Below are 230,686 nucleotides of genomic sequence, written 5' to 3'. Positions count from 1 at the left end.
TCCAAAGGACGGCGCCAAGGTTTACGTACCGCTGGAAGCCGATGGCAAGCGCGGCAGGCTGATCTGTAATGCCGCGCACAGGCAAAGTGGTACGAAGATCTACTGGCACCTGGATGATAAATACATTGGCGAAAGCGGCACCTATCACCAAATGGCCCTAAACCCGTCGCCCGGGAAACATAAGCTGACGCTGGTTGATGCCGGCGGCAATACTCTGCAAATAAATTTTGAGGTGCTGGATAAGAATAAATAACTTAGTACCATGCTTGAACAATACGACCTGAGCAACCTGATGGTACTGGATATTGAGACCGTACCCCAATACAGTAATTACGACGATATGCCTGATGCGTTGCAGGAGCATTGGGCGCATAAAACACAATACCAGCGCAAAGACGACACACCTAAAGAATTTTACGACCGCGCGGGTATCTGGGCCGAGTTTGGCAAGATCGTTTGTATATCAGTGGGGATATTTACCAACAGCGGCGGCAACCGGCCGGGCCTCCGGGTAAAATCATTTGCCGGGCACGATGAAAGGGAACTGCTGGCAGATTTTAGCAAGATGCTGTGCAGCCAGCCGCTAAGTCTCATTCTTTGCGCGCATAACGGCAAGGAGTTCGACCTCCCTTACATTTGCCGCCGCATGCTGATCAATGGTGTAACTTTTCCGCCTCATTTACAAATACAGGGCAGAAAGCCATGGGAAATACCCCACCTGGACACTATGGAGCTATGGAAGTTCGGCGATTATAAGAACTATACCTCGTTAAGCCTGCTTACCGCTATATTTAACATCCCTACCCCAAAAGATGATATTGATGGCAGCCAGGTTGGCTATGTTTACTGGGTTGAAAATGCTTTAGAGCGCATTTGCACCTATTGCCAAAAAGATGTGGTAGCAACCGCGCAGCTCATCAGGCGTTACCGCGGCGAGGCTTTGATAGAGGATGAAAGCATAAGGATAGTGTAGGATGCAAAAAAGCAGATTAATGCACCAAACCGCTACCCGCCTTTATGGTGTTATTGCATTATGGCACTTTATAATTTGTATATTAGTATTCATGAAAAACGAAAAAAAAGGCTTACAGGAACCTGGTGATCTGATATATGTTAATGAAACTGAAAGGTTAAGGAGAGATATGAACAGACCCGATATGGAAAAATTACAGCTTTTCACTAAAATGCTACGTACAAATTTGATATTAAAAAAAGCTGTTATCCGTCATAAGTAATTTATGGATATTTTAGATGATGAGTTGCTGAATTTTTGGCGCACTCTTAACTATAACGATGTAAGATATATAATGGTAGGTGGCTTTGCAACCCGTTTTCATGGCTTTAACCGTAATACTGATGATATAGATATGTGGCTTGAGGATACAGACACCAACCGGAAAAATTTGCGCAAAAGTTTTATTGAATTGGGTTACGGTGATTTTCCTTCAGTTGAAACAATGCAATTTGTAGCCGGATGGACAAGCTTTTATGTAGGGCAAATGATAGAATTGGATATCATGACTGATATGAAGGGACTGGAAAACCTTAGCTTTAATGAGTGCCTCAATTTAGCATCCGTTGCCGACCTGGATGGCATAATTGTCCCTTTCCTGCATATAAATCAATTAATAATTAATAAAAAAGCCGTGAATCGGCCTAAAGACCAGGTTGATGTTTTAGAACTTGAAAAGATTAAAAGGCTGCGACAAGGTGAATAACAAATGATGGAACATAAAGGCATATCCCTGCGTCCGTTTATAGGCGCTAAAGACTACGAAGTATCGCGCGGCTTTTACCGCGACCTGGGCTTTGAAGAAACCGTATTATCGCCCGATATGTGCGTATTTAAAAGCGGCGCGTTAAGTTTTTACCTGCAGAATGCATACGTTAAAGACTGGATAGATAACACTATGCTTTTTATGGAGGTGGATGATGTGAACCGGTTTTGGCAGGAATTGGTAGCGCTTGATCTTACACAGAAATACAACGTGCGCCTTACCCCCGTAAGAACCGAGCCCTGGGGTAAAGAATGCTTTGTGCACGACCCCTCAGGCATCCTTTGGCATTTTGGGGAGTTTAAAAAATAATCAGCTCCATGGTAACAAAAGAAGATCTGCAAGACCGGCATCTTGCCGCCGTAATTATAACCATGCGGCCGGAGGCCTTATAATAATGGTCACTCGGCTGGAGCCGAGCGACTGTATGAGATGATCGTTTAAAAAATACACCTACTCACCTATCAAATGGCGAAGGTATGATGCCGGGCTGTCTAAAAATGATTTGGTAAGATAAAAATGTTCGGTGTCCTGGTAAGTAGTCTCGCGCACGCCGCTTTCGTCGAACTGATAAATGGTGGCACCGGGATAGCAAATAAGCATCGGCGAATGGGTTGCTATCAGAAATTGGGCCCTGCCGCTTTTATCAAGCTGGTTTATAACAGATATAAAGGCGAGTATCCTGGCGGGTGAAAGTGCCGCTTCCGGCTCATCAAGGATATAGATTCCTGATTCGAACTGGTTATTAAATAAGGCTAAAAATGATTCGCCGTGCGACTGTTCGTGCAACGACCGGCCGCCGTAAGCATTCAATATCCTGCGGTCGCTGCGGGCCAACTCATCGATGTATGAAGCAAAATTAAAAAAGCTTTCGGCCCTCATAAAAAAGCCCTCTGTTATCCGGCGTGGTGTCCATGACAATTGCAGACTGGAAGCTAATGCCGATTCATAACCTTCAAACCGGTGCCCGGCGTTCAAGTTATGGTTGCGGTTACCCCCTCTAAGGCTAAATCCGCATTGCTCTGCTATCCCTTCAAGTAATGTAGACTTGCCCGAACCGTTCTCGCCTACAAAAAATGTTACGTTGTTTTTTAGTTCAAGTTGTAAACCATTATTAAGGCTCGAAATATGCTGCAAAAAACCCTCATTAAGCGGGGGAAGTGATATGCGTGATAAAAAAGGCATTACTGTATTATTTAACCATAACAAACTTACTACTCTTATCTGTTTTGCATACGGGAGTGTATATAATTATGTTGCTTTGCTTACACAGGTCGGCCCCATTCGGTTAACCCGATAAGGCATTTACATTTATTTTTCCCCACAAAGTCTATCTTTTTACTATAAAGTAACAAAGTAAATACAATTAATTTAAAGGGAGGCTTAATCTCACATGGTTAAATATAATCGCCCAATATTTATTTGATAATTAATAAATATTTCCTGACATTCATTTTTTTATCTACTTACTTTTTAAAAACTCCTTTATGAAGAAACATCTACTCCTCTTTCTTCTGTTGGTTAATTGTTGTGCTTTGCAGGTAATGGCACAAAGCAAAACAATAACCGGAACAGTCACCTCAAGCGCAGACAACCTCTCAATGCCGGGTGTAACAGTAAAGATCAAAGGCACCACCACAGCGGTAAGCACCGATGTTAATGGCCGTTATTCTATTAACGCTGCACCCGGTCAGGTACTGGTTTATTCTTTTATAGGCAACAGTCCGGCCGAACGTACCGTGGGTTCCGAAAGTGTTATTAACGTAGTATTACAGCCCGATTTAAAAAGTCTGCAGGAAGTTACCATAACCACCGGCTTTGGTGTAAGGCAGGAAAAGCGTGACCTTACATCCTCTGTACAGGTAATAAAAGGCTCGGCAGTGCAGGCCACCCAGCGCGAAAACTTTGTAACGGCCTTACAGGGGCGTGTGGCGGGGGCTAATATCACCAGTACCAGCGGGCAACCGGGCGCTTCGGCTTCGATTGTGCTGCGCGGGATAACTTCTATAGGCGCCAGCAACCAGCCTTTGTTTGTGGTTGATGGTATCCGTGTTAATAACGACGCCCTGAGCCAAAGCTCGCTGGCATCAAACGGCGACAACCGCCGGCAGGATTTTACCAACCGCATAGCTGATATCAACTCGGACGATATTGAGAACATCACCGTACTTAAAGGTGCCGATGCGGCCGCCGTTTATGGCTCTGACGCGGCTGGCGGCGCCATCATCATCACCACTAAAAAAGGCCGGAGCGGCAATGGCGCGCTTACTTACGATAACAATTTTAGCTTTGCTAAGGCTTACCGTTTCCCCGAGGTGCAAAATACCTTTGGCCCGGGTTCATCAGGTAACCTTGACCCGTTGGTAAGGACAGCCTTTGGCCCTGCCTACGCGCCGGGCACACAAACTTATGATAACGTCAGGAATATCTTCCAAACGGGTTTTACCCAACAGCACGACCTGGCGCTTGAGGGTGGCAACGAAACAGCCACCTACCGCATATCTACCGAATACAGGCATACCGGCGGTGTGCTGCCGGTAGCTTATAATGATAAGATATCGCTGCGCCTTGCAGGTTCGGCTAAATTAAGCTCAAAGTTATCCAGTAGTGCAAGCTTCAACTATTTCAATATAGATAACCGCAAGTTAAATAAGGGTAACTCCGGTACATACATTAATGCGCTGGCGTGGCCTACAAACGATGATGTGCGCAACTATCTAAACCCTGATGGCAGCAGGCGTACCTTATTGCCGCCCAGTATAAAAAATGTAACAACCGATGCTTCGGTCGATTTTGATAACCCTTTGTGGGATGCTCATAAAAACATCAGCCGCGACAAAACAAACCGTATGCTTGGCAATGTCGACCTATCGTTCGATGCGGCAAGCTGGCTAAACTTACGCGCCCTTGTAGGTATCGATTTTTATACTACAAACGGCAATAACCTGTTAAGCCAGTACAGTTCCTCGTATCAAAATTCGCCCTTAAACAGCTTTGCAGCAACTAACGGGATATCCACGGGCGGTATTATCGATAATTATAACGACAACAACCTGCTCACCAATGGGTCGTTATTTGCCACGTTTAAAAAGACCTTTGGCGATTTCAGAACAACGCTTGCCGTAGGTGCCGAGGTATACGATAACCGCGACCAGATCAATGGTTTTTATGGCGAGAAATTTTTGCAGCCTGATTTTAATACGATCAATAACACCACCCCTACTACACAGCGCAACTCGAGCAACTTTTTTGAGACGCGCCGCATAGGAGAGATCGCCCGGTTAGGTATTGTGTATAAGGAGATGTTGACCATTAATGCAACAGGCCGGCAAGATTACTCGTCGCGTTTAGCAGGTACACAAAAATCCAGCTATTTTTACCCGTCGTTTGGTGCAGGTTTTATCTTTACCGAGCTCCCTGCCTTAAAGGATAACAAAGTGCTATCCTATGGTAAATTGAGGTTTTCGTATGCCGGTGTGGGTAAAGATCCATTTGCGCCTTACAAAATCAAATCAAGTGTTATACAGCAGGCTACCACCGGTGGTGGTTTCGCTTACGACGTTACAGGTAACAACCCAAACCTGCGGCCCGAAAAGGATTACCAACTTGACTTTGGCGCAGAACTGCAGTTTTTTGAAGGCCGTTTAGGCGCAGATATCAGCTTTTACCAATATCGGGCGACTGACCAGATATTTGACCCGCGCATAAGCTACGGATCGGGCTATATCCTTGAATTTGTGAACGGCGGCGAAATAAAGAATCGTGGTATAGAGGCCCAGCTTACAGGCATCCCGGTTAAAACTCCAAACTTTACCTGGAACACCTTTGTAAACTTTACCCTTAACCGGGGCAAGGTGATAAACCTTGGCGATTTGCCCGAGTACTATAACTCTGATACCTGGGTGTATGCCAACGCCCGCGCCAGCATATTCCCCGGCAGCAGCTTAACCAATATCGCGGCCTATACTTATGCCCGTAATGATAAAGGCCAGATATTGGTCGATCCATCGAGCGGGTTGCCCATATCAAACAATACCTTTGTAACCGTAGGCGACAGGCAGCCTGATTTTACTGTTGGGTTTGGTAACTCGTTTACCTACAAATCGTTGAATCTTTCTTTCTTGTTTGATATACGCAAGGGCGGCGATGTATTTAATGCTAACGAACTGTTCCTTACCCGTTATGGTTTGAGCGCCCGTACGCTCGACAGGATGCAGCCGCGCATTATTCCCGGTGTATTAAAGGATGGCAACGAAAATTCGGCCAACCCAACGGTTAATACCATACAGGTTACACCATATTACCAAAACACCTATTACTCGGCCGCCATGGAATCGGATTTTGTGGAACACGATATCAACTGGCTGCGTTTGAGAGACATAACGCTGAATTACGCCATACCGCAAAGCGTGCTTGCACCATCAAAAGTGTTTAAAAGCGCGAGCATATTTGTTACGGCTACAGATGTGTTCATGCTCACCAATTACTCGGGGGCAGACCCGGATGTTAATGGTAACAATTCGTCCACAAGGGGTTCGGGTTCGGCCGGTTTTGATTACGGAACAGTGGCAACCCCGCGCACTATTTCGTTAGGTTTAAGAGTAAAATTATAAGCAGATAACCATGAAAAAAATTATATACACGTTTACTGCTTTACTTGCGATAAGCATTGCAAGCAGTTGTAAAAAATTCACCGATATTAATAATAACCCCAATGCACCAACCAATGTTGACGCAAGTACATTATTACCACCAATGCTGGCAGGTATGGCCCGGGGTAACTGGTACGACAGCCGATATATAGGCCAGTATGCGCAAATATGGGGCTCGCCAAGCGCTAATAACGTTTGGGACCAGGAAGGCTACGTGCCCGGCAGCGATTCGGGCGGTGAGATGTGGCGTACGGTTTATTTTAGCCTTGGGCAAAATGTAAACCTGATGTGGGAAGATGCCATGGCCAAAAAGAAATACGATTACATTGGCGTTGGTTGGGCGTTGCGCGCGTGGGGATGGCAAAATGGCGGCGATGAATATAATAACATGATCGTAAAAGAAGCGTTTGACCCTACAAAGCTTACCTTTAATTATGATAGCCCCGATTATGTGTATGCTGAGGTTGTTAAAGATTGCCAAAAAGCCCTTGATTACTTAAATCTGGCTATAAAAACCGATGGCAACACTTCTGCCGACCTGGCAAAAGGAGATTATATGTATTATGGCGACAGGACCAAATGGGTAAAGTTTGTATATGCGATACTCGCCCAGAATATGCTTCACCAAAGCAATAAGGCCACCTTTAATGCCGATCTTGTAAAGAAATATGCTGACAGCTCATTTGTAAGCAACGCCGATAATGCAAGCGTACAATGCACCGGTTCGCAATCGGGCGATGCAAATTTCTGGGGGCCCACCCGCGGAAACATTCCGAGCTTTCGCCAGTCGGATTATATGGTGAGGCTGCTTGACGGCCGCATATTGGCGGGATTGCCAACACAGGACAAAACCATGGACCCGCGTTTGCCCCTATTGCTTGCGGCAAGTAAGGATGGTGTTTATCGTGGTGTTGTAGCCCCCCTTGGCGACCCTAATACCGCTGATGCAAATACTGCCATACCGGCAATGGCCGGGGCTACTACAGCCAACTCGGGTACAGCGTCAGCAAAGTATATATTTAATGATAATTCCCGGGGTGTTTTGATGACTTACGCCGAGGTGCAGTTTTTCGCGGCCGAGGCGTTGTTTAAAAAGGGTGATAAGCCCGGTGCTTATGCGGCCTACATAAATGGTATTAAGGGCGCACTTGACTTTGTAAGCAACCCTCCTATCGGCAGTTCTTTAACAGGTACTCAAAACTATATTTCTGAATCTGCCAAAACCGCCTATTTAACCAGCGCGAGCGTACGCCAGGACCCTGCCTCGTTACAATTGAGCGATATATTACAACAAAAATATATTTCGCTGTTTGTGTGGGGCGCCCCAGAAGCATGGGCTGATATGCGCAGGTACGAATATGATCAGAACATTTTCCAGGGGTATGTAAAACCTACTACCATTTACCCCGCTAACGCAGGTAAACAGGTGTACCTTTTAAGGCCACGGTACAATTCTGAGTACATATGGAATATCCCTGCGCTTAAGCTCATAGGTGCCCTCGATCCTGATTACCACACTAAAAAACCGTGGTTTGTATTACCATAAACAATAACAGACATGAACAAAACGATATACATGGCGTGCAGCCTGCTTTTAGTTATGGCAGGTTGTACCAAAACAAAAATAACCCAACAGGGCGAAATGGCTACCGGCGCGCAAATAAAATTGATACACGCGGCGCCGGGTGTACCTGCTGTAGACGGGTTCGTTAATGATAAAAAGGTATCGGCGACAACCATTTATCCCGTAACCGATCAGGAAATAGTGACATCGATAACCACAGGCTTTAGTTATTTATCTGTTTTCCCCGGTTTAAATTACCTATCCGTGTCACCCGGCAGTACTGTTATTAAATTCACAGCCGCAACTTCAGATCCGGTATTAAAGAGCCCGCAAACTGTTGCACCCCAAACAGTTATTGGAGAGGTTACCCAGGCCACTAAAGATGGCTCTGCCTACTCGGCATTCTTAATGGGCTTGCCGGGTGGATCGGCCAATGGTTTAAAGGTTAAGGTGGTTGAGGATAAATTCCCGGCCCCGATAGCTAATAAAGCGTTTGTGCGCTTTGCTCATATGGTACCCAACGGCGAGGTTTTAGACCTGAACGCCACCTATACCCTGGCCGGAGGCACTGCAACTACGCAAACCGTAATACCCAATACAAGCTATGGCACGGTAACCGATTTTGTACCGGTAGATGTTAATCCTACAAGTACAACAAACTATAAATTCCAGATGGCTTTGAGCGGCACTGCCACCACCTTTGGTACTATAACCGCCGATATACCGCTGGCACCGGGCAGGTACTATACCATAATAGGCAGAGGGCTTGCTGCTGATTATGCAGTTCCGGGCACTTCTATTCTTTTAAGGGCATCTGCCAGGCCAAAATTGCCAACCACCGATCCTGTAACCCGTGCGCCTGAGATATATTTTAACGCCCCGGGCATTACTTATTACACCAATAAATAAAATTGCGCTAAATAAAAAAAGCCACCTTTTTGGGGTGGCTTTTTTTATTTACAAATTGGTGTAAACGTTACTGCCTGTTTAAATCAAACCTGTCGAGGTTCATCACTTTGTTCCAGGCGGCTACAAACTCTCTTACAAATTTATCGTGCGCATCTGCGCTTGCATAAACCTCGGCAACAGCTCTCAACTCGGAATTAGAGCCAAATACCAGATCCGCACGTGTCGCCGTCCATTTAACAGTCCCGGTAGCACGGTCGCGTCCTTCATAAACTTCTTTGCTTTCTGATATCGCTTTCCACGCAGTGCTCATATCAAGCAGGTTTACAAAAAAGTCGTTGGTTAACCGGCCAGGAGTTGAAGTGAATACGCCATGTTTTGATCCGTCAAAGTTTGTTTCTAATACCCGCATACCGCCTATCAGCACTGTAAGTTCCGGTATAGTAAGTGTAAGTAGTTGTGCTTTATCAATCAGTAATTCCTCGGTAGATACCGGCATTTTTGATTTGCGATAATTGCGGAAACCATCCGCGGCGGGTTCAAGGTAACCAAACGATTCAACATCAGTTTGTTCCTGAGATGCATCCATACGGCCCGGTATAAACGGAACGCTGATGTTCTTTCCTGCATCCCGTGCAGCTTTTTCAACACCCGCGCAGCCAGCCAGTACGATCAGGTCGGCAATAGAAACCTTTTTGCCACCTTGCTGCGCACTGTTATATTCATTTTGAATGTTTTCTAATACCGTCAACACTTTTTGCAGCTGTGGCAGGTTATTTACCTGCCAGTATTTTTGCGGCGCTAAACGGATACGCGCACCGTTGGCACCCCCGCGTTTGTCAGACCCGCGAAAGGTAGAGGCCGATGCCCAGGCTACTGTAACCAGCTCTGAAACCGACACACCTGACGCCAATATCTTTACCTTTAACACGGCAATATCAGTTTCATCAATTAATTGGTGATCAACCGCTGGTATGGGGTCTTGCCAGAGTAATACCTCCTGGGGCACGTCCGGGCCCAGGTATCTGTCGCGGGGGCCCATATCACGGTGTGTTAATTTGAACCATGCGCGCGCAAATGCATCTGCAAATGCGTCAGGGTTTTCCAGGAAACGCCTCGATATTTTTTCGTACACCGGGTCGAACCGTAAGGACAGATCGGTGGTAAGCATGGTAGGCTTATGTTTCCTGGTGGCATCGTAAGCATCGGGTATAATGTCGTCTGCATTTTTAGCCACCCATTGATGCGCGCCACCCGGGCTTTTGGTAAGTTCCCATTCAAAACCGAACAGGTTCTCGAAAAAGCTGTTGCTCCATTGAGTAGGCGTTTTAGACCAGGTCACTTCAAGCCCGCTGGTTATAGTGTCAGGGCCTTTGCCCGAGCCGTATTGGTTAGCCCAGCCGAAGCCTTGCAATTCCAGATCGACAGCTTCAGGCTCTTTGCCCACATGGTCTGACGAGGCGGCGCCGTGGGTTTTTCCAAAGCTATGACCGCCTGCAATGAGCGCAACGGTTTCCTCGTCATTCATGGCCATACGACCGAACGTTTCGCGTATATCCTTCGCAGCCGCAATGGGATCAGGGTTGCCATCCGGACCTTCGGGGTTAACGTAAATTAAGCCCATGTGGGCGGCCGCAAGCGGTTTTTCAAGGTTGCGCGAGTGTGTATCTCCATCCGCATCTTCATCAGATACTAAAACACCATGCCCCTCTACACCCGGCGAACCGTCAGGATAACGCTTGTCGTTACCCAGCCACGTGGTTTCAGAACCCCAGTATACCGATTCGTCAGCTTCCCACACATCCTGCCTGCCACCTGCAAATCCAAACGTTTTAAAGCCCATCGATTCCAGCGCAACATTACCGGCAAGTATCATCAGGTCGGCCCAGGAAAGCTTGCGGCCGTATTTTTGTTTTATGGGCCATAGTAATCTGCGTGCCTTATCCAAGCTAACATTGTCGGGCCAGCTGTTAAGCGGCGCAAACCGCTGTAAGCCTGCACCACCACCACCCCGGCCATCCGTTACCCGGTACGTACCCGCGCTATGCCATGCCATGCGTATAAATAACCCGCCGTAGTGTCCAAAATCTGCCGGCCACCAATCCTGCGAGTCTGTCATGAGTGCATACAGATCGGTTTTAACAGCTTGCAGATCGAGGCTTTTAAATTCTTCCGCATAATTGAAGCCCTCACCCATCGGATTCGATAAGGATGAATTTTGGCGGAGGATATTCAGTTTTAACTGGTTGGGCCACCAGTCGCGGTTGCGGGTACCGCCGCCGCCAACATTATGTTTCATACTGCCATTGTGAAAAGGGCATTTACTGATGTCGTTTGAATCGTTTTCCATTTCTTAGAGTTTGGTATTGGTATCTTGTTTATAATCGTTGTATCGGGACACTATATAAAAATAGGGGATTGATATTTATAATCATAATCAATAATCTCTATGAAGGGATAGTTAAAACTTATATAAGCTCGCTAAGCGCCTGAAAGTGTATAAGGCATAAAAAAAGCCGCTAACTTGCTCAGTTAACGGCTTCAAAAAATGTGCGGAAGAAGGGACTCGAACCCCCACGCCTCGCGGCGCCAGATCCTAAGTCTGGTGCGGCTACCAATTACGCCACTTCCGCGTTTGGTTTTTTAGAGTTGGCAAAGATAGCTTAAAAAGCTATACTTTAAAACGGAATTTTACTTTTTTCGTTATCTGCCTCATTACATTGGTGTTAATTTATCAATAAGGCCTTTAAAGTATGCTGGCGCATGTAACAAACGGCTACCATACCATGAAAACATTTCGCCATCAACCAGCACCACCTTTGCATCGGGCAGCAGCTTTTTAAACTCATCAATATGTTTTTTAGCGAATGGATAAGGCTCTGATGACAACAGTATAACCTGTGGGTTCACCTCTTTTATAGCCTCAATGGTAAGTTCGGGATACCTTGTTGCGTTAATCGCGTTTTCAAATCCGCATAATTGCAGCATTCTGTTTATAAATGTCCCGCTGCCCGCAACCATATAAGGTTTGCGCCAAATAAAGTATGTAACCCGCGTTTTTGCACCACCGGACTTTAAGGTTTGAAATTGGAGCGAAATTTTATTGGATATGCTTAACGCTTCAGTTAGCTTGCCGGTCACCTCTCCTACCTTGGTTATCATGTCAAGCGCGCCGTCCAGGTCGGTTATATCACTTACCCAAACCGGGTAATGCTTCATCAGTTCTTCTACCTGGCTTTGCTCATTTTCCTCTTTATTAGCAACGATCAGGTCGGGTTGCAGTTGATGTATCGCCCCGATGTTTAATTGCTTGGTGCCCCCAATTTTAGCCACCTGTTTAACTTTTTCTATCGGATGGATGCAGAATTTGGTTACGCCAACAATCCGTTCGCCTAAACCCAGATAGAACAGCAGTTCCGTTTGCGATGGCACGATAGAAATGATTCGCCGCGGCGCTGCCGGTAAATTAACGGCGTTGTTCATCTGGTCGTAAAAAACGGGCATAATAGATTAGCTATGTTATATACGCTAAGGTAATTTAAATTTCAGCCACCAAAAATTTGTAGTTTTGCATTAATGAATTACTTCGAATTTTACGGCCTGCCCGAAACATTTAAGCCCGATGCAGCACAGCTTAAAAAGCAGTTTTATGCTTTGAGCAAGCAGTATCACCCCGACTTTTTTGCGAACGAGGACGATAACAAACAGCAGGAAATACTGGAGCTATCAACCCTGAATAATAAGGCCTACCAAACACTTAGCGACCCTAACAAGCTGTTAGAATATATACTGAAGCTGCACGACCTGGTGAACGAGGGCGCTAAACCGCAGCTACCGGCAGATTTTTTAATGGAGATGATGGACATTAACGAGCGGCTGATGGAGATTGAGAACGCACAGCAATTTGGCGACATCAGCGCGGAAGTTGCTGCCATTGAGGGCGATATAACCGAGGAACTCAGCGCACTTACAAACGACTATGAAAACTTGAACGATACCGCCAGGGAAGACAGGCTAAATGATATTGCAAATATTTACTACAGGCAAAAATATCTGTTGCGAATTAAAGAGAGTTTAGATACATTTGCAGCCCGCTTCTAAGCAAATGACTTGCTTGATAAGTATGCCCAGCTGGCGGAATTGGTAGACGCGCTGGTCTCAAACACCTGTGGGAAACCGTGCCGGTTCGACTCCGGCGCTGGGTACAAAGCCTTGATATTTATATCAAGGCTTTGTTGTTTTAAAGAAGTGCGTTTTTCTTTCCGCCTTAAACCGGAACTTCATCTTTTAATTACATCTACAACACGCTCATAAGTTTTATTGTACACTTTTACATAGATTTGAGTTAGATGTAAGCATGTACTGAACCATAGTTAAATATAAGCCTATACCGATATGAAGTTACCTACGAAATTACTTATCCTTATAATACTTGATTTTCTCCTTAGTTGGTTTTGGATCAAACAAATGGATCCCGACCCAAGTATTTCGATTGGTATCTTAATAATAGTTCCATTAGTAATCGGTATAAATTTACTTCTCGCGTTATTGTTATACTTCACTAAAAAGGAACTTTCGAAACTTTTCTTGGTTAACGCGCTCATTTCAGCAATCATAGTCTACTTCGTCTTTGATTCAGGAATAAAGAGACATCAGCAAATAAGATATGAAAGTTGGGATTTCACAATCGGAGACACAGTATTTAAAATAACTCATATGAAATTGGACAGTACTTTTAGTATGAGTGAAAGCACTATGCCGGGATCTTCGACAAGTTTTTTGGATGGGGATTTCAGAAAAAAAGGGAATGAATATCATTTAATAACTGATTCAACAAACTATGTAATAAAAAATGGCTTATTATCCGGCTTTAAAAAAGATTCGACTTTTAAATTGACAAAGTTGGATGATTAACCTTGCTGTCGTTTTTTGGCGTTGTCGCGTAACAGCATGAAAGACAAATAATTCCATCCTATCCCAACTTCTTCCTCAACCACCTCCTAACCGGCTCGTCATACCATTTTAAGGCGGCATAGGCCAATGCGATGGCGGTTATTAAAATGAGTAACGCGTAAGGCCATACCTGCGCAATGGTTATGCCTTTGTGGTTGCTTATCCAGGCTACGTAAAAATATACCAGCGGGTAATGTACCATGTAAAGCGGATAGGATATATCACCTAAGAATTTGCAAACTTTACTTTCTGTTTGTGACTTTATAACCCCGCTCGCGCCAATGTACACGATAAGCGGGAAAACGATAATGATACAAACAGATTCGTAGAGCCCGTTCATCCACAGGTATTCGGCACCGCCAATGCGCGGCATATAAAGTACGATTGCTACTAACAAACTGCACCATAAAAAGGCATTTTTAATCCGGGTGGGCTTTGCTAAACGCGAAAGCAACAGCCCGGCAAAAAAAGGAAATATTGTACGGGTTAGCCCGATGCGTACCTGGGGTATATTCAGCGTCCAGCCACCGCTAACGTCGCCGTTGGTTATGGCCATCTGCGCGAGCGCTATCGCAGCAATAACTACGAAAACACTTAATGCCGTTTTTGAGAATTTCCTGATCCAGACTGCATAAAGTATGTTGGCAATATATTCAAAGAACAACGACCACCCTACACTGTTCAGCGGGTGCATTTCTTCCCAGCCGCGTATATCGAGTGATAAAGGCACAGGCAGGATGGTATACCCTACCAGCATAACCAGCAACATCTTCCATACCGGGATAGTGTGAATAAGCGGCCATAGTGTTGAATCGGTAAAATAGAACCCGACAGCGCCCAGGGTCATCCCCAAAACCACCATGGGCTGCAAGCGTTCGATACGGCGTTTAAAGAAAGTACCAACAGTCATTTTAGGCCAGCGGTCATCGTAAGCGTAACCGATCACAAAACCTGATAACAAAAAGAAAAAGTCAACGGCCAGGTATCCGTGATTGACCAGCTTATCCAGGTTGCTGGTTGATAATGGCTCGCCCAGGTGAAAGGTTACAACGATAATGGCCGCCACACCGCGAAGGCCATCTAATATAGGGTAGTGCGGCTTGGTAGCTAAGTCGTTTTTATTCATTAAAAATCTATATATAGAGCATGCATTTAAGCCGCAAATGTATTATTTGCCCTTACAGCTGCTTTACAAAAGCAAACCCAGCAACACCGTTTGTGTACGTTGGCATGATAAGGCTATTTTTATTGGAATTTTTATCGTGGAATAATTTATTTCTGAATAAAGGATAGATCAAATAAGCAGCCTTTGTAGAGAGTATACCCACTCCCGCCCCTGCAACAATATCGCTGAACCAATGGTCGCGGTTGTAAACACGCAATATGGCCGTTGCGGTAGCAAATGAATAACCCGCTATGCCATACCATGGCGACTTTTCGGAATATTCCTGCGCCATAAACTCGGCTGCCGCAAACGCGTTAGCGGTATGGCCGGATGGGAACGAATAACTATTAGACCCATCAGGACGAAGCCGGTGAGTCACCTTCTTCAAAGTAAAAGTAGTAAATGACATTATACCTACCGACATGCCGTACAATATCGTTCTGTCTACGAAAGTGTTTTTACCTTGTACACCCGCCAGGTTTAAACCATAAACCATTGCTGCGGGTGCATATTGGAGATAATTCTCGATATGGTTATGAAAGTTCGGGTGATCTTCCTGCATATCGTTATAAACATGTATATCCACATCTCTTATCGGCTTTACAAATAACGATAGCGCACCGTAGGTGACAAACACAGCAGGCGCGATATATGAAGCCGCCTTGCTCTCCAGGTGTCTTACAGTGTCGGGTAAAGCTAATAATTTGGCTGAGTCTATCCTTGTGCTATCGGATGTTTGGGCGTTAACATTAAACCAGGTAATGCTTAACAACAGGACGATTATTTTTTTCAATGAGTGTTTGATATAATATCTGTTATAAATTTAAAACCATTTTTCGGCGGTAACGCCATACGTGAACAGCAGGTTTTCGCTGTTTGTACGATTTACGCGATTATAGTTAAGTGATGTGGTAAGGCTGAGCCATTTTTGCAATTTAAACGAAAGACTTGTAGTAGATCGTATAATATAATCGCTTTGCTGCTGCATTGAGTTTTGCAGAAAGTTAGAGCCGTCGATCACCACCCTGTCTTTAATATTAAACCTGAACTGCAAACGCAACGAATTACGGTAGGTTTGATACACGTCGCGTTTATTATTTGCCAGCATCAGGTCGCTGGAATCAAATAATACACCATCGCTTATATTGAGATAAGTATTGGCGCTATCGAACAAGCTATAGGCTATACCGGCCCCTGCAAGTAACTGATTATTTATTTTTAAAGAATAGCTGGTGTTGTAATTAACCAGGCCCCAGTAAAAAAAATGAGGGATGCCTTTATAAAGATTGAAATCCAACGCGGTAGAAAAATCATTGTTGCTAAGGTTGCCGTTTTGCTTGCCATATATCCAGTTGTTGCTAAAATTTAATGATATATCCTTCTTTTTAATGTTAAATCTAAACGCGTTGTTAAGCAGATATGCCGCACCATCGTTAGTTTTATTGATAGAGCCGGACGACTGGAAAGCAGTATGATAATGCGTGCTGTCGTTAAATTGCGCGTAGGTACTTTCAAAAAAACAGGTTATTGCGGCCGTTAATATTAAAAGTTTAATGCAGGTTGCAATTTTGGTCATATGAAGCGGAAAGTCATTGCTTACGTATTTTATCCCTGATGTTTTCTTATTTTGATAAACACAAGCTTACTGGTTGGGCAGTTGCTTTTATCGTCTACGCTGTTTATAGGTACTAAAACATTACCTTCGGGATAATAGGTAGCGGTGTTACGTTTCGGAATATCGTACGGCACGATGATAAACAGGCGGGCAACACGTTCGATACCATCATAGTGGTTAAACAGGTCAACTTGATCTCCTGCAGAAAAACCCGCTTCTGTTATATCTTGAGGATTCATAAAAATAACCCTTCGCTCGTTATGGATGCCGCGGTAACGGTCGTGCAGCCCATAGATAGTAGTGTTAAACTGGTCATGGCTTCGTATCGTGGTCATCATATATTCATTATCGGCCATTTGCTTAACCGTTAGTTGCGTAATGCTGAAAGGCGCTTTGTCCTTGAACTTCGCGGATTCATATTTTCCCTCGCGTGGCCCGTTCGGCAGATAAAACCCACCGGGAAGGCGTATACGCTGGTTGTAATTCTCAAAGCCGGGTATCACTTGTGCTATTGCATCGCGTACAGCATCATAACTATTGGCATATTTGTCCCAGTCAATAACGGTGCGGTTACTTAAAGTGGCTTTTGCCAACTCACAGATAATTTGTGTTTCGTTTAGCAGTTCTTTTGATATAGGCTCCAATATCCCTTTTGACGACTGCACCACCCCCATCGAGTTTTCGCAGCTGATAAATTGATCTTCGCCATTAACGATATCTTTGTCGCTGCGCGAGAGTGTTGGCAAAATGAGCGCTTCAAGGCCGTGAACTAAATGGCTGCGGTTAAGCTTGGTAGAAACCTGCACGTTCATTTCCAGTTTGCGCATAGCCCGGGCAGTAAATGCAGTATCGGGTGTAGCCGAAAGAAAATTGCCCCCCATAGCAAAAAATACCTTCAGTTTGCCCTCGTGCATGGCCTTTATAGCCTCCACTACATCATAACCAGGTTCGTACGGGGGAGTGAAGCCAAATACTTCTTTCAACCTGTCCAACTGTTTCTTTTTGGGCTTATCCCATATTAACATGGTGCGGTTACCCTGTACATTACTATGCCCGCGAACGGGGCATAAACCCGCCCCGGCTTTGCCAATGCTGCCTTTAAGCAGCACCAGGTTTAGTATTTCCTTAATAGTTTCTACGCCGTTTTTATGCTGGGTAATGCCCATAGCCCAACAAATGATGATCTTGCTTTTATGCTTTATCATTTCGGCAGCCTGCCTAACCTGTTCAACCGGTACGCCGGCCGCGGCACATAAAGCGTCCACGTTAAAGTTTTTTACGCGGTCAATAAACTCGTCATAGCCAACTGTGGTGTTAGCTATAAACTCCCGGTCGAAAACCTTGCCCGGTTCCTGTTGCTCGGCATCATACAAAAGCTTTTCTAAGGCTTTAAGCAGCGCCATGTCGCCGTTGATCTGCACCTGTAAGTATAAATCGGCCAGTTGGGTACTAAATCCCATAACGCCTTTAACCGTTTGCGGATTTTTAAATGCCATTAGCCCGGCCTCGTGCAGCGGGTTAATGGCTATTATTTTTGACCCTTTCTTTTTGGCTTTCTCCAAAGCGGTTAGCATCCGTGGGTGATTGGTGCCGGGATTTTGCCCCATAATGATGATCACATCTGCAGAGTAAAAGTCATTGAGGGTTACTGTACCCTTGCCAATGCCAATGGTTTCGCCTAAAGCTACGCCGCTCGATTCGTGGCACATATTTGAGCAATCGGGCAAGTTATTGGTGCCGTATTCGCGCACAAACAACTGGTAAATAAACGATGCCTCGTTGCTGGTACGACCCGAAGTGTAAAACGCCGCTTCGTTTGGCGACGCGAGTGCATTCAGCTTATCTCCAATTTTACGGAAAGCATCGTGCCAGGTAATTGGCAGATAGTGTGTACCACCTTTTGGCAGGTACATAGGCTGTGCTATACGGCCTTTTTTGCCTATCTCCATATCATCCAGCCTGGCCAGGTCAGTTATAGAGTTCTGCGCAAAAAATTCGGGCGTCAGCTTTTTTGTAGTGGCCTCTTCGGCCAGGGCTTTTGCACCATTCTCGCAATACTCGGCCAGGGGCGAGCGGTCGTCATCAGGATCCGGCCATGCGCAGCTGGGGCAATCAAATCCGCCTTTTTGGTTCATGGTAAACAATGCCCCGGCCCCGCGCGTAGCACCTGTTTCTTCAAAAATATCTTTTAACGCCGCAGCTACAGCCGGCATTCCTGCCGCCCACTTTTTGGGTTCGGTTACCTTCAAATGGCGCAGTTCTTCGGGATTCAATGCCGCTGGTTGTTCGTTTTCATCATTCATGACCTTGAAGCAGCTAAAGGGTTAGGATAATTATCACTTTGGTCTTCGTCAACATTATCAAGGCAGGTAAAATCTTTTTCAACCAATAAATGCAAGGCGTCTGTTTTGTGTTCGAAACCCACCTGGTCGGTGCCTGTCCACTCGTTGGCTACCGTTTCAGGAACCAGCACGGTAATAATATTATTTTTGAAGGATGCCGATAGCAGGCTTCCGGGGGTACGTTGCAGAACATAAGTGAGCGCATCATCACCTATGTGTACTTTCTCTTGAAAAATACCCTCGCGCGCAAATGCTGCTACCTCACTGCGCGTAAGCCTGTATCGTAGTCCGTTATTTTTTATACGTATCTTCATAAGTAGGTTTTAAAATGCGCTGCGGCGCTGTATAAACGTTAAATCGTTGCCCGCGTAAAAAGCCGGCCAGGGTAATATTAAACTCCTGCGCCAGTTGTACAGCCAAACTTGATGGTGCGCCAACCGCTGCAATAATATTGATGCCGGCCATTGCAGCTTTTTGCACCAATTCGAAACTGGCACGCCCGCTCAACAGCAAAACCGAGTTGTTTAACGGCAAAGTATTTTGATCGAGCGCTGCGCCGATAAGCTTATCAAGCGCGTTGTGCCTGCCTACGTCCTCCCGAACGATTAGCAGTTCGCCGGCGGTACTAAACAGCGCCGAGGCATGTAAACCGCCCGTATCGGCAAATACCTTTTGATGTTCGCGGAGCGTATCAGGTAGCATTGTCAACAAGGCTGCATCAATTGCGTTGGCATCTGTTCTATCGTTATTATAGCTGCTCACGGTGCGGATAGCGTTTATAGATCCTTTACCGCAAACACCACAGCTTGATGTAGTGTAAAAGTTGCGTTCGGTATTTTGCAGGTGCGGAACAATGTTTTCGGCAAGGCTAACTTGTATCACATTTTCGCGATTTTCAGCGCAAGCTATAAAGCAATGCGCCACCTCCTTTATATCCGAAGCGTTTTTGATGATGCCTTCGGTAAATAAAAAACCCGTGGCCAGTTCGGCATCGTTGCCGGGCGTGCGCATGGTAACCGAAATGTTCTGCACTTTACGGTCGGTGACAGGGCCGTATTCCAGGCGGATCTCTAAAGGCTCTTCAATAGCAACAGCGTCGTTAAGGGCTTCGCTTTCGCCATAGGTAAACCTGGTGACCGGTATTTGTAAAACAGCATTGGCAGCCATATCCAAATATACAATTTAGCATAAAGCATTGTTCTTTATTTTGATACAACTAGATGGGTTATTGATGATATGAACAAGATTGTTGCATATTTGCGTTATGGAGATAACTGTGCTTGCATTCGGCATTGCCAAAGATATATTCGGGGCTTCAACGGTGAGGGTTAAATCAGAGGACGCTACAACTACCGGCCTCAAAGCCTCCCTGGAACAGGAATACCCGAAGTTAAAACAGCTTGCCAGTTATATGGTCGCAGTCAACAATGAGTATGCACAGGACGGGTTAATCATCACTGAACGTGACGAAGTAGCGATAATACCGCCGGTGAGCGGCGGATAATACTTCTAGTAATACTCTTTGAAAAGAGAACTTAAACCCTCTTTTCGAACGGTCGCGGTTCACTCAAATTCAAGAAAACTAAATGCAAACCGATATACAAATACTTTCTACGCCCTTACATATCCAATCATGCATTGACTGGGTGATGTCTCCCGATACTGGCGGGATAGATGTTTTTATTGGAACAGTAAGGAATGCCACAAAAGGAAACAGAGTATTAAAACTTGAATTTGAAGCATATGACAATATGGCTATCAATGAAATAAAGAAGATAATTAAACAGGTATCTGAAAAATGGCCGGTACAAAAAGTACTTGTACATCACCGTACCGGCACTTTACAGGTTGGGGAGGTGCCGGTAGTTATAGCCGTATCTGCCGCGCACCGCGATGCGGCATTTCAAGCCTGTCGCTATATCATCGATACCCTTAAACAAACCGTACCTATTTGGAAAAAAGAGTTTTTTGAGGATGGTGAAGTTTGGGTAGCAGCGCATCCGTGACCGGGATTTTTACATCACGCGTCATTGCGAGGAGAGTAGAGACGTGGCAATCTTCGACAGAAAAGTCGGCAACAAACATGTAGAAGATTGCCACGCTATCGCTCGCAATGACACTCTTTTTACCAACCGCCCAAACCACCCTCCAGCGAATAAGCCTTAATACCCGGCAATTGTTGTTGAAGCAATTTTACAGCTTCTCCGCTCCTTTTGCCTGAGGAACAATAAAAAACGTAGGTCTTTCCCGGCTTAAATTTATCCAGGTTATCTTCTAATTCATCCAGTTCAAAATGCAGGCCACCGATGTTGTATTCATCCCGCTCCTGGTCGGTGCGAATATCAACTAATTCAAGTGTGTTATTCTCCAACCCAGCCTTGGTTCCTTCAGCAGTTATGGTTAGAATATTGGCGGTTTGTTGTAAAGCGGTAATATTGGTTTTGGTCGATGTACCTATTTTGATGATACGGCTTTGCATGGTTTGCGCATCGAAAATCAATATTTTGCCTGCAAGCAGTTCGCCAGTGTTGGTTAGGAACTTTATCACCTCGTTAGCCTGCATACAGCCAATTATCCCTGCGAGCGTAGGGATAACCCCGCCGACGGCACAATTAGGCACCTGTGTGGCATCTACCTGCGGAAACAGGTCGCGATAATTGGGTGAGCGGGTGCCGTCAGGATTAGACATATTCCACACGGCAACCTGCCCTTCATATTGATATATCGCACCATAAACTACCGGCTTCCCCGATAGCACCGCAGCGTCGTTCAGTAAATACCGCGTCTCAAAGTTATCTGTGCCATCAAGGATAACATCATAATCTTCAATAACTTCCATTACGTTTGCAGAAGTTATTTTTTCTGTATGTGGCAACAGCCTGATACCCGGGTTTTGCTTTTGTAAACGCTTGCAGGTTATTTCCGCCTTTAACATTCCTACGTCCGGTGGGGTATATAGCACCTGCCTGTGCAGGTTACTGATGGATACTGTATCAAAATCAGCGATCCCTATTGTACCTATACCACTTGAAGCAAGGTACTGGGCTGCGGGGCAGCCTAAACCCCCAGCGCCTACCACAAGTACTTTTGCCTGCTTCAATAACTGCTGGGCGGCCTCGCCAAAACCCGGCAATGCCACCTGGCAACTATATCGCGAGAGGTCAGGATGCATTAGTGGTGGTTATTTTTTGGTCAATGATCCGTTTTATTCTATCCAGTTCTTCAGGTGTATTCACATTGGCCAGGGCATCAGGCGGGGCTGGTTGCAGCAGCGTAATATCACTATTGATAAGTACTTTACGCGGGCAGGAATATCCCTGTGCCAAAAATTGAAGTAAAGTTGGATAACTCTTTGGCTCATAAATAGTTATCAACGGTTCCGGGAAGGCGTTTTGGTCGCTTTTATAAGCGGTAGCTATGGTAGCTGTATTGCGGTTAGCGATCAGATGCTGCAATACATCCTCGTTTATCAAAGGCAGGTCGCAGGCTACAACTAACCATGCCCTATCGGGATGCTCCCGAAAGGCCGACAGGATGCCGCCTAACGGACCGAGATTAGTAAACGTATCCGGCAGACTTAAATAACCTTTATCAATTTGCTGTTGCTGATCAATATCCCGGCAGGAAATAAAAACCTCATCACAATATCTTTTCAACAGATCGGCCATGTGGTAACGCTGCTCTTTACCATACCAGTTAACCGCGCCTTTATCGTAACCCATGCGGGCGCTTTTGCCGCCGGCTAGAACCAAGCCGTTTAACACTGGCCTGGCTTGTTGCAATTTATTTTTGAAGAAATTGATGATCTGCAGGGTATCATCATTTAATTTTAGTGTCTGTATCTTCTGCCAGTTAGGTAAGGCTTCCTGTATAAAGTCGGGTACCTCGCTTGCGTTATCGGCAAATAAGAACAGTTCTACATTGCTTAATTGATCTAAACGCCTTTGCAGTGACGCCCTTTTGTTGATATCAATTATTACGATTTGTGCCTTTGCCTGCTGATGGTTGCCGTTTACCAGCACCATATCCATACCCGAAAACAACTCGCGCTGTGTAAATGGCGTTAAGGCAGCCTTATAATTCAACTGACTATGGTTAAGCTGATCGATATATTCAAGCGCCGCGCCGCTTGCCAGTTTGCCGGGCATACCTATCATATCATCTTTATGTGAGGTATCGGCGTAAGCACATTGGTATTGAGGTGATAATGCCGTAATGATCTGGTCGGCAAGGAATTTAATAACGGTGCAGGGCCCGCCCAGTATTGCCCATTCATTACGGCCAAAATTGCCCATAGCAGGCCGGGCAATAGCGCTGTGCTTTTTATGATCGTTTAAAGTCACGTTTCCCTCCCGTTTTTGCTATCAGTTTGGTTTCTTTAATGACGATATCGTGGCTCATGGCTTTGCACATATCATATACCGTGAGCGCCGCTATTGAGGCACCAACCAGCGCTTCCATCTCAATACCGGTTTTAGCGGTAATAGTTGCTGTGCACTCAATTACCACTTCGTTGTTTTCAGATAACTCAATAGTTATCTTGCAATTATCCATACCCAACGGATGACAAAGCGGTATCAGTTCGCCGGTTTTTTTGGCGGCCATGATACCAGCTACGATAGCCGTTTGAAATACCGAACCTTTTTTGCTCTGCAGTTCGCCATCTGCCAGGTGCTGTAAAACTTCGGCAGGTAGCACCATAACACTTTGCGCCGTGGCCGTACGGTATGTAACTTGCTTTTCGGATACATCCACCATGGCGGGGTTATTTTGGCTATCTAAATGACTGAGCATATCTTAAAAATTTATTACCGGGAAAGCCTCTCCTGCCTTAAACACACTGCGTTCCATGGGCAGTTCCATAAAAGCGTCGGTATCAGCTAAGTTAGCAAAATCACCCGAGCCGTTGCCTTCTACAGGTTCAGCAGTTATTATCCCTTGTTTTGTAAAGTTAAGTTTTACCTGCAAAAAGTATTTTAGCGGCGGCGTAAAAGTTACGTCTTTAGTTAGCTGCGCATACACAGGAGGTTTTCCTGATATACCAAGACAAGCGTTCAGCCACAGCAAAAAATAACGGTGCAGGCACATAAACGTTGCCACCGGATTGCCGGGGAATGCGAACACCAACACGCCATTGCTATGCCTGCCAAACCAAAACGGTTTGCCGGGGCGCTGCGATACTTTATGAAACAGTTTTTTTACCTGCAGATCTTCTAATGCCTGCGGTATGTAGTCGAACTTACCCATGCTTATGCCACCACTTAGCAGTATTACATCGTAATTTTGCAGGCAGTTTTGTATCTGTTGTTTGGTGATATCAGCGTCCTCTGCAATATGCTCCATATCTGCATTTATGCCATATCGCTTTAAAACAGCTTTAATAGTATAGTTATTTGATCGTCTGATCTGAAAATCAGACGGCGTATCGGCAACATCTACAAGCTCATCCCCCGATGATATGATCACCACCCTCGGCATAGTTTTAACGCGTAACATGGGCTTGCCTGCTGATGCAGCCAAACTTATAATAGCGGGCGTTATTACCTGGTTTGCGGCAGCAACCACTTCATCCTGCTTCTTATCTTTTCCTTTTTGATGGATGTTTTGCCCCGGTTTTATATCGATGGTTAAAACCTTTGCCATACCATCTGATATAACAACATCCTCGTATCGAATGACAGTATCAGTGGTTGATGATAATGCCGCTCCGGTCATGATCTCAATACACTCGTATACGGTATCAATATTAACAGGTTCATCGCCCGCCGCCTGGGTAGCTTTTATGGCAAATGTGGTGATACCCTTTTCAATTGCCTCATATGCTATCGCGATGCCATCCATAGTAACCCGGTTAAATGGCGGCAGATCACGGTCGGTTTTTATATCTTCAGCCAGTACACGGCCTAAAGCCAATTCAAAAGGAACGGTTTCGTTACCATAATCATTTAATTGGTCGAGTATAAGTTGCTCGGCTTCTTCTACCGTTATCATATAATACCTTGTTAACCGCCAATGGTGGCCATAGATTCGTGAAAGTTAGGGTTTTCTAACCGCTTTTGCTCGGCTTGCCAGCCGTCCTTTTCGCGGGTATTAAATGTGCGGCGTAAGGTTTCTTCCAGTTCTGCGTCCTTTACACCCAGGCGCATCAAATCTTTAATATTTAATACGCCATCATCATAAAGGCAATTTTTTAAAATACCCTGCGGCGTTATCCGTATGCGGTTACAGGTGCCGCAAAAGGTACGTGAATATGCGGCGATGACACCTACGCTACCCTTATGCCCGGGTATTTGATAATTATAGGAAGTTGAGTATTGTGGGTCAGGCGTTTTTTGGATGTCAGGAAAAGCCTGGCGAATCTCCTCGAAGATGCTTACATAATCCCACACAATGCCGCTATAGCTATGTCCCTCGCCGTTAAATGGCATTTCTTCAATAAAGCGCGCACTCACCGGCAATTGTCTGGTTAACTCCACCAATGGAATGATATCCTGCGTGTTTTTACCGGCCATTACCACGGTGTTTATCTTTACATCTATATCGTGCTTTAACAGTTGCTCCATGGTTTCCATTACCGCGGCAAACTCATCACGGCGGGTAATGGCAAAAAAGCGGTTAGCATCCAATGTATCCAGACTCAGGTTTACGGAGCGCACGCCTATCTGTTTTAATTCTTCTACGTAGGGCGCGGTTAAAACGCCGTTGGTGGTAAGGGTGAGTTCTTTTAAACCATCCAGTTTTGATAGGGCTTTAAGCAGCTGCATAATATCCTTGCGCACAAATGGCTCGCCACCAGTTATACGTACCTTTTCGATGCCCATTTTAACCATCAAAGTACATATGTGCAGCATTTCTTCGTAGCTCATCAACTCTGTTCGCGACAGCCAGTCTAAGCCTTCTGCAGGCATGCAATAGAAGCAACGCAGGTTACAGCGGTCGGTAACAGCCAGCCGCAGGTAGTTTATTTTTCGTCCGTGGTTATCTAAAAGCAAATGATGTTTATTTTGTTAACCCCGGCAATGAGCTGGAGTTTGGTAAAGGTAAGGATTACAAAGCTTTTTAATTGTTGTTAATGTGGCTAATAAATGGCTTCAGAAACTTATTTTTGAAGAAAGATACTTAGTGAAGGAATTAGAGGACATAGTACAGGCATTTGATGCCGCGCAAAACGCAGGCAGACAGAGCGCGTTGGCAACGGTAGTGCATGTAGAGGGTTCATCGTACAGGCGTGCCGGTGCGCGTATGCTTATCACCGATGATGGACAGCTTACCGGTGCTATAAGCGGTGGCTGCCTGGAAGGCGATGCGCTACGCAAAGCCCGGCTGGCCATGGCCCGCCAAACACCCATGTTGGTTACGTACGATACTACCGACGATGATGACGCAAAATTTGGTGTCGGGTTAGGCTGTAATGGCATTATTCACATATTGATTGAGCCGGTAAATGTTGTTTCGCCTAATAACCCTATAACCTATTTCAGACAGTTTTTGAGTGAACGAAAACCGGTTGTACTTATCACTGTTTTTGCCCTGAACGATAAACAAGCGGCGCAACCCGGTACCTGCGCCTTAATGACCGAAGATGGAAAAGTAACTGGCGCCTTTCCGGATGGTATAATTGAAGATGTTATTTTAACGGATGCTGCCGATGTGCTAAAAAAGGGCAATTCGGTTACCAAAACTTACATTTACGCAAGCAGGTTCACTTGTTTTATCGAGTTGCTTCAACCGGCTGTATCGCTGGTTATAGTTGGGGCCGGTAACGATGCCATACCACTTACCCAACTGGCCGGCGTTTTAGGCTGGCAAATTACAGTTATAGATGGCCGGGCAAATTATGTTGTGGTAGATCGTTTCCCCAGGGCGCATACCTTAATAGTAAGCAGGCCTGACCAGGCTTTGGCTAAACTTCATTTAGATAATCGCACCGTTTTTGTGCTGATGACCCATAACTACAATTATGATAGGGAGATGCTGAAACAGTTACTGCCACTGCAATTGTCATACATCGGCACGTTAGGCCCCAAAAAGCGCCTTATTCGTATGATAGAAGAACTTCAGCAAGATGGCCTTGATATAACACCTCATCAATTAAATAGCGTTTATGGCCCCGCCGGCTTAGACATAGGGTCGGAAAATGCCGAGGAGATCGCTTTATCTATCATTGCCGAGATTCAAGCAGTTTTAATGAGACGGAACGGGTTGTCATTGCGATACAAAACATCTGCCCGCAGTACTCAAAACCTGCAAATGGTACAGAGCCCGTTACCCACAGATGCTTAAAGACCATGATAGCCATTGTTATCCTAGCAGCAGGTGCATCTACACGGATGGGTTCACCAAAACAAAATTTGGTGTATAAAGGTCAAACACTTTTACAACACGCTATAGCTAACGCTTTATCTGTTACCAAAACGGTGATGGTTGTTTTAGGCGCTAATCGCGGGGATATCGAATATTCCATCAAAGATCAGCCGGTTAATATCCTGTATAGCTCCAACTGGCCCGCGGGGATGGCTACATCCATCAGCCTTGCGGTTGAAACATTGCTTCGCGACTACCAGACTGTAAAATCCATAATTTTCATGCTTTGCGATCAGCCGTTTGCTGATAAAATGCTATTAAAACGATTAATCACGGTCGCCCGGGATGATACTAAAGGCATTGTTGCATCAGCATACAACGGTACGGTTGGTGTGCCGGCTTTATTCAAACAAAAGTATTTTCCTTATCTGCTGGCTTTAAAGGGTAAGGAAGGCGCCAAAAAACTTTTGCTGCAACATGCAGATGATGTATTAGGCGTGCCATTCCCGCTGGGGAGTGTTGATATTGATACGGTGAAAGATTGGGAGAAGTTAACCAATACAAACCTGTCTTAAACAAAAAGAGACGCTTAAATATCGCGTCTCTTTTTTTAAATTGTCGGGTTTCTTTATTTGACTACCGAAAACTTATAGATAGATTGTGTTTTATACGTTTGTCCCGGTTTTAATTCGGTCGAAGGGAATGTAGGCTGGTTAGGCGAATCAGGATAGTGCTGGGTTTCCATAGCGAACGAGGTACGAAACTCGTCCTTTTTACCACCCTTCATCACGTTTTGTGCCTGCATAAAGTTACCGCTGTAAAACTGTAAAGCAGGTTCTTCGGTAAAAATTTCCATTTTGATACCGCTTTTGTCGCCAATAACGGTGGCAACCGGCGTGGTGATATCATGCTGACTTAATACAAAATTATGATCGTAGCCTTTGCCGTCTTTTAACTGCACGTTATCGGTATTGATTCTGGCCCCAATGGTAGCAGGCTTTGTAAAATCGAAAGGAGTACCGGCAACGGCCTCTATTTTACCTGTTGGAATAAGCGTGCTGTCTACCGGGGTATAATTATCTGCATTGATCTGTACCACATGATCAAGTATGGTGCCGCTGCCTTCGCCATTCAGGTTAAAAAAAGCGTGGTTGGTTAGGTTAACAACGGTGTTCTTATCGGTAGTCGCCGAGTAACTTACCTTCATGGCGTTATCATCGGTAATCTGGTAAGTGACTTTCACATTAAGGTTGCCCGGGAAACCGCCCTCCATATCTTTGGCCAGGTAACTTAGCTCTAAGGTAGCGCTGTCTGTCTGTTTGGCATCCCAAACCACCTCCTGAAAACCTGGATGGCCGCCGTGGAGCGTGTTAGGGCCATTATTGGTGGCTAAAGTATATTCTATGCCGTTCAATTTAAACTTGCCTTTCGCTATACGGTTACCGTAACGGCCTATGGTAGCGCCATAATAAGGTTCTTTTGAGTTGATAAAGCCATCCACATTCTCGAATCCTAAAACCACGTCTGTCAGCTTGCCATTCTTATCGGGCACTAAAAGGCTTACTATGCGTCCACCATAATTGGTAACAGCAGCCTCTACCCCATTTTTATTTTTTAGGATGTATAAATGAGTCTGTTTGCCATTAATGGTTTTTTCGAACGCTGATGCCTGTGGTAAATGTGGTGTAGTAGCGGTACTGTCTGTCATGATAGGTGTATTTTTTTTAGCAGATTGGTTGCAGGCGATAATAAGTAAACTGCCTGCTACCACGAGTGCCAAATTTGGTTTATTAAGTGTATTTCGCATAATATTTTGTAATTATTGGTTTACTTTCTTTGTGATGGTATAGGTAAAGCAACGCCTTCTTTAACCGGTTCGCCAAAATTTGGCGAGCCGTCTTTGTTCCAGGTAAACTTTTGCATTCGCGGCGAACGGTAGCCACCGCAACCTTGCCCTGGTTTTGAATTGGCGTGATACAATATCCAGTCTTCCTGCCCATCAGGAGATTTGAAGAACGAGTTGTGCCCGGGCGCATATACGCTATTCTTAGCAGACATTCTAAAAACCGGCTTCGCAGATTTCTTCCAGGAACGTGCATCAAGCAAATTGCTGTTTGCCGACGCAGTAAGCATACCCAGTGCATAAAAGTCTGTCCAACAGCCGCTGGCTGAGTAAATCAGGAAAATTTTATTATTGTGCTTTAATATCTCGGGGCCCTCGTTAACATTAACATGCGGTGGGTTGTTGGCGTCGTGCAGGTCTCCGTATTTTTCCCACTCATATAATGGGCTGGATATTTTCACTCTGTTACCATCAACCGTCCATGGGTTTTTCATTTTGGCAATATAAATATCCTGTTGCCCGTTCTCGTCACCTTCCCATCCGGCCCATATCAAATAAAGCTGACCTTTGTGACTAAATACCGAACCATCTATAGCCCATTTATCTGATGCGTCGCTTAGTTTGCCCTTTAATGTCCACTCACCTTCCATAGGGTCGGCCGAAGCATTTTCCAATACATATAACCGGTGATGGTTGTTGTTGCCGTCGTCTGCAGCAAAATACATATACCACTTATGGTTTATGTAGTGCAATTCGGGCGCCCAAATTTCTTTAGAGTATAAGGTATTTGCAGGCGGTGTCCAAATTGTTTTTTGCCTGGCGGTTTTCAAATCCGCCAAGTTTTTGGTCTTCCATATTACCAGCTTATTTTGCAGCGAATTGGTGTAATAGTAATACCCTCCCTGATATATAACCCATGGGTCTGCGCCGGACGGAAGCAATGGATTGGTAAATGTTTTTTTGTACTGGCTAAATGCGGGTATAGCAAGCAACATGAGGATAAATAGCAAAAAGTTTGAGGTTTGTCTCTTCATATCATCATCTTAAAACGCCAAAACATCCGGCCCTAATACCGCGCTGTTACAAATGTAGGTGGGCACTATGCCGGTGGCCGCTATGCGGTTGTCCGCATCGGCGGGTTGTGTATTCCCAGTTAAAACCAATACCGTGTCAAGCCCAAACTTGTTACCTCCGATGATGTCGGTTTGAAGCGTATCGCCGACCATTACTATCTGTTTTTTGCTTATCTGGCGGTAATCGCGTATCAGGTCGTAAGCAAACATAAACATCTGCGAATCGGGCTTGCCAAAACGAATAAACTGTTTGCCTACTATAGCTTCTATCATGCCGGCAAGGCCCCCGATGGCGATGCCTACATCATTTTTTGATACCGGATAGGCGTAATCAGTGTTGGCCACGATAGCCGGTATAGTGCGTTTACGCAGCAGGTTAACCGTTTTATTCAGGTCGTCGCACCAGTCGAAGCCTTCATCGTCCATAAAAACCAGCACATTAACTTTATCAATATTGGTGCTGTTGATATCGCGTACCGGCAAGGTAGCCAATCCGGCGCTTTCCAGGTAATGTGCAGAATCGTCGGTACCCAGATATGCTACTATGCCATCGTTTACTTTTAGATCAAGATATTCCTTGGTTAGCATGCCCGAGGATATGATCCTGTCGGCAGTCACTGTATACAAGCCCTTGTCATGATATGATTGTGCTAACTGGCCGGGGCTTCGCGATGCATCGTTGGTTACTATGTAGTATTCTTTTTTTTGTGATAGCAGGTAATCAAATGTCCGCTCTATGCCCGGGACCAGGCCGCTATGGGTTTTTAAAACACCAAACGCATCAAAAAAAATAATTTCGTAACGGTCAATTATCGATTTAAAATCTTCAATGCGCTTCATTTACTCTTTTGTGTTAACGGGCAGCAATATTGGTATGCAAACGTTTAGTACTATAGGAAAATGCTAAAATATAAATGTTTGATAAACATTTATAACGTTAATCTACTTTTAATTCAACCCCAGTGCTTTAATTATTTTTTCGCCATCAAATTCCCGGTCAACCGATGGTAAATATATTTCCAGCGCTTCGGCCTGCAGTTTTTTAGCGTATTGTTCATTAAAAAAGTATTTGCCGTCTTTAATCACGTAATTAAGGATAAAAAAACGATAAGCTTCTTTTAAAAACCGTATTTCGTCGGCAGTTACAGGGTTAACCCGATGATATTCTTTCAGAAAGGTGATAAACCTGTCCTCCATCATTGGCCCTATCACATAACTGAATACCGTGCGATCGCCGGCATCAGATACTACACGGCTAAAAAAGTAAAAATCGAGCAGGCGATAACTCATCCTGAACCAATCATAATCCCAGCGCGAGTAGAGCTCAAGATCGGGCGTCACCGAAAAGTTCCCGATATTCCAATCGATAAAAACCGGTATGATCTCGAAAGATTTCATATCGTACCGTGATCTGTTCTTTAAGAACTCTTCACAATGGTGTTTTAATAGTTCAACCTGGGCGGGTGTGCCAAATTTGCTTCCGTTTTTATCCAACTGCCGCTGCAGATCATAAATATCTGTACGCAATGTTTTTGATGATTTAGGTAAAACGTTTTTTACCCGCGAACAAGCTTTATGAAATTTACCTAATTGTATACCCAGCTTTTTTATCTGTTCATCGTTAAGGCGGCGCGGAAGCCTGTTTAAAATGCGGGTTGGATTGTAAAAAACGACCCACGCGTCATCTTTACCGTGTTTATAACGGTACACATATACCCGGTTGTTCTTCAAGAGTGACTTTGATAACAGGTTCTCGAACGGGTAAAGTAAATTGTTTGATAAGGATTGAATGATACGATGATCCTCTTTGAAATGTTCAAACTTCCCAAAAAACGAAAGTTTGGCAATAATAATATCTTCGTCATCAAACGTTATGCGGTATACATGGTTTGTAGACACCATAGCGCTGATATCCTCGATATCCCTTATGGTTTTTGATTTATCGTAGCCTTCCCAGGCCGATTTTATAATTAGATGAAAGTCCATTACCGGGATTAAGCTGATTTTAGCTATTTGCAGGATTTACGGTCCTGTTCTGTTTTTTTCGATTACGATGTTTAATTTACGGGGCTAATATAGTTTATATACTTTCAAAATACCTCTTCAACTCCCAATCGCTAACGCTTTTGGCATATTGGCGATGCTCCCATATGCGGGTGTTGGTAAAGTGCTGTACAAAACCCTCTCCAAAAAGTTCGTTGGCAATATTAGAATTTTGCATGGCAACAGCTGCATCGTACAAACCGGTGTGCAGAACGCCATTGCTTTTATCCTGATAGCCGTTACCTGTAGTTGCAGTTATATGCAGCTTTAATTTGTTTTTAATACCGTATAAGCCTGACGCCAACGCAGCGGCTATAGCCAGATAGGCATTCGTATCGGAACCGGGGATGCGGGTTTCTAAACGGGTGGACGATTTTGACGAGTTGATAACACGCATGGCTGTTGTGCGGTTATCTATACCCCAGGTTATAGTGGTTGGAGCCCATGCACCTTCTACCAGGCGTTTATAACTATTAACTGTTGGCGCATACATAGGTAGCAAATGCGGCAAACAATATAACTGGCCTGCAAGGTATTGTTTAAAGGTTTCGCTCATTTTGCCGACATCACCATTGTCATAGAATAAATTATCGGACTGGTCACTACTCCATAAGCTTTGGTGGATGTGACCTCCGCAGCCAGGCAGGTTCTGGTTCCATTTGGCCATGAACGACGCGGTTATGCCATGCCTGGCAGCTATATCTTTAACTGCCGCCTTAAATAAAACAGCTTTATCAGCTGCATCTAAAACGCCGGAGTGGGTTATAGCGGCTTCGTAAACCCCGGGTCCGGTTTCGGTATGCAGGCCTTCTATCGGTATATTAAATTGAGTCAATAAATTAAAAAGATCGTAATAAAACGCATTGTTTTGCGAAGTGCGCAATATGGAATAACCAAACATACCCGGCGATAAAGGCTCAAGATTGGTAAAGCTTTTTTGCTGTAACGTTTGCGGCGTTTCTTTAAAATTGAACCATTCAAACTCCTGCGTAAAAGCGGCATGGTAACCCATATCTGTGCATTCACCTGCAATTTGTTTCAGCAAGCTACGCGGACAAGCTGCGACAGTATCGCCTTTAGGACCGGTGAAATCAGCCAGAAAAAAAGGGATATCCGCTTCCCACGGAACTGTACGGAAAGTACTAAGATCTACATAACACTGCCTATCCGGATAACCGCTATGCCAGCCGGTAAGGTTAACATTGTCATAAGTTGCATCGCCGCTGTCCCATCCAAAAACAACATCACAAAAACCGTAGCCATGCTGTAAGCCATCTATAAACTTTTGGGTGCTGATAACTTTACCCCGCAGTATACCATCGATATCAGCAAATGCGAACTTTACTTTGTTGACATTATTTTCTCTTAAATAAGTTATAGCCTGTTCGGGATTCATGGGTGATGATATAAAAATGCCAATTTAAGCAAGATAACTAATAAGTAGCATAAATTACCGCCGTATAGTTTGCGTTGATCATTCTTTAAAGGAATTATCAATGCAAAAAAAAATCCCCCGGTGTTAACACCGGGGGATTTTAGGGGTATAACGAGATTATATTTTAGCAGACTTCACAGTCTTTATAATAACAGCCGCTACTTTATAAGGATCGGCAGCCGAGTTAGGGCGGCGATCTTCAAGATAACCGCTCCAGTCATGATCAACAGTATATAACGGGATACGGATAGAAGCTCCGCGGTCAGATACACCATAGCTGAAATCGGTTATCGAAGCGGTTTCGTGTTTACCTGTTAAGCGCAACTCGTTATGGGCACCGTAAACTGCAACACACTCATCAACCGCCGGGCGGAATGCTTCGCAAATTGCGGTAAATGTTTCTTTGCTGTTTGCTGTACGTAAAGTGCTATTTGAAAAGTTAGCATGCATACCAGACCCATTCCAATCTAAGGTACCTAACGGTTTGCAATGCCAGTTTATAGCTACACCGTAGCTTTCGCCTATTCTTTCTAAAAGGTAACGAGCAACCCAAATTTGGTCACCTGCTTCTTTAGCGCCTTTGGCAAATATCTGAAACTCCCACTGACCGGCAGCCACCTCAGCATTAATACCTTCAACGTTTAAGCCTGCTTCTAAACAAGCGTCTAAGTGCTCCTCTACAATGTCACGACCAAATGCATTGTTAGCACCTACCGAGCAGTAGTATGGGCCTTGCGGTCCTGGGTAACCACCTTTAGGAAAACCAAGCGGTTTATTTGTTTCAGGATCCCATAAAAAGTACTCCTGCTCAAATCCAAACCAAAAATCATTGTCATCATCTTCGATCAAAGCGCGTCCGTTCGACTCATGTGGCTGCCCTTTTGAATCTAAAACCTCGCACATAACCAGGTATGCATCTTTACGTTGCGGATCCGGGCAAACGTAAACCGGTTTTAAAACGCAATCTGAAGAACCGCCCGGTGCCTGCTCTGTTGACGAACCATCAAAGCTCCAGTTATCCAAATCTTCTACTTTACCGCTAAAAGATTTAACAATTTTTGTTTTACTGCGCAGGCTTTGTGTAGGTTTATAGCCGTCAAGCCAGATGTACTCAAGTTTAGTTGCCATTTTTAATGATTAGTTTGAATTTTTAAGTTTTTTATTATCGTTAATTGCAATATCATTTACATTTCCAGTGCGAATTTAAATTATTTTTATAAAATTCATATAATTGTTGATAAATTTTATAAAAATTAACAACTAAATCAAATTTTAAGAGTCAAAATGCGCAATTGAGAGGATTTTATGTTCGCATTATAACCTTTTCAACCGAAAATTATGAAATAAAAAAGCGGGGGAACTATTTGCTGCTCCCCCGGTTATCTTGTGGCGATAAGTTACATCAATTACTCGAAGCAACATTCCAAAAGCACTTTTGCCTAATCATCTTTAAGCCCGGGTTATCAACTTTTACTTCAGTTTTTCCTTTATTTACCTCAAAAAAAAGTTTAGACGAGCTATTGTCGTAAATAAATGAAGCGATTTTGGGATCCCGCGCACTTTTTTCCATAATATCCACCTTTAAGCCATTGGTGGCCGGGCGCTTATTGGTAGTATCCTGCGGCTGCGAGCTTTCAACCCAGTTTACCTTGTAGGTAATGTCTTTCGCCTGTCGTGATGCGACAAGGCTTTTGTAATCTGTTGTTTTTTGAATGATATCTAACAGGCATTTAACACAAGGCTCCGCCACAGTAGCATTGCCATAGTTTTTTTGTGGATTGTTTATTACACTGTCCTTTTTGCCATTTACGGTAACGGCGGTTTTAGCGATATCGTTAGAAACCGGTTTGGCTTTATGGTTATTGCACGATATACTTGCTATACATAGTGATAAACCTATTATCAGTATTGGCTTTTTCATGATGGTGGCTGTTTAACGTTAAACACCGTTAGCGGTATTTTGTGTTTACATGCTTAAGGTTGTGTGGTAAGTGGTTCTATATAAAATTTGTACCGTTATTGTATTTAGCAGGGGTTTAATGGGTGATTTTGCAATATTTTTTACTAAAATTGCGTCTGCATATAAAAGGGGGTATAACACAACATTACAGAGTGGGCATATTGCGCATTAGTGTAACCTCTATATCATTTATTAGTTTACAACAGGGTATTAATCTATCTAATAATTTATTTGAATGTATCTTTACATTCAATAATATCATGAATAAAGGCAGTAATATTTCAAATACAACGGTTGATGTAGTTTTAGTTGGCGCGGGCATTATGAGCGCAACACTTGGGGTAATGCTTAAACAGCTGCAGCCCGATCTTACCATCGAGATTTTTGAACGTTTGGATACCGTTGCTGCCGAAAGCTCTGATGCCATGAATAATGCCGGTACAGGCCACTCCGCATTTTGTGAACTTAACTACACCCCACAACGCAAGGATGGCAGTATTGAAATTACAAAGGCTATAAAAATTGCCGAACAATTTGAAATAACCAAGCAGTTTTGGGCCTTTTTAGTAGAGAATGGCTATGTTGGCGAACCGCAAACCTTTATCAGCAAAGTACCTCACATAAGTTTTGTTTGGGGTAATGACAATGTAGATTACCTTGAAAAACGCTGTGACGCATTGGTTAAGCATCACTTTTTTAAGGGGATGCAATATGCTGAAGATAAGGAGCAGCTTAATAAATGGATGCCGCTGGTTATGGAGAATCGCGATCCCGAGCAAAAAGTATCGGCTACATATATGGATATTGGTACCGATGTAAACTTTGGCACCCTTACCCGTAGCCTGGTTGACAAGCTAAAACAAAAGCCCGGTGTCACCTTAAGCCTTAATCATGAAGTAGATGATATAAAGCGTAATAAAGATAACACCTGGCAGATAAAAGTTAACGATGCTAAAAGCGGGAGCAGCCGAAAGCTTGACGCTAAATTTGTTTTTGTGGGCGCCGGTGGCGGTGCCCTGCCCCTGCTACAAAAATCAGGCATACCAGAGAGTAAAGGCTTTGGCGGTTTCCCGGTGAGCGGGCAATGGCTGGTTTGTACAAATCAGGACGTTATCAATAAACATTCTGCGAAGGTTTACGGTAAGGCTTCGGTCGGTTCGCCGCCAATGTCGGTTCCGCACCTGGATACGAGAATTATCGACGGGAAAAAGGCGCTGCTTTTTGGTCCTTACGCAGGGTTTTCAACCCGGTTCTTAAAAAAGGGGTCGTTGCTTGATCTGTTTACCTCCATAAAGTTTAATAATATATTACCACTGCTTGCTGTTGGGCGCGATAATTGGCCGCTTACCAAATATCTTATAAGCCAGGTGCTGCAATCGCCTGCCGACAGGTTGAAAGCCTTGCAGGAATACTTTCCCGCAGCAAAGGGCGATGAATGGGTATTGGATGTTGCCGGCCAACGCGTACAGATCATAAAAAAAGATGCGAGGCGTACAGGTGTGCTTGAATTTGGTACCGAAGTAGTTACCAGTGCTGATGGCAGCATCTCGGCTCTGTTAGGGGCATCCCCCGGCGCTTCAACATCGGTGCCTATTATGGTTGACCTGATATGCCGATGCTTTAAGAATAAAGCTAACACAGCTGAATGGCAGGAAAAATTCAAACAGATGATACCCTCGTACGGGCAGTCGCTTATTAATGACGAAGCCCTGGCTGATGCCACAAGGGAGCGTACCAGTAAAGTGTTAGGGTTGATTTAATAAAAATATTTGTTAAACCGATCTTTAACCTATCTTATCAGCGTTACGTAACCCGACTGCCTGTTGGTTTCATCTATCTCCAATACATAATAATATACTCCGGAGGGTAACGGCTCCCCTTTACTGCTGGTACCGTCCCAACTGTTGTAATACCCTTTAAACTGGCGAACCAACCGGCCTGACCGGGTATAGATAAACATATGGTTCCCTGGCAAACGGTCAAGGTACTTAATAGCCCAGGTATCGTTAACACCATCTCCGTTTGGGGTAAACGTATTAGGTATCAGCACCTTCTTTTTTACACGTATGGTTACGGTGGCGGTATCACTACAGCCGTTATCATTTAATACTATAAGTTGGTAGGTGACGTCGTCTCCGGGGGATGATACCGGGTTTGCGATGTTTGCGTTATCCAGGTAGGTATCCGGAAGCCAACGATAATACTTAGCCCCTGAGCCCTGTAAATTAACATTCGCACCAAGGGTAATAACGGTATCTTTATTAAATATTGTTGCGATAGGTTTATCAAATATCAAATGAACGGGCTGAAGATCGCTCAAACACTTGCCATTGGTAAGTTGCACAAATAGCATAGTGTCCCTTTTTATGATGCCGGTATACAATGTGCCCGAGTTTTCTTCAATGAAATTTTGTTGGGCATCAAACCAATGATATTTTTCACCGCTTTTGCCGCCGGCAACGCTTATGCTTGTGCTTCCTGCCTCACAAAGTATCGTATCACTGGTTACCATTATAGGATTGAACCTGAAAAAATGAACATTGATATTGAGTGTTTTCTCACGGCTATGATACGCGTTGGTTATTTTCACCGAGTATTGTCCCTCCTGGCTTACCATTATTGATGACGACGTACTTCCGTTTGACCATAAGTAACTTCCTCCTGAAAGTGTAGCATCCAGCTTAATTGTTTCAAAAGCACATATTGTAGTATCGGCAGGCAGGGTTACGTCAATTACCTGATCGTAACTAACCTTTATACTTCCGCTACCGCTGCACCCCGCGCTGCTGGTAACATCTACACTGTAAGTGCCCGGAGAAGTAACCAGCAGGGTTTGACCTGTGGTGCCGGTGTTCCATTTATAAGTACTGCCGGGCCATTTGGCATCAAGTAAAAGTGTTTGGCCGTAAAGCAATGTGGTGTCTTTGCCAAGTTTCGCCACCGGCAATTCCGATATAGAAACATTGCTGCTATAAGTTGCAGATGTCCCCTCATAATAAACAATTAAAGTAACATTGTATGTACCCGCTTTTTTATATAAATGTTTAGGGTTATATTCTTTAGATGTGTTATTAACACCAGACAACTCATCGGCAAAATCCCACTTTAAGCTATCAATATTATCAATTGATGATTTTAATTTGAATTGAGTAATATCTCCTAAACAATTGCCTGCATTGGAAAAGCCTATTTCGGCGAAAAAACTTTGATTAAACGTTGGTAAACCATAGGTGGCTGTTCTTCCCTTAAGAGATATTGCATTTTTTTGAAATTTACTATTTGCTCCTTCCTCATTAGGTTCTTCTATTGCATGTAAATAACTACTTCCATACTGGTCTACATATATTTTACCATCCGAAGCTAACTGTAAGGCCCCTAAACCACTAAGTTTTGCAATAGATACGCTCCTGTCTTTAATATCGCCACTGATTACAGGCAACTTAACCTGATATAGATTCAGAGGGGAATACTCATGCTCGGTGATATACAAATACTTCTCATTAGGCGAAAATTCTACACCATATGCACCAAACCCATTAAAGTTTGTAAGGGTTACCGGATTGGATACAACTCCTGTTTCTTTATTAAAATCGTAAATTTCAGTTAGCTTATCAGGAAAATAAATTGCGGCCGCAAGTTTGTTACCCTTGGGTGAGGCTTTCAAATAGCCAATTGTACTGCTATAACTCATACCCATTACCGTACCTACGGAAGTGATAACAGGTTTGGGCTGAAATCCATCTTTTGTTATTAAGTAGGTATAAAAATCATTTGATAAATATTCGTGTGTAACAACCCATATATCTGAACCATTCTTATGTTTAACAGCAGTAATTTTCTCAGTAGATTTTTCCAGAATTAAAATATTTTTTTCTATTACCTCGCCCACACCCGCCTGTTTGGAAATATCTACAATAGAATAATACAGCGAACCGCCCTGAAGCGCAATGCTAAATACGAAAAACAAATTTTTGTTAGTAGGGTGCTGAATAATAACGCCTGATTGTGTAGATGATGGATCGCCTAGTAAGCCCTCGCCATTTACCATCTTACCGTGATTTTTAGTAAAAACGGTAATACCATCAGTATAAAACAATAATTTACCGTCATCATCGGCAATTGTTGCGCAACCCTCCCAAGTAGAAAGTTGTCCATCCGTTAAAGCAGTTGGTGGAGAAGTATTGAAATCTACTCCGGCATAATTTCCAAAATACCAAATATTTCCCTGCTTTTGAGCGATGGCAGGAATAGTAATACATAAAAACACCAGTAAAATGAGCTTTTTCAACAGCGTATAGAAAAGAAGTTTATATAATTTAGAGACTGCCGGAATAACTGAATGTTAGCGAATGGACGGTATGGGGGAATAGGATAAGGTTCATTTTAGAATAAGGTTTCATCTGCGTATAAAGTTATAAAAATTACCGAACCTTATCGGCTAATATTTCTACTTAAATCTTATTGTAATAACCATCGCTCAAATTTTATATTTTTGCAGCAAACCTAACAGGTTCCTTAATAAATGGATATATCAGTAGTAGTACCACTTTACGATGAAGTAGAATCATTACCAGAGCTTACCTCGTGGATAAGCCGCGTAATGGACGAGAACCGCTATAGTTACGAGATCATCCTTATAGACGATGGCAGCCGTGATGGCTCCTGGGATATGATCCTGAAATTAAAGCAGGCCAACCCTTTTATTAAAGCGTTCAAATTCAGGCGTAATTATGGTAAATCTGCTGCGTTAAACATTGGTTTCGAGGCGGCGCAGGGCAATGTGGTTATTACCATGGATGCCGATTTGCAGGATAGCCCCGACGAGATACCCGTGCTGTACCGCCGCATTACTGAAGACAATTACGACCTTGTATCGGGATGGAAGGCAAAACGCTACGACCCAATAACCAAAACGGTACCCACCAAACTTTTTAACGCGGCTACACGCAAAATGAGCGGTATACATAACCTGCACGATTTTAATTGCGGACTGAAAGCTTATCGTAAAGCGGTTGTTAAAAATATCGAGGTGTATGGCGAAATGCACCGTTACATACCCGTTATTGCCAAATGGGCAGGCTTTACCAAAATTGGCGAACAGGTGGTTGAACACCGCGCCCGTAAATATGGCAAAACCAAATTTGGATGGACACGCTTTATCAATGGCTTTTTAGATCTGCTGTCTATATTTTTTGTGGGCAAATTTGGTAAACGCCCTATGCATTTTTTTGGCGCAATGGGCACGCTGAGTTTCTTTGCGGGAATAGTTATAACCATTTGGATGCTGAGCGAAAAACTATATCTGATAGCTCATAAATTACCCTATCGGGATGTAACGGATAATCCGCTGTTTTATATCGCCCTGGTGGCAATGATATTAGGTTCGCAGCTGTTTTTGACCGGCTTTGTTGCCGAACTTGTTGCCCGCAGCGCTCCAGACCGTAACAGATATCAAATAGAGGAAACGGTTTAGATATGAGATTTGAGATATTGGATTTGAGACACATTCTTTATTGTGCCCATTTTAATAGCTCCGCGTCTTCTCATATTTCAAGTCTCATATCTCACATCTAAAAAATATGTTTTTCTCCATCATCATACCTTTATATAACCGTCCGCAGGAAATTGCAGAACTACTGGATACATTAACTAAGCAAACTTATACCCTGTTCGAAGTTCTGGTTATAGAAGATGGTTCTGTTGACCGGGCCGAAGATATTGTAAGGGGATATGAAGGCGAGCTTGATGTACACTATTACGAAAAGCCGAACGAAGGCCAGGGATTTGCCCGCAATTTTGGTTTTGAGCGCGCCAAGGGCGATTATTTCATAATTTTTGATTCGGATTGCCTGATACCTGACGACTACCTGGAAATAGTTAACAATGCGCTTGCCAACAATTGGCTGGATGCATATGGCGGGCCCGACGGCGCGCACAAATCCTTTACAGCAATACAAAAAGCAATTAGTTATTCTATGACATCGCCATTCACTACAGGCGGTATCCGGGGCAATAAAAAAGGCATAGGGCAATTTCATCCGCGTAGCTTTAATATGGGTATTTCGCGCCAGGCGTGGCAAAAGGCTGGTGGCTTTATTATTACCCGGCTAGGCGAAGACATAGAGTACAGCATCCGCATACATTCATTAGGCTTTAAAATTGGACTTATACCCGATGCCATTGTATATCACAAGCGCCGCACCGACTTTGTGAAGTTTTATAAACAATTGCATTTTTTTGGCCGCGCCCGTATCAACATTTATAAATTCTTCCCTTCGCAGCTTAAGCTGGTGCATTTTTTTCCGGCGTTTGCCACGCTTGGCATGGCGTTTACAATAATTGCCAACATAGCACATTGGCCTATTGCACAACTGTGCAATATTTTGCTATTGGTTTACATTTTGTTGATATTTTTTCACTCCCTGATTAAAAACAAATCAGCAAAAATCGCATTTTTGAGCATTATAGCTGCTTTTACACAATTGATAGCCTATGGGTTAGGCTTTATGCAGGATTTTTGGAAACGCGTAATATTAAAAAGGCCCTTAAAAACGTAGTATGTACCATCCTTTTTCTGTTGCAGAAACTATTAAATCTGCATGGATAATTTTCAGAAAAAACTTTGTAACCATAATAGTTTATTCTGTTGTTTCTTTTCTTTTGCTGGGGATACTTGGCGTTGTTATTGGTGTCTTTTACTCGCCCGAAGATTATTGGATATCGATGATCGTAACCTTTATTATGGTTTGGTTGCAGGCGTATACAACTTTAGGGCTTTATAAGTTGATTTTTACTGTTATCGACAGTGAATATTACGACTTTGAATTTATACAGGTAATACCAAAAGCTAAAATGGTTTGGAGTTACCTCGCGGTGGTGTTCATTTTCGCTTTTGTAATAACCAATCTGGGTATTTTGGTTGATTATTTTGACGATAGCCCTGACATCCAGTTTGCCATAGAAGTTGTTGCCGGTATTATTGGGCTTTTTGTTGCGCTCCGTGTTATGTTTTTTAACACATTTATCGTTGACGATGCCTCGGGGCCTATTGAATCTATCAAGCAAAGTTTTGAACTTACACGCGGGAATTTGCTTAAAGTTGTAGTAATACTGGGTATTATAATTTTGTTGATTGCTGTGCCTGCAAAACTAGCACAGTCATACGGGGTGGTAATTTTATCTATCTTGTTCACCTACCCTTTTGTGAATATTGTTTTGGCGGTCACCTACCGCAAATTGGTTTACAGCCATCAGGATGTGGATGATGATATTGCCGAAACCACGTAATTATGGGTTTTAAAGCAGCATTAAGCAAGGTATTTGCATGGTATGTAAACAGGCGGTTAAATAACATTCGCCGCAACGGTGTTGCGTTGCAGCAAAAAACGTTTAGTAACCTTGTACATGAAGCTAAAAATACCATCTTTGGTACCGATCATCATTTTGACTCAATTAGAAATTACGAAGATTTTAAAAAGCACGTACCTGTACGAGATTATGAAGAATTACGATCGTACATAGATCGTGTGGTAAGCGGAGTGGCTAACGTAATGTGGCCCGGCAAACCTGCATATTTGGCAAAAACATCTGGTACCACATCGGGCGTAAAATATATCCCCATTTCTAAGCAAAGCATGCCCGAGCATATTAAAGCAGCCAGGAATGCTCTTTTAAGTTATATCCACGAAACAGGCAAGGCAGACTTCGTAGATGGAAAAATGATATTTTTGCAAGGTAGCCCGGTACTGGCCGAAAAGCATGGCATACAAACGGGCAGACTATCGGGCATAGTAGCACACCATGTACCGGGATATTTGCAAAAAAACCGCCTGCCCTCCTATCAAACAAATTGTATTGATGACTGGGAGGAGAAAGTGGATGCTATTGTTACAGAAACTGCTAACGAGGATATGCGCCTCATATCGGGCATACCGCCCTGGTGCCAAATGTATTTCGACAGGCTATCGGCAGTATCAGGTGGTAAAAAGATCAGGGATATCTTTCCAAATTTTAAGCTGTACGTACATGGTGGCGTTAATTACGAGCCCTATCGGGCCCGCATGGAGGAAAGCATCGGTTTCAAGATAGATTCAATAGAAACCTATCCCGCATCAGAAGGTTTTATCGCTTTCCAGGATTCGCAACAGGAAAAAGGCTTATTGCTAATGGTTGACGCGGGAATATTTTATGAATTTATCCCCGCCGACGAGTATTTTAACGACAAACCTACACGCATTAACCTTAAGGATGTAGAGCTTGAGAAAAACTATGCCCTTATCCTGAACACCAGTGCGGGTTTGTGGGGATACAGCCTGGGTGACACGGTTAAATTCGTATCGAAAAACCCTTACAAAATTGTAGTGACCGGCCGCATTAAACATTATATCTCTGCCTTTGGCGAACATGTAATAGGTGAAGAGGTTGAACAAGCCCTGATGAGTGTGGCTGCCGAAGAAGGTATTGATATAATCGAGTTTACGGTTGCCCCACAGGTGGCACCCACTGACGGCGCATTACCTTACCACGAGTGGTTCATAGAGTTTGGCACCCAACCCCGGGACCTTGCAGCGTTTGCCCTTAAGGTGGATAAAGCTTTACAGAAAAAAAATATTTACTACTTTGACCTTATTGAGGGTAACATATTACAACCTCTAATAGTCAGAAACTTAAAAAAAGATACCTTTATAAACTATATGCGCAGCCAGGGAAAACTTGGCGGGCAAAATAAAGTACCGCGATTATCTAACGACAGAAAGATAGCGGATGAGTTAAAAGATTATATTGTTTAATTGTTGTATTGCTTTATTGTTGATTTTTATGGTATTAAATGGAAAAGAACTATCTACAATTAAACGATTTGACATGTTATAAAACTTCATTTGCTTTTACAAATGAAGTTTGGAGTATAGTTTTAAAATGGGATTACTTTGCAAAGGATACGATCGGGAAACAGTTTGTCAATGCCGCTGATTCGATATCAGCAAATATCGCGGAAGGGTTTGGCAGATATCATAAAAAGGATAAAATAAAGTTTTACTATTATAGTTTTGGTTCGGTTAAAGAATGTGTAGACTGGTGTAATAAAGCTTTAGCAAGAAATTTAATGTCCCCGGATACGCATGCAAGATTATTGTTTACTTTAGAAGCCTTACCCAGGGAAATCCATCAATTAATAAAGTTCACAGACGAAAAGCTTAAGGTTTAACAAAGCAATTAATACTCAAACCGTTTGATCAGCAATAAAACAATAACACAATCCAACAATATCAAGAGTATAGCCATTCTTGGTTCTACAGGTAGCATTGGCACACAAACACTTGAAGTTATCAGGGATAACAACCAGATGTTCAGCGCGTTTATGCTTACGGCGCATTCTAATGCGTACCTGCTTATACAGCAGGCCATTGAGTTTGTGCCCCGCTACGCTATTATTTGTGATGATACCCGATATCAGGAAGTAAAGGAAGCCCTCGCCCACTTACCCATTACTGTTATGAGCGGGCACCAGGCCATCAAAGAAACGGTTACGCACCCCGAAATTGATATTGTGTTAACTGCTATGGTTGGTTTTGCCGGGTTAGAGCCTACGATAAACGCCATAAAAGCAGGTAAGGATATCGCATTGGCAAACAAAGAAACTTTGGTGGTTGCCGGTGAAATAATAACAGGCCTTGCCAAACAGCACAACGTAAAGATATTACCGGTAGATAGCGAACATTCGGCTATTTTTCAGTGCCTTGCCGGTGAGGATTATAGTAAAATTGAAAAAATAATTATTACCGCGTCGGGCGGGCCATTTAGGGGGAAGACAACCCAATATTTAGCCAATGTTACCCGCGAACAGGCCCTTAAACACCCAAACTGGGTGATGGGTGCTAAGATTACCATAGACTCGGCATCGCTGATGAATAAGGGCCTGGAAGTTATCGAGGCCAAATGGTTGTTTGACCTTCGGGCCGACCAGATAGATGTAATTGTACATCCGCAGTCGATAGTTCATTCACTGGTACAGTTTCAGGATGGTTCTATAAAGGCACAAATGGGTTTGCCTGACATGAAACTGCCTATATTATATGCCCTCGCCTATCCAAACCGGGTAACAACAAACTTTATACGGTTTGATTTTATCAACCACCCTCACCTTTCGTTCGAAAAACCGGATATAGATACCTTCCGCAATTTAAGGCTCGCCTATGAAGCATTGAATCAGGGTGGAAATATGCCATGTATTATCAACGCCGCAAACGAGGTTGCGGTGGCCGCGTTTTTGAAGAACGAAATAGGATTTTTAGCAATGAGCGATATTATCGAAACCTGTATGCAAAAGATCCGTCTCATTAAAGAGCCATCTTTACACGACTATTTGAATACTGATAAAGAAACACGCATATTTGCGCAAAATTTAATACAACAAATGCCGTTAAAGGCTATACAATCTTAATATATAATATAACGGATGAGCGTTTTGATAATGGCCGGCCAACTAATACTTGGTCTTTCAATTTTAGTGATACTGCACGAGTTCGGGCATTTTTTAGCCGCCCGCGCTTTCGGGATAAAGGTGGAAAAATTTTATCTTTTTTTTGATGCCTGGGGTGTAAGCCTGTTCAAATTTAACTATAAGGGTGTTGAGTACGGCATTGGGTGGTTGCCACTAGGCGGCTACGTTAAAATTGCCGGAATGATAGATGAATCGATGGATACCGACCAGCTGGCCGGCCCGCCGCAGCCATGGGAGTTCCGTTCAAAACCGGCCTGGCAACGCTTAATTGTAATGCTTGGCGGTATTATTGTAAATATTATAGTAGGTATTTTCATATTTTGGGTATTAACCATGCGCTATGGCGAAACCTACACGCCAAACGCCGAAATAAAAAATGGTATAGTGCCGGGTGTTATAGGTCAAAAGATGGGGCTTAAGGCCGGCGATAAGATATATGCCGTAAACGGCAAACCAGTTGAGCGCTTTGAGGATCTGATAAGCTCTAAGGTCTTGCTTGATAAAACTATACTGAATGTACGACGCGGTGCCCAAACATTAGATATAAAAGTGCCTCCAACCATACTAAACGATTTATCGGACTATGGGATCGAGGAGTTTATAAGCCGCTTGCCCCGTGTGAAATTTGCTATTGATACGGTTGCTGCAAACAGCGGTGCCCAAAGCGCCGGGTTAAAAAAGGGCGATAGCATAATAGCAGTGAACGGTAAAGCGATTACCTATTTTGACCAGATGCAGGCGCAACTGCGTCAAAACAAGAATAAAGAAGTGGAACTAACCATTAAGCGCGACACGGCGGTGAAAGAGGTTAAGGCCAGAATTGATAAAGATGGCGTGTTAGGCTTCAAACCAAAGGCTTTATTGCCAAAAGATACGACCATCAGATACGGTTTTTTTGCGTCGCTCCCTGTTGGGGCTGCCAAAGCCTGGGGTATGTTCACCGACAATGCGAAAGGCATTAAAAAGATATTTACCGGGCAGGTCAAGGCGCGTAAGGCCATATCAAGCCCTATAGGCATTGCTGTAATGTTTGGCAGCCATGTAGACTGGATCCGTTTTTGGAGCCTTGTGGGCTTTCTTTCGATGGTATTAGCGTTAACAAACCTACTGCCTATCCCCGGCCTTGATGGCGGACATACCGTATTCCTGATTATAGAGATGATAAAAGGCAAGCCGCTAAGCGATAAGTTCCTGGAACGCGCCCAGATAGTTGGTTTTGTCCTGCTGATATCGCTAATGGTATTTGCCTTCGGCAACGATATCGTGAAGCAGGTAATGAAGAAATAGTTTAATCTCCAGCCTTCGTTAGCTAATGGCGCTTTGCATCGTATAAAGCCTATCTATTAATTTAGATAGGCTTTGTTTATTATACTATTAATGTCTTGCAGGCGCGTAACAAAACCCTGCCTGCCATCACTTGTTCAACCGCATCCTCAAGAGCAAGGTATTAGATTTTCTAAACTATTATCATATAAGAATTACTTACAAGGTTGTGGTAACCACGTAACATACGCCCGTTAACAAGAAAGCCGCTTCATAATTTGAAGCGGCTTTCTTGTTATAGACAATATTATTTAAACGGATGGATCTGTCGGAGTTTCGTCAATTACATCGTAAGCAGTACGCTCCTTTTTTAAGATGGCTGCGCTTATTAATGCGACAATGCAACCAAATATAAGCGTACTAATGGCGGTAGCAATAGCGCCAAATATTGCGCCGTATTTTGTACCCATTTCTAAGGCTTTATCTATTTGGTCTTGCGACATCCCTCTATCAGCCATCGCTGATTGTTGTTGCTCCATCGCTTTGGTCAGCATTTCAGGGCTTAAAATTGCAAGGTAGATATAAATGAATATGGCCAGCAATAATCCACTAAAAAGAGAATACCTGAAGCCCGGATTGAACGCCTGCCCAAATGTAATAAACCCACCTAACTGATCTTTATATTCTTTTTGTGCTAAAAAACAAAAGGCTATAAAAGGCAGATAACCTATATATTTTAAGCCGGAATTTTGATCGATATTAAGCAACTGAAAGGCATAAGTAATTACAATTGATACTGCTACATAAATTAATGCCCATTTGGTAGCAATTGCGGTGGGGTTAGGTGCTTTGGTTTCCATAATCAATTTGATAGGGTTTAAAATTTAATTTATTTAAAGCTAAACAATATTTCTAAAACAGCCATATCAAATGGTTTATTTATGGCATTATTTGCAACGGCGCCTTTATCATTGTCAGAAGCTTCCGGGTTTTGGAAAAAGCACATCATCGGGTAAAATAATTCTTTCACTTCCGAATCTTCGGCGAGCGTTTGTGCTACCTTTTTAATCTCGCTTACAGGGCTTTCAATAAGTACCTGGTGTGCTATAACCGGTTCGTAAATACGGTATTCGTCCTGAAACTCGTCTTCATCAACCAGTAAAAATTCCTTCAGATAATCTTCCAGTTCGGGTTCAATATTTTCATCCTCGCACTCATTTAAGTATAACAACAAGTTCAGCAGTTCGGTGCCTCTGTCAAGCGTCCGTTCTTCAATATCTTCCCATTCAGGAGTTTCCAGATAGTCATCTTCCAGCTTTTTAACATCCTCGCTAAAAAAGTTGATCATCAGCAGATCAAAAAATACCTCACGAAGCTCTTCCAGTTGAGGAGCATCATCAAAAACGGCATCCAAAGCATCTACTTTGCTCATAAAGTCATCATCGGATGAAAATACGGTCTCGAATTTGGTTTCAAGAGCGGCAGCGTCAAAGCCGCCATATTGTGTAAACGCCTGTAAAGCACCTATAACGGCTGATCTTACTTTTGGGTCGGTCATGTGGTTATGTTTAATTTTTAAAGATTTGATTGTTATTACAGGTTAACAATACTTTCCCCTTTAAGTTCTGCCCTAAAAAAGGCGAATTATAACTTTTCGATCTGTTATTGTCCCTTGTGTATTCCCACCCTGCGTCTGCACTAAACAACACCAGATTGGCATTGGCGCCTTCGGTAATTTGCGGTACATCAATATTCAATATCGTTCGTGGGTTTATAGCCATTTTTTCAACAATCAGTCGCGGGGACAGGCCGGCCTTTAAGGCCAGCGAAAACGCTGTCTGTAATCCGATAATACCGTATTCGGCCACCTCAAACTCTACGTCCTTAAACTCAATTTCGTGGGGTGTGTGCTGGCTTACAATAGCATCAATAGTACCATCTTCTAAACCAGCTATCAGGGCATCTACGTCCCTTTTTGTTCGCAGTGGTGGTTTCACCTTATACAGGCTATCGAAACCCATTAAGGCTTCATCGGTAAGTACCAGGTTATGTGCCGCAACATCGCAGGTAACTTTCAAACCCTTGCGCTTCCCCTCGCGTATCAGGTCTACGGCATGATGAGTAGATATGGTTGTGAAGTGTATCGCGGAGTTCGTGTCCTCGGCAAGATAAAGGTCCCGGGCTATCATCAATTCTTCGGCGAGTGCCGGGATGCCCTTCATGCCCAGCATGGTACTTACTACGCCTTCGTTTACTTTTGCCTTTCCGGCGATTGAAGTGTCCTCGGGATACGAGATAACCTTTGCGCCAAAGTTTTGTACGTAAAGAAGGGCACGCTCCATCAGTCCGGCATCCTGTACAGGTCGGTTACCATCTGTGAAAGCCCTGGCGCCGCTTTTAAACATATCAAACATTTCCGCCATATCCCTGCCCTCTCGCTTGACAGATATAGCCCCAAGCGGATAAATATCAACCAAGTTGTTCTTGGCTCGGTTAAACAGGTATTCCACTTCGGCTTTTGAATGTACGGGAGGGTGAGTATTTGGCATTAAAGCTATCCCGGTAAATCCACCCGCTGCTGCTGCCGCCGTACCGGTTTGCAGATCTTCCTTGGTTTCAACACCCAACTCTCCAATATTACAGTTAAGGTCAAAAAAACCGGGGGAAACATACTGACCTTTAGCATCAATGATTTTAACATCGGCACCAATTGATTTGTCTATTTTTGTGATAATGCCTTTTTCAATTAAAATATCAGCAACCTTATTATTAAAGGGCGAGGCTGGATCTACAACAGTGGCGGATTTGATAAGCAAATTCATTAGCGCTGTTTTATGGTGGGTTTAGTTGGTATCCCGTGTTTGCCAAATGTTTGTTTTGTTGGTTTTATAATACCTTATAAGTAAAGTTTCGGCGGCCAGAAATACCAGGGCCAAAATTATACAAAGTTTCCATAATTGAAGCCCTGAATTTGCAACGCCGGCAATACTCTCCGCATTTAATTTATTGCCGCTTAAAAGAACTGCATTTTTAGGGAGTAAATTTTCCAAACCGGCTTTGGTTAGGTACGATAGATCAGATTCTGTACGGTTATCATTAAATGCCAAAACTGCTGCGGTGCTATCCTGCTTTCTCAGCTCATAAGTTCCGGTCTCTGCAAGTTGTTCGGGAAAGTAAAGCATTGTGCTTCCCTCCTGCTGCCTAACATCGGGAATGATGGTTTCATTGCCTTTGACCAGCTTTACCATCTGTTTTTCTGTTGATTGTAACGGAACTGTTTCTATCGGGTCGATACTTCCTAAAGTATAAAACAATGGCTGATCGTGTCCGCTTAGCAGGGCTATTCTGAACATTACAGGCACAAACAATGCATGAACAGGCAGGTTGCTAAAATCTTCGTTTAACGCCACGGCAGCAACATACACCCTGCCTTTAGCAAAGGCTGAACCCTGCCAAAATGTTTGGCCCGCCTGCATCCTCATCAGGTATTCGCCGGGAGCACGGCCTGCATTCAAATTATAATACTTTTTTACTACAGGCAGATCGGGGTTGTTGGGTATGGATTCAAATATGCTTTTAAAAACCACATTGTGCAGGTTAAGGGCCGATACTTTTGCAGCCTCTGTTTTTAACACTTCAGGATATGCCGCATGCATTGGTTGTAAAAAAGCTTTGTAACTGCTGATATCCGCATCAGCAGACGGAAATACAAGTAGCGTACCACCCTTACTCACATAAGTTTTTAGTTGTTGTGCCAAACCGGCGGATACGATTTTTATGTCGCTTACAACAATAAGCGGCCAGGCGTTTAAACCGGCATAATCTACATTCCCGTCAATAAACTCTTTTGGCTCAAAAAAAGCGTCCGCAGCAAATAATGCTCTTAAATATTTATTAGGTGTACCGCCATTGATAAGCAGTACGGGCAGTTTGTAGTTAATCTTAAAGGTAAAATAGAACTTATTATCAAAAGTAACAGGGTTGTCCTGTAATTGTATCTCTCCACGCTGCCATCCGCCCTGCAGGCCTGAAAATGACAGTGTATCGTTTTGTGATGAACGCGCGCCAATAGTAAAACTGCCGATAGCTTTTTGCACACCATTGATCAATAGCCTAAGCGGTATTTTTTCGGCGGATTTATCGGCGTAGTTTTTTAATCTTACCACTATTTTTTCGCTTTCGTTCGGACGATGTGTAGCACTCAACATCCATACAGAATCAACGGCCACATTTGGCAATGCATTCGCCTTAAGTTGCACAAGGCTTACCGGGTACCCGGGATTTACACCACCTGATGAGCCCTTGATATTCTTTTGAAAATCGGAGATGATATAACTATGTTTTGGCGCGCTTGCCTGCATATTCAGCAAACTTTGCTGTCTTGCTACTATTTGGTTCATATCCCTGCTTCGCGGACTTATTTTTACAGCATCCACAGCATCATTAAACTCCGTGCGGTTAAGCATGCGCTGGTGCTTGCCTTCAAAATCCTGGGTGAGCAGCTGAAACCGGTCATTGATGGAATAGGCCGCGGCAATTTGTTTAGCTTTTTGCTTAGCCTCGTCAAGTAATGTACCCTCGCGGTTTAGGGTTTGCATAGAGCTCGAATTATCCACAAATACACTTACTGCCTGCTGTTTGCCCGGGTTGCCCTGGCTTTTACCGGCCATATAAGGTCTTGCAAAAGCAAGTACTAAAAATAATAACGCCAGTAATCGCGAAGCTAAGATCAAACGCTCTTTTAAATTACGCCGGCTTGCCTGCTGTTCCTGCACCTCTTTTAAGAACTGTACATTGCTAAACAGTACCTTTTTGTAGCGCCTGAAATTAAACAGGTGAACAATAATTGGAATAGCCAGTGTTAACAGTGCAAATAAAAAAGCGGGATATAAAAAATGCATTAATGCTATGCCTATTGGGTATATTACAAATTTGCAAATTTATGAGCAGATTTTAAGCTGCGACGCAAAATCAAATTGCCTTGCAAACAAAAGCGCTTGCCCGACTTTTATATTATCATGGATTGGCATATCGGTTGTTCGGGCTTTCATTACAAGCATTGGCGTGGTACCTTTTACCCTCAAAAACTGGCCATGACCAAGTGGTTTGATTTTTACTGCCAGCATTTTAGCACCCTGGAACTAAATGTTACTTTTTACCGTTTTCCTCAGCTATCATTTCTGCAGAATTGGTATCATAAAAGCCCGGCGGATTTTCGATTCGCGGTGAAGGCGCCACGGGCTATTACACATTATAAAAAGTTTAATGACACGGTTGATCTGCTTTCCAGCTTTTATAACACGATAAGTGATGGGCTGCAGGATAAACTTGGGCCGGTACTTTTTCAAATACCGCCAAATTATAACTACACTGATGAGAAGCTTGAGAAGATATTGAATGCGCTTAACCCGGCCTTTAACAACGTTTTAGAGCCGAGACATATAAGCTGGTGGCGCGATGATATCTACAAAAAACTGGCCGACCACAATATTACTTTTTGTGGCATGAGCCACCCGTTATTGCCGGATGATGTGGTACAGAATACACCGGTTATCTATCACCGGTTTCATGGTGTACCCGATCTGTACCGGTCGCGTTACTCCAAAGCTTATTTGCAAAAAGTTGTAGATAAAATTAAGCCGAATAATAGCGTAAAAGAGGCCTGGTTTTATTTTAACAACGATGTTGAAACACACGCCATTTATAACGCTAAAGAAATGATGGAAATAGTTGGCTTACCTACTCCTCCAACCGGTTTATCAGAAGCGCCAGGCCTGTTTTCACCGTCTTGACTAGGACGGCAAGATCTTCTGGTGAAAGACCTTTTTCCAGGTCTTCTTCGTTGATATCGTTCAATTTATCAAGAACGGTGTCTAATCCCAGGTCATGTTCTTTATTAAGGTTATCGCCATCCAGTTCCAATACAACAAATAAATTTGAAAGACGCTGATAATACGTATCGGCAGTAAGCATTCCCAGGTTGTAATATTCAAACTTAAGCCTGTATAAAAATTCCTCTAATATCATCAGTCGTAAATAAAACAGGTGGCTTAGTAATTACAGCTAAAACCACCTGTTGTACCATATTTGCCTATCCTCTGTGTCTGCGGCGTTTCTTTTTAGGTTCGGTGTGCTTACGTTTTTTTGATTTGCTAACCGATTGCTTCTTCTCGGGTTCGGGTTGTTTTACAACAACCTGTTTATCATTATCTGCCGTAGCGGAATCCGTACTAAGCTGTTTTACCGTAAAATTGTTGCTTCGCAAACTATACTCCAACTGCCGTTTTGCGCCGGTTGGTTTTGCTGATGCACTATTGCCATCATGTACCGGGAACTCGCGGATCAGTTTGCCTTCCCGTATATAAAAGTTGTCGTTACCCCGGTACCCCTTACGCTGCGTGTTGGTCAGCTTCGGAAAATCGAGTTTGTGAGCATCATTATTATTAAACTCAAAAGCATAGATCTTAGCGTAATTCACCGTATCCTTCCCTTTAGCCTGTATAAGTATCTCGGGGTTGCCGTCAACATCCATATCAGCATTATATACGTCAGTAATTTCGCCGTCAAGGTCGCCCGTGGTAGTGGTGTACTTCATACCTGATGAATCGGAATGCAAAATAGCAAACGCCCCGATTTGCGATGACCCTCTGCCCCAGCTCAATACATCGTATGTTTGCCCGGGCGACACTTCAATTGCCTTATGGAAACGAAACGGTGCCATAACAGCAGGCTTTGCCGCCACAGGCGCACTTTTAACAGGCGTTTTATCGTCGCCTCCGCAGGCCGCAATTACGCAAACTGCTGATATGAATAAATAGTTCCTAAAATTCATACAGTGAATATAGCTATTAATTATACATCATATCCGGTGATATCTCACCTTTTGGCTTACCCGGGATGGTCATGTAAACGCGCAATCCGCTACCCGATGAATTGGCATCTACATATTTGATAGTGATCTTGTGATAGCCTTTTAACAATGGTATAGCGCCCTGTTGCTCAACCGTACCAGTACGGCCGTCATTATCAACAATAGGCACGTCATCGATCAGTAAAACGGAACCATTTGATGACTGGGTTGAAAAATTGTAGGTACCATCTACGTCGGCCTTAATATACCCGTAAAATACTACGCCATATTTATTGAACGCCTTTTTGAAGGCGCTTAGCGCTGTGCTGAAGCTTTTGGCTATACCTGTGTCAATTACGGCAGCGGGATTGATTTGAGTAGTATTTACATAGGTGCCCGCCGATGCCTGGTACTTTAAGCCAGGCGTATTACCTGTGTATTGTACAGGTGCCAACGGTGCCTTGTTAAACATCTTGGCCGCGGTAACTACGCTGCGCTTACCGGACGGCGTTATTACAATGGTTTTCAGGTCGCGGTATTCATCAGGCGGTATCGGGTACGTCATTGGCCTGGTATATAACAATTCGGTTTCCCTTGGGGTGTAGCCATCAATAGTATAATATACTTTGGCACCCGTTACCGGCGATTTAAGGTTAACCGTCATGGAAGAACCTATCATTACAGTATCAACAGCGCCAATGGCAGCAGGTACCCGGTAATTATACCCTTCTTTATCAAAACGTGCTAAATGGTCAGGCAAGCGCGTTTCCGAAAAATCCTTAAAGTTTTTGTTCGCTACAGGTGTCCATGCCACTTCAGATAAGGCCAGCATGCGCGGCAACAGCATATATTCTACTTTCGAGTCGGTGGTTATATACTCTGTCCAGAGGTTGGCTTGTACACCTTTTATGTACTTTTGCTGGTCAGGGGTTAGTGCTGCAGGTGTGGGGTTATACGCGTAAGTTTTACTTATGGGTGCATTGCCGCCTATACCTACAGGTTCCTGGTTTAATTTGCCTTGTGCATGATCCAGGTAAAGGCCCTGACTGCTCGGCGTCATGATCACATCATGATGTTGTTTGGCAGCCTCTATACCACCCTCTTCGCCACGCCAGCTCATTACAGTAGCATTTGGTGCAAGGCCGCCTTCCAATATTTCGTCCCATCCTATAATGCTGCGGCCTTTACTGTTCACAAACTTTTCCATCCGTTGGATGAAGTAGCTTTGCAAACCATGTTCATCTTTTAATTTAAGGCGTTTTATCAGATCCTGGCAAAATTTCGACTGTTTCCAAACATCTTTGGGCGCTTCGTCGCCGCCAATGTGGATGTATTTGCTTGGAAACAGATCTATTACCTCGGTCAATACATCCTGCAAGAAGCTAAAGGTTTTTTCGGAAGGGCAATAGATGTTGTTAAATACTCCCCATTTACCTGTAACCTCATACTTGATGCGGGGATCGCAGCTTAACTCGGGGTAAGCCGACAATGCCGCCAGGGCATGGCCGGGCATTTCAATTTCGGGCACAATGGTAATATAGCGATCGGCAGCATATTTTATTACATCGCGTATCTGATCTTGTGTGTAGAAACCCGATACCGGTACTCCATCATACTGCAGCGGTGTGCGGTCGCGGTAGTTACCTATGACGCTTTCCTCGCGGGTGCTGCCAACAGTAGTTAGCTTCGGATATTTTTTGATCTCGATGCGCCATCCCTGGTCGTCCGTTAAATGCCAGTGAAAAGTGTTTAGTTTATAAGCGGCCATCAGGTCGATATATTTCTTGACAAACTCTACTGAGAAAAAATGGCGGCATACATCAAGCATCATGCCCCTGTAGCCAAAGCGGGGGTAATCTTCGATGGTTACGGCGGGCAATTTTGCCGTAGCGCCCCGCTCAAGCGGTATTAATTGTATTAATGTTTGTATACCGTAAAATAGTCCGGCGCCTTTGCCCGCAACTGTTATTTGCTGCGGGGTAATTGTTAAGCGGTAGCCTTCGGCGGGCAGGTTTTCTGTACCTGTTGATGTTAAATATATGCTGGTTGTGCTAACCCGTGCGTTTCGTAAAGCTACCTGCTTGTTATAAGCCATATGATCGGCTAAATAGGCCGAGAAGAACTGCACAGCTTTATTGTTTGGCGTATCGGCTTGTATAATGGTCTCCTGGCTCAAAATAAATTCGCCGGAGGCTTTTTTCACCGATACCGGTGCAGGGATAATTCCTGCGTATGGGTCATTGTCCTGGGCGTTAACAATAACTGTTGAGGACATCAAAAATGCAAGCAGTAATGCAGATATCTTTTTATTCATAAGAAAAACGGAAACAGGTGTATAAATGAGGTCGTAATTTAACATTATTTAAAAATAATGCACCATAATAACCTAAAAATTACACAAACAGAAACAAAAAAGCCGCATCCTTATCAGGAACGCGGCTTTTTAAATTTTTTTATGAAGAGATCAGAGGCTGGAGATCAGAGATTAGTTAATATGAGGCAACCACTCAGTCTAATCTCTAATTAACTACCCTCTAATTACTAATTATGCCGTCACAACATGCTCTTTAGCAGCCAGATAACGCTCGGCATCTATAGCTGCCATGCAACCGGTGCCGGCGGCAGTAACTGCCTGGCGGTAGATATGATCTTGCGCGTCGCCGCAGCAAAACACACCCTCAACGTTTGTTTCGGTTGATCCGGGGCGGGTGATAATGTAACCCGTTTCATCCATATTTATAACCCCGCGAAAGATATCGGTATTTGGTTTGTGGCCTATGGCAACAAAAAAACCGGTAACATCCAGTGTCCTGTCTTCATTTGTTTGATTATTGCAAACCTTAACCGCGTTAACGCTTTGGCCGTCGCCCAATATCTCAATAGTTTCGGTGTTGTATAATACTTCAATATTTGGCGTATTCAAAACGCGGTGCACCATCGCTTTTGAAGCACGGAACTCGTCGCGGCGAACGATCATGTATACCTTGCGGCAAAGTTTAGCCAGATAAGTTGCTTCTTCTGCAGCGGTATCCCCCGCACCTACAATAGCTACGTCCTGTCCTTTAAAGAAAAAACCGTCGCAAACGGCGCAGGCCGATACCCCAAAACCGCTGTACTTTTGTTCAGACTCTAAACCCAGCCACTTTGCCGATGCACCGGTAGATATAATAACGGTATCGGCCAGGATGGTTTTACTTTCGTCCACCGTCACTTTATGCGGCAATGACGAAAAATCAACTGAACTTACATATCCAAAACGGATGTCAGTACCCAGGCGTTCGGCCTGTTTACGAAAATCTTCCATCATTTCGGGGCCCATTATGCCGTCAGGATATCCCGGAAAGTTCTCTACCTCGGTGGTTTGGGTAAGCTGCCCGCCGGCAAGCATACCGGTGTACATAACAGGGCGAAGGTCGGCACGCGAAGCATAAATAGCTGCGGTATAACCCGCCGGGCCCGACCCTATAATAAGGCATTTTACGTGTTCAATATCTTGTGACATTTGTATCTTTAAGTGAAGTGCGAATTTAAGATTTATACATGAGTGTGCCAATAGGTAATAGTCAACATACTGCCATACCTTGATGACTATTTACCAACATATCTGGTGATGGTTTGTCGCTTTTTGTTGAGCTACCTTACAGTGTCAATGCCCAACATTGGCCTTTAATACCCTGATGAAATTACCGCCTAATATTTTGTAAATGTCTTTTTTACTGTAGTTCAATTTAAGCAACTCCGCGGTTATCTTAGGGTAATCGGTAACGCTGTCTAACCCAAGCGGGTATGATTCTGCGCCGTCAAAATCCGAGCCGATACCCACGTGATCGGCCCCAATAAGCTTCACCATATAGTCGAGGTGCTTAACAAGCATGCTCAGCGGTGGCCTGAACTGGTCAGATTCTGCTTTGTTGATCACATTCAGGCGGATGCTGGCCAGGTCGTAATCGTTATAAACCTTCCGCAACGAATCAAACTCGGTTTTATGCCTGGTAAGGTAAGCTTCGTGCTTAGCATCGTAAGTACTGTCTATAAAGCCGCTGTAAAAGTTAAGGAATACAACTCCGCCGTTTTTGGCTATAGCCTTTAGCTGGTAATCTTTTAAGTTGCGGCGATGCGGATTTAATGCGTAAACGCAGCTATGCGATGCGATAACTGGTTTAGTGGTGATAGCCATTACATCGTTAAACGTTTGCTCGCCGGGGTGCGACAGGTCTATCATCACGCCCAAATCATTCAGTTTTTTAACCACCTGTTTGCCAAAATCTGTAAGGCCTTTATGTTTTAAGGTATCACTATGTAACACCTCGTCTCGAGCGGATGATGCCCAACTGGTGCTGTTGTTCCAGGTAAGGGTTAAGTAAGCCATGCCGCGTTTGTGCAGGCTGTCAATATAATCCAGCCGGTCTTCTATCATGTGGCCGCCCTCTACGCCTATCATGGCGGCCAGCTTTTTTTGTTTCACCGCTTTTTTCAAATCGGCGGCATTGCGCACCAACTGTATTTTATTTGGGTAGCGTTTAATAAGTGCATCTAACGAATCAATTTCGCGGTTGGCGTAAGCATATGCTGTGCCATTGCCATATTGGTCGCCGCACCAAATGGAGAATACCTGCGCATCCAGCCCGCCGGTTTTAGCGCGCGGCAGATCAAAATTTCCTGTGGTTTGCAGTTTACCCAGGTCGGCCCCGGTGATAAGCTGATTTGAGATAGCATCGTTATGGGTATCTATCAGGATAGCCTTTTGATGGATTTTATTAACATCCTGAGCAAATGCGGTTAGTGCTGATAGCAGGAATAGCGGTAATAGCAGCTTTTTCATTTTTTGAAGGTATGAAAAAAACCTGTCATTGCGAGCGATAGCGCGGCAATCTCTTTAGGACTGCCCGGCGGCCTCGCATGAACGAATTCCTTAAAAAGATTGCCAAATCGCTTCGCCTCGCAATGAACATGTAGGGATACTACGTTTGTATTATCCCCACATTAAATTGCTTCTCTATCGGCGCGTGGTTAGCGGCTTCTATACCCATTGATATTACTTTTCGGGTCTCCAACGGGTCGATAATGCCATCTACCCAAAGCCTTGCCGCTGCGTAATATGGTGTGGTTTGCGCATTATAGCGGTTGGTTGTTTGCTTTAGCAGCTCGGCTTCCTTTACCTCGTCAACCACTTCGCCCTTTGCCTTTAAACCGGCCGATTGCATTTGCACCAGCACCTTAGCCGCCTGCGCGCCGCCCATTACAGCTATTTTTGCCGATGGCCAGGCGTAGATCAGCCGCGGATCGTAAGCCTTACCACACATGGCATAGTTGCCTGCACCGTACGAATTACCTATAACAATAGTGAATTTAGGGACTACAGAGTTTGATACCGCGTTCACCATTTTAGCGCCGTCTTTGATGATGCCGCCATGTTCGCTGCGGCTGCCTACCATAAAGCCGGTAACATCCTGCAAAAATACCAATGGTATCTTCTTTTGGTTACAATTCATGATAAAGCGGGTGGCCTTATCAGCCGAATCGGAATAAATAACCCCGCCAAACTGCATTTCGCCTTTTTTTGATTTGATAACCTTACGCTGGTTCGCCACAATGCCCACCGCCCAGCCATCCACACGGGCCAGCCCGCAAATGATAGATTGACCATAACCAGCTTTATATTCTTCAAATTCCGAATCATCTATCAGGCGCTTGATGATCTCGTACATATCATATGCCTTCTCGCGGTTATCCGGCAATATTCCATATATATCCTTCTCGTTTAGCTTGGGTGCAGCGGGTTTTATTCGGTCAAAGCCGGCCTTGGTATAATCGCCCACTTTGTTCATGATATTGCGGATAGAATCCAGGCAGGCCTTATCGTTGGGCTGTTTGTAGTCGGTTACCCCCGATATCTCGCACTGCGTAGTTGCGCCACCAAGTGTTTCATTGTCAACCTCTTCGCCTATAGCCGATTTAACCAGGTATGATCCCGCCAGGAAAACGGAACCTGTGCCTTCAACAATCATCGCCTCATCGCTCATGATGGGCAGGTAAGCCCCGCCGGCCACACACGAGCCCATAATGGCGGCTATCTGGATGATACCCATACTGCTCATGACGGCATTATTACGGAATATGCGGCCAAAGTGCTCTTTATCGGGGAATATCTCATCCTGCAAGGGTAGGTACACCCCTGCCGAATCAACCAGATAGATGATTGGCAGGCGGTTTTCCATGGCGATTTCCTGGGCGCGCAGGTTCTTTTTGGCGGTTATTGGGAACCATGCCCCGGCCTTTACGGTGGCATCATTAGCTACTATAACACACTGACGTCCAGCGATATAACCGATACCACACACTACACCGCCGCTGGGGCAACCGCCATGATCAGCGTACATGCCATCGGCTGTGAAGGCACCAACCTCAAGCCAGGGTTTGTCATCGTCTATCAAATAGGCAATGCGCTCGCGGGCAAGTAGTTTACCCTTCTCTTTTTGTTTAGCAGCTGCCTTTTCGCCGCCGCCGAGGTATATTTTTTTGAGCCTTGTGTTAAATTCGTAAACGAGCTGTTTGTTAACATCCTCATTTTTATTGAATTCCAGATCCATACATGTTTTATAATAGGTTATGTAATTTTAAGAAAATTAATCAGAAGATAACCTATCCATGATGAAATTTATTATGCATGCATAATAAATAAATTAGAAAATTCTTGAGAAAATTGAAGAAAATTACGTCAAATTCCGGTCTTTAAACCAAACTTCCTCAGGTTTTATGATGATGTTATCCATCAGGTTGACCAGTTCGATCGGATCGGCAGAAGTGAGTATTAGTTTGCGGTTGGCGGGCTTAAGATAGCGCTGCTCAACCATAGCATCCATCTGCTGTAAAAGCAGGTCGTAAAAACCGTTAACGTTCAGGATGCCAACCGGATTGTTGTGCAAGCCGAGCTGCAGCCAGGTAAGCACCTCAAAAAATTCTTCGAGCGTACCAATGCCGCCAGGAAGCATCATGATACCATCGCACAGGTCGTTCATCATTTGCTTGCGCTGGTGCATGTTGTCCACAATATGCAGTTTGGTGATACCGGTGTGGCCGACTTCCTTATCTATCAAAAACTTAGGCATAACGCCTATCACTTCTCCGCCCCTGCCCATGACTGCATCGGCCAGCAGGCCCATGATGCCAACATTACCGCCACCGTAAATAAGGGTGATTTTTTTACTCACCATTACGTCAGCCAATATTTCAATGGCTTGTTTCAGTACAGGGTCGCCGTTGAAGTTGGCACCGCAGAAGATGCAAAGGCTGCGCATTGGAGATTGGGGTTTAGTTAATTAGAGATGAGTCATGTATCTTTTTTAGAATTTAGAGATTAGAGTTTAGAATTTTATCCTAATCTCTAATCACTATTCACTACCTGGTGTAATTCGGAGCTTCCTTAGTTATGGTAATATCGTGCGGGTGGCTTTCGCGCATACCGGCTGCAGTGATACGCACAAATTTTGCTTTCTGCAGATCTTCGATATTAGCCGCACCGCAATAATGCATGCCGGCACGTAAGCCGCCTATATATTGGTAAACTACCTCGGCCATGTTGCCTTTGAACGGCACGCGACCAACGATGCCTTCGGGAACCAGTTTGGTTACCACATCGGTCTCATCCTGAAAGTAGCGGTCTTTTGAGCCCTTGGCCATGGCTTCGATAGAACCCATGCCGCGGTACGATTTAAACTTACGGCCTTCGTATATAATGGTTTCGCCTGGCGATTCTTCCACCCCTGCAAAAAGCGAACCAGCCATGATAGAGCTGGCCCCTGCCGCTATGGCTTTTACGATATCTCCCGTTTGTTTGATACCGCCATCGGCAATAACCGGGATGCCGGTACCTTCAAGGGCTTTAGCGCATTCATAAATGGCGTAAAGCTGCGGCACACCCACGCCGGCTATAATACGGGTTGTACAGATAGAGCCCGGGCCAATACCTACCTTCACAGCATCGGCACCGGCATCGGCAAGTGCCCTGGCAGCATCAGCAGTGGCAATATTACCGGCAATTACCTGCAAGTCGGGATGTAGTTGTTTAACGGCCTTTACCATATCTATAACCCCTTTTGAGTGGCCATGGGCAGTATCAACCGTAATAACGTCAACACCAGCCTTTACCAGGGCCGTAACGCGATCAATATTATCCGCAGCAACGCCAACCGCGGCGCCAACGCGCAGGCGGCCAAACTCATCCTTACAGGCATTAGGGAAGTTTTTAACTTTCTGAATATCTTTATAGGTAATTAAACCTACCAGTTTACCATCCTTATCAACAACCGGTAGTTTTTCTATTTTGTTATCCTGCAATATAGCAGCAGCATCCTGCAAGGTTGTGCCCTGTGGCGCAACTATCAGGTTTGTTTTGGTCATTACATCTTTAACCGCAACGGTAAGGTCCTTTTGAAAGCGAAGGTCGCGGTTGGTAATGATGCCTTTTAATTGGCGCCCGGATGATATAACCGGGATACCGCCTATACTATTTTCGCGCATAATATTAACCGCGTCAGAAAGTAAGGCATCTTCCGACAACGTAACCGGTTCCATGATCATGCCGCTTTCAGACCGTTTAACCTTGCGCACTTCGTCCGCCTGGGCTTGTATCGTCATGTTTTTATGCAGCATGCCGATGCCGCCCGCCTGGGCAATAGCAATAGCCAGGCCTGCTTCGGTTACGGTATCCATCGCCGCCGAAATGATGGGGATATTTAAACGGATCTTTTTTGTTAAAAAAGTACTGGTATTTACCTCTCGAGGCAGTACTTCTGAATATGCGGGGAGTAACAGTACGTCGTCATAAGTTAATCCTTCGGCGACAAATTTGGATGGGTCTAACTGCATAGCAAATAATTATTTGGAGTTATTATTTGCCGGGCAAAGGTACACTTAGATGTGCAGATATGCAAATGTGCTGATGTGCAAATGATGTTTTAATTATACAATTGCATTTTGATGACCAATTACAAATGTGCAAACACTTTTCATCTGCACATTTGCATATCCGCATATCTGCACATTTATTAATATTTCCCTACTATCACCTTATAAAAGTTATCAAAATCAAAGTATTTATCGGCCAGTGTTTTTAATTCTCCGGCAGTGATATGTTTTACGGTTTGGGTGTAGCGTTCGTAGTAATCGTAATCTAAACCGGCAAAGTACAGGTTCTTGAATTTATCAGCATGCGACAGTACATTCTCCAGGCTGCCTAAAAGCGAACCCAGCATAAAGTTGCGTACCAACGATAGTTCTTCGTCGGGGATGAGGTCGGTTTTTAACCGGTTTACTTCTTTTTCGACCTCCATAACGGCCGCCTTACATACGTCGGCCCCTACTTCGGATGCGATAAAGAACGAGCCCGTTTGCCTGAACGACGACATACCCGAACCAATGCCATACGTATATCCCTTATCCTCGCGGATGTTCGCCATTAACCGCGAACCAAAATAACCACCCAACACGGTATTTAACACCTGCAACGCCGGAAAATCCGGGTGCGTGCGGTTTACAAAAGGCGTACCTATACGTATGGCCGATTGCAGCGCCTCGGTTTTATCAATATAAAAAAATCGTTCGGCGGCGTGCTGCAACGGTGGCTGCGTGGTATCGGCAGCTGTAGCAGCACCTGCCCATTGTCCTTCAAAAGTGGCTGTCACCGTTTTTAAAATTTCAGGGTTGGCCTTGCCTGCAATAATAATACTACAATTATGTGGCTGGTACATTTGTTTAAAATGCGCAAGCAGGTCTTCCCTTTTAAGCGATCTGAAGTCATCCGGTTCGGCAGCCAGGCCATAAATAGTTTCGCCGTAAAGTGCCTTATTAAATACCCGCCGGGCCACGAAGTCGTTCTTTTGCAGGCTAACCTGCAGTTTTTGCTGCTGGTTACGCGCAAAGGTTTCCAGCTCCTTTTCAGGAAAAATGGAATCGGCAAGGATATCTTTTACGACAGGCAGGGTAGCCCCCAGGTGCTTTGTAAGCGTAAACAGCGTTACCTGCGATTGATCGTAGCTATAGTCGACCTGAAGGAACGCGCCGTAAAAGTCTATTTTTTCGGCAATTTGCGCGGCGGTCAGTTTGGTTGTTCCCTCGGTAAGCATGGTATTCGCCGCAACGTTAAGCAGGGGTTTGGCCGGGTCAAACCGCAGGTTAGTAAATATCCACTCAATCCGTACCAGGTCAAGCGTACCTGAGTTGAAAGTAAATATGTTGCAGCCGTTGGCAAGCTTGGTGCTTTCAGGGTGTATCAGGTTTATATTTTCTACCCCGTTAAATTGAGGGGCCAGGGTTCTGTCGAGTTGAGTCATGGGGTCATTGGATCTTTGTGTCATCCCGGGTGATGTGTATAAGAGCCGGGGGCTGACAATCGTGTAAGTTCTATAGTTCCGAAAATTCAGGTTCAGACGATTCAACCTTTTCTGCCAGGTATATCAGGGTTGATGAGTTGTCTTTCCTGAAGATAAGATTGGCATATTCCTTTATCTGTTCTGCCGTTACGCTTAAAAACTTTTCCGATTCGTGATTAAAGTTTTCTGCGTCGCCCATCAGCTCATAAAATGCCAGGTTCATGGCTTTGTCTAAAAGCGACATTTCAGAAAACACCATGGTCGATTCAGTTTTGTTCTTCACCTTGGTCAACTCATCCGCGGGCACTTCTTCCTTCTTCAGTTTCTCCAGTTCGTCCCAAAGCGCCTCCTCGGCCTGCTCAATACTGATGTTTTCGAGCGGCTTCCCTTCCAGCACAAACATCCCTTTATCCAGGCTGCCGGTTATATATGCGTGCACTTCGCTAAAAATTGGCTTTTCCTTCACCAAACCGCGGTGCAGGCGCGATGAGTTGCCCCTTGAAAGAATATCAGACATTAGCTCTACAGCGTAGTAACTCTCGTCTACCCGCCCCTCCATCTGGAAGGCGATGTATACATCATTAAGTGGCACCTTGCCAGTAACCGTTTCGCGGCGTTCCTCGTGCTGCGGCTGTTCCTGCGGCAGGTTGCGCACATATTTTTCGCCCGCCTGGATAGGGCCGAACCATTTTTCGGCCAGCAGCTTTATATCTTCGGTCTTAACATCGCCGCCCACCACCAAAATGGCATTTTGAGGATTATAATGCTTTTTAAAAAATGCCTTTACATCCTCAATCCTGGCATCCTCAATGTGTTTTATGGTTTTACCTATAGTTGCCCAGCGGTACGGGTGCTGCTTGTAAACCAACGGCCTAAGCTTTAACCAAACATCGCCATAAGGCTGGTTCAAGTAACGCTGTTTAAACTCCTCTATCACCACGTTGCGCTGTACCTCCAGGCTTTTTTCGCTAAAGGCAAGGTTTAACATTCGGTCGCTCTCCAGCCAAAAGCCGGTCTCGATGTTAGCCGATGGCAGGGTGATGTAATAGTTGGTGATATCGTTGCTGGTAAAGGCGTTGTTTTCGCCCCCTACTCGTTGCAGCGGGCCGTCGTAATTTGGAATATTTATTGAGCCGCCAAACATCAGGTGCTCAAATAAATGCGCAAAACCGGTTTGTTCCGGGTCTTCGTCGCGCGCGCCAACATCATATAAAATGTTAAGCACGGCCATTGGGGTTGTATTATCTTCGTGAACAAGCACCTTAAGGCCATTGTCCAGTGTAAATCGATTGAATTTAACCATGTAATAACGATTATTTAACGGTAGCAAATGTATAATTTTTGTTATGCCGTGGTGTAGAATAGCGTAACTTTTTACGCCGTTATACATTATGACGGTTAAACACCGTCTATGTTACGCTAAATATATTTTGGCCGCAGTTACTTTTCATCGCGACCATATAACTTGCGCAGCTTATTTTTAGCCCGCTCCAATGGTTTCTTTTGAGTTTTAGTAAGATTTTTACCTGCACGATTGATATAAAAATTAAGCATCGACATGGCGCTTTGAAAAGGTGAGCCTTTTCGCCTATGGCTTTTATCAGCCGAATGTTTTAACGATTCCGCGATCTCTTCCGGGTCTTTCGATTTAAAAACTTCACGATCAAGGTCGAGCGCGTCGCTGGTTTCTGTGACCTTACCCGACCATTTTTTGGCGCCCTTTTTTGTTGTATGTTTCGCTGCCATCACCCTTAATTTTTTATAATAAAGCGATATCACCAGCTAAAGTTTTATAATTTTATATTTTCTGATGGACGCCCCGCTCACCACCGACAAGCTTGCACACCTACTAATGGCAGACGCTGCCAAAGGGTTTATTGAACGATTATCAGCCAGATTGATAGCGGAGAAATTTGAGTTTGATAAGTTGATAGACCTTACCTTTCACCTCAACGCCCGGGTGGCTTTTCGAGCCGCGTGGCTGCTGGACACCACCATGCTGGCCTCGCCCGAGCTATATGTAAACAGCGTGGAATATTTTGTAAAACGCATGAGCGAGGTAACCAATGCCAGTTGCAAAAGGCATTATACCCGTATTATGATGCACCTTACCGCACCCGGCGCGCCCCAAGCTATCCGGTTAAAACTGGCAGCCATTGATATGGAAAGTGTAGTAGAACAATGTTTTGACTGGCTAATAGACCCGAAAGTGAAGATAGCCGTAAAAGTATTTGCGGCGGATACGCTGTTTAATTTATGCCATCGGTACGATTGGATAAAGGAAGAACTGGCTAACCAGGTGCAATTTATGCTGCGCGATGGCGGCCCGGCCATACAATCGAGAGGAAAGAAACTTTTAGCCAGTTTGCAGTGATAAGTTGGCGGTTTGCAGTTAAAACTCGCTAACTGCAAACCGCCAACTGCAAACTTACTGTGTTGGCCTATCTGTGCCGTGCAGGTTATTGCTAACCTGGTGGTGATGGAGCTTGGCTGCTATGGCCGATGAACTGTCGTCGGCGTAAGTGCCATACGCGTTTATCAGTATGCCTTTAAGGTTGTACTTTGCCGAACTGATGGCATATACAATAGACATATCCGAAGGATTACTTTGTCCTTCAAAACGGTAAAATTCGTCTATTTCAAAGTCTTCAGAGCCCATATGTACGTTTTGCGATTTATCGTCTATGGTATCGCCTTCAAGGCTCAAATTTGCGGTATATCCCCTTTTTGTAAGGTCGTTAGTGGCATCCACTAAGGTTTCAAAATTTTTCATGGTAGTTGTGTTATGTTATTTGTGATAACGATTATACCACAATAACCATAAAGGTGAATTGTTGTTTTATAATATAGCGGTTGAATTTTATTGGATTGATTTTCAATCTATAAGCAAAAAAATATCCTGTTGGTTTGGCTGGTCAATATTTGCGGGTTACTTTTATAACCTTGATCTTATCACATACATGAAGAAATTTTTAGTTATCGCCCTTGTAGCGTTGTTATTTAGCGCTTGTAAAAAAGACAGCCAACCTGTTACCTCTGATCCGGATCCGGGTACCAACACCGACCCTTCAGCCGCTAAACATAAACTAGTATCCAAAGTTGTAACAACACAATCTAATGGTGATATTGTAGAGGAATATGTTTACAATGACCAAAACCAACTTGTCGAGATGCATTGGGGTGGCAACAGCCCCACTTTTATACACAGCGACTTTGTTTTGACATATAATACCGATGGTACATTAAAACGACAAGTGCGCACTTCTGGTGCAGTAACGGAATATCGCGATATTGAATATGAAAATGGAATGCCGACTTTAATTACCAATACCCGGCCTTCAGACTCTTCGTATGATTATAAGATAAAGCTTAATACGGGCGACTCGAAAGTTTTGGGCGGTACATGGTTATATACTGTCAATGGTGTCGATAAGGTTAACAGCATTGTAACATTTGAATATTCGAACGAGAACCTGATAAAACAAACTAATGATTTCGGTACATATAAACAGGAATCCATCAGTGACTTTGGAATTAAAAATAACGCTTTCCGGTATACGGGAAACAAGTTGCTTTTGTCATCCGCCCCCGTTTCACATACAAATGACCTGCTAAAAATGGTTACCACCACAGGCGATAAAACACAGACAAAGGTTTTTACAAACACATACGACGAGCAGGGATATCCTAAAACAATAAAAACTAATAGTACTACGACAGAACCAGGGGAGGCCACGTACAGTTATGAAACAACCGCTGTTTATACTTACATCGACGCTAAATAGAAAATCTGAAAATATCGTTATAAATAAAAAGAGCAGCCCTAAAGCTGCTCTTTTGCATAAATGCCATCTTACTCATCAAAACTTACTCACCGGCATTCATGAACACAAAGTTGTTATCAAACATATCCAGCTTTATCTTACTGTCTCTATCCACCTTCCCGGCCAGTATTTGTTTGGATAACTCGTTCAGTATTTTCTTTTGTATCACCCGTTTCAACGGCCTTGCACCAAATTGCGGGTCGTAACCCAACTGTGCCAGCCAGTCAAGCGCTTCATCAGATGCCTCGATAGTTACGCCCATTTCGGCCAAAGTTTTTTGTACCTGCCTGAACTGCAGTTTCACGATATCGGTTATCTCGTCCCTGCTCAGCGGCGTAAACATGATGATCTCATCTATACGGTTCAAAAACTCGGGGCGGATGGTTTGCCGTAACAGGGTAAACAGTTCGTTCTTTGTTTTAGCGATAATTTCCTCGCGGTTGTTATCTTCCAGTGTGGCAAAGTTTTCCTGTATAATGTTTGAGCCGATGTTCGAGGTCATGATGATAATGGTGTTCTTAAAGTTCACCACACGACCTTTATTATCGGTAAGGTGGCCATCATCAAGCACCTGCAACAATATGTTAAATACATCCGGGTGCGCTTTTTCAATCTCATCAAGCAACACTACGCTGTAAGGTTTGCGGCGTACGGCTTCGGTTAACTGACCGCCTTCATCGTAACCCACATATCCCGGAGGCGCACCTATCAGCCTTGACACCGAGTGGCGTTCCTGGTATTCACTCATATCGATACGCACCAGCGAGTTTTCATCGTTGAACAGGTACTCGGCAAGGGCTTTGGCCAACTCCGTTTTACCCACCCCTGTAGTGCCAAGGAATATGAATGAGCCAATAGGCTTGCGTTTATCCTGTAAACCGGCACGGCTGCGGCGTATGGCATCGCTGATGGCTTCAATAGCCTCCTCCTGCCCTGCTACGCGTTTGTGCAGCTCTTCTTCCAGGTTCAGCAGCTTTTCGCGCTCGCTCTGTATCATTTTGCTAACAGGGATGCCTGTCCAGCGGCTTACCACGCCTGCAATATCATCGGCGGTAACCTCTTCTTTCAGCATGCGGCTGTCGTCCTGGTTTTCGGCTAAGGCTGCTTTCAGCTTATCAACTTCCTGCTGGGCTTGTACAATTGTGCCGTAACGTAATTCGGCTACTTTGCCATAATCACCGGCCCGCTCGGCCTGCTCGGCTTCCAGCTTATAATTTTCTATCTGTTCAACCTTTAGGTTAATACCGTCAACAATATCTTTTTCGCCCTGCCATTTTGCACGCAACGAATCGCGGTCGGCGGAAAGGTTAGCAATTTCTTCGCTTAGTTCTTTTACCTTATGGTCATCTTTTTCGCGTTTGATGGCTTCGCGCTCAATCTCCAGCTGCATAATGCGGCGCTCGAGTTCGTCAACCGCTTCAGGCACCGAGTCCATTTCAAGGCGTAGCTTTGAAGCAGCCTCGTCCATCAGATCGATGGCCTTATCGGGCAAAAACCTGTCAGATATATAGCGCTGCGACATTTCTACCGCGGCAATTATCGCTTCGTCTTTTATCCGCACCTTGTGGTGGGCTTCGTAACGCTCTTTTAATCCACGCAGGATAGAAATAGCATCGGCAGTATCAGGTTCATCAACCATCACCTTTTGGAAACGGCGTTCAAGCGCCTTATCCTTCTCCACGTATTTTTGATACTCATTCAGGGTAGTTGCGCCTATGGCCCTCAACTCACCCCGGGCAAGCGCCGGTTTCAGGATGTTCGCAGCATCCATTGCGCCTTCGCCGCCGCCTGCACCAACCAGGGTGTGTATCTCGTCGATAAACAACACGATCTCGCCATCGCTTTGGATAACTTCTTTTATAACGGCTTTCAGGCGTTCTTCAAACTCGCCCTTATATTTGGCGCCTGCTATCAGCGCGCCCATATCAAGCGAGTAAACGGTTTTAGTTTTCAGGCTCTCGGGCACATCCCCTTTAATGATGCGGAAGGCGATGCCTTCGGCAATAGCGGTTTTACCTACACCCGGCTCGCCAACCAGTATAGGGTTGTTTTTGGTACGGCGGCTGAGGATCTGTATTACCCGCCTTATCTCTTCATCACGGCCAATAACCGGGTCAAGCTTGCCGCTTTCGGCATACTCGTTAAGGTTACGCGCATATTTGTTAAGCGCGTTATAGGTAGCTTCGGCGTTCTGATCGGTCACCTTGCTATCTCCTCGGAGGCTGATAATGGCTTTCTTCAAGTCCTTTTCGGTAACGCCGGCGTCTTTTAAAACGCCCGCGGTGGCATCACTGCCGGCAAGTATGCCAAGCAATATATGCTCAACCGATACAAATTCATCCTTAAACTCTTTTAAGTAAGCGGTAGCCTTTTGTAAGGCGCTGTTGGTGGCTGATGACAGGTAAATATCGCTCCCGCTAACTTTCGGAAAAGATTTTATCTGCGCATCCAGCGTATCGTTGAGCCTGTTAAGGTTAACGTTTAATTTTTTTAATAAATAGGTTATAACGTTTTCGTCAACCAGTAACAAACCTTTCAGCAAATGCGCCGTCTCGATAGCCTGCTGTTGGTTGCCGGTTGCAATTTCGGAAGCCTTTTGAACGGCCTCCTGGGCTTTTATGGTAAAGTTGTTAAAATTCATAGTACTTTATCAGCCTCAAAATAATTGCCATAACTTGTTTAATGAACAAATGGCATTAAAATAATTTTAACACCGCCATTTTGTCAATATACCCTGCCGCAACTAACAGTATTTCAGATTTTTAATAAAAAATAAACAATTTGATATATTTTTGGAGGACCCTTACGCAATAACGACCTTGGAAACGCACTTTTTTACAAAATTATCCCCCAAGTATAGTGTGGCCTATCGCAATTACTATACTTATCAAAACCTGCAGAGCGTTCGTACAGCAAGTTTTATATTTCTTACGTTAAGTATAGTTATCAGGATACTTTACCACGTTTTTCCGGAGAGCTTAACAAAAGCACAGAATTTCCCCGAGTTCAACTTTGTCAACTGGATATTCATTATTGTCACCCCATTTTTCTATTTAATAAGCCACATGCTGGTACAGCAAATGCGCAAAACCAAGTACGCCACAGCGGGCATGGCCTTATTTGTTTTTGTATTTGCGTTGTATATTATATGCTGCGGCATGTATTCCAGCTTTATTTCTACATCCGACCCGAGCAACGCCCTTACCCTTTACCTGATAGCCCTGAGTATTGTAAGCGTGCTGTTTGTTTTTGAATATTACGAGACCATAGTGCTGCTGCTGGGCATCGAAATGCTGTTTACCATGATGCTTTTCCACGCGCAGGTTGGACCTACAGAAATGACGCATAACCAAATGATATCAGCCATTTTACTTGCGGGTTTCTATTTAACTTCGAGGTATTTTTTCTCATACAAGGCCAGCTATTACGGGCAGATAGTGGAGATACGCCATAAAAACCAGGAAATTGAAAAGGCTAACGTATTTAAAAACCAGGTACTGGGCACGGTAGCCCACGACCTGCGCAACCCTATTGCCGCCGTAGAGTCGTTAGCGATGATGATGGAACTGGAAGATATTGACGAGGATACACAGGATAACCTGAAAATGATGCGCGAATCGTGTGTGAAGGCCCGTACTATTATTGACGACCTGCTTGCGGCCGCCCGCAGCGAACATACCACCAGTTTTGACACCCGTAAAACCGAACTTAACGAGATGCTGCACGGTATAGTTAACACCTGGAAGATACAGCAGGGCGGCCATACAAATGTGGTGCTGATAAGCGACGTAAAAACGGTTTATGCCCAGATAAATCACGAAAAATTCCCGAGAGTTATTGATAACCTGATCAGCAATGCGTTAAAGTTTTCGAAAGAAACGGATAATGTTGAGGTGCATTTAAACAGTGATAAAAATAATATCATAATAAGGGTGACAGACCATGGACTGGGCATACCCAAAGAGATGATTCCCAAATTGTTCGAACGCTTTTCGGGCGCGGGACGCACGGGGCTCAGAGGCGAGCAATCCACCGGGATAGGATTAAGTATTGTTAAAGACATTGTAGAAGGCCACGGCGGTAAAATAACCGTTAGCAGCGTTGAAGGCAAGGGCAGCACCTTTACTATTGTATTACCGCAGGCAGGGTGATCAGTTTGCAGTAATTAGTTGGCAGTTGGTTTTTAAAAAGCCTCGGGTGGCGGCTCGGCGAAAAACTTACGGTTAAAGTTCACCAGATATAACTCGTTGGTGGCGCGGGTGCAGGCAGTATAAAACCAGCGTAAAAAGTCGGTGTTTACCATTTCCTCGGTAAGGTACCCCTGATCAACAAATACGGCTTCCCACTGGCCGCCCTGCGCTTTATGGCAGGTAATTGCGTAGGCAAATTTTACCTGTAAAGCATTGTAATAGGGATTTAATTTTAATTCGTTATGCTTTGCGCGCCTGTTAGGTATGTGTTCGTAATCCTTCATAGCCTCCAGGTAAAAGCGCTTCTGATCGTCGGTCAGCAACGCTGGCGCTTCTGAATATAGCGTATCCAGCAATATCTTACAATCAAGCACAGGGTCTTCGGCGTAATCAATAAATTCCAACTGCACATCGGCAAACCTGAAGCCGTACATATCCTCTATCCGGCGCACCTTTTTAACACGGGCAATATCGCCATTAGCAATAAAGCCGGTGCTGCCCTCTTCCTGGTCCTGCAGCCAAAAATAGTTGTTCTTTACTACCATCAATTGGTCACCGCCGGTAAGCTCTTCCTCGCGCATCAGTATGCGCCCGCGTATTTGCCGGTTATACAGGTTAGCATTTTTATTACTGCGGCAGATGATCAGTGTATTATCATGCCCGTATTTGCTGTACGCGTAATTCAGGCCCTCTTCCAGCATATCCCCGCCCATGCGGTAAACATCTTTGTATCCTTTGGTAACAATTTGCGGCATTACCTCTTTGCCTTGCCGTATAATGTCGCGCACTTTGGTAACATTGTACAATATCCCCGAATCCTTTTGCTGCCGCAGCACATCGGTTAGTTCATAGCCGTACATGGTTAGGCCAAAGCGGTCTTTCATGAGTTTGGCATCCAGCGCGGGGCTGTCATCAGCGCCCACGGGGGGCAGCTGGGCGGTATCGCCCACCAGCATTAACTTACAATTTTTTGTGTTGTAAACGTAGTTTACCAGGTCGGTAAGCAAGCTACCCTGAAAGCGGCCGGGCTCGTCAGATATCATAGAAGCCTCATCGATAATAAAGAGGGTGTTGGCGCTTAAGTTTTCGGCTATGGCAAAAGATTCGTCAACGTTTAACGCCGACTTTTTACGGTAGATGCGCTTATGAATGGTAAAAGCTTTACGGCCGCTGTAATTGGTTATAACCTTTGCAGCGCGCCCTGTGGGGGCCAGCAGTACCGATTTAAAATTATACTTAGGCAATGCTTTTACCAGCGCGCCAAGCACAGTTGTTTTGCCCGTGCCTGCATAGCCCTTCAGGATAAAGCAATCGTCCTCTTCGCCGCTTGTTAAAAAAGTATGCAGTTTACCAAACAACTCGTGCTGCTGTAGCGTAGGCTCGTGCGGGAAACTTTTGCTGATATCATTTATTATCGACACAGCACAAAAATGGGGATAAGTATGGGAAATAGGTAATTCAAAATTTATTACTTGTATAACTGTTGACTCACCCGGCCATCGCGGCGCCCTACCACCCTCTCTCCGCTTTGCGCAAAAAGGGTCTTTGTTTTTTCTTTTTATTTTTCGTTTCATTTCTTTTCACCCGCTTTGCGCAGCAGAGAGGGTCGACCAGCGATAGCGCAGTCGGGGTGAGTACCACCAGGCCATTTGTAGCAAGGATGATAATTTGCTAATCAGGAAAAAATATTACTTTTGTTTACCTGCATGAGCGAACACATACACCACTATACCAGCGATGATTTAAGCCTTACACAGGCCCATAGCTACACCCTGTTGTTACAGGTTGATGAAAACTGCTTTAGTTATGCTGTAATTAACGGCAAACAGCTCTTGGGCTGGGCCGAGAACCATCCGGTTGACGAGCTGCGCGACCCGCAGCAACTGCGCGAAATTTTAACCGCCAACTACAAACAAGTTGTAACCGGGGTGCACGGCACGGGGTTTACCCTGCTTCCGAGCAGCCTGTTTGATACGGAACGTGTTGCTGATGCTGCCCGCCTGCTTGACGTAAGCGATGATGAGGAAGTAAGCGCCGAGATGCTGGATAACCAAAACATTATTGTATACAAGATTAGCGAAACTTTAACCCGCGCTATTAAGGACCTGGACAACCAAAAAACAGTTTATACCAACGCAGGCTGGATAAAGGCCATAGCAGATGCCCGGCCCGCCGATGCTGATATTTACCTGGATATGGGTAACGGCATAGTATCGATATTAAATTTTAAAGATACCAGGCTGCGCTTTTACAATACCTTTAAATTTAATAACCACGAAGAGCTTGCGTATTTCTGCGCCCTGGTATACGGCGAATTAGCCATAAAGCCCGAAGATGCCAGGCTGATAATAAGCGGCGACATCAATGATACCGATGGCTATTTTACATACCTGCAAGGTTTTTTCGGCGAGGTAACATTAAACACCTTGCAGGTGCTTAACCTGCCACAAACTACCCCATCTCATAAAATACTGGCCCTTGCTGCCTTATCGCTATGCGCATTATCGGAGGAAAATTAAAAGGCTTAAGGCTTAACCCGCCAAAAAATTTACCCGTACGCCCTACTACCGACCTTGCAAAAGAGGCGCTGTTCAACATCCTGCAAAACCAAATTGAGTTTGAAGGCATTAAAGTGCTTGACCTTTTTAGCGGCACCGGCAACATAGCCATGGAGTTTGCATCGCGCGGCGCCGAAAAGGTTACCGGGGTTGACCGCGCCATACAATGCGTACATTATCTTAAAGATGCGTCGCGACAGCATGGATTAAGCGCGATAGAGGTTTTTAAGGCCGATGTTTTTAAATACCTGGCCATGGAAACCGAACAGTACGACCTGATATTTGCCGATCCGCCCTATGACCTGAACAAAATACCCGAGATACCTAAAATTGTATTTGAAAAGAACCTGCTTGCCGAAGGCGGCATGCTGATAGTAGAGCATGAAAGCATGCAAAACCTAAGCAATCACCTCGCATTTACCGAGCAGCGCAAATACGGGCACTCGTCGTTCTCGTTCTTTAAAAAATAACCATCTGCCCCAATGAATGATAAATTAAGAAACCTGCAAACGACGGTGCTGTCAGATAACTGGTACACCTTAAAAAAAGCGAACTACGAATGGTTAGGTCACGACGGTAAGTGGCAGCCACAATCGCGCGAGGTTTACGACCGTGGCAACGGGGCTACCATACTGCTTTATAATAAAGACGCCCAAACGGTGATACTTACCCGCCAGTTTAGGATGCCTACTTATTTAAACGGAAATGAAGACGGGTATCTTATAGAAACCTGCGCGGGTTTACTGGACAAGGATAACCCGGAGGATTGCATCCGTAAGGAAACTGAAGAAGAGACGGGCTACAAAATAACTTCGGTACAAAAAGCATTTGAGGCATATATGTCGCCGGGATCGGTTACCGAGATCTTGTACTTTTTTACCGCAGAATATACCAAAGACATGAAAGTAAGCGATGGTGGCGGCCTGGCAGAAGAAACCGAAAATATAGAAGTGATGGAAATGCCCTTTACCACAGCCCTTGACATGGTTAAAACGGGCAGGATAAAAGATGCCAAAACCATGATGCTGCTGCAATACGCGCAGATAAATGGATTGCTTAATTAATGACGAGTGCGGTTAATTATCATAAATTATTAACTACTTTTACCCAAGCAATAACATCATCACTTGTATGAAAATAGCCCTTTTTCCCGGCTCGTTCGATCCTGTTACCAAAGCCCACGTTGATATTGTAAAACGGTCGGTAAGCTTATTTGATAAGGTTTATATAGGCATTGGGGTAAACAGTACCAAGCAGGGGTTGCTGAGTGTGGCTAAACGCGAGGATATGCTACGCGCCGTTTTTGCTAACGACGATAAGATACATATTGTGGCCTACGAAGGTTTAACAGTTGAGTTTTGTAAAAGCATAGGCGCCGATTACATGATCCGCGGGATACGTACCGTATCAGATTTTGAATATGAAAAGGCCATCGCCCAGATGAACCACGCCCTTGAGCCCGAAATTGAAAGCATTTTTATAGTAAGCAAACCGGGCTACTCGTCTATCAGCTCAAGCATTGTACGCGAAATTATCCGTTACAACGGCAATGTGGCACAGTTTATCCCTAAAGAAGCACTTCCCTACTTGTAATCAATTCCTCTTTTTCCAATACGTCAATAATAGAAGGGAAAGTGTTTTTTACAATGGTTGACACCTGGTCCGCTTTAAACCAGCGTACATCAGTAATGCCTTCTTCCAGTTGCGGTGTTAGTTTAGCATTGCCGTTATAGCTCATTTTAAACCAATGTGTTTTTTTGAGTACTACCTCGCCTTTGTAAATATAGGTATGGTAAGTTTTGCAGATCTTTTGCTCCAGTTTATTTACCTTAATGCCGCACTCCTCTTCCACTTCGCGCACGGCGGCAATTTTAGTTTTTTCTTTTTTCTCTATCTTACCTTTTGGCAGGTCCCACTTATCATTACGATAAATAAACAGGTGTTCGCCGTGCTGGTTGGTTACCAGCCCGCCGGCAGCCTCTATTAGTGTATTGCTTTTGATGATCTTTTTCAGAAAGGCTTTGGCGTTGTCGCAAAGCACGTAAAACAAATTGCCGGGTTGCTTATCAACCCAGTGATAAACTGTTTTCAGATCAAAGTGCTCTGCATCAATCTTTTGATAGTGTTTTGCAATTTTTGGTGTTTTCACTGTTAGCAAAATCACTTTTTCGTTAATATAAATTCTGTATTTTTGAGCCATGTTTACCAATAGTGAGACCGAACAGCAGGTAGCGGAATTTCTGCTGCAAATTAAAGCAATAAAACTACAACCTAATAATCCTTTTACATGGGCGTCAGGCTGGAAGTCGCCGATATATTGCGATAACCGGATCACGCTTTCACATCCTACCATCCGTACTTATATACGACAGCAACTAACGTCGGCCATACAGGAAGCTTTTGGCTCGGTTGGCTGTATCGCAGGGGTGGCTACAGCGGGCATTCCGCAGGGAGTATTGGTAGCGCAGGAAATGGGGCTTCCGTTCATATACGTTCGTGCTAAAGCAAAAGAGCATGGTACCGGCAGTTTAATTGAAGGTGAGATCTCTCCGGGCCAGCGTGTGGTGGTAATAGAAGACCTGATATCTACCGGTAAAAGCAGCTTACAGGCCGTAAACGCACTGCGCGATGCGGGTTATAATGTGGCTGGCCTTGCCGCGATATTCAGCTATGGTTTTGATGTAGCTACCGAGAACTTTAAAGAGGCTAAATGCCCGTTTATTACACTGTCTAACTACAATGCCTTGCTAAAATATGCCGAAGAGCACAACTACATTTCGGCGGCAGATACCGAAGTATTGAAACAATGGCGTACACAACCCTCAACCTGGGGACAATAACATCAATATGAGCGTTTTTGAAAGTGCCGTTACCGTAAATAAACCGGCAGCGCAGGTATATGCCTTTTTGGCTGATATGAACAATCACCACCGGCTGATGCCCGATAATATTGCCGATTGGGTATCAACAACGGATGAGGCCAGCTTTACCATACCCAATATCACCAGCCTTTCGTTAACCATTGCCGAACGTGTAACCGATAGCCTGATCAGGATAATCCCCACCGGCAAACCCCCGTTTGAAATGGAATTGAAATGGGCGTTAACTGAGGCCGACAATACAACCAAAGCTGTTTTTACCATTACTGCCGGCTTAAATATGATGATGAAAATGCTTGCTTCGGGGCCGCTGCAAAAGCTGGCTGATGAAGAAACAACTAACTTAGCAAAGCTGCTAAGTTAGTTGTAAGGGGTTTAAGGCCTTTTTACTTTAATGTGTTGCACTACCACAAGTGCATTCACAATAAACAGGCTTGTAACTACAATAGCCATAATTAAGCAGGGGGTTTAATAAATCAGGTTTAATTTAATTCAATAGTTATTCCAGAACGTAAGTTATGCATCTTTAGTGCATAAACAATATCCGCGTTAAAATAATTTGTTTACAGCGGGAAAAGGTGTGGAACCGGGACCCCGATATCATCCCGGAATAGATGAATAAATGCCCGGCTTGGTTGCATTTATCTATCTAAATGCTGCCCGGGTTCAAATAAATTAACTATTTACCGTATTTTTGCGCCAAATATAAGTGCAGCATGATTACGGTATCTAATTTATCTTTACGTTACGGAAAACGCACCCTCTTTGAAGATGTTAACCTTAAATTCAGCCAGGGCAACTGCTATGGCATTATTGGGGCTAACGGCGCGGGTAAATCTACTTTTTTAAAAATACTATCAGGCGAGATCGACCCTACAAGCGGCTCGGTGAGCTTTACGCCCGGCGAACGCATGGCCGTATTAAGTCAAAACCATTACGCTTTTGACGAATATACCGTTCTGGAAGCGGTGATGATGGGCCATAAGGAAATGTATGCCGTGATGAAGGAAAAGGATGCCATTTACCTTAAAGAAGATTTTACCGATGCCGATGGCGAACGTGCCGGCGAATTGGAAAACCTTTTTGCCGAAATGGATGGGTGGAATGCCGAAAGCAACGCCGCTACCCTGCTAAGCAATTTGGGCATTAAAGAAGAATTTCATTATAAGCTGGTTAAAGACCTTGATAATACCCAAAAGGTACGGGTGTTGTTAGCCCAGGCGCTTTTTGGCAAGCCGGATATTCTATTGCTGGATGAGCCAACCAACGACCTTGACATACACACCATTAGCTGGCTGGAAGATTTCCTGGCATCGTACGAGGCTATTGTGCTGGTAGTATCGCACGACAGGCACTTCTTGGATACCGTGTGTACGCACGTGGTGGACATTGATTTTGCCAAGATGACCATTTACACAGGTAACTACACCTTCTGGTACGAATCGAGCCAGTTGGCCCTTAAACAACGCAGCGATCAGAACAAGAAAATGGAAGACCGCGTGAAGGAACTGCAGGAGTTTATCCGCAGGTTTAGCGCCAATGCCTCTAAATCAAAGCAGGCCACCAGCCGTAAGAAAGCCCTGGATAAGATCAACCTTGACGAGATACAGCCATCAAACCGTAAATACCCGGGCATTATATTCAATAACCAGGGCCGCGAAATTGGCGACCAGGTATTGCAAACCGAAAAACTTGGCAAAACGCTTGGAGGCGAAGTGCTGTTTGCCAACATTGATTTTATGGCCAATAAAGGCGATAAAATTGCGGTACTATCTCAAAACAGCTTGGCTACATCCGCCTTTTACGATATTTTAACGGGCAGGGATAAAGATTATACAGGCAGTTTTAAGTGGGGTGTTACAGTTAACCTGGCGGATATCCCTATTGATAACGCCGAATATTTTAAAGGCAAAGACGAAAACCTGATCGACTGGTTGCGCGAGTACTCGACCGGCGAAAAGGACGACCAGTTTATCCGTGGTTTTTTAGGCCGTATGCTGTTTAGCGGTGAGGAAGTGCTAAAAAAGAGCAGCGTACTCTCGGGTGGCGAAAAAATGCGTTGTATGTTCAGCCGCATGATGCTGCAATCGGCCAATATGCTGCTGCTTGACGAGCCAACCAACCACCTCGACCTTGAGTCGATAACCGCGTTAAACAACGGTATGAAAGACTTTAGGGGCAATATCATCTTCACCTCACGAGATCATGAGCTGGTACAAACCGTTGCCAACCGTATCATCGAATTAACCCCGGGCGGTGTTATTGATAAGCTGATGACCTACGATGAATATATCAATAGCGACGTGGTGCAAAAACAACGCGAAGAAATGTATGCGATGGCGTAACCATTCGCTTCTCTTTATCGTCTTGCCGTTATGAAACGTTTATTACTTGTCGCTTTTCTGATTTTTTCCGGGTTGTTTGCAAACGCCCAGGTGTTTGATGGTGTGGTTAAAGATGCCAAAACCAATTTGCCCCTGCCCTATGTCAACGTGGGTATAATTGGCAAAGCGGTAGGTACCGTTACCGATAGCCTCGGCCGTTATAAAATAAACCTGGCGGGCCACGATGCTGACACGTTAAAGCTATCCATGATAGGTTATATTGCACAAACCTATAAAGTTGCGGGATTTATAAACGGTAACAAACAAATCATTGCGCTGCAACCTTCTGTTACCGAGCTTAAAGAAGTTAAAGTATCCAATAAAAAGTGGAAGGAGGTGGTTTTGGGCAACACCTCACAATCAGAGAATACCAACGCCGGCTTTGATGCAAACAGGCTTGGGCACGAAATAGGCACCATCATCAAAATAAAAAAATCGCCCACCTATCTTAAAAGGTTTAATGCGCATATCACTGACGCGCCGCTATATCCGGTGAAGCTTCGCCTAAATTTTTATACGCTGAAAAAAGGTATGCCCGACCAGCTAATGCAAAACCAGAATATCTTTGTAGATGTGCCTGCAGGGCAAAAAGATATACATGTTAACCTGGAGCCTTATAATATTTTTGCCGAAAACAACTTTTTTGTAAGCCTTGAATGGATCGAAAACAGCAAAGGCCATGGGCTGATGTTCTCGGCTTACCTGAGCCTGTTTGGCAGCGGTGCCATCATCTCGCGCGAAACCAGCCAGGCTGATTGGGAAAAAGAAGGCATTGCGGGTGTGGCGTTTAATATACTGGCAGAATATTAAAAGATAGATTACCTGCAATTGCCAATAGATTGTATATTTGCAGCCCAACAGCATACAAACACCCTGACTCCGTAGCTCAGTTGGTAGAGCAACAGACTCTTAATCTGTGGGTCCTGAGTTCGAGCCTCAGCGGGGTCACAAAAAAGCAAAAAGCCTCAGGCCGAAAGTCCTGAGGCTTTTTTACTTGGAGGGTTTCCGGGGTTATCAAGTTTATTTAACAATCCCCTGCCATTTAATATTTTCCTGATCTTTCTTTTCAACCTGTTGGTAAAAGTATGCTGGCTTAACCGCCCGTCATAGTATATCAGGGGCTCATCAATATAGATACAATTGGTATATTTTAATATCCTGAGCCACATATCGGCATCTTCCGCGCCCAACGGCAACTGGTTATAATACCCCGACCGGCTTAACACCGCTCGTTCTATCATCACCGAAGAATGTATGATAAAATTATGTTTACTGATAAGAGCGGACGTAAATATCCGCGGCAAACTACCCGACCAGCTGCCATAGTTTTTCAAAAAAAAGTCGCGGCAAAATTTTTCGTAATAGGTTTTATGATATAAGGGGTACGCCCTTTGAGGCTTAAAGTACGAATCGCCCATAAAACCTTCAGTGCATGACATTTGGACCCCATGCTTCATCATTTCATTTAGCTGAACCGATATTTTTTGGGGCATCCAAATATCGTCGTCATCCAAAAAGGCTATGTAATCGCCGGTGGCATGCGATATTCCTGCATTACGCGTATAACCCAGGCACGGGAAACCGCAAACTTCCCTGCTGCTTCTGTCTAAAACTATCCACTTTATATTGGCAGTATGCTTGTGTTTGAGGTACTTTCTGTCGGTCGATCCGTCGTCTACTACTATTATTTCGATATTTTTATGGGTTTGGCCCACTACACTTTCGATAGATCGTAGCAGCGATTTATACCTGTTATAAGTATTTATTATAACCGATACCTTTATTTCGCTAATCTGGTGCACGTTGCCTTTACGATCTTCTACAGCGATATCCGCAGCTAACATATTTTATGATAAGCGACCCTTTTTAGCCATCATTAAAGGGTGTTAAACGAGGGCCGGAATCATTATCAATATCATCACAGCTCCATTTACCCCCAGTCCCCAGTAATGAACCTTAAGCGATTTATGTCTTATAATATCATACAAAAAACCTACAAGGCCAATGGCCAATGCAATTAATTCTACACCAAATGGCATGGGTGGTGTGTGAGAATTACCCTTAAATCCAAATATCACGCCCGTAACAATAGCCATAGCTAATGCCGCCACATATAGAGCACGGTAAAGGTTTGCTGAAGTTGACATAACTATGCTTACAGTAACAACCCCTTAAGGTCTGCCGGCGAGTAATTGATAGATTTTAACGTTTTGTTATCTGCCGTACGAAAAACCAGGAACTTTGATTCTTCCTCTTTGTAATGCGCTTCGCTGCCGTCTTTTTGCAGGTAATGCGCTATGGTTTCATTAGCCTCTTGTATGCTGTTGCAGGCTTTGCTCATGTTAGAGCGGTGCACCTCGTCAAACAAGGCTTTAAACTTATCGCCCAGGCCAAATTCAAGGATAGCGCCGGCCAGTACGTATTGTATATCGCAAAGGGCGTCGGCAATTTCAACCAGGTTATTATCGGCAATAGCCTCCTGAAGTTCTTTCACCTCTTCGGCCAATAGAGCAACCCGCAGGTCGCAGCGTGCAGGCGAGGGTATAGTGGGGGTATCCAAAACGGGGTGTTTAAACGTTTTATGAAATTCGGCAACCTGGTTAAGTGGAGATGCTTCCTGCATAGTATTATAGGTAATAAGTGATAATGATACGCCCAAAGCTAATCATTTTTGAAAATTTCCTGGCTTATTTCGCTTCGGCAAACACATTTTCCCTGATCATAAAAAATGGCAACGACCCGTGCGACAGCACCCGGTCATGAAAATCCCTGATATCAAACCGGGCACCTTGCTCCTTCATTAACTCGGTTTTCCACTCCATTAATTTGGCTGCGCCGTGTTTGTAAGTTATTACCTGTGCAGGCCATCGTCGCACGCGCTGTATCTCGCGCAGGGCAATATCGTCCTGCCCCTTAATGTATTTTTTCCAGAAGCTTAGCGCTTGTTCATCAGTCCAGCCGTAATAATTAATACCTACGTCAAGCGGCAACCTAATAGATCGTACTATCCCCCACTCCAACTTGCCAAGCCTGTCGTAGGGTGTCTGGTAAAGGCCAAGCTCGGCACCGTATTCTTCGGCATAGGCGCCCCATCCCTCGGCAAAGCCCATATAATAAAATAAGTTTTGCACAGCAGATACCTTTGCCTGCGCCAAAACACACGATTGGTAATGATGGCCCGGCACCGCCTCGTGCAGAAAAAGCCAGTCTATCTGCCGTTTGTTTATATGATTATTTAACGCGTTATAGTAAAAAACATTATTATCATAGTAACCGGGCGTTTGTGCCAGTGCTTTACTATCTCCGGCCTTAATATCAACTTGCGGTATACCGGTATTATTGAAAAGCCTGGGCAGGTTTTTTGTTACCATTGCCCTAACCCGTTCAAACACATCCTGAATTTTCGCCCTGCCGGTAACATAAAAGGATGTATCGTTAAGGTGCTTGTAAAACGCGGCCTCGTCCAGTCCCGTTTCGCGGCGGATGGCATCTATCTGCCGGTTTTGTCGTTCAACCTCAGCGAGTCCGTATTTATAAACGTATTCAGGGGTTATATCGTCGTTTACCCATCTTTTAATAAGGTATTTGTACCATTCCTTTCCGTTAGGGATGTTATAGATACCCGTGGTCGCTACTATAGCGGGGCGCGCGTGTATATACCCCAACTCCAGGTTAACGCGTGTAAGGTTCAGGTCGGTTTCGTATTTTATCAACCGGTAATCCAGCTTTTGGGCGGCGGTTAGTTTTTGCGGGTCAAATTTTTTAAGGCCTTGTCTTACCCCGCTGAAAAACCCGAGCTGCTTTTTCTCAGCAGTAAGCGAGGGGATCTGCTTCAACTGCCCTACATAACTTAATTCAAGCTGCGGTATTTGCAGGGCGTTATAACCGCTGACAAAGCCGTCGGCAAATGTTTTAAAATCGCCCTGGGCCGCAGCCGCTGTGAAAGCGAGCAGCATACCGGCAAAAGCACTGTAAAATTTCATTATACGGGTTTATATTACAGACTCGGCGTTACCGCAATTGTTACCGCGCGGCAAATAAAAACCCGGCAGATTGCTAAAAACCGGCACACTATATAAGCCCGTTATTTATTGATGATAAAGGGATATCGTCATATTTAAAATATCCGGCCGCTTCTTTTATAAAAACAGATATTAAATTATCTTTATCAAATAAAGATTTTTATAACCACTCCTTTTGAAAACAATTAGCCGACGCGATTTTTTAGGCAAGGGCGCCATGCTAGCGGGCGGCACCTACCCTGCCATGATGGCTTTAGGCTTATTACGGGCCGCTCCCGCGCACGCATTTAACTTACACGGAAACGGCAACGGCAAACACATTATAATATTAGGCGCCGGCCTGGCTGGTATGACATGTGCTTACGAGCTGAATAAATTGGGTTATAGGTGCACCATCCTTGAAGCGAGGCACAGGACCGGCGGCCGCTGCTGGAGCGTACGTAACGGCAGCGCCCATGCCGAAGTTGATAAACCAACTGTTACCGCCCGGTTTGATGAAGGCCAGTACTTTAATGCCGGGCCATCGCGCATACCACATAACCACGAGCTTACCCTGCACTACTGCAAAGAGCTGGGCGTACCCATACAGGTATACAATAATGTAAACGAAGGCGCTTATTACTTTGCCGAGGGAACAGGCCCGTTATCAAACAAAAAGATAAAGGTACGCGAGGTGCACAACGATATACGCGGCTATATGAGCGAAATGCTGGCCAAAAGCATTGACCACGGCGGCCTGGATAGCGCCTTAACGAAAGAAGATGCCGAAAAAGTTATTGAATATTTAAAGGCCGAAGGGGGGTTGGATATAGACAAGCTATATAAAGCATCAGCAAGGCGGGGCTATGCAGAAATGTACGGCGCCGCAGATAAACCAGGCAAAATTGCCGACCCTTATAAACTGGCCGACCTGATACACTCCGGACTGATGGACCCGGATTTTTACAACGTTGCCGAATACACCTACGAGTTGCAGATGACCATGTTTCAGGCTGTTGGCGGAATGGATAAGATAGCATCTGCGCTGGAAAAGCGCGTGGCGCCCTCCTTAAAAACCGGCGCCGAGGTTACGGATATTATAAACCTGCCGGAGGGTGTTAAAATTTTATACACCGGTGCCGCCGGTAAGCAGGAATTAACAGGCGATTTGTGCATTTGTACCCTGCCGCTGCCGATTTTAAGCAACGTTAACCACAACTTTTCGGGCGACGTAAGCAGGGCGATAGATTACATTGGCTACATCCCAACAGGTAAAATTGGCCTGCAGTTTAAACGCCGTTTTTGGGAAGAGGATGAGCACCTCTATGGCGGAATTACCCATACCAATAACGATCTTACACAGATATTTTATCCATCATACGATTACCTGGGCAAAAAGGGCATATTGATAGGATACTATAATTTTAATGACAAAGCACAGAAAATAGGCGCATTAAATTATGCGGAGCGTGAAAAATTCGCACTGGAGAAAGGCAGGCTGATACATCCGCAATACGATAAGGAGTTTGAAAGCTCGTTCTCGGTAAGCTGGCATAAAACAAAATACAGCCTTGGCGGATGGGCGGTTTATAACACCGATACGCGCAAAAATCAATACCCTGCATTGTTAAAGCCCGATAAGCAGGTATATTTTGCCGGCGAGCATCTCACTTATTTGAACGCCTGGATGGCCGGTGCGTTTGAATCGGCACGCAGTACGGTAGCTGCGCTGCACGCCAGGGTAAGCGGTCAACAGGTTCAATATAAAGCGCAGCAATAAACAAAAACAAGTAAAAACTAAAAATACCTTCACAATGGCAAATTCAATTAACCGCAGAAACTGGATCAGGTCCAGCGCTTTTATAGCCGGGGGACTGGCTTTTTGTTCGGGCACCATCAGTAAGCTGGCCGCCATGCCCAAACGTGCCTTCAGATCGTCGCGCAGCTTAACAGACCAGGAAGCGGTTTTAAGCGGGCCGTTTGATCTTAAGGCGCGGCTGCTGGCCAACGAAAATCCTTACGGTCCTTCGCCCGCAGCAAAAAAAGCCATCGCAGAATCGATTGATAGCAGCTACCAGTACCCGTTTATGCAGTTATCGCAGCTTTCGGGAAAAATTGCAGCCTATGAAGGAGTTAAACAACAAAATGTGTTGATGGATGCTGGTTCCACTCCGTTTTTGCTGGCTGCCGCCATGCATTACACCCGGGGCGGCAAAAGTGTCATCACCGGCGACCCATCCTACGATGACCTGCCCAGTCGCGCCGAGGAACTTGAGGGTAAATGGGTGAAAGTACCGTTAACCACCGACTATAAGTTGGACCTTGATGCCATGGAAGCTAAAGTAGACGATAATACCGGGCTGGTCTACATTTGCAATCCAAATAACCCTACCGCTACAGTGGTTGACACGGATAAACTTAAAGCTTTTTGCGAACGGGTATCCAAAAAAACAATGGTGTTTGTCGATGAAGCCTATATCGATTACCTGCCCGATCCGCAGGCGGCTTCCATGGTGAGTATGGTAAAGGCCGGGCATAACATCATTGTAGCGCGCACTTTTTCGAAGCTTTATGGCTTTGCTGGTTTGCGCCTTGGCTACATTATATCGCAGCCGGATATTATCAAAACGTTTAAAAGATATACCACTCAGGCCTGGAGCATTACCGGCACCACCCTTGCCGCTGCGCTTGCCGGGTACCGCGAAACCGATTTTTTAAACGACACCCTCAAAAAAACAAACGCTGCAAAGGAGTATCTGTACACTGTGTTAAAGAAAGAAGGTTACGATTATATACCATCGTCGGCGAACTTTGTAATGTTCCAGCTTAAAATGGACGGTGCCAGATTTTCGACCGAAATGTTCAAGCGCGGTGTGGGCATACGGAACTGGAAATTCAACGGCAAGGAATGGTGCCGTGTAAGCATTGGCCGTATGGACGAAATGGAAGCCTTTGCGGCTGCTTTTAAAGAAATATCTTAATGTAAGAGAAGCAAGATATCAGGATGCAGGAAGCAAGACATATAAATATTGTTTGTTTCTTATCTTGATTCTTGATTCTCACAATCTTGACTCTATTAATATGCGTAAACTAACTATAACACTTTTATTAACCGCTTTGGTTGCTATTGGCCGTGCGCAAACGGTTACGCCCAGGCCGCTTACCCTGGCCGAATATACCAGGGCCCAAACGTTTAACATCGCCGATCTGGATAAAGATACCTACGTAAAATTTGAGAATGCGTATGTACTTGACCGATACGAGGGGCGTAAACCATACTTTATAACCGGCAGCGACGGCCTCAAAAAACGCATAGACCTTTACAAGCTGATTGCCAAAGACGGTTTGCAGGAAATTGGAACCATGGTTTTTTATACCAACGAAAAGGGTAAGCTGTACAAAGCCCTTGTACCCAACTTTACGGCTGAAGGAAAAGTTTGGGAGCAATATTTCCAGGATATTGATAACATTAACAAAGTGGAAACTAATTTTATCCTTAAACTGTCTTACGTTTTATCTAAAGAATTCAGCTTTCAGCAATATAAGCTGTTAAACGGTGGCAAGGATATGAAAGAAGAATCGGCCACCTATGGTAACGATATTTGCTTCCCCGGTGATGAACTGGTTACCATGGCCAATGGGGGTAAAAAGTTTTTGAAGGATGTTAAAAGCGGCGACCACGTAATTACAGTTGATCCTGCTACCAAAGTTGCTTCGGCGGCAACGGTGAAGGAGTTAACAGCTCACGTTGCCAAAAACTATGCGTTAACTAAACTTGTACTGGTATCGGCACAAACTAACGGACAGGATATCAGGCTGAGCAGTAAAGTGTTGCAGGCCACACCAAATCACCCGATGCTTACCGCACAGGGTAACCAAAAAATTGGCGAAATAACAATAGGCCAGGACGTGCTATGCCTCGATGAAAAAACCGGCAAATATCAGGCGTATACCGTGCTGTTGAAGACAGAAAAGGCAGGTGGCACCCAAAAAGTTTATAACATTGTTGCAGATGGGGGCAGCACCGTTGTTATGAATGGCGTGATGGTATTACAAAAATGACGGCATTTACCTAATGTTAGTAAACAGAGAAGCTGTTCAAAAAACAGCGGCTGTTTTTTGCTTTCAATTTGGTACACTTGCTGAATAATACATCTGCTGCATCTAATGGCTAAAGCCGTACATCCTATTTATAATTTACACTTCGCGCTGGTTTGTCTTAGCTCGCTTTTATTCTCGGCAAGCTTTAATATGCTGATACCCGAACTTCCTGCTTATTTGAGCAGCATGGGCGGCGGCGAGCATAAGGGCCTTATCATCGCTTTGTTTACCCTTACGGCGGGTATATCGCGCCCGTTCAGCGGCAGGCTTACCGATACGGTTGGCCGGGTGCCGGTAATGGCAGTAGGATCTATAGTGTGCTTTATCTGCGGCTTTCTGTATCCTGTATTAAGCACAGTATCCGGTTTTTTATTTCTGCGGTTATTGCATGGGTTCTCTACAGGTTTTAAGCCTACTGCAACAGCGGCCTACGTTGCAGATATTGTTCCGCGCGAGCGCTGGGGCGAGGCCTTAGGCTTTCACGGCATTTGCTTTAGTACCGGCCTGGCCATAGGGCCCTTTATAGGCAGCACCATAAGGCTGGCATATTCTTTAAATATGCTGTTTTATGCATCATCATTCTTCGCGCTAATGTCGATAGTAATACTGATGAACATGAGAGAATCGTTGAAATTTAAACAGCCATTTAGCTTATCAGTATTAAAAATATCGAAGACGGACATTATTGCAGTTGAGGTTTTGCCCGCAGCCATTGTTACCCTTTTGTCGTACGTCGCATACGGCGCGATATTAACCCTCATCCCCGACTGGAGCGGCCACCTCGGCATCATGAATAAGGGTTTGTTTTTCATGGTGTTTACCATTGCATCGCTGCTGATACGTTTTATTGCCGGTAAAGTGTCTGACAGGTACGGTCGTATTTATGTGATCAACACCGGTTTGGGCTTGCTGGTTATTGCCCTTTGTTTAATAGCGTACGAAAAAACATCTTTCGGTTTATTGGTTGGCGGCATAGTTTATGGTGTGGCAACCGGCATCCTCTCACCCGCCTTAAACGCCTGGACGGTAGATCTGAGCAAGCCCGCCCATCGCGGTAAGGCTATGGCAACCATGTATATCTCGTTAGAAGCCGGTATAGGTTTAGGCGCGCTCATATCCGGCTGGTTTTACCAGGATGTTATAGCGATGGTACCCGCAATATTATATGCTACGGCTGTGGTTGCTGTTATGGCTGTTGTGTATATGGCTTTCCGTTCAAAAACTCCCGAAAAACAGCGGGATGATATTTTGATAGAGGCCGAAGGCTGATCCGCCGGGCGATAACCCCTTTGCCACTTCAAGCGCTCGTACTATAAAGTATTGGTTTTTGCGATTGTCTTTTTAACAGCCGGTACCGCTTTTATTTTAACAGATGGAACTTTAACCGTTTCCGCCTCTTTTTTCGACTGATCATCCCCCCCGATCAAAGCACCTTTGTTTACCTTAATATGTTTAGCAAATTTTTTTGAAAGTTTCTTCGCTTCTTTTTCTACCTGTTTATCCAATTTTTTGGAACCTTCGCCAAATCTTGCAGTAATTTCTTTTAAATGTGTAACCAGGCTTAATTGAATGGCTTTCTGAGCTGCCTTTTTTGCTTCTTTTACAAGGGGTTTAAGTTTATCTTTCATATATAACGGTGTGATAATATCTGCAAAAGTATACCACAGCAGGGTTACTTTAATATTATCATTATGTTAAGCACTTAGGGTTGCTTAACATTGACTTTTACATTTTCCGCGTTAAGTTATTGATTACCTTTTTAATACAAATTGATACAGTACTGCATCTGCGCCATTAACTTTAAACTGCAGCGCGTTTGCTACCCCTATTGCATTTTGTTGTAACAGCTCTTTTGTGCTTATGATCTTAGAAACATCTATACCCAGTCGCCGCGGCGATAGCGCGTATTCCCTGGCTTCTTTACCGTAATTTATAACCGCCAGATAAAACCTATCGCCTGCCTGTTTAATGAATACCTCTGATGTTGTAACATTACCTTCAAGCGGGCGAAATGCTTTGCCATTCTGTATTACGCTTAGCAATTCAGCGTCCTGATAGTATTTTTTCACACGCGCCGTCCACTGACCCGTCACCGAAAAATCATCTCCTGATATCCAGGTACCCGTGATAATGGCGGATAGCAACCGGGCGCGGTTGGCCCCTATTGTTTCGTCGGCAAATACTACATGATCTGCATCTATAAAGTTATAGAGATAGGTTTGCCACCAGCCATAACTTACGCTATTTAGCGTGTATTTTGTATGGTGGATGGTTTTAAACGCATCGCAGGCTATGCGCCTCATATGTACATAGCGCCCTGTTGCCATGCTGGGGGATATAGCTGCGTACACCAGCATTTGCCCGCCAAGCTGGTCAACTACATATTCCATCCCTTTGCGGTATGCCTGCATTCCTGTGGTTACTGTAGGGTCGTAAAACCGGTTAGCCTCGACAGATGCGTGGCCCAAAAAATCTATCTTGATCATTTTAAACCCACAGGCTTTTAGCTTGCCCAATACAAATGCTATGCGTTGTTTTGTGCCAGGGTGTGTGGGGTCTAATGCCCTTGCGCCATCAATATCGTTATAACCGTTACCTATCTTTGTCCATAATTCGCCATAGGTGTAGTCACTGCCATCTACCTTTCTGTTTGGGCCGCCGGCATGTCCCCAGTCGGTAAATGGCGCCCAGTAAATACCCGGCTGCAGCCCCTTTGATTTACAATAATCTGCAAAATGTTTCAATTGGCTGTAATCGCCGTTGTGCACCAGGTTGTCCCAAAACGAATCCAGATCGATAAAAGCAGTGTTGCCTGTACGGAATGCAGGAATGCTATCCGCGAAGAAGTTTGCTGTTTTGGTGATATTATCAAGCGTGATTTTTTCCTGTATAACGCCCCAGCTGTTCCAGCCTACAGGGGTTGGTTTATTCCAGTTAAAAATGTAAGGTGGTTCGGCAATACGGTTGGCCTTTCCATATTCTTCCATACCCGTGCGCCAGTCGTTAAAGAAACCAACAAATATTTTTGGCGATTTTACGATACTTCCGCTGATGCTGCCATGCTCAATTTTGTCACGGGTTACCGTTTCTGAAGTATAACCGCCCCAAACCTTAATTTGGTTTAAACGTGCAAGGGATTTCACTTCAACCCCTGTTTTCCAAACTTCATGTTCAACAGAACCGGCTATGATACCCGCCCTGTTTTGGTTTGAAAACACCGTACCTACTTCAGAACTTACGTCCATAGTACCGTTAAAGGGTTTTGAATTATAGCTAATGAAGGTATCGTTATCAAATGGGACGAAAACCGAACGCACATCGTCCCCGGGTAATTTCGTAAAGCCTCCGTTAAAAGGAGACATATAATTACTTTTTAGAGACACCCCGATAAATGATAGTTCCGTTAGGAAATAGTTGCGGCCGGAGTAAGTATAGAACACCTGCCGCATGGCAGGCAGGCCTTTACCTGTTAGCATTAAAGTATGCCTGAATCCTTTTCCAAAGCCATCATGTAGCGGCAGCCGCGTGTATTTTATTGCCCGGTAATCCTTAGAGCTGATAATATCAGTGTTTACTTTGGCATACGCATAAATATCTGCGAATATGAGCTTGCCACTTTGAAACACCCGGTAAGTACCTGTGGTTAAATTGTAGCTTATTTTACCGGTTTTACCAAAGGGAAAAGTAACCAGTTGCGCGTTTGGTTTGGAACCGCCCTTGGCCTGAAATGAAAACGCGACGAAAAACACGATACCGGCTAAGTACCGTTTAAAGGTTGTGAGCATCGTTAATAGACTTTAAATTTGATATCAGGCCTTTACGGCTGACCATGTTTTTATAACGCCGTTGATCTTGACCTTAACCTTACGGGGACGTGGAGAAGTTATACGGCAATTAACCACTTTGCCGTTTTTCCAGCTAAAATCCACGGTATAATTTCCGCGGGCTTTCAGGCCTATTACGCTGCCCGATGCTTTCCAGCTGTCGGGCACAGCAGGCAGTAACTCAATGAAGCCCGCATGGCTCTGTATAAGCATTTCGGCTATGCCTGCGGTTGTTCCAAAGTTGCCGTCTATCTGAAACGGCGGGCCAGCCGACAGCAGGTTTGGATAAATGCCGCCACCTGCACCGTAATTTATATCGGTTTTAAGGGTTGGTTTCATTATTTCGGTAAACAATTTGTACGCCCGGTTACCATCGTGCAGGCGAGCCCAAAACAACTGTTTATACGCGATCGACCAGCTTGGACCGTCGTCGCCCCTAACCTCTAATGTTTTTTTACAGGCTTCGGCAAGCGCGGGAGTTGCTTCGGGCGTGATCAATGCTGCAGGATACAAACCATATAAGTGCGAAATATGCCTGTGCTGCGGTTCTGTTTCTTTATAATCTTCCAGCCATTCCATCAAACGGCCATCCTTGTTGATCTGCCCCACCGGCGGCAACTGCTTTAACTTGGCCGCAAGGTCTTTTCTAAGCGCTTCATCTTTACCTAAAAGCCGGGCAGCGGTTATCACATTGTTAAATAACTCGCGTATGATCTGGTTATCAATGGTCGGCCCTACACATATGCTGGCCGTTTTGCCGTTTGGCAGGTAAAAACTATTCTCAGGCGACGAAGAAGGCGAGGTCACCAGCCAGCCGGTTTTTTCGTCTTTAATAAGCATGCTGCTGTAAAACTGCGCAGAGCCTTTTAATATGGGATATATATCACGCAGATAGTTCTTATCTTCCGAGTAGGCATAATGCTCCCACAGGTTATTACATAACCAGCCCGAACCGGATTTGGTTACCCCCCAGGACGCACTTTCACCCGGTTCCGTAAAACCCCACACATTGGTTATTACGTGGGCAACCCATCCATCGGCATTATAATAAGCTTTTGCAGTACGCTCGCCGGGTTTAACCATGCCTTTAACCAACTGGGCCAAAGGCAGGTTAAGTTCCGATAAGTTTGACACCTCTACCGGCCAGTGATTCATTTGCACGTTGACATCCAGGTGGTAATCGCTGTTCCAGGGGGTGTTTATCTGGTTGGCCCACAGGCCCTGCAAATTTGGCGGCAATAAACCTACACGCGTACTGCTGATGGTTAGATATCGCCCATACTGGTAAAACAATACCGGTAAATATTTATCGGCATTGGGGTTTTTGTGGAAGCTGATGAGCCGCTGATCGGTGGTTTCATCGCCGGCTGTGCCTGCGCCCAGGTCAATCTTAACCCTGTTGAACAGTTTTTGATACCTGGCAATATGCTGCGCACGCTCTTGCGTGTAAGTGGTTTTTAACGCGGCTGTAAGCTGCGCATCTACATTTTTTTTATAATCAGCCCCTCTGAAATCGGTGCCGGCTGTAATGTAAATAATAACTTCGGTGGCTTTTTTTATAACCAATTGATTATCAGTATGGCTTAACGTACCCCCTGTTAGCCGTGTTTTAACTTTGGTAAGATATTGCATGCCACCTTTATCTGTACCACTTTTTAGTTGCCCGTACATTTGCAGCCCGCCGTTTTTTTCAATGGTAGTGAACCTTTCGGGGCGGGATAAAGAGATGCTAAAACTTAGTTTCCCCGGCTTATCGGCGGATAGTTTGATGATACTTACATCATTGTTAAAACTGGTGAAGTATTCGCGCTTGTAGTTAACCCCATCCATATTATAAGTACAGGTTGCAACCGCTTTATCTAACGAAAGTTCGCGTTTGTAGTTGGTAAAAACATGCTCATTAGCGGCATAATCAAATTTAATTTTCAGATCGCCAAGTACCTGGTATTTACCAAATGGCTCGCTACCCGAACCTTTGCCGGTACAAATAAAGTTTTTGTCGACCAATGCCTGTGCTTCGTTATTCTTACCCTCGGCAAGCAACCTTCTTATTTCGGGCAGGCTTTTGTATGCTTCATAATTATTGGCATCCTGCGGCGCACCCGACCATAGGGTAATATCATTTAAAACTACATGCTCTTCCAGTTCACCCCCATCGGGTGTCATACCCAAATGGCCGTTACCTAAAGGCAGGGTCTCTTCCCACTGTGTAGCGGGTTTATCGTACCAAAGCTTTAGTGGTTTGGTTTGGCTGTATGCTGTAGCGGCAAATAAAAAAATGATGGTAATTAGGCAGAAGTATCTTTTCATTATCGGTTATGTTATTCAAAACAGCTTATTAAAACGGGCCGGATTGACGGGGTTGTTTTAACAATTGGTGAAATACTAATTGGTTGGCTAAAAATATATGGTTGTTTCCGGCTTTAAAATGGACAAACCCCGCAAACAAATGGATTATTCGTTCCTAAGGAAGTAAACTATACGGCAGGCATTACCCTTACTGGCCGGGTTATGCCGGTTGGCTATTTTTAGCTTAAGCACGTGCCTGCCTTTTGCCAGGTTACCATTAAATAATATGTACCATGGCAGGTGCAGCCAGCCGCTCCATTGTGTGTACAGGTCCACGGTTTTATATGCGCCATTGTCAATGGCATACATTACCATTCCGGCGTCACTACCCGATACAATACCTATACCGATAGCAGTTCCGGTAAAAGGCAATGTTAATGCTGCCCCGGGCTTATCAGCGGCTAATACCGGCACGTTTACAAAATTCGGGCGGGTATCCAGGCCATCCTTAGGAACCCAGTTTTTGTCAATAGCCCAGTTTTTATCGTGTTGCGCGTTGCTGATGTTATAATAGCTTCCGCGTTCAAAATTTGACGCGTTCAAAGGTTTCGGCAGCTTTTTTACCCCGGCCTGTTTAACACGTTTTTCGGCGCTGGTTTGCAGCAAGCTTTTTATAGTAGCAAAATATAGCTCCTGCCCAAATGCTGCCGGGTGGATGTCTTTAAAGTCGTTAAGCCAGCTAAATTCCTTATTTTGAATTTTATCATACACTTCTTTAGCCAGATTAATTGATGGCAGGTTGTAATGGCTTGCCACCAGTTCGTGGTTTACTACTTCAACCGGACTGCTTCCCCTGGCGTAATCGCTGTTCTTATCCGGGTCGGCAAAGGACATCATGATGATATCCATTAAAGGGTTGGCCCGCCTGGCGTGCCTGACAATGCCTTCCAGGTCGCGCACCTGGGTAAGGCTATCGGTTCCATTAACCCTGTCGTTTACTGCGGCCTCAACAAACATCAGGTCTACCCGGCCTGAATCCAGCACATCGCGCCTGAGGCGAAATGCGTGCGGTAAACTGCCCAGAGATGGTATGCCTGCCTGGATAAATCTAAACTTTGTTTTTGGATAGCGCTCTTTAAGATACTTGCACACTTTATCGCGCCAACCGGGGTTAAAAGTTATTGATCCCCCTAAAAAAGCTACTGTCGCGTCCTGGTTTTTGGCTACTGTCGAAAAAAAATGCTGAAGCCCTCCGCGAACCGAGTAATAGTTATGGTAAGGCAGTAAGGGCTTTAAAGGATATGTATTAGCGACTATGAAGTCTGCAATACTGTCGGGATGCTCAATGTTAAAATGATGCCCAAATAATTCCTGTGGTTGTTTATCAGCTGTCATTATATACGCTGGGCCACCAAGCGCTATATATTTCCTGATCAAAGGATAGGTATTCTCGTCCGGAGGTACCAACTTGTCTGTATTACTGATCATATGCAGCAGCGGAACTTTAAAAGAAGCAAGCCCTTCCAAATTATCTACGGGATTGTCAGTATAAGCCAGAGCTTGCGCCTCGGTAAACCTATAAATTTGTTTCAGTTGTTTCCACGCAGCGGTGTCGCCCATCCCCTGCCCCTTGCCACCTGGCCAGCTTTTAAAGTCGCAAACCGGTGTTTCCGCGTAAATGCAGCTCACTTTATCCGGGTTGCGCTTTGCCCATCCGTAGGCATACAATGCGCCCCTGCTTACGGCCTCTAAAGCTGGCTTAGGCGATAAAGAAACCGTCTTTACCAGGTAGCTGTAAAACTTATCCCAAACCTGCAGTGCCTGCGGGGCGCCGTACTGATCGTCGACATTGATATAGGCAACGTAAAATCCTTTTGTAAGCAGGATGCTGTCAATATCGGTATGCCAATCTGCGAACGACGAGCGCCAAACCCAGGGATTACCGGGGAGTGGCGTTGAGGGTTTAACATAGTAGGCCCGGTAGTTATCTATGCTAAAATTAACACGTTCAAAACCTTTCCATGTGTTATTTTGCGCCTGTAATGGCCCTGCGCTACAAAAACAAATAATAGCAACAAACAAATATTTAGTCATAAGCAACAATTTATGGCCGCCGGATAAGATCAACAGCTCATCTGCACAAAATCAGCAAGCCATCCGTTTGCGAAGATGGCTTACTGATTTAAATAAAATATTTTAACCGGTTATTTAAGTACGTCATTAAAAAAGGTCAATTCGCTTATGTTACTATAATAGCCATCGCCAGTAGTTACGTGCTTAACCCTTATGCGGATGTACCTTACCGGTGGTATACCTGCATCAAAGTTGACCTTGATCAACTGCTGGCCGTCGTCATTGCGGGTAACATCCTTTAAAAGCGTCCAGCCCTTTGCCTGCATTTCCGAAGTCCAGCCGTTATCATTAGGCGACAGGTTTGTAGCGGCATTGGTGATATCGGCGATGCCCCAAATTTCAAACTGGTCAGGGTTATTACAACAGTTACGGCCGGTTTCTTCCATGCTTGTAAGCACTTTGTAAACCTTGCCCATATCAAATGTAAATGTATGCGGCAAATGATGGTCGCCATCGCTATGAAAAATGTTTGGATAACCCTGCGGGCCAACCGAACCGTCCCACAGTTTGCTTACGCTGGTACCCGACTCGTAAGTGCCCACATCACCATTCATCTTATATTCCCTGAACAATGATTTAGCGCATTGGCTTATCCCGTTAATTTCCGGGAAAGTGCTGTAATTTGAAACATAAAATGTATCAATAGACCCTTTAACAGGAATATAGCCCGAACGGAAGCTTACAGGCTCGCCCGATTTATAATCTGTTATCATAAATGATGTACTATCGGGACTGAGGTCTTTTTCAACTATCTCCCCGTTACGGTTGGTATATTTTATAATTGTAGATACATTGAGCGATGTAGTATCAGCCTGCAAAAAGTTAAGCTTGACATTGCCATTTTCGGATATGGTAAAAGGATTGGCAGCATCGTAAACACGGTTTGTTAACCCGCTTTGATAAACCGGCCCGTAAACCTTAACGTTGTTGATCTCTAAAGGGATAGAGCGGTTCCCCTTGGCATCATACGAATAAATTGTAAACGAATAGATATACTCGCTAAGGCCTGGTATTATAGCTGTGATAGAGTCGGCGGTATTATGGTTGGTTGAATTCACCACAACCGAATCGGCTTTATTGTTCCAGTAAATAACATACCTGCTTATGCTGGGGTCCGAACTTGGGTTCCATACCAGCGCGGCCCTTAAGTTGCCCGGTTTTGAATGTGGTTTTACTACAACACCCGGGTAAACCATTTCTTTATCACCTAAAAACTTCTTAAAGTCTGTATCCTTTTTTTCGCAGCTTATAGCGCCAATTACGACAATAGCGAACAGACATATTCGAAAAATATTTTTCATAATTTCTTTTTTAATTATTCATTAAACGTTACTGCGGCTTACCAAAAACCGTAACCTCCATTAAATGTGCAGCATCGCCCTTTCCCCAGGTATCGTGTACCAGCAGCCTGAGGTATTTAACCGCCGGTGCTGATGCAGGCACCAGAAAATCCACGCCGGCCATTACAAACTTCTCATCGGCTGCGTTTGTGAAACCCGGCTGTAAGCCCGATGGCGGGTTTGGATAACGGTAATTGCCCAGGTTAACCCAATCGCCTACCACGGCACCAACCGGTGCAGATTGTGGCAATACAACGTCCTGTGGCGATTCGACAGTTGAGCCCCACCAGCTAAAGTTTTTTGGATTACCATGAAAGAAGGCGTATTCTAACGGTCGCTCGTATATTTTTATACGGCTTATTTGCGCGGTTACCCCTATGCCAAACGTACATTGCATGGGTTTGCCGGTACCCGGGTTGGTGTGCCATCCGTTTGAGTAGCCGTCAATTTTGCCATCCCACAGGTACGGAAGATCCCAACCGTAGCCTATTTCGCTATCGCTTGGTTTACGGTACACTGTAAATTTGGTCTTATCCAACTGAGTTTCAAAAAGCGGCGTAATATCCAGTAAAGTAGTATCTGATATGTTACCATATTTATCGGTTACGTAAACCCCAAATTTGCGCTGTACTGACGGAAAGCCGCGTACGGAATAGTTTATTGTATCCTGATTGGTGTAATGCTGATCGCTCACCTCAAGCGCCTGGGTAGAATTATCCATCGCGATCAGGATCACCCCAATTTCCTTTTTATAGGGATTTAACGCCTGGATATTAACCCCTCCAAAATCCGTAGTAAGCGATACCGTAGGCTTAATGAGCTTGTAATACGGCACATCCGGATTTACAGTTACGGTTAACGGGTCAGACTTTACATTTGCCCTGCTCACGGTGTATAGCGTTACATCGTAGGGCTTATTGGTAGCAAATCCCTCCACCTTCACCGTGTCGCTGTAATAACTCGACTTGGTTTCTCGTGATGTTTTATCATTGATGTTATATTGTGCCAGCACATACAAAATATTGTCAGAATTGGGCAGGTCGTAAGTAATATAAGCCCCCCCGTTATAGTTAGTAACCTTTACGTTGGTAACTACAGCCGGTTTTGTTTTATCGGTAGATACCGGTTCGGTATTGTAACCATCATTCTTTTTACAGGCCGAAAGCAAACAAACAAAAGCCAATATCTGCAGGCTAAACAAAGCCTTTGCGTAATATTTATTTATCTTTTTCATATCAAATTCTTTTATAGCTATTTCTACCAGTAAGGGTTTTGAACCAAATTGTCGTTAACTGTCAGGCTGATATCCTTTATAGGCCACAGGTAATTGCGTACACCGAATATGGCCGAGAACAGGGTGCGCGGCTGATAATAATTAGCCGGTTGTGTTTCGTAAAGGTTCCACCCCTGCATCGGTTGGCTTAATACGCTTTGCAACTCCTTCCAGCGGCGCAGGTCCCAGCCGGCCTGGCCTTCAAACATCAGTTCTAAACGGCGTTCCTGGTGAATGATCTGCCTTAGCCCGTCCTTAGTGTTAACCTTGCCCGGGTTTTTAGCGTAATTTGTCCATGCTTCAACAACTCCCAGTAACCCCGCCCTTGCGCGCACCTTATCTATGTAGGTGTAAGCTTCGGCGGTTGGGCCGTGCACTTCATTAAGGGCCTCGGCATATAACAGGTATAAACCGGCAAGTCTGATCAATGGCAGGCGATAGCTTATCTCCTGAAAACCATCGTCGTACACGGATTGATAATGCACCAGCTTTTTAGGCCATATACCCGTGATATTTAAGGTGTTAATATCCTTAGGGCCTGCATATGATTCGATACCGCGTGCTTCAACATGATAAAGATCATTTAAATTTATCTTGCCGTTACCAAACCATATCCCACCATCGAAACCAAGACTGGCGTAAAAACGGGGCTCGCGGTTAAAGTTCTCCTTGGCGGTTGAGTAATTTTGAGCAATATAAAAGCGGCTGGCCTGATCGCCGGTTTTGATATTATACCTGCCTGCATAATCAAAGGTCTTATCTTCGTTTATCGGCACACCTTTATCTGAGTAAAAGAGTTCTTGAACAGAAAGTGGTACCGCAAAGGTAGATGGGTTTGAAAATATGTTTACAACACCTTTCTGCGTTAAACGCGGTGTAGCATACCCCTGCCATTGAAAGGTTGGGTTCAGCGCCCATATCACTTCGGGGTTTAGTTCCCATTTTTCGGTAACGGCGTTTTGTATGGTTAAAACCTTTCTTAACGAATCGGGCAGAACCGTGATCGTAGACGGCGGGATAAAACTATACAGTTTTAAGCCGTTGGCTTCACAAGCGTCAATCGCGGCCTTGCATGCCAATGCCGCCCTGTCCCATTTTGTTGGGTCGTAAGTTGACGGAAAAAGCTTTTCGCCGTCTTTATTTTGTGTACTTGTATAATCCGGATTGCCATTAAACAGCGGGCTTGCCGCGGTAGCTAAAACCTCTGCCTTTACAGAAAGGGCAATTAACTGCGTAATACGGCCAAGTTCCTGCGCCTGGTTATTTATTACAGGCGGCAAATCGGGTGTCGCCTCATCTAACAACGATACGATATAATTGAAAGTTGAATCAACTGATGCGCGTTTTACCTTTATTTCATCGGTAGAGGCGGTTATGGCCAGGTTGTTTTTGATCAATGGTATCGGGCCATACATACGCGCCAGGTAAAAATGATAGTAAGCCTTTAAGAACTTAACCTCGGCTATCCATCTTTTCTTTTCTGCAAATGACAGGTCTACAGGCTTGTCAATATTTTCGAGCATGGTGTTGCACCTGCGTATCGACCTGAATATAGCTTTACCGCTTTTTTCACCATCCCAATAATTAAGGCCGGGCTCTGCGCTGTTTTGCGACCCCCTAAGCAAATTGAAGCCGGTTTCATCAATAGGATGCTTGGTTAAATTATTGGGGTAGATGATTTCGCCCGAAGTTGTAAAACCAGCATTGGTAGTAACATCTGCAAATTGCTGCAAGGTTGCATAGCAGGTAAATAAATAGTTTTCGGCTTCGTTACGGTTCCTGAAAGCATACTCGAGCGTGCCGGTGTTATTGGGCGCCAGATCGAGGTACTTCTTGCAGGATACGCCCGATAGCAGCAAAACTACCGCGCATAAGATCTGAGATATTTTTTTCATATAAATGATCTAAAATTGTCGTATGATTTATAGGTTAACGTTTAGCCCTACGTTGAATACTTTTTGTATTGGATACGCGAACCCGTTTCCGCCTATTTCCGGATCCCACAGTTTAAACGGACTCCAGGTGTATAAATTCAATCCGTTGAAATAAAGACGGACTTTATTCATTTTCCATTTCTGGGTTAAGCGGGTTGGCAGTGTGTAGCCAACCTCAACAGATTTAAGGCGCAGGAAACTGCCGTCGCGCAGCCACCAGGTGCTATTTTGCCTGTTGTTTTCAATCTGGTTGCCGTTTACACCCAGGCGCGGGTATTGGGCGTATAAGTTTTGATTGTCCTCAGACCAATGGTCGTCGGCAAACGCTTTAAGCAGTTGGGTATTGCCGCTTGCATACGCGCCGTCGGGGCTTTGTATAAAAGGGCTGGTTCGGCTCGGGTCGATAAAGAAGCTCACCTGCGCCTGCCCCTGCAAAAAGGCCGAAAGATCAAATCCTTTATAGCCACTTGATATACCGTAACCGTAAACAATTTGAGGGGTTGTGGGGTAGCCAATAAATGTTTGATCTTTACTATCAATTTTGCCATCGTTGTTCAGATCGCGATATTTTATATCACCGCCTTTTGGTGGTATACCGCCCGATGAAAATATCTGGCTCGGCGAATTTGCCGCTTCGTTATCATCAACAAACAGGCGTTCGGCAATATAACCCACCTGGCGTTCCAGGGTTTGTCCTACTCGGTACCGGTAGTCCTCAGCATATTGAGGCTCTTCGTATTTGGTGTATTTGCTTGATGAAACGGTTAAGTTGCCCCTGCCCTGTATAAAACCACTTTTACCAAATGTTCTTTTATAATCCATCTGCAAATCAAGGCCTTTGGTTTCGGCGGCGCCAAAGTTAGCGCTGATCTCGGCCTCTAAGCCCATTGTGCTGGGTATAGATGAGCGCGCTTGCAGTACATTGGTACGGTTAAATTTGTAAACCTCGGCAGTAACGTTGAGGTCTTTTAAAAGCGTAAACTCGAGCCCCAAATTAAGCTGCTTTGAAGTTTCCCAGGTGATATCGGCATTTGGATAACTATTAACTACAACACCGTTGCGGCCATACCCGTTATTGGTACCAAAATACGCCGGGTTGCCGCCATTAAGATCCACGCGGGAAAGATAGAAAAAGCGCTCTGAGCCGATCTGGTCGTTACCTACGGTGCCGTAGCTTCCGCGAAGTTTTAAGCGGTTGATAACCTGATAAAGGCCATCACCCCAGAACTTTTCATCAGAAATTATCCACGATGCGCCAATGGTTGGAAAAAATCCGAACCGGTTTTTAGCGGCAAAGCGTTCGGTGCCGTTATATCCAAAGTTAAATTCTAAAAAATAACGGCTTTTGTACGAGTAAGTGGCACGGCCCGCAAGGGTGAGGTTGCGATAAGGCAGCGAGTTGAACAGGTTATCGGCATTACCATAAAGCGTTTGCTGTTGTGTGCCTATTAACGAACTGCTGATATTGTGGTCGCCCATCCTTTTGGTATAATCTACCACACCCTGAAAGAACAGATAGGTATTTGCCTGGGTATTGTTAAAGTTACGGCTGTAATTCAGGTATTCTGTAGCAGCGCCGGGTTGCGGGTTTAACCATGATAAAGTATATGTATTACTTGGTTTATCGTACGAGCCGATGTTGTAATAAAACGGATTATAACCCATTGAAGACTCGAAATAAGAGAACCTGTTGGTATGAAACAACCCTCTGAAGCTTAAGCCATTTGTCACAAAATCAAGGTTCTGGTTCAACTCCATTTGTGCCGACATGCGCGACTGGGAGAAGTTTTTATGCCCGCGTAACAAGGCAGCATAAGGGTTAAGATAGGCTACCGCGTTTGATCCGGTACTACCTGCTGATGGAGCATTGCCAAATAGTATATGCTGTGTGTTCACATTAGCATCATCCGCCGGATACGAGGGCGCAAATAATACCGGGCTGGTATGCATGGCTATATTATACAAATCGGTTGAGAACGAGGCATCAGCAGTTAGCGGGCCGTTGTATTCGTTAAACGTTCCGGATAATCTTACGATCAGCTCTGTAGATTTGGTTAAATTGATATTGACGTTTGAACGCAATTGATAGTTACGGAAGTTAACGTTATTGTCGTTGTTGTTCATAACATCCTGGCGCAGTATGCCGTGGTCGATATTATAAGATCCCCCTACGTAATAGCGGGCTACGCCGCCGCCCCCGCTTACACTTAAGTTCGCCCTTTGCGTGTTGGCGCGGTCTTTAAAAAGCGTTTTCAACCAGTCTACAGCCGGGTATACATATTGGTTACTGCCCGGGGCGTTGGCCAAAGTTGCCTCGGTATTGATAATTTTATTTTGACTGAAAGGCAGCGGACTTAACGGGTCGCGGGTGATGGTCGCTTCGTTAAATAAGCGCATATAAGTGATGGGATCTGCCAGCTGCAGGTTTTTAACCGATTGTGAAACCGAGTTCTCTACCCGCACATTTATTTGCGGCTTGCCAACCTTACCCTCTTTGGTGGTCACCAAAATCACGCCGTTCGCCCCTCTTGCACCATACAACGCTGTAGCGCTCGCATCCTTAAGTATCGAGAAACTTGCTATATCATCAACCTGTAAGCGGGCAAGGTCTGATGTGGATAGTTCCACATTGTCGATTAAAATAAGCGGGTCTTTTTTATAGCCGAAAGTGGTTACCCCCCTGATAAAAAACGAAGAGTTGTCCAGGCCCGGCTGCCCGCTTGGCTGGTAGGCTATTACACCGGCTACCTGGCCCGCCAGGGCGTTTGTAAGGTTGCTTGCCGGTATCTTGAGGTCGGTAGGTGTAATGGTGGTTACCGAACCTACAACGGCTTCTTTGCGTTGCTTACGCCCGTAGGCGGTGATAACCACATCCGCAAACTCATTTTTTGTAACTTTCATTACAATGTTATACGTCTGTTTATCGGCCGAAACCGTAAAGGTTGTTTCCTTATAACCTACATAGGTAACCCTGAATATGGTACCCGGTTCGGCATCGATAACGAACTTACCATTAACATCAGTAGCAGTACTTACATTCTTTTTGTTTGTGGCTACAATGTTTGCACCAATTATACTGGTGCCCGTGGTATCGGTGATTACCCCTGTTATTGTTGCCCTTGTTTGCGCGTAGGTATTGGTGCTGAATGCCGAACACAATATCATCATAAGATATAACGTACCGGCAACCTTCCTGAGCGCGACTTTTGGCAGCCAAAAATCTGTTATGCGTTCGTAAAATAGTTTCATAAATGTTTCCTCATAATTCGGTTTTAAATTCTTTTATTCTAAAAATCAATTGGTCCATTACATCCTAAGATCTTTCAGCGGTTTAAAAAGGCACAAGTTTCCCCTTCTGCAACTTCATGGCAAAGCCATATAGCTACAAGTTTTAACTACACTTCTGTACAATTCAATGATTACGCGTTTGAAATTGCACCTTGAATTGAAGAGCAAAAAACGCGTCTTTCAAGGGTGCTTATAACCGGCGTGATAAATCTGAAAAAAACGGATGAGGCATATTTCTTGCCTGATATGTGTAAAAATATTTCATAATTATAAGAATGGGTTAATTGGTTGGCTAAATTTAGATGCTTAATTTTTCCTTTAAAATGGATAAAGCTTTAAAGGTGATGGACTATTATATTATTTTATTACAAATTTTGCTTATCAACAAGTTGTATTTGTTATAACAGTTGCCGAAATATAACACAGGCATCAGCCTACCTGAAAATCCAGAACAAAACCACCATGACGGATATCAGCAAAACAGATAAAAACTTGTAGTTACCAAAGCCGTACCATCCGGGGCTTTTCAATGATTCCAGCGGCGATCTCCAGTAAAGCTTAGCGCTTTCGGCGGTATGGGTTGCCGGATAGGCCAGTGTAAGCGCCCCCTGTAATAGCAAACAAAAAACAAATAAGTAAAAAGCCATCATCATAAAGGGCACCGCGCCGATAAAACTGTGGGGCATAAGCTTGCTAAAGGCAAACACAAGCACCCCCGCTGCCGACCCGATGTATAGGGTTAGCTGCGCCGACTTTGCCGACGCCCTGCCCCAGAATACTCCCAATAAAAAAACGCATGTTATGGGCGGAGCTATATGGGCAATAATATCATTTAAACCGTTAAAGATGCTTTCGTAGCTGTTAAGCAGCGGTAAAAGCAATAGCGATATGATAAACGATACCCCGGCAGCTATTTTGCCCGCCGTAACTAATTTCTGGTCAGTAGCATCTGGCTTGTATCTTTTGTAGATATCATAACTGGCCATTGTAGATATAGAATTGAGCGCACCGGATATCTGGCTCATTAATCCGGATAATAGGGCCGCTACAAGTACCCCTGCTAAACCTTTGGGGATAAGCTGTAGTATCATCAGTGTGTAAACGCCTTTGCTGTTCACAACTTCTTTGCCATCTACAATAGTTTTTATACTATGTACATCCAACTGCCCGCTTTGGTATAACGCATAAGCAAACAAGCCGGGCATCACAAATATAAATACCGGTAAAATTTTTATAAATCCGCAAAACAGAGGGCCTACCCTTGCATGGTTTTCATCCCTGGCACCCAAAACTCGCTGTACGATGGTTTGATCGGCACACCAATACCAGATACCCAGTACCGGGTACCCCAATAATACCGCATACCACGGCAGCCCGCTGGAATCGCCATGGGGGCGCATCATAGACAGTTTACTCAGCTCGTTCTTTTGCTGCAGCACATGCACCATACTATCCCATCCGCCCGCTTTGTTGTAAGCCACAACGCTCATAATAACAGCTCCTGATAGCAGCACTACGGTTTGAATAGACTCGGTAACTACAACTGCCTTTAGTCCGCCTACCACCGTGTAAACAGTAGTTATCACCGAAATGATAATAATGCTGGTATACATATTAACGCCAAACAGTGTTTGCAGAACAATGCCACCCGCCAGTAATGAGAAAGATATATGTATGATTATAGCTGATAGTATTGATATAAATGCCAGCCAGTCGCGGCTGGCGCGGTTGTAACGTTTCTCTAAAAAGTCGGGCAAGGTTGATACTCCTGATTTGATGTAGAACGGCACGAAGAACACCGCAAGTAAAATAAGCGTGAACGATGCCATCCACTCAAAGGTGCCATTAAGCAAGCCGGTATCAAAACCGCTTTGTGCAAGGCTCACCAGGTGCACGCACGATATGTTAGTAGCAAAAAGCGCCAGTCCTATCATGGGCCAGCGCAAACTTTTGCCTGCCAGGAAATAATCGCTCGCGACGTTTGTTTTTTTACTTGCCGACCGATGCCGGAGGCCGGTCCATAAACCTATTGCCAGGATCAGGATAACATACAGAATACTTACGGTGGCATCAAACGATCCTATCATGGCTATGCGGTGTTAATTCTTTAAAATAAGCAGGTCGCAACTGCTGCCGGCTTCCTGCGGTGTCACGTAAATGCCATTTACAATTTTAGCAGGATTTACGAAATGCTTTTGCAAATGGGGAATATGCTCCAGGAATAAGGCCTGGTGCCCCATGGCGATATGGTTAAATAAAACCAGGTGCTGATGTAACTGGCCCATATCGCCCACATGCGGCACAACCGGCACACCAAATTTTTTGCACATCAGGCTTATGGTAATAAACTCACTCACTCCGCCTACCCGTACGGCATCTACCTGCATAAACGAAGATGAACCGGCTTGCAAATAATTTTTAAAAATGATCTTATTAGGCACGTGCTCACCCAGCGCAAGCCGTACCGGGGCAATGGCGTCTGCCAGTTTGGTATGCGCGGTTACATCGTCTGGGTGTGTGGGTTCCTCAATCCAGTACGGGTTCATATTCTTTAACCGGGTACAAATATCAATTGCCCGCGGCAGATTCCATTGCTGGTTAGCGTCAAGCATCACCTTAACGTCATCGCCGGCAACTTCGCGTACGATATGCGCCCTGCGGATATCCCGGTCAGGATCAGCGGATCCTACCTTTAGCTTCATGGCGGTAAAGCCTTGCGCCAAAGCTTTTTTGCAGTTTTCCCTAACCATTTCGTCAGGATAATTAAACCAGCCCACGGAAGTATCGTAACCCGGATACCCTTTATCTAAAATGCTTTTCCTTGCTTCCTTTTGCGACTGCTGTTCGGTAAGCATACTCACTGCCTGGTCATAGGTCAACTCGTCTTCCAGGTACGACAGGTCGAGCGTATTTACAATTTGCTCAGGCGATAGCTCTGTAAGCAATTTCCACAATGGAACACCCCTTTTTTTGGCCCACAGATCATAACAAGCGTTGGTTACCGATGCCAGGGCCAGATGAACAACACCTTTATGTGGCCCAAGCCAGCGAAATTGCTGGTCGTTAGATAGCGTCCTGAATAATTCGCCAAAGCTGGCCATGGTTTCTTCAATATCCCTACCTGTTAGCAGGCGGGCATAGTATTCCGCTGCCCGGCAAACCAGGTTGTTACCCTCTCCCAAAGTGAAGGCAAATCCCGTTCCGGTTAGGCCGCTATCGTCTGTTAGCTGCGTTACTGCGTATGAGTATACCGGATCGCGGTGTATAGCATCGCTGCCGGCGTTACCATCCAGCGGGAAACGAATGTCTGACACTTTTATCTTCGAGATCATGATAGGGTTACTTTTTCATCAACGATGGCGTTAGCGCGTCCGGGTTGCCCCGTATATCTGCGATACCCTAACTCGGCCCCGCCCGACACAGGCAGGATGCACCCGGTAATAAAACGCGCTTGTTCAGATACCAGGAAGAGGCAGGCATCGGCCACAACATCACCTTCGGGGCAGTACCCTAACGGGTGGATCCCGTCCAAATAGGTTTCTATATGAGCTGCGTTGGGTTGCTGACTGCTCCACCGCCTCAGCATGGGGGTCCATACACCTGCAGGAGCCACAGCGTTAACACGCACCCCATACGGTGCATAATCAAGCGCCATAGATTTTGTAAGGGCATTAACTGCACCTTTAGTAGCAGTATAAGCCGCATGAAGTTCCTGCCCAATATCGCCAACAAGGCTGCTGCTGTTAAGTATATTGCCGCTGGTAGCTTTTAAAGCTTCGATACCAAATTTTGTAGTATTATAAATGCCTTTAACGTTTACATTAAAAACCCTGTTCCACTCTTCGTCAGTAGTGGCGCAAACGGTTTTAGATGGGTTAGACACCCCCGCATTGTTATGAATGATGTTTATTTTACCGAACCTGGCCAGGGTTTCGGCAATTGCCCGCTGCACATCCGCAGCGCTTGAAACATCCGCAAGAATGTAATGAATATTATCATCGAAAAATTGCGATCGGCATTGCTGTAAACTGTTTTCTTTATGAGTTATGATGCTAACCTTTGCCCCGGCCCGGTGGTAAACCGCGGCGCATTCATAGCCGATGCCTTCGGTACCGCCGGTTAAAAAAACAACCTTATCTTTTAGTAATTGCATAAATGTGCACAATAATTTAATACAAGCCCGCAATTAATACCTGCACTGATTGATACGATACTAAAACGGCTGTATTTTGTATGACCCCGCGTTCTTTATCTTAGTCAGTCCCCCTCAAAAAAGCCAGGCTTCTACCGGTTGATACTTATAATTGGTTTATTAAATACGGTGACCAAATTTAGTTTCCGGCAAAAAGTTATCTAATAGCCAATTCATCTATTTTAATGGATAATTCTATCGGTATTTGAAAATTGTTATCGGTTATTTGTCAATAACCATTATTATTACATTAAAAAAAACTTACTTTGGTACAACCAAGCGGCATTATTGCCCACCTAATGGAATATTCTATTAATTACAATTATTAAAAACATGGCTGGTTCTTTTAAAAGGAAGGATGGTTTTGAAGGTGAAAAGCTAATGAGCTTGCCACAAAAAATACTGAAGGACTTTGTAAAAAAATACCCTTCGATATTTAATATTTACATCACGCAAATAGGTTATTTCCCGCAGGCGTCCTACCATTACAAGGAACGGCGAAAAGGCTGCGAAGACAATATATTGATATATTGCCTGAAGGGAAAAGGGTATTATATAATTGACAAGAAAAAGTTTGAGGTTACCCCTAACCAATTCTTTATACTGCCTGCCACCGAGGTTTATATGCGCTACTGGGCTGATGAAGAAGACCCATGGACTATTTACTGGGTGCATTTTACCGGAGACGATATCGCCACTTTTAACTCGTCGTTAAACATTGGGTTGTTTAAAGGCCCGGTACAGATCCCTTTCAATAATAAGGCGCTTGATATCTGGAACAATATATATCAAAACCTGGAAATGGGCTACAGTAAAGAAAACTTGTGCAATGCAACCTTTTGCCTGTATAATATGATAGCCACCTTTTTGTTCCCGGATAAACATGTGGTAAGCGAACCAAACGATGCCCCGGATATTATAACAACAACCATTATCAATATGAAGAACAATATTGAAAAGAAAATGACTGTTGAAGATATGGCGGGGCAGCACAAGCTTTCCAGTTCGCATTTTTCCAGCCTGTTCCGAAAGGCTACCGGTATGCCCCCTATCGATTATTTTATACATCTTAAAATGCAGAAAGCCTGCCAGTACCTTTATGCAAACGAAGCCAAAATAAAAACCATAGCGATGGATCTGGGGTATGATGATCCGTACTATTTTTCGCGCGTGTTTAAAAAGTATATGGGGATGTCGCCTGAGCAGTATAAACTTACCACCAACGTTCGGTCGCAGGTGTAGGGATAAACAAAGTTAGCAAAGTGATGCGCCGTTGCAGTAGTCAGGCTACGATCCAATCCATCCTACCGGTAAGCAAGTAACCGAACCTGGCAAATGTTCAATTTTAATATTGGTAAAATAATACCCGTTCATCAAGCTGACGGTACAGGCAGAGATTTAAAATTTACTTTGAAAAACGCGCTTTAACAGCCCGTAAGTAGCTTTGTTACAATAGTGTACATTTTAGAAAATGTAGTGTAATCATCTGCATTGGCGGCAGTTTAACTTCGGGTTAATTATTTAACCAAATTCAAACACGTTATGAAAAAACTTAATCAACTGTCTGTAGGCGGCGCGTTGCTGCTGGCACTGTGTTTTGGCTGCGCTAAAGACGCGAACAAACCAAGTACTACACCTAACAAGGCCGAAGCGACTGTGCCACGCGCGGCCGTACCCCAAAGCGCTTTCAATCTTTGGCAAACATGTAACGGCACGCCTTACAACATTTCGGGTACCAATGGTATTTGCGTACCAGTGGGCAATTGCAGCACTGATATTGATGCAGCACAGCAAAAAAGCGGACAGAATGCAACCGGCATGCAATTTAACGGCTGCTTTAAAGGGGGCTCAAACGCCTATAGCTCGGCAAGCGAGCAAGCGGTTTTTTTGGCCGACAATGTTTCGCAGTGGAACGGTAACGAAATGGGCTTTGTGAAAACCCTGAATGACAACGCGCTGAAGGCGTATTTGCAGGGTGGCGGCCAATACTATACACAAGTGTTATCCATTAACGATAACGGTTATCATACTTATAAGTGCCAGGCAAGGTCAAGCAATACACACCAGGTTGATTTTTATGTAGACGGCGTATACAAATGCACCCTTACTAATAATAGTGGCAGCTACTATAATAAATACTACTACTTTGTAGGCACCAACCACTGGTACGGCGGTTCAAACCCTACTGGCCAGCAAATTGAAATGTACAACATGACCACTTATTAGCGCTTACCATAACCCTTAAAACAATAAATGCCGCCTTAAAGTGGCATTTATTGTTATTTTTTTTCGAGCGTCAACACTATTTCGTTAAAATCAGATTCAGCTTTGATTATGACCTGAACGGATCAAACTGATTTTCCAGGCACATTTGTACTTTGTTTTACGAGTGAAATTAAAACATATACTTCATCAACGGTTTGCGCCGGAAGCTTTGGTCACCTGTCTTGCTTTTGCTGTGCAAATATGTACTTTTGAAATTGCAAGCCCTTAATTGGTGATCTTGTGCTTTTTCAGCCGAACGACGATAATGCCAAAAACCCTTCTTTCTACATATAACAATTATCCTTATAAGCCAGGTGGCGGCGTTGTTAAAAGGTTTTTATGGTATTATGTCAATTTAATATTCTTTAAATCGGGCTGGTTTCCTTTTAATGCTTTCAAGATATTTTTATTGAGGCTGTTTGGTGCTCAAATTGGCAACGGTGTTATAATAAAACCCGGGGTTAATATAAAGTACGCATGGAATCTTAAAATCGGCACACACAGCTGGATAGGCGAAAGTGTTTGGATCGATAACCTGGCACCTGTTATCATTGCGGATAACGTTTGCATATCCCAGGGAGCCGTGCTGCAAACAGGTAGCCACAATTACAAAAAAGAATCATTTGAGCTGATAACCGGAAACATAACTATTGAAGATGGTGTGTGGATTGGCTGCGGCGCTATACTAAACCAGGGCATAACTGCCGGCAGCCATAGTATAGTTACAAGTGGATCTGTAGCCAACAAAAACCTGGAGCCGTATTTTATTTACCAGGGCAACCCTGCTGTTAAGCTGCGGCCCCGAATTATGGAATAATATAACCTGCAAATGCAAAATAGATATTTGCCGATACACACCCTAATACTGATAGTGCTGTTTGTAGTAGCCGTCGTATTGTGCGTACTTACTTTTACAACTCCCCCTGCTATTTTCCCCGACGCCAGCTGGGGGTTTCTTGTTTTGCGCTCTATGCAAATGGGCGGCAGTTTCAATATCTACACACACCCCGCTCAGCAAAATATCGCTTTAAATGCAAGTGAATTCATTTCGTGGTGGTCGCCGGGCCAATACCTGCTTCCCCAGTTTTTTAAAATGGTATTTGGCGTTAATACCGGGCATGCCTCTGCTATTACTATTGCCGTTTGCCAGGTTACCGGTCTTGCGGGTTTCTATATGTTTTTCAAAAAGGTGGGTTTTACGCCGTTGGTTAGCGCTTTAAGCCTCGTTGTGATCATTTGTCAACAAGCGTATTTTACGCCGCATATTTTTTATACCGGCGGAGAAGTACTAATTTTTGCCTTTGCCGGATGGTTTTTATATGGGTGCGTTAAATTTGCAAACCCCGATTACAAACTGCTTTTGTTTGTGCTTTTTTCGGGGTGGATAGGCTTTTTCTGTAAGTCCTCGTTTATATGGATATATGCAGCGGGCCTGTTATTTATATGGATATCCATTTCCTTTGGCCTTAAAGGTATTAAAGCCTGGGTAATCAACAGTTCATGGATAGCAATACCCGCAATTATATCCGTAACCGTTATATACACTTTGTATTTAAGCAAAGGACTTAACCCGGTATCAGCACCAAACGGTTTCAGCTTAAGCTGGAAAACACTGGCCTTCCCTGTGGCATCTCCCCTGCTTTCCGGATTTTCTGTAGACGACCTTTTTAACGGCCTTATATTCCACAACGATGTGGCCATACTATCGCCGGAATGGGCTTTGGCTGTAATGCTGGCGCTGGCTGTGATAAGTGTAATATTAGTGTGTGCCGTATACAAACAAAACCTGAATAAAAATTACCGGTTGATCCTCGTTATATTTTACGGTGTATCCATCCTGTTTTTTGCTTCGGCTTATATGCGCAGGCTGGATATTTCTTACGAGGCCCGCCACTTCAGGATAATTGGTTTAATAATTATCCCCGGCGTATTGCAGCTTTTTAGCCGCTATAAGCCGGTTTACCGGGTTGTGTTAGGATCAATGGTTGCAGCTATACTTTTTTTCAGCCTCAATTTTTATTTAACAGGATACAAAGGTTTAAAAACTGACGTTGCCTACGGAACATCAGGTATTGGCCAGCAGTTTATTGATCAGCAAAGCCTTGATTACATTAAGCTGCTCGACGACAAAAATAACAACGCCGTTTTTGTTTTTTTTAGTCCGGATATTGGTTTAGAGGTACGGCACAACCGTGTAATTATCCTGCCCGGGTTAAATAAGGATATCAATATAAACTTTGATGAATACCTTTATAAAGGCCATGCAGGGCCGTTATATATTTTAATGCCTTCGTATTATATGGGTATAAGGGCAAGCGTTATCTTAAAATCATTTCCGGGTTACAAAGGCTTTTCGCTTAAAGAGTTAAGTGATAATTATGTTTTGTATTTTGCAACAGAAGCGCGTTAACAATTTAACAGCATCAACCGTGCTTAATGCTGTCAACCCAAATTGCCTATAAGAAAAGTATTGGTGCACACCTAAAGTATGTTGCCGCTATGCCATAACCGAAACCATGTTAAGTACTGTTTGGCCAAGCTCCTGATCGCCGGTAATAATTACCTTATCTTTTATTTGATCCGGTCTTAAGCTTTTCGAAAAAAGCTTCCAGGCGGTATCCGGATCAATTATAATTTCGGTGTCAGGCTGCACTCCATTCTCTTTGCTTAACGTCCAGCCATTATCCGCCCGTACCAGAAACCATGCCCCGCCAATATCGGTAGTTATCGTTGTTTTTACCACCGTGCCATTTTCGGCTAAAACATTTCGGTAAGTATGCGGTAAAGCAAGCATAAAAATGTCGATAAACGGGTAATAAAGTTCAGGGGTCATTAAGCCGGGTTTATTTACAGCATCGCGTATCTGCTGCTGGTGCAGCCATTTTTCCGTGTATTCGCGCGCAATTTCCATCCAGTTTCTGCTTTCCATTTCGCCCGCCCACTCTACGGCAAAAGCCGATCTGCCCCACGGGTCAACCGATTTAAAGTAATCGCAAAAAAGCGGTCCTGTTATCTCATGTAAAACGATAAGCATTTGCGGGCTTACCCTTTTCATGGCTTTTACCCAATCGGCATTAAGGCCGTTTAAAAAATCCAACAGGTCCTGGCGCGATTTTATATCAGGTTGCTCGCCATAAAAACCGTCGCGCAGAATGGATAATATGCGTATGTTGGTATCCAGCAGATGTGCAACCACATCCTTCACTACCCACAACTTTGCTATCGTCTGCTTTTCCCATTCTTCAGGTGTGAGGGACATCAGTAGTTCAATAAGCTTTTTATCCAGAACGGGCAGCAGGTTTACTACATCAATAGGAACAGGCGGTTTGGTCATGACGTTAGGATTGATCGTGGCTCAAATAACCGTAATTTTCTTTAAAAAATCTGATTTTTTTCCGGGCAAATTGGAGTAAAACCGTTGCTTTAAAGAAGAATAAAATAGTCTTGTTTATAATTACAACCATAACTATAGGTTAAAATATTAACTATCCGATTAAACAAGGACGGGTCTTTGTATGTTAATAATTTATGGACCCATCCGGCTATGAACACTTTTCGCCTGCAGAAGCTATTGCTTACCAGGAAGAGTTACGCCATAAAATCCGGATCCGTGAATTGACCACCCCTATCAATACCATCGCCGGGGCCGATATATCCTTCGACAAAGACTCGGCAATACTCTATGCCGGAATTGTAGTTTTCAAATACCCGGCGTTAACTGTTATAACTACTTCAACTGCAATATCGCATACGGAGTTTCCGTACATTGCCGGGTTGCTGGCTTTCAGAGAGTTGCCCGCACTGTTTAATGCTTGGAACAATCTTTACATTAAACCCGACCTGCTGATACTTGACGGCCAGGGCATAGCGCACAAACGGCGGCTGGGCATAGCCACACATTTTGGCTTACTGGCCAACGTGCCAACCATTGGCAGCGCCAAAAGCAGGCTGCATGGCACCTATGATGAACCTGCCCCCGAGATGTTTGCTCAGAGCCCGATGTATGATCAAAACGAACAGATAGGCGTGGCGCTGCGCAGTAAGCAGCATTGTAATCCTATTTATATATCGCCGGGGCACAATATCAATATTCAACAAAGTGTTGATGTAATAATAAATTGTATTCGTGGCTACCGCATGCCCGAGCCTACAAGACAGGCGAGTTCTTTAGTGAACAGGATCAGGGAAGAAAACAGTGAAAAACCCAGCCCTCAATACAATTTATTTGATTGATATCCGTATAGTATCAATCCATGCAACGCCTAACTACCCTCACTATTCAATATTACCGCTCGCTGCTGCTTTATAATATAACCTTTACTTTTTTGTGTATAGTTTTAGTTGCCTTTGGCGCAGGCATCAACCTGGTGAGTATTTTCTTTTCAAAGATCATCGGTTTTTTATCCGCGGCAGGGCTGCATTATTACTCATCGGCCAATACATACTTTTATTATCGCAATGCGGGTATAACCATCAGAAGATTATATTTTTATGCCTTTTTGGTTGATCTTGCAGCATTTACATTAATCGCCCTTTTAATTAACCTATGCAGCCGCTTGTTTTAAAGGTTGATAGCGTTCAGCTGCAGTTTGATAACCGCAAAATATTGCAGGACATTTACCTTGAATGCCGGCAAGGCCAGGTGATTGGTTTATTAGGCAGAAACGGCAGCGGTAAATCATCATTGCTACGGGTTATTTTCGGTACCCTGCAGGCTTCGTATAAATATGTAAGTATTGATAACAACTTTATTTATAAAGGGTATCATAACAACCGCATAGCCTATTTACCGCAGCATGGTTATTTACCGGCTCACATACAAATAAGCAAACTTGCCAGAATGCTGGTGGACGAACAGGCCTGGGATGAGTTTGCCGCCTTAGAAATATACCGGCAACATTCGCATAAAACAGCGACGCAATTGTCCGGCGGCGAACTGCGCCAATTGGAGATGCTGATGATCATGCATAGCCGCGCCGATTTTATATTGTTAGATGAACCTTTTACCCATATATCACCCATTCAGGCCGACGAATTTAAACCCGTTATACGCAATTGCGCCAAACGTAAGGGCATCATTTTAACCGATCATCAATATTATAATATTTTAGAGGTTAGTGATAAAGTGATCTTATTGAATAACGGCTGCACAAAACACATCACCAATAATGATGAATTGGTTACTTACGGCTATCTTAGCGGTAAATAATACTTTATCACCATGACCATCCCTATTTTCCAGGCCGATGCCTTTACCGATAAAATGTTTGGCGGCAACCCGGCCGCAGTTTGTCCGCTGGATGAGTGGCTGCCCGACGAAACGATGCAGAAGATTGCCCTGGAGAACAACCTGGCCGAAACTGCTTTTTTCGTAAAGAACGCTACCGGCTATCTGCTGCGCTGGTTTACTCCCGAACTGGAGATCGACCTTTGCGGCCACGCCACCCTGGCATCCGCACATATATTATTCACGGAACTTGGTTATGAGAGCGATACCATTTATTTTGATACGGTAAAAGCTGGCACGCTCGTAGTAAAACGCGAGGGCGATAGATACTTGATGGATTTCCCGTCACGGCCTCCGTTTGCGGCTGATAAGCCGGAAGGCCTGATTGAAGCCCTTGGCGGTAAAAAACCAAAAGAAATACTGCGCAGCCGTGATTATTTTCTGGTTTACGATAACGAAGATGATGTTTTGGACATTAAGCCCGACCACTTTGCACTATCTAAAATTGATACGCTGGGTGTTATTGTAACGGCGCCAGGCAAGGATGTAGATTTTGTGTCGCGTTTCTTCGCACCGGGCGCAGGTTTACTCGAAGACCCGGTTACCGGGTCGGCACATTGCAACCTGATACCATACTGGGCCGGCAAACTGGGTAAAAACACATTACATGCTTACCAAATAAGCGCCCGCAAAGGCGAGCTTTGGTGCGAATTAAAAGGCGACCGCGTTGTAATGGCAGGCAAGGCGGTTACTTATTTAAGAGGCGAGATAAGCCCCCCAACCCCCTGAAGGGGGAGTTTTAAAAAAAAACTATATTAGGCTCCCCTTTAAGGGTTGGAGGGGCCTACTTTTCCACATTTAAATGTTATTAACTCTCTTATAATCGGCCTTTAAAATTTGCTTACAAGACGTATCTTTCGGGTTCAATTGCGGCAACGATATATTAAAACTTACAGATCATTCATCGTTGGCAATTTACGATAGCAAATGCAACTTACCAGGTTAGAAATCAAGGGTTTCAAGAGTTTCGGAGATAAGATCACCATTAATTTTAATGAGGGTGTTACCGCTATTGTTGGGCCAAATGGTTGTGGTAAAAGCAATGTTGTCGATTCGATACGCTGGGTATTGGGCGAGCAAAGTACCCGTGCGCTGCGGTCCGAAAAAATGGATAATATCATTTTTAACGGCACTAAAAGCCGCAAGGCAGCCAACCTGGCCGAGGTATCGTTAACCTTTGATAATACCAAAAATGTACTCCCTACCGATTATTCGCAGGTTACCCTAACACGCAGGCTGTACCGCACCGGCGAAAGTGAGTACCGCCTTAACGATGTACAGTGCCGCTTAAAAGATATTACTGATCTTTTTTTAGACACCGGTATAGGCGCAGATTCGTACGCCATCATTGAGTTAAAGATGATTGACGAGATCATCAACAACAAGGAAGGATCGCGCCGTAATTTATTTGAGGAAGCTTCAGGTATTTCTAAATATAAGCTCCGTAAAAAGCAAACTTTCAATAAGTTAAAAGATACAGAAGCCGATCTGGAGCGCGTTGAAGACCTGCTGTTTGAGATAGAGAAGAACTTAAAAACGCTTGAGAACCAGGCTAAAAAAACCGAGCGCTACTACAAGCTTCGCGACCAGTATAAAACGCTGAGCATTGCGCTGGCATCGTTCCGCATAGCAAATTTCAGCAGGTCGCTTGCCGAAATTGAAGAGAAGGAACAGGTACAGCGGGAAGAAAAGGCAGGCATTGCTACGCAGATAGATAAGCTGGAAGCAGCTTTACAGCAAAGCAAGCTGGATAGCCTTACCAAAGAGAAGAACCTTGCCGCACAGCAAAAGGCCAGCAACGAGTTTACGGCTAAGATACGTGCCTACGAGAGCGAAAAACGGGTAAAGAACGAGCAGTTGAAGAACGCACAGGATAAAGAGAGCCGTTTAAAGGACGAACTTGAGCGTGATAATAACCAGTTTAAGCACGTACAGTATAATATAAAGCGGCTGAACGAAGAAAAACTGCAGGAAGAAGAGAATCTGCACATCATTACCCAGCGCTTGGCAGAGTTGAAAGAGGCTGTTGACGAGCTGCGCGCGCAGCAAACCGAAGCGCGTAATGAACTGAACGAGCTGAACAGCATAAACGGCCGCCTGCAAAACCAGGTATACAAGGCCGAAAAAGACATCGATATCCTGAATATACAACAACAGGCGCTTGAGCAGGAAAGCCAGCGCAATATGGAGGATACCACCAATAAAGAAGCCGAGCTATCGCACTTTAATAAAGTGGTTGCCGAACTGGAGGGCCGCGTTGAAACGCTAAAAAGCGAATATGAACTGGCTGTTGAAGCTGATAACAAATTGCAGCAACAGGTAGCCGAAACGGAAACCGAGCTTAAAACTGTCATAGACAGTATTGCTGCCGACGGCCGTAAACTGGACGCCAAACAAAACGAATATAACCTGACAAAAAGTTTGGTTGATAACCTGGAGGGGTTCCCGGAGAGTATCCGTTTTTTAAAAAAGAACACCAATTGGGCTAAAACCATTACCCTGTTCAGCGATATTTTATTTTGCAGGGAAGAATACCGCGTAGCTATCGAGAACTACCTGGAGCCGTTTATGAACCATTACGTAGTGAATACTTACAGCGAGGCCATTGCGGCTATTAACCTGTTAAGTAATTCGGCAAAGGGCCGGGCGCAGTTTTTTATTTTAGATAATTACGAAGCCACTAAGCAGGGCGATAAAACACTGGTAGATGATGCGGCCATCCCTGCCCTATCTGTTGTAGAGGTTGAGGAGCGCTACAAACCGTTATGCAACCATTTGTTAAAACAGGTTTACCTTGTTAACGACAATACCGAACAGGATATTAACGACATATTATTACCGGGTGATGTAGTGCTTATTGGTAAAAGCGGTAAGTTCACAAAATCTAAACACACCATGGCAGGCGGCTCGGTTGGTTTGTTTGAGGGCAAGCGTATAGGTCGCGCTAAAAACCTTGATAACCTGCTGAAAGAGATTAAGCAAGCGGAGAGCCGCATACAAAGCTTTAGAGCTAAAAGTGAGGAATTGCAGAGCCGTTTGGCAGCTTTAAAAGCATCAAACAAAACCAACGAACTAAGACAGCAGCAATACCAACTAAACCAGGTTAACACCGAACTTATCACCGTTAGAACCAAGCAGGAACAGTACCAGGCCTTTATTGAGAACAGCCTTAACCGCAAACAGGACATAGCCAATAAAGTGGCCGGTATAAAAAACGAGATACTTACACTGGGCCCGTTATTGATAGACCTGAAGGCGCAAAAGCAGGTACAGGCCGATATGCTGCTGGAAAAACAGCAGGCCTTTAACGAGCTTAATGAAATGGTTACGGTGCAATCTAACATCTACAACCAGGAGAATATCCGCTTTCACCAGCAGCAAAATAAGGTTTCGGGATTGGTAAAAGACCTTGAGTACCGCGAAACGCAGCTGGAGCACCTGGAAGTACGCATCCGCCAGAATAGCGCCGAACTTGAAAAGGTTAAAGCGCAGATCATGGAGAACCTGCAGCAAACCGGCGACAGCGATGAGAACCTGCTTGAAATGTATGAGCAGAAAGAGGCCCTTGAAAAAGGCACCGCCGAAGCTGAGCAGGAATATTACGCCTGGCGCGCCGGCATTACCGAAAGAGAGAACGAAGTTTCGAAGCTTCGGCAGAAAAAAGACCAGACCGAAGCTATTGAGAACGAGTTGAAAGATGAGCGCAACAATTTAAGATTGGAGCTTAGCGCGCTTAAAGAGCGGCTATCGGTAGAGTTTAATGTAGATATAAATGACCTGCTTGAAGCGGAAGATAATGAAGCCGGGGACGAAGAAGAAATACGCGAACGCACCGAAAAGCTAAAACGCCAGCTGGATGATTTTGGCGCTATAAACCCAATGGCGGTTGAGGCTTATAATGAAATGAGTGAGCGCCATACCTTCATCCAGGATCAAAAGAAAGACCTGGCCGAAGCAAAAGCATCGCTGCTGGCCACTATACAGGAAATTGATGATACGGCTAAAGAAAAATTCATGTCGGCCTTTATAATGGTCCGCGAAAACTTTATCAAGGTGTTTCGCTCGCTGTTTAACGAGGAAGATTCATGCGACCTGATACTGAGCAATCCCGAAGCTCCGCTCGAATCGGAGATTGATATTATCGCACGGCCTAAGGGTAAGCGCCCCCTTTCTATTAATCAGCTTTCGGGCGGCGAAAAAACGCTGACGGCCACGGCCATACTTTTCTCGCTTTACCTGTTAAAGCCGGCCCCCTTCTGCATATTTGACGAGGTTGATGCCCCGCTTGATGATACCAATATCGATAAGTTCAACAACATTATCCGCAAGTTCTCAAAAGAATCACAATTCATTATTATATCACACAACAAACGCACCATTGCGTGTACCGATATTATTTACGGTGTTACCATGGTAGAGCAAGGGATATCGCGGGTTGTACCTGTAGACCTTCGCGAACTGGCAGATTAAACGGAAATTTGTTTAACAAAAAAGCCGGAAGTTTAAACTCCCGGCTTTGACTGATAAAAGGCGAATTATTTTTTAGCCTTCGGATCATTAAGTATCATCCCTCTGAATTTTTTGCCTTCAACTTGAATACCAACCTCGCGGGACTGATCCACCGAAAAGGTTTTAAGCTGGTTAGCGCTTTGTATTCTTGTACCTGATATGGCGAAGGTGCCGTTTTTAACATAATTTATAGCGTATGCAAACAGCCCTTCTGCAGGGTCGCCGAAATCTTTGGTAACATCATCATTTGCAAGCTTGCCCGGATAAGTAGTACTTCCCGGTTTCATACCGGCGTAATAACCGCCGTTGCCACTGGCATTCTTAGTTTCAAATTGCGGTATGTACATTTGATATTTATTGATATCGATATCAAAGAAACCCACCGGTTTACCATATGAAGTTGTACCTATTAGCTTCACATCCATTTTTGGTATTAAATTGTTTATGGTAAGCTCGCTGGCTGATGCTGTAGAGCCGGTTACTATAAAAAATACGTGGCTTAGATTAAGTGTAGCGGGCACATCTGCTTTCGAAAAGCGTATCGTATTAGCGCTTGGTGTATAGTTAATGTCGAAATAGCTGTAAGTTTGGCCGTTATCGTCCTTACGTTTCTGATTTTTAAGGATGGTGGCCTTACCCTCAGTCATCATCTGGTTAAAATTATAGCTGAACATCACCGAGCCGTCGGCACTTGCAGGTGCAATTAAGTTGCTTAAATATTCGGCTGTCGACACGTAGCCGCCGCCGTTATACCGCAGGTCAACAACCAGGTCGGTTATGTTACTGCCGGCAAAGGTGTTAAAAGCAGTGTTAAGTCTTGGTACAGCATTCGCATCGGCTGTAAAACTGTTAAAGGCGATATAACCTACTTTTTTACCGCCGCCTGCATCAATAACCTTTGTAACCAAAACAGGGTTCACCGTGTAACTACCGGTTGACATGGCTGCCGTAAAGGTAGTGCCATCAGGTTTTTTTAAGGTAAGGGTAATGTCGTTCGACTGGCTGTAAGCCTTGATAAGGAAGTCAACATTAGTTCCGTTATCATAAGTAAGGCCCGAACCTGTACGGCCGTTTATGCCCACAATCTGGTAGCCTCTTTTTAACCCTTTTAGATCGGCCGGAGAGCCCGGGTAAACATATTTAACCCTGATGTCATCCTCACTTATCCATACCGGCGCAAAGCCAAAATCACCTTTTACGCCGCCTAACTCGCCTGATACGCTGCCATCGTCAATAAATGAGTATTTGGCGTAACCAGGTGCAGGCGTGTAATATTCGTACGGTTTACCGGTCTCGGGGTTTTTGCTGTATTGGGTCATCGCGTCAATTTCTGTTTGCAAAGCATCCAGATCGCTTGTGCCGCTAAAAGAGCGCGGCTTGAAAGTAGCGTAAGTAGGCAGCGAGGTGTTCCAGTAGTAGGTTTGTTGGGCATACAAAAATACGGAATCTTTGATCAGGTCGAGCGTAGAGCCTGTTTTAGATGGGCCATCAGTATTATCGCCGCCGCCATCGCCACCCGGAGTGATCTTCTTATCTTTTGAACAAGATGTGATAATTGTTACCGAAACAATTATAAATAAGTAAAATATTTTCTTCACAGTTTAAATTATTAGTTTGTGTTTTATTAACGAAGTTATTATTTATATATTATGTTAGTTTAATTTATTATTTCGCTGACGTTTACATAATCAATCCCGCAGGCTTCGGCACATAACCTGTCTGTCTCTGAACCTTCTATCATTATCAGGTCGCGTCGTTCCAAATTATGCTCTTTCATCAATAAATGTAATACGTCCGGTTCGGGTTTAGGCACGCTTTCTTCAGTAAAATAGCATGTTAAATACGGTTCTAAACCATGCCATTCAATTTGCCTGAGCTTATTTAGCTGTTGCTGCGCGGCACCGTTGGTAACTATAAAAAGCTTTTTACGGTCTAAAACCACTTCCTGCATAAAGCTAAGCATATTTTTATAAAGCAACAATTTTAGCGGCAGGCGCGATGTTAGCAGCATTATTTCCAGGTTTTTTCTGTACTTCTCATCTATATTTAACCTGGCGGCAATTTCATCAAACACTTTCCCCTCCCCTTTTTCATTATACGTATTTATCATTAACTCGGTTGTCCTGGCCGCGCTATTTAATTCGGTGTACTCCAACAGGTTGGCAAACAGGTAATAAATCTGGTAGTAATAATCTTTAGCCGGGTACAGCACATCGTCAAGTTCAAAGATAAACGCCTTTTTGCGCGGGTCTATGTCGTTATACGTTAAGGCTGCCATTTATAATATCTATGTTATATTCTTTAAACAGTTGTTCTGATAATAACAGCACGGCTGCTTCCTGAGGGTTTAACAAGTAAACAGCCTCGAAACCGTTATCAAGGCAAAGCGTTAGCATTTCGTGGGCGTAAGTATCTGTCGCGGGGTTTGGCAGTTTAAGCATCTGCATAAATGCCGGTAGCTCGTTGAAATCGCCTAATACAACTTCGTCATTGGGCAGGCTGCCTTTAAGCTTATGCGCCGCAGCCGATGTAGCGGAGGTAACAAGTATCTTCACTTATAAATTGTTTAAAATTAGCCCATCTTTCATTAATATGGTGCGGTCGCTCATGTCAGACAGGTCCTGGTTATGGGTTACAATGATAAAGGTTTGGTTAAAATCGTTACGCAGCTTAATAAACAGCTCGTGCAGTTCAAGCGCGTTTTTAGAATCGAGGTTACCTGAGGGTTCGTCGGCAAATATCAGCGCCGGATCGTTAATTAGCGCCCGCGCCACCGCCACACGCTGCTGCTCGCCGCCGGATAGTTCGGCTGGTTTGTGATGTATCCTGTCGCCCAGGCCAAGCATCTGTAATAGTTCAGTCGCTTTTTTTTCGGCATCGGCGCGTGACACACCCGCAATAAAAGCCGGGATGCAAACATTCTCGAGCGCGTTAAACTCTACCAGTAAATGATGAAACTGGAATATAAAACCTATCTTTTTGTTGCGAAAAGCGCTTAAGTTTTTATTATTGAGCTTACTAACTTCAACGTTATCGATAAATATCCGCCCCGAATCCGGGCTGTCCAAAGTCCCCAGTATATTAAGCAAGGAGCTTTTGCCCGCTCCTGACGCGCCTACTATGGTCACAATTTCGCCGCGCTTAACTTCCAGATCAACGCCTTTAAGGATATGAAGTTTGCCGTATGATTTATTTATAGATTGCGCTTTAAGCATGGGCGAATTTAGCGATTAGAGATTAGTTAATCAGCGATCGGCCGATTATTTTAACAGATATTTAGAAAGATCGTCGCTGATATTATTACAATATAATGGAGATAAATATTACAAATCTCTAATCTCCAACCTCTGATGTCTAAAAACAAAATAGTAGCTTTACCGCAAATTCTTCAAATACATGAACATTCACGAATATCAGGGCAAAGCGATCTTAAAAAGCTTTGGCGTACGAGTACAGGAGGGCATAGTTGCAGATACACCTGAAGAGGCTGTTGCTGCCGCTCAGAAAATGAAGGAAGACTTTGGGTCGGACTGGACAGTAATAAAAGCACAGATACACGCAGGTGGCCGCGGTAAAGGCGGTGGTGTTAAGCTGTCCAAGAATGCCGAACAGGTTAAAGAAATTGCAGGCAAAATTATCGGCATGCAACTGGTTACACCGCAAACCGGCCCCGAAGGTAAATTGGTAAAGAAAGTTTTGGTTGCACAGGATGTTTATTATCCGGGCGAAAGCGAAACAAAAGAGTTTTATATAAGCGTACTGCTCGACCGTGCTAAAGGACGTAATATCATTATGTACAGCACCGAAGGCGGTATGGATATCGAAGAGGTGGCGCACTCTACCCCGGAACTTATCCATAAGGAAGAAATTGACCCTAAGGTTGGTTTGCAGGGTTTCCAGGCCCGTAAGATAGCGTTTAACCTGGGCCTGTCGGGCGAGGCGTTTAAGGATATGGTAAAATTTGTCACTGCTTTATACAAAGCTTATGACGCTACCGACTCCTCTCAGTTTGAAATAAACCCGGTATTAAAAACATCTGATAACAAAATTTTAGCGGTTGATGCCAAGGTTAATCTTGATGATAACGCGTTGTTCCGCCACCCGGATTACGCTGCCCTGCGCGATACCGACGAAGAAGACCCTACCGAGGTTGAAGCAAGCAAAAGCAACCTTAATTATGTAAAACTTGATGGTAACGTAGGCTGTATGGTTAACGGTGCCGGTTTGGCAATGGCAACCATGGATATCATTAAACTTGCAGGCGGTGAACCTGCCAACTTCCTTGACGTAGGTGGTACCGCCAACGCGCAAACAGTGAAAGCCGGTTTTAACATTATCCTTTCAGACCCTAATGTTAAGGCTATTCTGATCAATATATTTGGCGGCATTGTACGCTGCGATCGTGTTGCACAGGGCGTAATTGATGCTTATAAAGAGATAGGCAATATCCCGGTTCCAATTATTGTACGCTTACAGGGTACTAATGCCAAAGAAGCAAAGGAACTTATCGATAATTCGGGCCTGCAGGTTTATTCAGCTATTTTGCTGAAAGAAGCTGCCGACCGCGTTAAAGAAGTTTTAGCGCTATAAGTTAGAGATTTGAGAACAGAGGTTAACGATCGGTTAACCTTAAAAATATAAGGGAGCCGAATTGGCTCCCTTTTTTGGTACTTAATATTTTTTTAAACATTCCCCTATCCTGATAGTTAAATCTCTATATGTCTGTAAATTGTAATACTTCAATATAACAATACATGTTTAAACATATATTATTATATTTGTGTTATAATCAAGAAAAAACAAAAACTAAACATCATGGCAACAACTAAATGGGTATTAGACCCAACACACTCAGAAGTACAATTTAAAGTAAAACACCTTGTAATATCTACCGTAACCGGCTCTTTTAAAACCTTTGAAGGTTCGTTAGAGACTGATAACGAAGACTTTACGGATGCTAAAGTTGAGTTTTCGTTAGATGTGGATAGTATTGACACCACTCAATCGCAACGCGATGAGCACTTAAAAAGCGCAGACTTTTTTGATGCGGCTACCCATCCTAAAATTACCTTTAAATCTACATCGTTCACTAAGGATGGTGATGATTATAAATTAAACGGACTTTTGACCATAAAAGATGTGACTAAACCTATAACACTTAATGTTGAGCATGGTGGCATAGCAGGTGACTTTTATGGCAACACCAAAGCGGGTTTTGAAGTGAGCGGCAAAATAAACCGTAAAGAGTTCGGCCTTACCTGGGACGGCGTAACCGAAGCAGGTTCTATTGTTGTAGGCGAAGACATTAAATTGATAGCAAACGTGCAGTTTGCAAAACAAGCGTAAAATATTATCAGTGATTGGTTGATCAGAGATTAGTTGCTGACATCGTGAAAAAAGCCATTCGTTTAAACGGGTGGCTTTTTCTTTTTAAAACTATTTGTCTGTTATATTTGCTTTACACTTATGTTAATCAAGATCTACCCGGAAAACCCAAACGAAAAAGCAATAGAACAGGCCGTTGATGTATTGCGCAAAGGGGGCATTATCATCTACCCTACCGATACCGTTTATGGGCTTGGGTGCGATATTACCAACCAAAAGGCTATTGAGCGGATCTGTAAGATCAGGAACATCAAACCCGAAAAAGCAAACTTCTCATTTATCTGTTACGACCTTAGCCACATATCAGATTATATAAAACCCATTGATAACGCAACCTTCAGGGTGTTGAAAAAAGCGCTGCCGGGTCCGTTCACTTTTATATTTAACGCAAGCCACGCGGTGCCCAAGCTTTTAAGCAGCAATAAAAAAACGGTAGGTATACGTGTACCTGATAATAACATTGCCCGCGAAATTGTGAAGGCATTGGGCAACCCTATCCTTTCCACATCAATACATGATGAAGACGATATCATTGAATATTCTACCGACCCCGAACTGATACATGAAAAGTACGAGGATATGGTAGATCTTGTTATTGATGGCGGCTATGGCGACAATATACCCTCGACGGTGATAGACTGCACATCGGGCGAGTTTGAGGTTATTCGCGAAGGCAAAGGCGACCTGCAAGAATATTTATAACCTTATATTTGCCGCATTACATGTAATCTACTCAACACATTTTGATCAGTAACCTTAAACAATTTGCCGAATTTATACGCTCTTACGCCACAGGTGGTGCTATTCTTATTGCCTGTGTAATTATATCGCTTGCTATTGCCAACACCGGGTTTAACGATAGCTTCAGCAATTTGCTTAGCATCCAGCTTGGCCCCTACACCTCATTGGCCTGGATAAACGATGGATTAATGGCCATATTTTTTTTGCTGGTTGGGCTGGAGATAAAAGACGAAGTTTTAAACGGCGAATTATCCGACAGGCATTCGGCCACACTACCCGTGTTTGCAGCCATTGGCGGTATGCTTGTACCAGCCGGCATCTATGCGCTTGTAAACCTGAACACGGCAACATCCGCCGGCTGGGGTATCCCTATGGCTACTGATATTGCCTTTGTAGTGGCAATTATCAGCGTTATAAAATCACGCGTACCGCAGTCCTTACAGGTATTTATAAAAGCATTGGCTATAGTCGACGATCTGGGGGCTATACTGGTTATCGCTATATTTTATTCGGCCGGCCTGCACACCACCTATTTGCTGTTAGCGTTAGCGATGTTTATAATGCAGCTGCTATTTAACCGCTTTAACGTGCGTTACATAGCGGCATATCTTATACCCGGCGCGTTTATGTGGTATTTTATCCATCATAGCGGTATACACGCTACTGTTGCGGGGGTGCTTACAGCAATGGCTATCCCGCATAGTGTAAAACGGAATTACTCGCCCCTAAAAAAACTCATCCACCTGCTCGAAAACCCGGTGAATTTTATCATCATCCCCATATTTGCGTTAGCAAATTCAAACATCAACATTACGGAAAGCCTGTCTATGGGTAACATCATCAATCCGTTGTCGGCTGGAATACTTTTTGGTTTGCTGTTAGGAAAGCCAATAGGCATCACGTTATTTAGCTGGCTGGCTGTAAAGCTCAAACTATCAAAACTTGCCCCGGGCGTAAAATGGGCGCAGGTATGGGGTATTGGTCAACTGGCGGGGATAGGCTTCACTATGTCGATATTTATGGCGCTGCTTTCATTTGCAGATACCGCACTGCAAGGCCAGGCTAAGTTTACCATATTAATTACCTCTTTGTTGGCGGCAACAATGGGTTATGTTGTTATGCTTCAGATCAGAAACAAAACCGGGCGAAAGGCGTAAAGACGCAATAGCTTGCGTCTTTTTGGAATATTTCAATTAGTCGCGAAGTATCACCTTTCTACGGCAAATATTCAGGATTTAATACTGCTGATAAACGCCTGGATCTTCTGCATGTAACCATCCTGCCCAAGCAATTTTACAAAAGCGCTGCCAACAATGGCCCCGTTTGCATATTCGCAGGCTTTGCTGAACGATCGGTTATCTGAGATGCCAAAACCGATAATGGTCGGATTCTTCAGTTCCATCGCCTTAATGCGACTGTAATACCCTTCAATACTATCAGTAAGCTGCAGGTTACCGCCTGTTATAGATGATGATGAAAGTAAATAAATAAAGCTATTGCTCAATTCGTCTATCTTGCGTATCCGCTCGGCCGATGTTTGCGGCGTTACCAGGAAGATGTTGCTCAGCCCATTGTCTTCAAAGTGGTTGCTGTACAGCATTTCGTACTCGTACATCGGCAGGTCTGGCACTATTACACCGTCTACCCCTGCTTTGGCTGCGGCTTTGCAAAACCGTTCAACGCCGTATTGCACAATGGGGTTAACATAACCCATTAACAAAACCGGCATGGTTACACGGCTGCGCAGTTGTTTTAGCTGCTCAAACAACACGTTCAAATTCATGCCGTTATCTAACGCCGTTTGCGAACTGTGCTGAATGGTAGGCCCGTCGGCAACCGGGTCTGAATATGGGAAACCTATCTCCAGAAAATCCGCGCCGGCTTTCTCCAATGCTTCCGCTATATCAACCGTCGTGTTCAGTTCAGGGTAGCCGGCTGTAAAATATATAGAAAGCAGGTTGTCTTTTTTTGTGGCAAAAAGCTGGTTCAAGCGGTTCATCGGCGAAATAGTGTTATCCATGTTGCTTGCAAAAGTATTGTTTATTAATGTTTTTACCACGGCGTGTGCAGAGTTTTTTCACTCAGATAGCAAGCTCATTTAACAGTTGTTGATTCTATATATATGTTGGTCCGTCGGAGGTAATAAACCTTATACAACCAAATAATTTTGTTTTGCTGATAACTAACCTCTACTTTAGAGCGGTTTGTTTGATACCTGTAAAAACTAAATTATGTCTCCCGGAATACTACTTTCGTTTATAATAGGCTACTTTTTGGTGTTAATGGTGATTTCTTACCTCACCTCCAGGAAATCGTCTGATAACGACACCTTTTTTGTGGCCAACCGCAACTCTAAATGGTACCTGGTAGCGTTTGGGATGATAGGAACCGCCCTTAGCGGTGTAACGTTCATATCGGTACCCGGCAAAGTTGGCGCCCCAAGTGGCGACCAATTTGCATATTTTCAGTTTGTGCTGGGTAACGCGGCAGGGTTTATTGTTATTGCCACGGTATTGCTTCCGCTATACTACCGTATGAAGCTCACATCAATTTACAGCTACATAGAGCATACTTTAGGTACCTGGAGCTATAAAACCGCAGCGGGCATATTTTTGTTGAGCCGCACTATCGGCTCTGCGTTCAGGCTTTACCTGGTGGTAATTGTGTTACAAAAGTTCATCTTCGATAGCTACGGCGTGCCATTTGCAGCTACGGTGCTGATATGTTTAGTGCTCATCTGGTCTTACACGTTCAAAGGCGGCTTAAAAACCATTATCATAACCGATAGCCTGCAAACTCTGTTCCTGGTATCATCGGTATTCCTGTCAATCTATTTCATTTGCCGCAGCCTTGATTACAGCCTGTTTGAAGCTGCAGACGCGATAAAAAACAGCAGCTATTCTAAAATATTTTTCTTTAACGATTTCCTGAGCAGCCACTTAAATTTTAGCAAAGAGTTTTTAGGCGGGTTGTTTATTACCGTAGGCATGACCGGCCTTGACCAGGACCTGATGCAGAAAAACCTGAGCCTTAAAAACATTAAAGAAGCGCAAAAAAACATGTTCAGTTTTACAGGCGTGTTTGTGGTTATCAATATCTTTTTTTTAAGCGTAGGCGCTTTGCTTTACCTGTATGCCCAGCGCAACGGCATCTCGGTAGAAAAAACCGATTACCTGTACCCCACTATCGCGCTAAAATATCTGGGCATTATACCGGCTATGGTTTTCATGCTTGGTTTAACCGCCGCTACATTTGCCACAACCGATTCGGCACTAACAGCGCTAACTACCTCTTTTTGTGTCGACTTTTTAAACTTTAACAAGCGTGGCGATACGAACAGTAAAAAAATGGTGAACGTTCGGCATTACGTGCATGTGGCATTCTCGGGACTAATGTTCCTAACTATTATCCTGTTTAACGCTTTAAATAACGATGCGGTGGTAACGGCTATTTTCAAGGTCGCCTCGTACACTTACGGGCCGCTGCTGGGGTTATACAGCTTTGGGTTGTTTATGAGCCGCAGGCAGGTTGCAGACAAGTTGGTACCATTTATTTGCCTCATATCCCCGGCGGTGTGTTACTTCCTGAGTACCGAATCAAAAAACCTATTGGGCGGCTATGTATTTGACAACGAGTTGATCATTGTAAACGGGCTCATTACCTTTATTGGCCTGTGGCTCACCTCGCATGCAAAAGTCGGGAAGACCATAAGTGCGAAAGCAGCATAAAGGCACCTTGTAAAACCTTAAGGAAAATTTATTGTAATATCTATCATACTACCGGACTTACTGACTTACGGTCTTCCGGACTAATCTACTATCATGACTGGTGAAGAAAAAATAAGACAAGCATTCGAGAACAAGAACTGGCAGGAAATAAAAGTTACTGACTCCTGGCAGATATTTAAAATTATGGCCGAATTTGTTGACGGCTTTGAGAAACTGGCCAAGATAGGCCCCTGTGTATCTATTTTTGGGTCGGCACGTACCAAAACCGACAACCCTTACTACAAACTGGCCGAAGATACCGCCCGTTTACTTACCGAGCGCGGCTACGGTGTTATATCGGGTGGCGGCCCCGGTATTATGGAAGCGGCCAACAAAGGCGCCTACGAGGCGGGCGGTAAATCTGTAGGGTTAAATATCGAGTTGCCTTTTGAACAATTCCATAACAAATATATCGACAGGGATAAGATCCTGGAATTTGACTACTTCTTTATCCGTAAGGTAATGTTCATGAAGTATTCGCAAGGGTTTATTGTTTTACCGGGTGGGTTTGGCACCATGGACGAATCATTTGAAGCGATAACACTGATACAAACCGGCAAGATAGCCCGGTTCCCGATAGTTTTTGTGGGTGTTGACTATTGGAGCGGCCTGTTTAAATGGGTAGAGGAACGTATGCTTAAAGAAGAACACAACATCAGCGCAGAGGACTTGAACCTTTACCGCGTGGTAGATACTGCTGAAGAAGCTACAGAGCATATTTTCCGTTTCTACGACAAGTATGTGTTAAAGCCGAACTTTTAATAGAATCCCCGCCCGGCATCAACGGAATTTTATTAAATTAAGTGCATGAAAAAATCACTGACCGCTGTAGCGGTTATAGCTTTTGTACTGGTATGTTTATGGTATTTATTAAAGGTTACTTACGTGTTTGCGGTATACAAGGTACCCACCGATGCCAATAAACCCGCTATTAAACCCGGTGATGTTATCTACGCGTCGCGGCTTGCAGAGCCGGGCCTAAACAAATTTTTGTGTTTCCAAAAGCCGGGCATTCCGTTATCAATATTCAGGTGCGTGGGCTTGCCTAATGACGTGATCGAAATAAAAACGGGAATTGTATATAAGAACGGGCAACCTTTGGACGAGCCTTGGGTGTGGAACGAATACCTGATAAATAAGGCAACGCTGAATAGCATTATAGGTTACGTGACCGTTAATGGCCATGACCTGTACACGGTAAATGACAGCACCGCGAGCGTTGCTATATCTAAAAATGATTTACGCGAACTTAAGCTGAACCTGCAGCGGCGGGTTACAGCAAAAGATTCTGTTAATGAAATGATCTCGAAGGCATACCCTGGCACTCATTATAACGAAGATAATTTTGGGCCGGTAAAAATACCCGCTAACAGTTATTTTGTACTTGGTGATGACAGGCACAACGCGGCCGACTCCCGGTATATCGGTTTTATAAATAAGGATGAAATAAAGGCAACGGTTATTAATAAGTAACCGGCATAAAAAAGGCCCTTCTGACGAGGAAGGGCCTTCATGTCTTATAATAAATTCTATTATTTCACCATAGATACTTTTGGCGCGCTGGCAACCGCGTCAGGGTTGGTGGTCATCTCAACCATGTCTGTAACTTCGTCCAGCACCGCCTCGGATGAGCCCGAATAACCCACGTATTTAAAGCGGATATTGCCGTCTTTGTCAATTACAAATTTGGTAGGTATGCCGCTTACATTAAACTGAGTTACCACTTTGGCCTGGCGGCCCTGCTCGTTCTTTTCGTCTATCAAAACGTGGAAGGTATATTTGTTATCAGCAATGAACTTTTTAACTCCGGGCAGATAATTATCGCCGTTTTCCCAGGTATCAATAAACAGGAACTTTACGTTGGGGTTGTCTTTAAATTTGTTAACTGCCATTTGCATACCGGGGAACGATGCTTTACAAGGCCCGCACCAGGTTGCCCAAAAATCCACAACTACTACTTTGCCTTTAAGGCTTGCCAGCGATACCTCTTTCCCATCAAAATCCTTCAACGCGAAGGCCGGCGCAGGCGTATTGATCATTTGCTTGGCCAGTTTTTCTCTTGCAATAGCCGATTTTTGCTTATCCAAACCGGCCAAATAATCGGCATAGCCGGCATCGCTTCCTTTTACTTTGGCGTAGGCTGTAGCCAATTGGTTTTTCAAACCTTCCGAGCTTTTGCCGGCAACAATAGATTTTTCGGCAACTTCTTTTGCTTTGGCGTATTGCCCGTTTGCGTTTAGTATCATGGCATAATGCTCATTAATTTCAGCATCCTGGTATGCCATGCCCTCATAAACCGCACTTTGGTATTTTAACGCTTCGGGGAATTTACCCTGTTTGTATAAAATGAACGCGTAGGTATCGGCATTGTTCCGGTAGGTTGCGCGGTTATTATCGCTCATTTGCTTAGCCGTCATATACATACCGCTGCCGCCATTTTTCAGGTCTGCGTCTAAAATATCTAAAGATTGTTTTGAAAATGCCGCCGCTTCGTCCAGGTGCTCGCCTTTTTCGGCCATGTTCCAGGCAACATTATTCAGTGCCATAGCCAACGGCGCCTTATTTTTAACCTTTGCCGCCCACTCGTTATATTTTGCGGTATTATTTGCGTTTAGATATGCAGATGCGATTTGTGACCTTATATTGTCAAGCGTTGCAGCGCTTTTATCGTTCTCAGGATACTTGGCCAGGTAAGCATTATAAAGCGCTTCCTTTTTTACCGCATCCCGTTCTTCATTAATCGCCATCCGCGCCGCATTTTGGGCAGCTTCTCCGTTCGGAAATTTCGCGGTAATAACAGCGGTCAATGAGTCGGCCGAACTCTTTTTCCTGAGCATGCTGTAAAGGCTCGAAGCCATCATCATATCTTTTTCCTTGCCGCTGTTCGACCATGCCGCCAATTTATTCTTAACCAGCTCCTGGCTTGCCGGGTCTTTCATGCCGGCAATCATTGCCATATAGTTCAGACCGTAGTCCTGTTCGCTTTGGGGGTATAATTCAAACTCTTTCTTATACAGGTCAATGGCCATTGGGGCGTCGGTTTTTAGCTTGGTAAAGTAATTACCCATCCCGCTGCCTAAAGTATAGGCTTTCATGGCGTAAGCACCAGCAACCGGTTTATTATCACTGTCGTAAACCATATACACGTATCCCTTTTCAACATTATCATCAATAGCGTCACCGCTGCTGAGCTTAAAAAACAATGTTTTTGTATCTGCCGGTACGGTAAACTCGCCTTTTAGTTCCTGGCCTGCTTTAGTCAGGTTAACTTCTGCGGCGTTATTCTTTTTATTGTCTAAAAAGTAAATAACAGCATTTACATCTTGCTTCCCGTCAAGCGGTGTGCCAGCGGGGTTATAAGTAAAACTTACCTTCTGCCCTACTGATGGTGTTTCATCAGATAATTTGAGGTGGCCTGCGGTTTGCGCAAACGCACCATGCATAAGCAACGCACAGGGTAATGTTAAAAAAAGTTTAAGTGTTTTCATGGTGAACTAATTTTTTAGTCAATTTAAGAATTTATTGATGTAAGTTCCAAATATTATCTGATAATTAATACCGAGTTTTAAATTATTAGTTGTTTATTTACGGCAATGGACTTGCTTACCCAACCTAAAAAAAAGGCCGCACTAAGTTTTATATTTATCACCCTGCTTATTGATGTTATTGGCTTGGCCATTATCATTCCTGTGTTTCCAAAACTCATAGAAACGCTTATCCATGGCAATATCAGCCAGGCTTCAAAATATTCAGGGCTGTTACTGGTGGCTTACGCGGTTATGCAATTCCTGTTTTCGCCAATGGTGGGCAACCTCAGCGATAAATACGGGCGCAGGCCGGTACTTTTATTCTCGCTGTTAGGTTTCGGTATCGATTATCTTTTCCTGGCGTTTGCCCCTACCATAGGCTGGTTATTTGTGGGCCGTATTATAGCAGGCATAACAGGGGCAAGCTTTACAACAGCTTCTGCATATATTGCCGATGTTAGCGAACCCGAGAAACGCGCCCAAAACTTTGGAATGATCGGTGTGGCTTTTGGGCTTGGTTTTATTATCGGCCCATTTATAGGGGGCGTATTAGGTGATTTAGATACCAGATACCCCTTTTATGCAGCGGCGGCCCTGGCACTCTTAAATGCGGCCTATGGTTTTTTTATACTCCCCGAATCATTAGACAAAGAACACCGTCGCGAATTTGACTGGAAGCGTGCTAACCCAATGGGTTCGTTATTGCAATTGAAAAAATACCCGGCTGTAATTGGATTAGCTGCCTGCCTGTTCATTGTTTATTTTGCCGGCCATGCGGTACAAAGCGTATGGACATTTTATACAATAGAGAAGTTTAAATGGAGCGTGGCTACGGTTGGCTATTCGTTAACTTTTATAGGAGCAATGATAGCGCTGGTACAGGGTGGCTTAATACGTATAGCGATACCCAAACTTGGGCAAAACCGCAGCATTTGGATAGGGCTTATTTTATATGCTGCAGGTATGCTGCTTTTTGGCCTGGCCAACAAAAGCTGGATGATGTTTGCCTTTATGATACCTTACGCCTTAGGTGGTATTTGCGGCCCCGCCCTGCAAGGGGTGATGACCAACGAGGTACCGAAGAACGAGCAGGGCGAACTGCAGGGCGGCCTAACAAGCCTGATGAGCCTGAGTTCTATTTTCGGTCCCTGGTTCATGACCTGGATATTTGCTTACTTTACTGCTGATAACGCACCAGTTCATTTACCGGGCGCGCCATACTTTGTGGCATCGGCTTTGATGCTCATTGGCGCGATACTTGCCGTACGTAGTTTCAAAAAAGAAAAACGATCTGCAGATGAACCGTCTTTTAACCGCAGCTTACATTAACAAGATATTTTATGAGTGAACCTGTTCAACACGGCAAGGCTGCTTTAGGATTTATCTTCGTTACGATATTTATAGACGTATTGGGGCTGGGTATCATCATCCCTATCCTGCCCAAGCTATTAGAAGAACTTGGCCACGTAAATATTAGTATGGCCAGCCAGTACAGTGGATGGCTTACATTTACCTATGCATCTATGCAGTTTTTATTTGCGCCGGTGCTGGGCAACCTGAGCGACCTGATAGGCCGCAGGCCGGTGCTGCTGTTCTCGCTGCTTGGTTTTGGTATAGATTACCTTTTTATGGCCTTTGCCCCTACCATACTGTGGCTTTTTGCCGGGCGTTTTATTGCCGGCATAGCAGGTGCCAGCACCACCACAGCTACTGCCTACATAGCCGATGTAAGCAGCGGCGATAAACGGGCTGCCAATTTTGGTTTAATAGGCGCTGCAACCGGCTTAGGCTTTATCCTGGGTATTGGTTTAGGCGGATTTTTGGGTGCCTACTGGATAAAATTGCCATTTATAGTAGCCGCCGGGCTGGCTTTATTAAATGCGTTGTATGGTTACTTTGTATTGCCCGAGTCGTTAATATTGAGGCATCGCCGCAGGTTCGAGTGGAAACGCGCCAACCCAGTTGGGTCCTTGTTAAGACTCCGTAAGTATTCAATGGCCATTAGCACATTAATAACCGCCTATACCATAGTTTACATTGGCCAAAAGGCTATCGAGAGCGTATTGCCCTTTTACCTGATAGAAAAGTTTCAATGGACACTGCACAGCATCAGCGCCCTGGGTGTTTTTATCGGCCTGCTGATCGCGGGTATACAGGGGGGCTTTGTGAGGTGGACGATACCCAAATTTGGCCTGCGAAAAAATATTATGGCCGGGATAGCCTTTTATGGTATAGGCCTGGTATTAATAGCATTTAACAACGTTGGCTGGCTAATGTATGTTTACATGATACCTTACTGCCTGGGTGGTATAGGTGGCACGGCTTTGCAGGGCTTTATATCTGAGAACGTACCAGCCAATGAGCAAGGCGAATTACAGGGGGCGCTTGCCAGCCTGGTAAGCTTAACAACCATTATAGGGCCGCTGATGATGACCACCCTGTTCCATCACTTTACCATCAAAGGCGCATCGGTTTATTTCCCCGGGGCGCCGTTTTTAATGGGCGCGGTATTGATGTTCATCAGCGTGATATTGACCATACGCAGCTTTAAAAAGAAAGATCCGAAGCTGCTGCCGCAAAATGCTTCTACACCAGGCCACTAACCCCGCCGGATATGACAAACTTCATCACCTCGGCGGCATTTTTATCTATCGGTTTTACTTTATCTGCCGATACAATAACCACCTGCCCTGCAAATGAATACGACATTGGAAAATATACCGCTACCTCGCCAGGCAGATGAAGCGCCCTCATGTCCTTTTGAACAAGGAAACCTATTTTTTTTAGTCCAAATTCGTTAACTTCTACTAAAACGGGCTCGTTGAACTTTTTCTCCTCGCCTACAAACGCCCCGGTGAAGTCTTTTATCGATGAATACAAGAATTTAAATAACGGCAAGCGGTTGAGCCAGCGCATAAACCATTTTTTAATGGGATCGGTTATCACGTTGGTAACCAACACGCCGGCTATTAAAATAATTACAATTACGGTTAAAATACCTAAACCCGGTATATATAAAGGTTTACCTTTATTATCAACCAATAGCTCGCTGCTAAGGTTTAGCGATGTATCGATGCTTGCTATGACCCAGAATATCAGGAAAAAAGCTGCGCCAAGCGGCACAACAATCAGCAGGCCTTTGATAAAATAATTTAAAAGGGCACGGAATATTCTCTTCATCAGGTAATTAGTAATTTAGTGATTTTTGAACGACTAAATCTGGATTTCCCTATCCATCTAAAATCTGCGCATTGCACATCTACTCGTAAAAGTACACTCTTTTTACCCGCTGTGAAATATTTGTTAGTATTTCGTAAGGGATGGTGCCTATCTGCAGCGCAAGTTCTTCTATACGTTGCTGCTCGTTAAACACAATTACCTCGTCCCCCTCTTTTACCTCTACGTTGCTTACATCAAGCATACACATATCCATAGTAATATTGCCAACCGTTGGCACAAGCGTTCCGTTCACCAGCATACGGCCCACTCCGTTGCCGAAAGCGCGCAGGTAACCATCGGCATAGCCAATACGCACGGTTGCTATTTTACCATCGGCCTTAAGGCTGCCGTTACGGTTATAGCCAATGGTTTCGGTCGCGGCCATTTTTTTAACCTGCGATACCGTAGTTTTCAGTGTCGCCACCGGCTGCAAGCCACTTTCTTCGCGCGGTACGGCGGCATCTACCCCATACAGGCCAATACCCAGCCTTACCATATCGTAATGCGCATTCGGCCAGCGTATAATGCCCGATGTGTTGCTGATATGTTTGATCACTTTATAACCCAAAGCCTCCTCAATCTGTGTAAAGGCCTTTTCAAATATACTGATCTGCTGCAAGGTAAAAAGGTCATGCTGCTCGGCATCACTGGCCACCAAGTGCGAGTAAACCGACTGTACTTGTATATACGGGTTAATCTCCAGCAGGTCGCAAAGGGCTTCAATTTCAAAGCCTTCAAAACCAACACGGTGCATACCGCTGTCAATTTTGATGTGTACGGGGTAATTATATATCTCCTCATCCTGGGCAAACTTTACAAATTCGTCAAGTAAAGAAAAGCTGTAAATAGCCGGTTCTAATTTATTGGCAACCAGCTTGTCATAAGCCAGCGGCTCGGGGTTAAGTACCATTATAGGCAGGGTAATGCCTGTGTCGCGCAGGGCTATGCCTTCGTCGGTATAGGCAACCGCAAGATAATCCACTTTGTTATACTGCAGCATATTTGCTACCTCGAAGGTGCCGCTGCCGTAGGAAAAGGCTTTTACCATCGCCATTATTTTAACTCCCGGCGTTAGCCTGGCCTTATAAAAATTTAAATTGCTCAGTAAGGTGTTCAGGTTTATCTCCAACACCGTTTCGTGTGCTTTTTGGCCCAGGGCGCGACTTATCCGCTCAAATTCGAAACTCCTTGAGCCCTTTATCAGGATGGTTTCGTCGTGCAGGTGCAGCCGGTTCATCTCCTTCAGCAACGATGCCGTGTCTGCATAAAAATGCATTTGCGGCAGGTTAAAATAATCCTTATACTGCTGCAAAAACGTTCCTACCCCAATAAGCCGGTCAACTTGCTTTGCGCTTACCATTTCGGCAACCTGCCTGTACAATGCTTCCTGCTGCAGCCCCGACTGGTAAATATCCGACAGGATGAGGGTTTTCTTTTGATGCTGGTTTTGCTGGGTTAAAAAATTAAGCGCTATTTCAAGCGACTGGATATCCGAATTATAAGAATCATCTATAATGGAACAATCGTTTATACCATGTTTCAGCTCCAGGCGCATACTCACGGCGGCAAGGCGCTCTATACGGTCGTCCGCGTCTGCCGGGCTGTAGCCCATGGCCAGCATGGTTGCCCAGCAAACTATGGCGTTCTCTATCGAGGCCTCGTCGCGAAAAGGTAAAAGGCACTCGATCTCTTTCTCCTGGTAAATGGCGCGCATGTAATATTTACCGGATATGGTGGTTTCGCTAAATACATACAGGTCAACCAGGTTAAATTTGCGGCTCCAGGAAAAACAATCGCGCAGTTTCAGTTCATCCTTATAATCAAGCAAGGCTTCATAGTTATATATCAGCTTTTTGCAATTCTTAAACAGCTTCAATTTTTCGGATAGCTTTTGCTCAGGCGATTCGAAACCTTCATCATGAGCGGTACCAATGTGGGTAAGCACACCTATTGTTGGCTGTATAATAGCTTCCAGTTTATCCATTTCGCCCGGCGCTGATATACCTGCCTCAAATATCCCTAAATTGTGCGTTTGGTTCATTTGCCAAACTGATAACGGCACCCCTATCTGCGAATTATAGCTTTTAGGGTTACGCACTATGGTCTTTTCGGGACACATCAGCTGGTAAAGCCATTCTTTTACAATAGTTTTACCATTACTGCCGGTAATGCCGATAACCTCAATATCATATTGTTTGCGGCGATGTGCTGCAAGTGTTTGTAAAGCCGCCAATACATTTGCCACAACTAAAAAGTTAGCATCGGGCATTATAGTATCAGGCTGATGGTTAACCACAAAATTGCGCACACCTGATGTATAGGCATCGGCAATAAACTCGTGCCCGTCGCGCCGGCCGCCCAACGCGAAAAACAGCGCTCCTGTGGGGTTATTTATCCGGCGGCTATCCGTTAGCAGTACGCTGATGGCGGCATCCTCTACCACTGTGCCGCCCGCGTTTATTACCTCTTTTACATCGTTTATAGTGTAAGTATTTTGCATGGCACTAATATCGTACACTTTTGATGGATTTAATAAGCAAGTGGCAACAAAAAGTGGGCAGGTTGTGATCAGCCTGTTGCCTTACTTATCATTGTCTTAATGAATCGTCTGAGTTGTCTGACGGGACAGGTTTTTTCTTCAATATCCAAAAGCCGCCTTTTATCAATGTCGAAAGCGGGATGGAATACGCTATCGTTACAAATCCACGTCTGTGCCCAGGTGTTAGCGTACCCAATTCATAACCGCCCCCAAACTGAAAATTCAACACACTAAAAGTCGCTGTTAAAGCAAAAATATTGGTTGCCCCCTGATTATTGGTTACCGTGGTAGTGGATGTTGCGGATGTTGACGGATCGGTTTCTGTGGTTGTTTGGGTATTAGTGCCGCTGCCACCACCGCCTGCGGCAAACAAAACTCCTACCTGGAAGCCCAACCGGTTAGTCAGTTCCTGCGATATCACAGTGCCGTCGGCGCTGGTAATTCTTTCCAGTTTGCCCCACGAATAGCCCACACCTGCACCTACTGAATTAAACAAGGATACACTCGCTTTTTTATTTTCTAACGCGGCAGGATCGTTAACTAAAAAATTGACGCGAACCATAGGGATAATAAAATTGGTACTTAACACGTGTGCCGAGTAATTTACACGATTGCCCGCTACCGCTTTCCCTAACCTGACCTCGTCTTCGTGTTCTGCTATTTTCAAGGCATGCTTAAGCGCTTTCTTCGATTCGTACTTTTCAAATTTGGCCTTGTCTTTAGCGTTCAATTTAGCTTTCTCACTTTCTTTTTCTTGCGCTAAAAGTGCAGCTGTTTTCTGGGCCTCGGCTTTTATTTCGGCCTCAGTTTTTACCGGGGTGGTAGTTGTTCCGCCCGTTTGGGCACTGGCTTTTATGCAAAAAAGCACCATCGTAATAAATAAAAGTTTTTTCATGTAATTGTGTTTAGATATCATGAAATTACTTTTAAATATTTTAAATAAACAGGGTGTAAACACCTTTTTTTATGTAATAGCTATAATTACTTTCAGCTTGAACACAGTTTCGATCTTGTGAGGATTTTAATGGAATTTTAACGTATTTTGATTTTAATGGATACGCCGAAAAAAGTAAAGATCACCGATGTAAACGTTGCCATGGCTAAAGCGGAACATTACTGCGCCTACCAGGAACGCTCGCAGCAGGAAGTGCGCAACAAACTTTATGACTGGGGCTTGTGGCCCGACGCGGTAGAAAACATAATTACCCGACTAATTGAAGAGAATTATTTAAACGAAGAGCGCTTTGCCAAGGCCTACACCAAAGGCAAGTTTAACCAAAAAGGCTGGGGTAAAATAAAGATAAAGCAGGGACTGAAGTTTAAAAACGTATCGCCTGTATTAATAAAAAAGGCGCTTTTAACCATTGATGCAAGCGACTATATGGATACCCTTACCCGCTTGATGCAGAAAAAAGCAGCCACCCTGCCCGAAAGGGATCCCTATAAACGCCGGTATAAACTGCAACAGTATGCCTTAAGCCGTGGTTTTGAAACCGACCTGGCCACGGAGGTTTTGAAAAACAGCGAGTTATAAAAAACTTTAAAAAAAGTTCATTTTTTCCTTGCAGAACATTCATTTCTGTCTATATTTGCACTCCCGCAAACGCAATAAGGCACACGCCGAAAGCCAAGCAGGAAACACCAACGCGAAAGTAGCTCAGTTGGTAGAGCACGACCTTGCCAAGGTCGGGGTCGCGAGTTCGAATCTCGTCTTTCGCTCAAATCCCTTCCTAACCGAAGGGATTTATTGTTAAAAGGTTAATCGCCTGCTCAGATGGTGGAACTGGTAGACACGCAGGACTTAAAATCCTGTTCCCGTTAAAGGAGTGCGGGTTCGATTCCCGCTCTGAGTACAAAAGCCCGATACACGCCCGTATCGGGCTTTTTTGTTTTTACAGGTCAGTCAATATACAGTTGTGCAAACTTTTGTCAGTCATTGGAATTACGATTCCTTTGCAAAGCCATAATTAGAGTAAGTATTGTCAAATTTCTCCAAAGGGTAAGCGTAATGACACAGATAGATACTATGTCAAAGAAAATCAAATAGCGAATAGTTGTTGAATGAAGTACTAACTTTAATACATACCCTATCATCGCAATTACAATTAAGGACTTTATAGCGTTTTTTAAAAGAGTGATTGTTGTAAAATATAACGGCGTATAGAAAAATATATCAAACAGAGGAATTAAGTGCTGATTCTCGTCAGTGGGAATATGAGCGGTTGTCTTGAAAGTAATCAAAATGGTGAGAAGTGTTAATATAAATCCAGCGAAAGTCAAGGATATTGTTGATAAGTCACCTGTTAATGAAAGCAAAACTTCATTTTCTGGAATTGCGAAATTATATCGATAATAAAAGCAATAGGCGATTCCTGATACAACAGCGCTAATGAAATAATCAACTAAAAGTGCTCTTTTAAAATACCAATCAACCATTGTATCGATTTTTTAAAAACGTGTCGAATCCATCTTTAATGAGTTTGTAAATATCCGTGGTTTTGATTGTACTTGTTAAATTAATCATTACCGATATTTCAGATTTGGTATCAAATAAATCAAATCGCTTGGCATTCCCATCCTTGTCTTCATAATTTAAAACGAATTTGTCAAATGCGTCGGCGTTGTTAGGTTTGCCAAGTTTGTTTAATATATGCTTAAGACCTGTTAATAACCCTGGATGTGTTGAAGCTGTGTTATTTTTTTTACCCTTTCTCTGAAAAAATGCTTCAACACGAATAAACTCAGGTTGTAATTTGGTCAATAAAGTACCCCATTCGCTTAGAAACCCTTTCGTGTCATGATCCATTTCTGAAAATTTTTTACTCTCAATTTTCATATCAAAATCGAAGACCCCTAAAAGCCCGTTTAAAGTTTCATCAATATTTTTTTCCATCATCATTCCTACAGTTAAAGAACGACTCATGTGTAAATATTCTGTCGACATCGCACGAAAATAATATTCAATGTCAGTCATCCTTGGGCCGTTATCGTTAAATTCTACACAAACAACAGCAGTCGGTCTTTTCATATCAATGAAAAAATGAGTTACTTCTGTAAACTCTCCCATGTTCTTATCAAATGGTACTAAATCGATAGAGCCTGTGGGTTTTAATAATGGTAGCTTTCCACTTCTAATCAAAGCCATAGCAAACTTTAATCGCCTTTCCAAAGGCTCATATCCTGTATAACTTATATACAATTGCCGCGAAGGTGTATTTTTTCTATTCTTAAACCTATCAAAAATGATAATATTATTATTTGACCTTTGTTGATTAATAGCATCGACAATTCGTAAAATTATATCATTGCTGTTAAGATTAGCATGTTCTTTTATTGGGGAAAAGAGCATCGTAAAAAAATTGAACTTTATTTCTTCAAGTTCACTATTAGAGCTTTGATTAGCTTCGTTCATAATATAAGTTTAGGTTTATGATAAATATAAGGAAATTTACGAGACTTCATAAATAAACACGGCTATTTTACTAAACACTCTCGTTAAGCAGTGCTATACTCTTCTTTTTAACCATTAACCTCAAGCTTATACCCTTTCCCACGAACAACGACAATATTGATATTAGGATCGGGTTCAAGCTTTTTCCTAAGTTTTGAGATAAACATGTCAAGGCTGCGGCCTACAATAACACCTTCGTCCTCCCATATCTCTTTTTGAAGCCGGGCCCTGTCTATGGTTTGGTTTGGCGATAGTGCGAAGATACGCAGCAAACGCATTTCAGTCCCGGTCAGGTCTGTCGATTTTCCATTTATGATAAGCTTACGATTAGTAGCATCAAACGTTACCGCACCTAATGTAAACACTCCGGTATGCTGGTCACCGGTTAATGCTTTTCGTGCCTTAACCGACCTCGAGAGTATAAAGCCGATGAACGCCAACAATGGCAGGCTGCCCAAAAAATAGCCGGTCTTTGCTTTAATTATTCCTGCCGGTTTAAATTTAACGTTGATGACGTAATATTCCCGGGGCTGTCTTCTTCCTTTGCACGGTACGATATCATCTTTTTTATTTTTAGACACAGCAAATCCATAGGCTACACTGTTAGTGCCCCTGTTTAAAATATTGACAACATAGTCACTTGTGAGCGGATCATTAGCCAGCACATGGCTAATAGTATTCACCACGAGGGTTGGTTGAAAAGTGAACCGGTTCTCGAAACTGATCTGGTATTCATTGGCTGCGACCTTTTTTACCGGCAGTACCCTTGAGGTGCTGTCGCCCGACTGGAGCAGCAGTTCGTGCCCTATCCTTCGCAGCAAAATTTCCCTCCGGGCGATATTAAAGTCGTCACTTTCATCCATGCTAAAAGCCACTCCGATCATAGAGATAAACGCGATCAGCATCAACCCAAAAAGGTACTTATTTTTCCCCGAAAGCATATTTCGGCTATCAACCATAGTGTCAAGTTTTTATTTACAAAGTTTACATTTTTATTTACAATCCAAATTCCAAAAGAAGAAAAGTATCAAAGTAGATTTGACTTATCAAATTTAAAGGACATGAAAAATCAAAAAATGAAACGACTATCTGTACTTGTTCCGGCTATCCCACTGGTATTATTTCTCCTGAATTCTTTTGTATTAAAAGAAAACAAAACGGGCGCTAAAATAACGGAAGGGACTAAATCAGGGGTTTTAAACATTGTTTACAGATCTACGGATGGCGGACAGACATGGCTAAACATTAGCGAAGGACTGCCTGAAAGTTTGCAGAGATCGGGTGTTTGGAACGGGGGGCTTGTTGCAAACAACCGCGGGTTATATATACGTGCTGCAAATGGCCTTTTTTACGATGACCCAAATTCCAAAACTTTTTTTTGGACAAAAGAGATATTCCCTGGCAAGCAACGTAACATTACTGCCGGCAATAATGGGATACTTGCATATGATATCAGGGGCCAGTTTATGCAAAAAATAAACGGCGCGGATAATTGGGTACCCGCGTACACAAATTTTCAGGAGCAAGCCGTACGCATAGACAAAACGATGGATTGGATGTACAAGAATTTCAAAGAGAGAGAAGTACGCACCGTTTTTGAAACTTCGCGCGGTACAATTCTCGTTGGCTCCAGCAATAGCCTTTTCAGGTCTGCTAATGGTGGAACGAGCTGGAAACAATTGCATGTTGGGGATGGCAGGATGAAGTTTGTAGAGTTGAACGGTGTACTGTTAACCACCAGCAAAAATGGAATACTAAGATCGACCGATGATGGCGAAAGCTGGGATCGTGTAATCAGCGAAGGGGGGCTTGGTATAGCTGTTGAACCTATAAATGGCGGATTTGCTGCTATAGTTTACAACCCCGTAACCAAGATAAACACATTACATATTTCGCTGGATGATGGCAAAACCTGGAACGCCACAGGCAAGGACCTTCTACCCTCGTGGAATAATTTATTGATGAAAAAAATGGGCTTGGTCGATTCAACGCCGGAAATTTTATCAATTAAACAAATGGGCAAGTATTTGATATGTGGCCGCACAGATGGCATCTTCCGGTCATCTGACCTGGGCAAAACCTGGAGCAGGTTAGAACTTCCTGCAGTAGAAAATAAAGGCTTCAATTTATCTGTTTCGGGTACGGCGATTTATATTTTTCCTAATAAAGGATGTTAAAGCCAAGACCCTATAGTATTATTCACAATGTAGCTTCCCAACAGTGGTTGGAATGAATACCGTTTTAAATAAGATCCTCTTTAAATATATTTAAAGAGGACTTATTTATAATGACAATACAGCTGAAATTATCCCTTCAAAGCTCCCAGGTGTTTATAAGTATTTAACAGTAAACCTGTCGCGGTACTTACCGAACTCACAAATTCCAACTTACGGGCGTCGAAATCTTCTGTAAACAACCGTTTGCCTTTGCCCAATAAAACCGGGTAAGTGATAAGCACCACTTCATCGGCCAGTCCTTGATCAAGCAGTATTGAAGTCAGCGTCGAGCTCCCAACTACGATCAGGTCGGGGCCATCAGCAGCTTTAAGATCGCGTATGGTGTCTGCGATATCGCCACCCAAACCTTGTACCGGCCCCCATTCCAGGCTTTCGGGCCGGTGGGTTGCAATATATTTTTTAGCGGCGTTTATAGCATTTGCCATTGGGAAGTCGCCGGCTGTAGGCCAATAGCTGCTGAATATATCATACGTACGGCGGCCAAGCAGTAAGTCGAAGTTTGGGCCATAAGCCTCAAATAACATTGCGGCACCAGCCGGGCTGCGGTATGGTGTGGTCCATGCGCCATAGGTATAATCGCCGTCGTGCTCTATCACGCCGTCCAGCGAGATGTGCTCAAATATCCTGATCTTTCTCATATGGTTCTGTTTAGTTTTTGTTTAAGCCAAAGGTAGTACCCCCAGGCCACGCACGTGAGGTGCATTAATGACAATAAAAGGGCGTTTCGCGACTACATGACTTATCTTGTTAAGCGTCGATCAAACCCCGAGCTTCGCTCGCTGCCCTAGCCGTGCATTCAAGCTAAAAATATTCAATTTTTACTTTGTACTTCAAAGTAAAATATAATAACTTTGCAATGCAAAGTACTTTTAATTATTCGTAACAAATATTTAACTTAATTCATTTAATCATTATGACACAAAAAAACATTTTAATACAGCGAGTTGACGCGGCAACATTAACCAAACGCATGTTAATTGGCGCGGGGATTGGATTGATCGTAATCCTTACGTTTATACTTCCCGTTAACCACCCGCGCGCCGAATGGGGCAAGTTATGGATGGTAAGGCCGCTCCTTATTGTTCCTTTTGCCGGCGCGGTAGGCGGTGCGTTTCATTATTACGTAAACCTGCTTACTGCCGGCACCTGGAAAAGGGTTTTGGCTAATGCAATAAGCCTTATCGTATTTATCATAGGCTTATGGATGGGTATTGTATTAGGCCTGGTAGGCACCCTTTGGCATTAACGGCGCGACACTGATCAGCGGGCGTGTAAAAGCCGGGCAAAATGGCATCCCCGGCTTTTACAGTATTGCATATTTCCATCGATTTGATAAATTGCAATAAACTCGTTTGAAAATGAAAAGATCAGCCAAAACCACCCTCAATCGCCGGAAATTCATTGCAACATCTGCTATCTCAGTCGGCGGCCTGGCATTATCTTCAGTAACACCGGCTTTTACAAAGATATTGCCGTCGCGAAAGCAGTATACGGTACAAAATATTATTGACCTGATCATGAACGAGGGGAACCTGTTACCCATCAAGGGTACGGTTGATACGCTTAAATCGGGTGAGCCGGGCATGATCGTCACGGGTATTGTAACCACCATGTTTGCTACAGTGGGGGTGATAAAAGAGGCCGCAAATCTTGGCGCCAACTTCATTATAGCGCACGAACCAACCTTTTATAATCACCGTGATGATATCAATTGGGTTAACAATAACGATGTGGTGAGGCAAAAACAAGCTTTGTTAAAGGCACAGCACATTACGGTTTGGCGCTGCCATGATTATATTCACAGTTTAAAACCGGATGCAATGTTATACGGGGCTATGAAGAAATTAAACTGGCTCCCCTACTTTACAACCAACACACCAACTATCACCATCCCCCAAACCAGTTTAGCGGCTTTGGTTAAACATCTTAAAACATCATTAGGTATCAGCCACCTGCGCATTATAGGTGATCTTAACCAATACTGCAGCCGGGTAACCTATTTACCGGGCGCGCCGGGCGGGCAAATGCAGGTAAGTTTCGCGATAAATCAAAAACCAGACGTGCTTATTGTTGGCGAATTATCTGAGTGGGAAACCGCCGAATATATACGCGATGCCCGCCTGTTAGGCTCAAATACCTCTTTGATCATACTGGGTCATAATATGAGTGAAGACCCCGGCATGGATTATTTTGTTGATTGGTTGCAGCCAAAACTTACAGATTTGAAGGTACAGCATGTACCATCCGGCGATCCCTTCACGTGGCTTTAGTCGGCATACACCCCCAAGTTGGTCGTATTTGCCCCTTTCGGTATGTAATATGGCAAGGTAACTTTGTGTAAATAAACAACAAAATAAAACGTCATGAATAAGATAACCCCATTTTTATGGTTTGATAACAACCTGGAAGAGGCTATGGAATTTTATCAAACCGTGTTCAAAAACTTTAGCGTAAATAACGTCCTCAGGTATTCAAAGGCAGGCCCCGGGCCGGAAGGAGCCGTTATGACAGCGTCATTCACTTTAAATAGCCAGGAATTTACCGGCATGAACGGAGGCCCGCAATATAAGTTTAACGAGGCTGTATCATTTGTTGTTGATTGCCAAACGCAGGAGGAAGTTGATTATTATTGGGAAAAACTAACCGCAGGGGGCCAGGAAGTAGCATGTGGCTGGTTAAAAGACAAGTTCGGGCTTGCCTGGCAGGTAACACCGTCTGTGTTGATAAAGTACCTGGGCGACAACGACAAGGAAAAGGCCGGCCGTGTTATGCAGGCCATGATGCAAATGGTGAAGTTGGATATTAAAGGTATAGAAGATGCTTATAACGGCTAAAGCAATCCGTCATCATTAAGTGTTAAGGTGTAAGGTTTTAGGCGTGTTTTCATGTAAATACATATCTATTGTTATTCGGCAGATTTTGCCTACCTTAATGCCTTAAACCTTACACTTTTTATAATGAGCTTATCTACAAACGTTGGCGGCGACACATTTTCATTAAAGCACAAAGTGCCCGGGAGTATCCCCGATATCATTGGCTTTAATAAATGGCCTTCTACGTTTGTGAAATATAAGTTTCGTCGTGCGGATATTGTTCCGCAGTTACAAATTGTTTTCTCGTTCGATATCAGTCGTTACCAATCAGCCACCGCTTTATCCGGCAGTGATACGGAAACACCGCAATGGATACAAAACGCGATGGACGACCTGATCATGTTTCAAAATATCCGGCGTCAGCTAAGATGGAAGTACACACCGGATAGGGAAAAACCGACCGAAAAATTACCGGTCACTAATATTTCACTATTTACCAGCCTCACCCCTGCCATTACCTATCCGTTTTCAAGGCAGCAAACCGCCAATACGCTGGCATTTATCAATATCGTAATTTCATGGCTGCAACAATGTATCAACTCCAGCAATAGCAACTTAACTTTAAAAGCACCGGTTAGCCGGTCAGTCTTCTTCGCACTTACCGAAGGCATCAACTTTAAAAATGTATTTGAAGTAGAAACCACCCTTACTATCACAAGTGTGGATACAGAAACCGGCTCGCCTGGCCCACCCTCTGTTACCCCCATATCGCCATACATTGGAGCAGGCCTGGTTAGCTTTGCCAAACAATTCGAATTGGTTTTTAAAAACGATGACTGCCGTTTAAAACTTGCAACAGGCATCAGTCATTCCGGTAGTAACAACTTAAATCAGCTATGGGTAATACGCATTGCAAACAGTAATACAGGCACGGGAATATTTTATAACATTATAGCAGGTACGGCGATGGCCATAGCACCGGCGCCGCTATCAACAACCCTTGTTGCCAACAGCAGCACACCCATACGCCCTTATAAGACCGGTACCGGCATTAATTGGGAAAATCCACCCGAATACCTGCGGTTTGATGGTGTGGATATTGATACCTGGATGCGGGAAGTTCTGCGGGGCATCGATTTCCTGTTTACCGCGGCTCATATCAAACAAGTTTTCGCTTGTAACGCATTATATAAACTGCAGCATCCGGAGCATGGAGACCTGCTGAACGATATAGCACAGGCTAAAAAAGGTATTATTAGTGGGTTGGTCAACCAGCTTTCGCCCGTAATTGCCGGACAGACCGCAAACCTTGATGATGCCGCCGCATGCCTTGCCCAACAATTAAACGATCGGTTATATAATTTTTATTCAACAACCGCTGTAGTACAATATAGTGTGGCTGCCGCCGTAAACGGCGATACAGGCATAGTTAAACTTTTAGGCGATGTAAAGCCCGTGTCAATTCCGTATAAAAGATCAGGCCTGCAAACCCATAGCGCTTCAATAAAACTAAGTACGGAGGCTGACGGTAAAGCACAGTCATTTTTATCCTTTGCGATAAACCTGAAAAATCCGGCGCAGCAAACACATTTGTCCTTTAGCGCTAAATTCAGGCCAACACAGGTCGATTACACAACAGACAAAGGGTCGAATATCATACTTACCATATTACTTTCCGAGCCCTCGGCCGCATTTAATGCAGATATACCCATTGTTATTCGCGAATACCCAACACCGCCCACGCTGGTATCGCAGGTAACCGAAAAAACCTGTGAAGATGATGCGGTAACTATTCCGTCCGCCCTATTGTGGAATTATAACTGTGAATACGCATCACAAACGGTTGCGCAGGATGTGATCACCGCTCAACTGTTTGTTAATGAAAAAACGTTACCGGCTAACGCTGCCGTTTCAGGTTCAAGCGACCTGTTTGAAAGCCTGGCACAATTTGCAAGCGTATATCCATCAATAAAAACAGACCTGAAGAACGCGTTGCGAAAAATAAAGCCCGCTACGAAAACGGATAGTATAAACTACAAAATCGCGCTTCAGGCTCTAATTTCCTTCGCCCGCTTGATCACAAATGTAAAAAATGCTTTACAGGGGCGGCGAGCCAAGCCAGCTATAGCGGCAACTACCTCTCTTAATAACTCCAATGTGTTTTGCATACAAGAGACCACAGCAGATAACGGGGATGATAGCAGGCTAATGGTAACGGTATACGCGGACAAAAAAGCCCCCAAGCAGGTCGAACTGCCGCAGGTGATCATAGAGGGATACCACCCAACCCTCGCCAAAACTTTAGATACAGAGGAGATTATTTCTAAGAGCTATACCTACTCGTCGGGTACCGGGGCTTTACAGTTTGCAGATACTGTGGGCGATCGTAAAAGCAGGTTGATGAGGTTTGGATCATTTAATGCCATACAGACACAAAACCTTTGCAGCACGGTCGGCATTTGCCGTAATAAAAATTTGTTGCCCAAACCAAGCGGTGGTTTTTTTAAAACCGACAATAAATTTATCTATGATGCTAAAGGTACTATCCCCAGCCAAAGACTATCTCCCGGGCTATCCTGGGCGGGTGTAGAATTAAATATTGCCAGTCTGAATAAAGGCACCACTAAACTCAGTTTAGAAAAATACCTTGAACTATTTATGAAAGCATTAACAGATGCAGCTGATGATGCATCCTTCGAGATGAAAATGCAGGTAAATTACCAATACTTTATTGACGAGAAGGGCTTGATGCCGCCGGTTACCATGCCTGTACTTATGGTACCACCTACGATGTTCCTCGCCAACGATACTGCCAAACAAAAACTGTTTGCTACCGAAGTTTCGGGCGGTATAAACGCGTGGCAGGAAGCCCGGGGTATACAGGATTATAACCCGCGTTATAAATTAATCATTTCAATATCTTCAACTGCGGATAACAGCGCGCAGCTATTTTACCTGGATAGCGCTTATATCGACCAGAACGACATCGACCAATAAAAATTGCGGTTATCTGTGTACACGTTTAAACACAAATAACCGCATCAATCTATAGGTTTTCTTTTTAGATGCTTAGTAAACGGTGTCGGGTGCTTTGTAATCAAATATAAAATCTACAATTTTTTTCAGTTCGGGTATTTTAAGCTTGGTGCCTTTGTATTCCCATTTTTCCCGTTCCTTATCTATGCTTATTTCACCCAAAAAGTTCGGGTCATTTTTATCAGTAGGTTCGTTGGGTATTTCTTTATGAGACAGCCTGTTCAAAAATTTCGCGGCAAAAATTTTATAGGCTCCGCTTCCCCAAACACCTCGTTCTGTAACTATTTCAACCTGCTTTTCAGGTTCATTTTCAGTACCAACTTTTAAAATTACCATATTGCTTTAAGATTATATTGTTATGACAAAACTTCCGCTAAGTTGTTTGCGTGAAATTAAGATTTTTTTTACAAAATCGTATCATGCGGACGTCTGATTTCGCAGCAGCTTTTAATCAAACATTTGTCACTTTTGAGCGTGATATCGGGTAAAAAAAATCCAAAATATTATATTTGAGACCGTTTGAGTTTCTATTCCCCAACAGCTATAACATTGAAGGTGCATTTGCAAATCTCTGCAAGCCGTTTTACCAGTATTATTTTATCAATACTGTTTTTAACAGTGTCCTGCATTTCACGCTCGCAACCCGTGCCTGCCAAGCAAGACGATACTATTGATTATTATAATAAGCTGGTGTTGCGTTACCGTTATGATAAACCCGACTCGGCAACTTACTTTGCTAATCTGGGCCTTGAAGTTGCCAAACGCTTAAAAAATTTGCGCGGGCAAGCTTTAATGCTTAACCAATTAGGCATGATAGCCGACAATGTTGGGCAATTTGACAGTTCGCGTACCAAATATCTGGACGCGCTTAAATTATACAAGCAAATTGGCAACACCAGGGGAATGGCCACAGAAAACATACGACTTGGCGTGGTTGAGATACGCAACGGGCAGTATGATAAGGCCATCGGTTACTTTTTACAAGCCCTTGACCTTAGCCAGCATAACGGGAACCTGGCGGGGCAAATGGAAAGCTATATTACCCTCGGCGAAGCATTTGCCGCACAAAAAAAATATGCTGAAGCTATCAGATACTATAAAGTTGCCGAGGGTTTAAACAACAAATTGCCTTTTTCTAACCTATCGTTAAACTTGTTTAATGATATCGCCTCGGCTTTTCGCGAAACCGGCAGGCTTGATGAAGCAAAGGCTTATTTGTTAAAAGGGATAAAACAAAGCAACGTTCCGCAGTACCAGGGGCTGAATATTACGCTGACCAATACACTTGCATCTGTTTACGCAAAGGCCGGCGATAGGCAAACGTCAATAAAACTGCAGAAATCAGCACTGGAAAAAGCCAGGAAGATCAATAACTACATCCGTCAGATTCAAACGTTAACAGGTTTGGCAACCACTTATGGAAAGGCGGATCCTAAAAATGCGTTATATTACTGGCAGCAGGCCTATAAGCTATCTAAGAGTAAAGGTACCTATAATGAGCAAATAGCCGATTTAAATGCCATCGCCGATATTTACAAATCTCAGCAAAACTATAAACAAGCTTACGAGGCCCGCACAAAACAGCAGCAACTGGCCGACACTTTCTTTTATAAGAAAATGTCGAAACAAATTGTAAGCCTGCAAAACGCCTACGAGTTAAACCAATCTAAGGCGCGTGTGCAGGAACTGCGCTTTGCAAACAACAAAAATAAGTTGGAGCAAAATATAGCATATGCTGTTATTGCGGGTGTATTGGTTATTCTTTTGGTGGTGATATTTTACTATTTTAAAACCAGGCGGCTGAACCTGCTGCTAAATAAAACCAACGCCGAACTACAGGAGTCGAACACGGTGAAAGACAAACTGTTCTCGGTATTGGGGCACGACCTTCGTTCGCCCTTTATATCAGTTATCAACCTGCTCGAGATAATAGACGATGACCTTGAGCCCGAACAACGCAGGGACATGCTGCACCGGCTGGAAATAAATACCCGGGCATCTTTAGATACGCTTGACAGCCTGCTTAGGTGGGGGCAAATGCAAATCAAAGGCATCCAGCTTAATCAAACTCATTTTTTTATTGCCCCATTGATCAAACGTTCGGTGTTGTTCCTCTCGGGCGTTGCCGCAGGTAAAGGAATTCATATTCAAAGCGATGTTGCAGATGATGTTAAAGTACTTGCCGATGCAGATCACCTGGAATTTATTATCCGTAACCTGCTTTCAAACGCTATAAAATTCAGCGAGGTTGGGAGCGACGTTACCATAACGGCCGCGTCAGAAAACGGCCGTACAGCAATTACCGTTACAGATAAAGGTATCGGCATACCTGCTGATAAAATAGATGGGATATTTAATCTTAATAATGTAAGCACGCGCGGCACCGGTAACGAAAGCGGCACCGGCCTTGGGCTTTTATTATGCAAAGAGTTTGCCGAGGTAAACCACGGTAGCATACAGGTTACCAGCAAACAGGGCGAAGGTTCGGCATTTACAGTCACGCTTAAAACTGCGTGATAAAGGACTTACCCTATCTCTTCATCCCCCTCATTCTCCTCGCGTTCTACGGTCAGGCTGCATTCGCCAACAAACAAAGCAAGCGCGCCAACTGCCGCAAGTACAGGAGCAATAACTGCCGCAACAACCCCTACCGATAAAGGGAACGTCATAAGCTCCTTTCCATTTTTATCGCTTATGGTAATACTGGTGATGTTACCTTCTTCAATAAGTTCCTTGATCTTATTAACCAGGTTTTTGCCATGAATGCTAAAGGTTTCTTTCTTTTTCATAACGTATAGACTGCTGACAGTCACATAAGTTACAAAAAAATGGAACGGCTTGTTTCAAAGATATTTCAAGAGCGCTACAACGATTTTTGCATAGCCGTTGCCGATTCGGGGCAAACATGCGCGAACTCTGATGAGCCTTTTACTTCTTCGGGGATATCCATACGGGCAATATGTTCGTAACCCTTTGTTTCAAAATAATCCCGGGAACTTTCGGTGAAAAGGTATATCGCTTTAAGGCCCGTATCAGCGGCAAGCGCTTCTATTTTACTAAGCAATTGCGACGCGATGCCCTGTCCGCGCCACGCCCTTGCGGTAGTGACCGAACGTAATAACCCATAAGCACCATAAGTTTCCAAGCCGGCAACACCTATTACTTCTCCATTATTTACTGCCACAAAAAAGTTATTGAGCATAATACCAAGATCGCTCGTTGGCAGGTTCTCGGTGGTTAGTAAGGCGATAACATTATCGCGGTATAGTTCTGCAGGCTTTATTTGAATATCCATAGCTGTTTTTACTTAAAGCAATCGCATCGGCGATTTTGTTTGCAATATATTGAACAGGCCATTATTTGCTCACGACGCTACGCTTAACAATGGTAATTCGATAACATAGGTAACCCCCCTGCCCGGCGTAGCATCAATAGCCAGGCTACCGCCGATGTACGCCACGCGCGATTCGATATTCTTTAATCCCAGCCCTTTGTTGGTCTTCAAAAGGCTGTCCTTGTCAAAGCCTACGCCATCGTCTACGATCATCAGGGTAAGTTCGGTATCGTGGTTTACCAGCTCGATATGAATATTTTTTGCCCGGGCATGCTTAAACACGTTAGATATGATCTCCTGCACGCTTCGGTATAGCATAAGCGTAGTGGTTTTATCTATCGGCATGTTATCCGTGTTCACCCATTCGGTATAAATGTTAACCAGGTCTTTATTATTAAGCCTGTGTATAAATTCCTCAATGGCCTCCCTCAGATTTTTGTTGAGGATATAAGGCGGCATCATACTGTGCGACAGGTCGCGCACCTCTTTTATAGAGTCATCCAGCATCTGCAGGGCGGCGTTATCTTCATCCGCCGGGCCATCATCTAATTGTGAATATTCCAGCTGCATACGGGCGCTGCAAAGCATTTGACCAATACCATCGTGCAATTCACGGGCAAGGCGCTGGCGTTCGTTCTCTTCGGCATCCATAATAGCCTGCGTGCGCAAATGTTCTTCCTCAAGCATCGCCTCGCGAAAGCGTGCCTGTTGTTTAATGCGGTAACGGTTGTAAACCAGGTAAAATATAATGGCTAAAAATATAATAGTGGCCAACAAAGCGTAAATACCAACCCGGTTACGGCTTAACTCAGCCTTTTGTTCTCTTGCTTTAGCTAAAAGCAGCTTGTTTTCCTGTTCTTTCTTGTCGGTAGCATATTTGGTTTGTAACTCCTCAATGTCTTTATTACGCTTCGCGTCCAGTTCTTGCTGGGTAAGCTCAAGGTAGGTTGTCTGCGCTTCAAAAGCCTCTTTATACTTTCCCTGCATTTTATAACTTATAGCCAGCTGGCTGTACGTATATGTTTCAAGGGCGGCATATTTAAGCGCATGCGCCTTTTTTCCCGCTTCTATAAAATAAGGAGCAGCCTCGGCCGGCTTATTTATTTTTAGATAAAGCTCACCTATATTATTTACGGCTATGGCCTCTCCCGTTTTATCGCCTACACCGGCGCGCAGTTGCTTGCTCTCGTTCATGGCAGACAGGGCCGGGCCGTATTGCCCTTTTTCGGATAATGCCGAAGCCATGTAGTCTAACGCATACGCCATACCAACTTTGTCTTTGATAACTTTATAGATAGCATAACTTTTGCTGAAGTAAGTTATGGCGCTGTCCATTTTGCCGCCATCTAAAAACATCAACCCCCTGTTATTTATAGCGGCGGACAGCCGCTGTTTATTTTTGGTTCGCAAGGCGTAGCTAATTGCTTTTTGGCTGATCTCATCTGCTTCCTTCATCTTTTTCAAACGCAGGTATAGTATCGCCATGTCCGAGTATAGCTCGGCCAGCCCGTCGGTAAAATCTGCAGCCTGATAAAGTTTTTCGGCTTCGATATACCAGCGTAACGTTTTATCGGGGTTGCCCGAAAGGTAGTTGCCCATGCCTATCATAAAGGCAGCTTCGCCTTGTAACTTCGTTTGATTTTCGGCCCTGGCCTGCCCATAAGCGCGTGTTGCAAATTTGACAACCTTAGCGAAATTGGTTGTTTTGTTTACGCGGGCCGAATCGATAAGCTGCCTTGTTGTTTGTGACGATGCACCAAGGCTAAGAAAAACGACGAACATCACGACCAGGGGGATACGCTTCATATTCTGGTTTGTATAAATATGATGTATATATAAATAATATTTATGATAATCAACGGAGTAGGTAATAAAATACTACATATGTAGTATGCCAAAACCACTATTTTAAATCTGTTTACCGAACTTGTGTGTCAGATACTTGTATTACTATCATCTAAAGACATCAACCCATGAAAATTTTTCAGCAAATAACGCAACTGAAACAGCGCCGGCGCGGTTTTCATATTATTACAGCCGACGTAGTAAACGCCATCCCACAGCTAAGCGAGATCAAAATCGGTATATGCCATGTATTTATACAACATACTTCGGCAGCTTTATGTATCAACGAAAATGCCGACCCTACTGTACGGCAAGATTTCGAAATGTATTTTAACAAGGCCGTGCCCGAGAACGATCCAGACTATCGGCACGATGATGAAGGCCCGGATGATATGCCCGCGCATTTAAAAGCTGCTATGCTGGGTTGCTCGGTACAGATCCCTGTTCGTAATGGAAGGTTGGCGCTGGGTACCTGGCAGGGTATCTACCTGTGCGAGCATCGAAACTATGGAGGCAACCGAAACCTGGTTATCACCGCCTGGGGAGAATGACGCCGTGTTTGTCGCTTTATGCCCCTTCTTTGACGCAAAAGCACCTTACGCAGGTTGATAAGTTTATGCAGATTTGTAATATCCAATAATATAAATATGGAATTGATAGAAATCATCAACACTGCAAAACAGCTTAACGTGCGCGAGGCCATGCTGGAGAACTCCACAATTAAAACGGCATGCCTTAATGGCTTGCAGATGAACGACGTTTCGGCTACCAACATGAAAATATCTGATGCCAACCTTAGCGACCTGGAAATCTGTTACGCGCAATTAGGCGGGGCATATATCCACAGCATAGGTTTACCCCCCGAAGGGCACCCGAATTATGACGCTAATGCCAGGCAACGTCCGCTCAAATTTGAAGACTGCTACCTGGCGGGCAGCACTGTAACAAATTGTGATTTAAGCGGCGTTGCCATAAGCAATTGCAACCTTGCCGGCACAACCATCAATGGCATTTTGGTAGAAGACCTGTTAAAGGCTTATCATAAGTAACAGTTGTATAAACGCAACGAAGCGCCTGCAGGTACTAAATGATAACAGTACCGCAGGCGCTTCGTTTACGCTCAATATAAAATTACTTTTTAAGCCATTGCTGTTCCAGCACTTTCATAAAATAGCCGCCCACCACACTGCGCGCCTGGAAACCCACCTGTTTGCCGTTGGTGGTTTCGTGCCAGTCGCTGATAGGTACGCGCGACGATGTTTCGGTGGCGTATTTATAAATAGGATCAGTTAGCGCTTTAAAATCATTGGCATTATCCGCTAACGTCGCTGTCCATACTATCCAGTCGGATTTTGTATACGTTTTGCGGCTATCCAGCGGCAAGCCGTATTCATTTTGTTTGGTAAGGTAGTATTTTATCTCCTTTTCGTAAACCGATTTAGGGAACAGCTTCAATCCTAACAGTTTATCCCAAACCAGGTTATATTTCTGGCTCCAGGTATCGGGCTTTTCAAACACCAGCGAGTAGTGGTCGCCGGCGTCGGCCATTTGCATCCACTTAGCTACAAAATCCTTTGCTATAGTATGGTATTTTGCAGCGGTAGCTTTATGGCCAAGCATATCTGCCAGCATAGCGTAAGCGCCAATACCGTTGATGGCTTTTAACGATAAGTTGGCGTTACGCGCCAGGTGCCCTGCAAAGTCGTCGGTACAAAGCTGGTTGGCTGGGTCAAGCCCTTCTTTGATCAGGTAATTTGTCCAGGTGGTTAAAGTTGCCCAATGCTTTTTAGCATAATTGGCATTACCTTCGGCCTTTGCAATGGCAGCAACCAGCAGCAGCATGTTACCAGACTCTTCTACCGGCATACCTTCGCCGTAAGTTTGGCCGTTGGCAAAGGGATAGGTACCCAGATCATGCGCGGCAAAAGGGTGTTTGAATTTACCTGTTTCACTAAACTCGAAGATGCCGTTCAGCATACCTTCGGCAAGCTTTGGGTTATAAATTAAGAACAACGGCGCCGAAGGATAAGTAACATCAACAGTATTGATGAAACCGCCGCTGAAATTCTCTTTAGATAACCACAGGATCTCGCCTTTAGGGCTTTGGGTTAACATATGCGCGGCAATGGCCTGCCTGTAAGCAATGGCGCAAAGCTTGGCATATTCTAAACCACCCGCTGCTGATGCCTTCACATTCATGGCATCGTCAAAGGCCTTACATTTAGCAATTACCGTTTTGTAATCGACAGCCGCTTGCTTCAGCTCGCCCAACATGTTTTTTCTACCTTCTTTATTCCACCACGGCCTCAGTTTTTTACCAAAGTATTGAACCGAAAAACCATCATCATACCCTACTTCGATAAACCTTTCGACAGCAGCACTGCCAACCCTGCCAAACGGGATAACCGTGTTTAAAAACGCCCCCTCGCCGCCCGCGGTTGTAGCCGGCATTGATTTACCCGTAAACGACCCCGCAGTCTGCATATCGTTACTGATAAACTGCGTAGCTTTTGCAGCCGCCGGGGCTGCCACGTACAGGTAGCCCCAATCTATACGCAGGTCGTCGCCTTTCTTTTGTAGTACCGGCTGTTCTTTTGTACCAACCTTTAAAACAGATAGCTGTTTTTGTATATATCGCTGCGCTATAACGGGTTGGTTAGGTTTATTACGCGCCAGATCTGCCGATGCGCCAAAGTAAACCTTTACATCATGGGCTTTATTATTATTTGCCTTTACGCTGTACGTGATATAGGTTACCGGCCTCGAGAGCAGGTTAAGATTATCCATCAGCAATGGCGATGTAAATGTTAGTTTAAGATCAGCATCGCCACATTTAAAGGTATATATGGTTTGTGTAGCGTTAATGGTAACGCCAGTTTGCTTAGCTGTTTTAACATCCATATTGATCACCGGCTTTAACTCATCGGCGAAACCGGCATCCAGCCATGCACCGCCGCCTGTGTTAACGCAATGCATAGCAAGCACGTTCTCGCCATCCTTTAGCTTATCTGCAACGTCGCCTTTTAGGTCAACCGGCAGCAGGTCGCCATTGGCGCCGGGCCCTACCGCTATTTTTTCTCCGTTAAGGTAAACCTCAGCATCGTCGTCATGACGTAGTCTTAGGATAAGCTTATTTATAGGCTCCGACTTTTTATAAATGAAGGTACGGCGCACCCACAGGTCGCGGGATTTCCAAAGTGTTTTGGCCATCTTGGGATCGTCGCCAAATGGCGCCGTACCCGTTTTCCAGCCTTTATCGTTAAAATCAGTTGCTTCCCACCCGTCTGCCGGTTTGCTTTCGGTATATTTTGCCGTATAAGGCTTTGTTTCGCCATCGGCTACTAAATTTTTGTAACTTACCGGCATTTTACCCATAAACCTGTACGTTTCACCATCTACTTTTATCAATCCCAACATCGATTGGTTTTTGCCCGTCCAGTGGCGGGTGGTAGATTCGTTCAGGTCGTCAGAAAATGACCACACGCTAAAATAGGTATTGTGCGTAATCAGCGGATAAGCGGGCGCCTTGGTAGCTTGTGCATGGGCAAAGCTATTCGCAAACACCCCTGCCACCAGGCAAACGGTCTTTAAAATGTTTTTCATGAATAGATGTTAATGTTACAGTTATAAAGTTTGGTAAATATACAAACTCAATTAGTTTAACCTAACAGTTGAGGCTTTTGCGTATAAGTTTCCCAAAGTAACTCGCCAAAGAGAGTGTTAGCCCAGGCAAACCACTTACGGGTAAATTTTGTAGGATCGTTTTTATGGAACGACTCGTGCATAAAACCTGTACCGCCGTGCGTTTTGCGCAACGTTTCAATACATTCCTTTATTTCGGCATCATTGTTACTGGTTATAGCGCGTATGATGATGCTTATCGGCCATATCATATCCTTGCCGATATGCGGGCCGCCAATCCCCTCGCCTGCCGTGCCCTTAAAAAAGAAAGGGTTGTTTAACGACAATAACATCTTGCGGGTATTGATATAAACGGGATCGGTGTTTTTTACGGCATCAAGGTATGGCATGCCTAATAAACTCGGCACGTTGGCATCGTCCATCAGGTTGTAACTACCAAAACCGTTCACCTCGTAAGCGTATATTTTTCCGTAATCCGGGTGATCTATTACAGCGTTTTTTTGCAGCGCGGCGTCAACCTCGGTTGCAAGTGCCAATAAATCGGCGGCTAAAGCATCATCCTTTGAGATACTTTTTACCATTTCTGATGCCTGTTTTAAGCTGGTTACCGCGAAGAAGTTTGAAGGTACCAGGTACGAATAAATAGTAGCATCATCACTGGGGCGGAACGCCGAGCAGATAAGGCCATTTGGTTTAACCGGGTAACCATAACCGTTCATCGGCACACCATCGGTAGCCCACGATGTTCTGCGCTGAAACGAGTATGGCCCGTCGTTTTCCTTGCGCTGCTGCTCTTTAAATGTTTTCAGAATGCTTTGTATGGCGGTTTTCCACCTGCCATCAAAAGGCGATGTATCGCCGGTAAGTTTCCAGTATTTATAGGCCAGGCGTATAGGGTAGCAAAGCGAGTCGATCTCCCACTTGCGCTCGTGCAGGCCGGGTTTCATGTCGGTGACATCATCCTTCCACTCGCCTACTTTGTTAGGGTCATCATAAAAGGCGTTGGCGTAAGGGTCGCGCAGTATACAGGTTACCTGGCGGTTTATTACGCCTGCAACCAGTTTTTTTAGGTCGGCGTCTTTATTTATAAAGGCAATATACGGCCAAACCTGCGCGCTGCTATCGCGCAGCCACATGGCGTCAATATCGCCGGTAATTACATAGGTATCGGGCTTATTATTGACAAGCTTATAGGTAACCGTTGTATCCAGCGTGTTTGGGAAACAATTTTCGAAAAGCCATCCCAGTTCCGGGTTTTTAACTTTCGATTTAAATTCGGCTATAGCTTTTTCAACCGATACACTTTTAAACCTGCGCTGCGATACAGGTACCCTTACCACAGGAAAAGCGGGCTTAGCCGCTAACGAAAATTTGCTCATTAAAACACCGGCACCCAATACCGTGGTATTCCCAATAAATTGCCTTCTCTTCATATTCATAAATAGGTAAATAAAAAAATCTTCCGGACAAATATAGCCCGGAAGATCCAACTCTCTGTGTTTAAAATTTGCCGGCTGCTTTTAACGTGGCTGCGGCTTCCATCATCGTAACCCCGCTTATCTGCGTGGTGAGGTCTGTAGTGCCCGATGGTTTTGATTTCCAGTCGGGGCTAACCATAAGGTCGGGCCTGCTTATCCCTTTTACAAATAAGGTTTCGGCATTATATTTTAAAAATTTGGCGTAAGCTTCGCGGTCGGCGGCAGCAACGTCATCTTTAAGGGTAAGTAAGGTTAAGTACCGTACCAAAATACCTTTAAACAAACCACCGTCGCCCTGGCCTTCGTTTCTCAGCAGGCCTCCCGGTGCAATATCCAGATCTTTTATTGTAGCTGATGCCGTGCGTACAGCATCGGCTAAATAAGCGGCATCGCCGGTAACGTTATAAAGCTCAAGCGCGGCGCCGATAAACGTACCCTGGTTATAAGTAAATTTATTTTTGCTGATCTGCCCGTCATGGTCGCCGTTAATACCATCCCAAACTATGCCGCTGCCCGGGTCAACCAGGGTGGTTTTCAACCACGAGTACAATTCTTTGGCAATGGCCAGATCGTCGGCATTGTGCTCTAAGCGGTAAAGGCGGGCCGCGAAAATTATAGCGGGCGCATTTGCCGGGGTATTTTTATAATCAAGCTGCGATTTTCTCCAGGCAATACCACCACCCTGGTTATCGTTTTTGCCTGTTTTTATGTCGGTCCATAAAATATTGGCGGCATTCATATAATCATTGTCACCGGTTGCCTCAAAGGCACGCAGGCTTGCAAGCGCCAGCCACTCCATATCGTCATAATACTCGTTCTGATATTTGTTACCATTGGTAATGCGGGTACCATTTAATAACGATTTCATGCGCTGTTTGTAAATATCGTTCTTGGTGCGCAAGTAAGCGTCGGTAAAAACATCAAGCGTGTGGGCCTGCGGCCAGTAGTTATAATTGGTGTTGCCGGCATTGTTCTGCACAAAATAATTACCATTGGCAGACAGAAACGTGGTGTAAGTTTTCTCCTGCAGCGAATCGGCCGTAGCAGCAAAGGTATAATCAACCGCTGGGGTAGGCTTATTGCCATAAAGCGGGAAGGGTTTGTCCTTTAAGCAGGAAGTAAGCACAACCGGGATAAGCCCGGCCAAAGCCACTTTTTTTATATGTTGGGTGATGCTGTTCATAAACTAAAGTTTAATGATGTTAAGTTTGCAAGGCCGTGAGGCCCTGCAAACCAGTTTTATAATACTGATTAGTTACCGGTTACCGTGTGTGTATACTGAGGGACGGTAGCGTTGAATATTACTTTAATGTCAGCAGTTTTATTATCAAAATCGTGGTTAAACTTAAATGTATAATCGTACTGCGAGTTGTTTACCGGCAACATGTAATAGTAAGTTGGCGGTGTACCTGCATTTGCCGCGCTGTTATCAGCATTTGCACTGCCGTAATACTGGGTTGTTGTTGAACCATCGGCATTTTTGAACGTAAACCTGAACTTGTAACGTTCGTCGCGGCCCCATGATTCCTGGTGGAATACAATTGATTTATCATTTGCTTCCCAGGTACCATTGCCTGCATAAGTAAGGTCAAACCATATCTTGTTATCCGCAGAGAACCATAAACCTACGTTGGTAACCTCGGTAGTTTTGTACGATGCCACATTCATATCAACTTCTATCCTTTCAACTTTGGTTGAGCCGGTAAACTCTGTATTGCCGCCTTCTGTAAGCTTAGTACCATCATACGAGAATGTCGACGGTGTACCGGTAGTACGGTCAGCAAAGTGGAAACTGCCTGCTTTTAACGAAGTGAACGCCTCAAATTTACCCGGGGCGGTTTGTTTCATTTTGATGGCTTTGGTCAGGTCGTCGCCACCTTCGGTTGCAGTACCTGTTATAAACAGTTCGGTTGGTATTTCGGTAAAGCCGGCAGGGCGCTCAATTTCAACCACGCGCTTTTGTGTGGAAGAGACGGCATTAATACCTTTTGATGAACGTACTGTCCAGATAACCTTGCCCGATTCCTGTGGCTTTACACCAGCCAGGGTAGCAATTTTGTTCAGATCGCTGAACGATGCGGTAAGCTTGTTGTACAATCCGTTACCATCTGATGGCACCGAATAAAGGGGCTGTGAAAAATCACCGCCCTCTTTATCGAATACCACTTCATATAAAACCAACCCGTTATCTTCTGCGCGGGCCTGCTCCCATTCAAACGAAACAGAGCCCGATGCGCCTGACGCAATCTTAATGTATTTACCATCTTCGGGTAAAAACAAGTTGCTAACCGCAGATACGTTTGTATTACCTATTGTTTTATCTTTTTTGCAGCCAGATACAAACATCAGCGCTACTATACCTGCAACCAGGCAGTAAAAAATATTTTTCATGATCTTAATAAATTATAATTTTTTATAAATATTTAATGAATTACCAGCCCGGGTTTTGAGTAAGGTTGGGGTTAATAGCCCTTTCGTCCCTCGGTATCGGCCATAAATAATTTTTGCTTGCATCAAACGTGCGCAGGTTAGCGCGTATATAACCGCCATCTACACCGGCAGCGCCAAACTTAGCGCCATGCGCCCAGCCATTCAACACATCGTCGGCAATTTTCCAGCGGCGTATGTCAAATATGCGCAGGCCTTCCATGGCAAACTCGCTGCGGCGTTCGTTGCGCACTATCTCACGTAACTCAGAAGCACCAACAGCCGGGAAGTTAAGCGCGGCAGCATTGGTAAAGCCTGCACGTGCACGTATTGGTTTTATGGTTTTGTCCCAAACGCTCGCATCAAGCTGTCCAAGTTCCATTTTTGCTTCGGCATACATTAACAGCACATCTGCATAACGGATGAGTATCAAATTAAGGCCCGAACCAAAGTCGGCAGGTGTTGATGTAGGGTCGTAGTATTTACGGGTATAATAACCGGTTGGCGAGGTAATCGCTCCGGGCGCATATTCATCAAAGTGATGCTCCTGATCCGGGTCTGAACCGGGTTTAGTGTAAATAGTTTGTATGCTGTTATCCGGTTTTTTCCATTTGTACAGATGATATACAACGGTATAAGTTAAACGCGGGTCGCGGTCAACATACGGGTTGTTCTCGTCATATCCTGAGCCCGACTCGCCCGGTTTTTTGCCGTTCAGCATCAAGTAGCTGTCAACCAGCTCCTGTGTTGGCGCAACAGCGTTAAGCCTGCCGCCTACTGATAATGGTGCCAGATCCCTGAACTCGGTATACGAACGGCTGCCCACTGATGGCGGCAGGTATTGCAGATCGAACATCACCTCGCTGTTATATTCGTTCTGTGGCAAAAACAAGCCTTCGTACGATGGGAACAGCGCGTAAGTTCCGTTATCGGTTTTACCTATCAGCTTTTCGCATTCGGTCACAACATCAGCCCAACGGCTCTCGTAAAGCAGTACCCTTGCCTTTAAGGCAATAGCAGCGCCCTTGGTTACGCGTCCCCTGTCGGCATCCGCCAAAGCTGTGTTTACCGGCAGGTCGGCAGCAGCCGCATCAAGTTCTTTCAATACAAAGTCGACTACCTGTGCCTTTGGCGTGCGCGAAATGGTCTTCGCTTCGTCAATGGTAAGGTCTTTCTCAATCAGCGGCACATCGCCCCACCAGGTTTCCAGCAAAAAGTAATGCCATGCGCGTATAAACCTCGCTTCAGCCTTCATGCGCGCTTTTAACCCGGCATCCATAGCGGTAACGCGGTCAACATTTTCAAGGAAAATGTTACAGGTTTTTATGCCGTTGTAATGGTCGTACCATTCGCTTTTAAAACGGCCTAATGACGCGTCGTAAGTGCCCGCGGCCAACGATGCTGCATTAAAAGCATCGCCACGGCCCATATACGCATTGTCAGAAAGCGCTTCCTGCGAAAAGAAATACCCGCTGTTTGATATTTGTGTATAAGCTGTGTTTAAAACGTTATTTGCTTTATCGGTTGTTGTCCAGTAATTGGCATCGGTAAACCTGTTTTCGGGCGCAAGGTCAAGTTTCTTGCAGGCCGATAAACTTAATGCCAGTAATAATGCAACCCCTATTTTGTTGATATTAAATTTTTTCATGTTTGTATAGATTAAAGGGTTATATCAATACCAAAACCATAATAAACAGGCAACGGGTACGACCTGCCGCTGTTTGCACCACCCGCACTCACATTACCCCCTAATTCTGTCGACTCAGGATCGATAAACTTCATACCAGAGAAAGTAAGCACGTTTTGCCCGGTAAGGTATGCCCTAACTTTGCGCATGCCAATTGTTTTGGCCACACCTACGGGTAAAGTATAACCTATTTGTACATTTTTAACCCTTAGGTATGAGCCATCAAACAGGTACATATCAGAGCCCCGGCGGAAATTGTTCTCGTTAGACTGGCTGCCACTTGCCGCAAGGCGCGGGTACCGGGCATTGGGGTTTTGCGGTGTCCAGTAATCAAGCTGGTGCTGGTAAATAACCTGCGAATAGTTAACGTGGAAAGGCTCAACCTGCTCGCCCCTTACAAACATGCTGCGTTTGCCAACACCCTGTAAAAACAGGTTAAAGTCGAAACCTTTGAACGTCATGTTATAAGTAAAGCCGAACGTTAAGCGCGGAAAACCGTTGCCCAACACAAACTTATCGTTCTCGTCAATAACACCATCGCCATTCACGTCTACATACCGGTTATCGCCGGGCTGCACATTAAGGCCTGCCGGTTTAGGGCCATTGTTGATATCATCAAGATTTTGGAAATAGCCATCGCGAACCAAACCAACGTACGACCCGATAGGTAAACCAACTTTGTTGATGATCTGCATCTCGTCGTAACCTTTTAGCTGGTCGCCGCCTTCCAATTTCAACACCTTGTTTTTGGTATCACCCACGTTCAACGCAAAGCTGTGGTTGAAAGCGCCGGTTTTTAAGCGATAATTCAGATTAACTTCCCAGCCACGGTTTTGTACTTCGCCGGCATTATAGTCGGGCAGCGATGCGCCAAATACGCCGGGAACTACAGGCGGCAGTAAGATATCGCGGGTAATTTTGTTGAAGTAATCAACAGAAAGTGTCAGTGCGTTCTTGAAGAATGTTGCATCGGCACCTACGTTAAAGGTGGATGCGCGCTCCCAGCGGATATCAGGGTTAGCAAATTTAATATCGGTAGTGCTTACCGGTAAGTTATTAAACGCATAATACGAACCTGTTGATACGCCATAAGTATTCAGGAACTGGTAAATACCAACGTTTTGGTTACCCAATATACCGTATGATGCACGCAGCTTAAGGTCGCCTACCTTATCGCGGTAGTTTTGCATAAAGTCTTCTTCGGTAATGCGGTAACCTGCTGTTACCGATGGGAAAAATGCATCACGGTTTTGCTTTGCGAATTTTGACGAAGCATCTATCCTGAAGTCAAACTCGCCGTAGTATTTGTTTTTGAATGAGTACGACGCGCGGCCGAACAAGGAGTTCAGGCTGGTTTCTAACCTGTTGTTGTTTGTTGCGGTTGATGATGTTTCAATAATTGTACCTGTAATTGGCGTACCCAGTTCAGGATCGGTATATTTTAACCGCAGGTAATTGCTCTGGTTATCTGTCGATTCGTTTGCAACGCCTAACAATATATCCACGTTATGATCTTTTGCAAAGGTTTTGGTGTATTGCGCCAGGAACTGTGTATTGATATAAAGATTTTTGTTGTTATCATCGTTGGTGTTCCGGTCAGACCCATACGTGCCTTTTGGCAGGTAATTAACCTGCATAACGCGACCGAACATGTGGTTAGAAAGTAATGTGCCACCAAATACACCTTTCAACTTCAGGTCTTTAGTGATGCCCAGTTCGGCTGTAAGGTTTCCAAAAATATTATCGTTATCGCGCCTGCGGTAACCCCCTTTTTCAAGGATACCAAGCGGGTTAAATTCTGCCAGTACATCATTGGTTAAATAATTGCCCTGGTCGTCTTTAATGGGATAATAAGTTGGTGTACGGCCCGCATCAACTATCAGCGTACCGGTGTTATAAGAGTGCTCTTTTATCTCGGTACGGGCGTATGAAAGAATGCTGGTCAGTTTTAAACGGCCAAACTCGGTGCTCATGTTCATACGGTAGTTGTAACGCCTTAAACCGTAATCGGGGCCAACCAGGTTGCTGCGCTGATCAAGCACGCCGGCTGATACCAGGTAGGTAGATGTAGCATTACCGCCCGACAGGCTAAGGTTATGACTTTGCTGAACAGCGTTCTTTAAGATAGCATCTAAAAACCATTGGTTATCGCCCTGGGTTTGAAACTGGCGTATTTGCTCGGGGGTGTAAATTGGCGTTAAACCCGCATTTACTACCGCCTCGTTGCGCAAAATGGCGTTCTCGTAAGAGTGTACCGGTTTGTAACCAACATGCGGAACCTGCACGCCACCCTGGCCATTATATGTAAGTGATGCTCCTGCGTTTTTGCTCCCCTTTTTGGTAGTAACCAGTATTACACCATTTGCCGCACGCGATCCATAAATTGCAGCGCTACCGGCGTCTTTCAACACAGATACGCTCTCAATATCCTGTGGGTTTAACAGGTTAAGGTCGCCCCCGGTTATGCCGTCAATTACAATAAGCGGGTTATTATCACCAAATGTACTTACACCGCGTATGTTAATGGTTTGATAAGCGCCGGGCTCGTTACTGGTTTGCTGTATTATTAAGTTAGGCGATGTACCCTGTAAGGCCTGTGTAAGGTTTACTGCGGGCTTGCCTTCAATGGCTTTTGATGTTACCTGGTCAACCGCGCCAATAACGTTGACACGTTTTTGGGTGCCGTAACCAATAACTACAACCTCGTTAAGCGAGCTTTGTGAGGCCACCAGCTGGATATTACCAACGGAAGTTTGCCCGTTAAGCGGCACTTCTTTAGTGGTAAAGCCAATAAAGCTGAATACAAGGGTGCCATCAGTATTTGGAACGTCTAAAACAAAGTTTCCGTTAACATCAGTCACCGTGCCTAAGTTGGTGCCTTTAAGCTTTACGCTTACACCCGGTAAAGGCAGGTTGGTATCGTCAACCACCCTACCCTGCACCTTTACAGCTTGAACCGCCTGCGAGGTAATACCTGTAAGTGTTGTAGCGGCCGGTCCTTCGCCTATAACCACAACATCATCAATAATTTTGTAACTGAGGTTAAACGGAGTTAAAACCTCATTAAGCACCTCCCTGATGCTTTTGTTAGTTACGTTAAGATCAACCCTGAAAGTCGGCTTCAGTAAATTATCCGCATAAGCAAATTTTACTTTTTTATCGGCCGCAATCTTCTCAAGCGCATCGGTAAGCTTTTGGTTTTTAAACTTAAGCGTTACCTGTTGCTCTAAAAATTTCTGGCCATACGAATTGTTTGCAACCGCTGTAAAACACATCAGGCAAACAACAAAGCAGGCAAGCGAGGTAAATTTCATTAATATTAATACATAACGAACTACTCCATTTGAAAATAGAGATATATTCATAGATTTGAATAAATTAAAGTGTTTGAAATTCAAGTGCAGCGTTCTGAATTCGACCTCTGAAACGTACACTTAATAATAACCCGGCATTTTAATCACCCTGTTTCAAAATCCTATTGAACAGGGTTTTTTTATGTATTTATGTCATCATCTGTTTTATTTAGGTTAATTGATAATTGGTTATCTGTTTTGTAATTGGTTTTTCTTTTGTCAGCAGCCCTTGCCTTTTAAATAATAGCCAGGCCCATCGGCGTATGCCCTGCCCCTCACCAGTTTCGAGATGATCTTGATGATGTTTTGGAGCGATACATTTGTAAAATTGGCTGTTATGGAACATTTTACAAGGTTAGCATCAGCCTTTACCTGTATGTTGTACCGATGATATATGGCGTTCAATACTTCGGGCAGCGGCATATTCTTTACGTTAAAGTCGCCGCTCTTCCAGCCGGCAAGGGTATTTACATCAACGCCCTTACTGGTAGTTGCGCTGTGGTTTGCTTTATCTACCATCACCTCGTCTGATGGCAGCAGGAATACTGTTTTAGCAGCCCGTGCAACCACACCAACCTTTCCGGTGGCTACATCAACTTTTACAAACTTATCTTCGGGGTAAGCCTTTACATTAAAGCTGGTGCCTAATACCTGTGTTTTAATATCGCCCGTATGAACGATAAAAGCTTTTGTTGCATCGTGCGCTACTTCAAAAAAGGCTTCGCCGGTTAAGGTTATCTGCCTTTTATCGCCGCGGAAAGCTTCGGGGTAACTTAGCTTACTGCCCCCGTTAAGCCATACTTTTGTACCGTCGGCAAGGGTTAGGTTTGCCACCTGGCCATTGATTGTAACAATCTGGCGTTGCGCTATCGGAGATATCACGTCAAGCACCTGGGTACGGTATTGATAGATGAACGCAGAAGATGCTGCTATAGCAACCAATGAGGCAGCAACCATCCATTTTTTATTTGTGCCCGCAGGTTTAACCGGCATGGCATCGATATCGTCGATAATGCGGTTGTATACGTCATTGCTGTTAAAACCTGATTGCCCGGCTTCCAGGTCCTGATCGTTCAGATCAAGGTCCTCGAAATACCTGGTCACAAGTTTTTCCTGCAAAGAGCGGTCTTTGGCCTGGATTTTTTTTCTCAGAAAAGTAAACTTTCTCATTGGTTTATATGTGTAAGATGCGTTTAGCATGCCTACCCCCTAAGCCGGATGAAATATTTTTTGAGATGAGCGGAAGGCGGAAGCAGAAAGCAGAAAGTCCAAAGCACAAAGCTTTTTATGAACTGCTGTTATAGCTTTCTGTTTTTAGCTTTGAGCCAAAATAATTAACGCAGCCACTATCATGGGCAGGTAATCGCCAAGGCCGGTGCGCAGGTAGCGCAGGGCAATAGTCATTTGATTTTCCACGGTTTTTACCGAGATGTTTAAACGCGAAGCTATCTCTTTATTGGAAAGGTATTCCTTACGGCTTAATGTAAATATCTGGCGGCACTTTTCGGGAAGGCGCTCTACATTATTTTCGAGTATATTGCTGATATCCCCCTGAAGCAGCCTGCTATCCGTGGTATATTTTTCGGTAAGCATGGCAATGGCCGAAAGATCAAGCGTGGCCCGCTGGGTGCGCAGGTACATCAGCACACGGTTTTTAATGGCAACCTTAAGGTACCACTCCAGCGAAGAGATATTCAGCTTATGTCGCTTTGTCCACAGGTCGATAAAAAGCTCCTGCACCAGATCTTCACAGATGGCCTTGTCGCGAAACAGATTATACGCTGCCTGGTAAACTTTGGCCGAATATTTTTTGTACAGTGTTTCAAACGCCTTACGGTCGTCCAGCCTTAGCAGATTTAAAAGCTCTGCATCGGGCCACATTTGATATTCCTTTTGTGGAAGCATAAAATGAGACGGTAGATAGTTTGTATATTGGTAGGGCATAATTACAAAGTATTTTTCAAATAACAAATAGCTGCTTAAATTTCGATACACTAAGCCCCTGTTTTTTATGAGCATGCTTTAGCCGGCATTTTGTTAGTTTTACTAAAAATCTTATACTACTATGCCTACAGTTGCATTGGGAAGTAAAGCCGGTAAATGGATAATGGTATCAACCATTATGGCATCGGCTATGGCCTTTATCGATGCCACGGCGCTAAACGTGGTATTGCCATCGCTGCAAAAAAGCCTTGGCGCCAGCGGCACCGACTTGTTTTGGATCTTAAACGCCTACCTGTTGATGCTGGCTTCGCTGATACTCATTGGAGGGGCGCTGGGCGATAAGCTTGGGCGCAAAAGAATATTCATGACAGGTATTTTTATTTTTATTACGGGCTCTGCAGCCTGCGGCTTTGCACCGGGCGTAACTTTGCTTATCGTATTCAGGATGCTGCAGGGTATTGGCGGGGCACTAATGATACCCGGCAGTTTATCACTTATCTCTTCTTCTATCAACCCGGCCGAGCGCGGCAAAGCCATTGGCACCTGGAGCGCCTTTACCACTGTGGTTACCATGGGCGGCCCCGTTTTAGGCGGCGCCTTTGCCGATGCCGGTTTGTGGCGGTACATTTTTTTTATAAACATACCCATTGGCATAGCCGCCCTTATCATACTGGCTAAGCAGGTTAAAGAGATACGGGGCGACGAAAACAAACAACCCCCTGATATTGCGGGCGCCATTGCCATTGCTTTGGGCCTTGCAGCCGTTACTTTCGGTTTTTTGCGTATACCTGATGTTGGCGCGGGCAATTGGCAGGTGTATATCACGTTGGTTGGCGGCCTGGTTTTATTAACGGGTTTCGTGCTGATCGAAAAACACAGTAAAAACCCCATGATGCCGCTGCAGCTGTTTAAAAATTCAACCTTTAGCGGTGCCAACCTGCTTACACTCTTCCTTTATGCCGGCCTAAGCACAGGCATGCTGTTTCTGAGCTTAAATATGGTACAGGTCCAGCGGTACAGCCAGCTGCAATCGGGCTTAACGTTTTTGCCATTTACCATATTGATGATCGTTGTCGCGCGTTTTGCAGGAGCGCTGGCCGACAAACACGGGCCGCGATCATTCCTTATAGCGGGACCTGCCATCGCAGGTGCCGGGTTGTTTTTGTTGTCCTTTGTGAAACAAACAGCCGGTCCGGCAGATTATTGGACCACTTTTTTTCCAGGAATATTGGTGCTTGGTTTGGGGATGTCGTTTACGGTTGCCCCACTTACTGCGGCGGTTATGGGTTCGGTAAGCGATCGTTTCTCGGGCGCGGCGTCAGGTGTAAACAACGCGCTTACACGTGTAGCCAATGTTTTCGCTAACGCGATATTGGGCGCTTTGGCGGTGCTGTTGTTTTCGGGCGCATTGCAAGGCAGCATCAAAAATTTAAAGCTGGACGATGCGCAGGAACAAGCTGTTGTAAAACAGGCTGTTAACTTAGGAAACGCGAAAGCACCCTCGGAATTTACAGGGGTGGAAAAAAGTGAAATAAACAAGGCATATACCGGCAGTTTTATAACTGCTTATGCCAATGTGATGCGGATATCGGCCGGGCTGGGCTTTTTGGGCGCGCTAATGGCAGTAATGTTCGTTAAAAACAACGCTGTAAAGCCAGACCAATAACCAAATTTCTGCCGATATAAATAACAGAAGCGTATAGTATTTATCATAAAAAGTGTGATATTACAGCCCTTTTACTATCAATCAATTGTAACACCTGTACCATGAACAGAAGCAAATTCTTAAAAAACAGCGCGTTGGCAGCAAGTTCGCTTTTAGCCGGTAACGCGGTTTTGGCCAGCACAACAAGTTGCAATACGGGCGCGCCGGCGGCGCCCGGCAAGCCTTTTAACATGAACTATGCACCGCACGATGGCATGTTTAAAAACTCGGCAGGTACAAATTTTTTAGATCAGATACAGTTTATATACGACCAGGGCTTCCGGAGCATCGAGGATAACGGCATGAGCGGCAGACCGCCCGCCGAGCAGGAAAAAATTGGCAACCTGCTGGCAAAGCTGGGTATGGCTATGGGTGTCTTTGTGCTCGACAAAGGTGGTAACGGGGCTAATACACTGGCAGCAGGCAAACAAGAGCATGTTGATATTTTTTTAAAGGGATGCCGGCAGGCGGTTGAGGTATCTAAACGCTGCGGCGGTAAGTTAGCCACCGTTGTACCCGGCGATTTCGCCCGCAACCTGCCCCTCGATATTCAAAACGCGAACGTAATAACTGCCTTACGGAAAGGTGCCGAAATATTGGAGCCGCATGGCATTGTAATGGTGCTTGAGCCTTTAAGCGATACCCCCGATCTGTACCTGCGCACATCCGCGCAAACCTATATGATATGCAAAGGGGTTAACAGCCAAAGCTGCAAAATCCTCTACGATATGTACCACATGCAGAAAAATGAAGGTAATATGATCAACAATATTAAGCTTGCCTGGGACGAGATCGCATACTTCCAGATAGGTGATAACCCCGGCCGTAACGAACCTACCACCGGCGAAGTTAACTACAAGAATATCTTTAAATTCCTGCACGAAAAAGGCTACAAAGGTGTATTAGGCATGGAGCACGGTAACTCAAAACCCGGTAAAGAGGGCGAACAAAGGGTTATTGCTGCTTACAGAGAAAGTGATAACTTTTTGTAGAGATTAGTTATCTGCCCGAAGGTTCATAAGCATACACTACGTGATACGGCGTACTTTTCAGTTTGGCCGACAATTGCCCTACGCCTAAATTTTCGGCCTGAGGGGTTGGCTCGCATATCGAGTAGGTTTTACCCTTGTACACAATTGGGTAGCCCACCGGCTGGCTAAACTCAACCGCCATGGTAATGTGGGTGGGATAAAGCAGGGCTATCATGGGCAGGTTATATATTTCTTTTACCAGGTAAAAGAACAAGGCCGCGCGGTCATCGCAATCGCTGTAATTGGCGGCCAGTGTTTCTCCCGGCGACAGGCGTTTCTCTTTGCCGTAGTTGTCATTATCATTCTCATATAAAAACGCATAGCGGGTAAAGCGCATCAGGTAGTCTACGCCCTTTTGCTCGTTCATCCCTTTCATATTCTTTTTTAACAATGGGATAAGCGATCCGTAAGTTTCTTTACTCAGCGGGATATTAAAGTATGTTTCGAAACTAACACCCGGGTAATTGTTAAACGCCTTTTGCTGATCGGTATTCAGCTTTACCTTAAAATAATATTTCTTATGATCGTACTCAAACGATACCTGTTTCTCGATGTCGTGCTCGGGCATAAAATCGGGCATCATGGTTACCCGGTACGAGAACGCTCCCGTTGCCCCGGCTATAGCGATATTTACGGGTACAGGCGGGTCGTCGTTAAGGTTGGCGTTAGCATAATCATGAATATTAAGGCAAACGTATTGCTTGCCATTGATCATAAAGTATGGTATATCGCTGATATCTTCGGTGTTGTAAACATAAAATATCACCTTGTTACTTGTTAGCGCCAAACGCGCATCATATCCCGATTTATTTAGCATAAACCACTTATAAAAAGTGTACCTGCCATAATTTTCTTCCTTAGGGCTTATTTGCTGCGCTACCCGGCGAACAAGCTGGTAATACAACCAGTCGTTAAGCTGATGTTCTTGCTTATAGGCCAAAAGCGAATCTATGATGGGCCGGCACTTTGCCGCGTTAACCGCGGCATATCCTTTTTTGAAACTTTCAGAGCTAAACTGCTGCGGGATATCTACCATAACAGACCTATCTACCACAACAGTAAATGGGTCTTTATAAAAATCTACGCGCACCTGCTGCCCCTGCCCTTTTACGGCAGTAAAACACACTGCAAAGCACAGTGTAAGCAAAAAACAGGAAAGCGCGCGCATGGGCTTAACAATTTGGTTACATTAAATGTACGTTATTTTAACGATTATTTAATGCAAAAAATTATTTAAATCGCTATAAGTTACAGCAATTGCCTGCCGTTTGCTGCCACGCAAATTAAACAGGTTATAAAATGCTTACAGCTTTTGGTATTGTTTAGCGGCATCATCTAAAACCAGTACCCAATCTTGCCCGTAACCGTTTGACGGCGGGCTGAATTTATTGTCCCGCCGGTTTGAAACTGTTCCGGCATCCCGGGTTTTACCATCGCGCGGGTTATACCAGTAAGCGTTTAAGGTGTTACCTGATATTTTATTGGCAACCACAGTAAACGGCTCACCGCTGGCCGAGTAAACAAATATATAATCTGTACCGCGCGCTGCCTGGATACGCCCGGGCGCGGGCTTGTCGTTTTCCAGCACCACCGACTGGTCGGGTACCCTGTCCAGCAACGGGTGCGATTCCATCAACCTCCGTACATAGCGCATCTGGTTGGCGCCCGGCAAATCAACAGCAACGTACCAAAACATGTGCGGGCCGTTTAGCGGCTCGTGCTTGGGCGAATACATCTGCCAGATGTCATGACAGCCGTAAGTATGTCCAAAAGCCCCCGAAAGTAAATCTAAATAGGCTGATTTACGTACGTCGTAAGCGCTTGAAGTGCCCAAGTCGTTCACATTAAAACAAACGGGGTGGTCTTCGTAAATGGGTTCGCCGTCAATAGTAGGTTTTGTTGGTTGGGCGTTGTACGATGCGTTTATCCTGTCGTAAACCGGCGTATCGCGGCAATGCCCGGTCTGGAACATGTTAAAGCTAAACTGTGCCGATGCAAGCTGCGCTGCAGCTATAAAAACGATCAATAAATTATATTTCCTCATGTCAGATCATTTTGACGGCAGGGCGAACGCCACATAGCTATCGCCCGACTTTGTATTCATTTTACCGCCGCCACAGGCTATCACAATGTATTGCTTTCCATCAATTTCGTAAACCGATGGTGTTGCGTAACCCGGCGCCGGCAATGTAACCTGCCAAAGCAGCTTACCGGTTCTTTTATTGAAAGCGCGGAACTTACCATCTTTGGTGGCGGCAATAAACAGCAGCCCGCCTTTGGTTATAACCGATGCACCATAATTTTCGGTACCCGAATCTTCTTTTCCGTGCGGAAATTCAGGATCGTTCCCCAAAGCTCTTTTCCAAACAAATTTACCCGTATTAAGGTCGATAGCGTTAAGGGTGCCCCAGGGTGGTTTTATACCGGGATACCCCTCTTTGCTTAAAAATTTATTGTAGCCGGCCATCGCGTACGGCAGGCGGTAATACTCGTCGTTTTTACCAAATTCGTCAATAAAGCTTTTAGGCTGCTCGTTCCCGATATCCAGCACAAACGAAGCTATAGCTTTGCGCTCCGCGGGCTTAAGCTGCCTGAAAGCCGGCATCATCCTGCGGCCGGATTGTATCAGCGTATCAAACTGCAAGGCATTATATTTTCTGTTGATATTGATAAGTGAGGGAACAGTACCCGCTCCTTTGCGGTCTGATCCGTGGCAGGTCATGCAGTACGATCGATAGAGCCTTTGCCCGGCAAGCAGGTTGGTTTCGCCCGCAGCGCCTTTGGTGTCAACGGTGAGCATGCTTATTGCCCAGGCCATTTCGTTGGCGTTAACGTACAGGATACCTGTTTCGGGGTCGTAAGACGGGCCACCCCATTCGCCGCCTCCGTCAAGCCCGGGAAATTCCACTATTCCACCAAGCGTTGGCGCGTTGAACATATGATTGGTACGGTAGCTTTTAAAGGCCGCCAAAACCGCTTTACGCGAGCTATCGGGCATATACGGGTTCAGTTCCTGCTCGGTTACCAGCTGGCGCATAAACGGGGCAGGTGCAGTTGGATAAGGCTGTGTTGGCGATAGCTTCTCGCCTTTCAGGTCGGTAAAGGTTGGCACCGGTTTTTCTACAATGTCGTAAACGGGTTTCCCGGTTTCCCTGTCGAAAGTGAATATAAAACCTGTTTTGGTGGTAACGGCAACAGCATCAATACTTTTTCCGTCTTTTTTTATGGTGACCAATGCCGGCGCAGTTGGGATATCCCTGTCCCAAACATCATGATGAATATCCTGAAAATGCCATTTAAGCTTGCCCGTTTTTACATCAAGCGCCAGCAGGCAATCGGCGTACAAGTTATTGCCCAGGCGTTTTCCGCCATACCAATCGTACGATGCCGAGCCTGTGCAGCCATAAACAATACCTCGCTTTTCATCAAGGCTAAAGCCCGACCAGGCATTTGCACCGCCGATGTATTTCCAGGCGTTTTTGTCCTCCCACGATTCGAAACCCGGTTCGCCGGGGTGCGGGATGGTGTGGAATATCCATACCTGTTTGCCGGTAAGCACATCAAAGGCCCGGATGTGACCGGGTGCCGCGTGCGCGCCCTCGTCTACACGCGTGCCCATTACCATAATATTACGGTACATGATAGGCGGCGAGGTTGCGGTAACAAACAGGTCTTTTACGTCGCGGTCAAGGCCGTCGTGCAGGTCAAGCTTGCCTTTATCGGCAAAGCTGCTGATGGTTTTGCCGGTTATGGCATTTATGGCATAAAGGTACGGCCCGGCGCTGTAATATATCCGTTTATCCTCACCATTGGCCCAGTACGCCACCCCGCGCGAATTGTTCATGATAAAAAACATTTTTTTGTCCTTAGCCAGCGAATCGAAGGGGTTAAACTGCCATTTTTCCTGGCCGGTGGTGGCATCAATAGCAAACAACTTCATTTTTGGCGTAGTGCCGTACAGTACCCCATCAACAACAATAGGGTTACACTGTATCTGCGAATGGTTTATGGTGTCGGCATCACGGGTGTGGTATGTCCACGCTACCTGAAGCCGACTAACATTTGTGGTATCTACCTCCGTTAATGAAGAATAATGAATGTTTTCATTTGAACCTTTGTATTGCGGCCAGGATCTGTAATCCTTTTTTTGGTTACAGCCGTACAGCAATACAAAAACGGCAGCCGCAAAGGGCAACCCAATAATTTTTTTCATTTATAATTCAGGTTTAGCGATCAAGTTAAAAATAAATTTTGTGATGTATATCAGGGCTGGCCTGATCGCAGCATTTTTATAGCGGGGCAGGCTGCGCTTGCCTTAAAATTCGCAGCCCTGGCACCGGCGGGTTGGTGTGCAGCGGCCTTAAATATCTAATATCATTTATTAGTCGCTGATAAACAAGGCATTACTTGGGTAAAACCCAGTTTTGGCGGTGGTGACGCTGTTGCGCCACCAATAATATCAACTAACTGATAATCAAGCGTTCATGAATGTTCACGGTGTTCACGTGCGCCGAACGTGAACACCTGCCGGTAAGCGATAAATATCTCTGATTTACTTGTCTTTAATAATAAGGTCGTTTACATCATCAAGCAGAAAGCAGTGTGCAAAATTGGTCATACCGGTTTTCGGGTAATAATTTACAGCGGCCGGCGCAGCAAGCAATATGAGTTTGGCTTTTGGCGAATGCTTTTTGGTTTCGGCTATTAACCTAACTCCAATCCCCGATCGCTGATACGCCTGGTCTACGGCAAGGTCAGAGAGGTAAGTGCAAAAAGCAAAATCAGTTAGCGCGCGCGATAAACCAATCAGTTTGCCATCCAACCGTGCGGTAACTATCAGGTTGGCGTTTTGCAGCATATCCTTTATGCGTTCGGCATCGTCAACGGGGCGGCGCTCGGCAAGGGTGCTGCGGTTTAATACGTCAATAAATTCATCCGCGTTAAGCGTAAGTTCGCGCTGGTAAACAATTTCTGAAATGGACATTGTAATGGGTTTAATTGTAAATTATACTTTTAGAGGCGCAGCAGGGCCATGTTCAAATTTTATAATTCTGCAAACGAGCTAAATAGTCCAATAAATATAAATGGTTTAGTCCAGTTAATTACTTCCCCGTAAAGATCAGCCCGGGATTTGCTGCGCGCATAACCAGGCAACAGGCATATAGATGATGAAACACCTGCCGTGTATAGCCAAATGGCAACCTGGCAAAACAAAAAGCCCGGCTTTTGAGCCGGGCTTTAAATTACTTAGGTCAGGGCTTTAGTTCTAACACAAACCCACCTTTCGGCATCATGGTAACCATAAGTTTGTTGTCTTTTTTCTTTACCACATCGTTATGAACGATGTGCGTGTGGTACTGCCATCAGTAAATAGGGTCCCCCGATAACTTTTTTTGTGGTCTAAAAACGGCAGGCTTATGGTGTAGTTTTTAGAAACATTTTCGCCGTTAATACCGGCAATATACCAGTTTTTGCCTTTACGCCTTGCTATAACGGCGTCTTTACCGGGCTCGCCCTGTATCAACCTGGTTTCATCCCAGGCGCTGGGCACATCGCTTAAAAACTTTTTTACAGCCGCATCCTGGCTCAGGTACGATGAATCGCTGTCGGCAAAATGCATCATACCCGATTCAAATACCACGCTTAAAGCCAGTTCGTGGGTGTTGGTGGTAGTATGGGGGCAACATTTATAATCCGAAAATGTTACCGGCGTATAATCCATAGAACCGGCCACGTTGCGGGTATAAACGTATATGGTGTTTAATTCAGCGGCATCCATCGCAAATCGGGGATCCCATCCATAGTTCTCTGCCCCGCGTACCGACTCCATTGATAGCAGATTGGGGTATGTTCGTGCCCAGCCCCGCGGCATGGTACTTCCATGAAATATCACCATGATCTGCTGCTGGGCGGCGTCCTTTAAAATATCCAGGTACAGCTTCATAACATCCTGTTTATCGCTTTGAAAAAAATCAACTTTAATGGCTTTAACTCCCCAATCGTGAAGTTTTTTCATCTCCAGTTTACGGGTATCCGGGTTAAACATCACATCGCGCGGTTGTTCGGTAACGTTATTATGGGGCCCGCCAGAGTTATACCATAAAGTTAGTTTTACATCGTTCTGCTTTGCGTATTTAACCAGATCCTCTATTGTACCGCCTTCAGTGGGTATATTCCAGTTAGCATCTACCAGTGAATATTCCCAATTCATTTTAGCCGACAGGTCGATGAAACGTTTCATCGTTGTTATATTACGGCTGCTTGCATGGTCGCTCCACCAGCTCCATGACGATCGGCCGGGTTTAACCCACGATACACTGCCGATAGCATTTGGCTGCGCTAAGTTATTAACCAGGTTTGACTGTACTATAGCGGCGGTATTTTTACCGGCAATAATAAGCCGCCACGCGGTTGCGAAGGGCGTTACTGCAACCGGGTACGGGCTACCCTGCCCCAACCCTTCGCCTGCCAGCGGGAACGCCATTTTATACACGCCGTTATCGCAGTTTTGCTGCAGGTGCATGGCAGCGTTATCGGCAGTAGTGTTACTTTCTGCTATAAACAACCAATGATCTTTGGTATGAAAAAGGGCGGGAAAAGCCCAGCCGCTGCTATCTTTGGCGGCGGTTCCGGCTGGTATGCCATTTTTAAATACATTTTCGTAAGCCGGGTCGTGGCCATAGGGCTGCATCCATGCAGAGGCTTCGGGCACGGCAAATTCTGTAAGTTCCTTTACCAGCGTATAGGTTTTAGCTGAATCGGGAAAACGATACCTGAAGGCCACACCATCGTTATACGCGCGCAAATCAATAGTTACCTGGTTTTGTTGCCCGTTTGCAAAGGTGATGCTCGCCTGGTTAGCGTTTGCACGATATACCCCGGTTTTCCCTGCAGGCAGGGTATATATTTCGTTAATTTTACGGGTAAGTTCGTTCACAAAACTCAGTTCGCCGGTAAATTTATCAGTAGAGCTTTCAATTCCCAGTTTTGAGCGACGGATGATATCGGCGCCGTTATTTTGCACATAATAGCTCAAACTGCCGTTATTTAATTCAAGGTTTATTTGAAGGGAACGATCTGGCGAATAAACCTTCCATTCTTTAACCGTTTGCGCCAAAGTTGCGGTGAGTAACCCTAAGCTTACTGTTAATATTAAAGTAAGTTTTCTTAAAAATGTGTTCATTAATTTTTCCTGTTAGGTGATGGAAGATTAGCAATGCCTGCTGATTTAGCTATACCGGCACACGCCGAAGTTACACACATGCAGTTATTAAACAAATTCCCCTGCGTTTTATAACAACGCCTTTATAAAACCCAGGGAAGGTTTTTGTACCATCTGCAAAAAGACTTATTTAAAACTGTTTATCATTGTATTCGTGCGCTAAACCGGGCAAATGCTAATTGTGCTGATTGTATTCGTTTAAGCTCGCGCACCAAATCAACTGTGCGAAGCTACCTTCTGAAAGCGGGCTTTTATACGAAGGAAATAACGTTCGTAACCATAATATGATAAAGTAGCCAGCGCAACCACCGCAACTAAGGTTACAACATAAATTACGATATTTTGCACCAACACACCGGTGCCGTTCATATACCTTTTTACCAGGTAGAATACCAGGAACAGGGGATATTTGTGCAGCAGGTATATCCCGTAAGATATTTTGCCCATGTACTGTAAAGGCCTGCTCTTCAAATTAAAAATACTTGTGGCGGGCTCACATAAATTTACAATAAGCAGGGCCGCCAACAGAGCCATAACCATATCGCCCTGTGGTATTTCGTGCTTTAAATAAAAGTAAATAAATATTATAAAAGCCGTAATTGACAACCATTGTGCAACGCGGGTAAAAAACCAGTCGAAGAGCTTCTGAAACCTGAATGTAAACGCGTGATGTTTGGTATTGTAATAAAGCGTTGCTACAATTGCCCCGATCATCATATTGTCAAACCGGGCATAATATAAAAAAAGCCCTAAATTTCTTGTGAACGGGGTGTTTACCGGGAAATTGCGCACCGCGATATTGATGATTATCAACATGCCTGTTATGATGATAAGCGCGTTAAAAATGTTCTCGGGCTTCTTTATTTTAAAAATGTGGGGATGAAAAATATAAAATTGTTCTTCGGTGCCGATAGACCATATCGGGTCGAATATGGAGGGAAGCATTTTTAGGCAAAAAGCAAGGTTTGGTAAAAAAAACACGCTTAGCCATAGCGCGGTAGACGAGCCTTTAGCCGGGTATACAAAGAAACCTATTATAACCACCAAAAAATACAGCGGCCAAATACGAAGGATGCGGCGTATGTAAAAATCTTTGAGGCTTACGGTTTGATATTTCTTCTTTTCGACCAGCAGCAGGTAGGTGATCAAAAAACCGCTGAGCGCAAAAAATATAGTTACACCTATTTTACCAAAGTTTTGCAGGCTTATTGCCAGTTGCTGTAACCCGTATTCGGTTTTATGATATTCGATATGCGATACCACTACCATCAGGGCAGCTATTGCCCTTACGCTATCTAAATTTGAAAAATAGACCGGACTTTTGTTATCCGCTGTGGCTTGTTTATGGCTTTGCATACGCTGCTTTACATCTTATTTATTATCGCGGTAAAGTTATTTGTACACGTATCAATATCAAATTCATAAGTAAATGTATCGCATGCACGGGTAATTATCATCAGCCCAAAATGTTCTGTCAGGGTATTAATATCAAGCGGACCTGTTTCCGTTACCTCTTCTATAAAAAACTGAAGCCTGCAATTGTTTGTTAACCTGGCGTTCAAAATGGCACTGGCATCGGTATAAACCGTAATAACCTTATTGCCGTGATGCTTGCCCGGCAAGGGCCATACCATCAAATTTTGGTTACTGCTAATGGTAAGCCCGTTACCGGTATCAATTTTTTTAATGGCTATCTGCGCGCCGGTTACAGCAACTTCAATAATAGTTTCGCCCCCGCCCGAGTGTTTTAACGAGTTGGTAAGCATTTCAACTAACACTAACTTTAATTTAGATACCGTACTATCGCTTACCTTACCTGTGTTGGTAATATGGTCGATGATATCGATCATCGATGGATAAAGGCTCTCGGCAAGGTTATTGAACGCAAACTTTTTTAAGCTGGCATCGTGCATAATATTAGCTTTTACGCTCAGCGGCATCTGCTACCGAACCATATATCATAAATGCCTTATCAAGCCTGATCAACTGAAACAAACCCGCTACATCTTTATTCAACCCGGCCACCACTATTTCTGCCTTGTTGGCTATGGCATATTTAAGCGATGAAACCAGCGCACCCAGAAACGAACTGTCTACATATATCACCTGCTCAAAATTTACAATAATGTATTTGTTTCCGTGGTCAATCAGCTTTGTCATCTCGTCTTTAAAACTGTCAGATACGGTAAGGTTTGCTTCCTTTACCTGTATATCAGCTATCAAAGCATTATTTTGCGTGTTGGTTCTTAATATCATGAACTTGTTTTTTGTAAATAAATTAAGCTGCAATCATCAATATGTGCAGTTGCCTTTTCTTTTAAAAACCCGCTTTGTTTAAAACTGGCAAAAGACTGGGTCAGGAAGGGTGTTACGGCCGTGGTAAAGGTCTCGTAATCGGTTTTTTTTCCTTTTTCCGTCTCAAAATCAATAATCCCATCTGTAAATGCAAACAGTCTGTCGCCGTTGGTAAGTTTTAGCGTCACCTCGTCAAAATCCCCATCGGGCATCAGGCCAAGCAACATCCCGCCCGACCGTATCTGTGTTAGGCTGCCATCGGCGTGGTTAAAATAAAGCAAGGGCAGGTCGCCCGCGCCCGAGTAGGTTATGGCCGAGGCAGCGGTATCGATCATAATAAGCGACAAGCTCGACAGTACATCGTTCACTACCGGATCGTGATACACCACCGCGTTAATTTTCTGCAGGATACTTTTTGTAGAGAAATTGCCCTCGGATATGCAGATGCGCACTGCGGCACGTATATAACTTAAAAAGCCGAACGAAAAATACCATGCGCCCCACTTCTTCCCCATTACATCGCCTAAAACCACAAAGGTATGCCGCTCATCAATCGTAATAAAATCAATAAAATCGCCACCGGGGTAGTTCTGGAAAGATTTATGCCAAAAATCAATTTCGAAACCGTTTACAGCCGGCAGCGTTTGCGGCACCGAATGCAGGTTTAGCGCCATGGCCGCAACGCTTAGCTCTTTCAGCGTGCGTTCATGTTCCTCCCGCACGCTATTTAAAAAGTTGTTTATTTTTGATACCACCACCGGCAGCGGGGTATCCTTCAAAATATAATCTACTGCCTCCAGGTTAATACCTTCCAGCATCAGATCGTTATCAACCTCGGATGTTAGGAACATAAAAGGGATATCCTTATACGCTGGCATGGCTATCAGCTTTTGCCTGAACATAAAACCATCCATATCGGGCATGTGATAATCTGACAGGATAATATCCGGCCGCTCTTGTTTAAGCATATCCATCGCCGCATTTGCCGAAATGGCTTTCATGCAGTAAAACCCTTCTTTGCTCAAAGCCCTGCCCATCATCTCCAAAACAATCGGGTTATCGTCAACCAACAGAATTTTTTTTAATACGGGCATACTAAGGTTATGCGGTGCGCTTTTTTAGTAAAGCGCTTAAAAACAAATATACGCCTGTAAACACAATAAGCAATGCTATCAGGTCCATTAGGGTTACCCCATCGTTATCGTTAAAATAAAAAACCGTAAACATTTCAAAATACGGTGGCGCAGGCATTATGATCATGGCCATACCCAGGGTTATCATTACGATGCCTATAATGATAATAACAAACTTTTTTACCCTTTCTTGAGTGAGGTATTTTTTTGAAACATCGGTATCTAACTGGTGCTGCGACAGCAACATTTCCAGGTCGTTGAGCAGGTCAACCCTGTCGCGGTCGGTATCCAGTTCTTTAAAGGCCTCAATGGTTTTTGGCAAGGATGCCTCATCAATAGCGTTATTTATTTTTTGCTGTATGGCTTTAGCTTGTTTAGCATCAACACTACCTTTTTGAAGCAAAGCCACCAACTCATCAGCTTTCTGGTCAATTAATGCGGCTTCGTTAAAAACTGGTTTATCCTTCAATTTAATAATTTTTTTACTGAACTTTTGCTAATATTAGGGCATTAAAAAATACTGCATGAAAAAAGTATCTGTTGTCACCATAAATTTCAACCAGGACAAAGTTACAGAAGAGCTTTTAGTATCAATTGCCCAAACCAACACCTATCAGAACCTTGAGGTGATTGTTGTAGATAATGGCAGTACTGTTAACCCTATTCCATTATGGACTGTTAAATACCCCGATGTTAAGTTTATACGGTCTGAACGTAATTTAGGTTTCTCTGGCGGCAACAATATTGGTATTGCACAGGCTACCGGCGATTACTATTTCCTGGTGAATAACGATACCGAATTTACGCCCGGCCTGGTCCAGAAACTGGTAGATATTTTAGACACCCACCCACAGGTAGGCATTATATCGCCCAAACTTGTTTATGATTTCGACAGAAGCATTATACAGTATGTAGGCTTTACCCAGGTTGATTATTACACCTGCCGTAACCGCGCTATCGGTAAAAACGAGAAGGACGTAGGGCAGTATGATAACCTGCTGGGGCAAACAGGTTACTGCCATGGCGGTGCCATGATGGTTAAAAAAGAAACCTGCGAAAAGGCCGGCTTAATGGCCGATAACTTCTTTATTTATTACGAGGAAGTAGACTGGGGCGAACGCATTAACAGATCTGGCTACCAGGCCTGGGTGCGCGGCGACGCCGTTATTTACCACAAAGAATCAATGACGGTGGGCAAGAACAGCGCTTTTAAAGAGTACTTTATGAACCGCAACCGCATCCTTTTCATCCGCCATAACGCGCCTGCCTTAAAAGCCCTTGTGTTTTATTTTTACTTTGTTTTACTTGTTGTACCGCGCAATATTGTAAACTACATTAAGGAAAAAAAGTACGATTTCATCAGCATACTTTTCCGCGCTATCTGGTGGAATATTACCCATAGTAAGCATAGTACCGAATTAGGCTTCACTATAAATAAAGTTTCATGATACTTACCTTCTGGATAAGTTTATTCGTTGCCTTTTACACCTTTGTCGGTTACGGGTTTTTGCTGTATTTTATCATAAAAATCAAACGGGCTGTTAAAGGTAAACCTTTTATACCGGCTGTCGCCGATGATAGCCTGCCTACCTGTACGCTGGTTGTTGCCGCCTATAACGAAGAACACTTTATAGCGCAAAAAATTGCCAACAGCCTGCAGCTGAATTACCCGGCAGGCAAACTTAAATTTGTATTTGTAACCGATGGCTCGACAGACAGGACGGCCGAAATAATTGGCCTGCACCCGCAGATACAACTGCTGCACCGCCCCGGGCGAGCCGGTAAAATTGCCGCCGTACACCGGGCAATGGAGTATGTGGAAACCGAAGTTGTGGTTTTTACCGATGCCAACACTTTTCTAAACCCAGAAGCCATTACCCGCATTTGCCGCCATTACAGCGATAAAACAGTGGGCGCCGTTGCTGGCGAAAAGCAGGTGCAGATAGATGCCAGCGCCGATGCCAGCGCAGCCGGAGAAGGTTTTTACTGGAAGTACGAGTCGGCGCTTAAAAAGTGGGATTCGGAGCTTTACTCGGTAGTGGGCGCGGCAGGCGAACTGTTCAGCGTTAGGCGCGATCTGTATCAGGACGTGCCTGCCGATACCGTATTGGACGATTTTATGATATCTATGCTGATTGCCGCCAAAGGTTACCGCATTATTTACGAACCCGAAGCCTACGCGCTGGAAACCGCATCTGAAAATGTATCGGAAGAGCTGAAGCGCAAGATCCGCATTGCAGCGGGGGGCATGCAATCTATATTACGTTTAAAAAACCTGTTGTTTTCTTTTAAATATCCGGTGCTGTCGTTCCAATACGTAAGTCATCGTGTGCTGCGGTGGACGGTGACCCCCTTCTTTCTGATAGTGGCGTTTATTACCAACTTTGCCGTAGCATTTGCAGGAAAGGGCTTTATATACGAAGTACTTTTTGCCGGGCAGGCGTTGTTTTATTGCCTGGCCATCTTCGGCTATATTATGGAGGAGCGCCACATCCGCATCAAAGTGCTTTTTATCCCCTACTACTTTTGCGTAATGAACTACGCGGTAATAGCAGGTATTATCCGCTACTTTACCACGCAGCAAAGCTCCGTTTGGGAAAAAGTACAAAGAAAACATTAGCCGGGGGTTAATAAACGTTGTCGGCTGAATCTCACCCGCCCGTCATTGCGAGGTACGAAGCAATCTCAAAACTTTGCATAACCGATATGCTCCAAGGGAGATTGCTTCGTGCCTCGCAATGACGGTTTTTACAAGTTATTATTCTACCCCTCTTACATTCATCTTCATTACATAAACAGCCTTTGATGCTGTTATAAACAACGTGCGCCTGTCCTTTCCACCAAAACAAACATTGGCAGTCCATGGTTCGGGAACAGCTATATGGGCAATCTTTTGCCCCTTGGGGTTGTAAATGGTTATACCGTTACCTGCCGCGTACAGGTTACCCTGCTCATCAAGGGTTAAACCGTCGGCAGTTTGCTCTGCAAATACCCGGCGGTCGTCTAAAGTGCCATCGGTATCAATATTGAACTTGTATATTTTACCATCGCCAATATCGGCAACATACAAGTAGTTATCGTCCGGCGTACCCACAATGCCGTTTGGCTTTTTTAAAGTTTCATCTGCAATAACAGGCTGCACCGCACTGTTAACCAGGTAGTAAACCTTTTGTCCTTCCAGTTCGGTTTTGGTGCGTGTCCAGTAATCGCGCTGGTAATATGGGTCGGTAAAATAGATGCCGCCTTTTTTGTCTACCCACAGGTCGTTGGGGCCGTTAAGCAATTTGCCGTTAAGATCTTTGAGCAGTACCTTAACCTTTCCGTCCGGGCTTATTTTCCAAAGCCGGTTATGCTCATCGGCACATACTATGAGGTTACCTTTACGGTCAAAATACATGCCGTTCGGCCTGCCGGCATTCTCCATAAAAACGGCGAGCTTCCCATCGTTACCGTACTTCCAGATACGGTTATTCGGCTGGTCGGTGAAGAAGATATTTCCGGCTTTATTTACCGCCGGCCCTTCCGTAAAAGCAAATTGCCGCGAGATCAGCCTGGGTTCTTCTCCAGCATCAAAAAGCGCCTTATTCTGCGCAGAAACATTTACAAAAAGCACCGAAAAAACCCCGAAAAAATTCAAGAATTTTCTAATATTCATCTCAAAATTTGGGTGGTGTTTTATTATCCATTAAGGATGATACGTCATTAAATTTCGCCTCTTTATAAAGCCCGAAATCGCTCAGCGCAATACAAACCGGCGACTTGATAACGCGCAGCCGCACCTTGCTTGTGGTAACATCGTTATCCAGTTTTATAAGCCTGTTGCCACCAATACTGGTGGCTTTTGCTACCTCTTTCCACCGGCCGTTTTGCCAGGCATCTATGGCTGCTTCTTCTATCCGCTGGCCAAGTTTTATGTTTTCGCGAAGGCGTATCACGTTAAACGTTTGGGGCTGATGCATATCAAGTATCAATTGAGGTGTATGCACCTTATCGTCTGTAGACCAGTAAGTATATCTATCAGCATCTAACAGGTTTGCAGGGCCAAATTTCGCTTGGTTGCGCCCTCTGGTGTTGCTTGCGGTAGGCGTTGCGCCCTTAGCAAGGTTAACCGCGAAAGTGCGTTTTAAGATATCTCCAAAAGCTTTCAATGAGGCCACATCGTTGGCACTTAATTGCCCTGTCCTATCGGGTGACAGGCCAAGGTCGAGCGCCGCGCCGCGGCCTACGCTTTGGTAATAAAGCCTTAACAGCGCTCCCGGCGTTTTCACAGAATCATCCTGCCGCTGGTGGTAGAACCATCCCGGCCTTAACGATACGTCACACTCGGCTGGCATCCAGTATTTTCCGTCGCGGTGACCTTCGGTACCTTCATAGTCTTTCACATAACCGTTGCCTGGCTTTTTACCCGCATCCGGGGCATGCGGTGTATAGGTGGCCCAGCTGGTTTCGCCGGCCTGGCCGCGCTCGTTACCTACCCAGCGCACATCAGGGCCAACATCGCCAAATATTACCGCGTTGGGCTGCATTTTACGGGTAATTCCCCAAGTTTCGTCCCAGCCGTAGTAGACGGAGCGGTCTATTTTTCGTTCCTCTCGCGCCCCGCCATAATAGCCGTCGCCGCCGTTGGCGCCATCATGCCACGATATAAATAACGGGCCGTAATTACTGTAAAGCTCTTTTAGCTGCTCGCGATAGATCTGCGTAACATACTCAGGCTTACCGTACAAGGCGCTGTTCCTGTCCCACGGCGAGCAGTAAACGCCCATCTTCATACCCAGTTTATCGCATGCCTCGCGGTATTCGCGCAGGATATCACCTTTGCCATTTTTGTACGGGCTTTTACTGATGTTATGTTCGGTTGTTTTTGTTGGCCACAGGCAAAAACCATCGTGATGCTTGGCCACCACTACGATGCCCTTAAAGCCACCCGCCTTTGCCGCACCAACAATTTGCATTGCGCTAAAGTTGGAGGGGTTAATCAAACCAGGACTTTCGTCGCCATAGCCCCATTCCTTGTCGGTATAAGTATCTACACCCCAGTGTATAATGCAGTACATGCCCGTTTCCTGCCAGTTAAGCTGGCCCAGTGTGGGCAGCGGCCCATAAGGCTTTGGTGCCTGTTGGGCAAAGGTTAGTGAGCTAAAAAGGAGTAAAAGTAGCGTTAAGTATTTCATGTTCATGGGTTGATGAAGCAATAGGTGCAAGCTCAAAGCTAACATTTACACACAAAATAATTGGCAGAACGGCCTATTTCTTTTAAGTTAGCATTCCCTTTATCCTGCCTGTATGAAAACTCGTTTCTGTTACCTGCTGCTTTCATTTTTAATGCCGATAACGGTTATCGCGCAGCAAAAAATGATCTATAAAGACAGCAAGAAGCCATTAGACGCTCGTGTAAAAGACCTTGTATTGCGCCTAACGTTGGATGAAAAAATAGCCCTGTTAGGCTATCAAAGTAAAGCAGTGCCCCGGCTGGGCATACCTGCTTATAACTGGTGGAACGAGGCGCTGCACGGCGTGGCAAGAGCTGGCGAGGCAACCATATTCCCCCAGGCTATTGGCATGGCGGCAACCTTTAACGATGACCTGCTTAGACAGGTATCAACCGTTATATCCACCGAAGCAAGGGCAAAGTACAACCTCTCTACCAATATGGGCAGGCGTCTGCAATATATGGGCCTTACCTTTTGGACACCCAATATCAACATCTTCCGCGACCCGCGCTGGGGCCGCGGACAGGAAACTTACGGCGAAGATCCTTTTTTGACCTCGCGCATGGGCGGCGCATTTGTAAAAGGGCTGCAGGGCGACGACCCGCATTACTTAAAAGCCAGCGCAACCGCTAAACACTACGCAGTACACAGCGGCCCCGAAGCCGGCAGGCACGAATTTGATGCTATTATCGACGAAAAAGACCTGCGCGAAACTTACCTGTACTCGTTTAAATACCTGGTTGATGGCGGCGTAGAAAGCATTATGTGTGCCTATAACCGCGTGAATAACGAGCCCTGCTGCACCAGCAATACCCTGCTGAAAGATATTTTGATGAACGAATGGAAATTTAAGGGCCATGTAGTTACCGATTGCGGCGCCTTGGATGATATTTACCTGCGCCATAAAACGCAGCCCGACCAGGTAATAGTAGCTGCAGAGGCTATTAAAGCCGGCGTAGACCTGGATTGCTCTACCCTGCTGCAGAATGATGTAATGCAGGCGGTTAAACGCGGTTTATTAAAAGCAAGCGATGTAAATAAAGCGTTATCGGCAACGTTGCGTACCCAGTTTAAACTTGGTTTTTACGACGATGCATCGCTTAATCCTTATCACGGTTACGGTGCCGATAGCGTGCATAATACCCGGCATGTGGCTCTTGCCCGCAAGGTTGCACAGCAAAGTATGGTACTTTTAAAGAATGATAATCAGATATTACCGCTCAGCCGAAGTAAATACAGCAGCTACATGGTTGTGGGGCCCAATGCTACGTCGTATGACGCGCTGATAGGCAATTATCATGGCACCGGCAAGGTCATCAACTTTGTTGAGGGCATAACTGCGGCTGTTGGCCCTGCAGCCCGGGTAGAGTATGACCTTGGCGCAGATAACCGCGATACTACCCATTTTGGCGGTGTTTGGGCCGCAGGCAATGCCGATGTGACCATTGCGGTACTTGGTTTGTCGCCGGTTAACGAGGGCGAAGAAGGCGACGCCTTCCTGGCGCCAGGCGGTGGCGATAAACTGGATATTAGTTTGCCCGCAAGCCATATTGCATACCTAAAACGTCTGCGAAGGGATGTTAAGAAGCCCATTATAGCCGTGATAACCGCAGGCAGCGATGTGGATATAGAAGCGATTGCACCTTATGCCGATGCCGTTATACTGGCCTGGTACCCCGGCGAACAGGGGGGCAATGCGCTGGCAGATATTTTATTCGGCGATGTATCGCCATCGGGGCATTTGCCGGTCACTTTTTATAAATCGCTGAGCAACCTGCCCGATTACAAGGACTACAACATGAAGGGCCGAACCTATCGGTATTACGACGGCCCGGTACAATATCCGTTTGGTTTTGGCATGAGTTACACCACATTTGCTTACACTGCAGACGGTAACTTCAAAACCAAATACAAACCTACTGATACCATCAGTGTTAGCGTGAACATTAAAAATACCGGCGAATTTAAGGGCGACGAGGTTGTGCAGGCTTATATTCAATATCCCAACGTGGATAGAATGCCGTTAAAGGAATTGAAAGGATTTAAGCGTGTAGGCGTATCCAAAGGCGGGCAACAAACCGCCAACATTCGCATACCGGTCAGGGAGTTACAAAAATGGGATTTAAGCACTAATAAATGGAAGCTTTACCCTGGGGAATATAAACTGGTGTTGGGAAGCAACTCGATGGATGAGAAGGTAAGTTTGAAATTTGATATCAATAACTGATCTTTTACCGCGTCATTGCGAGGAACGAAGAAGCGAGTGGCTATCTTGCTGTTTAGAACTATTTATTTGTCATTTTTATTATTTTCATGTACTCTAAAGATCAGGCATCACAGCTAAAACAAGCATTCTGGACGGCATTTGGGCAATACATGAGCCCGGTGCTTTCTGCCGAAGGCCTGCGTACTAACTGGATCAACTATAAAACGGGCGTTAAGCATATTTACTTCCGCATGCAGGCCGATAATAAAACGGCAAGTATTTCCATCGACATCACCCACCCTGATAAAGAATTACAACAGTTATTTTTTGAACAGTTCACCGCTTATAAAACTATGCTGCACAGCACTCTGAACGAAGACTGGGAATGGCAGCTGCACACAGCCGACGAATATGGTAAAACCGTCAGTCGTATTTATACCAGCATCTCCCCTGTCAGCATATTTCAAAAAGAAGACTGGCCAAAGCTGATCTCGTTCTTCAAGCCCCGCATTATTGCGCTGGATGAATTTTGGAGCGATGTACAGGTTGCGTTTGAGGTGTAAGCAAAAACTTGTCATGCTGAACGATAGTGAAGCATCTAATCGCCGCCAGGTTCCCCACATGCATTAGGTCCTTCGCTCGCGCTCAGGATGACAGGTAGAGAATAAATCTAATTTTTTTGCTAACTTTGTTAGCATGAAGCGTTCAGGAAGTGCCGATCTGCCTTTGCATTATGGTTATGTGCCCGTTTGGCTTGCCGAACGGATGGCAAAGCTGGGCCTGGCCGTAATGGAAACCATTGTAATGGATTATGGTAAGGATGAAGTTTTGCGCCGCCTGAGCGACCCGTTCTGGTTTCAGAGCTTGGGCGCGGTGATGGGTATGGACTGGCATTCATCAGGTATCACCACTTCGGTGATGGGTGCCTTAAAACGTGCCATTAACCCACACAGCCGCGATTTGGGGATATATATTTGTGGCGGCAAAGGCAAGCAATCCACCAAAACACCGCAGGAACTGTTGAACGTTTGCAACTCCACCGGACTTGATGGTAACTACCTGGTAAAATGCAGCAAGCTTAGCGCCAAGGTTGATAACACCGCTATACAGGATGGCTTCCAGTTATATACCCACAACTTTATTTTAAGTGATACAGGAAAATGGGCTGTGGTACAGCAAGGTATGAGCGACAAAAGCCGAACCGCACGCCGCTATCACTGGCATTCGGAACAGCTTACATCCTTTGTAGAAGACCCGCATACGGCTATTCACGGCCATAATAATGGGATGATATTGAACATGGCCGATAAGCTGGCTAATGGTTCGCGCAGCGGGGTAATGCAGATAGCCGCCGAGCAGCCCGACCGCATGTTGAAAGAAATAAGCAGGCTGGTGATGCCAAACCATCACGAGGTAATGGCTAAGGATGTTGACCTGAAACGCCTGGGCGCTGTGCTGTGGCTGGCGCACGAAAAACAGCCAAAGGATTTTGAAGATCTGTTATTGCTGCAGGGCCTTGGCCCGCGCACGCTGCAGTCGCTGGCATTGGTAAGCGAGGTGATACACGGCACACCGTCAAGGTTTAAAGACCCGGCAAGGTTCTCTTTTGCGCATGGTGGTAAGGATGGCCACCCCTTCCCGGTGCCTACCAAAGTTTATGACGAAACCATAGGCGTATTGCAAACCGCCATCCACAAAGCTAAATTGGGCAACAGCGAAAAAAGCGAAGCCATTAAACGCCTAACCAATATAGTCCAAGCGGCCGAAAAGGATTTTACGCCCAACGCCAATTTTGACCAGGTGATAGAAAAGGAAAGAAATGATTCGTGGAAGTACGGCGGGCGCACGGTTTTTGGAAAAGCTAAGCCCCCCACCCAACAACAACTGAAACTATTTTAAGTCGAGGCAAATGCTATTTGCTTTTTTTAGATGATCCTGAAGTGTTGGCAAAGTTTTGTCGGCGTAGCTTTTTAGCTTCTTGTCTATATTATCTTCACCCTTTTTAAAAACGAGTATGGCATTTTCATGGTCGTTAACCATTGCCTGCATGTACTCTTTATCAAATTTCTGCCCCGTTTTTTTAGATAAACTGCTTAACAATTGCTGGTGGGCAACGGTGAGCGTATCGTTTGGTGTCTTGCTGCCAGCTATCTGCTTCAATTCAGCATCCGCATTAGTATGGTCGGCAATTAACATTTTTGCAAACTCCAATACCTCTGGGTTTTTAGAATTGGTTAAAGCTAACTGAGAGGCTTTTATTTCGGCCGCACCCGATTCAAGCGCACTTTTTACAAACGAAATACCTTCCTCATTTGCCTGATTTATTTTGTTGTAGTTTTTGGCTTTGCGATTATTACAAGCTTGCGTGAAAATAAGGGCGGTTAATGTAAGGGCGATATAAAATGTTCTTTTCATCATAAATATTAGCTTGTAATACTTAGGTAACAAACATTGGTACATACAGTTTCAATAAATAGTTTTATTGTGAGGCTAAATATCAATGGCGTGTTTTCATGCATTTTAAAACAGGTGTTTTCACCCTTGCATACAGTTATTGATTATCAGATATTTATATACCTAAACTTAAATCACAATTATCATGTTAAAAGATTTCTTTAACTCCCTCAGTAAGCTGCAAACAATTGTTATAGCAGTTTTAACATTGTTAATATTTGTGTCGTTTGTTCCACAGATACCGGCTATAACACGTTGGTTCAATTCTTCAACATCAGAAGAATATGAGCCCTGGAATCCCGAAAACATCAATGTAATTAAAAACAATATCGACAGACTGAATAACGAAGCGGAGGATATAAATTTTCAATTGGATGTACTTCCCTCTTTTGAGAAAGATATCGCATTAAATATTAAAATACTAAACGATACCAAGTTAGATACGCCTTACAACACCGTTGCAGCGAAACTTCAGCCCAATAAAATTATAAACCCTATTGAAACCTATTATGAAAATAGTCCCGATAATGCCGGTTCGTATGTAAAAAAATTAAACAAATCATTTAGCCTGCAAATTGATAATAAAAAGCAGCAATACGTTCGGGAATATATTAACATGATAGACGCGCTGGGGTTTAGTACCGATTATTTTTACAATAGAAACGATACGTATATATTTTCCCCGGTGAATTTTTATCCTAAAAAATCAGCCTTTGCGCCAACAATGCCGGTAAACAAAACAGATTTGACTAAAGGGCTTACCGGAGTGTTCCCGGCTATGAAAGATGTCAACCCTTTATTCTTAAATTCTAAATCAGAACTTAAAAATATCCTTACCGCTTTAGATACGTTACTTTTAAAACGAATTACCACTTTAGAGGCCCGGAAAAAAGAATTACCTGCTAATCAGGAGAAATTAAAGGACGACTTTAATAAAAAGAATTTTAATATTAACCAATACGCCGTTGTAATAGGGATCCCCTTTTTTATAATAGCTGCCTTGCTAATGTACTGGTACGGCCTTAGAAGCAATAAAGAATCAAACGGAGTGCCCGGCAATGTCATGAACCCGAAAGACAAGTTAGCCTTTGCTTTAAATACCATAACGGTGCTGATACTTATACTATCGCTGCTGATATTAGGCCTGGCTAAAGTGATATCCGAAAATGCACTCGCAGCTTTACTGGGCACAATTGGCGGCTATGTATTAAACAATGCAAAGACTAAAGACGCTCAAACTATAACAACTGCTAATGGACCGGCAGTAGGAACAACTGTAATAAATACCGACGATAATGACACCAAAAATTAATAACGAATAAGAATTATTACTTTAAGTATCAAAGCAGAGCTATTGCTAATATAGGCTGTGTTTACCTACAATGCTTTGCAGCTAAAGCATTACGCTAAGTTCCTGCCCGCATTTACTATACCATACACGGTGCGTATAACCAGTTTATTGTAGATACCTGTTAGTTCATCATCATCAGTATGGTTAAGGCACTGCAGGGCATAATGTTGAATGATGACAAGGGGTAATACTATCTTCTCGCGAAGGGCAATCGAACGCCTGTCTACCGGGAATTCTTCCATCAGCACCTTGCTATCCGTTAACTCAAGCAACATCTGGCGGGTCAACTCATACTCGGCTTTAAGGCCCTTCCAGAATTTTTTGAACCTGGCGTCTTTTTCCATATAAGCCGTTACCCTGAAATCGGATTTGGACATCGACATCATGCAGTTATCCAGCATTGTTTTAAAGAAACCCGAATTTTGGTAAAGTTCCTGCACCGCTTTCCATTCGCCATCGTCTTTCATCTTCTTTAAGGCCGTACCTACACCGTAAAAGCCGGGGATATTTTGCTTTAACTGGCTCCACGATGTTACAAAGCTGATAGCGCGCAGATCCTCTAACTTCAGTTTGGCATCGGCGTTACGTTTTGTAGGCCTGCTGCTGATATTTATTTGCGATAAGAGTTTAAGCGGACTGAATTTCTCGAGGTATTCCATAAACAGCGGATGCTCGCGCAGGGCCAGGAAAAGGCTGTGGCTTTCTTCGGCCATTTTAGCGATCAGGGCTTTATGTTTGTCGTCCAACAGGTCGTTATGATTAGGGTGCAGCGCGCTGATAACGCCGGCGTTAACCAATTGCTCGGTATTGAAACGAGCAGTTTCAACCGATCCGTACTGCGAACTTATGGTTTGTCCCTGTATGGTCAGTTGTATATGGTCATTAGCAATTTCTTTTCCCATCGATGCATAAAAGCGATGAGTTTTGCCGCCACCACGCGCAGGGGGGCCGCCGCGTCCATCAAAAAAAGCCAGGTCGATATTATGTTTGCGGGCCATCGCCGTTAATTCAACTTTGGCTTTATAAATGCTCCAGTTGGCCATCAGGTAACCGCCATCCTTGGTGCTGTCGCTAAAACCCAGCATGATGGTTTGCCTGTTACCCCGCTTTTTTAAATGATTTTTATAGAACGGATGAGTGTATAACTTTTCCATTACCCCGCTTGCGGCCTTCAAATCGTTAACCGTTTCAAAAAGCGGCATAAAATCAACGCTCAGCTTATCCTTTTCCCAGCCGCTCCATAAAAACAATGCTATCAGCTGTAAAATATCCGAGGCTTCCTGGCAATTGCTGATGATAAATCGCTGGCAGCCTTTTTCACCATTACGATACTGAATCTGCTTCATCAGCCTGATGGTATCAAGGGTATCGCGCACCAGGGGTTCAGCGTTGGCAGGGCATACAAAATCAGCCTGGTTAAATGGCAGACTTTTGATTTTGGCGGCCTCGCCCATTTCGGCATAATTCTTCGGCACGCCGGTATATACTTTTTCGGTAGTATATTTAAAAACGTTGCGCAACACACGGCTATCCTGCCTTATGTCAAGGGTGGCAAAGTACGATCCAAATAATTGCACCTTTTGTATCAGGTTATCTACAATGCTTACAAACAGGCTATCATGTTCCGTCACCAAGGTTTGACGCATTGACTTAAGTAATTCAAGCAATTCGGGCTGCAGGTCCTTCGGGTTCTCGGGGACGCCAAAAGCATTGTCGTAAAGCGTTTTTTCCAGTTGGCTTATGGTATCGGCAAACCCTCTGAAGGTGATCCGGCGCTTAACGTTCCTGAAATCGCGGTAATAGCAACGGTATATTACCTGCCTTAACATTGATGATACGGCGCGGGTGGTTTCGGTGGTTACGTTTGGATTGCCGTCCCTGTCGCCGCCGGGCCAAAACCCAAGCTCGAGCAACTGTTGATTGCCCTCGATATCAAATTCATCTTCCAGTTTTGACTGTATACCAGCAAGTGCGTGATAAAAAATATTCTCCAGGAACCAAACCAGCCTAACGGCTTCATCCACCGGCGTAGGCGAGGTTTTGTTAAAGAAAGGTGTTTTACCTAATTGCTGTAAAAGGCCGTCAATAGATGGGATATCATTGGTTTTAAGAGCCTCGATCAGGTCGGTCATAATACCAAGCACCGACCCGGGGTAAAATTGCGTAGGGTGTGCTGTAAGCACCAGCCTTAACGAAAAATCTTTTAATTGTTTACTAATGCTGGCCCTTTCCTGCTCGTTTTGAGAAGCCTGCTGTACCATGCTTTGAAGGGTGCCGGTATCGTCAACGCGGCCGATCTTACTGAACGACGAATCTTCAATAGCATCAAACAAAACCACTTGGCGTTCAATGTATTGTATAAATCTGAATAAACGGTTTATTTGCTCCCGCTTATCAATACCCGGTACATACTTTTCAAAAAACGACTCAATGATCTCGGTAGGCGACAATTGCGCCGCAGTGCCCGCATCGCAATGCGAACTAAAAAAAGGCAACAATATACCTGTATCCTTAACCTGGTAAAAAGGCAGCGTTTGAAACAAGCTGTTGTATAGCTCAAAGCGCTTTACCACTTCGTGATTAAATATCGATTCTTTCTGACTAAGCCTTAAGGTAGCTGGCATAATAACACAGGTTTATAAAATTACAGGAATATTGACGGCGTAATTTAACTATCTAAAATTAAAATATGGTAAAAACTGAAAAATTTATAATGGTTTGCACATTTTAATGCAATAATTGTTATTGCGGAACACTCCACGTTTTATTTGTTTAATTTTGCATAATAAATTCAACGCCTAATAATGAGTAGATGAACAACCCTAAAAGAGAAATAAAAAGCTTTTTTTACGGCCAGTATTTTTCGGACGGGTTGCGTATGTCTGTCGGCATTTTGGTACCATCGCTGGTTATGATGCAATTAGGCAATTTCAGCATGGGGTTAACCATGTCGCTTGGCGCGCTTTGCATCTGTACTGTCGATGGTCCCGGGCCAATATCCCACAAACGCAATGCCATGGCTGCGGGTAATTTATGTATGTTGGCCGTAGCTGTAATTACCGGTTTTGCCCGTTTCAATGTTTACACACTGGGTGCAGAGATCACCATATTTTCCTTTCTGTTTTCCATGTTTACGGTTTATGGCAACCGTGCAGCATCTATAGGCACCTCGGCATTGCTTATTATGATACTGATGATGGATAAGGCTGTACCCTTACCACAACTGCCTGCCTTTTGCGCTACACTTGTGGGTGGCGGCCTATGGTACATGGCATTTAGCCTTGTTTTTGTGGGGTTAAGGCCTTATCGGGCGGCACAGCAGGTACTTGGCGAAAATGTGGCTGATATTGCCCGGTTTTTACGTATAAAAGCTGATTTTTATTCGGGCAATGTTGATATTGATGCTAACTACCGCAAACTGGTGTTGCAGCAAATACAGGTCAGCAATCATCAGGACGCCGTGCGCGAAATACTTTTTAAGAGCCGCTTAATAGTTAAAGAATCAACCCCCGCCAGCCGGGTAATTGTATTAACGTTTATAGACCTGGTGGATATGTTTGAACAGATAATGGCCACCCATTATGATTATAACTACATCCGCGAGAAATTTGAAAACACGGGTATCCTGAAAGATATTGCCGACTTTCTGCATCATGTTGCCGATGACCTCGACAATATAGGCTATTCCATACTGGCCAATGACCGGCCGGAAAAATTAAGCAATCTTGAACTGCGGCTGGAGCAGCTAAAACTTAAAATTGACGCTGTAGGTACAGATGATAAGGAAACCAGCAACCTGGTGCTAAAAAAGATTCTTATAAACCTGCGGGACCTGAGCAAAAGCATATCAAACATTTATAAATACTATCACTCTAAAGCATCTGACAGTTTAGTGCAAAACCCTACTGATGTAGAATACTCTAAATTTGTAACCCACCAGGATTATGCACCGCATATTTTTACAGATAACCTTACCTTTAACTCGGGGGCCTTTAAACATGCCTTAAGGGTAGCCATTGTGTGTTTGGTTGGTTTTATAACCGCCAAGAATGTATCACTTGGCGGGCACAGCTATTGGGTGTTGCTTACCATTATTGTAATACTTAAACCAGGGTTCAGCTTGTCTAAACAGCGTAATTATCAGCGTTTGATAGGTACCATGGCAGGTGGTGTAATTGGAATATTGATCTTGAATTTTGTGCCCGATAAAACGGCCCAGTTTGTTTTTCTGATTGTATTTATGATAGGCACCTATAGCTTTCTGCGGTTAAATTATATAGTGGCCGTTATATTCACCACGCCTTATGTACTTATACTTTTTAAATTTTTAGGCTTAGGCCTCATAAACGTGGCGCAGGAACGCATAATTGACACGTTAATAGGATCTGGCATAGCTTTCATAGGCAGCTACACCTTATTCCCGACGTGGGAATTTGAACAGATAAACGAAACGCTTAGATCTGTTATCAGGGCTAATGTTAATTACCTGAAAAAAATATCAGAAAGTATTTCGGGCAAAGCGGTTGAAATTACCGAGTATAAGCTTGCCCGAAAAGACGTATATGTAAATTCGGCTAACTTATCGGCCGCTTTTGAGCGCATGACCTCCGAGCCCAAGAGTAAGCAGCGAAGCATTAAGGACATTCATAAATTTGTGGTGCTCAACCATATCTTAGCATCCTATACGGCAAACATAGCGTCAGCATTAATTAGGTTAGGGCAATTACGCCCGCATACCGATATGTTAAAACTCGTTAAACGCAGTATAGCCGTTTTGACAGAAATCGAAAAAAAATTAAGCGGCGAAAGCACAGAAAAGATTTCAACACCCCCAAAAACGGCCGAAACTACGAAACCGGAAATTCCCTCCGTGCCCCTAACGGCCGACGACCTGTTAATGAAAGAACAATTAGGATTTATCAACAAGATAACTGTTGATATTGCCAAGATCACAGACAATATTTTAAAATAGCTTATCGCAAATGCTTAAAGATCCTGAAGGGGTTGTGAGGAATCGCTGAGCAGACAAGTGCCCAAGCGTTTTGGCAGGTACATCCTCCGGGCGTTGTCTTAACCATTTTTGTGTTTGCCATAAAATTTTGTCTGGCTTACATTAAGCGAACCCGGCGGAATAGGCGCATCCTTTTCTGCTTTTGCCAGTGCTATACGTATTTCCTCATCCGTTTCGTGGTCAATTACACGGCCTTTTTCATACAGCGGCAGGGAAAGTAAATTGGTAACACTTACCCCCGGCAATTTAACATTATCGTTGTCAAGGTCAAAATCGGCCACTTCAATAGGTACCAATACCCGGCCCTCTTCAAGGTCAACATCGTTGCTTTCCATATCAACTACTATGTAGCGTACTTTACGGGTGTTTGGGTTAAACATCAACTCGTACACCTCTCCTACTTTGTTCTTATGCGTATCAATAACATCCCAGCCAAATATATCGGGTTGGCCGTCTGCTATTTCAAAGTCACTATCGCTTAACTCCTGCAGGTCATCGTAATCTGTACTGTTATCTAAAGCCATAATTTATTGGGTTGAATTTACTGTCTCGGGCCTTCTGTAAAGGCTACTATTTCTACACTGCGGTTTTGCGCCCGGCCCGACTTTGTTTTGTTGGAAGCAATGGGCTGTTTTTCGCCGAGCGAATGTACTGACAGGTTTCCGGCCTCGATACCACCCTCGGTAAGCAGCCAGTCCTTAACCGCGTTTGCGCGGCTGGTACCCAGTGCATGGTTGTCTGATTCCGATCCAACCGAATCAGTATGTCCGTAAATGGCAATAGCAGCTTTTTTATATCGTTTTTCCAGGGATGCCGCTACCTGCTTTAACTTTGACTCGGCGGATGGCTGCAAGGTACTTTCGTCAGGCGGGAACAAGATATTTTCACCCATGCTGTAAATTGTATATTTATCGGTACCTCTAACTATGATGGCGGTGTCGGTTACCTCATCATATTTTACCTTGGGTATGTTAAAATCTATCGCGTTCCAATCGGGCTGCGTGGTTACAATTACATTGGTGTCAATTTTACTGCTGTCTTTTGCTACCGTATCAGTGCTGTCTATCTTCAGCGGGGCCGAACGGTTACAGCCGCGGTATAACAAAACTGCTACACCTATAGCCAAAACAAAAAATATGAGCCAGATCCACACGGAGCGGCGGCGTTTGGGCTGAACATCTAATTGTGCCATTATTGGTTGATAGTTAGTATCATGTATCAAGCATTAAACGGGCCAATTGGTTTTAAAAATTTTAGATTTTAATCAGCCTTTTTTGTATTATAAACGCCACCGCTATGTTTGTATACAACAGGAATGTTACACAGGTAACTTATGTGTAAATATGTTTTAAGCCCTGCATTTTATACATTCGCTATACAAACTAAGCCCTATATCAAACAGATATGAAAAACTTTACCAAACTGCTTGTTGCCTCGGCATTATTTGCCGGCAGCACAACCTTTGCACAAACCAAAAGCCAGGTTGTGGATAATATTGTAAAAGAGGGAAACGATAACTCCCAGCTTGAAAAGCTCGCCCACGAATTACTTGATGGCATTGGCCCGCGCCTTGTAGGTACCCCACAGTTTGACCAGGCCGGCAAATGGGCGCTTGATAAGTACAAAGGCTGGGGCATTACTGCCCGACAGGAAAAATGGGGTGAATGGCGCGGCTGGGAACGCGGGATATCGCATATTGATATGGTTTACCCGCGCGTTCACAGCATTGAAGGCACACAACTGGCCTGGAGCCCGGGCATGAAAAAGCCGGTTACCGCCGAAACGATTATTTTACCTGAACTTGCAGATTCAATAGCTTTTCAAAAATGGCTGCCGGCAGTTAAGGGCAAGTTTGTAATGATATCGATGAACCAGCCAACAGGCCGCCCGGATGATAACTGGAAAGAGTTTGGCTTAAGCGGGTCAATAGATAAAATGAAAGCCGAACGTACCTCACAAACCGCTGCATGGCGCAAACGCATCAGCAATACAGGCTTAACTAACCGAACTTTACCGGTAGCGCTGGAAAAGGCCGGCGCGGCGGGTATCATTACCAACTATTGGAGCGCAGGTTTTGGTGTGGATAAAATATTTGCTGCCTATACCAAAACTATCCCTACGGTTGATATAGCCCTTGAGGATTACGGCTTGCTTTATCGCCTTACCGAAAACAATGAAAAACCACGTATCACTATCCAAACCGAATCAAAAGAGCGCGGTACTGTACCAACTTTTAACGTTGTTGGCGAAATAAAAGGTACCGAAAAGCCAAACGAATACGTAATGCTTTCTGCGCACTTTGACTCATGGGACGGCGGTACCGGCGCGACTGATAACGGTACAGGCACTTTGACCATGATGGAAGCTATGCGTATACTAAAAAAGGTTTATCCACACCCAAAACGTACCATATTGGTTGGCCATTGGAGCAGCGAAGAGCAAGGACTTAATGGTTCGCGCGCATTTGTTGAGGATCATCCGGAGATTGTTGCAAACCTGCAGGCCCTGTTTAACCAGGATAATGGTACCGGCCGTGTGGTAAACATTAGCGGCCAGGGTTTCGAGAAAGCAGGCGACTTTATAACGCGGTGGCTCGAGGCTGTGCCCGACACCATCCGCCACCAGATCAAAACCAATTTTCCGGGTGCACCGGGCGGAGGCGGATCTGATTTTGCCTCTTTTGTAGCCGTGGGTGCCCCCGGGTTTTCACTCGGTTCAAACAGCTGGTCGTACGGTAATTACACTTGGCACACCAACCGCGATACTTATGATAAGATAGTTTTTGATGATTTGCGCAGCAATGCTATATTGACCGCTATACTGGTTTACATGGCAAGCGAGGATCCGGAAAAGTTCCCGCGCGACAAATCGAACAACCTCCCCGCCGGACGTAACGGGCAGCCTGCCAAATGGCCCGAGCCTGTTAAAGCAAACCGCCATGGTGGATTTGATTGATAAACTTTTTACACAAAAAAACCCGGTACATTAAAAACGTACCGGGTTTTTTATGAATTAAACATTACACTTGCGGGTGTTTCTCCTGCATATTCTTGACGCCCTGCCGTACCAGTTCCCGCAAAACATCTTCGTTGATGTCGACCAGTCTTTTCACATGAATGCAACTGCCCGACATTTTATGCTTTCCAAACTTTTGCAGCAACCCTGTTTTAGCATCACCCGGTGATATATACAACGAAAAATCATTTGCCCGTGGCGAAAAAGCAACCAACGGTGCGTCACCTTCGCGCCCGCTTTCGTATTTGTAATGATAACTTCCAAAACCCACTATCGCGTTACCCCACATTTTAGCTTCAAACCCCGATTCCTCCTTCATAATTTCAGCCAGATGATGCCCGTCATGCCTTTTGGTTTCGTCAGTGATCTTGTTTATAAAATCGTCCACGCTTGCGGTGTTTTCAGTGGTTTTATTTGCTGCCATGGTTTCTAATTTTATCTACTTATTACATTATAAAGTTAATATAATTATATATCCCAGTTAAAATTTACTTCCCTGTTATTCAGTTTCCACCTCGCCGGGAACTGGTTAGTTAACCAGTCGAGCGGCTCGCCATTTGGTTGCACCCCTGCGGCATCAGTAAAAGCCTGCTTTATAGCTGCTTTTTTTTCATTATCTAATATATCTAATTCAGCTGATATAAATAGCGGCGAACCGCTTTCGGCCAGCAATTGCATCCACTGCCTGTTCTTTGCCCAGGGAATATACTTGGTTAAGCCTACGCAATCTCCGTCGGCAGCGTAAAAAGTGTTGTTTTGCGGCAAGCGGAAACCAAGCGTATTTACGCCCATTTTCCGGGTGCGTGCCCACTCCCTGCCGCTTGTGTCGTCGCCGATACGGTTAAGCTCAAACACTCCTGCCGATAAATGGCTAAATGTATTGCAGCCTATAAGATACATGTCGCCCGCCGACTCCCGGATAGCGCCATACAGATTATTAATGATCTCGGCATTGGTTTTGGTCTGGTCGTGAAACTTCCAGCCGGGTGTTGTAAAGTTATCATTCATTTGCATACCCCATTTGCCAAAAATATCCCAGCTGCTGTAATCGTGCTTCACCATGTGGTAACCCCATTGCTTGTACAAAGATATATTGCGTTTTACACGGGCTATATTTTCGGGTACTGTGGGATCGAGTATTAATTCGTCATCCTGGCCGCGCCCTGGTATTTTAGGGGCAAGCAGCGTTTTACTATCATCCCGCCGGGCTATCAAAGGGCGTGTCCACAATCCCGGGCGCATACCATGGCTTTTTATTTCGTCGGCCGTTTTATGCATATCCTTAAATTTATCGTTCACCAGCGAAAAATCGTCAGGTTGCTGCCAGCCATCATCAATTACCGAGAACGGGCGATTAACCGTGCTGGTAACCATTTCGGCCATTGCAGCGGTTTGATCTTTGATAGTTTGAAAAGAGTTTTTACCATACACCACATACCAATCGTTAATGCCATAAACCGGCTGTTTTGGCAAACGCGGATTTGTGCACATCACCTTACAAAAATTTGTTAAAGCGCTGTAGGGACTTTCGTGCAGTTTGCTGATACCTGTTACAATATCGGCCGCATGCAAGGTACGTTCACCAAGTTTAACACCTACGCCGCCCGATTGGGTATCCATGGTAAGTTCAATGCTGCCCGGTTTTACCTGCCAATAGCAAATGGTGTTGGCGCCCGTTTTAACGCCGAAGCAAGCGGTTTGTTTACCATCGTACAACAATGCGTACCACGGTTTTTTTACATTGGCATCAGGGGCTCGCCATGCCAGGTCGCCATAGCTGCGCTCCCAATGGTCTCCCAATATTTTCGAATATTTTTCAGTTTGATATTTCCAGTTGAGTTTAACAGCCTGCAATTCGCTAAGTGGCGCGTGCACATACACCGCGCGCGAGTTGGCGCCCGACTTGATTTCGACCCTTATATCCTGATGGATAAATACCGACCCGCCTTTACCGGTAAGTTTGATCCATTGACCGGCAACCTGCGCCCATGCCTCATCAGGCTGGCTAATAAGCGAACCGCCGGTAACCGTAGCATAAGTTAACCTGCTGTACATAACCGAGGCAACCCCTGCGGCCGATAGTTTTATAAAATTGCGTCGTAACATAGTTTGTAGTATAGATGGCTAATTTAACAATTACAAAGTTTTGTACAACACATCTGTCAATTTATGGCGCACATGATATCCATCTCAATAAATAAGCCGCTAAATAAGCGGCTTATTGGTGATAACGTTATATGAAAGTATTTATGCAAGGCTGCTTTTGTTACTCTACAGGCTTTTGCTGCTCAGCCATGGTGTGGGCCACGGCACTATCAGGCATCATATTACCTACGCCAACCTGCATTTTGTTTTTAAAGCCCGATATTACCCTGTCGGTACCGGCCATCAGCGCCTCGTAACCATCTTTCGCAACATCAGCAGGGTCAGACATGGCTTCCTTATCCTGTACTATCTTGCTTTGGTTCATATCTGCCTTGTTAAAGAAATCAGTGTCTGTCGGGCCAGGCAACAGCGCGGTAAAAGTTATGCCGCTATTCTTCAATTCTTCGCGGATGGCTGTTGTAAACGAAAGTACAAATGCTTTGGTAGCATGATATACCGCCTGCCATGGACCGGGCATTTTTCCCGCAATCGAACCAAGGTTAAGCACTTTTCCTTCGCCGCGGGCGGCCATTTGCCTTACAAAATGCTTGGTAAGAATAACTGTAGCGCAAATATTAAGACGAATAATGTCCAGCTCACGCTCCAGGTCGTTATCAATAAATAAACCATACACACCTTGCCCTGCATCGTTTACCAATACATCAACCTGTTGTGTAACCTCTGTACACAGCGCTTTTACCTGCTCCATATCCGACAAGTCCTTAGAGATGGTACTTACTTCGATACCGCTTTGCTTAAGTTCAGCCGCTGTGTTCGCCAGTTCCGCCTCGTCGCGCGCTACGATGATTAAGTTATACCCGTCGGCTGCAAATAGCTTAGCCAGTTCTTTGCCAATACCTTCTGTCGCACCGGTAATTAATGCTGTTTTTTTATTATTTTCCATAGTAGTAGTTGTTAATAAATGAAAATTTTAACCGTTAACCACCTCGCCGCCGTTAACATGAATAACCTGCCCGGTGATATATGAGGCATCGTCTGAAGCCAGGAACACATAGGCCGGGCCAAGTTCTGACGGCTGACCGGCCCGTTTCATGGCCGTTTCGCTGCCAAATTTTTCGATCTTTTCCGTGTCGAATGTTGATACGATAAGCGGTGTCCACACAGGCCCCGGGGCAACTGCATTCACCCGTATGTTTTTTTCGGTGAGATTGGTTGCGAGCGACCTTGTAAAAGTTGTTATAGCGCCCTTAGTTGACGAATAATCGATAAGCGCGGGCGATGACCTGTAAGCGGTAACCGAGGTTGTATTGATGATGCAATCGCCTGCCTGCAAATAATCAAGTGCTGCTTCGGCAAAATAAAAATAAGCGAAGATATTAGTACGAAAAGTGATCTCCAATTGCTCTTTGCTGATGTTCTGCGCATCTTTCTGCGGAAACTGCATTCCGGCGTTATTTACCAAAACGTTTAATTTGCCCAGTTTCTTTACTGTCTCTTTAACCGCCTTTTTACAAAAGCCGTCGTCTTTTACATCGCCTTTTATCAGCAGGCATTTCCGCCCGGCAGCTTCAACCAGTTTTTTTGTTTCTTCAGCATCTATGTCCTCATCCAGGTAAACAATGGCTACATCTGCCCCTTCTTTAGCAAAATGCACACTCACAGCCCGTCCAATGCCGCTATCCCCTCCGGTTATCAAAGCTACTTTATCTAAAAGCTTTCCGGCAGCTTTATAGCCGGCCTTTATGTACTCTGGTGCCGGGTTCATTTCTGCCTCTATGCCGGGCTGTTTATCTTGTTTCTTTGGTTTTTTTGCTGCTGTTGCCATATTACTTCAAATAGATAACTATATGCATTAGTCGTTACCGACACGGTTGATCATATCATTTTGAACAGATTTTTTAAGGCAAGGTTTTAACGTATAATAAAATTTATTTCTTACAAATACTCAAACACCCGCTTTTCTCCTTTGTATAATCTTAAAACCATCAAATGCGAATTAACATGGACGACAATAACAAAATCAGCCGCCGCAAAGTAATTGGCGGTATTGGCACCACACTTGCAGCTGTTGCAGCAGCGCCGGTTTTGGCTGCAACTAATAATGATAAGATTATGGGAGCATTACCTTTAGAAGACCCGATCAACAAATATCCAAAACCGCCTTTTGAGGCGCAATCGCAACCATGGCCCGGGCTGGCCGGTAAAATGACGCCCCGCCCCGATCATGGCGAGAAAAGCTATAAAGGATCTGGCAGGTTAGCAGGCCGCAGGGCATTGATAACAGGTGGCGACAGTGGCATAGGCCGTGCAGCTGCTATAGCCTACGCCCGCGAGGGTGCGGATGTCGCCATAAATTATTTTCCGACGGAAGAACCCGATGCGCAGGAAGTAATTGCGCTGATAAAGGCCGAAGGCAGAAAAGCGATAGCAATACCCGGTGACCTGCGCGATGAAGCGTTTTGCAAGAAACTGGTGGATGAGTGTGTTAGCAAACTTGGCGGACTGGATATTTTAGTAAACAACGCCGGCAGGCAGCAAAGCCACGACTCTATTTTGGATATCACCACCGAACAGTTCGACTGGACAATGAAGACAAATATTTACGCGCCGTTTTGGATCATAAAGGCGGCGCTGCCGCATTTACAGCCCGGATCTGTTATTATTGGCACCACATCAGAACAGGCATACGACCCCACTCCCGACCTTTATGATTATGCACAAACCAAAGCTGCTACCATGAACTACGTAAAATCGCTGGCTAAGCAACTGGCACCAAAAGGCATACGCGTTAATGGCGTAGCGCCCGGCCCTGTTTGGACACCGTTACAAGTTAGTGGCGGCGCCAGTATGGAAAAACTGAAAAACTTTGGAGGGCAAACGCCATTTAAGCGCCCGGGGCAGCCGGCCGAGCTGGCCTCGATATACGTTCAGCTGGCGGATCCCGGCGCAAGTTTTGCCACCGGGCAGATCTACGGTTCATCTGGCGGCGCAGGGCAACCTTAAGAATAAAATTATCGTTATAACTTATTTTTTTTCAAACAATAACAAAGTATCACCTGTTGTAACAACATACATTTAACCTAAGAAAACATGGCAACTAAAACAAAAACAACCAAAAAAGGAAAAATGGAAAATTCAGAGTTTCATGAATTTTTTGTTGACGAGTTAAAGGATATTTACTGGGCAGAAAAGCACCTGGTAAAGGCTTTACCAAAAATGAAAAAAGCAGCAACCAGCCCCGAACTGGCTGCCGCCATTGATAAACACACGGCAGAAACCGAAACGCATATTGCTACGCTGGAACAAGTATTTGAACTGTTGGAGGAAAAACCTGCGGCAAAAAAATGCGATGCAATGGCCGGTTTACTTGAAGAAGGCAATGGTATTATTGAAGATACCGATAGCGGCACCATGATACGTGATGCAGGCCTTATCTTAGCCGCGCAAAAGATAGAGCATTATGAGATAGCTACTTATGGCGGCTTACGCACGCTGGCAGCTACCATGGGACGCGATGATGTAGCCGAACTGCTGCAGCAGACCCTGGATAACGAAAAAGCAACTGATGAAGCGCTTACCACTTGTGCTGAAAGCCTTGTGAACGAGCAGGCAGTTGCCGAATAATTGTATTAACTGCTTATCAAAAGGCCCTGTAAGTTACAGGGCCTTTTTTTGTGGTTAACGTAACCCAAATAACAGGGCAAATCCTGGCTAACCTTGTTTTTTTATGGCGCTAATATCGCCGTTGCGTTCCATGTACACTTTATCTATCTTATCCATATCTTCGGTAAGCGCCGATTTACGTACTCCCTGCATAAGGTCCTCTTCACAAACCAGTGCGCGCTTCATTTGATCTCGCAGAAATCTATCCTTATCAAACAACAATATCTTATCCCCTTCCATAACCCTTACAAAACGGTTGTTTGTGGCTACAAGCCATCCGAAAAGGCGGTGAAGCAGCACAATTACAAAGCAGCACACCACCACCGGTATAAAAGGAGAAACGCCGACTATTGCGCGGCTCAATACCGCACCTAATGAAATGGTGATAATATTATCAAGCGGGTTTTTAACGCCGAAAGAGCGCCTGCCGGATACACGGATGAGTAGCAGGGCTATAAAGAACACTACAACACCCCGGCTGCTCATTTGAATGACATTGAGGTCTTTCCCCTCGCCAAAAATTTTAATAAGGATCTCCATAGGTTTTACTTCTGTAATTCATTGATCAATAATTCGGCCGTTGCTGCAACGGTTTGGTGAATAACTTCTTCGCAACTTCCTTTAAAAACTTTACGGAAACTTGCCGGCTGCCCTTTTATAAGGGCAAAAACAAACATGGTACCTACAGGCTTTTCAGGGGTTTCGCTGCCGCCGGGGCTGGTTAGGCCTGTTACAGTAACCTGTATATCTGAAGGGATAAGCCGCGCCAGGCAATAAGCCATCTCGCGGGTAACCTCCATCGACTCCGGTGTGTAGGTATCAATAAGATGTTGCGGTACTTTTAATAAATCTACCTTCAACGAAGCATCGTAACAGGTTATACCACCTTTAAGTACCGCGCCGGAATGAGGCGTAAGCGCAAATTCAGAGCAAAGCCACCCTGCGGTAGCGCTTTCGGCGAAAGCAATTGTTAAGTGTTGGGCCGCCATCAGGCTGGCACATTGTGTGATCTTGTTTTCGGCCATATTATTGGTTTATATCGTATATAGATAAACAACCGGCGATAAACAAGGTTTAAAAAAATTATGCCTGCAATAAGAGATTGGGCGTATAAATCTATTTAATCGGCAACGTAAAATAAAAGGTAGAGCCTACGCCAAACTCACTCTCTACCCATATTTTGCCGCCATGCCTTTGTATGATTTCGGCACTTAGGTACAAACCGATGCCGAAACCCGAAATATGCCTGGTATGCTCGCCCTCTACCCGGTAAAAACGCTCAAACAACTTTTCCTTATCCGTATCCCTTATTCCTATACCCTCGTCCGTTACGCTCACCTGGGCGCCACCTGCAGTTGCCACACAATTTATAGTTATATGGGTCCCCTTCGGGGAGTACTTAACAGCGTTGTTTAACAGGTTGGAAATTACCGATCCTATTTTATCCGGGTCGGCTTCAACTATCACAGGCGTAGACGGGTCAAATATTATCTTGTGGCTGGTTGCAGAAAGTGCAGCTTCATGCACTGCACTTTCAAGTAGTTCTTCCAGGTCAAATCGCTCAGGATTTATGTGTATCTGGCTCGATTCTAATCTGGAAATGTTTAAAAAGCCATTGATAATGGTGGCCATTTTACGTGTTTGCATGGTTGCCTTGTCCATGGCGTTGGCTAAAAACGGATCGTCACTTTTCCGAAGTTTAACGTTGGCCGCCTGTATCAGCGCTGTAAGTGAAGTTAGCGGTGTTTTCAGTTCATGACTTACCATTCCGATAAAGTCGTTCTTACGGGTTTCATCGCGCTTCCTTTCAGAAATGTCCCGGGCTATCTTAGAGGCTCCAATGATATTACCTTTTGTATCTTTTACCGGTGAAATAGTTAAAGAAACGTCAATCAATTTACCATCTTTTGTTACGCGCAGGGTTTCAAAATGCTCAATCCGCTCCCCCTTCTTTAAACGCTCGATAATACGCGGCTCCTCTTCATGCCTGTCCGCGGGCACCAGTTTCAAGATATGCTGCCCTATAGCTTCCGACTCAGCGTATCCAAATAACCGCTCAGCAGAACGATTCCAACTGGTGATAACGCCATCAAGCGTTTTGCTTATAATAGCGTCATCTGAAGATTCTACTATAGCTGCGAGTTTAGCGCTGCGCTCTTCTGCTTGTTTAATATCAGAAATATCCAGCGCTATAATAAGTAACGCATAAATTGCCTGCTTATCGTCCCTAAGTGGTACAAAGTCAACTCTCAGATCGGTACCATCCGCGCCTTTACGCTCTTCAGTAATATGTTCTCCGGCAAGGGCGCGTTCAAATAACGGCTTAACATCGTTGTAACGGTCAACCGGTATCACTTCATTTGCACGCCGGCCTATATAGTCAGGGTTATCATAACCCAATTGGTGCATCAGGTCCCCCTCCACGGCTACAAAACGCTGGTCGGTGTCAACCAAAATAATAAGCGACTTCGGGATATTCACGGCGATGGATTTAAATAGCGCCTCGCTTTTTTGAAGTTCCTGGCGGCTCATGGCCAACTCTTCATTTGTGGCCAACATTTCTTCGTTAGCTGCCGCGAGTTCCTCATTAATAGCGGTTAATTCTTCATTAAGCGCCTGCGTTTCTTCTTCGCTATCCATCAACGCCTTGGTACGCTGCTCAACTTTATCCTCAAGCGACCGGTTAAGTTCAGCCAGGTTCTGCTGTGCTTCGGCCAGCTCCTCATTTATCGTCATTAACTCTTCGTTAGTTGCGGCTATCTCTTCGTTGGCAGCGGTTAATTCTTCATTAAAGGCCGCGGTTTCGCGCTCTTTATCGTATAGCTCTTTTTGCAAACGCTCCTTTTCTTTTATATCACGCATTACGGTGTAATAAAAGAAAAGTGAGATAATTATTGCTAAACCAATGGCAAACAAGATAGCAAAAGGCGTAAGGGCAACATACCGGTTAAGGCTCGCCGTGCGTTCAGACAGCAATTGCCGTTCGGCCGTTTCGGCCTTATTAATTGCAGCACGTAAGGCATCCATGGCCATTTTTCCACTGCTTAGATCGGCCGGTGTTATAGTTTCGTTACGTTGCTTTTTTTCGATGAGTGCCCGTAGGATGCCAAGGCGGTGTTCTAATATCGCCTTAAGCGAAGCCATATTTATCTGCTGGCCAACATTGTCTGTCGTAAGCACTTTCGCTTCGCCAATAAGGCCGAGTGCGTGCCGGTAAGCGCCATTGTAAGGTTCCAAAAAACGGCGATCGCCGCTTAGCAAGTAGCCCCGCTGCCCGGTTTCGGCATCTTTCATTACCGATAGGGTACGCTCCAGCTTTTCTATGACTAAGTTACTGTGTGCCACCGCGTGGTTACTCATCAACAACTTCTGAAGGGTGGCATACGAGATAATACCAACAAGGATCAGGATCAACAGGGCTGATCCAAAGCCTATCTGCAGGTTACTGTTTAACTTAAGTTTCATAAGGCGGCCGGCATATTCCTTAAAGGAGTGCCGTTAAATATAATACTTTGAATAAGATGCTGCAAATATGGCGTTTGAACATCCGTTTTGCAATCAAAAACCTCATTGGTTTGTTATACCTAAAAAAAGGAGGAATTATGCCCTGGTATAACGGAGATTATCCGCCATCTTACAAAAATCAGCCAAAAAAGATTAGGGATAAAGCTACAGAGATAGCTAACGAGGTATTAAAAACAACCGGTAACGAAGGTGAAGCTATTGCCACCGGCCTGAAGCAGGCACGCGCACATTTCAAAAAGGAAGAAGAAGCAAAAAAATAATAATGCCCTCAACGGTTATTGCCCATATTGGTTACGATGCAGAAACTAAAAAGCTTACCATTGTTTACGTTTCAGGGCATACGTATGTTTATCATTCTGTGCCCGAAACTGTTTATAAAGACCTAAAGGCGTCGCGGGTAAAGGGCCGGTACCTGCGCTTTTTTGTGAAGGACAAATATTTATTTGAAAAAATTGCCAGCCCTGTGCCCATTGATACCTCCCCCGCCACCTGAATAACCTTATACCTTATGGTAGTGACAGTTATTTATTAACACCCGATTTTTTGGGCACGCAATTTGCAAGTTACTGGTAATGAGCTCGGACGAATTTAACAAACTAGGGTACCACAAAAAAACAGAAGCTGTTTTGACAGGCACCTTTTTGGCTGACCGGCTTACTGACCACTTTTATGTTAAGCTTTATAACCTCGACAATTTTTATATAGAAGTTTTCTTCGACGATCGCTCGCACCTGATTGTTAAATTCCGTGCCTTTGAACATACCCTTTTTGTATTGCCCTACCTGGAAGAAGTAAAAATAGCGGTGTAAATTAGTGTCCCGCTAACGCGGCGGCGATACGTTTTATTTGATGCACATGCCGTTTTGTATGTACTATTGTAAAGGTTATAGCTTCTGCACGGGTAATATAGCCCATCACCGGCATCTCAAATGCTTTACATGTTTTGGTCATGTCAAGCGTATCAATGGCTTGCAGCAGGTTTGTTTTGATTAATTGCAGCTTTTCAATTAATTGTTGTTTTTGATAAATCTTATCCTCCGGTATGATAAAGTCCGGAGATTTAAGCTTTGTATCAAAATCAAGGAAAATCGATTTAAGTTGTTCCACCCCTGCTTCCGGGTCGCGGTTAGTGTCAGTCACTGGTCCGTTCAGTAATTCCACAAAGCTGCCTGCCGATAAAATCACATGCTGCGCAACCTGCGCCGCTGTCCAGCTTCCTGCAAACGGTACAGTGTTCGCCTGCTCATCGGTTATAGATGATAGCCCGGCCAGCAGTTCGTCAAAGGTTTGTGCTGTTTCGATATTTGCTTGTTTAATATTCATACACAAATGTGCGTGTTAAGGAACAAAAAAGGCGGTGATAAAAACGACAATTTAGAGGTGTGATCGCGCCAAACTGCACGCTAAATTAATACGCTTACTTTTGAGCAGCTTTAATAAACTCAGGATAACGTGCCTACTGCATGGGCCGCAAGGCTAAGCCGGGGCGGCTGAGGTTTAACACCGCATTAATTCCCGGCAGATGGCTCGTCTAATTTTGCTGATATATTCTTGATAGCATCGTCGAGCTGCACCGCGGCATTTACCAGGTGGTTTCGTGATTCATGGAAGGCATCTTCCTTATTATCGCTGTTTTCGATAACCGTAACTATCCCTAAAATATTAGAAAGGTGCCTGCGTACCTCGTGCGAATTGATAAACGCGAGCTCATCCTTTTTAAATTTAAAGAACAACTGTTCGTAATGTCTTTTTTGCCTGATGTTTCGATATAACATCGTACCGATACCAATAATAAGTATTGCGCTTATGGCGGTAAACACTAACCACAGGCGCGTTCTTTTAAAACTTTCTTCTTTGCGTATGTAGGCACCCTCTATTTCATCTACCTTGATCTGCGAAGAAATGATACCTACCTGGGTTAAACGTTCAATTTGTTTTTTTGCCTGCCCCAGTGCCAGCTGATATTGTAAAACCGCTTCATCTTTATCGCTCCTGTTTAAGGCTACGCCACCCAATATTTCATATAATCGCACCTGTATCTCGGGGTGGTTTTGATATTCCCTGCCGGCCAATACCTGCAATGCAACATTTCGAGCCGAATCTAATTTCCCGGCTTTGAAGTAAGCGTCTGCAAGGTTTAATTCGTCATAAGCTTCAAATACAAATTTAGGGTCATCCTTTGCTGCACGGATCAGGGCGACAGCCTGCTGATAATTTTGTTGAAGTAAAGCAAGGTAGTAGGCCATTCTTTTATGAATAGTATACAGCCGGCCCGATGTATTTGGGGCATTGTTTAATAATTTACTGTACAGCGCTACGGAGTCTGCCTTACCCAGGCAAAAATAATTTTCTGCCTTGTTAGACCAGATCATCACTTGCAGAATGTTATCTGCAAATTTTTTCTGATCTACAATTCCCTGGGCCTCCTGCAGGTAAAGCAACGACTGGCTGTACAGGTTGTTTTTGTAATAAATATCGGAGATGTTGATATCAACCATCGCCTGTATATAGGCATCGTTAAGGGTTAAGGCCTCCTTCCTGGCCAACCTAAAATTAGATATAGCCTCGATGGTGTTACCTTTAATTGTTTGCAAGAAAGCCATATGCGTAAAGCAGGCATACAGCAGGTAATGCGCCTTATTTTTATGAGCCAGTTCAGTAGCTTTGGTTAATGTCTTTTCGGCCTCCTTATAACGTTTAATCCCCATCTGATACATGGTTTCAACAAAGTATTCTAACGCTTCCTGATTTTGAACGTGGTGCGTTTGCAGTATATTTAGCAGCTCCGATTTGGTGGTCTCCAGTTTTTTTACCGGTACGTCATTGAAGTAGTAGCGGATATTGAGCACCAGTTTTTTTTCCTTCAGGTCCGGATCCGTAATTTGCAGAATATGTAAAAGACTGTCTTGCTTAGGTGTTGCGCATACATGGCTGATCAAATAACAGCAACAAAAAATAATTAATAAAGCACGTTTGAGAAGCATATATGATTTAGCAATTGGCAGTTATCATAGGGTTGCCTAAAGATAAAAAAATATTTCGTACCGGTTAAACAAATTGATATCGGTTATCCACCAATCGTTCATGAAAGAAGCTATTAGAAGTAAATCGGCCGGTTGTTAGCCGGCCCTTGTTGTGTATATTGCAGTCGTACAGTGTATTATTTCTTGAAAGCACGGTATACCGTAGCCTATTCGTAATATAAACCGGCCGTTGCTGTGCTGTTAAAGTATATTAACGTTGTGGCGTAGTGTTAGCCGTATCTTGTTTTGCCCGCGCTGTATCGCCGGCTGCTGTGCCGGCAGAGGAAGCCGATGCATTGGGCGGTATTGTTCCCGAAGAGTCAGCTCCGGTAGCGGCTCCCCCGCTACCAGTCGAATCCTGGCTAACAGCGCTGCTATCGGTTGTGCCCTGTTTACTGCTGCCGCTGCACGCGGCAAATGCAAGGCATGCGCAAATGGCTGCCGCTAAAAGTTGCTTTTTCATAGTTTTTTGTTTGTTATTTATCTGTATCCTCTTTCGTCAAATAATTCCAATCGATAAAGCGGAGAGTGTTGCGTTAATAATCCCGCAAAAAACGACACCAAACCAAGCAGCAGATGAGGCAGGAATACGAAATGGTAAAAGCCGTAGATCCACGGGGCAGCAATTAATATAATACCTACTATCATATCTATAACAAGGTGCAGCTGCATCGGGAATGCTTTGAAGATCCCGTATGGATGGGTGCTGAATATGGCCATCACCAGTTGCATGGAGCCCATACACAAAGGCAGGTACAGCGGCGCGCCGCCCAACTTGGCAAATCCGAAAATCCAGGGAGAGAAGGTAATAAGCAAGCCGCCAACATAATCTAGTATGCCATGCGCTTTCAGAGAAATTATAGGCTTCATAATATAAGTAATTATTGCTGTTACGCCCGCTAAGCAGCGTTACAGCGTGTGTTAAAAATTATAGTTGATATAGTACGTGCGTAATTTCAGTTGTCTTTTAACCGATCGGATAGTACATAGCGAAAATATTTCGGTAAGGCAGCAGTATGCAGATTAAAAACAACCTCTAACCAAATAACCATATCCGGGCCCGAAAGTTTTATCAAAAGAAAAAAGATTAACTACAAATTATAATCTAATGATCTTAATGCGAGGGGCACGCGGCCGGAACGTTTCTTTCATAACGCGCATTACTATTAAAAAAATGAATTACAGGTTAAAACCTTTTAATACACACGCTGGTTGTATACATACCTTTCAGATACCATTTAAGTACTTGCCGGATAGAATATTGATTTATCAAGTTAAACTGTGATTATACAGCTATGAATAAATACGACATCCATTTAAAACAAATTGCACCTGTAAAAACAGGCAACCCACCACATCTTTTTTTTATAGAAGTATTCCGAACGCTCGTTCGCTATACATTTCCCACTCACTATTATCCGCCGGCATTGTAAGACACTTACAATTGTTGATGATACAGCCGGCACCTTTTACTGGCATTTAGTATAATATTACACAACCACAATATGAAACCTGAATTAACAATTTGGGCGGTTACAGCCGCCGAACAACTAACAAACCTATCTGAAAAACCCCTTCTGCAGCGCAAGGCTAACGAATTCACTTTTAACGTACACCTGCTGCACGACACCTTATGGGTAATTGTAAAATGGAGAAATAAAGACCGGGCGGCGTTCCGTACTGCATACTCTCCAGACGGATTAAAAGTAGAGCAGCTTACCAAACGCGAGGACGGCGCGCAGGTGAATTTAAGCTCAACAATTGGCGAGTTTAATGTTGATATCACCTTCCCCTATGCGCAAAAAACCGTTTTACACTACACCGTAACCTTTAAGGCAAGCAATAACCTGTATATTCCCTTTTGGCCTAAGGACGTACTGATGTTAGGAAATAAGGGCACCCAGGTGCCGGCTGGTGACGTGCATATCAGGCAAAGAGGCATCCGCACAGGGGTGGTATATGCGGCGTTTAAACAACCTGCAGAAGGGTCGCTGCTTTATTTCCAAAACCTCACGGCCTTAAATGATTACTGCCAGCTTACCGAAACGTCTGTTTCTGAAACCGTGGGCGGTGAATGGCCGGAGTTTGGGTTTTCACTGCCGCTTACTAAAGAGAAACCAATGCCCGCGGGTAAAAAACTAACCATTGCCGACGCGTTTGTATCCTTTAGCACCGATACGCCCAAAGATCAGTTTGAGATAGCAAGGCAATATCTTGATCACTTGGCAGCTATTTATCTGTTATTACCACGCCCGGATACCAAATACCAGGACTACCCAGACCTTATAAAAAGATCTATCCACGACCTTGAGCACAATAAAGGCTGCTGGTGCCAGCATAGCGGCTGCTCTTACCTGAACGCCTACGTATGCGATTACGCTACCCCGCCCGAAATTATGGTACAGCTTGCCGTGCTGCTGCCGGTGTGGGATTATATGGATTGGAGCGGTGAAGACCTGCCCTTTTCAAATCAGATATACGAAAACCTGCGTACCTTTTACAGCGATGAATTAAAAACAATAAAGCGCTGGCTGCCCGCAGCCGAAGATCAGCTGGATGAATCGGAAGAACAAAAGGTGCCCAACACCATGGATGCCTGGTATTTGCATCACCCCTTGTTAAACCTTGGCCGCATGGCCTTAAAAGGCGACAAAGTTGGCAAGGAGCTATTTTTAAATTCGGTTGATTTTGCGATAAAGGTTGCCCACCACTTTAATTACAAATGGCCGGTGTTCTATGATATGCAATCGCTTAAAACGCTTAAGGAAGAAACGCAGCCCGGCATGGGCGGCGAAAAGGATGTGGCTGGTGTTTACGCCCAGGTAATGTTGCTGGCGTATGATGTAACCGGCAAAAAGCGATTTTTGGAAGAGGCCGAAAAAGCAGCGCAATCACTTGTGCAATTTGGGTTCGATATATTTTACCAGGCAAATAACACAACATTTTCTGCTAAGGCCATGCTGCGCCTTTATAAAGAAACTAAAAAGCAGCAGTACCTTGATCTTTGCTACCTGCATATAGCAAACCTGTTTAAAAACATGGCCATTTGGGAGTGTAACTATGGTTACGGCGTAAACTTCCCGATGTTTTTTGGCCTGTTCCCGTTAAATGATGCCCCTTACCTGGCTGTGTACGAAGAGCAGGAAAGCTTCGCATCAATGCACGAGTTGTTGGTGTTGGCTGAAGGAACCGATTTTTTACCGAGCGCCCGTTTGTTGCTGGCCGAGTATGTTAAATATATGATACACCGTGCAGTTTATTACTTCCCCCCTATGCTGCCAAAAGAAATGCTGGCTGATGAAACTAAAACCGGCGAGATAGACCCGAAACTTTGGATAGCGCTTGAGGATATTTACGATGGCTGGGAAAAAGCGGGTGCCGTTGGGCAAGAGGTATATGGCGCCGGGCTATGCTTTGGTATAGTGCCACGCCATTACATACGTATACCCGGGCAATCGTTTATGATATATATGGATTACCCCACCGGCAATAAGGTTGTAAAAAATAATACCATAACTATAAACGTACTGGGCAGCAAGGAACTTACATGCCGCGTATGTATTATTAAAACAACCGATGGAAACCTTCCAAAAATAAGCGTTGTAGCCGGCAATGAACAAGACCAGCAGCAGTTGGATAAGCTAAGTGCTAAAAAGCTGCCAAATGAATTTGAAATACATGGCGAGCAGACCATTATTATAAAGTGGAACGATTAATATGACTACTATGGAGGATGATAAAATGAAAGCCGCGTTAAAAACACTTGAAGGAGATTTTGAACTAAGCCAGGTTAAAACACCCGAAATTAAACATCCCGATTGGGTTTTGGCCAGGGTGAAGGTGGCCGGTATATGCGGTACCGACCTGCGGCACTGGAAGATAAAGGAGCCCGAATTGGAATGCAAAATAATGGGTCACGAACTTGCCGGCGAGGTGGTTGAGGTTGGCCCTGCTGTTACCAACGTAAAGCCCGGCGACCGGGTGGTTATTGAAACCCTGCTTGGCGACGATACCTGCGAGTGGTGCAATATTCAACGTTATAATTTGTGCCCTAATTTGTATCCGGTACGGATGAAAACGCTTTCGCAGGCGTTTGCCCAATATGTGGCCGGGCCCCAAAAGAAATTTTATAAACTGCCCGATCATGTAAGCTTTGAAGAAGCAACTTTACTTGACACTTTTTCGGTTTGTATGCACGCCATACAGTTAAGCGGTATCAAGTTAAACGATAAGGTGGTGATAATAGGCGCCGGTTGCATAGGGCTTGGACAATTGCAATTAGCCAAAATAAGCGGTGCCGATGTATTGATCATAGATAAGGTTGATTCGGCCCTGAAGCTGGCAAAAGAGCTTGGGGCAAACGAAGTTGTAAACTCTGAAAATGAAGACCCCCACGAAAAAGTAATGCAGTTTACCGGGAACCGTGGTGCCGATATTGTATTTGAATGCGCGGGCGGCTCGGCAATGCCCATGACCTTGCCCCAGGCGGTAACCTATAGCAGGGTAAATGGCAAGGCGGTTATAGTAGGTGGATTTGAAAAAGACCAGAAGCTAATTGAAATGGATTGGTCGCGAATTCAAATGTCGGAGATCAAATTGATCCCGAGTGCGAGTTACTCGTTCTGGGATATCTATCCTGAAATGCAGATGTCGCTTGACCTGGTGGCAAATGGCAAGTTAAATGCCAAAAAACTCATCACTCATAATTTCCCGCTTGATAAGATCAACGAAGCATTTGAAACCGCAAGAAACAAAGAAGAAACCGGCGCTGTGTTTGTCGCGCTAACTGTTTAACTAATTAATATTTACGGAATGCAAAATAACATTAGTCACGATAGTAAACTGCAAATTGCCGGGGCAGGTATAATTGTGACCGGCGGCACCACCGGTATAGGCCGCGCCATAGCCGCGGTGCTGGCTAAAGAAGGGGCAAATGTTTTTCTGTGCGGTACCAACGAGGAGCACCTGAGGGAAACTTTACAGCACATTGAAGATAAACAGGTGCGGGGAAAGGTTAAAGGAAAAACCACTGACCTATCCACGGAAGACGGCATAAAAGAACTTTTTAAGAGCGCGGACGAACATTTAGGTAAGCTGGACGTGTTAGTTAATAACGCCGCACTTGCCCACCAGGATGTTTATGACGGCGAATACAGCGATTGGGAGCGGGTAATAAAAACAAACCTGCTCAGCTACATTGCCTGTACCCGTTACGCCTTAGATCGCATGACGCCCACCGGCAGAGGCCACATAATTAACATAGGATCGATGAGTTCGGACGTGCGCGAAAAAGGCAGCTCTATTTATGTAGCCACTAAATCGGGGATACAAGGATTTACTGAGACCCTGCGAAAGGAAGTAAACGAAAAAGGAATAAAAGTATCGTTGGTAGAGCCCGGCGCGGTGATGTCTAACATGCAGCCAGACGAGGTTGAACAACAACAGGAAGCCCTGGCACGAATGGAAATGATGGAAGCGGAAGACATTGGGGACGCCATTCTGTTTGCATTAACCCGGCCAATGCGATGTGATGTAGCCGAAATAAAAATAAAGCCTCATTTGCAAATCATTTAATGCGTAAACAATTACACAGCCGGTTCATCATTCACTGACGATGATTCTTCATTTGATTTGATGAGCCGGTAAGTAATAGTTGCAAACACCGCAAAAACCACGTGCGCCGGTATGCGCTGCAGGTAATAATGATCGAACCGCATAAGCGGCGGCAGCGGGTGTGCCTTAAAAGTGCCCTTCCATATTAAAAAACCCAACACGCCGCTAACAAGGCCAAGTATTACCCCGTTTAGTATGGTGTGTTTTATTTTGCGCGTTTCCCATAACTCCACATAAACGGCTGCAAACACAAAACCCATCGCAAAATGGGCGCCCCATCCGGCTATCTGTTTTGCATTTTTTGATAACGCTGGTGCCAGCCTGCCAATCATGGTGGCCAGGTGCTGTGGTTCGCGAAAATTCTCTCCGAATATCTCCGACATCAGGTGGCTGCTAAGGGTCATCACGCTGGTGCCCCCAATGGCTGAAAGTGCGGTTTTTGCTGCTTGGTTCATAGCTGTAAATAATGTACATAAAAAAGCAATTGCCGTAAATTTTGTTTTACGGCAATTGCTTGTATTTTATTTTTTCCGGGTAACGGTTGTAACAATGGCCGCTGTTACCAGGGCCGTTATAGCCAGTTTGGACAGGAAGCCTACCGCATTGTGCTTCATTTCAACCTTCCACCCTCTTTCCGCAAATACATTGGGTACATGGCCTTTTCGCAAGTCCTCAATTACGCCCTCAAAAACGTTTATACGGTCGGCAAATATTAACGGCAGCCAATGCCGGTACCGGTCTTCGCTGTGTTTAAAGGCGTAACGCCTGATGGCACCACTGAGGCCCGATGGTGGTACGCTGGTACCAAAAACAGTGGTAATGGCCGGTCGTTCGGTCGACTGCAATATCTCCACGGTTTGGGGCTGCTGAACCGACCGCTCATAATTAATACGGTTATGATCATCGCCGGTATAATGTTTCATGGGGTAAGTCGGCTCGTTTTCCGGGTCGGCGTCCATACCATACCCGGGAATTGTAGTTACATCTATATTATTATTTGCCATGGTTTTAAGATTTTGTAGATGGTATCAATACTGTTTTTATACAATTGTCCAGTTTGGACGAGAAAAGCCGGTAAGCATCGGCCACCTCTTCTAACGGGATGCGGTGTGTGATCAGCTCTTTGGGGTTAAGCCTGCCTGATTGTACATGATCTATAAGTTTTGGCAGCAAACGCTTTACCGACGCCTGGTTAGCCCTAAGCGTTATACCTTTATTTACAACATTCCCTATCGGGATAAGGTTAAACGGCGGGCCATACACACCCACAACAGAAACTATCCCTCCTTTTTTTACCGAGTTGATAGCCCATTGTAACGCAGTACCCGCACCTGCCTGCATTAAACTTATGCGGCCACTAAAGGTTTGCAGGGTATTACCTTCTGCTTCGCAGCCCACGCAATCTATACACACGTCGGCGCCGTACCAGTCGGTGGTTTTCTTCAGGAACAATACCGGGTCTTCCAGCGATTTGAAGTTGTACACCTCACATTTCGCATAGTTTTTAGCAAACTCCAGGCGGTAATCAATATGATCGATAACAATAACACGCGACGGGCCAAAAAACCAGGCACATCGTGCGGCCATAATACCTATTGGGCCGGCACCAAATACCACAACCGTATCGCCGGGTTTTATACCACCCATCTCTGCAGCCTGGTACCCGGTGGGTACCACATCGGTTAGTAAAACGGCATCGTCGGGGTCCATATCAGCGGGTATAACGGTGGGGCCTACATCGGCATAAGGTACGCGTACATACTCGGCCTGGCCGCCGTCAAAGCCGCCCGCAGTGTGCGAATAGCCAAATATCCCACCTACCGCGGTTGCCATAGGGTTAGATTCGTGACAGTTGCCATACAGCCCTTGTTTGCAAAAGTTGCACTTGCCGCACGCGATATTAAAAGGCACAAGCACCTGGTCGCCTACTTTTAAGTTCCGCACCATTGACCCAACCTCTTCTACTATCCCGGTAAATTCGTGGCCAAAAGTAGACCCAACGCGGGTGTCGGGCACCATACCATGATAAAGGTGCAGATCTGAACCGCAGATGCAGGTACGGGTTACCCTCACAATAGCATCCTCAGGGTGCTGTATCTCTGGCATTGGCCGCTGTTCGGCCCTGACCCTATAGGGCCCTCGGTAATTCATTGCTAACATATATTCTAATTAAGTGGTGTTTTCCTGATAGAAGAACATCGCGAAGGCAACTTAGTTTGAAAATATATTAATTAAAAAGAAAGAAACAATATTTTTTGCGATTGGTTATATAGACGGCCTTATGGAAAAATAGCTGAATAACAGGAGTGATAGCATGATCTGAATTTGAAGAAACAAGCGCTCCTTAGTAAGCTGTTCATATCGGGCCGGACTTATACGACACCGGCGATTATAACAAAGTTGCTTGTAGTCCCTTGTAACGATCTCTAAATCAATATAAAAATAAACATATGGTACCAGAAGAAAACGCGGCCCCGGGCCAGCAGAATTTCCCTGATGAAAATGGCGACACGCAACGCGAAACCCAATCAGGACAGGAAATAATCAAAGGCGCACGCCAGGAAGATCAGTTGGATGCGATGAAAGAAGAAGCGAAAAATAATCCGTCTGAAAACAGCCAGGGGGCATCGCCAGACGATGCTGAAGGTGAGGATAAGAACCGCCTATCGCAAAACGATATTAACAACAACATCAACACTTTTGAGCAAACCCAGGCCGCCCGCTCGGCTCTGGAAACGCCTGAAGGAAAAAATAACGGCGCCAAACCCGCCGCTTTCGACGGGCAGCAAAGCAGCCACCCATAACGGTTGCTTATTAACTTTTAAAGCAGTACCAGCAAAGGACGAATATTAATATCATGAAGGCTGCCCAGGCAGTGAAAAAGACCCATAAAGGAATTCTTTTGCTATTTAAAGTTTTCATAAAAGTTCTTGCTAAATCGGTGGTATCGTTAGCGCATCGGAAAGTAGATATTTATATTACAAATCCGGAGCGGGAATGTTTAACTTTTAAATAAATTTTTTACTTATTTAAAAACATATTCATGAATCGTGCGGTTATGCAGATATACTGATAACATTATGGACAACGGTTCAACATTTGTAAAAGGCCAAAAAGTAATCACCCCACGGGGCGAAGGCTACGTAGTTGAAATATCAGGCAATGATGCTACGGTGAAACTTGATGGCGGCGAAGAAGCCACAGTTCGTACGGACGAGCTGGAGGATGATTCGGACGCCGGGTAATAATAAATTTTGCAGGGATGCCTGCATACTAATATTAAAACAAAATATTATGAAAAAATTATTTGTGATAGCTGTACTCTCTGTATGTACAGTTTTAAGCGCTTGTAAAGGGAACGGAAGTACCAGTACCGATACGACCTCTACAATGTCTGACACTACCACAGGTTTAAACGACGGAACCGGCGCGCCTGGTTCAGGTACAGGTGCTGCAGGTGCGGGTACCGTTGGCGACTCCACTGCTACGCCGCAGGATACTGTTAACGGTGCACCCCAGCCACAGCGCCCGGACACCATGAAGCACTAAGTGTGCGTTCATCAGACCAGTTCTCAGTTATTCTTGTAATTTAACGGGCGGGAAATCATCCTGCCCGTTGTTATTTTCGGTCGTAACCCGTATCCTTGGTAAGCTGGAAGGATAGTTTTCCTGCAGATACTTCAGCATGTTTTCGCGAATATAACATCTCAGATCGAACGCTTTCGATGAATTGTGCGCGCTCACCAACATCCGCACTTCAACAGTTGTTTCCTTTACATCTGTTACTTGTAATATGCCCAGGCGTTTATCCCACAGCGGCGTTTCATTAAGCAACCGGGTTAACTCTGCCCTGAGCGGCTCGGCGGGTACATTATAATCAACATATAAAAAAACTGTACCTAACAGTTCAGAGGTTGTCCGCGTCCAGTTCTGAAACGGCTTTTCGATGAAGTAATTTATAGGCAGTATCAGCCTGCGCTGATCCCAGATATTTAATACCACGTAAGTAAGTGTTATCTCCTCTACCCTGCCCCATTCGCCCTCAACCACCAGCACATCGTCAATACGTATAGGCTGTGTAAACGCTATCTGGAAACCCGCCAAAAGGTTGCCTAAGGATTTCTGGGCGGCAAAACCTATAATAATACCGCCTATACCTACCCCGGTGAGCAGCCCGGCCCCAAGCTTTCGTACACCGTCAAAACTTAGCAGAATGAGCGACAGTGTTATTACAATGATGAGCACCGTAGAAACCTTTCTTACAAACTGCAGCTGAGTGCGTACTTTACGCTCCCTAAGGTTATCCGTTTTGTTAAAATCGTATTTATAGTACACATAATCTTCAAGTACCTTAATAGCGTTCATCAAAATACTTGCAAACGATACGAGCAGCGCTATACCGAGCCACCGCCTTACATCGTTATCATAAGCGTCTTTTAAAGCCACAAAGGGTAACAGGATATTTGCTACAAAAAGTGGTATAAAGTGGTTCAAAGGCCGGCTTAAATGGGTTACCACCGACCTGAAGAAAGAGTACTCCGCTTCCTTTTTATTCTTGTAATAATTTAACAGCAGTTTAATAAATACCTTGATTATAAAACCAATAAGCAGCACAAAAGCAATGATCGCCAGGTTCCACAGCCATGGCGGCAGTTGTTTTGCCCATATATTTATTTGTTTTTCCATTACAAAAATATCGGTCGGTCAAGTTTCATCGCAATCCTGTAAGCCGCGTTCATGAGCCCCACATGGCTGTAAGCCTGGGGGAAGTTACCCCACTGGCTTCCTGTTGCCTCGTCAACATCTTCGCTGAACAGCAGCAAATGGTTGCAATATTTCATCAATTTTTCAAACTCTTTGATCGCATCATCAATCCTGCCAACACAGGCAAGCGCTTCTACATACCAGAAAGCACAGATCAGGAAAGTAGTTTTAGGTTTGCCAAAGTCGTCGCTGTGTATATACCGGTAAAAAAGACCTCCTTCGGTCTTAAGCTCCTTTTCCAGGGCTATCAAATGATCTTTAGCCCGCTGCGATGCCGGATCGAGGTAATTCATCATGATAAGCTGTAGTGTGCTTGCATCAAGGTAAGGGCTGCCCACAGCATGTGTGTAAACCTTCCGTTCTTCATCGTAACAACTTTCTATATGCGCCGCGGCCTTGTCTTTTAATCGCCGCGCTTTTTCTACCAATTCATCATTATTAATGGTCAGCGCTATTTTCTCGGCCGCACAACATCCCGCCCATTGAAAAAGGTTGCTGTAGCAATGTATATGTGCTATATTTCTGAATTCCCAGATACCGGCGTCCTTTTCATCTATGGTACGTTCTATTTTATTAAGGATGAATAAGATCCATTTATCAGAGTCTTTGCGCTCGCTAAAAACAAAACGGTGATCGGTGTAAAGCGGCAAAAGCGAAACCAGCACCTGGCCGTAAATGTCGTTCTGAATATGCTCTGATGCCTGGTTGCCAATGCGCACCGGTTTATTCCCCATATAACCATCCAGATGTTCCATTATGGTTTCGGTGAGGTCCTTATTGCCTGCAATACCGTATAGTGGCTGGTACCTGAAGCTGTCTTTTTCCCCGAAAGAAATATCGGTTATATAACTAAAGTAACGCTCCATTTCTTCAAAATGCCCTATATGGTTTAACGATGTAAGCACGTAGTAGGTATCGCGCAGCCAGCAGTACCGGTAATCCCAGTTGCGCCCGCTTCCCGGCGACTCCGGCAAACTGCTGGTGCTTGCCGCAATTACAGCGCCCGTGTCCTCGTACTGGTGTATTTTAAGGGCAAGGGCGGCGCGGATAACGTAAGGCTGGTAAAACCCCGCTATAGAAGAATGCTTGATCCATAAGCGCCAATACTCAACCGTTTGCCGCAAGTATTTTTCTGCAATGCCTGAAAGCGATTCATCTATCTCGGCCCCATAGTTCAACAGCAGGTATTTGGTTTCGTTAAGCGAAAAGTACGATGCCTCGGCAAGGTAGGTAAGCGGGATGTTCGAAGTAAGCGTCATGCGTTCATCGCAACCGGTAAATTCTATCGAGTCGCTGCCAAGCAGCTGGTCCCATTTATTACGGCCATAATCGCAAACCGGTTCGCATTTTACGCGCACCCTGGGGTTACCCTCCAGCACTTCTATCTTCCGCACCAATATTAGCGGTTTGTAGTACCGTTCGTTTTTCCGGAACCTCGGTGCAAAATCCGTTACCCTGTATTTGCCGTTGGCGCAGGTAATTTCTGTACACAAAACGTTGGTGTTTTCCAGGTAATATTGCCTTGATGTAAACTCGCCCAAAGGCTTAACAGAAAATTCGCCGCCCTTATGCTCGTCAAGCAAACTTCCGAATATAAAGGGGCTGTCAAAACGGGGCCAGCACATCCATTGGATGTTGGTATCTGTATTAATATGGGCTAAAAATGCACAATTGCCAATTATGCCGGTTTTATAGGTATGTGTTTCCATTAATCAATTTAAATTAACATACCAACAACTATAATTTGTAATTGTTAACAAAACCTGAAATTATTCTGCATTTGCTGTTTCTGATAGCATAGCAATTAATAAAGTCATATCATTTAAACTTAGGGGTTTGTTTAAAAGATGTGTACAGCCAAATTTTGGTGCAAAACGCTGTAAATCATCATATTCTGTTAGTAGCGCTACCGGCAGGCTATGTAAATATTTATCGCATTTAATTTGATGGCATAAGCTTCCGCCGTTACCGTCCTCTAATATAAAATCAATAATTACCAGGTCGGGCGTATGCTTATAAAGCGTGTTTAACAAACCTTGTGATGATTGCCGTGTTACACCCTTTACAGCCAGTTGAGAACAGCAATCCTTAAACAGATCTATTGTACAGGCATCATTGCTCACTAAAAGAATATTGGTGGTCATAAAGCGTGGTTTATTATATAACATTTAAACAGCGCACTGGTTTTATAATTTTCATATAACGATAATTTTAAATTACTAAAACATTTTAACGGTATTTTAATTCCTAACTGCATGAAAAAGATTTATCCCGGAAAGCCATACCCACTTGGCGCAACATATAATGGCAAAGGCGTAAATTTTGCGCTGTATGCCGATAACGCCACTGGTGTTGAACTTTGCCTGTTTGATGCAGATGACGAACGAAAAGACCCCGAAGTGCGTATAACGCTTACCGAGCGTACACACCAGGTTTGGCATTGTTACCTGCCTGATATTGCCCCCGGGCAACTTTACGGGTACCGGGTGCATGGCCCCTACGAGCCACAGAACGGGCACAGGTTTAACGCCAATAAAGTGCTTATAGACCCGTACGCCAAAGCCATATCAGGTACCATAAACTGGCACGATTCGCTTTTTGGATACGAACTTGGCCATGAGGCCGAAGACCTGAGTTTTAGCGAATCAGACAGTGCACCCTTTATTCCGAAAGCAGTTGTGGTCGACCAGGCGTTCGACTGGGGCGACGACCAGCCGCCGCGCACACCTTACCATCAAACCATCATATACGAAACGCACGTAAAAGGGTTTACACAGCAACACCCCGACATTCCTGACGAGATCAGGGGCACCTATGCCGCAATAGGCCACCCGGCTTGCATAAAATACTTAACCCAACTGGGAGTTACAGCCATTGAGCTGATGCCGGTGCATCACTTTGTAGCCGACAGGCACCTGGTTGAAAAAGGACTAACCAATTATTGGGGCTATAACACTGTAGGTTTTTTTGCGCCCGATATACGCTATGCCGGCAAAGTAGAAAACGGATTGCAGGTGCAGGAATTTAAACAGATGGTAAAAGAGCTGCATAAAGCCGGTATTGAGGTTATTCTGGATGTTGTGTACAACCACACCGGCGAAGGTAACCATATGGGCCCTACACTGTCCTTAAAAGGCATAGATAATTCATCTTACTACCGGCTGGTTGATGATGATAAACGCTATTATAAAGATTACACAGGCACAGGCAACACCTTAAATGCAATGCTGCCCAATGTGCTGCGCTATATTATGGATAGCCTGCGTTACTGGATCACAGAAATGCATATAGACGGCTTTAGGTTTGACCTTGCCGCAACACTTGCCCGCGAACTGCATGAGGTAAACCGGCTGAGCGGCTTTTTTGACATCATTTACCAGGACCCGATCATTTCGCAGGTAAAATTAATAGCAGAACCCTGGGATATTGGCGAAGGTGGTTACCAGGTGGGCAACTTTCCGGCGGGTTGGGGCGAGTGGAACGGCAAATTCCGTGATTGCATCCGCGATTACTGGATAGGTGCAGATAGCATGCTGGGCGAGTTTGGCCAGCGCTTTACCGGCAGCCCCGATCTTTACCAGGACGATTACCGTAAGCCTACCGCAAGCATCAATTTTGTGACGGCACACGATGGTTTTACACTGAATGACCTGGTATCGTACAACGAAAAACATAACGAGGCAAACGGTGAGGACAACAACGATGGTGAAAGCCATAACCGATCGTGGAACTGCGGTGCCGAAGGGCCCACAGATGACCAGGAAGTTATCAGATTGCGCAACCGCCAAAAACGCAACTTGCTTACCACCTTGTTTTTATCGCAGGGGGTGCCTATGCTGGTTGCCGGCGATGAGTTTGGCCGTACCCAACACGGAAATAATAATGCTTATTGCCAGGATAACGAGATTTCGTGGCTTAACTGGGCAGAAGCCGACGAAAGCCTGCTGGCGTTTACGCAAAGGCTCATAGCCCTGCGCAAAAATCACCCCGTGTTCAGAAGGCGCCAGTGGTTTAGGGGTAAACCCGTTAAAGGCAAAGGCCCCGAA

Annotated in this window: 202 protein-coding genes and 5 tRNA genes (2 of these 207 running past the window's edge); 91 read left to right on the top strand and 116 right to left on the bottom strand. The window is 44.5% G+C overall.

What is annotated here, in order from left to right; translation table 11 throughout:
- The 5 genes from pbpC to GWR56_RS16445 form a co-directional block, all read left to right on the top strand.
- On the top strand, positions 1–253 hold the 3' end of the coding sequence (pbpC, locus tag GWR56_RS16465) for a penicillin-binding protein 1C (RefSeq protein WP_162432301.1). 2,132 nt of this gene lie to the left of the window's left edge; the window shows 253 of its 2,385 coding nt (coding positions 2,133–2,385); the start codon falls outside the window, past its left edge; it ends in the stop codon at positions 251–253.
- Positions 254–262: 9 nt separating this feature from the next.
- Complete coding sequence (locus GWR56_RS16460) at positions 263–973, top strand: 3'-5' exonuclease (protein ID WP_162432300.1); 711 nt, start codon at positions 263–265, stop codon at positions 971–973.
- Positions 974–1,064: 91 nt separating this feature from the next.
- Positions 1,065–1,235 carry a hypothetical protein gene (locus GWR56_RS16455; protein WP_162432299.1) on the top strand — a complete coding sequence of 57 codons (171 nt, stop codon included), beginning with the start codon at positions 1,065–1,067 and terminating at the stop codon, positions 1,233–1,235.
- A gap of 3 nt (positions 1,236–1,238) precedes the next feature.
- Positions 1,239–1,718 carry a hypothetical protein gene (locus GWR56_RS16450; protein ID WP_162432298.1) on the top strand — a complete coding sequence of 160 codons (480 nt, stop codon included), beginning with the start codon at positions 1,239–1,241 and terminating at the stop codon, positions 1,716–1,718.
- 3 nt (positions 1,719–1,721) lie between these two features.
- Entirely contained in the window at positions 1,722–2,087 is a 366-nt protein-coding gene (locus GWR56_RS16445) for a VOC family protein (RefSeq protein WP_370463781.1), read from the top strand.
- Positions 2,088–2,228: 141 nt separating this feature from the next.
- Here GWR56_RS16445 and GWR56_RS16440 read toward each other — a convergent pair whose 3' ends face one another.
- On the bottom strand, positions 2,229–2,960 hold the full coding sequence (locus tag GWR56_RS16440) for an AAA family ATPase (RefSeq protein WP_162432297.1): 732 nt from the start codon (positions 2,958–2,960) through the stop codon (positions 2,229–2,231).
- 302 nt (positions 2,961–3,262) lie between these two features.
- Here GWR56_RS16440 and GWR56_RS16435 point away from each other — a divergent pair, with 302 nt between their 5' ends.
- Genes GWR56_RS16435 through GWR56_RS16425 form a run of 3 tightly spaced genes read left to right on the top strand, consistent with a single transcriptional unit; the run spans position 3,263 to position 8,900 of the window.
- Positions 3,263–6,388 (top strand): SusC/RagA family TonB-linked outer membrane protein, encoded by a 3,126-nt coding sequence (locus GWR56_RS16435; protein ID WP_162432296.1) that lies wholly within the window; start codon positions 3,263–3,265, stop codon positions 6,386–6,388.
- Positions 6,389–6,398: 10 nt separating this feature from the next.
- Positions 6,399–7,973 (top strand): SusD/RagB family nutrient-binding outer membrane lipoprotein, encoded by a 1,575-nt coding sequence (locus GWR56_RS16430; RefSeq protein ID WP_162432295.1) that lies wholly within the window; start codon positions 6,399–6,401, stop codon positions 7,971–7,973.
- Between the two features lie 12 nt (positions 7,974–7,985).
- Positions 7,986–8,900 (top strand): DUF4397 domain-containing protein, encoded by a 915-nt coding sequence (locus tag GWR56_RS16425; protein ID WP_162432294.1) that lies wholly within the window; start codon positions 7,986–7,988, stop codon positions 8,898–8,900.
- 67 nt (positions 8,901–8,967) lie between these two features.
- Here the strand turns inward: GWR56_RS16425 and katG are convergent, their stop codons facing one another.
- The 3 genes from katG to GWR56_RS16410 form a co-directional block, all read right to left on the bottom strand.
- Entirely contained in the window at positions 8,968–11,247 is a 2,280-nt protein-coding gene (gene katG, locus GWR56_RS16420; protein ID WP_162432293.1) for a catalase/peroxidase HPI, read from the bottom strand.
- 201 nt (positions 11,248–11,448) lie between these two features.
- Positions 11,449–11,530 (bottom strand) — tRNA-Leu (locus GWR56_RS16415).
- Positions 11,531–11,612: 82 nt separating this feature from the next.
- The gene (locus GWR56_RS16410; RefSeq protein WP_162432292.1) at positions 11,613–12,401 is read right to left on the bottom strand and encodes a helical backbone metal receptor; all 789 of its coding nucleotides are present in this window, start codon (positions 12,399–12,401) and stop codon (positions 11,613–11,615) included.
- A gap of 72 nt (positions 12,402–12,473) precedes the next feature.
- Here GWR56_RS16410 and hscB point away from each other — a divergent pair, with 72 nt between their 5' ends.
- The 3 genes from hscB (at position 12,474) to GWR56_RS16395 (ending at position 13,811) form a co-directional block, all read left to right on the top strand.
- Positions 12,474–12,998, top strand: a complete 525-nt coding sequence (gene hscB, locus GWR56_RS16405) for a Fe-S protein assembly co-chaperone HscB (RefSeq protein ID WP_162432291.1) — start codon at positions 12,474–12,476, stop codon at positions 12,996–12,998.
- Positions 12,999–13,022: 24 nt separating this feature from the next.
- A tRNA-Leu gene (locus GWR56_RS16400) sits at positions 13,023–13,102 on the top strand.
- A 190-nt stretch (positions 13,103–13,292) separates the two neighbouring features.
- On the top strand, positions 13,293–13,811 hold the full coding sequence (locus tag GWR56_RS16395) for a hypothetical protein (protein ID WP_162432290.1): 519 nt from the start codon (positions 13,293–13,295) through the stop codon (positions 13,809–13,811).
- Between the two features lie 58 nt (positions 13,812–13,869).
- Here GWR56_RS16395 and GWR56_RS16390 read toward each other — a convergent pair whose 3' ends face one another.
- From GWR56_RS16390 to fdhD, 6 genes are read right to left on the bottom strand one after another with little or no spacing between them, the layout of a single operon-like run.
- Positions 13,870–14,976, bottom strand: coding sequence for an acyltransferase (locus GWR56_RS16390; RefSeq protein ID WP_162432289.1), 1,107 nt, complete (start codon positions 14,974–14,976; stop codon positions 13,870–13,872).
- Positions 14,977–15,028: 52 nt separating this feature from the next.
- A complete protein-coding gene (locus GWR56_RS16385; protein ID WP_238395253.1) occupies positions 15,029–15,808 on the bottom strand; it encodes a phosphatase PAP2 family protein in 780 nt (259 codons plus the stop codon).
- Between the two features lie 30 nt (positions 15,809–15,838).
- The gene (locus GWR56_RS16380) at positions 15,839–16,591 is read right to left on the bottom strand and encodes a DUF481 domain-containing protein (RefSeq protein ID WP_162432288.1); all 753 of its coding nucleotides are present in this window, start codon (positions 16,589–16,591) and stop codon (positions 15,839–15,841) included.
- Positions 16,592–16,620: 29 nt separating this feature from the next.
- On the bottom strand, positions 16,621–18,933 hold the full coding sequence (locus tag GWR56_RS16375; RefSeq protein ID WP_162432287.1) for an FdhF/YdeP family oxidoreductase: 2,313 nt from the start codon (positions 18,931–18,933) through the stop codon (positions 16,621–16,623).
- Entirely contained in the window at positions 18,930–19,286 is a 357-nt protein-coding gene (locus tag GWR56_RS16370; RefSeq protein ID WP_162432286.1) for a hypothetical protein, read from the bottom strand. Before GWR56_RS16370 ends, GWR56_RS16375 begins: the two co-directional genes overlap by 4 nt.
- Entirely contained in the window at positions 19,264–20,139 is an 876-nt protein-coding gene (fdhD, locus tag GWR56_RS16365; protein WP_162432285.1) for a formate dehydrogenase accessory sulfurtransferase FdhD, read from the bottom strand. The genes GWR56_RS16370 and fdhD overlap by 23 nt, the downstream gene beginning before the upstream one ends.
- A gap of 97 nt (positions 20,140–20,236) precedes the next feature.
- Between fdhD and GWR56_RS16360 the strand changes: the two genes are divergently transcribed.
- Entirely contained in the window at positions 20,237–20,476 is a 240-nt protein-coding gene (locus GWR56_RS16360) for a MoaD/ThiS family protein (protein WP_162432284.1), read from the top strand.
- A gap of 82 nt (positions 20,477–20,558) precedes the next feature.
- On the top strand, positions 20,559–20,978 hold the full coding sequence (locus tag GWR56_RS16355) for a molybdenum cofactor biosynthesis protein MoaE (RefSeq protein WP_162432283.1): 420 nt from the start codon (positions 20,559–20,561) through the stop codon (positions 20,976–20,978).
- 119 nt (positions 20,979–21,097) lie between these two features.
- On the opposite strand, the gene GWR56_RS16350 is transcribed toward GWR56_RS16355, so the two are convergent.
- Genes GWR56_RS16350 through moaA form a run of 5 tightly spaced genes read right to left on the bottom strand, consistent with a single transcriptional unit; the run spans position 21,098 to position 25,964 of the window.
- Positions 21,098–22,144, bottom strand: a complete 1,047-nt coding sequence (locus GWR56_RS16350; RefSeq protein ID WP_162432282.1) for a HesA/MoeB/ThiF family protein — start codon at positions 22,142–22,144, stop codon at positions 21,098–21,100.
- Positions 22,134–23,315 (bottom strand): NTP transferase domain-containing protein, encoded by a 1,182-nt coding sequence (locus GWR56_RS16345; RefSeq protein WP_202925340.1) that lies wholly within the window; start codon positions 23,313–23,315, stop codon positions 22,134–22,136. Before GWR56_RS16345 ends, GWR56_RS16350 begins: the two co-directional genes overlap by 11 nt.
- Positions 23,296–23,766, bottom strand: a complete 471-nt coding sequence (gene moaC / locus GWR56_RS16340; protein ID WP_162432281.1) for a cyclic pyranopterin monophosphate synthase MoaC — start codon at positions 23,764–23,766, stop codon at positions 23,296–23,298. Before moaC ends, GWR56_RS16345 begins: the two co-directional genes overlap by 20 nt.
- 3 nt (positions 23,767–23,769) lie before the next feature.
- Positions 23,770–24,963 (bottom strand): molybdopterin molybdotransferase MoeA, encoded by a 1,194-nt coding sequence (locus GWR56_RS16335; RefSeq protein ID WP_162432280.1) that lies wholly within the window; start codon positions 24,961–24,963, stop codon positions 23,770–23,772.
- An 11-nt stretch (positions 24,964–24,974) separates the two neighbouring features.
- Positions 24,975–25,964 (bottom strand): GTP 3',8-cyclase MoaA, encoded by a 990-nt coding sequence (moaA, locus tag GWR56_RS16330; RefSeq protein WP_162432279.1) that lies wholly within the window; start codon positions 25,962–25,964, stop codon positions 24,975–24,977.
- Between the two features lie 82 nt (positions 25,965–26,046).
- Between moaA and GWR56_RS16325 the strand changes: the two genes are divergently transcribed.
- Positions 26,047–27,255 (top strand): XdhC family protein, encoded by a 1,209-nt coding sequence (locus GWR56_RS16325; protein ID WP_238395252.1) that lies wholly within the window; start codon positions 26,047–26,049, stop codon positions 27,253–27,255.
- 5 nt (positions 27,256–27,260) lie between these two features.
- The gene (locus GWR56_RS16320) at positions 27,261–27,851 is read left to right on the top strand and encodes an NTP transferase domain-containing protein (protein ID WP_162432278.1); all 591 of its coding nucleotides are present in this window, start codon (positions 27,261–27,263) and stop codon (positions 27,849–27,851) included.
- 53 nt (positions 27,852–27,904) lie between these two features.
- Here the strand turns inward: GWR56_RS16320 and GWR56_RS16315 are convergent, their stop codons facing one another.
- The 7 genes from GWR56_RS16315 to GWR56_RS16285 all read right to left on the bottom strand — a co-directional run bounded on the left by GWR56_RS16315 (position 27,905) and on the right by GWR56_RS16285 (position 35,591).
- Positions 27,905–29,083: an aldose epimerase family protein gene (locus GWR56_RS16315; RefSeq protein WP_162432277.1), complete on the bottom strand. Its 1,179-nt coding sequence runs from the start codon at positions 29,081–29,083 to the stop codon at positions 27,905–27,907.
- 20 nt (positions 29,084–29,103) lie between these two features.
- Positions 29,104–30,153 (bottom strand): family 43 glycosylhydrolase, encoded by a 1,050-nt coding sequence (locus tag GWR56_RS16310; protein ID WP_162432276.1) that lies wholly within the window; start codon positions 30,151–30,153, stop codon positions 29,104–29,106.
- A 9-nt stretch (positions 30,154–30,162) separates the two neighbouring features.
- Positions 30,163–31,032 carry an HAD-IIA family hydrolase gene (locus GWR56_RS16305; RefSeq protein ID WP_162432275.1) on the bottom strand — a complete coding sequence of 290 codons (870 nt, stop codon included), beginning with the start codon at positions 31,030–31,032 and terminating at the stop codon, positions 30,163–30,165.
- Positions 31,033–31,140: 108 nt separating this feature from the next.
- Complete coding sequence (locus tag GWR56_RS16300; protein WP_202925339.1) at positions 31,141–32,178, bottom strand: hypothetical protein; 1,038 nt, start codon at positions 32,176–32,178, stop codon at positions 31,141–31,143.
- Between the two features lie 94 nt (positions 32,179–32,272).
- Positions 32,273–33,631, bottom strand: coding sequence for a glutamine synthetase family protein (locus GWR56_RS16295; RefSeq protein ID WP_162432274.1), 1,359 nt, complete (start codon positions 33,629–33,631; stop codon positions 32,273–32,275).
- A 156-nt stretch (positions 33,632–33,787) separates the two neighbouring features.
- On the bottom strand, positions 33,788–34,798 hold the full coding sequence (locus GWR56_RS16290) for a glutamine synthetase beta-grasp domain-containing protein (protein WP_162432273.1): 1,011 nt from the start codon (positions 34,796–34,798) through the stop codon (positions 33,788–33,790).
- Positions 34,799–35,072: 274 nt separating this feature from the next.
- Positions 35,073–35,591 carry a hypothetical protein gene (locus tag GWR56_RS16285; protein WP_162432272.1) on the bottom strand — a complete coding sequence of 173 codons (519 nt, stop codon included), beginning with the start codon at positions 35,589–35,591 and terminating at the stop codon, positions 35,073–35,075.
- Between the two features lie 299 nt (positions 35,592–35,890).
- Here GWR56_RS16285 and GWR56_RS16280 point away from each other — a divergent pair, with 299 nt between their 5' ends.
- Positions 35,891–37,390: a malate:quinone oxidoreductase gene (locus GWR56_RS16280; protein WP_162432271.1), complete on the top strand. Its 1,500-nt coding sequence runs from the start codon at positions 35,891–35,893 to the stop codon at positions 37,388–37,390.
- A gap of 29 nt (positions 37,391–37,419) precedes the next feature.
- On the opposite strand, the gene GWR56_RS16275 is transcribed toward GWR56_RS16280, so the two are convergent.
- Positions 37,420–39,918: a gliding motility-associated C-terminal domain-containing protein gene (locus GWR56_RS16275; RefSeq protein WP_162432270.1), complete on the bottom strand. Its 2,499-nt coding sequence runs from the start codon at positions 39,916–39,918 to the stop codon at positions 37,420–37,422.
- A 234-nt stretch (positions 39,919–40,152) separates the two neighbouring features.
- On the opposite strand from GWR56_RS16275, the gene GWR56_RS16270 reads away from it, so the two are divergent.
- The 7 genes from GWR56_RS16270 to rseP all read left to right on the top strand — a co-directional run bounded on the left by GWR56_RS16270 (position 40,153) and on the right by rseP (position 47,418).
- Positions 40,153–41,103: a glycosyltransferase family 2 protein gene (locus GWR56_RS16270; RefSeq protein ID WP_162432269.1), complete on the top strand. Its 951-nt coding sequence runs from the start codon at positions 40,153–40,155 to the stop codon at positions 41,101–41,103.
- Positions 41,104–41,209: 106 nt separating this feature from the next.
- Complete coding sequence (locus GWR56_RS16265; RefSeq protein WP_162432268.1) at positions 41,210–42,187, top strand: glycosyltransferase family 2 protein; 978 nt, start codon at positions 41,210–41,212, stop codon at positions 42,185–42,187.
- Between the two features lies 1 nt (position 42,188).
- The gene (locus tag GWR56_RS16260) at positions 42,189–42,917 is read left to right on the top strand and encodes a hypothetical protein (protein WP_162432267.1); all 729 of its coding nucleotides are present in this window, start codon (positions 42,189–42,191) and stop codon (positions 42,915–42,917) included.
- Positions 42,918–42,919: 2 nt separating this feature from the next.
- Positions 42,920–44,419 (top strand): GH3 auxin-responsive promoter family protein, encoded by a 1,500-nt coding sequence (locus tag GWR56_RS16255; protein ID WP_162432266.1) that lies wholly within the window; start codon positions 42,920–42,922, stop codon positions 44,417–44,419.
- 38 nt (positions 44,420–44,457) lie between these two features.
- Positions 44,458–44,835, top strand: coding sequence for a four helix bundle protein (locus GWR56_RS16250; protein ID WP_162432265.1), 378 nt, complete (start codon positions 44,458–44,460; stop codon positions 44,833–44,835).
- Between the two features lie 60 nt (positions 44,836–44,895).
- On the top strand, positions 44,896–46,071 hold the full coding sequence (locus GWR56_RS16245; protein ID WP_162433232.1) for a 1-deoxy-D-xylulose-5-phosphate reductoisomerase: 1,176 nt from the start codon (positions 44,896–44,898) through the stop codon (positions 46,069–46,071).
- A 15-nt stretch (positions 46,072–46,086) separates the two neighbouring features.
- Positions 46,087–47,418 carry an RIP metalloprotease RseP gene (gene rseP / locus GWR56_RS16240; RefSeq protein WP_162432264.1) on the top strand — a complete coding sequence of 444 codons (1,332 nt, stop codon included), beginning with the start codon at positions 46,087–46,089 and terminating at the stop codon, positions 47,416–47,418.
- Positions 47,419–47,705: 287 nt separating this feature from the next.
- On the opposite strand, the gene GWR56_RS16235 is transcribed toward rseP, so the two are convergent.
- Genes GWR56_RS16235 through GWR56_RS16220 form a run of 4 tightly spaced genes read right to left on the bottom strand, consistent with a single transcriptional unit; the run spans position 47,706 to position 52,295 of the window.
- The gene (locus GWR56_RS16235; protein ID WP_162432263.1) at positions 47,706–48,254 is read right to left on the bottom strand and encodes a DUF4199 domain-containing protein; all 549 of its coding nucleotides are present in this window, start codon (positions 48,252–48,254) and stop codon (positions 47,706–47,708) included.
- Between the two features lie 29 nt (positions 48,255–48,283).
- The gene (locus tag GWR56_RS16230) at positions 48,284–48,952 is read right to left on the bottom strand and encodes a hypothetical protein (RefSeq protein ID WP_162432262.1); all 669 of its coding nucleotides are present in this window, start codon (positions 48,950–48,952) and stop codon (positions 48,284–48,286) included.
- 10 nt (positions 48,953–48,962) lie between these two features.
- Positions 48,963–50,216 carry a dihydroorotase family protein gene (locus GWR56_RS16225; RefSeq protein WP_162432261.1) on the bottom strand — a complete coding sequence of 418 codons (1,254 nt, stop codon included), beginning with the start codon at positions 50,214–50,216 and terminating at the stop codon, positions 48,963–48,965.
- A gap of 21 nt (positions 50,217–50,237) precedes the next feature.
- Entirely contained in the window at positions 50,238–52,295 is a 2,058-nt protein-coding gene (locus tag GWR56_RS16220) for a BatA domain-containing protein (protein WP_162432260.1), read from the bottom strand.
- A gap of 117 nt (positions 52,296–52,412) precedes the next feature.
- On the opposite strand from GWR56_RS16220, the gene GWR56_RS16215 reads away from it, so the two are divergent.
- Entirely contained in the window at positions 52,413–53,186 is a 774-nt protein-coding gene (locus tag GWR56_RS16215; RefSeq protein ID WP_238395251.1) for a DUF72 domain-containing protein, read from the top strand.
- On the opposite strand, the gene GWR56_RS16210 is transcribed toward GWR56_RS16215, so the two are convergent.
- The 11 genes from GWR56_RS16210 to GWR56_RS16160 all read right to left on the bottom strand — a co-directional run bounded on the left by GWR56_RS16210 (position 53,134) and on the right by GWR56_RS16160 (position 66,360).
- Entirely contained in the window at positions 53,134–53,421 is a 288-nt protein-coding gene (locus GWR56_RS16210) for a hypothetical protein (protein ID WP_162432259.1), read from the bottom strand. The two genes, GWR56_RS16215 and GWR56_RS16210, sit on opposite strands and share 53 nt — an antisense overlap.
- A 64-nt stretch (positions 53,422–53,485) precedes the next feature.
- Positions 53,486–54,226: a hypothetical protein gene (locus tag GWR56_RS16205; RefSeq protein WP_162432258.1), complete on the bottom strand. Its 741-nt coding sequence runs from the start codon at positions 54,224–54,226 to the stop codon at positions 53,486–53,488.
- A 16-nt stretch (positions 54,227–54,242) separates the two neighbouring features.
- Entirely contained in the window at positions 54,243–56,558 is a 2,316-nt protein-coding gene (locus tag GWR56_RS16200) for a family 20 glycosylhydrolase (RefSeq protein WP_162432257.1), read from the bottom strand.
- Between the two features lie 231 nt (positions 56,559–56,789).
- Complete coding sequence (gene trxB / locus GWR56_RS16195; protein ID WP_162432256.1) at positions 56,790–57,746, bottom strand: thioredoxin-disulfide reductase; 957 nt, start codon at positions 57,744–57,746, stop codon at positions 56,790–56,792.
- 144 nt (positions 57,747–57,890) lie between these two features.
- Positions 57,891–59,066, bottom strand: coding sequence for a dipeptidase (locus GWR56_RS16190; RefSeq protein WP_162432255.1), 1,176 nt, complete (start codon positions 59,064–59,066; stop codon positions 57,891–57,893).
- A gap of 139 nt (positions 59,067–59,205) precedes the next feature.
- Positions 59,206–60,834 carry an acyl-CoA carboxylase subunit beta gene (locus GWR56_RS16185; RefSeq protein ID WP_162432254.1) on the bottom strand — a complete coding sequence of 543 codons (1,629 nt, stop codon included), beginning with the start codon at positions 60,832–60,834 and terminating at the stop codon, positions 59,206–59,208.
- 123 nt (positions 60,835–60,957) lie between these two features.
- On the bottom strand, positions 60,958–61,542 hold the full coding sequence (locus GWR56_RS16180) for a TIGR00730 family Rossman fold protein (RefSeq protein ID WP_162432253.1): 585 nt from the start codon (positions 61,540–61,542) through the stop codon (positions 60,958–60,960).
- Positions 61,543–61,642: 100 nt separating this feature from the next.
- Entirely contained in the window at positions 61,643–63,112 is a 1,470-nt protein-coding gene (guaB, locus tag GWR56_RS16175) for an IMP dehydrogenase (RefSeq protein WP_162432252.1), read from the bottom strand.
- 179 nt (positions 63,113–63,291) lie between these two features.
- Positions 63,292–64,599, bottom strand: coding sequence for a pitrilysin family protein (locus GWR56_RS16170; RefSeq protein WP_238395250.1), 1,308 nt, complete (start codon positions 64,597–64,599; stop codon positions 63,292–63,294).
- 46 nt (positions 64,600–64,645) lie between these two features.
- Positions 64,646–65,917, bottom strand: coding sequence for a pitrilysin family protein (locus GWR56_RS16165; protein ID WP_162432251.1), 1,272 nt, complete (start codon positions 65,915–65,917; stop codon positions 64,646–64,648).
- A gap of 137 nt (positions 65,918–66,054) precedes the next feature.
- Entirely contained in the window at positions 66,055–66,360 is a 306-nt protein-coding gene (locus tag GWR56_RS16160; RefSeq protein WP_162432250.1) for a DUF3175 domain-containing protein, read from the bottom strand.
- A 64-nt stretch (positions 66,361–66,424) separates the two neighbouring features.
- On the opposite strand from GWR56_RS16160, the gene GWR56_RS16155 reads away from it, so the two are divergent.
- On the top strand, positions 66,425–66,988 hold the full coding sequence (locus GWR56_RS16155; protein WP_162432249.1) for a hypothetical protein: 564 nt from the start codon (positions 66,425–66,427) through the stop codon (positions 66,986–66,988).
- A gap of 54 nt (positions 66,989–67,042) precedes the next feature.
- Here GWR56_RS16155 and GWR56_RS16150 read toward each other — a convergent pair whose 3' ends face one another.
- Positions 67,043–67,387 (bottom strand): phosphoribosylpyrophosphate synthetase, encoded by a 345-nt coding sequence (locus GWR56_RS16150; protein ID WP_162432248.1) that lies wholly within the window; start codon positions 67,385–67,387, stop codon positions 67,043–67,045.
- A 187-nt stretch (positions 67,388–67,574) separates the two neighbouring features.
- Here GWR56_RS16150 and GWR56_RS16145 point away from each other — a divergent pair, with 187 nt between their 5' ends.
- A complete protein-coding gene (locus tag GWR56_RS16145) occupies positions 67,575–68,399 on the top strand; it encodes a hypothetical protein (protein WP_162432247.1) in 825 nt (274 codons plus the stop codon).
- A gap of 82 nt (positions 68,400–68,481) precedes the next feature.
- On the opposite strand, the gene clpB is transcribed toward GWR56_RS16145, so the two are convergent.
- Entirely contained in the window at positions 68,482–71,079 is a 2,598-nt protein-coding gene (clpB, locus tag GWR56_RS16140; protein WP_162432246.1) for an ATP-dependent chaperone ClpB, read from the bottom strand.
- A 178-nt stretch (positions 71,080–71,257) separates the two neighbouring features.
- On the opposite strand from clpB, the gene GWR56_RS16135 reads away from it, so the two are divergent.
- Positions 71,258–72,589 (top strand): sensor histidine kinase KdpD, encoded by a 1,332-nt coding sequence (locus GWR56_RS16135; RefSeq protein WP_162432245.1) that lies wholly within the window; start codon positions 71,258–71,260, stop codon positions 72,587–72,589.
- Between the two features lie 32 nt (positions 72,590–72,621).
- Here the strand turns inward: GWR56_RS16135 and GWR56_RS16130 are convergent, their stop codons facing one another.
- Complete coding sequence (locus GWR56_RS16130; RefSeq protein ID WP_162432244.1) at positions 72,622–74,049, bottom strand: ATP-dependent RecD-like DNA helicase; 1,428 nt, start codon at positions 74,047–74,049, stop codon at positions 72,622–72,624.
- A 285-nt stretch (positions 74,050–74,334) separates the two neighbouring features.
- Between GWR56_RS16130 and GWR56_RS16125 the strand changes: the two genes are divergently transcribed.
- The 4 genes from GWR56_RS16125 (at position 74,335) to coaD (ending at position 76,779) form a co-directional block, all read left to right on the top strand.
- Positions 74,335–75,147 (top strand): DUF3822 family protein, encoded by an 813-nt coding sequence (locus tag GWR56_RS16125; protein ID WP_162432243.1) that lies wholly within the window; start codon positions 74,335–74,337, stop codon positions 75,145–75,147.
- The gene (gene rsmD / locus GWR56_RS16120) at positions 75,123–75,656 is read left to right on the top strand and encodes a 16S rRNA (guanine(966)-N(2))-methyltransferase RsmD (protein ID WP_162432242.1); all 534 of its coding nucleotides are present in this window, start codon (positions 75,123–75,125) and stop codon (positions 75,654–75,656) included. The genes GWR56_RS16125 and rsmD overlap by 25 nt, the downstream gene beginning before the upstream one ends.
- Before the next feature lie 12 nt (positions 75,657–75,668).
- Complete coding sequence (gene nudK / locus GWR56_RS16115) at positions 75,669–76,250, top strand: GDP-mannose pyrophosphatase NudK (protein ID WP_162432241.1); 582 nt, start codon at positions 75,669–75,671, stop codon at positions 76,248–76,250.
- 67 nt (positions 76,251–76,317) lie between these two features.
- Entirely contained in the window at positions 76,318–76,779 is a 462-nt protein-coding gene (gene coaD, locus GWR56_RS16110; protein ID WP_162432240.1) for a pantetheine-phosphate adenylyltransferase, read from the top strand.
- On the opposite strand, the gene GWR56_RS16105 is transcribed toward coaD, so the two are convergent.
- Complete coding sequence (locus GWR56_RS16105) at positions 76,754–77,335, bottom strand: NUDIX hydrolase (protein WP_238395249.1); 582 nt, start codon at positions 77,333–77,335, stop codon at positions 76,754–76,756. The genes coaD and GWR56_RS16105 overlap by 26 nt on opposite strands.
- Positions 77,336–77,384: 49 nt before the next feature.
- Here GWR56_RS16105 and pyrE point away from each other — a divergent pair, with 49 nt between their 5' ends.
- The 5 genes from pyrE to GWR56_RS16080 all read left to right on the top strand — a co-directional run bounded on the left by pyrE (position 77,385) and on the right by GWR56_RS16080 (position 81,397).
- Positions 77,385–78,026 (top strand): orotate phosphoribosyltransferase, encoded by a 642-nt coding sequence (gene pyrE / locus GWR56_RS16100; protein ID WP_162432238.1) that lies wholly within the window; start codon positions 77,385–77,387, stop codon positions 78,024–78,026.
- Positions 78,027–78,033: 7 nt separating this feature from the next.
- Complete coding sequence (locus tag GWR56_RS16095; RefSeq protein ID WP_162432237.1) at positions 78,034–78,429, top strand: SRPBCC family protein; 396 nt, start codon at positions 78,034–78,036, stop codon at positions 78,427–78,429.
- A 352-nt stretch (positions 78,430–78,781) separates the two neighbouring features.
- The gene (locus tag GWR56_RS16090) at positions 78,782–80,410 is read left to right on the top strand and encodes an ABC-F family ATP-binding cassette domain-containing protein (RefSeq protein WP_162432236.1); all 1,629 of its coding nucleotides are present in this window, start codon (positions 78,782–78,784) and stop codon (positions 80,408–80,410) included.
- Between the two features lie 30 nt (positions 80,411–80,440).
- Complete coding sequence (locus tag GWR56_RS16085; RefSeq protein ID WP_162432235.1) at positions 80,441–81,259, top strand: carboxypeptidase-like regulatory domain-containing protein; 819 nt, start codon at positions 80,441–80,443, stop codon at positions 81,257–81,259.
- A 65-nt stretch (positions 81,260–81,324) separates the two neighbouring features.
- Positions 81,325–81,397 (top strand) — tRNA-Lys (locus tag GWR56_RS16080).
- Positions 81,398–81,414: 17 nt separating this feature from the next.
- Here the strand turns inward: GWR56_RS16080 and GWR56_RS16075 are convergent.
- The 4 genes from GWR56_RS16075 to GWR56_RS16060 form a co-directional block, all read right to left on the bottom strand.
- A complete protein-coding gene (locus GWR56_RS16075) occupies positions 81,415–82,293 on the bottom strand; it encodes a glycosyltransferase family 2 protein (protein WP_162432234.1) in 879 nt (292 codons plus the stop codon).
- A gap of 42 nt (positions 82,294–82,335) precedes the next feature.
- A complete protein-coding gene (locus GWR56_RS16070) occupies positions 82,336–82,596 on the bottom strand; it encodes a hypothetical protein (protein ID WP_162432233.1) in 261 nt (86 codons plus the stop codon).
- An 8-nt stretch (positions 82,597–82,604) separates the two neighbouring features.
- Positions 82,605–83,072 (bottom strand): nucleoside triphosphate pyrophosphohydrolase family protein, encoded by a 468-nt coding sequence (locus GWR56_RS16065; RefSeq protein WP_162432232.1) that lies wholly within the window; start codon positions 83,070–83,072, stop codon positions 82,605–82,607.
- A 64-nt stretch (positions 83,073–83,136) separates the two neighbouring features.
- Positions 83,137–84,432, bottom strand: coding sequence for a DUF885 domain-containing protein (locus tag GWR56_RS16060; protein WP_162432231.1), 1,296 nt, complete (start codon positions 84,430–84,432; stop codon positions 83,137–83,139).
- A 214-nt stretch (positions 84,433–84,646) separates the two neighbouring features.
- Between GWR56_RS16060 and GWR56_RS16055 the strand changes: the two genes are divergently transcribed.
- From GWR56_RS16055 to GWR56_RS16040, 4 genes are all read left to right on the top strand, one after another.
- A complete protein-coding gene (locus GWR56_RS16055) occupies positions 84,647–86,230 on the top strand; it encodes a flavin monoamine oxidase family protein (RefSeq protein ID WP_202925337.1) in 1,584 nt (527 codons plus the stop codon).
- A 34-nt stretch (positions 86,231–86,264) separates the two neighbouring features.
- Complete coding sequence (locus GWR56_RS16050; RefSeq protein ID WP_162432230.1) at positions 86,265–87,431, top strand: histidinol-phosphate transaminase; 1,167 nt, start codon at positions 86,265–86,267, stop codon at positions 87,429–87,431.
- A gap of 100 nt (positions 87,432–87,531) precedes the next feature.
- A complete protein-coding gene (locus GWR56_RS16045) occupies positions 87,532–88,512 on the top strand; it encodes a Hint domain-containing protein (protein WP_162432229.1) in 981 nt (326 codons plus the stop codon).
- Between the two features lie 105 nt (positions 88,513–88,617).
- Complete coding sequence (locus GWR56_RS16040) at positions 88,618–89,820, top strand: MFS transporter (protein ID WP_162432228.1); 1,203 nt, start codon at positions 88,618–88,620, stop codon at positions 89,818–89,820.
- A 41-nt stretch (positions 89,821–89,861) separates the two neighbouring features.
- Here the strand turns inward: GWR56_RS16040 and GWR56_RS16035 are convergent, their stop codons facing one another.
- From GWR56_RS16035 to GWR56_RS15985, 11 genes are all read right to left on the bottom strand, one after another.
- Entirely contained in the window at positions 89,862–90,179 is a 318-nt protein-coding gene (locus tag GWR56_RS16035) for a hypothetical protein (protein ID WP_162432227.1), read from the bottom strand.
- Positions 90,180–90,302: 123 nt separating this feature from the next.
- Positions 90,303–92,336, bottom strand: a complete 2,034-nt coding sequence (locus GWR56_RS16030; protein ID WP_162432226.1) for an alpha-galactosidase — start codon at positions 92,334–92,336, stop codon at positions 90,303–90,305.
- Positions 92,337–92,360: 24 nt separating this feature from the next.
- Positions 92,361–94,685, bottom strand: a complete 2,325-nt coding sequence (locus GWR56_RS16025) for a glycoside hydrolase N-terminal domain-containing protein (RefSeq protein ID WP_162432225.1) — start codon at positions 94,683–94,685, stop codon at positions 92,361–92,363.
- Between the two features lie 144 nt (positions 94,686–94,829).
- A complete protein-coding gene (locus GWR56_RS16020) occupies positions 94,830–96,758 on the bottom strand; it encodes an SGNH/GDSL hydrolase family protein (protein WP_162432224.1) in 1,929 nt (642 codons plus the stop codon).
- A 110-nt stretch (positions 96,759–96,868) separates the two neighbouring features.
- A complete protein-coding gene (locus tag GWR56_RS16015) occupies positions 96,869–98,098 on the bottom strand; it encodes a DUF4998 domain-containing protein (protein ID WP_162432223.1) in 1,230 nt (409 codons plus the stop codon).
- 28 nt (positions 98,099–98,126) lie between these two features.
- Entirely contained in the window at positions 98,127–99,371 is a 1,245-nt protein-coding gene (locus GWR56_RS16010; protein WP_162432222.1) for a DUF4959 domain-containing protein, read from the bottom strand.
- A gap of 23 nt (positions 99,372–99,394) precedes the next feature.
- Positions 99,395–101,305: a RagB/SusD family nutrient uptake outer membrane protein gene (locus tag GWR56_RS16005; RefSeq protein ID WP_162432221.1), complete on the bottom strand. Its 1,911-nt coding sequence runs from the start codon at positions 101,303–101,305 to the stop codon at positions 99,395–99,397.
- A 27-nt stretch (positions 101,306–101,332) separates the two neighbouring features.
- Positions 101,333–104,593 carry a TonB-dependent receptor gene (locus GWR56_RS16000; RefSeq protein ID WP_202925336.1) on the bottom strand — a complete coding sequence of 1,087 codons (3,261 nt, stop codon included), beginning with the start codon at positions 104,591–104,593 and terminating at the stop codon, positions 101,333–101,335.
- Between the two features lie 473 nt (positions 104,594–105,066).
- Positions 105,067–106,719, bottom strand: a complete 1,653-nt coding sequence (locus GWR56_RS15995; protein ID WP_162432220.1) for a sodium:solute symporter — start codon at positions 106,717–106,719, stop codon at positions 105,067–105,069.
- Between the two features lie 12 nt (positions 106,720–106,731).
- Positions 106,732–107,964, bottom strand: a complete 1,233-nt coding sequence (locus tag GWR56_RS15990) for an enolase C-terminal domain-like protein (RefSeq protein WP_162432219.1) — start codon at positions 107,962–107,964, stop codon at positions 106,732–106,734.
- A complete protein-coding gene (locus GWR56_RS15985; RefSeq protein ID WP_162432218.1) occupies positions 107,961–108,785 on the bottom strand; it encodes an SDR family NAD(P)-dependent oxidoreductase in 825 nt (274 codons plus the stop codon). The genes GWR56_RS15990 and GWR56_RS15985 overlap by 4 nt, the downstream gene beginning before the upstream one ends.
- A 372-nt stretch (positions 108,786–109,157) precedes the next feature.
- On the opposite strand from GWR56_RS15985, the gene GWR56_RS15980 reads away from it, so the two are divergent.
- The 4 genes from GWR56_RS15980 (at position 109,158) to GWR56_RS15965 (ending at position 113,499) form a co-directional block, all read left to right on the top strand.
- Complete coding sequence (locus GWR56_RS15980) at positions 109,158–110,066, top strand: AraC family transcriptional regulator (RefSeq protein ID WP_162432217.1); 909 nt, start codon at positions 109,158–109,160, stop codon at positions 110,064–110,066.
- 300 nt (positions 110,067–110,366) lie between these two features.
- Positions 110,367–111,050: a hypothetical protein gene (locus tag GWR56_RS15975; RefSeq protein ID WP_162432216.1), complete on the top strand. Its 684-nt coding sequence runs from the start codon at positions 110,367–110,369 to the stop codon at positions 111,048–111,050.
- A 304-nt stretch (positions 111,051–111,354) separates the two neighbouring features.
- Positions 111,355–111,906, top strand: coding sequence for a WcaF family extracellular polysaccharide biosynthesis acetyltransferase (locus GWR56_RS15970; RefSeq protein WP_162432215.1), 552 nt, complete (start codon positions 111,355–111,357; stop codon positions 111,904–111,906).
- 12 nt (positions 111,907–111,918) lie between these two features.
- Positions 111,919–113,499, top strand: coding sequence for a hypothetical protein (locus tag GWR56_RS15965; RefSeq protein ID WP_162432214.1), 1,581 nt, complete (start codon positions 111,919–111,921; stop codon positions 113,497–113,499).
- 87 nt (positions 113,500–113,586) lie between these two features.
- Here GWR56_RS15965 and GWR56_RS15960 read toward each other — a convergent pair whose 3' ends face one another.
- The gene (locus GWR56_RS15960) at positions 113,587–114,423 is read right to left on the bottom strand and encodes a maleylpyruvate isomerase N-terminal domain-containing protein (protein WP_162432213.1); all 837 of its coding nucleotides are present in this window, start codon (positions 114,421–114,423) and stop codon (positions 113,587–113,589) included.
- Between the two features lie 194 nt (positions 114,424–114,617).
- Between GWR56_RS15960 and nfi the strand changes: the two genes are divergently transcribed.
- From nfi to smc, 5 genes are all read left to right on the top strand, one after another.
- Positions 114,618–115,322 (top strand): deoxyribonuclease V, encoded by a 705-nt coding sequence (gene nfi, locus GWR56_RS15955; RefSeq protein ID WP_162432212.1) that lies wholly within the window; start codon positions 114,618–114,620, stop codon positions 115,320–115,322.
- A gap of 20 nt (positions 115,323–115,342) precedes the next feature.
- Positions 115,343–115,654, top strand: coding sequence for a hypothetical protein (locus GWR56_RS15950; protein WP_162432211.1), 312 nt, complete (start codon positions 115,343–115,345; stop codon positions 115,652–115,654).
- Positions 115,636–116,298, top strand: a complete 663-nt coding sequence (locus GWR56_RS15945; protein ID WP_162432210.1) for an ATP-binding cassette domain-containing protein — start codon at positions 115,636–115,638, stop codon at positions 116,296–116,298. Before GWR56_RS15950 ends, GWR56_RS15945 begins: the two co-directional genes overlap by 19 nt.
- 12 nt (positions 116,299–116,310) lie before the next feature.
- Positions 116,311–117,105, top strand: coding sequence for a PhzF family phenazine biosynthesis protein (locus tag GWR56_RS15940; protein ID WP_162432209.1), 795 nt, complete (start codon positions 116,311–116,313; stop codon positions 117,103–117,105).
- Between the two features lie 198 nt (positions 117,106–117,303).
- Entirely contained in the window at positions 117,304–120,846 is a 3,543-nt protein-coding gene (gene smc / locus GWR56_RS15935) for a chromosome segregation protein SMC (protein WP_162432208.1), read from the top strand.
- Positions 120,847–120,911: 65 nt separating this feature from the next.
- Here the strand turns inward: smc and GWR56_RS15930 are convergent, their stop codons facing one another.
- From GWR56_RS15930 to GWR56_RS15915, 4 genes are read right to left on the bottom strand one after another with little or no spacing between them, the layout of a single operon-like run.
- Positions 120,912–122,483 carry a S41 family peptidase gene (locus GWR56_RS15930; protein WP_162432207.1) on the bottom strand — a complete coding sequence of 524 codons (1,572 nt, stop codon included), beginning with the start codon at positions 122,481–122,483 and terminating at the stop codon, positions 120,912–120,914.
- A gap of 59 nt (positions 122,484–122,542) precedes the next feature.
- Positions 122,543–123,163: an HAD family hydrolase gene (locus GWR56_RS15925; RefSeq protein WP_162432206.1), complete on the bottom strand. Its 621-nt coding sequence runs from the start codon at positions 123,161–123,163 to the stop codon at positions 122,543–122,545.
- On the bottom strand, positions 123,144–123,440 hold the full coding sequence (locus GWR56_RS15920) for a hypothetical protein (protein WP_162432205.1): 297 nt from the start codon (positions 123,438–123,440) through the stop codon (positions 123,144–123,146). Before GWR56_RS15920 ends, GWR56_RS15925 begins: the two co-directional genes overlap by 20 nt.
- Positions 123,441–124,100 carry an ABC transporter ATP-binding protein gene (locus GWR56_RS15915; protein WP_162432204.1) on the bottom strand — a complete coding sequence of 220 codons (660 nt, stop codon included), beginning with the start codon at positions 124,098–124,100 and terminating at the stop codon, positions 123,441–123,443.
- Between the two features lie 181 nt (positions 124,101–124,281).
- On the opposite strand from GWR56_RS15915, the gene sucC reads away from it, so the two are divergent.
- From sucC to nhaA, 4 genes are all read left to right on the top strand, one after another.
- Positions 124,282–125,475 (top strand): ADP-forming succinate--CoA ligase subunit beta, encoded by a 1,194-nt coding sequence (gene sucC / locus GWR56_RS15910; protein WP_162432203.1) that lies wholly within the window; start codon positions 124,282–124,284, stop codon positions 125,473–125,475.
- A 225-nt stretch (positions 125,476–125,700) separates the two neighbouring features.
- Complete coding sequence (locus GWR56_RS15905; protein WP_162432202.1) at positions 125,701–126,231, top strand: YceI family protein; 531 nt, start codon at positions 125,701–125,703, stop codon at positions 126,229–126,231.
- Positions 126,232–126,351: 120 nt separating this feature from the next.
- Positions 126,352–126,972, top strand: coding sequence for an L-threonylcarbamoyladenylate synthase (locus GWR56_RS15900; protein ID WP_162432201.1), 621 nt, complete (start codon positions 126,352–126,354; stop codon positions 126,970–126,972).
- Positions 126,973–127,013: 41 nt separating this feature from the next.
- Positions 127,014–128,168: a Na+/H+ antiporter NhaA gene (nhaA, locus tag GWR56_RS15895; protein WP_370463779.1), complete on the top strand. Its 1,155-nt coding sequence runs from the start codon at positions 127,014–127,016 to the stop codon at positions 128,166–128,168.
- A 71-nt stretch (positions 128,169–128,239) separates the two neighbouring features.
- Here the strand turns inward: nhaA and trpA are convergent, their stop codons facing one another.
- Entirely contained in the window at positions 128,240–129,010 is a 771-nt protein-coding gene (gene trpA / locus GWR56_RS15890) for a tryptophan synthase subunit alpha (protein ID WP_162433226.1), read from the bottom strand.
- Between the two features lie 232 nt (positions 129,011–129,242).
- On the opposite strand from trpA, the gene GWR56_RS15885 reads away from it, so the two are divergent.
- The 3 genes from GWR56_RS15885 (at position 129,243) to lepB (ending at position 132,251) form a co-directional block, all read left to right on the top strand.
- Positions 129,243–130,739, top strand: coding sequence for a sodium:solute symporter (locus GWR56_RS15885; protein ID WP_162432200.1), 1,497 nt, complete (start codon positions 129,243–129,245; stop codon positions 130,737–130,739).
- Positions 130,740–130,832: 93 nt separating this feature from the next.
- Positions 130,833–131,540, top strand: a complete 708-nt coding sequence (locus GWR56_RS15880) for a TIGR00730 family Rossman fold protein (protein WP_162432199.1) — start codon at positions 130,833–130,835, stop codon at positions 131,538–131,540.
- Between the two features lie 45 nt (positions 131,541–131,585).
- Entirely contained in the window at positions 131,586–132,251 is a 666-nt protein-coding gene (gene lepB, locus GWR56_RS15875; RefSeq protein ID WP_162432198.1) for a signal peptidase I, read from the top strand.
- A gap of 59 nt (positions 132,252–132,310) precedes the next feature.
- On the opposite strand, the gene GWR56_RS15870 is transcribed toward lepB, so the two are convergent.
- Positions 132,311–134,266: a TlpA disulfide reductase family protein gene (locus GWR56_RS15870; protein ID WP_162432197.1), complete on the bottom strand. Its 1,956-nt coding sequence runs from the start codon at positions 134,264–134,266 to the stop codon at positions 132,311–132,313.
- Positions 134,267–134,371: 105 nt separating this feature from the next.
- Here GWR56_RS15870 and GWR56_RS15865 point away from each other — a divergent pair, with 105 nt between their 5' ends.
- Positions 134,372–135,634 carry a TCR/Tet family MFS transporter gene (locus GWR56_RS15865; RefSeq protein ID WP_162432196.1) on the top strand — a complete coding sequence of 421 codons (1,263 nt, stop codon included), beginning with the start codon at positions 134,372–134,374 and terminating at the stop codon, positions 135,632–135,634.
- 11 nt (positions 135,635–135,645) lie between these two features.
- On the top strand, positions 135,646–136,908 hold the full coding sequence (locus GWR56_RS15860) for a TCR/Tet family MFS transporter (protein WP_162432195.1): 1,263 nt from the start codon (positions 135,646–135,648) through the stop codon (positions 136,906–136,908).
- Here GWR56_RS15860 and GWR56_RS15855 read toward each other — a convergent pair.
- From GWR56_RS15855 to GWR56_RS15845, 3 genes are all read right to left on the bottom strand, one after another.
- Positions 136,892–137,485: a DUF502 domain-containing protein gene (locus GWR56_RS15855; protein WP_183548492.1), complete on the bottom strand. Its 594-nt coding sequence runs from the start codon at positions 137,483–137,485 to the stop codon at positions 136,892–136,894. The two genes, GWR56_RS15860 and GWR56_RS15855, sit on opposite strands and share 17 nt — an antisense overlap.
- A gap of 79 nt (positions 137,486–137,564) precedes the next feature.
- Entirely contained in the window at positions 137,565–140,042 is a 2,478-nt protein-coding gene (locus tag GWR56_RS15850; RefSeq protein ID WP_238395248.1) for a bifunctional UDP-N-acetylmuramoyl-tripeptide:D-alanyl-D-alanine ligase/alanine racemase, read from the bottom strand.
- A gap of 70 nt (positions 140,043–140,112) precedes the next feature.
- Entirely contained in the window at positions 140,113–140,958 is an 846-nt protein-coding gene (locus GWR56_RS15845) for a DUF1682 domain-containing protein (RefSeq protein ID WP_162432194.1), read from the bottom strand.
- 156 nt (positions 140,959–141,114) lie between these two features.
- On the opposite strand from GWR56_RS15845, the gene GWR56_RS15840 reads away from it, so the two are divergent.
- The 3 genes from GWR56_RS15840 (at position 141,115) to GWR56_RS15830 (ending at position 141,916) form a co-directional block, all read left to right on the top strand.
- Positions 141,115–141,597 (top strand): regulatory protein RecX, encoded by a 483-nt coding sequence (locus tag GWR56_RS15840; protein ID WP_162432193.1) that lies wholly within the window; start codon positions 141,115–141,117, stop codon positions 141,595–141,597.
- Positions 141,598–141,709: 112 nt separating this feature from the next.
- A tRNA-Gly gene (locus GWR56_RS15835) sits at positions 141,710–141,782 on the top strand.
- Positions 141,783–141,831: 49 nt separating this feature from the next.
- Positions 141,832–141,916: transfer RNA gene (locus GWR56_RS15830), tRNA-Leu, on the top strand.
- Between the two features lie 76 nt (positions 141,917–141,992).
- Here the strand turns inward: GWR56_RS15830 and GWR56_RS15825 are convergent.
- The 3 genes from GWR56_RS15825 to GWR56_RS15815 form a co-directional block, all read right to left on the bottom strand.
- Positions 141,993–142,499 carry a hypothetical protein gene (locus GWR56_RS15825; protein WP_162432192.1) on the bottom strand — a complete coding sequence of 169 codons (507 nt, stop codon included), beginning with the start codon at positions 142,497–142,499 and terminating at the stop codon, positions 141,993–141,995.
- Entirely contained in the window at positions 142,492–143,475 is a 984-nt protein-coding gene (locus GWR56_RS15820) for a hypothetical protein (protein WP_162432191.1), read from the bottom strand. Before GWR56_RS15820 ends, GWR56_RS15825 begins: the two co-directional genes overlap by 8 nt.
- Before the next feature lie 107 nt (positions 143,476–143,582).
- Positions 143,583–144,473 (bottom strand): response regulator transcription factor, encoded by an 891-nt coding sequence (locus tag GWR56_RS15815; protein WP_162432190.1) that lies wholly within the window; start codon positions 144,471–144,473, stop codon positions 143,583–143,585.
- A gap of 102 nt (positions 144,474–144,575) precedes the next feature.
- Between GWR56_RS15815 and GWR56_RS15810 the strand changes: the two genes are divergently transcribed.
- On the top strand, positions 144,576–145,691 hold the full coding sequence (locus tag GWR56_RS15810) for an exo-alpha-sialidase (RefSeq protein WP_162432189.1): 1,116 nt from the start codon (positions 144,576–144,578) through the stop codon (positions 145,689–145,691).
- Between the two features lie 128 nt (positions 145,692–145,819).
- Here the strand turns inward: GWR56_RS15810 and GWR56_RS15805 are convergent, their stop codons facing one another.
- A complete protein-coding gene (locus GWR56_RS15805) occupies positions 145,820–146,389 on the bottom strand; it encodes a dihydrofolate reductase family protein (protein WP_162432188.1) in 570 nt (189 codons plus the stop codon).
- A gap of 275 nt (positions 146,390–146,664) precedes the next feature.
- Here GWR56_RS15805 and GWR56_RS15800 point away from each other — a divergent pair, with 275 nt between their 5' ends.
- From GWR56_RS15800 to GWR56_RS15785, 4 genes are all read left to right on the top strand, one after another.
- Positions 146,665–146,997, top strand: coding sequence for a potassium transporter KefB (locus GWR56_RS15800; protein ID WP_162432187.1), 333 nt, complete (start codon positions 146,665–146,667; stop codon positions 146,995–146,997).
- A 112-nt stretch (positions 146,998–147,109) separates the two neighbouring features.
- On the top strand, positions 147,110–148,021 hold the full coding sequence (locus GWR56_RS15795) for a Nif3-like dinuclear metal center hexameric protein (protein WP_202925335.1): 912 nt from the start codon (positions 147,110–147,112) through the stop codon (positions 148,019–148,021).
- Positions 148,022–148,114: 93 nt separating this feature from the next.
- Entirely contained in the window at positions 148,115–148,585 is a 471-nt protein-coding gene (locus tag GWR56_RS15790; RefSeq protein WP_162432186.1) for a VOC family protein, read from the top strand.
- A gap of 123 nt (positions 148,586–148,708) precedes the next feature.
- Positions 148,709–151,561: a hypothetical protein gene (locus GWR56_RS15785; protein WP_162432185.1), complete on the top strand. Its 2,853-nt coding sequence runs from the start codon at positions 148,709–148,711 to the stop codon at positions 151,559–151,561.
- Positions 151,562–151,633: 72 nt separating this feature from the next.
- Here GWR56_RS15785 and GWR56_RS15780 read toward each other — a convergent pair whose 3' ends face one another.
- Positions 151,634–151,936, bottom strand: a complete 303-nt coding sequence (locus GWR56_RS15780; RefSeq protein ID WP_162432184.1) for a hypothetical protein — start codon at positions 151,934–151,936, stop codon at positions 151,634–151,636.
- Positions 151,937–152,245: 309 nt separating this feature from the next.
- Between GWR56_RS15780 and GWR56_RS15775 the strand changes: the two genes are divergently transcribed.
- Positions 152,246–154,117: a tetratricopeptide repeat protein gene (locus tag GWR56_RS15775; RefSeq protein ID WP_162432183.1), complete on the top strand. Its 1,872-nt coding sequence runs from the start codon at positions 152,246–152,248 to the stop codon at positions 154,115–154,117.
- Between the two features lie 8 nt (positions 154,118–154,125).
- Here GWR56_RS15775 and GWR56_RS15770 read toward each other — a convergent pair whose 3' ends face one another.
- The 3 genes from GWR56_RS15770 to GWR56_RS15760 all read right to left on the bottom strand — a co-directional run bounded on the left by GWR56_RS15770 (position 154,126) and on the right by GWR56_RS15760 (position 156,740).
- Positions 154,126–154,389 (bottom strand): DUF4342 domain-containing protein, encoded by a 264-nt coding sequence (locus tag GWR56_RS15770; RefSeq protein ID WP_162432182.1) that lies wholly within the window; start codon positions 154,387–154,389, stop codon positions 154,126–154,128.
- Positions 154,390–154,463: 74 nt separating this feature from the next.
- Positions 154,464–154,895 (bottom strand): arsenic resistance N-acetyltransferase ArsN2, encoded by a 432-nt coding sequence (arsN2, locus tag GWR56_RS15765; protein ID WP_162432181.1) that lies wholly within the window; start codon positions 154,893–154,895, stop codon positions 154,464–154,466.
- Between the two features lie 69 nt (positions 154,896–154,964).
- Positions 154,965–156,740, bottom strand: a complete 1,776-nt coding sequence (locus GWR56_RS15760) for a histidine kinase (protein ID WP_162432180.1) — start codon at positions 156,738–156,740, stop codon at positions 154,965–154,967.
- Between the two features lie 167 nt (positions 156,741–156,907).
- Between GWR56_RS15760 and GWR56_RS15755 the strand changes: the two genes are divergently transcribed.
- Entirely contained in the window at positions 156,908–157,330 is a 423-nt protein-coding gene (locus GWR56_RS15755) for a secondary thiamine-phosphate synthase enzyme YjbQ (protein WP_162432179.1), read from the top strand.
- 96 nt (positions 157,331–157,426) lie between these two features.
- Positions 157,427–157,828, top strand: a complete 402-nt coding sequence (locus tag GWR56_RS15750) for a pentapeptide repeat-containing protein (RefSeq protein WP_162432178.1) — start codon at positions 157,427–157,429, stop codon at positions 157,826–157,828.
- A gap of 82 nt (positions 157,829–157,910) precedes the next feature.
- On the opposite strand, the gene GWR56_RS15745 is transcribed toward GWR56_RS15750, so the two are convergent.
- The 8 genes from GWR56_RS15745 to GWR56_RS15710 all read right to left on the bottom strand — a co-directional run bounded on the left by GWR56_RS15745 (position 157,911) and on the right by GWR56_RS15710 (position 171,271).
- Positions 157,911–160,382, bottom strand: a complete 2,472-nt coding sequence (locus tag GWR56_RS15745; protein WP_162432177.1) for a glutaminase family protein — start codon at positions 160,380–160,382, stop codon at positions 157,911–157,913.
- Between the two features lie 56 nt (positions 160,383–160,438).
- A complete protein-coding gene (locus GWR56_RS15740; RefSeq protein ID WP_162432176.1) occupies positions 160,439–161,854 on the bottom strand; it encodes a glycoside hydrolase family 125 protein in 1,416 nt (471 codons plus the stop codon).
- 67 nt (positions 161,855–161,921) lie between these two features.
- Positions 161,922–163,082 (bottom strand): glycoside hydrolase family 76 protein, encoded by a 1,161-nt coding sequence (locus GWR56_RS15735; RefSeq protein ID WP_162432175.1) that lies wholly within the window; start codon positions 163,080–163,082, stop codon positions 161,922–161,924.
- A 68-nt stretch (positions 163,083–163,150) separates the two neighbouring features.
- On the bottom strand, positions 163,151–164,290 hold the full coding sequence (locus GWR56_RS15730; protein WP_162432174.1) for a SusE domain-containing protein: 1,140 nt from the start codon (positions 164,288–164,290) through the stop codon (positions 163,151–163,153).
- Positions 164,291–164,330: 40 nt separating this feature from the next.
- Positions 164,331–165,974: a RagB/SusD family nutrient uptake outer membrane protein gene (locus tag GWR56_RS15725; protein ID WP_162432173.1), complete on the bottom strand. Its 1,644-nt coding sequence runs from the start codon at positions 165,972–165,974 to the stop codon at positions 164,331–164,333.
- 11 nt (positions 165,975–165,985) lie between these two features.
- Positions 165,986–169,327: a TonB-dependent receptor gene (locus tag GWR56_RS15720; protein ID WP_162432172.1), complete on the bottom strand. Its 3,342-nt coding sequence runs from the start codon at positions 169,325–169,327 to the stop codon at positions 165,986–165,988.
- A gap of 258 nt (positions 169,328–169,585) precedes the next feature.
- The gene (locus tag GWR56_RS15715) at positions 169,586–170,536 is read right to left on the bottom strand and encodes a FecR family protein (protein WP_162432171.1); all 951 of its coding nucleotides are present in this window, start codon (positions 170,534–170,536) and stop codon (positions 169,586–169,588) included.
- A 144-nt stretch (positions 170,537–170,680) separates the two neighbouring features.
- The gene (locus GWR56_RS15710) at positions 170,681–171,271 is read right to left on the bottom strand and encodes an RNA polymerase sigma-70 factor (RefSeq protein WP_162432170.1); all 591 of its coding nucleotides are present in this window, start codon (positions 171,269–171,271) and stop codon (positions 170,681–170,683) included.
- 160 nt (positions 171,272–171,431) lie between these two features.
- Between GWR56_RS15710 and GWR56_RS15705 the strand changes: the two genes are divergently transcribed.
- Both GWR56_RS15705 and GWR56_RS15700 read left to right on the top strand, forming a co-directional pair.
- Positions 171,432–172,976, top strand: coding sequence for an MFS transporter (locus GWR56_RS15705; RefSeq protein ID WP_162432169.1), 1,545 nt, complete (start codon positions 171,432–171,434; stop codon positions 172,974–172,976).
- A 101-nt stretch (positions 172,977–173,077) separates the two neighbouring features.
- On the top strand, positions 173,078–174,007 hold the full coding sequence (locus GWR56_RS15700) for a hydroxypyruvate isomerase family protein (protein ID WP_162432168.1): 930 nt from the start codon (positions 173,078–173,080) through the stop codon (positions 174,005–174,007).
- 7 nt (positions 174,008–174,014) lie between these two features.
- On the opposite strand, the gene GWR56_RS15695 is transcribed toward GWR56_RS15700, so the two are convergent.
- The 10 genes from GWR56_RS15695 to GWR56_RS15650 all read right to left on the bottom strand — a co-directional run bounded on the left by GWR56_RS15695 (position 174,015) and on the right by GWR56_RS15650 (position 185,165).
- The gene (locus GWR56_RS15695) at positions 174,015–175,214 is read right to left on the bottom strand and encodes a hypothetical protein (protein ID WP_202925334.1); all 1,200 of its coding nucleotides are present in this window, start codon (positions 175,212–175,214) and stop codon (positions 174,015–174,017) included.
- Positions 175,215–175,349: 135 nt separating this feature from the next.
- Positions 175,350–176,090, bottom strand: coding sequence for a DUF4038 domain-containing protein (locus GWR56_RS15690; RefSeq protein WP_162432167.1), 741 nt, complete (start codon positions 176,088–176,090; stop codon positions 175,350–175,352).
- Positions 176,091–176,096: 6 nt separating this feature from the next.
- Positions 176,097–178,259: a PQQ-binding-like beta-propeller repeat protein gene (locus GWR56_RS15685; RefSeq protein WP_162432166.1), complete on the bottom strand. Its 2,163-nt coding sequence runs from the start codon at positions 178,257–178,259 to the stop codon at positions 176,097–176,099.
- A gap of 339 nt (positions 178,260–178,598) precedes the next feature.
- On the bottom strand, positions 178,599–179,030 hold the full coding sequence (locus GWR56_RS15680) for a GNAT family N-acetyltransferase (protein WP_162432165.1): 432 nt from the start codon (positions 179,028–179,030) through the stop codon (positions 178,599–178,601).
- Between the two features lie 339 nt (positions 179,031–179,369).
- Complete coding sequence (locus tag GWR56_RS15675) at positions 179,370–181,229, bottom strand: glycoside hydrolase family 97 protein (RefSeq protein WP_162432164.1); 1,860 nt, start codon at positions 181,227–181,229, stop codon at positions 179,370–179,372.
- 255 nt (positions 181,230–181,484) lie between these two features.
- Positions 181,485–182,624 (bottom strand): acyltransferase, encoded by a 1,140-nt coding sequence (locus GWR56_RS15670; RefSeq protein ID WP_162432163.1) that lies wholly within the window; start codon positions 182,622–182,624, stop codon positions 181,485–181,487.
- A gap of 8 nt (positions 182,625–182,632) precedes the next feature.
- The gene (locus GWR56_RS15665; RefSeq protein ID WP_162432162.1) at positions 182,633–183,181 is read right to left on the bottom strand and encodes a sensor histidine kinase; all 549 of its coding nucleotides are present in this window, start codon (positions 183,179–183,181) and stop codon (positions 182,633–182,635) included.
- Between the two features lie 4 nt (positions 183,182–183,185).
- Entirely contained in the window at positions 183,186–183,524 is a 339-nt protein-coding gene (locus GWR56_RS15660; RefSeq protein WP_162432161.1) for an STAS domain-containing protein, read from the bottom strand.
- Positions 183,521–184,657 carry a SpoIIE family protein phosphatase gene (locus GWR56_RS15655; protein ID WP_162432160.1) on the bottom strand — a complete coding sequence of 379 codons (1,137 nt, stop codon included), beginning with the start codon at positions 184,655–184,657 and terminating at the stop codon, positions 183,521–183,523. The genes GWR56_RS15660 and GWR56_RS15655 overlap by 4 nt, the downstream gene beginning before the upstream one ends.
- 7 nt (positions 184,658–184,664) lie before the next feature.
- Positions 184,665–185,165, bottom strand: a complete 501-nt coding sequence (locus GWR56_RS15650; RefSeq protein ID WP_162432159.1) for a hypothetical protein — start codon at positions 185,163–185,165, stop codon at positions 184,665–184,667.
- Positions 185,166–185,220: 55 nt separating this feature from the next.
- Here GWR56_RS15650 and GWR56_RS15645 point away from each other — a divergent pair, with 55 nt between their 5' ends.
- Together GWR56_RS15645 and GWR56_RS15640 are read left to right on the top strand one after the other, a co-directional pair.
- The gene (locus GWR56_RS15645) at positions 185,221–186,144 is read left to right on the top strand and encodes a glycosyltransferase family 2 protein (protein ID WP_162432158.1); all 924 of its coding nucleotides are present in this window, start codon (positions 185,221–185,223) and stop codon (positions 186,142–186,144) included.
- Entirely contained in the window at positions 186,141–187,316 is a 1,176-nt protein-coding gene (locus GWR56_RS15640) for a glycosyltransferase family 2 protein (RefSeq protein WP_162432157.1), read from the top strand. Before GWR56_RS15645 ends, GWR56_RS15640 begins: the two co-directional genes overlap by 4 nt.
- A gap of 138 nt (positions 187,317–187,454) precedes the next feature.
- Here GWR56_RS15640 and GWR56_RS15635 read toward each other — a convergent pair whose 3' ends face one another.
- Both GWR56_RS15635 and GWR56_RS15630 read right to left on the bottom strand, forming a co-directional pair.
- Entirely contained in the window at positions 187,455–188,351 is an 897-nt protein-coding gene (locus GWR56_RS15635) for an SMP-30/gluconolactonase/LRE family protein (protein ID WP_162432156.1), read from the bottom strand.
- 1 nt (position 188,352) lies between these two features.
- Entirely contained in the window at positions 188,353–189,870 is a 1,518-nt protein-coding gene (locus GWR56_RS15630; RefSeq protein WP_162432155.1) for an alpha-L-fucosidase, read from the bottom strand.
- Positions 189,871–189,982: 112 nt separating this feature from the next.
- Between GWR56_RS15630 and GWR56_RS15625 the strand changes: the two genes are divergently transcribed.
- From GWR56_RS15625 to GWR56_RS15615, 3 genes are all read left to right on the top strand, one after another.
- Positions 189,983–192,136 (top strand): glycoside hydrolase family 3 protein, encoded by a 2,154-nt coding sequence (locus GWR56_RS15625; RefSeq protein WP_162432154.1) that lies wholly within the window; start codon positions 189,983–189,985, stop codon positions 192,134–192,136.
- Positions 192,137–192,222: 86 nt separating this feature from the next.
- Positions 192,223–192,678, top strand: coding sequence for a DUF4268 domain-containing protein (locus tag GWR56_RS15620; RefSeq protein WP_162432153.1), 456 nt, complete (start codon positions 192,223–192,225; stop codon positions 192,676–192,678).
- A 133-nt stretch (positions 192,679–192,811) separates the two neighbouring features.
- Positions 192,812–194,014: a DUF763 domain-containing protein gene (locus GWR56_RS15615; protein WP_162432152.1), complete on the top strand. Its 1,203-nt coding sequence runs from the start codon at positions 192,812–192,814 to the stop codon at positions 194,012–194,014.
- Here the strand turns inward: GWR56_RS15615 and GWR56_RS15610 are convergent.
- The gene (locus GWR56_RS15610; RefSeq protein ID WP_162432151.1) at positions 194,006–194,533 is read right to left on the bottom strand and encodes a DUF4142 domain-containing protein; all 528 of its coding nucleotides are present in this window, start codon (positions 194,531–194,533) and stop codon (positions 194,006–194,008) included. The genes GWR56_RS15615 and GWR56_RS15610 overlap by 9 nt on opposite strands.
- 181 nt (positions 194,534–194,714) lie before the next feature.
- On the opposite strand from GWR56_RS15610, the gene GWR56_RS15605 reads away from it, so the two are divergent.
- Positions 194,715–195,881 carry a hypothetical protein gene (locus GWR56_RS15605; protein WP_162432150.1) on the top strand — a complete coding sequence of 389 codons (1,167 nt, stop codon included), beginning with the start codon at positions 194,715–194,717 and terminating at the stop codon, positions 195,879–195,881.
- Positions 195,882–195,970: 89 nt separating this feature from the next.
- On the opposite strand, the gene GWR56_RS15600 is transcribed toward GWR56_RS15605, so the two are convergent.
- Complete coding sequence (locus GWR56_RS15600; protein WP_162432149.1) at positions 195,971–198,544, bottom strand: phosphoenolpyruvate carboxylase; 2,574 nt, start codon at positions 198,542–198,544, stop codon at positions 195,971–195,973.
- A gap of 188 nt (positions 198,545–198,732) precedes the next feature.
- Between GWR56_RS15600 and GWR56_RS15595 the strand changes: the two genes are divergently transcribed.
- Positions 198,733–200,892: an FUSC family membrane protein gene (locus GWR56_RS15595; RefSeq protein WP_162432148.1), complete on the top strand. Its 2,160-nt coding sequence runs from the start codon at positions 198,733–198,735 to the stop codon at positions 200,890–200,892.
- 98 nt (positions 200,893–200,990) lie between these two features.
- On the opposite strand, the gene GWR56_RS15590 is transcribed toward GWR56_RS15595, so the two are convergent.
- Positions 200,991–201,455 carry a PRC-barrel domain-containing protein gene (locus GWR56_RS15590; RefSeq protein WP_162432147.1) on the bottom strand — a complete coding sequence of 155 codons (465 nt, stop codon included), beginning with the start codon at positions 201,453–201,455 and terminating at the stop codon, positions 200,991–200,993.
- A 17-nt stretch (positions 201,456–201,472) separates the two neighbouring features.
- Positions 201,473–202,123 (bottom strand): OmpA family protein, encoded by a 651-nt coding sequence (locus tag GWR56_RS15585; protein WP_162432146.1) that lies wholly within the window; start codon positions 202,121–202,123, stop codon positions 201,473–201,475.
- Between the two features lie 212 nt (positions 202,124–202,335).
- On the opposite strand from GWR56_RS15585, the gene GWR56_RS15580 reads away from it, so the two are divergent.
- Positions 202,336–203,886: a M20/M25/M40 family metallo-hydrolase gene (locus GWR56_RS15580; RefSeq protein WP_162432145.1), complete on the top strand. Its 1,551-nt coding sequence runs from the start codon at positions 202,336–202,338 to the stop codon at positions 203,884–203,886.
- A 64-nt stretch (positions 203,887–203,950) separates the two neighbouring features.
- On the opposite strand, the gene GWR56_RS15575 is transcribed toward GWR56_RS15580, so the two are convergent.
- The 4 genes from GWR56_RS15575 to GWR56_RS15560 form a co-directional block, all read right to left on the bottom strand.
- A complete protein-coding gene (locus GWR56_RS15575; RefSeq protein ID WP_162432144.1) occupies positions 203,951–204,370 on the bottom strand; it encodes a DUF1801 domain-containing protein in 420 nt (139 codons plus the stop codon).
- A gap of 44 nt (positions 204,371–204,414) precedes the next feature.
- Positions 204,415–206,052, bottom strand: a complete 1,638-nt coding sequence (locus tag GWR56_RS15570; RefSeq protein ID WP_162432143.1) for a hypothetical protein — start codon at positions 206,050–206,052, stop codon at positions 204,415–204,417.
- A 160-nt stretch (positions 206,053–206,212) separates the two neighbouring features.
- Positions 206,213–206,995: an SDR family oxidoreductase gene (locus GWR56_RS15565; RefSeq protein WP_162432142.1), complete on the bottom strand. Its 783-nt coding sequence runs from the start codon at positions 206,993–206,995 to the stop codon at positions 206,213–206,215.
- Between the two features lie 27 nt (positions 206,996–207,022).
- On the bottom strand, positions 207,023–207,877 hold the full coding sequence (locus tag GWR56_RS15560) for an SDR family oxidoreductase (RefSeq protein ID WP_162432141.1): 855 nt from the start codon (positions 207,875–207,877) through the stop codon (positions 207,023–207,025).
- A gap of 176 nt (positions 207,878–208,053) precedes the next feature.
- Between GWR56_RS15560 and GWR56_RS15555 the strand changes: the two genes are divergently transcribed.
- Together GWR56_RS15555 and GWR56_RS15550 are read left to right on the top strand one after the other, a co-directional pair.
- The gene (locus GWR56_RS15555; protein WP_162432140.1) at positions 208,054–209,055 is read left to right on the top strand and encodes an SDR family oxidoreductase; all 1,002 of its coding nucleotides are present in this window, start codon (positions 208,054–208,056) and stop codon (positions 209,053–209,055) included.
- A gap of 87 nt (positions 209,056–209,142) precedes the next feature.
- Complete coding sequence (locus GWR56_RS15550; protein ID WP_162432139.1) at positions 209,143–209,676, top strand: ferritin-like domain-containing protein; 534 nt, start codon at positions 209,143–209,145, stop codon at positions 209,674–209,676.
- 87 nt (positions 209,677–209,763) lie between these two features.
- On the opposite strand, the gene GWR56_RS15545 is transcribed toward GWR56_RS15550, so the two are convergent.
- The 3 genes from GWR56_RS15545 to GWR56_RS15535 all read right to left on the bottom strand — a co-directional run bounded on the left by GWR56_RS15545 (position 209,764) and on the right by GWR56_RS15535 (position 213,180).
- Positions 209,764–210,255: a DUF421 domain-containing protein gene (locus tag GWR56_RS15545; protein WP_162432138.1), complete on the bottom strand. Its 492-nt coding sequence runs from the start codon at positions 210,253–210,255 to the stop codon at positions 209,764–209,766.
- Between the two features lie 5 nt (positions 210,256–210,260).
- Positions 210,261–210,740, bottom strand: coding sequence for a CinA family protein (locus tag GWR56_RS15540; protein ID WP_162432137.1), 480 nt, complete (start codon positions 210,738–210,740; stop codon positions 210,261–210,263).
- 91 nt (positions 210,741–210,831) lie between these two features.
- A complete protein-coding gene (locus GWR56_RS15535) occupies positions 210,832–213,180 on the bottom strand; it encodes a PAS domain S-box protein (protein ID WP_162432136.1) in 2,349 nt (782 codons plus the stop codon).
- A gap of 56 nt (positions 213,181–213,236) precedes the next feature.
- Between GWR56_RS15535 and GWR56_RS15530 the strand changes: the two genes are divergently transcribed.
- From GWR56_RS15530 to GWR56_RS15520, 3 genes are all read left to right on the top strand, one after another.
- The gene (locus GWR56_RS15530; protein WP_238395366.1) at positions 213,237–213,500 is read left to right on the top strand and encodes a hypothetical protein; all 264 of its coding nucleotides are present in this window, start codon (positions 213,237–213,239) and stop codon (positions 213,498–213,500) included.
- 2 nt (positions 213,501–213,502) lie between these two features.
- The gene (locus GWR56_RS15525; RefSeq protein ID WP_162432135.1) at positions 213,503–213,733 is read left to right on the top strand and encodes a KTSC domain-containing protein; all 231 of its coding nucleotides are present in this window, start codon (positions 213,503–213,505) and stop codon (positions 213,731–213,733) included.
- Positions 213,734–213,812: 79 nt separating this feature from the next.
- On the top strand, positions 213,813–214,049 hold the full coding sequence (locus GWR56_RS15520) for a hypothetical protein (RefSeq protein WP_162432134.1): 237 nt from the start codon (positions 213,813–213,815) through the stop codon (positions 214,047–214,049).
- 1 nt (position 214,050) lies between these two features.
- Here GWR56_RS15520 and GWR56_RS15515 read toward each other — a convergent pair whose 3' ends face one another.
- The 4 genes from GWR56_RS15515 to GWR56_RS15500 form a co-directional block, all read right to left on the bottom strand.
- Entirely contained in the window at positions 214,051–214,563 is a 513-nt protein-coding gene (locus GWR56_RS15515; protein WP_162432133.1) for a DinB family protein, read from the bottom strand.
- A gap of 185 nt (positions 214,564–214,748) precedes the next feature.
- Positions 214,749–216,179 carry a lipopolysaccharide assembly protein LapB gene (locus GWR56_RS15510; protein WP_162432132.1) on the bottom strand — a complete coding sequence of 477 codons (1,431 nt, stop codon included), beginning with the start codon at positions 216,177–216,179 and terminating at the stop codon, positions 214,749–214,751.
- Between the two features lie 295 nt (positions 216,180–216,474).
- Entirely contained in the window at positions 216,475–216,726 is a 252-nt protein-coding gene (locus GWR56_RS15505; RefSeq protein WP_162432131.1) for a hypothetical protein, read from the bottom strand.
- A 17-nt stretch (positions 216,727–216,743) separates the two neighbouring features.
- Positions 216,744–217,133, bottom strand: a complete 390-nt coding sequence (locus GWR56_RS15500) for a hypothetical protein (RefSeq protein ID WP_162432130.1) — start codon at positions 217,131–217,133, stop codon at positions 216,744–216,746.
- 635 nt (positions 217,134–217,768) lie between these two features.
- On the opposite strand from GWR56_RS15500, the gene GWR56_RS15495 reads away from it, so the two are divergent.
- From GWR56_RS15495 to GWR56_RS15485, 3 genes are read left to right on the top strand one after another with little or no spacing between them, the layout of a single operon-like run.
- Positions 217,769–219,979: a hypothetical protein gene (locus tag GWR56_RS15495; RefSeq protein ID WP_162432129.1), complete on the top strand. Its 2,211-nt coding sequence runs from the start codon at positions 217,769–217,771 to the stop codon at positions 219,977–219,979.
- A gap of 10 nt (positions 219,980–219,989) precedes the next feature.
- Positions 219,990–221,057, top strand: coding sequence for a zinc-binding dehydrogenase (locus tag GWR56_RS15490; protein WP_202925333.1), 1,068 nt, complete (start codon positions 219,990–219,992; stop codon positions 221,055–221,057).
- A gap of 18 nt (positions 221,058–221,075) precedes the next feature.
- Positions 221,076–221,837 (top strand): SDR family oxidoreductase, encoded by a 762-nt coding sequence (locus tag GWR56_RS15485; protein WP_162432128.1) that lies wholly within the window; start codon positions 221,076–221,078, stop codon positions 221,835–221,837.
- Between the two features lie 11 nt (positions 221,838–221,848).
- Here GWR56_RS15485 and GWR56_RS15480 read toward each other — a convergent pair whose 3' ends face one another.
- The 3 genes from GWR56_RS15480 to GWR56_RS15470 all read right to left on the bottom strand — a co-directional run bounded on the left by GWR56_RS15480 (position 221,849) and on the right by GWR56_RS15470 (position 223,982).
- The gene (locus GWR56_RS15480; RefSeq protein WP_162432127.1) at positions 221,849–222,331 is read right to left on the bottom strand and encodes a DUF2938 domain-containing protein; all 483 of its coding nucleotides are present in this window, start codon (positions 222,329–222,331) and stop codon (positions 221,849–221,851) included.
- 66 nt (positions 222,332–222,397) lie between these two features.
- Positions 222,398–222,880 (bottom strand): hypothetical protein, encoded by a 483-nt coding sequence (locus GWR56_RS15475; protein WP_162432126.1) that lies wholly within the window; start codon positions 222,878–222,880, stop codon positions 222,398–222,400.
- Between the two features lie 4 nt (positions 222,881–222,884).
- On the bottom strand, positions 222,885–223,982 hold the full coding sequence (locus tag GWR56_RS15470; protein ID WP_202925332.1) for a zinc-dependent alcohol dehydrogenase: 1,098 nt from the start codon (positions 223,980–223,982) through the stop codon (positions 222,885–222,887).
- A gap of 344 nt (positions 223,983–224,326) precedes the next feature.
- Here GWR56_RS15470 and GWR56_RS15465 point away from each other — a divergent pair, with 344 nt between their 5' ends.
- From GWR56_RS15465 to GWR56_RS15455, 3 genes are all read left to right on the top strand, one after another.
- Complete coding sequence (locus GWR56_RS15465) at positions 224,327–224,680, top strand: hypothetical protein (RefSeq protein WP_162432124.1); 354 nt, start codon at positions 224,327–224,329, stop codon at positions 224,678–224,680.
- 276 nt (positions 224,681–224,956) lie between these two features.
- Positions 224,957–225,121, top strand: a complete 165-nt coding sequence (locus tag GWR56_RS15460) for a hypothetical protein (protein WP_162432123.1) — start codon at positions 224,957–224,959, stop codon at positions 225,119–225,121.
- Positions 225,122–225,170: 49 nt separating this feature from the next.
- Complete coding sequence (locus GWR56_RS15455) at positions 225,171–225,425, top strand: hypothetical protein (protein WP_162432122.1); 255 nt, start codon at positions 225,171–225,173, stop codon at positions 225,423–225,425.
- A gap of 27 nt (positions 225,426–225,452) precedes the next feature.
- Here GWR56_RS15455 and GWR56_RS15450 read toward each other — a convergent pair whose 3' ends face one another.
- The 3 genes from GWR56_RS15450 to GWR56_RS15440 are packed head-to-tail and all read right to left on the bottom strand — an operon-like array spanning position 225,453 to position 228,784.
- Positions 225,453–226,562, bottom strand: coding sequence for a mechanosensitive ion channel family protein (locus GWR56_RS15450; RefSeq protein WP_162432121.1), 1,110 nt, complete (start codon positions 226,560–226,562; stop codon positions 225,453–225,455).
- Complete coding sequence (locus GWR56_RS15445) at positions 226,562–228,349, bottom strand: glycoside hydrolase family 15 protein (RefSeq protein ID WP_162432120.1); 1,788 nt, start codon at positions 228,347–228,349, stop codon at positions 226,562–226,564. The genes GWR56_RS15450 and GWR56_RS15445 overlap by 1 nt, the downstream gene beginning before the upstream one ends.
- A 60-nt stretch (positions 228,350–228,409) precedes the next feature.
- Positions 228,410–228,784, bottom strand: coding sequence for a response regulator (locus GWR56_RS15440; RefSeq protein ID WP_162432119.1), 375 nt, complete (start codon positions 228,782–228,784; stop codon positions 228,410–228,412).
- Positions 228,785–228,895: 111 nt separating this feature from the next.
- Here GWR56_RS15440 and glgX point away from each other — a divergent pair, with 111 nt between their 5' ends.
- Positions 228,896–230,686, top strand: partial view of a glycogen debranching protein GlgX gene (gene glgX, locus GWR56_RS15435; protein WP_162432118.1) — the 5' portion only. 339 nt of this gene lie beyond the right edge of the window; only the first 1,791 of its 2,130 coding nucleotides appear in the window; it begins with the start codon at positions 228,896–228,898; its stop codon lies off the right edge, out of view.

This window comes from Mucilaginibacter sp. 14171R-50 (assembly GCF_010093045.1).
Lineage (GTDB): Bacteria > Bacteroidota > Bacteroidia > Sphingobacteriales > Sphingobacteriaceae > Mucilaginibacter.
This window is presented reverse-complemented; position numbering and strand designations above follow the sequence as displayed.

Coding starts and splice junctions, on each gene's coding strand:
- GWR56_RS16460 (WP_162432300.1), top strand. CDS start 263: ATGCTTGAACAATACGACCTGAGCAACCTGATGGTACTGGATATTGAG.
- GWR56_RS16455 (WP_162432299.1), top strand. CDS start 1,065: ATGAAAAACGAAAAAAAAGGCTTACAGGAACCTGGTGATCTGATATAT.
- GWR56_RS16450 (WP_162432298.1), top strand. CDS start 1,239: ATGGATATTTTAGATGATGAGTTGCTGAATTTTTGGCGCACTCTTAAC.
- GWR56_RS16445 (WP_370463781.1), top strand. CDS start 1,722: ATGATGGAACATAAAGGCATATCCCTGCGTCCGTTTATAGGCGCTAAA.
- GWR56_RS16440 (WP_162432297.1), bottom strand. CDS start 2,960: ATGCCTTTTTTATCACGCATATCACTTCCCCCGCTTAATGAGGGTTTT.
- GWR56_RS16435 (WP_162432296.1), top strand. CDS start 3,263: ATGAAGAAACATCTACTCCTCTTTCTTCTGTTGGTTAATTGTTGTGCT.
- GWR56_RS16430 (WP_162432295.1), top strand. CDS start 6,399: ATGAAAAAAATTATATACACGTTTACTGCTTTACTTGCGATAAGCATT.
- GWR56_RS16425 (WP_162432294.1), top strand. CDS start 7,986: ATGAACAAAACGATATACATGGCGTGCAGCCTGCTTTTAGTTATGGCA.
- katG (WP_162432293.1), bottom strand. CDS start 11,247: ATGGAAAACGATTCAAACGACATCAGTAAATGCCCTTTTCACAATGGC.
- GWR56_RS16410 (WP_162432292.1), bottom strand. CDS start 12,401: ATGCCCGTTTTTTACGACCAGATGAACAACGCCGTTAATTTACCGGCA.
- hscB (WP_162432291.1), top strand. CDS start 12,474: ATGAATTACTTCGAATTTTACGGCCTGCCCGAAACATTTAAGCCCGAT.
- GWR56_RS16395 (WP_162432290.1), top strand. CDS start 13,293: ATGAAGTTACCTACGAAATTACTTATCCTTATAATACTTGATTTTCTC.
- GWR56_RS16390 (WP_162432289.1), bottom strand. CDS start 14,976: ATGAATAAAAACGACTTAGCTACCAAGCCGCACTACCCTATATTAGAT.
- GWR56_RS16380 (WP_162432288.1), bottom strand. CDS start 16,591: ATGACCAAAATTGCAACCTGCATTAAACTTTTAATATTAACGGCCGCA.
- GWR56_RS16375 (WP_162432287.1), bottom strand. CDS start 18,933: ATGAATGATGAAAACGAACAACCAGCGGCATTGAATCCCGAAGAACTG.
- GWR56_RS16370 (WP_162432286.1), bottom strand. CDS start 19,286: ATGAAGATACGTATAAAAAATAACGGACTACGATACAGGCTTACGCGC.
- fdhD (WP_162432285.1), bottom strand. CDS start 20,139: ATGGCTGCCAATGCTGTTTTACAAATACCGGTCACCAGGTTTACCTAT.
- GWR56_RS16360 (WP_162432284.1), top strand. CDS start 20,237: ATGGAGATAACTGTGCTTGCATTCGGCATTGCCAAAGATATATTCGGG.
- GWR56_RS16355 (WP_162432283.1), top strand. CDS start 20,559: ATGCAAACCGATATACAAATACTTTCTACGCCCTTACATATCCAATCA.
- GWR56_RS16350 (WP_162432282.1), bottom strand. CDS start 22,144: ATGCATCCTGACCTCTCGCGATATAGTTGCCAGGTGGCATTGCCGGGT.
- moaC (WP_162432281.1), bottom strand. CDS start 23,766: ATGCTCAGTCATTTAGATAGCCAAAATAACCCCGCCATGGTGGATGTA.
- GWR56_RS16335 (WP_162432280.1), bottom strand. CDS start 24,963: ATGATAACGGTAGAAGAAGCCGAGCAACTTATACTCGACCAATTAAAT.
- GWR56_RS16320 (WP_162432278.1), top strand. CDS start 27,261: ATGATAGCCATTGTTATCCTAGCAGCAGGTGCATCTACACGGATGGGT.
- GWR56_RS16315 (WP_162432277.1), bottom strand. CDS start 29,083: ATGCGAAATACACTTAATAAACCAAATTTGGCACTCGTGGTAGCAGGC.
- GWR56_RS16310 (WP_162432276.1), bottom strand. CDS start 30,153: ATGAAGAGACAAACCTCAAACTTTTTGCTATTTATCCTCATGTTGCTT.
- GWR56_RS16305 (WP_162432275.1), bottom strand. CDS start 31,032: ATGAAGCGCATTGAAGATTTTAAATCGATAATTGACCGTTACGAAATT.
- GWR56_RS16300 (WP_202925339.1), bottom strand. CDS start 32,178: ATGGACTTTCATCTAATTATAAAATCGGCCTGGGAAGGCTACGATAAA.
- GWR56_RS16295 (WP_162432274.1), bottom strand. CDS start 33,631: ATGAATCCCGAACAGGCTATAACTTATTTAAGAGAAAATAATGTCAAC.
- GWR56_RS16290 (WP_162432273.1), bottom strand. CDS start 34,798: ATGGCAACTAAACTTGAGTACATCTGGCTTGACGGCTATAAACCTACA.
- GWR56_RS16285 (WP_162432272.1), bottom strand. CDS start 35,591: ATGAAAAAGCCAATACTGATAATAGGTTTATCACTATGTATAGCAAGT.
- GWR56_RS16280 (WP_162432271.1), top strand. CDS start 35,891: ATGAATAAAGGCAGTAATATTTCAAATACAACGGTTGATGTAGTTTTA.
- GWR56_RS16270 (WP_162432269.1), top strand. CDS start 40,153: ATGGATATATCAGTAGTAGTACCACTTTACGATGAAGTAGAATCATTA.
- GWR56_RS16265 (WP_162432268.1), top strand. CDS start 41,210: ATGTTTTTCTCCATCATCATACCTTTATATAACCGTCCGCAGGAAATT.
- GWR56_RS16260 (WP_162432267.1), top strand. CDS start 42,189: ATGTACCATCCTTTTTCTGTTGCAGAAACTATTAAATCTGCATGGATA.
- GWR56_RS16255 (WP_162432266.1), top strand. CDS start 42,920: ATGGGTTTTAAAGCAGCATTAAGCAAGGTATTTGCATGGTATGTAAAC.
- GWR56_RS16250 (WP_162432265.1), top strand. CDS start 44,458: ATGGAAAAGAACTATCTACAATTAAACGATTTGACATGTTATAAAACT.
- rseP (WP_162432264.1), top strand. CDS start 46,087: ATGAGCGTTTTGATAATGGCCGGCCAACTAATACTTGGTCTTTCAATT.
- GWR56_RS16235 (WP_162432263.1), bottom strand. CDS start 48,254: ATGGAAACCAAAGCACCTAACCCCACCGCAATTGCTACCAAATGGGCA.
- GWR56_RS16230 (WP_162432262.1), bottom strand. CDS start 48,952: ATGACCGACCCAAAAGTAAGATCAGCCGTTATAGGTGCTTTACAGGCG.
- GWR56_RS16225 (WP_162432261.1), bottom strand. CDS start 50,216: ATGAATTTGCTTATCAAATCCGCCACTGTTGTAGATCCAGCCTCGCCC.
- GWR56_RS16220 (WP_162432260.1), bottom strand. CDS start 52,295: ATGCATTTTTTATATCCCGCTTTTTTATTTGCACTGTTAACACTGGCT.
- GWR56_RS16215 (WP_238395251.1), top strand. CDS start 52,413: ATGGATTGGCATATCGGTTGTTCGGGCTTTCATTACAAGCATTGGCGT.
- GWR56_RS16210 (WP_162432259.1), bottom strand. CDS start 53,421: ATGATATTAGAGGAATTTTTATACAGGCTTAAGTTTGAATATTACAAC.
- GWR56_RS16205 (WP_162432258.1), bottom strand. CDS start 54,226: ATGAATTTTAGGAACTATTTATTCATATCAGCAGTTTGCGTAATTGCG.
- GWR56_RS16200 (WP_162432257.1), bottom strand. CDS start 56,558: ATGAATAAAAAGATATCTGCATTACTGCTTGCATTTTTGATGTCCTCA.
- trxB (WP_162432256.1), bottom strand. CDS start 57,746: ATGTCACAAGATATTGAACACGTAAAATGCCTTATTATAGGGTCGGGC.
- GWR56_RS16190 (WP_162432255.1), bottom strand. CDS start 59,066: ATGAAAAAGCTGCTATTACCGCTATTCCTGCTATCAGCACTAACCGCA.
- GWR56_RS16185 (WP_162432254.1), bottom strand. CDS start 60,834: ATGGATCTGGAATTCAATAAAAATGAGGATGTTAACAAACAGCTCGTT.
- GWR56_RS16180 (WP_162432253.1), bottom strand. CDS start 61,542: ATGCGCAGCCTTTGCATCTTCTGCGGTGCCAACTTCAACGGCGACCCT.
- guaB (WP_162432252.1), bottom strand. CDS start 63,112: ATGCAGTTAGACCCATCCAAATTTGTCGCCGAAGGATTAACTTATGAC.
- GWR56_RS16170 (WP_238395250.1), bottom strand. CDS start 64,599: ATGACACAAAGATCCAATGACCCCATGACTCAACTCGACAGAACCCTG.
- GWR56_RS16165 (WP_162432251.1), bottom strand. CDS start 65,917: ATGGTTAAATTCAATCGATTTACACTGGACAATGGCCTTAAGGTGCTT.
- GWR56_RS16160 (WP_162432250.1), bottom strand. CDS start 66,360: ATGGCAGCGAAACATACAACAAAAAAGGGCGCCAAAAAATGGTCGGGT.
- GWR56_RS16155 (WP_162432249.1), top strand. CDS start 66,425: ATGGACGCCCCGCTCACCACCGACAAGCTTGCACACCTACTAATGGCA.
- GWR56_RS16150 (WP_162432248.1), bottom strand. CDS start 67,387: ATGAAAAATTTTGAAACCTTAGTGGATGCCACTAACGACCTTACAAAA.
- GWR56_RS16145 (WP_162432247.1), top strand. CDS start 67,575: ATGAAGAAATTTTTAGTTATCGCCCTTGTAGCGTTGTTATTTAGCGCT.
- clpB (WP_162432246.1), bottom strand. CDS start 71,079: ATGAATTTTAACAACTTTACCATAAAAGCCCAGGAGGCCGTTCAAAAG.
- GWR56_RS16125 (WP_162432243.1), top strand. CDS start 74,335: ATGAGCGAACACATACACCACTATACCAGCGATGATTTAAGCCTTACA.
- rsmD (WP_162432242.1), top strand. CDS start 75,123: ATGCGCATTATCGGAGGAAAATTAAAAGGCTTAAGGCTTAACCCGCCA.
- nudK (WP_162432241.1), top strand. CDS start 75,669: ATGAATGATAAATTAAGAAACCTGCAAACGACGGTGCTGTCAGATAAC.
- coaD (WP_162432240.1), top strand. CDS start 76,318: ATGAAAATAGCCCTTTTTCCCGGCTCGTTCGATCCTGTTACCAAAGCC.
- pyrE (WP_162432238.1), top strand. CDS start 77,385: ATGTTTACCAATAGTGAGACCGAACAGCAGGTAGCGGAATTTCTGCTG.
- GWR56_RS16095 (WP_162432237.1), top strand. CDS start 78,034: ATGAGCGTTTTTGAAAGTGCCGTTACCGTAAATAAACCGGCAGCGCAG.
- GWR56_RS16090 (WP_162432236.1), top strand. CDS start 78,782: ATGATTACGGTATCTAATTTATCTTTACGTTACGGAAAACGCACCCTC.
- GWR56_RS16085 (WP_162432235.1), top strand. CDS start 80,441: ATGAAACGTTTATTACTTGTCGCTTTTCTGATTTTTTCCGGGTTGTTT.
- GWR56_RS16075 (WP_162432234.1), bottom strand. CDS start 82,293: ATGTTAGCTGCGGATATCGCTGTAGAAGATCGTAAAGGCAACGTGCAC.
- GWR56_RS16070 (WP_162432233.1), bottom strand. CDS start 82,596: ATGTCAACTTCAGCAAACCTTTACCGTGCTCTATATGTGGCGGCATTA.
- GWR56_RS16065 (WP_162432232.1), bottom strand. CDS start 83,072: ATGCAGGAAGCATCTCCACTTAACCAGGTTGCCGAATTTCATAAAACG.
- GWR56_RS16060 (WP_162432231.1), bottom strand. CDS start 84,432: ATGAAATTTTACAGTGCTTTTGCCGGTATGCTGCTCGCTTTCACAGCG.
- GWR56_RS16050 (WP_162432230.1), top strand. CDS start 86,265: ATGGCAAATTCAATTAACCGCAGAAACTGGATCAGGTCCAGCGCTTTT.
- GWR56_RS16045 (WP_162432229.1), top strand. CDS start 87,532: ATGCGTAAACTAACTATAACACTTTTATTAACCGCTTTGGTTGCTATT.
- GWR56_RS16040 (WP_162432228.1), top strand. CDS start 88,618: ATGGCTAAAGCCGTACATCCTATTTATAATTTACACTTCGCGCTGGTT.
- GWR56_RS16035 (WP_162432227.1), bottom strand. CDS start 90,179: ATGAAAGATAAACTTAAACCCCTTGTAAAAGAAGCAAAAAAGGCAGCT.
- GWR56_RS16030 (WP_162432226.1), bottom strand. CDS start 92,336: ATGCTCACAACCTTTAAACGGTACTTAGCCGGTATCGTGTTTTTCGTC.
- GWR56_RS16025 (WP_162432225.1), bottom strand. CDS start 94,685: ATGAAAAGATACTTCTGCCTAATTACCATCATTTTTTTATTTGCCGCT.
- GWR56_RS16020 (WP_162432224.1), bottom strand. CDS start 96,758: ATGACTAAATATTTGTTTGTTGCTATTATTTGTTTTTGTAGCGCAGGG.
- GWR56_RS16015 (WP_162432223.1), bottom strand. CDS start 98,098: ATGAAAAATATTTTTCGAATATGTCTGTTCGCTATTGTCGTAATTGGC.
- GWR56_RS16010 (WP_162432222.1), bottom strand. CDS start 99,371: ATGAAAAAGATAAATAAATATTACGCAAAGGCTTTGTTTAGCCTGCAG.
- GWR56_RS16005 (WP_162432221.1), bottom strand. CDS start 101,305: ATGAAAAAAATATCTCAGATCTTATGCGCGGTAGTTTTGCTGCTATCG.
- GWR56_RS16000 (WP_202925336.1), bottom strand. CDS start 104,593: ATGAAACTATTTTACGAACGCATAACAGATTTTTGGCTGCCAAAAGTC.
- GWR56_RS15995 (WP_162432220.1), bottom strand. CDS start 106,719: ATGATAGGATCGTTTGATGCCACCGTAAGTATTCTGTATGTTATCCTG.
- GWR56_RS15990 (WP_162432219.1), bottom strand. CDS start 107,964: ATGATCTCGAAGATAAAAGTGTCAGACATTCGTTTCCCGCTGGATGGT.
- GWR56_RS15985 (WP_162432218.1), bottom strand. CDS start 108,785: ATGCAATTACTAAAAGATAAGGTTGTTTTTTTAACCGGCGGTACCGAA.
- GWR56_RS15980 (WP_162432217.1), top strand. CDS start 109,158: ATGGCTGGTTCTTTTAAAAGGAAGGATGGTTTTGAAGGTGAAAAGCTA.
- GWR56_RS15975 (WP_162432216.1), top strand. CDS start 110,367: ATGAAAAAACTTAATCAACTGTCTGTAGGCGGCGCGTTGCTGCTGGCA.
- GWR56_RS15970 (WP_162432215.1), top strand. CDS start 111,355: ATGCCAAAAACCCTTCTTTCTACATATAACAATTATCCTTATAAGCCA.
- GWR56_RS15965 (WP_162432214.1), top strand. CDS start 111,919: ATGCAAAATAGATATTTGCCGATACACACCCTAATACTGATAGTGCTG.
- GWR56_RS15960 (WP_162432213.1), bottom strand. CDS start 114,423: ATGACCAAACCGCCTGTTCCTATTGATGTAGTAAACCTGCTGCCCGTT.
- nfi (WP_162432212.1), top strand. CDS start 114,618: ATGGACCCATCCGGCTATGAACACTTTTCGCCTGCAGAAGCTATTGCT.
- GWR56_RS15950 (WP_162432211.1), top strand. CDS start 115,343: ATGCAACGCCTAACTACCCTCACTATTCAATATTACCGCTCGCTGCTG.
- GWR56_RS15945 (WP_162432210.1), top strand. CDS start 115,636: ATGCAGCCGCTTGTTTTAAAGGTTGATAGCGTTCAGCTGCAGTTTGAT.
- GWR56_RS15940 (WP_162432209.1), top strand. CDS start 116,311: ATGACCATCCCTATTTTCCAGGCCGATGCCTTTACCGATAAAATGTTT.
- smc (WP_162432208.1), top strand. CDS start 117,304: ATGCAACTTACCAGGTTAGAAATCAAGGGTTTCAAGAGTTTCGGAGAT.
- GWR56_RS15925 (WP_162432206.1), bottom strand. CDS start 123,163: ATGGCAGCCTTAACGTATAACGACATAGACCCGCGCAAAAAGGCGTTT.
- GWR56_RS15915 (WP_162432204.1), bottom strand. CDS start 124,100: ATGCTTAAAGCGCAATCTATAAATAAATCATACGGCAAACTTCATATC.
- sucC (WP_162432203.1), top strand. CDS start 124,282: ATGAACATTCACGAATATCAGGGCAAAGCGATCTTAAAAAGCTTTGGC.
- GWR56_RS15905 (WP_162432202.1), top strand. CDS start 125,701: ATGGCAACAACTAAATGGGTATTAGACCCAACACACTCAGAAGTACAA.
- GWR56_RS15900 (WP_162432201.1), top strand. CDS start 126,352: ATGTTAATCAAGATCTACCCGGAAAACCCAAACGAAAAAGCAATAGAA.
- trpA (WP_162433226.1), bottom strand. CDS start 129,010: ATGAACCGCTTGAACCAGCTTTTTGCCACAAAAAAAGACAACCTGCTT.
- GWR56_RS15885 (WP_162432200.1), top strand. CDS start 129,243: ATGTCTCCCGGAATACTACTTTCGTTTATAATAGGCTACTTTTTGGTG.
- GWR56_RS15880 (WP_162432199.1), top strand. CDS start 130,833: ATGACTGGTGAAGAAAAAATAAGACAAGCATTCGAGAACAAGAACTGG.
- lepB (WP_162432198.1), top strand. CDS start 131,586: ATGAAAAAATCACTGACCGCTGTAGCGGTTATAGCTTTTGTACTGGTA.
- GWR56_RS15870 (WP_162432197.1), bottom strand. CDS start 134,266: ATGAAAACACTTAAACTTTTTTTAACATTACCCTGTGCGTTGCTTATG.
- GWR56_RS15865 (WP_162432196.1), top strand. CDS start 134,372: ATGGACTTGCTTACCCAACCTAAAAAAAAGGCCGCACTAAGTTTTATA.
- GWR56_RS15860 (WP_162432195.1), top strand. CDS start 135,646: ATGAGTGAACCTGTTCAACACGGCAAGGCTGCTTTAGGATTTATCTTC.
- GWR56_RS15855 (WP_183548492.1), bottom strand. CDS start 137,485: ATGAAGAGAATATTCCGTGCCCTTTTAAATTATTTTATCAAAGGCCTG.
- GWR56_RS15845 (WP_162432194.1), bottom strand. CDS start 140,958: ATGAAAAAACTTTTATTTATTACGATGGTGCTTTTTTGCATAAAAGCC.
- GWR56_RS15840 (WP_162432193.1), top strand. CDS start 141,115: ATGGATACGCCGAAAAAAGTAAAGATCACCGATGTAAACGTTGCCATG.
- GWR56_RS15825 (WP_162432192.1), bottom strand. CDS start 142,499: ATGGTTGATTGGTATTTTAAAAGAGCACTTTTAGTTGATTATTTCATT.
- GWR56_RS15820 (WP_162432191.1), bottom strand. CDS start 143,475: ATGAACGAAGCTAATCAAAGCTCTAATAGTGAACTTGAAGAAATAAAG.
- GWR56_RS15815 (WP_162432190.1), bottom strand. CDS start 144,473: ATGGTTGATAGCCGAAATATGCTTTCGGGGAAAAATAAGTACCTTTTT.
- GWR56_RS15810 (WP_162432189.1), top strand. CDS start 144,576: ATGAAAAATCAAAAAATGAAACGACTATCTGTACTTGTTCCGGCTATC.
- GWR56_RS15805 (WP_162432188.1), bottom strand. CDS start 146,389: ATGAGAAAGATCAGGATATTTGAGCACATCTCGCTGGACGGCGTGATA.
- GWR56_RS15800 (WP_162432187.1), top strand. CDS start 146,665: ATGACACAAAAAAACATTTTAATACAGCGAGTTGACGCGGCAACATTA.
- GWR56_RS15795 (WP_202925335.1), top strand. CDS start 147,110: ATGAAAAGATCAGCCAAAACCACCCTCAATCGCCGGAAATTCATTGCA.
- GWR56_RS15790 (WP_162432186.1), top strand. CDS start 148,115: ATGAATAAGATAACCCCATTTTTATGGTTTGATAACAACCTGGAAGAG.
- GWR56_RS15785 (WP_162432185.1), top strand. CDS start 148,709: ATGAGCTTATCTACAAACGTTGGCGGCGACACATTTTCATTAAAGCAC.
- GWR56_RS15780 (WP_162432184.1), bottom strand. CDS start 151,936: ATGGTAATTTTAAAAGTTGGTACTGAAAATGAACCTGAAAAGCAGGTT.
- GWR56_RS15770 (WP_162432182.1), bottom strand. CDS start 154,389: ATGAAAAAGAAAGAAACCTTTAGCATTCATGGCAAAAACCTGGTTAAT.
- arsN2 (WP_162432181.1), bottom strand. CDS start 154,895: ATGGATATTCAAATAAAGCCTGCAGAACTATACCGCGATAATGTTATC.
- GWR56_RS15760 (WP_162432180.1), bottom strand. CDS start 156,740: ATGAAGCGTATCCCCCTGGTCGTGATGTTCGTCGTTTTTCTTAGCCTT.
- GWR56_RS15755 (WP_162432179.1), top strand. CDS start 156,908: ATGAAAATTTTTCAGCAAATAACGCAACTGAAACAGCGCCGGCGCGGT.
- GWR56_RS15750 (WP_162432178.1), top strand. CDS start 157,427: ATGGAATTGATAGAAATCATCAACACTGCAAAACAGCTTAACGTGCGC.
- GWR56_RS15745 (WP_162432177.1), bottom strand. CDS start 160,382: ATGAAAAACATTTTAAAGACCGTTTGCCTGGTGGCAGGGGTGTTTGCG.
- GWR56_RS15740 (WP_162432176.1), bottom strand. CDS start 161,854: ATGAAGAGAAGGCAATTTATTGGGAATACCACGGTATTGGGTGCCGGT.
- GWR56_RS15735 (WP_162432175.1), bottom strand. CDS start 163,082: ATGAACAGCATCACCCAACATATAAAAAAAGTGGCTTTGGCCGGGCTT.
- GWR56_RS15730 (WP_162432174.1), bottom strand. CDS start 164,290: ATGAAAAATATTTTTTACTGCCTGGTTGCAGGTATAGTAGCGCTGATG.
- GWR56_RS15725 (WP_162432173.1), bottom strand. CDS start 165,974: ATGAAAAAATTTAATATCAACAAAATAGGGGTTGCATTATTACTGGCA.
- GWR56_RS15720 (WP_162432172.1), bottom strand. CDS start 169,327: ATGAAATTTACCTCGCTTGCCTGCTTTGTTGTTTGCCTGATGTGTTTT.
- GWR56_RS15715 (WP_162432171.1), bottom strand. CDS start 170,536: ATGAGAAAGTTTACTTTTCTGAGAAAAAAAATCCAGGCCAAAGACCGC.
- GWR56_RS15710 (WP_162432170.1), bottom strand. CDS start 171,271: ATGCTTCCACAAAAGGAATATCAAATGTGGCCCGATGCAGAGCTTTTA.
- GWR56_RS15705 (WP_162432169.1), top strand. CDS start 171,432: ATGCCTACAGTTGCATTGGGAAGTAAAGCCGGTAAATGGATAATGGTA.
- GWR56_RS15700 (WP_162432168.1), top strand. CDS start 173,078: ATGAACAGAAGCAAATTCTTAAAAAACAGCGCGTTGGCAGCAAGTTCG.
- GWR56_RS15695 (WP_202925334.1), bottom strand. CDS start 175,214: ATGCGCGCGCTTTCCTGTTTTTTGCTTACACTGTGCTTTGCAGTGTGT.
- GWR56_RS15690 (WP_162432167.1), bottom strand. CDS start 176,090: ATGAGGAAATATAATTTATTGATCGTTTTTATAGCTGCAGCGCAGCTT.
- GWR56_RS15685 (WP_162432166.1), bottom strand. CDS start 178,259: ATGAAAAAAATTATTGGGTTGCCCTTTGCGGCTGCCGTTTTTGTATTG.
- GWR56_RS15680 (WP_162432165.1), bottom strand. CDS start 179,030: ATGTCCATTTCAGAAATTGTTTACCAGCGCGAACTTACGCTTAACGCG.
- GWR56_RS15675 (WP_162432164.1), bottom strand. CDS start 181,229: ATGAACACATTTTTAAGAAAACTTACTTTAATATTAACAGTAAGCTTA.
- GWR56_RS15670 (WP_162432163.1), bottom strand. CDS start 182,624: ATGCAAAGCCATAAACAAGCCACAGCGGATAACAAAAGTCCGGTCTAT.
- GWR56_RS15665 (WP_162432162.1), bottom strand. CDS start 183,181: ATGCACGATGCCAGCTTAAAAAAGTTTGCGTTCAATAACCTTGCCGAG.
- GWR56_RS15660 (WP_162432161.1), bottom strand. CDS start 183,524: ATGATATTAAGAACCAACACGCAAAATAATGCTTTGATAGCTGATATA.
- GWR56_RS15655 (WP_162432160.1), bottom strand. CDS start 184,657: ATGCCCGTATTAAAAAAAATTCTGTTGGTTGACGATAACCCGATTGTT.
- GWR56_RS15645 (WP_162432158.1), top strand. CDS start 185,221: ATGAAAAAAGTATCTGTTGTCACCATAAATTTCAACCAGGACAAAGTT.
- GWR56_RS15640 (WP_162432157.1), top strand. CDS start 186,141: ATGATACTTACCTTCTGGATAAGTTTATTCGTTGCCTTTTACACCTTT.
- GWR56_RS15635 (WP_162432156.1), bottom strand. CDS start 188,351: ATGAATATTAGAAAATTCTTGAATTTTTTCGGGGTTTTTTCGGTGCTT.
- GWR56_RS15630 (WP_162432155.1), bottom strand. CDS start 189,870: ATGAAATACTTAACGCTACTTTTACTCCTTTTTAGCTCACTAACCTTT.
- GWR56_RS15625 (WP_162432154.1), top strand. CDS start 189,983: ATGAAAACTCGTTTCTGTTACCTGCTGCTTTCATTTTTAATGCCGATA.
- GWR56_RS15620 (WP_162432153.1), top strand. CDS start 192,223: ATGTACTCTAAAGATCAGGCATCACAGCTAAAACAAGCATTCTGGACG.
- GWR56_RS15615 (WP_162432152.1), top strand. CDS start 192,812: ATGAAGCGTTCAGGAAGTGCCGATCTGCCTTTGCATTATGGTTATGTG.
- GWR56_RS15610 (WP_162432151.1), bottom strand. CDS start 194,533: ATGATGAAAAGAACATTTTATATCGCCCTTACATTAACCGCCCTTATT.
- GWR56_RS15605 (WP_162432150.1), top strand. CDS start 194,715: ATGTTAAAAGATTTCTTTAACTCCCTCAGTAAGCTGCAAACAATTGTT.
- GWR56_RS15600 (WP_162432149.1), bottom strand. CDS start 198,544: ATGCCAGCTACCTTAAGGCTTAGTCAGAAAGAATCGATATTTAATCAC.
- GWR56_RS15595 (WP_162432148.1), top strand. CDS start 198,733: ATGAACAACCCTAAAAGAGAAATAAAAAGCTTTTTTTACGGCCAGTAT.
- GWR56_RS15590 (WP_162432147.1), bottom strand. CDS start 201,455: ATGGCTTTAGATAACAGTACAGATTACGATGACCTGCAGGAGTTAAGC.
- GWR56_RS15585 (WP_162432146.1), bottom strand. CDS start 202,123: ATGGCACAATTAGATGTTCAGCCCAAACGCCGCCGCTCCGTGTGGATC.
- GWR56_RS15580 (WP_162432145.1), top strand. CDS start 202,336: ATGAAAAACTTTACCAAACTGCTTGTTGCCTCGGCATTATTTGCCGGC.
- GWR56_RS15575 (WP_162432144.1), bottom strand. CDS start 204,370: ATGGCAGCAAATAAAACCACTGAAAACACCGCAAGCGTGGACGATTTT.
- GWR56_RS15570 (WP_162432143.1), bottom strand. CDS start 206,052: ATGTTACGACGCAATTTTATAAAACTATCGGCCGCAGGGGTTGCCTCG.
- GWR56_RS15565 (WP_162432142.1), bottom strand. CDS start 206,995: ATGGAAAATAATAAAAAAACAGCATTAATTACCGGTGCGACAGAAGGT.
- GWR56_RS15560 (WP_162432141.1), bottom strand. CDS start 207,877: ATGGCAACAGCAGCAAAAAAACCAAAGAAACAAGATAAACAGCCCGGC.
- GWR56_RS15555 (WP_162432140.1), top strand. CDS start 208,054: ATGGACGACAATAACAAAATCAGCCGCCGCAAAGTAATTGGCGGTATT.
- GWR56_RS15550 (WP_162432139.1), top strand. CDS start 209,143: ATGGCAACTAAAACAAAAACAACCAAAAAAGGAAAAATGGAAAATTCA.
- GWR56_RS15545 (WP_162432138.1), bottom strand. CDS start 210,255: ATGGAGATCCTTATTAAAATTTTTGGCGAGGGGAAAGACCTCAATGTC.
- GWR56_RS15540 (WP_162432137.1), bottom strand. CDS start 210,740: ATGGCCGAAAACAAGATCACACAATGTGCCAGCCTGATGGCGGCCCAA.
- GWR56_RS15535 (WP_162432136.1), bottom strand. CDS start 213,180: ATGAAACTTAAGTTAAACAGTAACCTGCAGATAGGCTTTGGATCAGCC.
- GWR56_RS15530 (WP_238395366.1), top strand. CDS start 213,237: ATGCTGCAAATATGGCGTTTGAACATCCGTTTTGCAATCAAAAACCTC.
- GWR56_RS15525 (WP_162432135.1), top strand. CDS start 213,503: ATGCCCTCAACGGTTATTGCCCATATTGGTTACGATGCAGAAACTAAA.
- GWR56_RS15520 (WP_162432134.1), top strand. CDS start 213,813: ATGAGCTCGGACGAATTTAACAAACTAGGGTACCACAAAAAAACAGAA.
- GWR56_RS15515 (WP_162432133.1), bottom strand. CDS start 214,563: ATGAATATTAAACAAGCAAATATCGAAACAGCACAAACCTTTGACGAA.
- GWR56_RS15505 (WP_162432131.1), bottom strand. CDS start 216,726: ATGAAAAAGCAACTTTTAGCGGCAGCCATTTGCGCATGCCTTGCATTT.
- GWR56_RS15500 (WP_162432130.1), bottom strand. CDS start 217,133: ATGAAGCCTATAATTTCTCTGAAAGCGCATGGCATACTAGATTATGTT.
- GWR56_RS15495 (WP_162432129.1), top strand. CDS start 217,769: ATGAAACCTGAATTAACAATTTGGGCGGTTACAGCCGCCGAACAACTA.
- GWR56_RS15490 (WP_202925333.1), top strand. CDS start 219,990: ATGGAGGATGATAAAATGAAAGCCGCGTTAAAAACACTTGAAGGAGAT.
- GWR56_RS15485 (WP_162432128.1), top strand. CDS start 221,076: ATGCAAAATAACATTAGTCACGATAGTAAACTGCAAATTGCCGGGGCA.
- GWR56_RS15480 (WP_162432127.1), bottom strand. CDS start 222,331: ATGAACCAAGCAGCAAAAACCGCACTTTCAGCCATTGGGGGCACCAGC.
- GWR56_RS15475 (WP_162432126.1), bottom strand. CDS start 222,880: ATGGCAAATAATAATATAGATGTAACTACAATTCCCGGGTATGGTATG.
- GWR56_RS15470 (WP_202925332.1), bottom strand. CDS start 223,982: ATGCCAGAGATACAGCACCCTGAGGATGCTATTGTGAGGGTAACCCGT.
- GWR56_RS15465 (WP_162432124.1), top strand. CDS start 224,327: ATGGTACCAGAAGAAAACGCGGCCCCGGGCCAGCAGAATTTCCCTGAT.
- GWR56_RS15460 (WP_162432123.1), top strand. CDS start 224,957: ATGGACAACGGTTCAACATTTGTAAAAGGCCAAAAAGTAATCACCCCA.
- GWR56_RS15455 (WP_162432122.1), top strand. CDS start 225,171: ATGAAAAAATTATTTGTGATAGCTGTACTCTCTGTATGTACAGTTTTA.
- GWR56_RS15450 (WP_162432121.1), bottom strand. CDS start 226,562: ATGGAAAAACAAATAAATATATGGGCAAAACAACTGCCGCCATGGCTG.
- GWR56_RS15445 (WP_162432120.1), bottom strand. CDS start 228,349: ATGGAAACACATACCTATAAAACCGGCATAATTGGCAATTGTGCATTT.
- GWR56_RS15440 (WP_162432119.1), bottom strand. CDS start 228,784: ATGACCACCAATATTCTTTTAGTGAGCAATGATGCCTGTACAATAGAT.